Source organism: Phytobacter sp. RSE-02, assembly GCF_040578655.1.
Taxonomy (GTDB): Bacteria; Pseudomonadota; Gammaproteobacteria; order Enterobacterales; family Enterobacteriaceae; genus Phytobacter; species Phytobacter diazotrophicus.
The window spans coordinates 229,374-395,102 of the sequence record NZ_JBEULY010000005.1; the positions used below are offsets into that span (position 1 = coordinate 229,374).

At 55.1% G+C, this 165,729-nt stretch carries 143 protein-coding genes, 1 tRNA gene and 1 other RNA gene (1 of these 145 cut by a window edge); 76 read left to right on the forward strand and 69 right to left on the reverse strand.

From position 1 onward, the window contains the following. Positions 1-245 carry the start of a cyclic-guanylate-specific phosphodiesterase gene (pdeH, locus tag ABU190_RS13510; RefSeq protein WP_354691589.1) on the reverse strand. 526 nt of this gene lie to the left of the window's left edge, so 245 of the gene's 771 nt are visible here — the first part of the coding sequence; it begins with the start codon at positions 243-245; the stop codon falls past the left edge of the window. Positions 246-476: 231 nt separating this feature from the next. On the opposite strand from pdeH, the gene ABU190_RS13515 reads away from it, so the two are divergent. Continuing rightward, entirely contained in the window at positions 477-1,406 is a 930-nt protein-coding gene (locus tag ABU190_RS13515) for a sugar kinase (RefSeq protein ID WP_354691590.1), read from the forward strand. A 147-nt stretch (positions 1,407-1,553) separates the two neighbouring features. Here ABU190_RS13515 and ABU190_RS13520 read toward each other — a convergent pair whose 3' ends face one another. From ABU190_RS13520 to bcsR, 9 genes are all read right to left on the reverse strand, one after another. Continuing rightward, entirely contained in the window at positions 1,554-3,047 is a 1,494-nt protein-coding gene (locus tag ABU190_RS13520; RefSeq protein ID WP_296414867.1) for a pitrilysin family protein, read from the reverse strand. Positions 3,048-3,265: 218 nt separating this feature from the next. Further along, the gene (locus tag ABU190_RS13525; RefSeq protein WP_039080223.1) at positions 3,266-4,552 is read right to left on the reverse strand and encodes a dicarboxylate/amino acid:cation symporter; all 1,287 of its coding nucleotides are present in this window, start codon (positions 4,550-4,552) and stop codon (positions 3,266-3,268) included. Positions 4,553-4,709: 157 nt separating this feature from the next. Continuing rightward, positions 4,710-6,716, reverse strand: a complete 2,007-nt coding sequence (hmsP, locus tag ABU190_RS13530) for a biofilm formation regulator HmsP (RefSeq protein ID WP_354691591.1) — start codon at positions 6,714-6,716, stop codon at positions 4,710-4,712. 217 nt (positions 6,717-6,933) lie between these two features. Next, a complete protein-coding gene (gene bcsC / locus ABU190_RS13535; RefSeq protein ID WP_354691592.1) occupies positions 6,934-10,425 on the reverse strand; it encodes a cellulose synthase complex outer membrane protein BcsC in 3,492 nt (1,163 codons plus the stop codon). Continuing rightward, on the reverse strand, positions 10,407-11,513 hold the full coding sequence (gene bcsZ / locus ABU190_RS13540; protein ID WP_354691593.1) for a cellulose synthase complex periplasmic endoglucanase BcsZ: 1,107 nt from the start codon (positions 11,511-11,513) through the stop codon (positions 10,407-10,409). The genes bcsC and bcsZ overlap by 19 nt, the downstream gene beginning before the upstream one ends. A 6-nt stretch (positions 11,514-11,519) precedes the next feature. Next, positions 11,520-13,931: a cellulose biosynthesis cyclic di-GMP-binding regulatory protein BcsB gene (gene bcsB, locus ABU190_RS13545; protein WP_354691594.1), complete on the reverse strand. Its 2,412-nt coding sequence runs from the start codon at positions 13,929-13,931 to the stop codon at positions 11,520-11,522. Positions 13,932-13,956: 25 nt separating this feature from the next. Next, positions 13,957-16,554, reverse strand: coding sequence for a UDP-forming cellulose synthase catalytic subunit (gene bcsA / locus ABU190_RS13550; protein WP_354691595.1), 2,598 nt, complete (start codon positions 16,552-16,554; stop codon positions 13,957-13,959). Further along, the gene (gene bcsQ, locus ABU190_RS13555; RefSeq protein ID WP_354691596.1) at positions 16,551-17,315 is read right to left on the reverse strand and encodes a cellulose biosynthesis protein BcsQ; all 765 of its coding nucleotides are present in this window, start codon (positions 17,313-17,315) and stop codon (positions 16,551-16,553) included. Before bcsQ (ABU190_RS13555) ends, bcsA (ABU190_RS13550) begins: the two co-directional genes overlap by 4 nt. 11 nt (positions 17,316-17,326) lie before the next feature. After that, positions 17,327-17,515 (reverse strand): cellulose biosynthesis protein BcsR, encoded by a 189-nt coding sequence (bcsR, locus tag ABU190_RS13560; RefSeq protein WP_039080217.1) that lies wholly within the window; start codon positions 17,513-17,515, stop codon positions 17,327-17,329. A 171-nt stretch (positions 17,516-17,686) separates the two neighbouring features. Between bcsR and bcsE the strand changes: the two genes are divergently transcribed. From bcsE to bcsG, 3 genes are read left to right on the forward strand one after another with little or no spacing between them, the layout of a single operon-like run. Beyond that, a complete protein-coding gene (gene bcsE / locus ABU190_RS13565) occupies positions 17,687-19,246 on the forward strand; it encodes a cellulose biosynthesis c-di-GMP-binding protein BcsE (RefSeq protein ID WP_354691597.1) in 1,560 nt (519 codons plus the stop codon). Continuing rightward, positions 19,243-19,440: a cellulose biosynthesis protein BcsF gene (gene bcsF, locus ABU190_RS13570; RefSeq protein WP_039080215.1), complete on the forward strand. Its 198-nt coding sequence runs from the start codon at positions 19,243-19,245 to the stop codon at positions 19,438-19,440. The genes bcsE and bcsF overlap by 4 nt, the downstream gene beginning before the upstream one ends. After that, positions 19,433-21,112 carry a cellulose biosynthesis protein BcsG gene (gene bcsG / locus ABU190_RS13575; protein ID WP_354691598.1) on the forward strand — a complete coding sequence of 560 codons (1,680 nt, stop codon included), beginning with the start codon at positions 19,433-19,435 and terminating at the stop codon, positions 21,110-21,112. The genes bcsF and bcsG overlap by 8 nt, the downstream gene beginning before the upstream one ends. 124 nt (positions 21,113-21,236) lie before the next feature. Here bcsG and ABU190_RS13580 read toward each other — a convergent pair whose 3' ends face one another. The 7 genes from ABU190_RS13580 to bcsO are packed head-to-tail and all read right to left on the reverse strand — an operon-like array spanning position 21,237 to position 32,557. Then, positions 21,237-22,235: a glycosyl hydrolase family 8 gene (locus ABU190_RS13580; protein WP_354691599.1), complete on the reverse strand. Its 999-nt coding sequence runs from the start codon at positions 22,233-22,235 to the stop codon at positions 21,237-21,239. A gap of 8 nt (positions 22,236-22,243) precedes the next feature. Next, positions 22,244-22,723: a cellulose biosynthesis protein BcsD gene (bcsD, locus tag ABU190_RS13585; RefSeq protein ID WP_354691600.1), complete on the reverse strand. Its 480-nt coding sequence runs from the start codon at positions 22,721-22,723 to the stop codon at positions 22,244-22,246. Continuing rightward, the gene (locus ABU190_RS13590; RefSeq protein ID WP_354691601.1) at positions 22,723-26,724 is read right to left on the reverse strand and encodes a cellulose synthase subunit BcsC-related outer membrane protein; all 4,002 of its coding nucleotides are present in this window, start codon (positions 26,722-26,724) and stop codon (positions 22,723-22,725) included. The genes bcsD and ABU190_RS13590 overlap by 1 nt, the downstream gene beginning before the upstream one ends. Positions 26,725-26,737: 13 nt before the next feature. Further along, positions 26,738-29,032: a cellulose biosynthesis cyclic di-GMP-binding regulatory protein BcsB gene (bcsB, locus tag ABU190_RS13595; protein ID WP_354691602.1), complete on the reverse strand. Its 2,295-nt coding sequence runs from the start codon at positions 29,030-29,032 to the stop codon at positions 26,738-26,740. Then, positions 29,029-31,143: a UDP-forming cellulose synthase catalytic subunit gene (bcsA, locus tag ABU190_RS13600; RefSeq protein ID WP_110296465.1), complete on the reverse strand. Its 2,115-nt coding sequence runs from the start codon at positions 31,141-31,143 to the stop codon at positions 29,029-29,031. The genes bcsB (ABU190_RS13595) and bcsA (ABU190_RS13600) overlap by 4 nt, the downstream gene beginning before the upstream one ends. A 17-nt stretch (positions 31,144-31,160) precedes the next feature. Then, the gene (bcsQ, locus tag ABU190_RS13605) at positions 31,161-31,964 is read right to left on the reverse strand and encodes a cellulose biosynthesis protein BcsQ (RefSeq protein WP_354691603.1); all 804 of its coding nucleotides are present in this window, start codon (positions 31,962-31,964) and stop codon (positions 31,161-31,163) included. Continuing rightward, positions 31,955-32,557, reverse strand: coding sequence for a cellulose biosynthesis protein BcsO (gene bcsO / locus ABU190_RS13610; protein WP_354691604.1), 603 nt, complete (start codon positions 32,555-32,557; stop codon positions 31,955-31,957). The genes bcsQ (ABU190_RS13605) and bcsO overlap by 10 nt, the downstream gene beginning before the upstream one ends. A gap of 562 nt (positions 32,558-33,119) precedes the next feature. Between bcsO and ABU190_RS13615 the strand changes: the two genes are divergently transcribed. Next, positions 33,120-34,031 (forward strand): LysR substrate-binding domain-containing protein, encoded by a 912-nt coding sequence (locus ABU190_RS13615; protein ID WP_354691605.1) that lies wholly within the window; start codon positions 33,120-33,122, stop codon positions 34,029-34,031. On the opposite strand, the gene ABU190_RS13620 is transcribed toward ABU190_RS13615, so the two are convergent. Continuing rightward, on the reverse strand, positions 34,023-34,841 hold the full coding sequence (locus ABU190_RS13620) for a DUF2877 domain-containing protein (protein ID WP_354691606.1): 819 nt from the start codon (positions 34,839-34,841) through the stop codon (positions 34,023-34,025). The two genes, ABU190_RS13615 and ABU190_RS13620, sit on opposite strands and share 9 nt — an antisense overlap. A 239-nt stretch (positions 34,842-35,080) precedes the next feature. Here ABU190_RS13620 and ABU190_RS13625 point away from each other — a divergent pair, with 239 nt between their 5' ends. The 6 genes from ABU190_RS13625 (at position 35,081) to ABU190_RS13650 (ending at position 41,043) form a co-directional block, all read left to right on the forward strand. Then, positions 35,081-35,743, forward strand: a complete 663-nt coding sequence (locus ABU190_RS13625; RefSeq protein ID WP_354691607.1) for a cysteine hydrolase — start codon at positions 35,081-35,083, stop codon at positions 35,741-35,743. Between the two features lie 67 nt (positions 35,744-35,810). Next, on the forward strand, positions 35,811-37,358 hold the full coding sequence (gene fdrA / locus ABU190_RS13630) for an acyl-CoA synthetase FdrA (RefSeq protein WP_354691608.1): 1,548 nt from the start codon (positions 35,811-35,813) through the stop codon (positions 37,356-37,358). A 3-nt stretch (positions 37,359-37,361) separates the two neighbouring features. Further along, the gene (locus ABU190_RS13635) at positions 37,362-38,762 is read left to right on the forward strand and encodes a DUF1116 domain-containing protein (RefSeq protein WP_354691609.1); all 1,401 of its coding nucleotides are present in this window, start codon (positions 37,362-37,364) and stop codon (positions 38,760-38,762) included. A gap of 110 nt (positions 38,763-38,872) precedes the next feature. Next, entirely contained in the window at positions 38,873-39,001 is a 129-nt protein-coding gene (locus tag ABU190_RS13640; RefSeq protein WP_354691610.1) for a hypothetical protein, read from the forward strand. 28 nt (positions 39,002-39,029) lie between these two features. Further along, on the forward strand, positions 39,030-39,425 hold the full coding sequence (locus ABU190_RS13645) for a glutamyl-tRNA amidotransferase (RefSeq protein WP_039080203.1): 396 nt from the start codon (positions 39,030-39,032) through the stop codon (positions 39,423-39,425). A gap of 19 nt (positions 39,426-39,444) precedes the next feature. Beyond that, on the forward strand, positions 39,445-41,043 hold the full coding sequence (locus ABU190_RS13650) for a regulator (RefSeq protein WP_354691611.1): 1,599 nt from the start codon (positions 39,445-39,447) through the stop codon (positions 41,041-41,043). Positions 41,044-41,169: 126 nt separating this feature from the next. On the opposite strand, the gene dppF is transcribed toward ABU190_RS13650, so the two are convergent. From dppF to ABU190_RS13705, 11 genes are all read right to left on the reverse strand, one after another. Then, complete coding sequence (dppF, locus tag ABU190_RS13655; protein ID WP_039080201.1) at positions 41,170-42,180, reverse strand: dipeptide ABC transporter ATP-binding subunit DppF; 1,011 nt, start codon at positions 42,178-42,180, stop codon at positions 41,170-41,172. Then, the gene (gene dppD / locus ABU190_RS13660; RefSeq protein WP_193794643.1) at positions 42,177-43,160 is read right to left on the reverse strand and encodes a dipeptide ABC transporter ATP-binding protein; all 984 of its coding nucleotides are present in this window, start codon (positions 43,158-43,160) and stop codon (positions 42,177-42,179) included. The genes dppF and dppD overlap by 4 nt, the downstream gene beginning before the upstream one ends. 10 nt (positions 43,161-43,170) lie before the next feature. Further along, a complete protein-coding gene (dppC, locus tag ABU190_RS13665) occupies positions 43,171-44,073 on the reverse strand; it encodes a dipeptide ABC transporter permease DppC (protein ID WP_354691612.1) in 903 nt (300 codons plus the stop codon). A 9-nt stretch (positions 44,074-44,082) separates the two neighbouring features. After that, positions 44,083-45,102 (reverse strand): dipeptide ABC transporter permease DppB, encoded by a 1,020-nt coding sequence (dppB, locus tag ABU190_RS13670; protein ID WP_354691613.1) that lies wholly within the window; start codon positions 45,100-45,102, stop codon positions 44,083-44,085. Between the two features lie 168 nt (positions 45,103-45,270). Beyond that, a complete protein-coding gene (gene dppA, locus ABU190_RS13675) occupies positions 45,271-46,878 on the reverse strand; it encodes a dipeptide ABC transporter periplasmic-binding protein DppA (protein ID WP_039080197.1) in 1,608 nt (535 codons plus the stop codon). Between the two features lie 1,136 nt (positions 46,879-48,014). Beyond that, positions 48,015-48,147, reverse strand: a non-coding RNA gene (locus tag ABU190_RS13680) — RtT sRNA. 32 nt (positions 48,148-48,179) lie between these two features. Next, positions 48,180-48,256 (reverse strand) — tRNA-Pro (locus tag ABU190_RS13685). A gap of 90 nt (positions 48,257-48,346) precedes the next feature. After that, positions 48,347-50,029, reverse strand: coding sequence for a kdo(2)-lipid A phosphoethanolamine 7''-transferase (gene eptB / locus ABU190_RS13690; protein WP_039080196.1), 1,683 nt, complete (start codon positions 50,027-50,029; stop codon positions 48,347-48,349). A gap of 214 nt (positions 50,030-50,243) precedes the next feature. After that, entirely contained in the window at positions 50,244-50,675 is a 432-nt protein-coding gene (locus tag ABU190_RS13695) for an organic hydroperoxide resistance protein (protein WP_354691614.1), read from the reverse strand. Between the two features lie 136 nt (positions 50,676-50,811). After that, entirely contained in the window at positions 50,812-52,014 is a 1,203-nt protein-coding gene (locus tag ABU190_RS13700; protein ID WP_039080194.1) for an MFS transporter, read from the reverse strand. 244 nt (positions 52,015-52,258) lie between these two features. Further along, positions 52,259-52,948 (reverse strand): autotransporter domain-containing protein, encoded by a 690-nt coding sequence (locus ABU190_RS13705; RefSeq protein WP_039080193.1) that lies wholly within the window; start codon positions 52,946-52,948, stop codon positions 52,259-52,261. 160 nt (positions 52,949-53,108) lie between these two features. Here ABU190_RS13705 and tag point away from each other — a divergent pair, with 160 nt between their 5' ends. Then, positions 53,109-53,690: a DNA-3-methyladenine glycosylase I gene (gene tag, locus ABU190_RS13710; protein WP_110296457.1), complete on the forward strand. Its 582-nt coding sequence runs from the start codon at positions 53,109-53,111 to the stop codon at positions 53,688-53,690. Continuing rightward, entirely contained in the window at positions 53,668-54,114 is a 447-nt protein-coding gene (locus tag ABU190_RS13715; protein WP_354691615.1) for an N-acetyltransferase, read from the forward strand. The genes tag and ABU190_RS13715 overlap by 23 nt, the downstream gene beginning before the upstream one ends. On the opposite strand, the gene ABU190_RS13720 is transcribed toward ABU190_RS13715, so the two are convergent. Then, a complete protein-coding gene (locus tag ABU190_RS13720) occupies positions 54,077-56,407 on the reverse strand; it encodes a molybdopterin guanine dinucleotide-containing S/N-oxide reductase (RefSeq protein ID WP_354691616.1) in 2,331 nt (776 codons plus the stop codon). The genes ABU190_RS13715 and ABU190_RS13720 overlap by 38 nt on opposite strands. A 12-nt stretch (positions 56,408-56,419) precedes the next feature. Here ABU190_RS13720 and ABU190_RS13725 point away from each other — a divergent pair, with 12 nt between their 5' ends. The 6 genes from ABU190_RS13725 (at position 56,420) to ghrB (ending at position 61,896) form a co-directional block, all read left to right on the forward strand. Beyond that, positions 56,420-56,710 (forward strand): hypothetical protein, encoded by a 291-nt coding sequence (locus ABU190_RS13725; protein ID WP_146158920.1) that lies wholly within the window; start codon positions 56,420-56,422, stop codon positions 56,708-56,710. Beyond that, entirely contained in the window at positions 56,622-57,638 is a 1,017-nt protein-coding gene (locus ABU190_RS13730) for a substrate-binding domain-containing protein (RefSeq protein ID WP_108700468.1), read from the forward strand. Before ABU190_RS13725 ends, ABU190_RS13730 begins: the two co-directional genes overlap by 89 nt. 112 nt (positions 57,639-57,750) lie before the next feature. Then, the gene (locus ABU190_RS13735; protein ID WP_079496922.1) at positions 57,751-58,500 is read left to right on the forward strand and encodes a xylose isomerase; all 750 of its coding nucleotides are present in this window, start codon (positions 57,751-57,753) and stop codon (positions 58,498-58,500) included. Positions 58,501-58,504: 4 nt separating this feature from the next. Beyond that, the gene (locus ABU190_RS13740) at positions 58,505-59,443 is read left to right on the forward strand and encodes a sugar kinase (protein WP_354691617.1); all 939 of its coding nucleotides are present in this window, start codon (positions 58,505-58,507) and stop codon (positions 59,441-59,443) included. A 177-nt stretch (positions 59,444-59,620) separates the two neighbouring features. After that, positions 59,621-60,901: an MFS transporter gene (locus tag ABU190_RS13745; protein ID WP_296414906.1), complete on the forward strand. Its 1,281-nt coding sequence runs from the start codon at positions 59,621-59,623 to the stop codon at positions 60,899-60,901. Between the two features lie 20 nt (positions 60,902-60,921). Beyond that, complete coding sequence (gene ghrB, locus ABU190_RS13750) at positions 60,922-61,896, forward strand: glyoxylate/hydroxypyruvate reductase GhrB (RefSeq protein WP_354691618.1); 975 nt, start codon at positions 60,922-60,924, stop codon at positions 61,894-61,896. A 65-nt stretch (positions 61,897-61,961) separates the two neighbouring features. Here ghrB and ABU190_RS13755 read toward each other — a convergent pair whose 3' ends face one another. Then, entirely contained in the window at positions 61,962-62,672 is a 711-nt protein-coding gene (locus ABU190_RS13755) for a DUF3053 domain-containing protein (RefSeq protein ID WP_354691619.1), read from the reverse strand. A 377-nt stretch (positions 62,673-63,049) separates the two neighbouring features. On the opposite strand from ABU190_RS13755, the gene ABU190_RS13760 reads away from it, so the two are divergent. Beyond that, on the forward strand, positions 63,050-63,343 hold the full coding sequence (locus ABU190_RS13760; protein WP_039080183.1) for an HTH-type transcriptional regulator: 294 nt from the start codon (positions 63,050-63,052) through the stop codon (positions 63,341-63,343). A 43-nt stretch (positions 63,344-63,386) separates the two neighbouring features. On the opposite strand, the gene ABU190_RS13765 is transcribed toward ABU190_RS13760, so the two are convergent. The 4 genes from ABU190_RS13765 to ABU190_RS13780 form a co-directional block, all read right to left on the reverse strand. Then, on the reverse strand, positions 63,387-65,006 hold the full coding sequence (locus tag ABU190_RS13765; protein WP_354691620.1) for an ABC-F family ATP-binding cassette domain-containing protein: 1,620 nt from the start codon (positions 65,004-65,006) through the stop codon (positions 63,387-63,389). 256 nt (positions 65,007-65,262) lie between these two features. Then, positions 65,263-67,332 (reverse strand): glycine--tRNA ligase subunit beta, encoded by a 2,070-nt coding sequence (gene glyS / locus ABU190_RS13770; RefSeq protein ID WP_079496919.1) that lies wholly within the window; start codon positions 67,330-67,332, stop codon positions 65,263-65,265. 9 nt (positions 67,333-67,341) lie between these two features. Beyond that, positions 67,342-68,253 (reverse strand): glycine--tRNA ligase subunit alpha, encoded by a 912-nt coding sequence (gene glyQ, locus ABU190_RS13775; protein WP_004126458.1) that lies wholly within the window; start codon positions 68,251-68,253, stop codon positions 67,342-67,344. A 105-nt stretch (positions 68,254-68,358) separates the two neighbouring features. Further along, the gene (locus ABU190_RS13780) at positions 68,359-68,664 is read right to left on the reverse strand and encodes a YsaB family lipoprotein (RefSeq protein WP_354691621.1); all 306 of its coding nucleotides are present in this window, start codon (positions 68,662-68,664) and stop codon (positions 68,359-68,361) included. A 175-nt stretch (positions 68,665-68,839) separates the two neighbouring features. Between ABU190_RS13780 and ABU190_RS13785 the strand changes: the two genes are divergently transcribed. Next, complete coding sequence (locus tag ABU190_RS13785) at positions 68,840-69,835, forward strand: acyltransferase (protein ID WP_354691622.1); 996 nt, start codon at positions 68,840-68,842, stop codon at positions 69,833-69,835. Between the two features lie 36 nt (positions 69,836-69,871). On the opposite strand, the gene yiaA is transcribed toward ABU190_RS13785, so the two are convergent. From yiaA to xylA, 5 genes are all read right to left on the reverse strand, one after another. Then, positions 69,872-70,303 carry an inner membrane protein YiaA gene (gene yiaA, locus ABU190_RS13790; protein ID WP_354691623.1) on the reverse strand — a complete coding sequence of 144 codons (432 nt, stop codon included), beginning with the start codon at positions 70,301-70,303 and terminating at the stop codon, positions 69,872-69,874. 94 nt (positions 70,304-70,397) lie between these two features. Continuing rightward, complete coding sequence (locus ABU190_RS13795; protein ID WP_354691624.1) at positions 70,398-71,318, reverse strand: helix-turn-helix domain-containing protein; 921 nt, start codon at positions 71,316-71,318, stop codon at positions 70,398-70,400. Next, positions 71,315-71,854 (reverse strand): isochorismatase family protein, encoded by a 540-nt coding sequence (locus tag ABU190_RS13800; RefSeq protein WP_354691625.1) that lies wholly within the window; start codon positions 71,852-71,854, stop codon positions 71,315-71,317. The genes ABU190_RS13795 and ABU190_RS13800 overlap by 4 nt, the downstream gene beginning before the upstream one ends. 133 nt (positions 71,855-71,987) lie before the next feature. Beyond that, on the reverse strand, positions 71,988-73,442 hold the full coding sequence (gene xylB, locus ABU190_RS13805; RefSeq protein ID WP_354691626.1) for a xylulokinase: 1,455 nt from the start codon (positions 73,440-73,442) through the stop codon (positions 71,988-71,990). 86 nt (positions 73,443-73,528) lie between these two features. Then, the gene (gene xylA, locus ABU190_RS13810; protein WP_039080173.1) at positions 73,529-74,851 is read right to left on the reverse strand and encodes a xylose isomerase; all 1,323 of its coding nucleotides are present in this window, start codon (positions 74,849-74,851) and stop codon (positions 73,529-73,531) included. Positions 74,852-75,211: 360 nt separating this feature from the next. On the opposite strand from xylA, the gene xylF reads away from it, so the two are divergent. From xylF to xylR, 4 genes are all read left to right on the forward strand, one after another. Then, on the forward strand, positions 75,212-76,204 hold the full coding sequence (gene xylF, locus ABU190_RS13815; protein ID WP_039080172.1) for a D-xylose ABC transporter substrate-binding protein: 993 nt from the start codon (positions 75,212-75,214) through the stop codon (positions 76,202-76,204). 83 nt (positions 76,205-76,287) lie between these two features. Then, complete coding sequence (locus tag ABU190_RS13820) at positions 76,288-77,829, forward strand: xylose ABC transporter ATP-binding protein (RefSeq protein ID WP_039080171.1); 1,542 nt, start codon at positions 76,288-76,290, stop codon at positions 77,827-77,829. Then, positions 77,807-78,988, forward strand: coding sequence for a xylose ABC transporter permease XylH (gene xylH, locus ABU190_RS13825; protein WP_039080170.1), 1,182 nt, complete (start codon positions 77,807-77,809; stop codon positions 78,986-78,988). Before ABU190_RS13820 ends, xylH begins: the two co-directional genes overlap by 23 nt. Positions 78,989-79,081: 93 nt before the next feature. Next, a complete protein-coding gene (gene xylR / locus ABU190_RS13830; RefSeq protein WP_039080169.1) occupies positions 79,082-80,260 on the forward strand; it encodes a D-xylose utilization transcriptional activator XylR in 1,179 nt (392 codons plus the stop codon). A 78-nt stretch (positions 80,261-80,338) separates the two neighbouring features. Here xylR and ABU190_RS13835 read toward each other — a convergent pair whose 3' ends face one another. Beyond that, a complete protein-coding gene (locus ABU190_RS13835; protein WP_039080168.1) occupies positions 80,339-81,166 on the reverse strand; it encodes a protein bax in 828 nt (275 codons plus the stop codon). 317 nt (positions 81,167-81,483) lie between these two features. Here ABU190_RS13835 and ABU190_RS13840 point away from each other — a divergent pair, with 317 nt between their 5' ends. Continuing rightward, positions 81,484-83,514, forward strand: a complete 2,031-nt coding sequence (locus ABU190_RS13840) for an alpha-amylase (protein ID WP_354691627.1) — start codon at positions 81,484-81,486, stop codon at positions 83,512-83,514. Positions 83,515-83,735: 221 nt separating this feature from the next. Next, positions 83,736-84,989, forward strand: a complete 1,254-nt coding sequence (gene avtA / locus ABU190_RS13845) for a valine--pyruvate transaminase (RefSeq protein ID WP_039080166.1) — start codon at positions 83,736-83,738, stop codon at positions 84,987-84,989. A 65-nt stretch (positions 84,990-85,054) separates the two neighbouring features. Here the strand turns inward: avtA and ABU190_RS13850 are convergent, their stop codons facing one another. Continuing rightward, positions 85,055-85,528 carry a 4Fe-4S dicluster domain-containing protein gene (locus ABU190_RS13850; RefSeq protein WP_071195052.1) on the reverse strand — a complete coding sequence of 158 codons (474 nt, stop codon included), beginning with the start codon at positions 85,526-85,528 and terminating at the stop codon, positions 85,055-85,057. Between the two features lie 123 nt (positions 85,529-85,651). Next, positions 85,652-86,467 (reverse strand): IclR family transcriptional regulator YiaJ, encoded by an 816-nt coding sequence (gene yiaJ / locus ABU190_RS13855; RefSeq protein ID WP_039080164.1) that lies wholly within the window; start codon positions 86,465-86,467, stop codon positions 85,652-85,654. A 222-nt stretch (positions 86,468-86,689) separates the two neighbouring features. Between yiaJ and ABU190_RS13860 the strand changes: the two genes are divergently transcribed. From ABU190_RS13860 to araD, 12 genes are all read left to right on the forward strand, one after another. Continuing rightward, positions 86,690-88,210 (forward strand): sugar ABC transporter ATP-binding protein, encoded by a 1,521-nt coding sequence (locus tag ABU190_RS13860; RefSeq protein WP_039080163.1) that lies wholly within the window; start codon positions 86,690-86,692, stop codon positions 88,208-88,210. A 17-nt stretch (positions 88,211-88,227) separates the two neighbouring features. Next, positions 88,228-89,298 carry an ABC transporter permease gene (locus tag ABU190_RS13865; protein WP_071195054.1) on the forward strand — a complete coding sequence of 357 codons (1,071 nt, stop codon included), beginning with the start codon at positions 88,228-88,230 and terminating at the stop codon, positions 89,296-89,298. Positions 89,299-89,361: 63 nt separating this feature from the next. Next, complete coding sequence (locus ABU190_RS13870; RefSeq protein WP_223878814.1) at positions 89,362-90,429, forward strand: substrate-binding domain-containing protein; 1,068 nt, start codon at positions 89,362-89,364, stop codon at positions 90,427-90,429. A 1-nt stretch (position 90,430) separates the two neighbouring features. Further along, positions 90,431-91,294, forward strand: a complete 864-nt coding sequence (locus tag ABU190_RS13875; protein ID WP_354691628.1) for an SMP-30/gluconolactonase/LRE family protein — start codon at positions 90,431-90,433, stop codon at positions 91,292-91,294. 111 nt (positions 91,295-91,405) lie between these two features. Further along, positions 91,406-92,404: a 3-dehydro-L-gulonate 2-dehydrogenase gene (yiaK, locus tag ABU190_RS13880; protein ID WP_039080160.1), complete on the forward strand. Its 999-nt coding sequence runs from the start codon at positions 91,406-91,408 to the stop codon at positions 92,402-92,404. 11 nt (positions 92,405-92,415) lie between these two features. Continuing rightward, a complete protein-coding gene (locus ABU190_RS13885; protein WP_354691629.1) occupies positions 92,416-92,883 on the forward strand; it encodes a YhcH/YjgK/YiaL family protein in 468 nt (155 codons plus the stop codon). 45 nt (positions 92,884-92,928) lie between these two features. Further along, a complete protein-coding gene (locus ABU190_RS13890) occupies positions 92,929-93,864 on the forward strand; it encodes a DUF4862 family protein (protein WP_354691630.1) in 936 nt (311 codons plus the stop codon). A 53-nt stretch (positions 93,865-93,917) separates the two neighbouring features. After that, positions 93,918-95,237, forward strand: coding sequence for an MFS transporter (locus ABU190_RS13895; protein ID WP_296414924.1), 1,320 nt, complete (start codon positions 93,918-93,920; stop codon positions 95,235-95,237). A 55-nt stretch (positions 95,238-95,292) separates the two neighbouring features. Continuing rightward, positions 95,293-96,798: an FGGY-family carbohydrate kinase gene (locus ABU190_RS13900; RefSeq protein WP_354691631.1), complete on the forward strand. Its 1,506-nt coding sequence runs from the start codon at positions 95,293-95,295 to the stop codon at positions 96,796-96,798. Then, a complete protein-coding gene (gene ulaD, locus ABU190_RS13905) occupies positions 96,795-97,448 on the forward strand; it encodes a 3-keto-L-gulonate-6-phosphate decarboxylase UlaD (protein WP_039080155.1) in 654 nt (217 codons plus the stop codon). The genes ABU190_RS13900 and ulaD overlap by 4 nt, the downstream gene beginning before the upstream one ends. A gap of 2 nt (positions 97,449-97,450) precedes the next feature. Beyond that, a complete protein-coding gene (locus tag ABU190_RS13910) occupies positions 97,451-98,311 on the forward strand; it encodes an L-ribulose-5-phosphate 3-epimerase (protein ID WP_354691632.1) in 861 nt (286 codons plus the stop codon). After that, entirely contained in the window at positions 98,305-99,000 is a 696-nt protein-coding gene (gene araD, locus ABU190_RS13915; RefSeq protein ID WP_354691633.1) for an L-ribulose-5-phosphate 4-epimerase, read from the forward strand. Before ABU190_RS13910 ends, araD begins: the two co-directional genes overlap by 7 nt. A 142-nt stretch (positions 99,001-99,142) precedes the next feature. On the opposite strand, the gene ABU190_RS13920 is transcribed toward araD, so the two are convergent. After that, positions 99,143-99,961: a helix-turn-helix domain-containing protein gene (locus ABU190_RS13920; protein WP_271849235.1), complete on the reverse strand. Its 819-nt coding sequence runs from the start codon at positions 99,959-99,961 to the stop codon at positions 99,143-99,145. 250 nt (positions 99,962-100,211) lie between these two features. On the opposite strand from ABU190_RS13920, the gene ABU190_RS13925 reads away from it, so the two are divergent. Both ABU190_RS13925 and ABU190_RS13930 read left to right on the forward strand, forming a co-directional pair. Next, complete coding sequence (locus ABU190_RS13925) at positions 100,212-101,612, forward strand: MFS transporter (RefSeq protein ID WP_354691634.1); 1,401 nt, start codon at positions 100,212-100,214, stop codon at positions 101,610-101,612. Continuing rightward, positions 101,599-103,572 (forward strand): glycoside hydrolase family 127 protein, encoded by a 1,974-nt coding sequence (locus ABU190_RS13930; protein ID WP_354691635.1) that lies wholly within the window; start codon positions 101,599-101,601, stop codon positions 103,570-103,572. Before ABU190_RS13925 ends, ABU190_RS13930 begins: the two co-directional genes overlap by 14 nt. Before the next feature lie 70 nt (positions 103,573-103,642). On the opposite strand, the gene dbpA is transcribed toward ABU190_RS13930, so the two are convergent. From dbpA to ABU190_RS13955, 5 genes are all read right to left on the reverse strand, one after another. Continuing rightward, positions 103,643-105,016, reverse strand: a complete 1,374-nt coding sequence (dbpA, locus tag ABU190_RS13935) for an ATP-dependent RNA helicase DbpA (protein ID WP_132440465.1) — start codon at positions 105,014-105,016, stop codon at positions 103,643-103,645. Positions 105,017-105,096: 80 nt separating this feature from the next. Further along, positions 105,097-105,228 (reverse strand): hypothetical protein, encoded by a 132-nt coding sequence (locus ABU190_RS13940; RefSeq protein ID WP_223878750.1) that lies wholly within the window; start codon positions 105,226-105,228, stop codon positions 105,097-105,099. A 764-nt stretch (positions 105,229-105,992) separates the two neighbouring features. Continuing rightward, a complete protein-coding gene (gene selB, locus ABU190_RS13945; protein ID WP_354691636.1) occupies positions 105,993-107,834 on the reverse strand; it encodes a selenocysteine-specific translation elongation factor in 1,842 nt (613 codons plus the stop codon). Then, on the reverse strand, positions 107,831-109,219 hold the full coding sequence (gene selA / locus ABU190_RS13950; RefSeq protein WP_354691637.1) for an L-seryl-tRNA(Sec) selenium transferase: 1,389 nt from the start codon (positions 109,217-109,219) through the stop codon (positions 107,831-107,833). Before selA ends, selB begins: the two co-directional genes overlap by 4 nt. Positions 109,220-109,316: 97 nt before the next feature. Beyond that, a complete protein-coding gene (locus ABU190_RS13955) occupies positions 109,317-109,925 on the reverse strand; it encodes a glutathione S-transferase (protein ID WP_039080146.1) in 609 nt (202 codons plus the stop codon). Positions 109,926-110,463: 538 nt separating this feature from the next. Between ABU190_RS13955 and ABU190_RS13960 the strand changes: the two genes are divergently transcribed. The 3 genes from ABU190_RS13960 to mtlR all read left to right on the forward strand — a co-directional run bounded on the left by ABU190_RS13960 (position 110,464) and on the right by mtlR (position 114,246). Next, positions 110,464-112,374, forward strand: a complete 1,911-nt coding sequence (locus tag ABU190_RS13960) for a PTS mannitol transporter subunit IICBA (RefSeq protein WP_039080145.1) — start codon at positions 110,464-110,466, stop codon at positions 112,372-112,374. Positions 112,375-112,510: 136 nt separating this feature from the next. Beyond that, positions 112,511-113,659 (forward strand): mannitol-1-phosphate 5-dehydrogenase, encoded by a 1,149-nt coding sequence (gene mtlD, locus ABU190_RS13965; RefSeq protein WP_039080144.1) that lies wholly within the window; start codon positions 112,511-112,513, stop codon positions 113,657-113,659. Continuing rightward, the gene (gene mtlR, locus ABU190_RS13970; protein ID WP_103245146.1) at positions 113,659-114,246 is read left to right on the forward strand and encodes a mannitol operon repressor MtlR; all 588 of its coding nucleotides are present in this window, start codon (positions 113,659-113,661) and stop codon (positions 114,244-114,246) included. Before mtlD ends, mtlR begins: the two co-directional genes overlap by 1 nt. A 2-nt stretch (positions 114,247-114,248) precedes the next feature. Here the strand turns inward: mtlR and ABU190_RS13975 are convergent, their stop codons facing one another. After that, positions 114,249-114,467, reverse strand: coding sequence for a hypothetical protein (locus ABU190_RS13975; protein WP_039080142.1), 219 nt, complete (start codon positions 114,465-114,467; stop codon positions 114,249-114,251). A 137-nt stretch (positions 114,468-114,604) separates the two neighbouring features. Here ABU190_RS13975 and ABU190_RS13980 point away from each other — a divergent pair, with 137 nt between their 5' ends. The 4 genes from ABU190_RS13980 to trmL all read left to right on the forward strand — a co-directional run bounded on the left by ABU190_RS13980 (position 114,605) and on the right by trmL (position 117,989). Further along, complete coding sequence (locus tag ABU190_RS13980; RefSeq protein WP_354691638.1) at positions 114,605-114,967, forward strand: YibL family ribosome-associated protein; 363 nt, start codon at positions 114,605-114,607, stop codon at positions 114,965-114,967. Positions 114,968-115,390: 423 nt separating this feature from the next. Further along, positions 115,391-116,167: a transcriptional regulator LldR gene (lldR, locus tag ABU190_RS13985; protein WP_071195064.1), complete on the forward strand. Its 777-nt coding sequence runs from the start codon at positions 115,391-115,393 to the stop codon at positions 116,165-116,167. Beyond that, positions 116,164-117,351 (forward strand): FMN-dependent L-lactate dehydrogenase LldD, encoded by a 1,188-nt coding sequence (lldD, locus tag ABU190_RS13990; RefSeq protein WP_354691639.1) that lies wholly within the window; start codon positions 116,164-116,166, stop codon positions 117,349-117,351. The genes lldR and lldD overlap by 4 nt, the downstream gene beginning before the upstream one ends. Positions 117,352-117,515: 164 nt before the next feature. Continuing rightward, positions 117,516-117,989, forward strand: a complete 474-nt coding sequence (gene trmL / locus ABU190_RS13995) for a tRNA (uridine(34)/cytosine(34)/5-carboxymethylaminomethyluridine(34)-2'-O)-methyltransferase TrmL (RefSeq protein ID WP_354691640.1) — start codon at positions 117,516-117,518, stop codon at positions 117,987-117,989. A 49-nt stretch (positions 117,990-118,038) separates the two neighbouring features. Here the strand turns inward: trmL and cysE are convergent, their stop codons facing one another. The 5 genes from cysE to ABU190_RS14020 all read right to left on the reverse strand — a co-directional run bounded on the left by cysE (position 118,039) and on the right by ABU190_RS14020 (position 121,450). Further along, a complete protein-coding gene (gene cysE / locus ABU190_RS14000) occupies positions 118,039-118,860 on the reverse strand; it encodes a serine O-acetyltransferase (protein ID WP_047372612.1) in 822 nt (273 codons plus the stop codon). A 180-nt stretch (positions 118,861-119,040) separates the two neighbouring features. Further along, on the reverse strand, positions 119,041-120,060 hold the full coding sequence (gene gpsA / locus ABU190_RS14005; RefSeq protein WP_039080136.1) for an NAD(P)H-dependent glycerol-3-phosphate dehydrogenase: 1,020 nt from the start codon (positions 120,058-120,060) through the stop codon (positions 119,041-119,043). Further along, a complete protein-coding gene (gene secB / locus ABU190_RS14010; RefSeq protein ID WP_039080135.1) occupies positions 120,060-120,527 on the reverse strand; it encodes a protein-export chaperone SecB in 468 nt (155 codons plus the stop codon). The genes gpsA and secB overlap by 1 nt, the downstream gene beginning before the upstream one ends. A gap of 96 nt (positions 120,528-120,623) precedes the next feature. Then, positions 120,624-120,875: a glutaredoxin 3 gene (grxC, locus tag ABU190_RS14015; protein ID WP_039080134.1), complete on the reverse strand. Its 252-nt coding sequence runs from the start codon at positions 120,873-120,875 to the stop codon at positions 120,624-120,626. Positions 120,876-121,018: 143 nt separating this feature from the next. Beyond that, positions 121,019-121,450, reverse strand: coding sequence for a rhodanese-like domain-containing protein (locus tag ABU190_RS14020; RefSeq protein ID WP_110296564.1), 432 nt, complete (start codon positions 121,448-121,450; stop codon positions 121,019-121,021). A 245-nt stretch (positions 121,451-121,695) separates the two neighbouring features. On the opposite strand from ABU190_RS14020, the gene gpmM reads away from it, so the two are divergent. The 3 genes from gpmM to ABU190_RS14035 are packed head-to-tail and all read left to right on the forward strand — an operon-like array spanning position 121,696 to position 125,454. Further along, on the forward strand, positions 121,696-123,240 hold the full coding sequence (gpmM, locus tag ABU190_RS14025) for a 2,3-bisphosphoglycerate-independent phosphoglycerate mutase (protein WP_317077933.1): 1,545 nt from the start codon (positions 121,696-121,698) through the stop codon (positions 123,238-123,240). A 9-nt stretch (positions 123,241-123,249) separates the two neighbouring features. Then, positions 123,250-124,515, forward strand: coding sequence for a murein hydrolase activator EnvC (envC, locus tag ABU190_RS14030; RefSeq protein WP_039080133.1), 1,266 nt, complete (start codon positions 123,250-123,252; stop codon positions 124,513-124,515). Between the two features lie 3 nt (positions 124,516-124,518). After that, positions 124,519-125,454, forward strand: a complete 936-nt coding sequence (locus tag ABU190_RS14035; protein ID WP_354691641.1) for a divergent polysaccharide deacetylase family protein — start codon at positions 124,519-124,521, stop codon at positions 125,452-125,454. Here ABU190_RS14035 and ABU190_RS14040 read toward each other — a convergent pair. The 3 genes from ABU190_RS14040 to kbl all read right to left on the reverse strand — a co-directional run bounded on the left by ABU190_RS14040 (position 125,451) and on the right by kbl (position 128,637). Then, complete coding sequence (locus ABU190_RS14040; protein ID WP_354691642.1) at positions 125,451-126,257, reverse strand: glycosyltransferase family 2 protein; 807 nt, start codon at positions 126,255-126,257, stop codon at positions 125,451-125,453. The two genes, ABU190_RS14035 and ABU190_RS14040, sit on opposite strands and share 4 nt — an antisense overlap. Before the next feature lie 148 nt (positions 126,258-126,405). Continuing rightward, positions 126,406-127,431 (reverse strand): L-threonine 3-dehydrogenase, encoded by a 1,026-nt coding sequence (tdh, locus tag ABU190_RS14045; RefSeq protein ID WP_039080130.1) that lies wholly within the window; start codon positions 127,429-127,431, stop codon positions 126,406-126,408. Positions 127,432-127,440: 9 nt separating this feature from the next. Further along, entirely contained in the window at positions 127,441-128,637 is a 1,197-nt protein-coding gene (gene kbl / locus ABU190_RS14050) for a glycine C-acetyltransferase (RefSeq protein ID WP_039080129.1), read from the reverse strand. A gap of 216 nt (positions 128,638-128,853) precedes the next feature. On the opposite strand from kbl, the gene rfaD reads away from it, so the two are divergent. From rfaD to ABU190_RS14075, 5 genes are all read left to right on the forward strand, one after another. Next, on the forward strand, positions 128,854-129,798 hold the full coding sequence (rfaD, locus tag ABU190_RS14055) for an ADP-glyceromanno-heptose 6-epimerase (RefSeq protein ID WP_039080128.1): 945 nt from the start codon (positions 128,854-128,856) through the stop codon (positions 129,796-129,798). A gap of 116 nt (positions 129,799-129,914) precedes the next feature. Further along, on the forward strand, positions 129,915-130,961 hold the full coding sequence (rfaF, locus tag ABU190_RS14060) for an ADP-heptose--LPS heptosyltransferase RfaF (RefSeq protein ID WP_354691643.1): 1,047 nt from the start codon (positions 129,915-129,917) through the stop codon (positions 130,959-130,961). Between the two features lie 3 nt (positions 130,962-130,964). Continuing rightward, entirely contained in the window at positions 130,965-131,933 is a 969-nt protein-coding gene (gene rfaC / locus ABU190_RS14065; RefSeq protein WP_169038661.1) for a lipopolysaccharide heptosyltransferase RfaC, read from the forward strand. Continuing rightward, positions 131,933-132,841: a sugar glycosyltransferase gene (locus ABU190_RS14070; RefSeq protein ID WP_169038660.1), complete on the forward strand. Its 909-nt coding sequence runs from the start codon at positions 131,933-131,935 to the stop codon at positions 132,839-132,841. The genes rfaC and ABU190_RS14070 overlap by 1 nt, the downstream gene beginning before the upstream one ends. Next, positions 132,819-134,000, forward strand: coding sequence for an O-antigen ligase family protein (locus tag ABU190_RS14075; RefSeq protein ID WP_354691644.1), 1,182 nt, complete (start codon positions 132,819-132,821; stop codon positions 133,998-134,000). Before ABU190_RS14070 ends, ABU190_RS14075 begins: the two co-directional genes overlap by 23 nt. 36 nt (positions 134,001-134,036) lie before the next feature. Here ABU190_RS14075 and ABU190_RS14080 read toward each other — a convergent pair whose 3' ends face one another. Further along, positions 134,037-135,122 (reverse strand): glycosyltransferase family 9 protein, encoded by a 1,086-nt coding sequence (locus ABU190_RS14080; RefSeq protein WP_354691645.1) that lies wholly within the window; start codon positions 135,120-135,122, stop codon positions 134,037-134,039. Between the two features lie 23 nt (positions 135,123-135,145). Next, positions 135,146-136,108 carry a polysaccharide deacetylase family protein gene (locus ABU190_RS14085; RefSeq protein WP_169038657.1) on the reverse strand — a complete coding sequence of 321 codons (963 nt, stop codon included), beginning with the start codon at positions 136,106-136,108 and terminating at the stop codon, positions 135,146-135,148. 110 nt (positions 136,109-136,218) lie between these two features. On the opposite strand from ABU190_RS14085, the gene rfaQ reads away from it, so the two are divergent. From rfaQ to coaD, 7 genes are all read left to right on the forward strand, one after another. After that, a complete protein-coding gene (rfaQ, locus tag ABU190_RS14090; protein WP_354691646.1) occupies positions 136,219-137,295 on the forward strand; it encodes a putative lipopolysaccharide heptosyltransferase III in 1,077 nt (358 codons plus the stop codon). Continuing rightward, on the forward strand, positions 137,292-138,419 hold the full coding sequence (locus ABU190_RS14095; RefSeq protein WP_354691647.1) for a glycosyltransferase family 4 protein: 1,128 nt from the start codon (positions 137,292-137,294) through the stop codon (positions 138,417-138,419). Before rfaQ ends, ABU190_RS14095 begins: the two co-directional genes overlap by 4 nt. 2 nt (positions 138,420-138,421) lie before the next feature. Next, the gene (locus ABU190_RS14100) at positions 138,422-139,516 is read left to right on the forward strand and encodes a glycosyltransferase (protein ID WP_354691667.1); all 1,095 of its coding nucleotides are present in this window, start codon (positions 138,422-138,424) and stop codon (positions 139,514-139,516) included. Positions 139,517-139,544: 28 nt separating this feature from the next. Then, positions 139,545-140,534 (forward strand): glycosyltransferase, encoded by a 990-nt coding sequence (locus ABU190_RS14105; protein ID WP_354691648.1) that lies wholly within the window; start codon positions 139,545-139,547, stop codon positions 140,532-140,534. A 115-nt stretch (positions 140,535-140,649) separates the two neighbouring features. Next, positions 140,650-141,924 (forward strand): lipid IV(A) 3-deoxy-D-manno-octulosonic acid transferase, encoded by a 1,275-nt coding sequence (gene waaA, locus ABU190_RS14110; protein ID WP_039080119.1) that lies wholly within the window; start codon positions 140,650-140,652, stop codon positions 141,922-141,924. Next, a complete protein-coding gene (locus tag ABU190_RS14115) occupies positions 141,924-142,694 on the forward strand; it encodes a glycosyltransferase family 2 protein (RefSeq protein ID WP_354691649.1) in 771 nt (256 codons plus the stop codon). Before waaA ends, ABU190_RS14115 begins: the two co-directional genes overlap by 1 nt. Before the next feature lie 3 nt (positions 142,695-142,697). Continuing rightward, entirely contained in the window at positions 142,698-143,177 is a 480-nt protein-coding gene (gene coaD, locus ABU190_RS14120) for a pantetheine-phosphate adenylyltransferase (RefSeq protein ID WP_354691650.1), read from the forward strand. Between the two features lie 47 nt (positions 143,178-143,224). Here the strand turns inward: coaD and mutM are convergent, their stop codons facing one another. From mutM to radC, 4 genes are all read right to left on the reverse strand, one after another. Then, positions 143,225-144,034, reverse strand: a complete 810-nt coding sequence (mutM, locus tag ABU190_RS14125) for a bifunctional DNA-formamidopyrimidine glycosylase/DNA-(apurinic or apyrimidinic site) lyase (protein ID WP_354691651.1) — start codon at positions 144,032-144,034, stop codon at positions 143,225-143,227. Positions 144,035-144,223: 189 nt separating this feature from the next. After that, positions 144,224-144,391, reverse strand: coding sequence for a 50S ribosomal protein L33 (rpmG, locus tag ABU190_RS14130; protein WP_003024094.1), 168 nt, complete (start codon positions 144,389-144,391; stop codon positions 144,224-144,226). A gap of 20 nt (positions 144,392-144,411) precedes the next feature. Next, positions 144,412-144,648: a 50S ribosomal protein L28 gene (rpmB, locus tag ABU190_RS14135; protein WP_002436699.1), complete on the reverse strand. Its 237-nt coding sequence runs from the start codon at positions 144,646-144,648 to the stop codon at positions 144,412-144,414. 215 nt (positions 144,649-144,863) lie between these two features. Next, complete coding sequence (gene radC / locus ABU190_RS14140; RefSeq protein ID WP_039080115.1) at positions 144,864-145,532, reverse strand: DNA repair protein RadC; 669 nt, start codon at positions 145,530-145,532, stop codon at positions 144,864-144,866. A gap of 172 nt (positions 145,533-145,704) precedes the next feature. Here radC and coaBC point away from each other — a divergent pair, with 172 nt between their 5' ends. From coaBC to ABU190_RS14160, 4 genes are all read left to right on the forward strand, one after another. Then, positions 145,705-146,916 (forward strand): bifunctional phosphopantothenoylcysteine decarboxylase/phosphopantothenate--cysteine ligase CoaBC, encoded by a 1,212-nt coding sequence (gene coaBC, locus ABU190_RS14145; protein ID WP_354691668.1) that lies wholly within the window; start codon positions 145,705-145,707, stop codon positions 146,914-146,916. Further along, the gene (gene dut / locus ABU190_RS14150; RefSeq protein ID WP_039080113.1) at positions 146,894-147,352 is read left to right on the forward strand and encodes a dUTP diphosphatase; all 459 of its coding nucleotides are present in this window, start codon (positions 146,894-146,896) and stop codon (positions 147,350-147,352) included. Before coaBC ends, dut begins: the two co-directional genes overlap by 23 nt. A gap of 119 nt (positions 147,353-147,471) precedes the next feature. Beyond that, the gene (gene slmA, locus ABU190_RS14155) at positions 147,472-148,068 is read left to right on the forward strand and encodes a nucleoid occlusion factor SlmA (protein ID WP_039080112.1); all 597 of its coding nucleotides are present in this window, start codon (positions 147,472-147,474) and stop codon (positions 148,066-148,068) included. Between the two features lie 183 nt (positions 148,069-148,251). Next, positions 148,252-149,268: an SMP-30/gluconolactonase/LRE family protein gene (locus tag ABU190_RS14160; protein ID WP_354691652.1), complete on the forward strand. Its 1,017-nt coding sequence runs from the start codon at positions 148,252-148,254 to the stop codon at positions 149,266-149,268. A gap of 94 nt (positions 149,269-149,362) precedes the next feature. On the opposite strand, the gene pyrE is transcribed toward ABU190_RS14160, so the two are convergent. Both pyrE and rph read right to left on the reverse strand, forming a co-directional pair. Continuing rightward, positions 149,363-150,004, reverse strand: coding sequence for an orotate phosphoribosyltransferase (gene pyrE, locus ABU190_RS14165; protein WP_354691653.1), 642 nt, complete (start codon positions 150,002-150,004; stop codon positions 149,363-149,365). Between the two features lie 211 nt (positions 150,005-150,215). Further along, on the reverse strand, positions 150,216-150,932 hold the full coding sequence (gene rph, locus ABU190_RS14170; protein ID WP_039080110.1) for a ribonuclease PH: 717 nt from the start codon (positions 150,930-150,932) through the stop codon (positions 150,216-150,218). A 124-nt stretch (positions 150,933-151,056) separates the two neighbouring features. Between rph and ABU190_RS14175 the strand changes: the two genes are divergently transcribed. Both ABU190_RS14175 and ABU190_RS14180 read left to right on the forward strand, forming a co-directional pair. Further along, complete coding sequence (locus tag ABU190_RS14175) at positions 151,057-151,920, forward strand: YicC/YloC family endoribonuclease (protein ID WP_039080109.1); 864 nt, start codon at positions 151,057-151,059, stop codon at positions 151,918-151,920. Positions 151,921-152,056: 136 nt separating this feature from the next. Further along, a complete protein-coding gene (locus tag ABU190_RS14180; protein ID WP_354691654.1) occupies positions 152,057-153,301 on the forward strand; it encodes a glycosyl hydrolase family 28 protein in 1,245 nt (414 codons plus the stop codon). 80 nt (positions 153,302-153,381) lie between these two features. Here ABU190_RS14180 and ligB read toward each other — a convergent pair whose 3' ends face one another. Next, positions 153,382-155,058, reverse strand: a complete 1,677-nt coding sequence (gene ligB, locus ABU190_RS14185) for an NAD-dependent DNA ligase LigB (protein WP_354691655.1) — start codon at positions 155,056-155,058, stop codon at positions 153,382-153,384. 256 nt (positions 155,059-155,314) lie between these two features. On the opposite strand from ligB, the gene gmk reads away from it, so the two are divergent. The 5 genes from gmk (at position 155,315) to recG (ending at position 161,326) form a co-directional block, all read left to right on the forward strand. Next, positions 155,315-155,938, forward strand: coding sequence for a guanylate kinase (gene gmk / locus ABU190_RS14190; RefSeq protein ID WP_039080107.1), 624 nt, complete (start codon positions 155,315-155,317; stop codon positions 155,936-155,938). Positions 155,939-155,991: 53 nt separating this feature from the next. Continuing rightward, positions 155,992-156,267 carry a DNA-directed RNA polymerase subunit omega gene (rpoZ, locus tag ABU190_RS14195; protein WP_000135058.1) on the forward strand — a complete coding sequence of 92 codons (276 nt, stop codon included), beginning with the start codon at positions 155,992-155,994 and terminating at the stop codon, positions 156,265-156,267. Positions 156,268-156,285: 18 nt separating this feature from the next. Beyond that, on the forward strand, positions 156,286-158,418 hold the full coding sequence (gene spoT, locus ABU190_RS14200; protein ID WP_354691656.1) for a bifunctional GTP diphosphokinase/guanosine-3',5'-bis pyrophosphate 3'-pyrophosphohydrolase: 2,133 nt from the start codon (positions 156,286-156,288) through the stop codon (positions 158,416-158,418). A gap of 131 nt (positions 158,419-158,549) precedes the next feature. Then, positions 158,550-159,239, forward strand: coding sequence for a tRNA (guanosine(18)-2'-O)-methyltransferase TrmH (trmH, locus tag ABU190_RS14205; RefSeq protein ID WP_193794701.1), 690 nt, complete (start codon positions 158,550-158,552; stop codon positions 159,237-159,239). A 5-nt stretch (positions 159,240-159,244) separates the two neighbouring features. Next, positions 159,245-161,326 carry an ATP-dependent DNA helicase RecG gene (recG, locus tag ABU190_RS14210; RefSeq protein WP_354691657.1) on the forward strand — a complete coding sequence of 694 codons (2,082 nt, stop codon included), beginning with the start codon at positions 159,245-159,247 and terminating at the stop codon, positions 161,324-161,326. On the opposite strand, the gene ABU190_RS14215 is transcribed toward recG, so the two are convergent. Beyond that, positions 161,327-162,004, reverse strand: a complete 678-nt coding sequence (locus ABU190_RS14215; protein WP_354691658.1) for a hypothetical protein — start codon at positions 162,002-162,004, stop codon at positions 161,327-161,329. It abuts the gene before it with no gap. A gap of 226 nt (positions 162,005-162,230) precedes the next feature. Between ABU190_RS14215 and ABU190_RS14220 the strand changes: the two genes are divergently transcribed. Beyond that, entirely contained in the window at positions 162,231-163,616 is a 1,386-nt protein-coding gene (locus tag ABU190_RS14220; protein ID WP_107222650.1) for a uracil-xanthine permease family protein, read from the forward strand. 120 nt (positions 163,617-163,736) lie between these two features. Next, the gene (locus ABU190_RS14225) at positions 163,737-165,479 is read left to right on the forward strand and encodes an AsmA family protein (protein WP_354691659.1); all 1,743 of its coding nucleotides are present in this window, start codon (positions 163,737-163,739) and stop codon (positions 165,477-165,479) included. A gap of 176 nt (positions 165,480-165,655) precedes the next feature. On the opposite strand, the gene ABU190_RS14230 is transcribed toward ABU190_RS14225, so the two are convergent. Beyond that, positions 165,656-165,729, reverse strand: a 74-nt coding sequence (locus ABU190_RS14230) for a hypothetical protein (protein ID WP_354691669.1), incomplete at its 5' end; no start/stop codon positions are given.

The following is a 165,729-nucleotide window of genomic DNA, read 5'->3' on the forward strand; positions in this document are numbered from 1 at the left end:
ACCACGTCGACGCGATGGCGCACCGCAACCTCAGAAAAGTAGCGGTCCGGTGGGATGCGCTGATCGGGCTGGCTCGGATGCGTCACAATTGTCAGCACCTCAACCGCCATCAGGCGACCATCGGTTTTGTAAATTGGCTGATAAGTATAAGCACGCTCACACTGCAGCCAAAAACGACGTTCCTGTAGGCTTTCTATGCTCGCCTCGGAGTAGTTCAGCCGCTGGATAACCTGCTTTAACTTCATTTCTTCTTCCTGTTGAAAATGAGTAGCCCCGGAGCTCTCGTCATTGGGTTATCGGCCCCTGAGGGGAGAACTTTACCTTCATGACCCACGCAAAATGAAAAAGCACTTTGCGGAATCAGCAGAGAATACGTTCTGTGTCAAAAAAATAATGGAACGTCGTTTTAATATAGTTGACCACGAAACGCGCACAACGCACACTACCGTTAATTCATCTGATTCAGGTTCCGGACTATGTCAAAGAAAATTGCCGTCATCGGCGAATGCATGATTGAACTGTCACAAAAAGGCGCGGAAGTGAATCGCGGTTTCGGTGGCGACACACTCAATACGTCGGTTTATATCGCCCGTCAGGTAGACGCTGCGGCGTTATCCGTGCATTACGTTACTGCGCTGGGTACCGACAGTTTCAGCCAACAGATGCTGGAATCCTGGCAGGCAGAAAACGTCGATACCGCCCTGACTCAGCGCATGGAAAATCGACTGCCCGGCCTGTATTACATCGAGACCGATGACACCGGCGAGCGCACCTTTTACTACTGGCGTAACGAAGCCGCGGCAAAATTCTGGCTGGAAAGCGAGCAGTCTGCCGCCATTTGTGAAGAGCTGGCGACCTTTGATTATTTGTATCTCAGCGGTATCAGCCTGGCGATTTTAAGCCCGGCAAGCCGTACTAAGCTGCTGTCACTGCTGCAGGAATGTCGCGCAAACGGCGGCCAGGTGATTTTCGATAACAACTACCGTCCGCGTTTGTGGGCCAGCAAAGAAGAGACCCGTCAGGTCTATCAGCAAATGCTCGCCTGTACTGACATCGCGTTCCTGACGCTGGATGACGAAGATCTGCTGTGGGGCGCACAGCCGGTGGAAGACGTTATCGCACGCACTCAGCAGGCGGGCGTAAAAGAGATCGTGATTAAACGCGGTGCGGATTCCTGCCTGGTCGCAATCCAGGGGGAAGCCCTGAAAGAAGTGCCTGCGGTGAAATTACCAAAAGAGAAAGTGGTGGATACTACCGCAGCGGGTGATTCATTCAGCGCCGGGTATCTGGCCGTGCGCCTGACCGGTGGCGATGCCGAAGCGGCTGCCAGACGCGGCCACTTAACGGCCAGCACGGTAATTCAATACCGTGGCGCGATCATTCCACGCGACGCCATGCCGAACTAAGGATTTTCCCTGCCTCCTGTCCGGGGCAGGTCTTTTTCCCCTCTTCCTGACCCTCTCCCACAGGGAGAGGGGACTATTTCATGCGGCCTGAACGTCCGGTCGCCCGGATCAGGCACTTGCGCCGCCATCCGGGAACACCCACAACCTTTACTGCTGCGGCGGAATATCCGACACATCCTGATGGGCATCATCCACGTTGGCTGGCGCGGCATTCTGCTCACCAGAAGACATCAACTCTTCCCAGCTCGCCTGCAGATCCTTCATGTTGTACTCCGGCTCGCCTTTCGGCTGCAGCAATACCAACGCCATATCCTGCGAAAGCTGCTGACGTAAATCCTGATTCAGCATTTCTTTCGTCAGGCTACTCAGGAAGTTCTGGCGCAATTTTTGGTACTGCTCGGGCGCGATATCCACCACCTGGTTTTGCAGCGAACGCATCCGCTGGCTAATCAGGATGTCGGTATCCGTGCGGGCATAAGTGGCAAACAGCTTCTGAAGCTCAAGATTTTTTTGCGCCACCAGCGCATCAAACTCTTCTTCCGGCAGGCCGCGATCGCGCACTTTCGCCAGCTCGCGGGCCACGATATCGAGATTGCTGTTGAGCTTATCGTTTGGCGAGTCAAGGTTGATGGCACACTGCGCACGCTGGAACAACACCCGGCAGTCGAAGCTCAGACCAATGTCTTTCACGTTGGTCTTCGCCAGATACTGCTGCACGTGCCAGAACAGCGCCTCGCGGGCTAAATCAGCACGCCAGTAGCGTTGCAAGGCCGCAGATTCACGAATTGGCTGCCAGGCAGTATCCCACATGATGGAAAGACGATCCTGACGCACAGAATCCGTCATGATACTTACTGGCTGACGCGGTAGCGGCGATAAGGTCGGCACCGGGGCCGGTGTTTCGCGTTTGCCTTTCAGATCGCCAAACGCCTTGTTAATCTGCTCGGCAACCGCCCGGCTATCAACGTTACCCACCACAATCAGCGTCATCGCGTCGGGGGTGTACCATTTCTGATGGAAGGCCTGGAGCTGTTTCGCATCCAGCGGTTGTTTGAGCGTTTCAGCCGGATCATGGCCCAGCAATGACGAACCTTTCAGGCGATAGCGCCACCAGTTGTCTTTGGTGTTACCCGGCCAGGTCGCCACCATATCTTCGCTCGCCAGCGCATGGTTAATCGTTTCTGGCGTAATGGTGAGGCGCCCGGTGCTGTCTGACAGCCAGACCAGCGCTTCTTTGAGCAAATCGTTGCGGTTATTCGGCAGGCTCAGATTGAACATCGTGTATTCATACGAGACCAGCGCGGGGGGTAACGGACGCTTCGGGTCGATACCCTGCTGCCACAGTGAACGAACCTGTGCGGGTTGCAGGCTACCGCTGTGGGTCAGCGCAATACGTGGGAGAAAATGGCTAAAACCGCTCTGTTGCGTACTCTCGGTGAGCGAACCGGTATTAATAGACAGACGTACTTCGATGCGATCGCTGGGGCGTTGTGGTGTGGCCAGGACTTGCCATTGCAAACCATTTGCCAGTGTCCCCTGTTGCCAGGCCGGGTCGGGCTGGAGCGCATCTGCCTGCACATAACCGACGGCTGCCATCATGAGCAAACCGCCTGTTAACAATCGAATTTTTGTGCCCTGCATGAGAACCCCTGATCAACGTTCCTGGTTAAAAAGTCAGCCCCGACATGTCTGGAGGCTAAAGATACTTTAACACTTCGCTGTTAGACCTCACGAATTGCAAAATGTCACACAGCGAAGTGAAAAATCCCGGGCAATTCGTTCTGAATTGTGACGGGCCAGGGGGTAATTATGCGCAGGCACCCGTAGCCCGACAAGGACTACGGGGCTAAGTAGCGAAATTAAGAGGAAATTTCGCCGGTTTTGCTGCTTGATGCACGATTATTCAGCGTATCCGTTAGCTTTTTCTGATCGAGCTCTTTTACCCATTTCGCCACGACCACGGTCGCCACGCCATTACCAACCAGGTTGGTGAGCGCACGCGCTTCTGACATAAAGCGGTCGATACCCAGAATCAGCGCCAGCCCTGCTACCGGTAAATGGCCCACCGCGGAAATGGTCGCCGCCAGCACGATAAAGCCGCTCCCGGTCACCCCCGCTGCGCCTTTTGACGAGAGCAACAGGACTACCAGCAAGGTTATCTGATGGAAAATATCCATATGGCTGTTGGTGGCCTGGGCGATAAACACGGCCGCCATCGTCAGGTAAATAGAGGTTCCGTCGAGGTTAAACGAGTAGCCGGTAGGGATAACCAGCCCCACGACGGACTTACGACAACCGAGGCGTTCCATCTTCTCGAGCATACGCGGCAGCGCAGACTCGGACGAAGAGGTCCCCAGCACGATCAGCAGTTCTTCGCGGATATAACGGATAAATTTGAAAATGTTAAAGCCCGTTGCGCGGGCAATAGAACCCAGCACCACCACCACGAACAGAATACAGGTGATATAGAAGCAGATGATGAGCTGCCCCAACTGGATCAGCGTGCCAACACCGTACTTACCGATGGTAAAGGCCATCGCGCCAAACGCACCGATCGGTGCAAGACGCATAATAAAGTTGATGATGCCGAAAATGACCTGCGAGAAACTTTCAATCACGTTGAAAATTAGCTGGCCCTTGTTGCCCAGACGGTGCAGCGCGAAACCAAACAGCACGGCAAACAGCAGCACCTGCAAAATGTTGCCGCTGGCAAACGCGCCAATCACACTGCCCGGGATAACGTCCATGAGGAAGGCGACGATACCCTGCTCTTTGGCCTGTTCTGCATACACCGCAACCGCTTTCGCATCCAGCGTTGAGGGGTCAACATTCATCCCCGCACCGGGCTGCACAACGTTGACGATAATCAGGCCGATAATCAGTGCCAGCGTACTGACCACTTCAAAATAGAGCAACGCCACCGCACCCGTGCGGCCTACCGCCTTCATGCTTTCCATACCGGCGATACCTGTCACTACCGTACAGAAGATGACAGGGGCGATGATCATTTTAATCAGCTTAACGAAGGCATCACCAAGCGGTTTCATTTGCGCGCCCAGTTCCGGGTAGAAATGGCCGAGCAAAATACCGATAGCGATTGCCGTCAGTACCTGGAAATACAGACTTTTAAACAGAGAGGTTTTCATAGGGTGTCCTTGAGGTATAAACCACAGGCTTTTTAGGGATTTCTCGCGCCTGCGGGTTAAAAATAACACCCAGAAAACATGACAGAAATATACTCACATCAAATTTGAAACAATGATGTTAAAAAATTAGAGCTGACTCGTACAAGCCAGCAACATTTCAACCATTTTCAGCATTGTCTGGCATCGAAAAATAACGCGCTTCAAATGCTTCCGGCGTCATGGCGCGATCAAACAAAAATCCCTGTACGATTTCCACACCCGCATTTTGCAGCCATTCGCGCTGCGCTTCGGTTTCAACCCCTTCGGCGATAATGTGTAAATCCAGGCTTCGCGCCATGTGGATAATCGACGCCACCATGCTGCTGTCGTCGGGCAAGCCTTCAACAAAAATTTTGTCGATTTTCAGTACATCTACCGGCAGTGACTTCATATGGTGTAATTGACGTAACCCGGCATACCCCATGCCGAAATCGTCCAGCGCAATACGCACCCCCGCATTCCGCAGCGGGCGCAGAATGGTCACCGCCGCCTGTGGGTCATCAATGCGACGGCTCTCAGTCACTTCAAGAATCAAGGTGTTGGGTTTAATTCGATAGCGATTGAGCAGTTCCAGCATGTCCGGCACCATATCGTGGTGCATCAGTTGCAACGCCGAGAGATTCACCGACAGCGGCATCATCAGCCCGCGCTCTTGCCAGGCAGACAACAGACGGCACGACTCTTCCAGTACCCAATAACCCACGGTAACCATTAGCCCGCACGACTCGATACGTTCGATTAACCCTTCCGGCAGCTCCCAACTGCCATCCGGTTGCTCCATACGCAGCAATGTTTCGGCGCTCACTACCGCATTCGTGGCGAGGTCCACCTGCGGCTGAAGCCAGATGGCAAACTTGCGATTTTCAAGCGCGGTCAGGATATTGCTCTCTTCCGTCAGCCGTTTTTGCGCCTCTTCCATCTCTTTTGGATCGAAGAATTGAATCTGATTTTTCCCTTTGCGTCGCGATGTAAACGCCGCTGAAGCCGCACGTCGGTAAAGCTGTTCTGCGGTCTGGTCGCCATGGAACATCGCCACACCGATGCTGGCACTCGGGCGCAACTGAATGCCGTGAATGGGCACGCGCTCATTAATAACAGTGAGTACTTGCTGACCTAATGTTATGGCGTGCCATGGCTCTTTCACCCCATGGGCGATAATGGCGAAGTCATAGGCACTGACCTGGGCGAGTACCATCCGCGGTGAAATGACAGATTTCAGCTTCTCCACCAGCGTCAACAGCAGCATCTCGCGCTGTGACTCTTTCAGCACACCCGCCGTATCCTGCAACGTTTCACAAGCGATAAATACCAGCGCGGTGGTCTTCTGCCGTGCCACAACCTGATCCAGCAGCGCCATCAGGAAGGCTTTGTTTGGCAGTTCCGATACCGGGAAGAGGGTCGACTGGGTGTTCAGCTCATCATGCTGACGCAGCAGGTTTTGTTGATTACGGTTATAGCTGCGAACCAGGCTGCCAATCTCATCATCCTGATGGTGGCGCGGCAATGCCAGTTGATGCCCGACCTGGTCCTGCTGCGGTACATCGCTCAGTTCGCGGGCGATTTTGCGCAGCGGATGGACGATCAATCGGTTAATACACCAGGTGATCGCCACCGTCATAATCAACGTCAAAAGTAAGTAAGCAGTTACCAACGTTGAAAGGGTGCTCATCACGAATTTATAGACGCGATAAGAGTCCGCTTCGAGCACCAGATAGGCAATCGGCTGTGGATTAGCGGGGCGCTGCAGGGAGTAAATGGGCAATGAAATCTGGATAGGGAGTTCAAACACCCGCGCGATCATCATAGGCACCGGGCGCTCGGGAATAAATCGCAGGCGCAACGCCTGAAACTGGTTTGGCAGCACCACATCCGCGCGGATAACCACCCCGGCAGGCTTAATTTGCTTAAGTACCGATTCCGCTTCCGGGAAATCGGCCTTTAATATGGCTTCGGACAGCGGTTCACGTACCGAACGGGCAATACTTTCCAGTTGCGTAGCCGTGTTGTAGCGATTCTGCTGCACAAAATGAAACAGCAAAATGACGCAAAAAATGAAAATAAACACCATCGCCACGGAAAAAACCGCAGTCATCTGTTTAATCGTTAAAGAACGGCTGACACGCAAAATCACTCTCCAGAGATACACAAGCGCAGGGCAATAAAATACAACTCCGCCGCCAGAGTATACCCTATCGTGACAGTTTGAGATAAAGAGGCGTCAAGATTGCCTCAGCGCCAACGCTATGAGGAAAAAGCGTCAGCAATACACGGAATAATAAGCACAAATTTCATGTGGCGGGCCATATTGCCCGCCACGCTTCCCCCAGGAATTATCCTCATTATTACCAGTCAGCGTATGGCGTCAGCGTCTGCGGCGGCATGTCCATATCGCCCTGCCATCCGGCGGCGGAATAACGGATAAAAAGCATACCCTGGCTTGGCGTGTAATCTTTCGCCTGCTGAATATTCACGCCAAGGCCAACGGACCAGTTCGCGTTAATACGCCGTTCAACCAACGCCTGGGCGGTATAACCCACGCCGCTCGATGAACTCCCTTCCTCCAGCGCGGTTCTGGCGTCGGTACGATAATCCGCCGGGATCAAATTCAGTAACGGATAGCTTCGTTCCGTTTTCTTACGCGAATGTGACCAGGAGGCAGACCCACCCAACTCCCAGGACCAGTTCTCCGTACGTTGACGCCAGGTCACAGGCACCGAAAATGACAAATATTCTTGCGGGCTATAATAGCCCCCTTGCCCCAGCGTGTAGTGGCTCAGATCTTTGTCGTAGTGCCAAATCATATTATTAAGGCCAATGGTCAGACGGCGGTTATTTTCATTGATAAGCTTGTAGTAATACCCCGCCATCCAGCGCACTCGCCAGTTGTCAGCCACATTTTTCCCGGTCAACTGATCGGCGCCTAAAGAGGCCCAGACGCCGTGCGCCTCGCCACGGTCATAGCTCATGCTGGCGGTGGCGCCGTTCGCACGCACGCCGCCCCATGTGGTGCCAGGATGATCGCCATTGCCGTTATCTTTCTGCCCGCCAAACGCCAGTAAGGAGCTGGAGATCGGACGACGATGCACATTCAGCGTGTAGCCAATCGCCCCAATATCATTGCTGTAACTCAGGCCGCCGACGATATCCACCACGTTAAAGCCAATTGGCGTGGTGCCAATATCCATATCCCAGGTCTTATTACGCCAGCCTACCGCAACGCTCACGCCGTTAGCCGTCTGGGTGCGGTCACCGCCCTCACAGGCCACTTCATTACAGGTTCCCCAGTGCGGCGAATATGTCCCGTCATCTTTAAGCGAGAACTTTCCGGCATCCATATTCACCATATCGGTACGAAAGAACATCCTGCCGTCAGCCAGCGGCGCATCGGCCTGCAGCATAGTGGTGTGGGCTTTTAAATCAGAGTAGCCGCCCGTACCGCTCGACCCCCAGTAGTTATGCTCCAGCGTGACATTCACATCCTGCTGACGATAAAGTTCTGCGGCATCGCTGCGCACGCCGCGTTTCAGCCAGTCATCTTTCTCATTGTTACGGGTTTTATAGGTGAATTCGTCATTGCTGGCGGGACGGGTTGCCGCCACGCCCGATGCAACCATTGCGTCTTTATAGGTTTCCAGCGCTGCCTGCGACTGACCTTCCTGCACCTGGAAACGCGCCGCATCACGCAGCACCAGCGCGCTTTCCATCGAAGGCGGTAGCCCCTTCGCCTGCGGTACAATCTCGCTGAAAGTCTGACGGGCGGCGTCATTATCGCCCACCGCCGCCTGCACCATTGCCACCCGGCGTTGGGTATTGATCGTCCGTGGCGCAGTCGGGCTAGCGGCCGGTAATTTGGCCAGCATTTCACGCGAAGCCATGCGGTTGCCGTCGGCGGCATAAATTTCTGCCAGTCCCAGTACCGCATCTTCATTGGTCGGCTCGCGATTCAACACACGCTGATAGGTCGATATCGCCGTGGGATTATCGCCCCGCTGTTGCGCCCAGTCGGCAAGCGTCAAATCAATACGCGTCGACGCAGGCTGCTGTTGAAGAAACGCGATTGCCTCCGCCTCATGGCCCGCATCGCGCAACTGATTAGCCCGCGCCAGGCGTTGATTGGCTTCCAGCCTGTCGGAGAGTTCCTGAATATTGCTGTTCCACTTGTCGCGCGCCAGCGTGTTGAGGTGCGCCAGCGCCGCGCTCTCCTGGTTATTGCCGGAAAGATAGAGGCCGTAAGCGTAAACCTGCTCAGGATCAGCCGGTTTATTGCGCGCCAGCGCGCGCATCTGCGCGTCGGCTTCAATCTGTTGACCGGCGGAGCGCAAATCACTGGCCAGACGGTAGGTCACCCAGACGCTATCCGGGTCCAGCGCCAGACGGCGCTTTTGCAATACGGCGGCCTGCGCCCAGTTGCCCTGACTTTCCAGCCGCTCCGCCTCTTGCGCGAGTCGGTCGTTGGTCAGGCTGCGTTCAATATCGTTAATGCTGCGCCGCTGGCTGGCGCTCAGTGACTGAATAAAGGTATCGGCTTTTTCCGGCGACTGCGCGCGGTAAATATTCGCCAGACCGCGTACCGCGTTGCTGTTGCCGCTATCCATACGCAGTGCCTGGTAATAGAAACGCTCTGCGGCGGCGGTATCCTTGCGGGCCATTGCCGCATCGCCCAGCCCCAGTACCGCGTAGCTGTCGGTATTATCAATCGCACGCGCCTGCTGGTAGAGGCGTTCCGCCTGGGCCGGATTTTTCGCCGCCAGTTGCGCATCGCCTTGTTGGATCAGCAACCAGTAACGGTTCACCTTGAGCAGGCTGTCCCATTTGCCACGATTATCGCTATTGGGATCGAGGGCGATGGCCCGCTCAAACTGCGCCACCGCCCGGGCACGATCGCCCTTCTGGGAATAGGCCTGCCCCAGCGCCCCGACGGCTTCGCTGTCCTGATGATTTTTGCTTACGGCATCCTGCAATGCGCCAATCGCCGTGCCGCCCTTGCCCGCTTCCACGGCCGCCAGCCCGCTGGCACGCTCCCGAAATGCCGGGTCAGCCAACTGTTTCTGTTGTGCATCAAGCTGCTGGCGCGCCGTCACAACCGTATCCCCTTCACTGAACACGCTCAGGAAACGCTTGAGAGCCGCCACACTTTTTTCGCTGACGGCCATGCCCTGAATCTGCTGATACCAGAGGTTGGCTGCGGCATCGCGCCCGGTGTTGTTTTTCGCCATTTGCTCAAGAACGGCATAGCCTTCTTCGTTGCGCCCGTCGGCGATTAACAGCCGTGCCAGCGTACTTTGCAAATCGGCATTTCCCGGATTGCTGCCATTAAGGGCTTTCAACTGAGTAATGGCTTCGTTGTGTCGCGCCGGGACTTTCGCCACCTGAATCCAGTATTCCGCCGCCAGATCGCCTGCTGGCGCACTGCCGTTAAACATCTTCTCGTAAGCGGCAATGGCCTCCTGCGGATGCCCTGTGGCGGCCTGTAAACGCGCTTCCTGCAAGGCCTGTCGTCCTTCGGGTGTCGACAGCGCCATCGTGATACGCGACGCTTTGGTCGCGCTGGCGTTTGGTGCGAGAGTGTTCAGCCGCGCCATCTGCTTTTGCGCTCCGGCATTATCCCCCTGACGCAGCAGATAGCGCAGGCGCGCGGCAATCACATCCGGGTCGTCGGGGGCCATTAATTCAAGGCGATATAACGACTGGCGTACCAAATCTTCACGTTTGGTGGTTTCGCCCAGGCGTACCTGTTCAAGCAGTTGTTGTTGCGCGCCCGGTGCCGCCTGCGCGAAAGGCATCACTGAGATGCCGAGCGTGAAAGACATTAAACTTAATGTGAGCTTGCGCATTGCTGGCCCCAGTCAGGTTGTAACTCACCGCGAGGGGTGAAGCGGAAACGATGCTCGTCCCAACCTTGTCCGAAAAGGGTCAGAACATAACTGTAATACGCGTCTTTGCCGGGGAAGCGATCCGCCACCCGCTGACGCTGCGCCGCCTGAGCATCACGATCCTGTAAAAACGGCAGGAGTGCCGCCGAGAAACCCACAGGGCCATTACCCTGTACCTTGCCGGTCGCCACGTTGACTTTTTCTGGCGGCACACCCTGTTTCGCCGTCATGGTTTCCATGGGCTTGAGGCGCGCCAGCATACGCGCCTTTTGCGGGTCGTTGTCATGCATCATGCCTACCCAGGCATACACGCGAATCGCATCGTAACCCCCGATAACCGGCTTATCGGCGGTAAGCTGCCAGCCCTTATTTTTCTGATAACGCGCCCAGTCAGGTGAAAACCCTTTCGGCGCGCTTTCCATAATTAACCGTAGGTTGGTCTCCCGTAGCGTCGTCCAGGGCGCGCCATAACGGGTAAAGTACTGGGCCAGTTGGGGCGGCAGATAGCCGGGGTTGAAGCGCCAGGCATCGTTATCAGCAAACCCGATCTTGCCGGGAAGCAGCATGGAGCCAAGGCCGGGTACCGTGGTCACCTCTTCTTTGGCAATGCGTGAGAGCAGCGCTTTTCCGATCCCGGTATAGTCCGGCATGTTCCACAGCCGTCCGGCTTCCAGCAGAGACCAGGCAATCCAGATATCCGCATCCGACGCGGAGTTGGTATCCAGTACCGTCCATTCGGTTTCGTTTTTCCGCCCCCACAGCCATGCGGGAAGCCGCGCGCTTAAATCCCCTTCCGCCAGATTATTTTGCGTCCAGCTCAGCACCGTTTTAAAGGCATCGCGATCGTTCGCCGCAAGGGCAAAGAACAGGGCATAGCTTTGCCCTTCGGAGGTGGTTATCTGGCGGGCATCACTTGGGTCGATAACGCGTCCGCCATCGCTAATATAGTCCTGTTTAAAGCGCTCCCATGCGGGCCAGTTACAGGCGGCGCTTACCTGCGCCGCCGCCAGCATAAGCGCCGCCATGACCATCCCGCGTAGCGCTTTCATCACCGCTTACTCGTGATCCGGGTCGAGACGGCGACGGCTAATAATACGCAGCAGACGCCACAGCACCCATGCCAGTAATACCACGCTCACCGCGGCCAGAATCGCCAACAGTACCGGATGGTTCGCCAGCGCATACCAGACACGTTCGAACCACGGCAGATGTCCCACATAGTAGATGTCACCCACACGCAGACCGTTCACCCCCGATTCACGAATCACCGACACGGAGCCGAAAATCGAGGCACGTTTACCGCTGTCATTCATCGCGTCGTTTAACAACTCGTAGCCGCGCGGGCTGTCCGCCAGCAGTGCCACCACGCTGCGCTGATCGTTATAAGGCGACTGGAAGCCGATAATGGCCGCCATCGGGCCGCTCGACGACACCGAGGTCTGCGCATCCGCCTGACGATCAACATCATCAGGCGTCACGCCAGGGAACGGCGTCTGGCGCAGCGGCGTTTTCACCCAGCTTTGCGCCGCGTGAACCAGCAGGTCGATACGCTTGTCGTCTTTCAGTTTTTCCGGGAGCGCGCCGATGATCATGATGTCGGCGTCTTTCCCCTGAATCTGCGTACCGTCATTGGTCAATGTCACGTTAATGGCCGGGAAGCCCGTTTGCGCACCGACGGTAGCCAGCGAGTCCAGCAGCGTGGTCAGTTGCCCCTCCGTCGGGGTTGGCGGCACCACAACAATGGTTTCAGACAGGTCAGCCATTCGGGTGAACGGGAAGCCTGCATTGGCAAACGCGCGCAAATCCGGCATCGCCAGGAAATGGTAATACTTCGAGAAGTCGATGGTGGAATCGTCGCCAATCACCACACGGTTTTGCACCGGCTGGAAGGTGACGCAGTTGTCGATAGTGCCCCCCGGCATGGGATTCATATACTGGAAGTCAAAGCGCAGTTGGTTCACCGCCCCCAGTTTCAGCGCCGGAATAGAAACATCGGTTTTACCATCCAGCAGCCCCTGTAACACTGGCAGGCGCAGCAGCAGTCGGTTGGTATCCTGATTGCTGACCAGACTGAAATATTGCAGGAACTGGTTGTTCAGGCTGATATCCATACGCGAATTGTCTTTGGTCGGCGGCGCGGTATAACGATAGTTCAGGTGCATATCGATACCGTTACTGCGCAAGAGATAGAGATCCGGCGGCAGGTTCAACGCGACATTGATCGACGCCGGTTGCAGCCCCGTGGACTGCAACTGCTCTTCATAGGTTTTCAGTTCACCAAAGGTGACCGCACGGTCAGTGCGTATCCAGTTCGGCGCATCATAGGGTTTGCGCGCCAGCAGTGGTTTCACTTCATCAACGGTGACACTGCTGCCACGGAACAACACGTTCCCCTGAGCGATACCTTTTGCCGCCTGTAACAGGTCTTTGTCATCGCGACCAAATACCACCAGTAATTTCACATAAGGATTGTTCGGGTGGCTCATCATGGTGATGGTTGGGGCGTTCACCGCCGGTGCGTCACGCAGGAAATCCGGACGCTTATCGTTGGTGGCGAAAATAATCGCATTACGATCCGGCAGACCGTTGTACATAACCGGGAAGTTCTGCCCCCGCCAGCCGGTACGTGAACCAAACCAGGAGGCTATGACCGCTGCCGCCTGCTGCTCAGCCAGATCCGGCGCACCGGCGAAGACCATCGGCAGCGTTAACGGACGAGTGTCACGCGGGTCAAAGAACGGGATCGGGAAGTGCGACAGGTCGTTTTGCACGGCCAGCGTCTGGTAAGAAAGTTCCAGCGAGCTACTGCGGCCAATATCCATCCACAGCGTCGTGCTGGCCGGGTTTTCACAGACATCGCGATAGTGACCGACAAACTCCAGCCGCACGCGGTTGAAGTCGGTAATGTAAAGCGGGTCGATGGGCACCTGCGCAAAGGTCTTTTTACCCAGTTGTTCTTTGGTGACCGGCAGCACGCCCATCAGTTCGTCATTCAGGTAGACCTTTAGCTGCGACTGGACCGGCAGCAGCGACGGTGACGGGGTATATTCGAGATTGAGCAGCGCTTTCGACACCACTTCATCGCTGCGCGTGCCGAACTCAATGCCATTGTTCGGGTTGACACCGCGCAGCACCATACTGCCTGGCGGCGGCGCAATCTCAGCAAATGTCAGCTTGACCTCGCGCGATGGCGCACTTGAAAGCGTCACGCCCGGCGTCACCTGCCCTGTGGCATGGTTTCCGGTCTGGGGTGCCGGTTGCGTTTGTCCCTCTGTCGGGGTCGTAGGGACCAGCGTTTCCGATTGTGTCGGCGCAGGCGTCGCGACCGGCTGTGTCGCAGGCGCGACGGCAGGCACGGTGGGGGCCGCTTGCGCCGCCGGGTTACCGGGTGCCGCATACGTCATCAGGGAGGGTATAGCGCTCATCCCCACAGCCACTGCACAAATCCAGGAAAGTTTTCTTTTCATCGCGTTTTCATCATTGTTGAGCCAATCACGTCACGGGGTGCTGTATTACCGCTTCACGTTCCGGGCGACGCGGTATAAACGACACAATCCAGGCAACCAGTACGGTTAGCGACCGGAAAATCATTTTCACAGACGGTGGAGCAAATTCCGCGAGATGGCGATAACCACGGAAGCCCAGTTTTAAAATATCCATTAAGCTTTCCAGTGGCTTATCTTCCGGGAAGCTGTCCTGCCACAACGCCCATGTATCCGCACGGGCAAACGTACACTGCACAAAATCGATATGCTGTTTCGTGGTCAGCGGCATTAATTGCAGCCCCACCTCATTGCCGGAAACGCGCACGACCATTGTCGGGAAGACATACTCTTGTTGGCCGCGTTTTAAGAGCAGGCTGACTTTCTGCCCTTCCAGTACCTGAGACTGGCCGTTGATTTTGATCCCCAGGCCGCCGTCGGAGAAATCATGCACGGTACAGGAGAACAGATGACCGTCTTCGCGGGCGATAGCCGCAGGCATGGCTATCTCCACGCGGTGCGCGCGACGAACCTGCTTGCTTTCCACCGATACCGCCACCGCGCCACCGAGGATAATCAGGTTGTAGAACACCCATGCGATACTGACGAAGACCGTTAAAATCTCGTTTTGCGGGCCGTAGAAATAACGCCAGATGCCCACCAGCACGCCGACAATGTTCAGCAAAACAAGGAAGATATAGGGCCGGGAGATAACCCAGTCGACATACTCTTCTTCGACCAGTCCCCCTTTTGCGGTGACGTTGAATTTGCCCTTGTGCGGGTTAAAGAGCGCCACCAGGGTCGGCGGTGCGATATACCAGGCCAGTACGGTTTCGTAGATTTCACTCCAGAACGAATGGCGATATTTACCCTGAATTTTGGAGTTGGTCAGGCTGGCGTGAATCATGTGCGGCAAAACAAACAGCGCAATCATGATGGCTGGCGCATAGATGATGTAGGCATGCAGCAGCAGGAACGCCAGCGGCGCGGTGAGAAACACCAGTCGCGGGATCCCGGAGAGGAAGTGCAGCATGGCGTTGACGTAACACAGACGCTGCGCCAGTTTCAGCCCTTTGCCGAGCAGGGGATTATCGAGACGGAAAATCTGAATCATCCCGCGCGCCCAGCGGATACGCTGGCCGATGTGCGCCGACAGACTCTCCGTTGCCAGACCGGCGGCCTGAGGAATACGCATATAGGCAGAAGTATGCCCTCTGCGATGCAGGCGCAGCGAGGTATGGGCATCTTCGGTGACCGTTTCCACCGCGATACCGCCAATCTCATCCAGCGGACCACGACGAATGACCGCACACGAGCCGCAGAAGAAGGTGGCATCCCACATATCATTGCCGTCCTGAACCAGTCCGTAGAACAGAGTTCCTTCGTTTGGCGTTTTACGGAAACGGCCAAGGTTGCGCTCGAACGGGTCCGGCGAGAAAAAGTGGTGCGGCGTCTGCATCATCGCCAGATCTTTTTCTTTGATAAACCAGCCCATGGTCATTTGCAGGAAAGAGCGCGTCGGCACGTGGTCGCAGTCAAAAATCGAAACGAAATCGCCTTTGGCATATTTCAGCGCGTTATTGATGTTCCCGGCTTTCGCGTGCTCATGGGTGGTACGGGCGATGTATTCCACGCCCACGGTCTGGGCAAACTGACGAAACTCTTCCCGACCGCCGTCATCAAGGATCCATATTTTGAGTTTATCTTTCGGCCAGTCGATACCCATCGCCGCATAAATGGTGTTTTTCACCACATTTAAATCTTCGTTATAGGTGGGCACAAAAATATCGACCGACGGCCAGAGAGCCATATCTTTTGGCAGCGGCACCGGCTGGCGATTAAGCGGCCAGACCACCTGGAAATAGCCGAGAATGAGCACAATCCACGCATAGGTTTCGGCGAACAGCAACACGATACCGCACACCAGGCTGACCGGGTCATCCCAGTTCAGAGTCGAGGTATAGCGCCACCAGATGTAACGGCAGGAGACCGTTAGCGACAGAACGATCAGCATCAGCGCGGAGAAACGCCCCGGAATACGGCGGACCAACAGGGCCACGCCCCATAACAGCAGCAAGAAGATCAACTGCGACAGTGGGTTAAACGGCTGGGTAATGCAGACGATCGCCAGAATCAGCGAGAAGGTAATGATGATCCCCAGAATGAAACGTCGCGTTCCCCGGCTGAGATGCCCCAGTTCTTTTTGGTTATCCAGGTGGCGGGTCTGGTCAGAAACGCGGGTGGGCAGAGAATCCAGCCAGCTATGGTAACGTTCACGCAATTTATGGAGGCGTTCAGGTTTTTGCGCCTGCGCTGCCACATGCTGTGGCAAAGTTGCCAGCAGCCAGAGAACCTGCAACAGGTAACGTGCCGGGTCAAGCGGACGCGGTTTGTCCGGATTAATGTGTGGAAACAGCGCCTGATGCTGCTCACGCACCCGCTGCCAGCGATCATTTTCCAGCGGCAGAAACAGCCATGCCAGTGCTACCCAGAAACAGCCGCATGCCGCACTGAACCCCGATGCCTTATTCCGGCGATAAAAGCGGTAACGCTCGCTTAAGCGGGCATATACCGGGGGGGTCAGAAACCAGGCGGCCAGACGACTCATTCAGGCACCCTCGCGTATTGTTCCCCTGGCGTGGTTGCGGGCGAACAGTGCAGCAAACACCAGTTTGCCAGCGTCAGGATCTCTTCCGCCGCCAGTGAATCACTCCGGTATTCCCCCAACGGCTGTTTGGCTGCCAGACATTCCACCATTGCTTCATCACGGTGGATGAGGACAGGCATCAGGTTGCGCTGGCTTTGAAGCCACACCTGATAAAGGTCATCCTGCAATTGGCTACCAATACGTAAATCATTAATCAGGATGTGCGCGCCTGTCGGCAGCCGCTGTTGGTGCAGGCGCACGTGACAGTTGGTATCCGGTTTCACCACCGCCAGCGTGTGGTCGCAAAATTCAAGAAACTGGCGCGCCAGCGGCGAGCAGCCGTGCGGTAAGTCAACCAGCACCCATTGGTAGCGCTGCTGTGTTTTCAGTGTCTGTAATAGCGTCGTTAGCTGACCAGGGGGCTGATATAAGAGGTGCTGGTTTTCCCATTCGTCATCCGTCAGGCGGCCAAAAGGCAGGATGTCGATGCTGGAGGTATAACGCAGTCCCGCGTCGCGCCAGTCTTTGCCGTCCAGAAGCGCGCGCGCCCAACCGTCGGCGTGGTCGAAATCAACATTAAATGAGAGGCGCAGGAGGTTATCGGGGCAGGCGTCAATAACAAGTACCGATTCCCCTAAAAGTTGTAATGCCCAGCCAAGCGCCGCGGTAATTGATGTGGTGCCCACACCGCCGCGTACCCCTTGTAACCCCAATACAGCCATCCACGGCTTCCTTATTGTTGACGAGCAAATTCTGCCAGCAGGGGCCAACGTTTAATAGCCGCCGCCAACTGTTCTCGCTGGGAAATATCGGCATAATCTATTTCGGGCAGAGAAAACACCTTACTGAGCGCCAAAAAATCATTTTGAAACGTATAACCCAGCGTCGAATCCATCTGAGTTTTAGGTTCATCGTTATGCATTCAGACACGATCCTTATAATCAGGAAAAGATTGCGTACATCCTTAGTAAGGTATTTGCGACGAAATTCGTTTACATGCTAAATCTGATGTTCTTTAATTTCAATGTTAGGTTTATTTCTCTGCTTTCGCTAGTAAACTGAGATACAGATAAATTACGCGTAGAGGGACACCGTGGACCCCATATTTTCTATTGGCATCCAGTCGCTATGGGACGAATTACGTCACATGCCTGCTGGCGGCGTCTGGTGGATTAACGCTGATCGTGAAGAAGACGCGATTAGCCTTGTTAATCAAACAATTGCATCGCAATCTGAAAACGCGAAAGTCGCGGTTGCGGGTATGGGTTATGATTTGCAGAACATCCTCAGATTAGAATCCGATCACGGCCCCAAAAAAATACAACTTTTTTCCATGCCAAGTCATGAAAAGGGTCTATACTTTTTCTCCCGCGATTTACTTTGTTCTATTGAGCCGGAAAATTATTTACTCATTTTGCTATGTGCAAATAACGCCTGGCAGAATATTTCCGCAGAGAAATTACACCACTGGCTAATACGAATTCATGAGTGGACGAAATATCATAACTGCGCATTGCTGGTAATAAACCCTGCAAACAATAGCGACAGGCAATCATCAGTATTGATAGGTAAATACCGTTCATTGTTCGGTTTGGCAAGTTTGCGTTATACAAGCGGAACGCATCTTTATGATGTGGCCTGGTGGTGTAACGACAGAGGCGTGAGTGCCCAGCAACAACTTATTCTTGAACATCATGATGGTCACTGGCAATTAGCGAAGCAGGAAGAGGCCTCCGTCCAGCCGCGCAGTGATGAAAAACGGGTGCTCAGTAATGTCGATGTGCTGGAAGGGGCGCCCGCGCTTTCTGAACACTGGACGCTATTTAAAACCAACGAAGGAATGTTTGACGAGGCGCGAACCAGCCAGGCCGCGACCCTTATTTTCGCCCTGAGTCAGAATAACCAAATCGAAACCATTGCCCGCCAGATTCATACTCTGCGCCGCCAGCGCGGTAGCGCACTGAAGATTATCGTTCGTGAAACCAGGGCCAGCCTGCGCGCCACGGATGAACGTTTGCTGTTGCGGTGTGGCGCAAACATGGTCATCCCCTGGAACGCCCCACTCTCCCGCTGCCTGACGCTTATCGAAAGCGTACAGGGGCAACAATTTAAACGCATTGTGCCGGAAGATATCTCTACGCTGCTCTCAATGACACTGCCGCTCAAGCTGCGCGGCTTCCAGCCGTGGACCACGTTCTGCGAAGCGGTAGCCAATATGGTGAATAACACGCTGTTACCGCCAGACGGCAAAGGGGTGCTGGTGGCGCTGCGCCCGGTGCCCGGTATTCGCGTAGAACAAGCGCTAACGCTCTGCCGCCCGAACCGTGCCGGGGATATTGTCACCATCGGCGATAATCGCCTGCTGATGTTTTTGTCGTTCTGTCGTGTAAACGATCTCGACACCGCCCTTAACCACATTTTCCCGCTACCCACAGCCGACATCTTCTCTAACCGCATGGTGTGGTTCGAAGACAACCAGATTGCGGCCGAGCTGGTGCTGTTGCGGGAAGTCGGGCCGGAAAAATGGGGCAGTCCGCTAGCGGGTACAAGCGATGAGCCGAAAATCATGAATGCCGAGCATGACGGGCAAGTCTGGCGACGTATCCCCCAACCTCTGCGACTGTTAAGTGAAGAGACGGGGAGCGCATCATGATGTCTATCGCCGATATTATTGAACTCGTTATCCTTTGCGCGCTGATTTTCTTCCCGCTGGGCTATCTGGCACGCCACTGGCTGTACCGCATTCGTCTTATTGCAAGAATAATGTTTATTAAACCTCGCTACGTTAAACCGGCCGGCATATTGCGTCGGGAATCGTTCGTCAAGGCAGACCGAAAACATGACTAATCAAACGCTGACGCCTTCCAGGCCCTCGATGCTGTGGCAACACTGGCGCGGTTTATCCGGCTGGAATTTCTATTTTTTGGTGAAATTTGGTTTGCTGTGGGCGGGCTACCTTAATTTTCATCCGTTGCTGAACCTGGTGTTTATGGCCTTTCTGTTGATGCCATTGCCAGGTCCGGGCCTGCACCGCCTGCGCCACTGGATTGCTATCCCGATTGGTTTCGGCCTGTTCTGGCATGATACCTGGCTACCGGGTATCGATAGCATTATGAGTCAGGGCTCCCAGGTAGCAGGCTTTAGCGCCGATTACCTGCTCGATCTGGTAACGCGTTTTATTAACTGGCAGATGATTGGCGCACTGTTCGTGTTGCTGGTCGCCTGGCTGTTCCTGGCGCAGTGGATCCGCGTCACGGTATTTGTCGTCGCCATTATGATCTGGCTGAACGTGCTGACGATTGTCGGTCCGGCCTTCACCCTGTGGCCGCAAAGCACTCAGCAAAATACCCTTGCCACAACGGGCGGTACAGTGGCGCCGACCGTCGCGAATACCGCGGCAACCCCCGTGGTGGGCGATATTCCGGCACAAACCGCGCCGCCAACCTCTGAGAACCTGAATGCCTGGCTCGCCAGTTTCTATGCCTCCGAAGAGAAACGCCAGACGCCGTTCCCGACCCAGTTGCCGACAGATGCTCAGCCTTTTGATCTGCTGGTTATCAACATTTGTTCGCTCTCCTGGTCAGATATTGATGCCGCAGGTTTGTCATCGCACCCACTGTGGTCACATTTCGATATTGTTTTTAAGCAGTTTAATTCGGCCACTGCCTATAGCGGCCCGGCGGCCATTCGTCTGCTACGCGCGAGCTGCGGTCAGACATCGCATAAAAATCTCTACCAGACAGCCGGTGCCCAGTGCTACCTGTTTGATAACCTGGCCAAACTGGGCTTCACCCAACAGTTGATGATGGATCACAACGGCGTGTTTGGTGATTTCCTCAAAGAGATCCGCGACAACGGCGGCGTGCAAGTGCCGTTGATGAATCAGGCAGGCTTGCCGCCGGTTCTGTTGTCGTTTGATGGCTCCCCGGTCTATGACGATACCGCCGTGTTAAACCGCTGGATGGAGAACGAGGCGAACAATAATGGTCAGCGTACCGCGACCTTCTATAACCTGCTGCCACTGCACGACGGTAACCATTTCCCCGGCGTGCGCCAGACGGCGGATTATAAAATTCGCGCCCAGAAATTGTTTGATGAGCTGGATGCCTTCTTCACGCAACTGGAGAAATCCGGGCGTAAGGTGATGGTGGTGATGGTACCGGAACATGGCGCGGCGCTGCAGGGCGATAAGATGCAGGTTTCCGGCCTGCGTGATATTCCAAGCCCATCGATTACCCACGTCCCAACGGCAATCAAGTTCTTTGGTATGAAGGCGCCGCATGAAGGGCCTGCGATTGAGATCAATCAACCGAGCAGCTTCCTGGCGATATCAGAACTGGTGACGCGCGTGCTGGATGGCAAGATATTCACCGAAGATCGCGTGAACTGGGATCAGTTGACCAGCGGCCTGCCGCAGACAGCACCGGTTTCAGAAAATGCTAACGCCGTGGTGATTCAGTACCAGAATAAGCCGTATGTTCGTCTGAACGGCGGCGACTGGGTGCCCTATCCGCAGTAGGTTATTTCCCCTCGACCTGGCCCTCTCCCCAAAGAGGAGAGGGGACCGTTCGTGCTCGCATTTTTGTGGGGATTCCTCTCCCTCAGGGAGAGGGTGAGGAGACATCACCAGGAAAAGCGGAAAATTACTGTTGCTGCTGTGCCAGCCAGACCAACATTTTCAGACTGGCAGAATAATAATCATCCTGCGCGTTGATTTGCGGCTCGCCAGACGTTTGGCCCATCGTCAAATCACGTACCGCCAGCAAACCGCCATTCATATTGTACGGGGCGGTATCGTTGGTTGTAACGTTCACCCAGGCCGGGGTGCGGCTACGATCATAACCCTGCCACCAGTTGCGCCACGGCGTCAGCAGCGAACTTTGCGGGTTCCACCATGAGATATACAACGGAATACGAATGGCGTCGAAACTCATGCGCGGCGGCCACTCTTTGGCAGGGCTCAGTTTGCCATCCGCCGACAGTGATACCCAGTCGGTAGGCAAATGCGACTGGCCCCAGCCCATTTTGCCAAGCAGCGTGGTGCTATCACGGATCAGATCATTCCAGACCACCAGATGGCTACGGTTGGCGAACGCTTTCCATGCCGGGAAGATAAAATACGACGGGTTCAGGTTCACATAACTGTTGAGATTGAACCCCTTCGCGCCCGGCAGCATCACCCGATAACCCGCAAAATTGATCACCGTATGTTTAATCATCGCCTGGGTAATGGCATCCGATGCGGTGGCATAGCTGTTATCATTCCAGCGCTGACTGGCTCTTAACAACGCCCATGCAATTAAGGCATCGCCATCCGTTGCGTCATTTTTATCGGCAATCGGATCCGGTTCGACGGGGTTAAAACGCCAGTAGAACAGACCATTATCCTTGTTCCTGAGCGTCTTATCTGTCCATCCCCAGATGCGGTCAAACGCCGCTTTATCATTGCTGGCCACCGCCATCAGCATGGCGAAACCCTGACCTTCCGTGTGAGAGACGTTTTTATTGCCAGTATCAACAATACGGCCATCCGTCATCAGAAAGCGCGCTTTGTACGTTTCCCAGGCCTGTCCCGCCTGTGAAAACGAGGAAAAAAGCACACTCACCATCATCACCATCATGGCGAAAACACGTTTAAACATACTCAGACTCATTGTGGGTTAGCGTAGCGGAACACAACGTCCGATACGGAGTAAAGCCGTTGGCGGCTAAAAGCGAGATGCGATTGTCCGCCCTGTCCCTGCAGCCAACGGGAATAAAGCCCTTCCAGTATGGCGCAAAATGCGTAACACCAACGCGTCTGGCTGTTCTCATCCCGGGAAACCGGTAACCCCTGATGGCGGAACGATAATCCCTCTTCGCTGGCATCAATATCAATATAGCCCCAATTAAACTCAGCAAGCAGCGCGTTGATGTTAGCTTCGAGTTCGCCGATGGTTTGTGAGGCAGGCAGAGGAAAACGTTCCGCCAGCGATGCCCCCATCTGGCGCAAGAAGGGTTGGCTTTCCGCTTCCCCCACGTTTCTCACCATGCCATCAACCATTACCGACAGCAGGTCAAACCAACCGGCTGGCGTTTGCTGCCGTTGAAAATAAGACAGCAGTAAAGGATTAGCCGTACTCGACGTCATTATTTATCTCCCAACATATAGCGGAACCAGATCCCGGCAGTACTTTCGTTATAGTCGCCAAAGGTGTCGTAACCGACCCTACCGCCGACGGTCATGTTCTTGTTCAGGTTGTAATCAATCCCTGCCCGGAAGGTATAGCCAATCCCGTTTTGCGATTTGCTGCCATACTGCGCTTCTTTGGTAAAGCCCATATCAGCCAGTTGCTGCAACATTCTCTGTGCTTCGGGATCGTTCGGGAAATAATCGCTCTTATCCTGGGTGTAGGACTGGTATCCCACCGATCCGCCCAGGCTCAGCTTCCAGTTATCGATTTTTTGTGAGAAATCGACAGGTAACGACACGCTGACATAGTTCTGTGGGCTAAAGTAGCCCCCCTGTCCATAGGTGAAGTAGCTGAGGTTTTTCGAGAAATTCATCCAACTGACGCTTAAGCCCGTCTGCAACTGACGGAAATCATCATGCCACGGACGCAGGTACACGCCAGCGTTGGCGTTGGCGCTGGTGTTGCTCGCCACGTTGTTGCCAATGTAGCTGTAACCACCGCCCCCCACGAAGAAGCCCGCATCACCGTCGTCGTAGCTCAGTTGTACGCTACCGCCGTTTTTCGTCACCTGACCCCAACTGTCCCCTGAATATTTATCTTTCAGGCCAACATAGGAGAGCAGGCTATCGGTCACCGCGCGGCGTTCGCCGGTCAGAATTAACGTCAGGTAATTAGAGAGTTTCGGCGACCATTTCACGCCGCCCACCAGCGTACTCATGTCCTGACCGAGCGGCGTACTGCCGATATCCACACGGTAGCTATCGCCACTGAGCGCCATATTCAGCTCAACGCCGTTACCGTTTTGCGAATCCGTTGATGAGTTAATCGGATCGCTGGAACTCGCTTTATAGCTGGAGGTACTGAGCGCTTTCAGACGGCCTAAATCGGTACCTAACAACCGGTCCAGACGTTCCAGGCCAGTATCGGTAAACGGCGACAATTTATTCGCATCCGCATACCCGGACAGGTCAGTAAACTTGTCCGTCGCGTTGGTATCGGTTGTGGTATTGGCATTGGTGACAGACTGGCTGATATTGGTCACCGCATTCGCCAGCGGGTTCGAGCCATAACGGCGCCAGGCATCGCCCGAAGCGGTTCCTGAACTCAAACTGATCGGCGTGGCGGTAAACTCGAAGCGCGACTCACCAAACGGCGAACTTGACCAGGTCAGCGGCGTTTTGGCTTCGGTCAGTTTACTGGTGCCCGACTCACCGTCACGGCCACGGATATCGACCTCGCCCTGCAACCACATCCCTTTCTTCTCATCAAGCTCCTGCATCATGTTATCAACCTGACGCAGCGTGCGGCTTTGCGCGGTCTCGACCGGCAAATCGGTACGGGTTGTGCCCGGCAAACTGCTCCCCGGCTCACGAGCCACTTGCGCGACCTGCCACGGCAGAATAGTGCCGTACAACGCCTGTGGAGAACTCGACTGCGGCGGCGTTTTACTGGTAGTGGTAAACGGATTATCTGCCAACAGTATGCCGCCAATCGTCGGCGTAGCGGCGCTATTAGACGACTCCAGCCCCACCAGCTTACCGCGTGCGCTACGTAAGTAGGTCATCGCCTGCTGGTGGTTGCCTTTTGCCTCTTCCAGACGCGCCAGCAACAGCATACGTTCCGGTGAGCTGTCGCTACGCAGACCGCTGGCAAGGGTGGTGGCCTTTTGCACGTTATTCTCAGACAACGCAACGTCGATAGCCCCCACACGCGCCGCCTGATCCTCAGTATCACGGGTCATTAGGTAGTCATAGAGCACGCCCGCTTCTTTGTTCATTTTGCCTGTCTGGTACAGACGGCCCATAGCGAACATCAAATCGGTGTTCTGCGGGTCGCTTTGCAGCGCACGGATCAGCTTGTCATACGCCGCGGCGTAGTTGCCCTCTTCACGCAGTTTGTCGGCTTCATTAATCACGTAGCCATTGCGGATCCCTGCAAGCTGAGCAGGCGTACTGCGCGCCTGTAGCTCCGGGTTCGACATCAGGGTTTGCGCTTCCTGAGTGAGCCCCGCCTGGTTCAGTACCGCTATCTGATCGGCATAATCCCCGGCGTTGCCTTCTACGCCGTCTTTAATACTGTTGCGCACCAGCGATACGGCGGTGGTGATATCACCCGAACGGGCAAGCATCCGCGCCAGTTTCCCTGCATCGACCGGGCTTTTCGGCGGCTGACTGGCCAGCGCTTTAAGCGTATTGGACGCCGCGGTCATGTTCCCTTGTGAAAGGTAACGTTCTGCCGTCGCCATTTGCAGGTTGTAATTCACACTTTCCGACAGATCGCGCATCTGGCTATTACGGCTGGACGGCGGAATACGCGCCAGCAGAGAGTTGGCCTGCTGCCAGGCCCCGCTTTCGCTGGCATAGAGCGCAGCGGCGTACAGCGAGTTGCTGTTAGCACCATCGCGACCCGCCGGGATCATCACCGTGGCCGCTTCACCTTCCTGCCCGGATTTTTGCAGCAGGCGGGCAAGGTCAAGACGCAACCACGGATCATCCGGCACGCGGGCAACGCCCTGGCGCAGTACCGAAATCGCCTGGTCAGTATTACCGGCCTGGACCAGTTGCTGTGCCTGACGGCGAATCGGATCGCCAGGCGCCCCCGCGACCACCCGCGGCTGCAGTTTTTCCTGCAGGCTGGCGGGTAAAGTGCGCAGCATCGCCTGCGCTTCTTCCGTTTTATTCTGGTCGCGCAGGACGTAATAGAGATTTTCCCGTGCCGGGGCGTTCTGCGGCTGCTCGTTGAGAAGACCTCGCAGGGTCTGTTCGGCCTGTGAAAAGTCTTTGTTCTGCCGCAGTACGGAAGCACGGAATAGTTTTCCTGCCGTGCCACGCTCTCCGCTCTCTTGTGCCAGCGGGGCCGAAAGCGCCAGCGCCTGGCTAATATTACCCTCTTTCAATGCCTGCTGCGCCTGGGCGAGCTGGCCGTAAAACGCCGCATCTGCGGCCTGATTTTTACGCTCATCAGAAGCATCCCCGCCCTGACTGGCTGCCCGATTCAGGTACTGTGCCGCCGCTTTGTAATCACCGCTACGCTGGGCGATGTAGCCCATCCCGGCAAGAGCGTCAGCATCGTTAGGGTTGGTTTGCAGCACCTGCTCAAATTTATTTTTTGCCGCACTGTTATCACCGCTGTTCAGCGCCGTATAGCCCGCGCCTTTCGCCGCGCCGCCGACATTTTTACGGTAATAGTTCTGGACATCAGTATCCTGCGGATGGCGCTGTAGCCAGGTGTCGTAGAAGCGCTCATCGCCTGCCTGCGGCCCCAGCCATAACAGCGCCTGACGCAACCCGTCATCGGCCTCTTTACTGCCGCTGGCCATCGGTTCGAGCAACAAAATGCCGTCGCGGCGCGTCTCTTCACGCCAGGTCAGGATTTTGCCGAGAGCAATGCGCGCAGAGGTATCCTGCGGGTTATGCATCACGAAATTTTTCAGTTGCGACACGGCCTGCGGATAAAGGGTTTTGTCTCCCGCCATCGTCTGGTAGTACTCAGGGGCGAGGCTGGGTGGCGGCGTATCGCCGTTAAACATGCTGCGCCAGGTCGCCAGCGCCGCCGGTACGTTACCGCTGCGCGCCTGCTGACGGGCAAGGCTCAATTGCCCCTGCGGAACCTGCGTCAGTTGTTTGGCATTATCCAGCGCCTGCAACCCCGGATCGTCAGGAGAAACCTGCGCCAGCCGCGTACGCCACTGGGACGAGACTTGCAGATCGCCATTTTGCTGCGCCCATAACGCCATCAGGTACATCGCCTGGGTGTTATTGGCATCCACCATCAACACTTTACGCAGCGACTCCATCGCCAGGTCATCGTGGGATTTCTCATGCCAGTAGTTCGCCTGGTCAAATAAGGCTTTGAGCGCGGCATCATTCGCGGCGGCATGAGCCAGCCCTGGCATACCGAAAGTGAGCGCGCCGGACAGGCACAGCGTCGTCAAACGGCGGGCGGTTTTTATCATCATTCTTGTCACCCTCTTATTTGCGGTTGTCCAAATCCAGACGTCGTTTCGCGCGGTTTCTCAGCCAGACAAAGAGCACCGAGCCAACGATACAGCCAAATAGCAGCCCTAAAATCGCCAGCAGCGCCGAGTGCTGATTCGCATACCAAATCACGCGCATTTGCGTTGGCATCTCGCCACTCGGGAACTGCTCGCCCACGCGGAAACTGCGCACGCCGTTCTCATTGGTGATCACCGCTGCGTCGCCGCGGATCCCGGCGTTAATTTTCGCTGAGGCGAGGTCACCGTGCAGGCGTGAGAGCTGCTCGTCATTGCTGCCGATAGCCAGTACCACCAGACGATCGTTATTCCACGGTGAACGGAAGCTGACAAACCCGCGCCAGGCTTCGTTGGAGGAGAAGTAGCGGTCAGCATCCAGCCCGTCTGATGCCCAGTCCCCTGCTATCCAGCGTTTGATACGCTCCCAGGTCGTTGGCTCACGTACGCCCAACGTAGAGTCGTGCATCACAAACGGCGAGGTATTGAGGATCGCGCGGTTAAAGTCATGCTGATCCAGGCCCGTGACTGCCAGCACATCGCGGTCGTTCAGCAGTTCAACACCCGCCCCGCCAGTGGGTACGCCGAGCACCACCCGGTTGCGGCCCAGCGCCGTTCCCGTCGCGTTACCGGAACGTGCCGCCATATCCAACAGCGTGGCGATCTGCGTTTCAGTCGGTTTTTCCGGCAGCATCAGCACCGTTTCCGAATAATCCGCAAGCCGGGTAAACGGGAAGGACGCGCCCACAAAATAAGAGAGGTTCGGCAACAGCGCGAAGTGACGCGTATGGCTGAGATCAATCCACGAGTCGTCTTCGATACGGCTCTTAATGTTATTGTTCAGCAGCACACTACACGGGGCGCTCGCCTTGGGTTGAATGTTGAAGTACAGCGAGAGCTGGTTGTCGCCATAGATCATGTACGGCTCCAGCGGCATATCAAACTTCTCCTGGCGCGCATCACCGCCAAGCTTATGCCACAACGTTTCCAGCGCCCCCTGCTTATTCACCGGCAGGTTATGCAGGAAGGTATCGTTCATGGTCATGCTGAGCCACGAACGGTCTTCATCAATCCAGCTTTCCGTCGGGAAACGGTAACCAATATGCAGAGGAATCGTTTCGCCATCCCACAGGAACAGATCCGGTGCCGCACGGAATGCCACGCGCAGCGGATCGTGCCACAGCCCCGTGGTGGTCAGGCTCTGATCTTTGCGGATCAGTTCTGACAGTTTTACCGGACGATCGGTGGGGATCCAGCGCGGTGCATCGTAAGGCTTACTCGCCGGGATCGTTTGGGGGGTGACATCCACCGACGGCGTCTGCATGGCGAAATTGCCGCGGGTTAAACGCCATGCCGCCGCGCGCAGGCTGGCATCATCTTTACCCACCACCAGCAGCAGCTTATAAACCGGGTTTGCCGGGTTATCGACCACTTTGAGTAGCGGCTGCTCGGTAGTCGGTAGCGTCAGGCCACCGATTTGCTCGCCCGGATGACCAATCAGGATGCCGTTCTTTTCCGGCAAGCGGTCATGATAGGCGGCAAACGACACGCCACGGTAGTCAGCCTGGATCCCCATCCACGATGAAATCAGCGCACTGGCGCTTAAGGTATCGGCGCTCAGCTTCGCCGGGAAGGCCATACCGATCGCCGCCGGGGTCATTTGCATGCTGTCAAAGAACGGGCGCGGGAAGTGGCTTAAATCGGCGCCAATGTCCAGTTGTTGACCTTCCAGCTCGAAATGGGAATCCGCCATGATGATGACGCGATATTTATCGCTCAGGTCGCGCTGGCACTGCATGGCATCGCCATCGTTGATTTTAAAGCTCAGGTTGTTGCTCGACACCATGAGCGCCGAGGGAATATCCAACTGATAACGCGCGGTGTCGCTGTCGGTCACGGTCAGCGGTACCGTCCCCAGCGGCTGACCATTGAGCATCAACTGCATGGTGGCATTGCGCGCCACCATCGCGGGCGACACTTTCAGGTTCAGTTCAAGGCGCGCCGTGGTAATCACCTGGTCCACGGGCAGGGTAAAGGAGGCGCCTCCCTGGAACTGACCACCCGTCAGGGAAATCCCTTCCGGGAAACCCATCTGCGCGAGACTGATGCTGTTAACCACCGAAGGAATAAATACCGGTGCGCCGGGCGGCGGCACGGGTGGCGTCTCCGCCGGCTCGTTTAATTTCAGTAGCGACTCGATGGAGGTGTCTTCGGCATGCAGCGGCATCATAAAGAGTGCGCCGACCAGCACAGCCAGTGTTGTCAGACGTTTCATGCGTTGCCCTCCTCCTGGGAAGCGGCCTGATCCTGGCCGGCGCGCAAACGGCGGTTTTCGCGACGGTCTTTCCAGGTCAGCCAGAAGAGGTCAAACACACAACGCATAATGGTCCCCAACGAACGGAACGGGTTGTCCTGAGGTTTCGGTGGGTGAATCCATGCATCCGCACGGGAGAGCACCACGCGCACCAGTTCACGACGGCGGGCCAGCGGGATGTCTTCAAACATCAGACGAATCGATTCTTCATCCGTGGCGATGGTTTTTACCGGAATGAGGATCGCGCCGGATTGCAGCAGCAACTCAATCTCTTCAATCTCATCATCGAGATGGCGATCATCCGGCGCCACAATACGGCAGCCGCCCATCGACAGGTCAGCGGTATGACTGCGCGTCACCACACCGCTGGCATGGTGGAGCAGTACCGGGATTTCCGCATCAATACGAATGGTTTTGCGCGTCTGTCGGGTTTCGCGCGCAACGGCAATCGCGGCCAACAGAAAGATCAGACTGTACAACCCCCAACCGACGTTAAGGGCGATAACGCGCGGATCCACGCCAAAGTAGTCATGAGCACAGGCGCGAACGATACCGGCAATCACCCCGGCCGCCAGCAGCAGGGCGATAATCAAATGCGGGCGCACCACGCTAAAATCAAAGTACCCCACGTCCAGCAGCGCACCCTTGTCGGTCACGTTGAATTTGCCGCGTTTCGGGAAAAACATCGTCACCACCGTCGGCAGCGCAATGTGGAAGGCCAGCACCAGGTCGTAGATCTCCCCCCAGAAGCTATAGCGATAGCGCCCGTTCATGCGCGAGTTGACGTAAATCGCGAGGAACAGATGCGGGAGCGCATAGGCGAAAACCAGGCTCGCTGAGGAGTGAATAATGTTCAGGTTAAACAACAGATAGGCCAGCGGCGCGGTCACAAACGCAATACGCGGCAGCGCAAACTGGTAGTAAAGCATGGCGCTCAGGTAGCACAGGCGCTGTTGGATAGTCAGGCCGCGACCAAACAGCGGGTTATCCAGACGGAAAATCTGCGTCATCCCACGCGCCCAGCGGGTACGCTGGATAACGTGCAGCACCAGACGTTCAGTCGCCAGGCCGGCAGCCAGTGGGATATCCAGGAATGCCGAGCCCCAACCACGGCGCTGCAATTTGAGCGCGGTGTGAGCATCTTCGGTAACGGTCTCTACGGCAAAACCGCCAATCTCTTCCAGCGCGCTACGGCGAATCACCGCACAGGAACCGCAAAAGAAGGTGGCGTTCCAGTTGTCGTTGCCCTGCTGAATCGGCCCGTAGAACAGCGTCCCTTCGTTAGGAATGTTACGTCCAACGGAGAGATTACGCTCGAACGGGTCCGGCGAGTAGAAATAGTGAGGTGTCTGCACCAGCGCCAGTTTCGGATCTTTCAGGAAACCGCCCACTGTCGCCTGCAGGAAGATGCGTGTCGCAACGTGGTCGCAGTCGAACACGGTAATCAACTCACCCTGCGTCAGCTTCATGGCGTGGTTGAGGTTACCGGCTTTGGCGTGATTATTGTCGTTACGCGTGATGTACCCGACGCCAACGTCTGCGGCAAACACAGCAAACTCGCGGCGTTTGCCGTCATCCAGCAGGTAGATATTCATCTTATCACGAGGATAATCAATGCATTGCGCCGCCAGCACCGTATCACGCACCACATCCAGTGGCTCGTTATAGGTAGGAATATAGACATCCACCGTCGGCCACTGGCTCATATCATCCGGCAGCGGCACAATCTCGCGTTTTAACGGCCAGACCGTCTGCAGATAGCTCAGCAGCAACATGACCCAGACGTAGACCTCCGCCAGAAACAGTCCCATCCCAAGAATGGTTTCAATTTCGGAATTAAAATGCAGGGTTTGCGTCAGGCGGAAATACATATAGCGCGTCGATAATAAAATCGACATGACCACCATAATGACGGACACACTGCGTTTTTTGCTGAATCCCATTAAAAACAGCACACCGATACTGAGCAGACCAAAAATATACTGTTTCTGGCTATCCATAGGCGTGATGATGACCAGCAGCGCAACAGGTAGCATTGCCAGTACCAGCAAAACATAAAGGAACTTTTTCATAGGTTGCCCTGCGCGAATTAGAAGCCAGACATTTTCGGTTTACTGTGAACCGTGCCGTCTCCGATTTTTACGCCTAAGATTCCGGCGACTCTTTTTGCAATGAGTTCGATATCGAATGCAGCGGCGGATGCAGGACTAAAGTCGAAAACCGATTGCTGCGAGGCATTCGCTTCTACAACGCTTTCATCACGATGAATAACGCCTAAAAGCTGATTACCTAATTTCTGTTCCATAAATGCGGTGACATCCCGGCTGACCTGACGACGGTTGTCGCTCTGGTTGAGCACGAAGTAATGGCCCGCTTTTCGATTGAGGACATCCCCGGTGAGACGGTGATTTTCAACGTGAGGCAACAGGGAAAGAGAGGCGGTATCTGCCTGCATGATGACCAGATGCAAGTCTGCCAGGCGCGACATGGCTTTCAGTGCAGCAGAGGGACCGGGAGGAAAATCGGCCACAATGATCAGGCCCGGATAATTCAGCAACGTGTTGAGGCCGCGAATCAGAAAATGTTCGTCATTCGTCAGGCGTTCTTCGAATATCTGGCGTTGATCTTCGCTGGCTTCGCCATAAGGCAACACAAAGATATTCCCGCCTGCGGTCAACACGAACTGACTCCAGTCCGAGGACTCAGCCGCTTTGGCGACATAACCACGCTCGTCAGATAGCGGCACGCCAAAATGCAGACGCAGTGCGTTCTGCACGTCAAAATCCAGCGCCAGGACCTTACTGCCAGAACGCGCAAGTGCGTAAGCCAGATTAGCCGTGAGCGTCGTTTTCCCAACACCACCCTTCGGTGAACAAACACAAATCAACGGCATGAAGCGATCCTTTCTAGCAAAGATTGTAAAGGTTGGTTTTTTTCTACGGTGGGTTTTGCTTCTGGCGCTTTCGTTGCAAACAGCCGGGAATAATCAGCAGGCGCTGTCGCAGACGGAGCGGATGTGGTGGTGATCGTTGGTACAACCGGGTTAGCCGCCGGTTGGGCAGAAGGCGCAACAGGTGCCGCCGATTGCGATGCAAGTTGTCCGGCAACTTCACGGAAAATAGACGGGGTGGTCACCGCCGGTAAGTCTGCGTCGACAGGGGGAAGAACGCTTTCGGTGCTGTTTTCGGTGGTTTCGGAACTTTCAATACTGTCACTGTCGATAGTATCGATACTTTCGACGCGCTCATGACATTGGTCGCTCGCGAAGACATCCGGGGCGACAGCTTGCGGTTGCGGCAGCGAAACGTGACCACCCATTGCCAGTTTCGACTCCTCTGTTGCAGGAGCCAGCTGATTCATGATCGCCCAACTTCCATGGTCAGGAGAGAGGTTCTGCGCCGACAGATCCTTGAATTCGTATTTTTGGTTGCGGGTCTTATCCTTAAACCTCTGCAAATCATCATAATGGTTCATAGCTATACTCATGATTTACAAAATAAACTATATACCCACCACCTACATAACCTGAGCGATCAGTTATTGGTAGATTCGTTTTATAATTAGGCTGCTCGCCTGTCGTGTGGGTACGTAGATGCTTTGGCTATTAACAATTCGCCTTATTATCGCGTGGCTAAATTACATCAGTGCTAACACGCTGTTTATTTCTAGCAAATATATAAATTTCACCTGTACACATGCTATCTTTTTTTTCCCTAAAAATCATTAAAGTAGTTAATAGCAACTCACCACGTTGAACATCAACCTAAGAATCAACTTAATGTGGATAATTGACACAAAAAACCAAATAATACACGGCATGCAGGGTTTTACACCAGTATGAATAGTGAGCGATTTAATTATTTATTACTCGCTGAAATATATGGAAATACTTGTTTGATTTAGAACCAGGATAAAAAACGGCAACTCACGATAGCTCTGAGAATTAGCGTAACACGCCTGTTTTTAGTAGGGACCGGATGAGCAAACTGGTCTGGATGCAGGTAATGCGTTAAAAATTAACAACGCGCTATCCGGCAAGGGAGACGGCATGTTGATTAGTGCACAAGCATTGAATGTAATCATCACCATTGCACGCTGCGGTAGTTTTGCCGCAGCCGCAGAGGAACTGCATAAAGTACCGACGGCGCTTAGCTATACGGTTCACAAGCTGGAAAGTGAATTGGGACTCAAGTTATTCAAACGCCTCGGGAAACAGCTCGAATTAACGGAAGCTGGCCGTTATTTCATTAGTAAAGGCCAGATTATCCTGACTCAACTGGATGATCTCCAGTTTGCCACCCAGCGTATTGCCGCTGGTGTCGAGACTCGTCTCAATATTACCCTTAATAATATTGTCAGCCTGCGACCGGTTTATACCCTACTCTCAGAAAGCGAATTACTTTTCCCGCAAACCGAAATTCATATCGCGATTGATGTACATGATGGCGTCTGGGACGCCTTACTGGAAAAACGGGCGGATATCGCCATTGCCGCGCCCAACCAGGTCGCCTTACCTGGAGAAATATGCTGCCTGGAAATTGGCACGGTCGAATGGCTATTCGCCATCGCGCCCGATCATCCTCTCACCGCCATTCATCGTCCGCTGCGTGCCGACGACCTGCGTCCTTATCCTGCGGTGTGCATCCCCGATACCTCGGTAAAACTTGAACCCAAAGTTGCCTGGCAGCTACGGGGACAAAAAGCGGTGGTCGTGCCTGACTATCATGCGAAGATCTCTATGCATCTCAAAGGGCTGGGCATTGGTTTTCTGCCACGCCATATTTGCCAGCCCTATATTGATGATGGCCGACTCGTACATCTGCATGTTGAAGAGAGCAAACAACCGACACCGCTGTTTCTGGCCTGGCAAAGCCGCCCGCCGCGCCCCTGTTTTAACTGGTGGCTGCAGCAGTTAAAACAGCCGGAGGTGCAAAAAGGGTTATTTACGCCGTTAAGCTAAGGCGTGCGCTGCCGTGAGGATGCCCGCCAGCATATCGTGACCAGAAGAGTGCCCGTAGTCGGCGACGCGCGCGATGGCCTGCGGCCCTGTCTCGCTTTCGCCTCTCGCCAGCGCCAGCAGTTGGGCGCTGTAATGATGATTACAGCCCTGCTCCAGCATGGCGCGGCTGATATCGGTCGTACGGTCGAGTAAGGGGAGCAGCGCCGCGTTGAATGCCGCTGCGTGCGCAAAGCGCCAGTTATTGATAACCAGCGACACGCCCAGCAGGAAATCATCTCCGGCGGGGGTAAGCCCCTCCCCCCGACCAATAAAGCCCATAAGGAGTTCGTTGAGCTCCCCTTCGCCCGTGCGCAGCCAGTGGGCCAAAGAGGCCTGCGCGCGTATTAACGTCGCGTCCGTACGCAGCGCGAGGCGAATGCCTTTTTCCGGCTGATGGCTGAAAAAGGTGGCGATCTGTGCGGCCAGGCGCGCCAGCATTTGCGCTTCGCCGCAGGGTGTTAGCCGCGTGGAAACCGGCATGGCTGAGCCCAGTTCGATACGCGCTTTTGTGCCGTACAGGCAGGTTTCATCACGCCAGCGCAGCCGTTCCCCCACGGTAAAAAAGGGGCGCAGGTCAACGCAGTCAGTCACCATTCCCGCCGGGGCCAGCGGCATATCGCTCGCCTGCACCACCCATAGCCTCCCTTGTGGCGTTTGCACGTTACAGGCACGCTGAAAAACCGAATGCACCCGAAGCCAGGGAACCGTCGGGCGCCATGGGGGTAACGCATCGCAGAGTTGTATCGCCGCAAAATCTCTTCCTGAGGTCATGATTACGCCTGTCAATAGGTGTGAGGTCACAAATCCGCTATCTTGTTTTGGGTGCTTTTTTTACCCAAATCCGACGCTTGTACGCCTAAAGCCTCGCCAGTTCACGATTTACGCATTATGGCGTTTTCGCGTACAGAGATGCCTCATATTTTTTGAGGTTCAGGCAGAAAAGCTTTTTGCGCACACGGCGTTATCACTCCGTACACTCCAATGAAAGGCGAATTAACAAAGGAACGTTTATGCGCACGATTAAAGCTCAACCTTTTGACTTTCAGTTCGATCCCGCCACCACCGCACTCGTGGTGATTGATATGCAACGCGACTTTGTTGAACGCGGTGGTTTTGGCGAAGCCCTTGGCAATGACGTCTCCCTTGTTCGCCGTGCGATCGAACCCTGTGCCGCATTGCTGAAAAGCGCTCGCGAGGCGGGTCTGCTGGTTATTCATACCCGGGAAGGGCACCATGATGACCTCAGCGATTGCCTGCCCGCCAAACGTACCCGTGGCGGTAAAACCTTTATTGGCGAGCCCGGTCCGATGGGCCGCATTCTGGTACGAGGCCAGCCGGGCCACGACATCATTCCCGAACTCACACCACAGCCCGGCGAGCCGGTGATTGATAAGCCAGGCAAAGGGGCGTTTTACGCCACTGACCTGCATCTCATTCTGCAATCTCACCGCATCGCCTCGCTCATTATCTGCGGCGTCACCACCGAGGTGTGTGTGCAGAGTACCGCCCGTGAAGCCAACGATCGTGGCTATGAGCTGGTGATTCCGGAAGATTGCTGCGCCTCCTACTTTCCGGAATTTCATCAGGCGGCGCTGGCGATGATCAAAGCCCAGGGCGCCATTGTCGGCTGGGTGAGCCATTCAGCGGAGGTCATTGCGGCGCTGCGCCCATGACGCTCCAGCAGACCGATACAACGTAGTAAGCAGCAAAGCGAGTACCGTTTTTGCCCAAGGATAAAAGATGACACTGCACTATCAATGTTTCCCGAACCTGTATAAGGACTCCGTTTCCCTTATGCAGATCTCCGCCAAACTCAACGCGCTGGATGGGGTAGAGCAAGCATCTGTCGCCATGGCGACCCCGGCTAATATTGAACGCATGCGTGACGCGGGCATGGACATTGTCATCGACGCGCGCCCTAACGATCTGTTAATTGCGCTGGAAGCCAGCGAAGCCGCTGCGCAAGCGGCGCTGGAACTCGCGGCCTCCTTGCTGCGCCCTTCTGCTGTTGAGCCCGCTTCCGGCGCGACACAGCGTGTACCTGTCAGTATCGCTATGGGTCTGCACGACGCGCTGGAGGCCAATTTTGCCCTGATTTCTGTGCCAGGCCGCTATGCCGCTGCCGAAGCATTGAAAGCGCTGAGCAACGGTCTGCACGTGATGATATTCAGCGATAACGTTCCGGAAGATCAAGAAGCCGCTATCAAGCGTTACGCCAGCCAGAACCAGTTGTTGGTCATGGGGCCGGATTGCGGTACCGCCATTATCAACGGTCTGCCGCTGGGCTTTGCCAATGTGGTACGACGCGGCGCTATTGGCCTGGTGGCAGCATCCGGGACCGGACTACAAGAGGTCAGTTGCCATATTCACCATCTTGGCGCTGGCGTGTCGCAGGCCATCGGCACGGGCGGGCGCGATCTGCACGAAGCCATCGGCGGTCTGAGCATGATTCAGGGCATCACCCTGTTAGCAGAAGATCCTGAAACACAACTTATTGTTCTTATTTCTAAACCACCAGCACCAGGGATTATGCAAAAAGTACTGGCCTGCGCACGCCAGTGTGAAAAACCCGTCGTCGTCCATTTTCTGGGCGCCGACGAGCACAGTTTGCAATATGAAGGCGTCATACCCGCACTCAGTCTGCGTCACGCAGCGGAGATCGCGGTAGCCACGTTAGAGGGTAAAAAGGCGCCCAAAGAGACCAGCACCAGGGAAGCTCTCCTCGCCAAAGCCCGGGACAGCATTGGGGCAATGGCGGCAAAACAAAAAGACATTCGCGGCGTATTCGCCGGTGGCACATTCTGTTACGAAGCACAACTCGCCCTGCTGGCGGCGGGGCTGTCATGTGAATCCAACGCCCCTGTTCGTGGGGCCACGGAATTACGCAGCCGTCAGCAGGGTACCGGACATAGTCTGGTCGATATGGGGGATGACGAATTCACCCAGGGCCGACCGCATCCCATGATTGACCCCAAACTGCGCAACGCACGCCTGTTGTCGGAAGGTCGCGATCCCACCACGGCCGTCCTGTTGTTTGACATTGTTCTGGGCTACGGCGCCAGCGCAGATCCTTGCGCCACGTTATTGCCTGTGCTGGATACGCTGCGGCAAGAAGCCGCTCAAGCGCAGCGACACCTTTTGCTGATTGCGCACGTTTGCGGGACCGAAGACGATCCTCAGAATCGTCAGCAGCAAATTGAATGTTTAGAACAGGCTGGCGTTCTGGTGGCGGACAGCAATATCGAGGCCGCGCGACTGGCGGCTTTTGTAGCCCTTCAACGGAAATAGATTATGACGACGTTATTTCAACAACCGCTCAGCGTGCTCAACCTGGGTCTGGAGAGTTTCGCCAATAATCTGCGGGATGCAGGGGGGGACGTGTTGCATCTGCAATGGCAGCCCGCCGCATTCGGCGATGAAGAGGCTAACTGGATGTTGGCGAAATTAATGGCGGATACCCGCGTGGATGCGGCAAATGACATCGCGTTGCAGCGCTACCTGGATGCGCAACCGGTGCTGATCGGAATCAGTACAGCGCAGGAAGCCATTCCGGCGCTGGCGGCAGAACGCAAAATTTTGCACGCAGGTCCGCCCATCGCCTGGGCAGACATGTGTGGCCCAATGCAAGGGGCGATTGCCGGGGCGATTGTGCTCGAAAGGTGGGCTGACAGCGTTGAGCAGGCCATGCTAATGGCGTCAAATAGCGAGGTCGCGCTGGAACCCTGTCATCACCACCACGCTACCGGGCCAATGGCGGGGATCATTAGCCCCTCCATGCCTGTGTGGATAGTAGAGAACAAAACGCATGGCAACCGGGCCTACTGTAATTTCAACGAAGGGCTCGGGAAAGTGCTGCGTTTTGGCGCCAATCATGACGAGGTCCTGACCCGTCTGCGCTGGATGGCCAATGTGCTGGCGCCTGTGCTCAAGAAAGCCCTTGCCATGAGCGGCGATATTGAACTTAAGCCCATGATTGCCCAGGCGCTACATATGGGTGATGAATGCCATAACCGCAACGTCGCGGCCAGCGGGTTGTTCTTTCGCCGCCTGGCCTCCCATCTGGCCCGCATTGAAAAGGGCCCGGAAGTGCTGGAGTTTATCGCGGCCAACGATCACTTCTTCCTGAATCTCTCCATGGCGGCCTGTAAATCGATGCTCGATGCCGCCAGCAATGTCCCGCACAGTTCCATGGTCACGGTGATGGCACGCAACGGCGTCAACTTCGGTATCCGTCTTTCCGGGACCGGCGATCGCTGGTTTCAGGCCCCGGCTAACCCGGTTGATGGCCTGTTCTTCCCCGGTTTTGGCGTTAATGATGCGGCGGCAGATCTGGGCGATTCGGCCATTACGGAAACCGCAGGCATTGGCGGTTTTGCCATGGCGGCGTCACCGGCTATCGTGAAATTTGTTGGCGGCACCCCGGCCGATGCGGTGAGACACAGCCAGGCTATGCATGAAATTACCTTAACCACCCAGCCGGCATTTACCCTGCCCGCCCTCAATTTTGTGGGCAGCGGCTGCGGCATTGATGCGCGGCGCGTTGTCGATAGCAATATTCTGCCCATTATCAATACCGGAATCGCCCATAAGCTGGCAGGGGTCGGACAAATTGGCGCGGGTATTACCACCGCACCGCTGGCCTGCTTCATTGCCGGGCTGACGGCTCTGTCGCAAGGGAACGATCGTGTGTAGCGGTAAGGTCGCTGTCGTCGCTGTCGGCGGCAACGCAGCGCTGGCTTAGCCAGCTTTCACTCGCCGAAGCAGAAGCGCTGCTGCAAAGCCATGAATTGGGCGCAGGCAGCATGGCCCCGAAAATTGAAGCCATGCTGACTTACTTACGCGCTCAGCCGCAGGGGCTGGGCCTGATTACCACGCCGCAGGGCATTTCCCGCGCGCTAAGCGGCAAGGGTAGCACCCGTTTTACCCGCTAACGCTGCACACTTTTCTGAGCAAAAAACCATGATAAGTAATAAGATTTTACTGGCCGTTAATGGCACATTAATGCGTGGCCTTGTGCTTAATCCTAATATGATTGCCGCACAGGCTGAGTTTGTTCGTGAAGACACTACCGCCGCCTGCTACCGCTGCTGGAGCATTAATGATAACCACCCAGGCATGATTCGCACACCCGGAGAGGGCGGGCAAATTGCGCTGGAAATTTGGGCGGTGCCGCCTGCCGGGCTTGGCGAGATCCTGCTAAAAGAACCTGCCGGATTGTGTGTCGGTAAGGTCGAGTTGAGTGACGGTAGTGAAGTACTGGGTGTGCTGGCCGAACCCTGGCTGGTAGAAGGACAAAAAGAAATTACCTCTTTGGGAGGCTGGAGAGCTTATACCGGCCACTTTATGACAGCTTGATAACGTCAGGAGTAGGATCATGGCGCAAGGAAATCTCGCTCATCGGCCACAGCTTTGGGTCGCGGGCGATTTAAATGCTTTTTTTGGTCTGTTCACGAATGTGTTATTGAATGTGCTGGTGCTCTCCGGGCTGGCACTGTACGTTGCGCAAATCCCGGCAACAACGGTTTATGGTCGTATCCTGCCTGCTCTGGGCATTGCACTTCCCCTCGGAAATCTCTTCTATGCCTGGCTTGCCTGGAAATTAGCCCAGCGCGAAGGCCGCAATGATGTTACCGCTCTGCCTTATGGCCCCAGCGTGCCGCATATGTTTATCGTGGTTTTTGTGGTAATGCTGCCTACACTGCTGATTCATAAAGACTGGATGCTGGCGTGGAAGCTGGGTCTTATCTGGGCGATGTTCGTCGGTATTATTGTCCTGCTCGGCGTTGTCGTTGGCCCGACCATCCGTAAATATACCCCGCGTGCCGCTATGCTCGGGACGCTGGCCGGGATCGCGATTGCTTTTATCGCGATGCGCCCGGCTTATCAGATGTTTGATACCGCATGGATTGGCGTCATCTGTTTCGCCATTATCCTGCTCAACTGGGTCGGGAATGTCCGTCTGCCGTTCGGTTTACCAGGCGGGCTGGCCGTGGTCATCGTTGGCTGCGTGCTCGGCTGGGGGGCTACGCTGCTGGGTCTGAGTGACATAATGAACCCGGCTGCCGTAAAAGAAGCAACCGGCAATTTTGCGCTCCATCTGCCTTCCATTACCGGCGATGTGTTCAGCGTGCCATCGGAGCTGATCTGGCCGCTGCTGGTGACGGCTATCCCGCTGGGTATCTTCAACTTTACTGAAATCCTCAATAACGTGGAGTCCGCCGCCGTAGGTGGCGACAGCTATAACCTGCGTGCGGTGCTGGCGGCAGATGGTGTGGGGGCGATTGTCGGTGCGCTGCTCGGCTCGCCGTTCCCGCCAGCGGTCTATATCGGCCACCCCGGCTGGAAAGCGATGGGTGGGCGTATCGGTTATTCGCTGGCGACCGGTATTGCGATGGCGATTGTCTGTTTCCTGGGGCTTACCGCACTGCTGCTGTCGATCATTCCGCTGGTCGCGATAGTGCCGATTCTGCTATTTATCGGGCTGGTGATTGGCGCACAGGCGTTCCAGGTGTCGCCGAAACGTCACGCGCCCGCCATTATTCTGGCGCTGGTACCGAATATTGCGGAGTGGGCGAAAACGCAGGTCGATGGCGCACTGAATGCGGCGGGAGCCAACACGGTGAATCTGCCTGCTGAGGTGATGACCAATATGGCCAATAACGGCGTGCTTTATAACGGTATGGCCACCACCGGTGGGGGTGCCGTACTGGCAGGGCTGATGATGGGGGCGATTGCCGCGTTTATCATTGACCGTCGTTTTAACTGGGCCGCGGTCTATGCCGCTGCTGCCACGGTGCTTTCCTTCTTTGGTTTTATTCATGGACACCAGATGGCGGTTAACGCCTCGCCAACGGTGACTTTCGCCTATGCGGTGGTGACGCTGATGCTGACCTTCCTCGCCTGGCGTCAGGTGTGCGAGCAGGGCAAGCTGGACTGGTCGCCGATTGATAACGACAGTGAGCCGATGAGCTAAAACCCACAGTCCCCGGTGGCGCTGCGCTTACCGGGGCTACGAACGATAGCCCGAATGAAGCATTAGCGCATCCGGGGAGGCATAAAAAAACCGGAGCGCATGGCTCCGGTTTTTTATTTCAGCGCGTTACGCCTGTGGCTTTTCGCCGTTTTCATCCTGATCGACCGCGAAGCAGGCAACCAGTTGACCGCCGTAGTCTTTGAGCTGCGGCTGCAACTGGGTGCAGGGACCGAAGCGGCGGCGGCAGCGGGCGTTAAACGCACAACCCGGCGGCGGACTCAGCGGGCTCGGCAGCTCGCCGGTCAACTTGATGCGTTCGCGGCGATCGTCCGGGTTCAGGCGCGGCGTCGCAGAGAGCAGCGCCTGGGTGTACGGATGACGCGGATTAGAGAAGATCTGGTCCTTGGTGCCCTTCTCGACGCAGCGGCCCAGATACATCACCATCACTTCATCGGCAATGTGTTCCACCACGGACAGGTCGTGGGAGATAAACACATAGGACAGCCCCAAATCCTGCTGCAAGTCCATCATCAGGTTCAGCACCTGCGCGCGAACAGAAACGTCCAGCGCGGAGACCGGTTCGTCGGCAATCACCACGTCCGGGTCCAGCATCAGACCACGGGCAATAGCGATACGCTGACGCTGACCGCCGGAGAACATGTGCGGGTAACGGTCATAATGCTCGGTTTTCAGGCCGACTTTCGCCATCATCGCCAGCGCTTTCTCACGACGCTCCGCCTTGCTCAGGGAGGAGTTAATCAGCAGCGGTTCTTCCAGAATCTGTCCCACTTTTTTGCGCGGGTTCAGCGAACCGTATGGGTTCTGGAACACGATCTGGATTTTCTGGCGACGCAGTTTCTGCGCATGCGGATCGTGTTTCAGCAGATCCTGCCCCTGGTAATACAGCTCACCACCGGTCGGGGTTTCGATCATTGTCAGCAGACGGCCCAGCGTGGATTTACCACAACCGGATTCACCGACCACAGCCAGCGTTTTGCCACGTTCCAGGGTGAACGATACGCCGTCCAGCGCTTTTACCAGGCGTTCCGGGGCGAACAGCCCCTTCTTCACCGGGTAGTGTTTTTTCAGGTCGATAGCCTGCAACAGCGGTTGCGTGGCGGCCTCGTGCGTACTCATAGTGTGGGCCTCCCGGCATCATCGAGTGGGTAGTGACATTTCGACTGGCGTCCACCGTCAACGGTGTTCAACGCAGGCTCTTCGGCGCGGCATCGGTCCGTTGCATAGGGGCAACGCGGGTTCAGCAGACAGCCATTCGGACGGTCATACTTACCGGGTACGACGCCTGGCAGCGACGCCAGACGCGCTTTATCCTGCGCAAATTCCGGCAATGCCCGCAGCAGTGCCTGGGTATACGGATGACGCGGTGCGCGGAAGATATCTTTCGCCGCCCCGGTTTCCACCACCTGGCCTGCATACATCACGATGATTTTGTGTGCCGCTTCGGCCACCAGCGCCAGGTCATGGGTGATCAGGATCAGCGCCATGTTCTCTTTTTGCTGTAGCTCCAGCAGCAGCTCAATAATCTGCGCCTGAATAGTCACGTCCAGCGCAGTCGTTGGCTCATCGGCAATCAGCAGTTTCGGCTGACACGCGATCGCCATCGCAATCATGACACGCTGGCTCATCCCACCGGAGAGCTGATGAGGATAAACGTCCAGCCTTGATGCCGGATCGGGAATACCGACCTGGTTGAGCAGATCAATCGCGCGCTGGCGGCGGGTGTGCTTATTGCCACCCTGATGCACTTTGATCGCTTCCATAATCTGGAAACCGACGGTGTAGCAGGGGTTCAGGCTGGTCATCGGATCCTGGAAGATCATCGCCACTTCGGAACCCACCAGACTGCGGCGCTCTTTTTCCGAAATGCGTTTCAAATCCTGACCGTTAAACTCCAGATGTTCCGCCATTACGCGGCCTGGGAAGTCAATCAACCCCATGATCGCCAGCGAGCTGACCGATTTACCAGAGCCAGACTCCCCCACGATGCCAACCACTTCACCCTGATTCACACTGTAGCTTACGCGGTCTACTGCGCGAAACTCGCTGCCTTCGTCGCCGAAATGCACCGATAATTTATTAACATTTAATAACGCCATCTCGAACCTCTTACTGCTTCAGTTTGGGGTCGAGCGCATCACGCAGGCCGTCACCCATCAGGTTAAATGCCAGCACCGTCAGCAGGATCGCCAGACCAGGGAAGGTCACGACCCACCAGGCACTTTGCGCGAACTGCAACACGTCGGAGAGCATAGTGCCCCACTCCGGTGTTGGAGGCTGCGCGCCCATGCCAAGGAAGCCGAGGGCGGCCATGTCGAGAATGGCGTTCGAGAAACCGAGCGACGCCTGAACAATCAGCGGCGCAAGGCAGTTAGGGAAAATATTGACGAACATCTGACGCATCGCGCCAGCCCCCGCCACGCGGGAAGCCGTCACGTAATCGCGGTTAACTTCCACCAGCACCGCGGCACGGGTAAGACGTACATAGTGCGGCAAGGCGACGAAAGTGAGCGCTAACGACGCGTTGACTATCGAAGGACCGAATATCGCCACCAGGACCAGCGCCAGCAGCAGGCTCGGCAGCGCCAGCATGATGTCGACAACACGCATGATGATGCTATCGATGACACCGCCAAAGTAGCCCGCCACCAGGCCAAGGATAATCCCCATGATCAATGACAGCACCACTACCAGACAGCCGACCAGCAGCGACAGGCGCGCGCCAAACATCAGACGCGACAGGGTATCGCGGCCTACGTCATCGGTACCCAGAATATGCGACCATGTGCCGCCATCCTGCCAGACCGGCGGCGCCAGTAGCGCATCGCGGAACTGATCCGCCGGGTTATGCGGCGCCAGCACGTTCGCGAAGATGGCGATAAGCAGCATCAGGACCACGTAAACCAGACCAACAACCGCGCCTTTATTACGTTTGAAATAGTGCCAGAACTCCTGCAGCGGGGTCATCGGGACCGGTGCAGAGATAACTTTATTTTCAGTAACTTGTGACATGATGGCCCCTTACTTCTTGTGACGAATACGCGGGTTCACCACGCCGTAGAGCAGGTCGACCAACAGGTTGACGAGAATAATCATCGTCGCGACCAGCAATACCCCACCCTGCACAACCGGATAATCGCGGCGTTGCAGCGCGTCAATCAACCAGCGGCCCAGGCCCGGCCAGGAGAAGATGGTTTCCGTCAGGATCGCGCCTGCCAGCAATGTCCCGACCTGCAGACCGATAACGGTCACCACCGGCAGCATCGCATTGCGCAGCGCATGGACGATGATAACGCGCATACGGGTTAACCCTTTGGCGCGCGCGGTGCGGATATAGTCTTCGCCCAGCACTTCCAGCATCGAGGAGCGGGTCATACGGACGATAACCGCCAGCGGGATTGTCCCCAGCACAATGGCAGGCAGAATCATGTGCGCCAGGGCATCGATAAAGTTACCCTGCTCGCCCCAGATAGCCGTGTCGATCAGCATAAAACCGGTAAGCGGGTTGCTATCATCAAGGAACACCATGTCACTGACGCGCCCGGATACCGGCGTCAGGTTCCAGTGTACCGACACCAGCATGATCAGCATCATGCCCCACCAGAAGATAGGCATGGAGTAACCGGTCAGCGCGAGGCTCACGGCGGTATGATCAAAAATGGAACCACGCTTCACAGCGGCCATTACGCCCACCGGGATACCGACAGCCACCGCGAAAATCATGGCGCAGATGCCGAGTTCCAGCGTCGCTTTAAAACGCGGTACGAACTCGTCCCACACCGGAAGACGGCTCTTAAGAGAGATCCCTAAATCACCATGCAACACGCCCCACACATAGTTGACGTATTGCTGCCACAGCGGCTTGTTGAGACCAAGCTCTGCCAGCAACTGGGCATGACGCTCAGGAGAGATACCACGCTCACCTGCCATGATCATCACCGGGTCACCGGGAATCATATGAACGAAGGCAAAGGTGAGAAGGGTGATACCGATAAACGTCGGGATAACTAGCCCCAGACGTCGGAGGATGAACTGCAACATAACCCGGATTCTCTGTAGTGACGCATGCACCTGGCGGTAGTGCGTCTGTATTGCTCACAAATGTTTGGATAAACGGGAAAATCCCCTCTATCCAGGCCTTTTCCCGGAGGAATAAGGAACAAAAACCCTCCCCCCGGAAAGGGAGGAGGGACTCAGGCATCGTGCCTATTATTCAACTGACACGTTTTCGAAGTGGTGTTTGCCCAGCGGATCAACCACGTAGCCTTTGACTTCTTTACGCACCGGCTCATACACGGTGGAGTGCGCGACAATCAGTGCCGGAGCCTGGTCATGCATCACTACCTGAGCCTGTTTGTACAGTTCAATACGCTTGTTGTGGTCGTCAGTTGCGCGAGCCGGCTGAATCAGGTCTTCAAACGGCTTGTAGCACCAGCGAGAGTAGTTGGAACCGTCTTTCGCCGCAGCGCAGCTAAACAGGGTTGCGAAGAAGTTATCCGGATCCCCATTGTCGCCGGTCCAGCCCATCATTACAGCCTGGTGCTCACCCGCTTTGGCGCGTTTCAGGTACTCGCCCCACTCGTAGGTAACGATCTTGGCCTGAACACCGATTTTCGCCCAGTCAGCCTGAATCATCTCAGCCATACGGCGAGCGTTCGGGTTGTACGGACGCTGTACCGGCATCGCCCACAGTTCAACGGTGAAGCCCTGCTCGTGGCCGGATTCTTTCAGCAACTGTTTCGCTTTCTCAACGTCGTAGGTGTAATCCTTAACGTCGTCGTTATAGCCCCACATTGTCGGCGGAATCAGGTTTTTCGCGGCTACGCCAGCACCCTGGTAAACGGCTTTGATGATCGCTTCTTTATTTACCGCGTAAGTCAGCGCCTGACGCACTTTCACGTCATCAAACGGTTTCTTCTCGGTGTTGAAAGACATGTAACCGACGTTCAGGCCAGCCTGCTCCATCAGGTTAATGTTTTTGTCTTGTTTCATACGAGCGATGTCAGCCGGGTTCGGGTACGGCATAACCTGGCACTCGTTTTTCTGCAGTTTGGCATAACGTACGGAAGCGTCAGGCGTGATGGAGAAGACCAGGCGGTCAATCTGCGGCTTGGTGCCCCAGTAACCTTCAAACGCTTTGTACAGAATACGGGAATCTTTCTGGTACTGTTGCAACTGGAACGGACCGGTACCGATCGGATCCAGGTCAACTTTGTCCGGCGTACCGGCTTTCAGCATGTTGTCGGCATATTCTTTGGACAGAATAGACGCGAAGTCCATTGCCAGGTCAGCCAGGAACGGAGATTCCGGACGGGTCAGCACGAATTGAACGGTGTTGTCGTCGACTTTCTTCACTTCGCTAATCAGGTCTGGCAGGCCCATACCTTCAAAGTATTCGTAGCTGCCGCCAGAGACTTTATGGTACGGGTTCTGGGCGTTTTTCTGACGATCAAAGGAAAATACGACGTCGTCCGCGTTGAATTCACGCGTCGGTTTGAAATCTTTGTTGTCCTGCCACTTCACGCCTTTACGCAGGTGGAAAGTGTAGGTTTTGCCATCGGCGCTGATATCCCACTTCTCAGCAAGACCCGGAATGACCTCAGTAGTACCGGTTTTGAACTCAACCAGACGGTTATAAATCGGCACAGAGCTGGCATCGTAAGTAGTACCAGAAGTGAAAAGCTGTGGGTTAAAGCCTTCAGGCGAGCCTTCTGAACAATAAACCAGGGTTTTTGCCTGCACGCTGGCCGCCACAGTCATAGCCACCAGGCTAAGACCAAGCTTCAGCATCCCTGACTTCTTCAAGGAAATACTCATTATTCTGCTCCAATGTGATATGTGTTGTTACCCTTGCGCTGGGTTATCCGACAGGCCGTTATTAGATTTTTGCCTGGACTTATCGGAAGCTATGAGAGACGGGAAATCCTTTCACGAGATTGACTGAGTTGCAGTGCAGATTCTCCATGAAATGCCCCTCATGCCCTACAATCTGTCAATAGAATGTCAAAACGTCAATACAGGTAACGGGGATTTACATCGTTGATGAGAATCAACAAACAAAGTTAAAAAAAACTTCAAGCTGCTATTTTCAGCAGGTAAATTTGTGCTATGCCGTTATGGGCAGAATAATAAGCTTGAGAATCATCTCAGGTTGGTGTTTAACGTTTGAGCAGATTATGAAAAATTTCTTGCGGAATGCTGAATATGTGAGCGATTAATACCGCGAACGTTAAAACGCACAGCGTAAAATGCTAACTCTATCCATAAGCAACGCGAAAAAAGATCGAACTATATATAAAAAAATACAATGGATTATGTCACAAAACCGTGACGCGGTAGGGTGAAATAAGGTTATGGAACGGTAACAGAAGCGGCTGGTTTTCCCCCTCTCCCTTGAGGGCTGAGGAATCCCCAGTAATCTTACGTTTTACAGCGACAACGCCGCTTAATAAGAATAAAACAGTGACAGCGATGACAGGGTCCGGCTGAAAATCGATGAGGCGTTGGCGGCTGACCGGGGCCGCCCGCAGGGAAGCGGGCGGAGGGGATAGCCTGCAAGGACGCAGGCTGGTCCCCGACCCGAAAGTCAGACGACATAAGCATCATGGACCGCGCCAGCGGCGATTTTCCTGGCCGGGAGCCCGGGTCGCCAGGGTGGTGGCGGTGAGCCACCCTGGCACGTTCACGAGTTCTGTCGCGACAGAAAAGCAAGGAACATAAGGTGAACGGAATGACCATCAGAGCCGCATTTTCCCCCTCACCCTAACCCTCTCCCCAAAGAGGAGAGGGGACCGATCGTGCTCGCATTTTTGTGGGGATTCCTCAGCCCTTGAGGGAGAGGGTCGGGGTGAGGGTGATGCGGTTCAATAGCACCACCCCGGCGGCGCTTTGCTTGCCAGGCTACAAAACCACAGATGCAAAAAAGCCTGCTCGTTGAGCAGGCTTTTCGAATTTGGTCGGTGATAGCGATTACTCGCCACTGCGTGGCTCGCCCTGCGGGCCGTTGCTGACGCAACGTTCTCTCGCTTCGCTCGGGTCGAACCTCCCTGCCCCCGGAGGTTCTCTCCTCTTTGGCACAGATGCAAAAAAGCCTGCTCGTTGAGCAGGCTTTTCGAATTTGGTCGGTGATAGAGGATTCGAACCTCCGACCCCTTCGTCCCGAACGAAGTGCGCTACCAGGCTGCGCCAATCACCGAATGCGGGGCGCATCTTACTGCCACACACCCCGACCGTCAATCCCTTAATGTAAAAAAGCCAACTGACTGGCGAGAAAGCCGCCAGCGCCTCAATTTACCTTGTTAGCAGGCACGTGGCACCAGTTGTTATTTTCATTAATCCCGCCGTTTGGCGAGGTATATCCCAGGCAGCCCATGATGGTGTCGTACAGTTCAACGTGGCGGCGCGGCACCTTGATCTCCGCCTGCTGTTTGAGCTGTGCAAACATCTTCGCCTTGTCCGGATTTTGCAGATATTTGTCCGACATCCATACCATCATCGGTACGCGGAACTGCTCCGGTGGCGCCATCTTACGCGGCGTACCGTGCAGATGTTCCTTCTCATTAATCGACTCACCGTGGTCCGCCGCATAGAAGATAATCGCTTTCTTATCGCGCAGCTTGTCGATTACGTTGTCGATAAAATAGTCCACATAGGTGACGGAGTTATCGTACGAATTGATCAACTCTTCTTTGCTGCATTTATCGTCCACCCCCACACACTCCGGCGTCCACTGTGCGAAGCTACGTGGATAGCGCTGGGTATAATTGAAGTGCGAACCTTTGGTATGCAGGATAATCAGATGCTTGCCCTGCTTGTTGTTATTTAGCGATTGCTGCAACTCATCAATTAACAGCATATCGTCAACGCTCTTGCCCCGGTTACGCGGCTCCGCGCCAATCTGTTCACGATAGGCAATGTTGTCTGCCATCGTGTTGCTGTAAAACCACATCTCGCTTTGCATCGCATACAGGTCGGAAGAGAAGCCCATCTGTTTCAGCACGGAAAAGACGTTTTGCTCTTTTAACGTGCGCTGGGGATTATCCTCCGCCCCACCTTCACGTACGAACATACACCGCAGCGACAGCTTGGTGGCGGTATCACACGAGTAGCCACGGAAAGCGACCAGGTTCTTCTCCTGCGCCAGCTTTGGCGTGGTGTTACGCGAGTAACCGAGTAACCCCATGTGATCCCAGCGCGTCGTTTCACCAATGATAAACACGACATAGGTGTCATTGATGTCGTCCGGCGCGACATAACTGAATTTCGCCGCCGGGTTGATCAAGGAACGATGATCCGACGACTCGTCTACCTGCGCCCAGGCGTACAGCCCAAGTGCTGAAAGCCAGTTGGAAGGGAGATAGGAGTTCGCCACCACGCCGCCATAGCTCGGCATGTCCACGCCCGATGTCCGTTCTTCTTCCTTCTGCTGCAAATCCAGAAGGCGAATGGGGCCCCATACCAGCAGCGCGGCCAGGACGACCAGGGTCACGCTCTGCACACGGTGGCCGCGCGTACGCAACTGGCGCAACAGGGTGTAGCGACAGCGGTTATTCCAGATAGACAACAGCGGCATAACACTGACAATCGCCACCCAGGCAATGAGCTGCCAGCCCACCACCTCTTTGGAGAGATCGATGTCTGTGGTCATCACCGAAGCGATAATGCCATAGCCAATAACCACATTCAGGAAGGTCATGTAATAGCTGGCTGCTGCTGAAAACAGCACCACCAGCGAGGCCAGTACACGCCAGGCCCGGCGCCCGAACAATGAGAGCACACGTAATAAAAAGAAAGTCACCAGAACAGTGGCAACCAGTTCAACAACCGCAGAGAGTCCTTTCCAGACGGTGAACGCTTGCGCATAACCATCAAACCGACGGTAGAAAACTGCGCTATTCATAAACAAGCCAATATACAACGCCAGCAGAAAACTCAATTTCTGCTGAGTCATTGCTTTTAAATAACTCATGCAAGCAACCCTGGAAAAAGGGAAAACAAAGCCGCTCAGCGCTTGTAGCAGCACCGATCGGGCATTAAACGCAAGGGAAGTTAATTGAGGAACTTCTTAAGCGCGGATAAGTAGACCACAAGGAAAGGAAAAAGTGTCTGTCCGGAGTGTGATCCGGTCATACATTTACAAAATTATATAACCGGAAACACACTATCTGACACCTGAATAGTATTCAGGAAGTGATCACGTTCAGCTTAACGTCAATATTGCCGCGGGTCGCATTGGAATAAGGGCACACTATATGGGCTTTTTTCACCAATTCCTGTGCTATCTGATGATCCATTCCCGGCAGGTGAATATCCAGTTGCGCTTCAATACCAAACCCGGTCGGCAAAGGGCCAATGCCCACGGTGCCTTCAATATAAGCCTCTTGCGGTAGGCGCTGTTTTTCTACCGACGCGACATGTTTTAACGCTCCGAGAAAACAGGCCGAATACCCGGCGGCGAAAAGTTGTTCCGGGTTCGTCACCTCCCCACCGGCTCCCCCCATCTCTTTTGGCACGCCCAGTTTCACATCCAGAACGCCATCGGAAGAGATGGCTCTGCCGTCACGGCCTCCGGTGGCTTTCGCCTTCGCCCGATACACCACTTTTTCTAACGACATGTGCAACTCCTTCTGTTGGAAGACCTGCCATTAAGAATAGTCGTTGTCAGGGGAGCCTCAGAAAAGCCCGCACGTAAGGGTAATAAAAAAGCCGCCGACAGTGTATGTCGGCGGCTTTTTGTAAAGCAGAGGGGAATCAGGCATGCGCTGGTTTATACACGCTGCGCTGCGGCTGACGGATGGTCGTGGAAAGTGCCAGGGAGACAATCAGGAGCGCGAAGATGACGCAGAAAGTGACATAGAAACCGCCAAACAGCGAAGCGATAATCGAGCCGCAAATACTGCCGATACCAAAACCTAAGTAAATCACACCGTAGTTTTTCGCGAGGTTGTTCAGACCAAAGAACTCGCTGACCAGCGACGGGAACACGGTAATGGTGCCGCCGAAATTGAAAGCTACGCAGGCAATCGCCGCGAAAAAGGAAACCGCATTCAGTGGCGCAAACAGCAGGGCTGCCATGCCAACCAGTGAAATCACCTGGCCAATGGTAATAACGCGGATGCGAGCGATTTTATCGGACAGAATGCCCAGCACCAGACGACCGGTGAGGTTCGCAATAGAGATCACGGTGACCGCATTGGCGGCCGTTGCCACATCAAGGTGCACCATGCCCTGCGCAATATCTTTCGCTACGCCAATCACATACAGGCCACTCATGCAGGCGGTCAGGAACATTACGGCTAACATCCAGTATTGCGGTTTACGCATGGACTGCGCCAGCGTGAAGTCGTTTTCCACCACACCATTGACCGCACCCACTTTTTGTTGCGGAGCGTCAGTCATCAGCATCGCGCCGCAGACAATCATCACCAGCACCATCGCGCCCCAGATCATGAAGGTCTGTTCCAGGCCAACGGTGGCCAGCAGGTGGCTGTCGATGAATTTAAAACCCAGGCTGCCCAGGCCATAAGCCCCGATGGCGAAGGCGGAAATCAGCCCTTTACGTTCCGGGAACCATTTCACACAGTTGGAAAGGGTGAGCAGGTAACCGGCGCCATCCGCCAGCCCCACAAGCACACCCGCACTTAGCCACAGCATCGTCAGGTTGTTGGAGTGGGCGGTCAAGAAAAAGCCGATACCCAACAGCACGCCAGACGCTATGGTCACCCGTTTTACACCAAAACGTTCCTGCAGTTTCCCGGCGATGGAGGAGGATAACGCCAGCCCCAGACTTAACAAACCAAATGAAAATGCAACCTGGCTTACCGGCTCGCCCAGCTTGTCTGCCAGCGCGCTATTAAACAGGCTCCAGGTATAAACAGATCCCAACGCAAATTGTGTGATGATGGTGCCAGCCAGCGTCAGCCAGCGTGTGCGATTCAAGGATGATGTATTCATGGCAGTTGTCCTGCAGAGAAAATTAAGGGAATTCACTGCGGACAACAATAACGAAGCGCATTTCATGCCAGGGCTAAAAAGGCATGAAATGCAGTAAGCGGGGAATGAAATGCATATATGCAGGAATGAATGACATTTCGAAAAACAGACTCACCTCATTTTCTCAGGTGAGTTAGTACATACTATCGATACAGAGCGCGTGTTTATTGTTTCTTAATTGTGATCACTTTGTATTAAATGATCTTTAAAAACGGGCGCTGACGCCCATGCTGTAGAGATAATTCGGCCCGGTGAGCGAGTTTTCCGACTGCGACATTGAGGCATAAGCGGCGAAATGTTGATTAAGCAGCATATCGGCACCGACAGACACATCCAGCCAGTTGCCGTACTGGTTCGCCGCGGTCAGGCGACTCAGCCCGGATTGTGATTTCCAGACGTTTTCACCGAACTGTTGGTTGTAACTAATTTGCGCCCATGGACGAAAGTCACCAATATGGCTATCCACGCGCCATCCCAGGGAACTGACGGTCGCATGCCAGAGCGGATCGCTGTATTGCGACGTGGTCGCGCTGTCGCCATATTCATTGTACATTGACGTCGTAGAGCCATCGTAATGCCAGACAGCCACCGGCCCGGTCATCACATTGCCTGTGAGTGGAATATTCAGGCCAATACTCATAGTGCTGACGGCATCCATCGGCGTTTTATCTGGCAGATTAAAGGCAACGCCAGGCCCACTCTGCGCCGAGCGAATGCGTTCTTCCAGGATATCGTTATAACGTGGCTGGTGATCGCTATCCCATGTATAGCGTTGCGGCATATTATTTTGCGAATCGATCGCGATATATTCTTGTTGCCAGGCAAATGCAGCATGGCTAAAAAGCAGACAAGCAGGCACTACCGCTATCAAACGGCCACTGTTTTTAATTTTCATCAATGCGACTCCACAAAAGAGCCAAAACGGCGTATTTGTTATCGTTTTTGTTGGGCAAAAGGCGAGGGTAGATATCCCTTACCTAACTATTGTCTTTTTAGCAGTCGCGTCAAGCCTGCAACTTACATAATTTTGATCAACATCAGCAACGGAGAAGGATATGCAGCGTTGTGGTTGGGTGACTCAAGACCCCCTTTATCTTGCTTATCACGATAAAGAATGGGGCGTACCGCAAACAGACGGCAAAAAATTGTTTGAGATGATTTGCCTTGAAGGACAACAGGCAGGTTTATCATGGATTACGGTACTCAAAAAACGCGAAAATTACCGTAATGCCTTTCATCAGTTCGATCCTGAAAAAGTGGCCGCGATGGGGCCAGAGGATGTCGAACGCCTGATGCTGGATGCCGGGATTATTCGCCATCGCGGCAAAATTGAGGCGATTATCGGCAATGCCCGCGCCTTACTTGCCATGGAACAAAATGGCGAGCCTTTCGCCCCGTTTGTCTGGTCGTTTGTTGAAAACGAGCCGCAGGTTACCCGGGCCGCCACACTCGGCGACATTCCCACCTCGACGCCCGCGTCCGACGCTCTGTCAAAGGCGCTAAAAAAACGCGGCTTCAAATTTGTCGGCACCACCATCTGCTACTCCTTTATGCAAGCTTGTGGTCTGGTTAATGACCATATTACGGACTGTTTCTGTCATCCCGGAGGTCGGCATGATCCGAGAGTGGCACAGTAAAGATTTATCTCCTCTGTTGAGCCTGTGGCTTGAAAGCACCACCTATGCGCACCCGTTTATTGCGGCAACCTACTGGCAAGACAGCGAGATGCTGGTGCGCGAAGTGTATCTCCCGTCTGCCCGCACCTGGGTCTGGGAGGAAGAAGGCAAGCTGTACGGCTTTATAAGCGTAATGGACTCGCAGTATATCGGGGCGTTGTTCGTCTGCCCGGAGGCACTGCGCAAAGGGATCGGCACCGCGCTGCTTGATCACGTCAAGCAGCGCTTTAATGCCTTAAGCCTGGAGGTGTACCAGAAAAACGAGCGGGCGGTGAATTTCTATCACGCGCAGGGCTTTCGCATAGAGGACAGCGCCTGGCAGGAAGAGACGCAGCACCCGACCTGGATTATGAACTGGCAGGCGGATCAAACGCCGTCAGCGTAAGCGCCGGACCGCTGTATTTTTCCATCCATACCAGTGCGGTATTCCCCGCACAGCCATTCCCCAGCTTTGAGCTGGGGAGATCTTTTGTCAGCACATTAACCGCGCCGTTTTTACAGATCCCCCCTTCGGCACGCTCAAGATCCGGCCAGGCGCCCTGGTGAATACAGATCACTCCGGGCTTGATCCCTTCGCTGACCACGGCGCCTGCCAGTACCTGTCCGCGTTGGTTCCAGACTCGCACCAGATCGCCATCAGCGATGCCGCGCGCTTTCGCGTCGCTCGGATGCAACGTCACCGGTTCGCGCCCCGCCACCGCATACTGCTCGCGAAGTGATGAATAGTTAAGCTGGCTGTGCAGACGATGCGCCGGGTGAGCAGAAAGAAGCTGCAACTGCTCTGGTCGGGCATTACCGTGCCATTCATCCGGCTCAAGCCACATCGGGTGCGGCGGGCAGTCGGCATAACCAAAACCGGCAATGCGCGCCGAGTAAATTTCGATTTTACCGCTGTCGGTTCTGAGCGGATGCGCCTGCGGGTCACGGCGGAAATCAGCGAAGCGTACAAAGCGAGCATTCTCTTCACTTTCTGGCATTTCAATCAGGGCATTCGCTTCCCAGAACTCGGCAAACGGCGGCAGGGTAACGCCCTGCGGGGCACCACGCTGCGCCGCGATGTTGTAGAAGGTTTCCAGCCATTCGAGGTCGCTTTTACCTTCGGTAAAGCGCTCACGTCCGCCCGCTTCCCAACGCTCGCTAAGATCGGCGAACACCTCGAAATCGTCACGCGCTTCATCGCGCGGGGGCACCACGCGCTTCATCGGCACCAGATGCTGGTTGCTGTAGTCGCCCGTCATGGTCATATCGTTACGTTCAAACGATGTGGTGGCAGGCAGGACAATATCCGCGTGTTTTGCCGCCGCCGTCCAGAAACACTCGGAAATGACGACCAGCTCCGGCTTCTGCCAGGCGCGAATCAGCCGGTTCGTGTCCTGATGGTGGGTAAAGTTGGCGCCACCCGCCCACCAGATAAATTTAATATCCGGGAAGTGCCGGTCCATACCATTGTGCTGGTAGAAGGCTCCCGGTTTTTCCAGCGCTTCAATAATGCGCGCCACGGGGATTTTTTCGACCGCCTCAATGCCGTCTTTAACGCAACCCTGCATGGAGGCCAGTACCGCCGCCCGGCGCGTAGGGTTACCACCGTTGGCAAAATGATACGACAGGCCAAAGCCGCCGCCGGGGATCCCAATCTGGCCCAACATCGCCGCCAGGGTCACCAGCATCCAGTGCTTCTGCTCGCCAAACTGCTGGCGCTGCATTCCCCAGCCGGACATCAACATCGTGGTATTTTCGTGGAAAAGTTTTGCCAGTTCACGAATTTTCGCCGCAGGAATACCGCAAATATCCGCCGCCCACTCTGCCGTTTTCGCCACGCCGTCGCTTTTCCCGGTCAGGTAATCCGCAAAGACGCTATAGCCTTGCGTACAACGCGCCAGGAATGCCTCATCCTGCCAGCCGTTTTCCACCAGCGTATGGGCGATACCGAGCATCAGCGCCACATCGGTCCCCATGTGCGGCGCTAACCACTCCATACTGTCGCCAAAGAAATCGACGGTCTCCGATCGCATCGGATCGATGCAGATCAGCCGTTTGCCGCTTTTGCGTAAGGCATCGAAATAGCCGATACCCTGCTCATCCGAGGCATTCCAGGCAATTTTCAGCGTATTCAGGGGGTTGGCGCTCCACAGCACCACCACATCGCTATGCTCCAGCACCAGCGGCCAGCTAGTTTGCTGCTGATACACCTCGTTGCCGCCGACTACGTACGGCATGATCGCCTGCGCAGCACCGGTGGAGTAGTCCCCCAGATGGCCGGTATAACCACCAGCAAGGCTCATATAACGCTGCAATAGTGTTGCCGCTTTATGCAACACGCCGTTCGAGCGCCAGCCATACGATCCGGCGAAAATGGATGCCGGGCCATGTTCTTCGCGAATGCGTTTGTGCTGTTGATGGATGAGGGCAAGCGCATCATCCCAGGAGACACGGACGAATTCATCCTCGCCGCGAACGCCCTGCGGGCTGTCCGGAGATGCCAGAAAGCCTTTACGAACCATAGGAAAGCGGACACGAGTTTTACTGTGGACCTGGTCGCGCACCACCGTTTGCAGCGAGTTGGGGTGGTTTGTGGGAAGCGCCCCGCGTGATGACAGCACCGTTTCGCCGTCGGTTTCGACCAACATCGGCCCCCAGTGGGCTGCCGTAAGAACTGTTTTAACTGCAGAGTTTGCCAAAGCGCGCTCCTGATGCATGCAGGTGGCGACAGCGTCGTTTCGCTGTCTTATGAAATAATGGATGTCGCGCTCTATCATCCACACGCGCGGCAAATTGGCAAAGAATTAAACGGCATGATGGCCACGCAGAAGGCGATAAGCGGGATGTTCCCCCTTGCCAGTGCGGATTTTCGCGCTATCGTGTGGTCTCACAACTACCGCGAGGGAAGCATTTATGGCGAAAACGACGCGCCCGACCATCAGCGATGTCGCGAAAGCGGCAAAAACGGGCAAAACCAGCATTTCACGCTATCTGAATGGTGAAAAACATCTCCTGTCGGATGCCTTGCTGGCGCGAATTGAACATGCCATTGCCGAACTCGATTATCGCCCCAGCCTGATGGCACGCAACCTCAAGCACGGGCGCACTCGCCTGATTGGTCTCATTATTGCCGATATCACGAACCCCTATTCCGTACATGTGCTGAGTGGGATCGAAGCGGCCTGCCGGGAAAAGGGCTTCACCCCACTGGTCTGTAATACCAACAACGAAGTCGATCAGGAGCTGCACTACCTGGACCTGCTGCGTAGCTATCAGGTGGAAGGCATCGTGGTGAACGCGGTGGGGATGCGCGAAGAGGGGCTAAACCGCCTGCAGCAATCGTCCCTGCCCATGGTATTGATTGACCGTAAGATCCCCGATTTCGCCTGTGACGTCGTGGGGTTAGATAATACCCAGGCTGCCACCACCGCCACGGAACACCTGATTGAACAAGGCTTTGAAGCCTTGCTGTTCCTCAGCGAACCGCTGGGCACGGTGAATACGCGGCGGGAACGCCTGGATGCCTTTCGAACCACGCTCGCCCGTTACCCCGGCGTGGTGGCTGAAAACGCCGAAACGCCGTTACACGAAGCCAGCCAGATCGATAACGCTCTGCGCCAGTTCCACTCCCGCCACCGTGGCATGCGCAAAGCAGTGATCTCTGCCAATGGCGCATTGACGCTGCAAGTTGCCCGCTCGCTGAAACGCATTGGTCTGCACTGGGGTAGCGATATTGGCCTGCTCGGCTTTGATGAGCTGGAATGGGCTGAGCTGGCAGGGGTCGGTATCACTACCCTCAAACAACCGACCTGGCAAATTGGTTATGCCGCGGTAGAACAAGTAGTTGAGCGTATCGAAGGCAACAGCGATACCGTCCGCGAGCGGGTCTTTTCCGGGGAGCTCATCGTGCGCGGTTCAACTGCACGATAATTAACCTTCGTGATGACGATCATAAATTCGATGCACTGTGCTTTTCTTTGGAACCGGTTCCATCTAGCGTTACAGACAAGCAAATTGTCTTTAACTCCTGGGAAGCCGGAAGATGAAAAGAAAAATCATCGTTGTCACCGCCGCCTATGGCAGCGAACAAATTAAGGCGATGGGCGGCCAGCAGGCCGTCCTGCCGCTGATTGCCAACGCAGGTGCAGACGGCGTGGAGATACGCCGCGAACTGTTAAGCGATCAGGAATTGAACAGCCTCTCTACCCTGGCCGCCACCATTGAAGACCACCGTTTACTGGCCTGTTACTCCGCGCCATACGCGCTGTGCCTGCAAGATGGTTCTCTGAACCCGCACTTGCCTGCTCTGCTTGAAGAAGCGCGCACGCTCAAGGCACTGTGGCTCAAGGTCTCCCTTGGCCATTATCAGCGTAAAGATGTGCTGGAAACCTTACGCGGCTGGCTTGCAGAGAGCGGCATGGCGCTGGTGGTCGAAAACGATCAGACCGAATGCGGCCAACTGGCGCCGATGCAGCGTTTTAAAGCTGCCTGCAATGTACTGGCGCTGCCGGTGACGCTCACCTTCGATACCGGCAACTGGGTATGGGTCGGCGAGTCGCCGGAAGCGGCAGCGCATCTTCTGGCCCCCGCAGTGAGCTATATTCATGTGAAGGCTGCCATTCCACACCATGAGAATTATCGCGCCGTCGCACCCGATAAAGCCGATGAACGCTGGCTTGCCCTGTTAAACCAGCTACCGCCCGATGCCCCGCGTGGGATTGAATTTCCACTTGAAGGCGACGACCTGACCGCCGTCACCCGTCACTACGTCGAATTGTTACGTGAGGAGTAACGCCATGCATAACTCGCTTGATGTCATCACGATTGGCGAAGCCATGGCCATGTTTGTCGCCACCGAAACCGGCGATCTTGCCGATGCAGAACATTTTGTGAAGCGCGTTGCGGGCGCGGAGCTGAACGTGGCGACGGGTCTGGCGCGGCTGGGAATGAATGTCTGCTGGATCAGCCGCGTCGGCGATGACAGTTTTGGACGTTTTGTTCTTAACTCGCTGAAAAAAGAGAATATTGACACCCGCGGCGTCACCGTTGATGGACGCTTCGCAACGGGCTATCAGCTAAAATCGAAAGCCGAAAATGGAACCGATCCCATTGTGGAGTATTTCCGTAAAGGATCGGCGGCAAGCCACCTTTCAACGGACGATTTTCACGCCGCAGCCTTCAACGAAGCGCGTCACCTGCATTTGAGTGGCGTGGCGGCAGCGCTCTCTTCGACATCCTATGAACTGCTGGAACATGCGGCGGCGGCCATGAAAGCTCAGGGCAAGACCATCTCTTTCGACCCGAATCTGCGCCCGGTGCTGTGGAAAAGCGAAGCAGAGATGGTAGAGAAACTTAACCGCCTCGCTTTCCAGGCCGACTGGGTGTTACCGGGGCTGAAAGAGGGCGTGATCCTGACCGGACAGCAATCGCCAGAAGGCATCGCTGATTTTTACCTGCAACGCGGCGTTAAAGCCGTGGTGATTAAAACCGGCCCGGATGGCGCCTGGTATAAAACCGCCAGCGGCGAGCAAGGCGCGGTCGCTCCCGTGAAAGTGGATAACGTGGTCGACACCGTCGGTGCCGGGGATGGTTTCGCCGTCGGTGTGATTAGCGCTCTGCTGGAAGGCAGGACGCTGCAACAGGCCGTTCGGCGCGGCAACAAGATTGGCTCGCTTGCCATCCAGGTGCTGGGGGATAGCGAGGGGCTGCCCACACGTGAAGGACTGGGTGAATGATTCCCCTCACCCCTGCCCTCTTCCACAGGGAGAGGGAGAAGAACATCGCAGCGGACTTATCCCCTCTCCCTTGAGGGAGAGGGTTAGGGTGAGGGGGTAAACCCATCACTAAAAGTAACAAAGCCACCCTGGACCCTACAAACAGGCGGCGCAAACCTCAACCATAGAGGCAACATTATGAAAAGCTCGACAAATGCAGCAAAACGCTGGCTTTACATCATGCCGATTGTTTTCATCACTTACAGTCTGGCCTACCTCGACCGGGCGAACTTTAGCTTCGCCTCCGCCGCCGGGATCAACGACGATTTAGGTATTACCAAAGGGGTCTCTTCCCTGCTTGGCGCGCTATTCTTTCTGGGCTATTTCTTCTTCCAGATCCCCGGTGCGATTTATGCGGAACGCCGCAGTGTTCGCAAACTGATTTTTGTCTGCCTGATCCTGTGGGGCGGCTGCGCGTCACTGACCGGGATGGTCACCAATATCCCGATGCTCGCCGCCATTCGTTTTATTCTCGGCGTGGTAGAAGCCGCGGTCATGCCCGCCATGCTGATTTATATCAGCAGTTGGTTTACCAAATCGGAACGGTCACGTGCCAACACCTTTCTCATCCTCGGTAACCCGGTCACCGTGTTGTGGATGTCTGTGGTCTCTGGTTACTTGATTCAGGCGCTCGGCTGGCGCGAGATGTTCATCATTGAAGGGGTTCCTGCCATCATCTGGGCTTTTGCCTGGTGGATGCTGGTCCGCGACAAACCCACTCAGGTTGGCTGGCTGTCAGAGGACGAAAAATCTGCCCTGCAAACACAGTTGGATCAGGAACAGCAAGGCATCAAAGCTGTGCGTAATTACGGCGAAGCCTTCCGCTCCCGTAACGTTATCCTGCTTTGCATGCAATATTTTGCCTGGAGTATTGGCGTTTACGGTTTCGTACTGTGGCTGCCGTCCATCATCCGTAACGGCGGGGCCAATCTCGGTATGGTCGAAGTGGGCTGGCTCTCCTCCGTTCCGTACCTGGCTGCGACCATAGCGATGATTCTGGCCTCCTGGGCATCGGATAAGCTGCAAAACCGTAAGCTGTTCGTCTGGCCACTGTTGCTGATTGGCGGCTTCGCGTTTATTGGCTCCTGGGCAGTTGGGGCAAACCATTTCTGGGTCTCTTACACCCTACTGGTGATCGCCGGTGCTGCCATGTACGCCCCCTACGGCCCGTTCTTTGCGATCATTCCCGAGATGCTGCCGCGTAACGTTGCGGGCGGTGCCATGGCGCTTATCAACAGCATGGGCGCGCTCGGCTCATTCTTCGGTTCCTGGTTCGTTGGCTACCTTAATGGCGCAACGGGCAGCCCGGCCGCCTCGTACATTTTTATGGGGGTGGCACTTTTTGCATCTGTATGGCTTACTTTAATTGTGAAGCCTGCTAACGATAAAACAATTCCAGCGGGCGCTCGTCACGCCTGAATCTTAACGAGGGAGAAGCCATGAAGCCGTCCATCATCCTGTATAAAGCATTGCCTGATGACCTGAAACGCCGTCTGGAAGAACATTTCACCGTCACGCAGGTGGCTAACCTGCGCCCGGAAACGGTGGAGCAACATGCCGACGCGTTCGCCAGTGCCGAAGGCCTGCTGGGTTCCAGTGAAAAGGTGGACGCCGCATTGCTGGCAAAGATGCCGAAACTGCGCGCTGCATCGACCATTTCAGTGGGTTACGACACCTTTGATGTGGACGCGCTGAATGCAAAAAATATTCTGCTGATGCACACCCCGACCGTGCTGACCGAAACTGTGGCCGATACCATCATGGCGCTGGTGCTGAGTTCCGCACGTCGGGTAGTGGAAGTGGCGGAGCGAGTGAAGAAAGGCGAATGGACTAAGGGCATTGGTCCGGACTGGTTTGGCGTTGATGTCCACCACAAAACGCTTGGCATCGTGGGGATGGGGCGCATCGGCCTGGCGCTGGCGCAACGTGCGCACTTTGGTTTCGGTATGCCGATTCTCTATAACGCACGCCGCCAGCATCAGGAAGCGGAAAGCCGTTTCCAGGCCCGCTACTGCGATCTGGATACGCTGCTTAAAGAGTCTGACTATGTGGTTCTCGTCCTGCCGTACACCCAGGAAACACATCATCTGATCAACGCAGAGAAATTCGCCATCATGAAATCATCGGCGATTTTCGTCAACGCGGGTCGCGGTTCGGTTGTCGATGAGAAAGCCCTCATTGAGGCGCTGAAAAAAGGCGAGATTCATGCGGCCGGTCTGGATGTGTTTGAGAAGGAACCTTTACCGGTAGACTCCCCTCTGCTGACGTTACCCAACGTAGTGGCACTGCCGCATATTGGTTCTGCCACTCATGAAACGCGCTACGGTATGGCCGCCTGCGCGGTGGATAACCTCATTGATGCGCTGAATGGCAATGTCGAGAAAAACTGTGTTAACCCGCAGGTTTTAAAATAAGCTTTCTCCGGCGGAAACAAAAAAGAGGCGATTATATCGCCTCTTTTTTATTATGGGTTCCACGCTTACTGCGTCGCATTCACCGTGGCAGTCCAGGCTTGCATAAACGCCTGATGCTGAGCCGCCAGCGGCCCAATCAGTGCATTATACTGGCTGGCCTGCTGTGAGGTCGGGAACTGGATGCCATTGGCAACAAAGCTCACCTGCGTACCCTGCTGAGCAATAAAATCCCCCACCTGCACCAGTTGCTGCGTGAAGATCTGTGCCGCCGGGATAAGAGGTTGCAGAGCGTTAGCCGGAGCGGTTACCACTTTCGAATACACCTGCTCGAAGACCGGTTTCAGGTCATCCGCCTGTTTCAGCCCCGCGTGAGCTGTATCAGCCTGCACTTTCGCATTCTGCAATTGTTGACTCAGCACGCCGAGAGAACCATTGGCCTGACGCAACGGCTCACGCTGAGTCATATAATCCTGTGGTACGCGAATCGCGTTCACGCTGTCCACCACCGGACGCAGACCGGAATCCATCGCCTGGTTCACCTGCTGGGAATAACCATACAGAATGGCGTAATCAGAGACGAACGGGCCAAACTGTTTTTTCTGGTCGGCCGTCAGCGCGGGAAGACGTTCACTGCTACGCATCGCCGTATTTTGCAGGAAATCGATAAATGCCTTGCGCTGATCGCCTTCTTTATCAAAACACCCACTCAGGCCAACTACCATTAACAACGCCGCAAGAGGCGCAAACCAGCGAGAGCAGGACTTACCTGTCGCCATTTTAATACTCCTTTCACCCAAAAATGCGCACAACGAAACACGCGTGCCTGACGGCTTACAAGGATAGTCCAGGTCGGCGTCTCAGGATACCCTTTTCCATGCTTTCTTATTCATGTCGGGACACGCTCAGGTCAGACCTCACGCCGTTTCGTCATGCGATTTTTTGCTAACGATTTACAAAAAAATACGTATTTATTCCTGGGCTTGCGTAATCAAGCAATTAACGTTTAGCGAAACGTTTGAATATGCATTTCAAAAGCATGAAAAGCCCTTTTATCCACGATATATCCTGGTCACGCCCTCCCGCCCGCGTTTTTACCGACTATTCTTACTTGTGCTGTATCACTATCCGCTGTGTGTTTTTAGAGGAGTTCTCAATGGAATATAAAGATCCGATGTTTGAGCTGCTGAGCAGTCTGGAACAGATTGTCTTTAAAAAAGATGTAGCGCAAGCGGTTACCCTGACCCAAAAGCCTAATTCTTTCAATGAGTTTGAACAATTACGACGTGGCACTGGGTTAAAGATCGATGATTTTGCACGCGCAATGGGTGTTAGCGTAGCAATGGTTCAGGAATGGGAATCAAAACGTGTTCGTCCTTCAGCGACCGAAATGAAGCTGATGCGCCTGATCCATTCAAATCCGATGCTCAGTAAACAGTTAATGGAATAAATCTGGCTGTAAAACCCCCGCAATAACGGGGGTCAATACCCTCTTACTTCCTTTCACAGCGCCATCTATCTTCTCGCCACTCAATCTGATGCGTTAAATTTAGCGCGTTCAGAAATACCTCATCATGTGAAACCACCACTATTGCACCCGGAAACGTCGACAATGCCAACTCAATTGCCTGCGTCGAAGTCAAATCAAGATGGTTCGTGGGTTCATCAAGCAAAAGCAGTTGTGTCGCCTCACGACGCCAGAGTACACAGGCCAGCGCCGCTTTCAGGCGTTCTCCACCGCTTAAAGCCGCCAGCGGAAGCGTCACTTTCTCTGCCCCCAGTTGCAGTTGCGCCAGTCGGGTTCGCAGTATGCCTTCGTCGAGTGGCGTCTCACTGGCGTGAAGGTGTGCCAGCACCGGGAGGGAAAGATCCAATTGCGACAGATGCTGGTCGAGGTACGCCGTCGCGACCGATGCCTGACACGTGCCTGATAGCGGCTTTTCTTCTCCGAGCATGACGCGCAACAGGGTCGATTTTCCACAACCGTTTGGCCCGCGCAGCGCTACACGCATCGGCCCGTCCATTCGCCAGCTCAGGGGAGATGAATTGCCATAAGGCAAGATGAGATTGTCCATCACCAGTACCTGTTTCCCCTCAGCCACCTGGCTGCCCGGCAGAGTAAACAAGACTGGCGCATCGTCTTCAACTCGCTCGCGGGCCTGTGCGACTGCGGCATTCAGCACCTCGTTCTGCTCACGGTGTTGCCGACGCAGCGTGCCTGTCCGCTCCTTCGCGGCTCCTTTGTATTTCACCCGCTCGAACGAGGCAATGTTGAGTGTATCGACAGTTCGCAGAGTCTGGGCTGAACGTCGCTGGCTGGCATCATGCTCCTTTTGCTGGCGGTTACGTACCCGACGACGCTCGGTAGCCGCATGCTCAAGCGCCGCGTGGGCTGCCTGCTGCTCGGCGTCGCGTTGACGCTGATAATCAGCATAATGGCCGCCATAGCTGCGTAATCCGGCGGGAGATAATTCAAGGATGCGCGGCATCAAGGCCAGCAGTTCACGATCGTGGCTCGCCACCAGCGTTCCGCCCTGCCGACGGGAAAGCCGCGTATAAAGCCATTCTCGCCCTTGCCTGTCGAGATGGTTGGTCGGTTCATCAAGCAGCAGGTAATCGGCGTCTGCCATCAATGCCGCGCACAGCAGGGCACGAACCCGTTCGCCGCCGCTCAGCGCTGCGGCAGGTCGCTCGGGGGTGAACGGAGGCAGACTGGCATCCATAAAGGCCCCGGTCAGGCGCTCCTCAAGATCCCAAAAGCCTTCCATACGTTCGAGATCTTCTGGCAGGTAATCACCCGATTCGATACGCCGACGTGCAGCAAACACCGCGTCATAACCCAGCAATTCAGCAAGCGTAGTCGACGGGGAAACCGCGTGTTGTTGAGCGACGTAAGCCACAGAACCAAAACGTTCGATATGTCCGGATGCGGGGAGGTCCAGCCCCGCCAGCAGGCGCAATAAGCGCGTTTTACCGCAACCGTTGCGCCCGACCAGGCCACATAACGCGGGTTCGAGCGAAAGAGAAATTGGGCCAAAAAGTGTCACGCCCGTCGCAAACTGACAGGTGACCTGATGCAAAATAAATAAGGGGGATTGGGCGCACTGAGCCATAAGCACTCCTGAGTGAAATCAATACATCCCCTGCTCGCCATAAGCGCGAAGCAAGGATTCGAAGTCAGCAGGTGTGTTTATCCATTTTCAGTGGGCCTCAGTGAGACGAGGGATTCGTCGGGGCAAAGGATAGCCGTATATCGGGCAGGATTTCAAGGTTAAATTTTAGGCTTTTATTCAAGATCGCTTTGAAGAATAAAGATTCAGATAATAAAAAACCCGCCCGCAGGCAGGTTTTTATTTATCGACCACGCAATTACTGCAGCAGGGAAATATCCGCAACCTGCAGGAACAACTCGCGCAGTTTGGACAGCAGCGTCAGACGGTTCAGACGAACGTCTTTATCTTCCGCATTCACCATCACGTTTTCGAAGAACTCATCAACCGGCTCACGCAGGGATGCCAGTTCGACCAGCGCTTCCTGGTAACGGCCTGCGGCAAAGTATGGCTGCAGCTTGTCGCGCAGAACGACCAGATTGCCCGCCAGTTTGATCTCTGCCGCTTCTTTCAGTACGGAAGCATGCACGATGTCGTTCAGCGTCTCGTCTGATTTCGCCAGAATATTAGAGACACGCTTGTTGGCCGCAGCCAGCGCAGAGGCCTCTTCCAGCGTGCGGAAGTGAGATACCGCTTTCATGCGCGCATCGAAATCCGCCGGACGGGTCGGACGACGTGCCAGCACGGCCTGGATGGTGTCGACGGTATAGCCTTCGTCCTGATACCAGGCGCGGAAACGGCCCAGCATAAAGTCGATAACGTCGTCGACCACTTTGGCATTCGTCAGCTTGTCGCCATACAGACGCACCGCTTCTTCGGTCAGCGTTTGCAGATCCAGGTTGAGGTTCTTCTCAACGATGATACGCAGCACGCCCAGCGCGGCACGACGCAGCGCAAACGGGTCTTTGTCCCCTTTCGGGTGCTGACCGATACCAAAGATACCCGCCAGTGTGTCCATCTTATCGGCAATCGCCAGCGCACAGGCAATCGGGTTAGACGGCAGGTCATCGCCCGCAAAGCGCGGCTGATACTGCTCATTCAGCGCAACCGCAACATCTTCCGCTTCGCCGTCATGGCGCGCGTAGTGCATGCCCATCACGCCCTGGGTATCGGTGAACTCAAAGACCATATTGGTCATCAGGTCGCACTTAGACAGCAGGCCCGCCCGGGTCGCGTGATTCACATCAGCGCCAATCTGCTCAGCAATCCAGCCCGCCAGCGCCTGAATACGATCGGTCTTGTCGCGCAGCGTACCCAGTTGTTGCTGGAACAGCACGGTTTGCAGACGCGGCAGATGGTCTTCCAGACGTTTTTTACGGTCGGTATTGAAGAAGAACTCGGCATCCGCCAGACGCGGACGAACCACCTTCTCGTTACCGGAGATGATTTGTACCGGATCTTTGGACTCAATGTTGGCCACAAAGATAAAGTTCGGCAGCAGCTTGCCAGCATTGTCATAAACCGGGAAGTATTTCTGGTCGCCCTTCATGGTGTACACCAGCGCTTCGGCAGGCACCGCGAGGAATTTCTCTTCGAATTTTGCCGTCAGCACCACCGGCCATTCCACCAGCGAGGTCACTTCTTCGAGCAGGCTGTCGCTCAGGTCAGCGTTGCCGCCAATCTTACGCGCCGCTTCTTCTGCGTCTGCTTTAATTTTGGCTTTACGCGCTTCGTAATCAGCCACAACTTTGCCGCGCTCCAGCAGGATTTCAGGATACTGATCGGCATTGTCGATGGTGAACTCCGGCTCGCCCATAAAGCGGTGACCGCGAATCACGCGATCGGACTGGACGCCCAGAATAGTTGCCGGGATGACGTCGTCGCCCAGCAGCAGGGTCACGGTATGAACCGGACGCACGAAGTGGACGTCAGACGCGCCCCAGCGCATCAGTTTCGGAATCGGCAGCTTCGCCAGCGAGGTGGCGATCATGTTCGGCAGCAGCGCCTCGGTGCTCTCGCCTTTCACGTGCGCGCGATACAGCAGCCATTCACCTTTGTCGGTGGTCAGACGTTCGGCCTGGTCAACGGTGATACCGCAGCCACGCGCCCAGCCTTCAGCCGCTTTGCTCGGTTGACCGCTGGCGTCAAACGCCTGAGCAATCGCCGGGCCGCGTTTCTCAACTTCACGGTCAGGCTGAGAAGCCGCCAGATTCGCCACTTTCAGCGCCAGACGGCGCGGTGCAGCAAACCATTCGATTTTACCGTGCGCCAGGCCAGCGTTATCCAGCTCAGCGGTCACGTTCGCAGCAAAAGATTCAGCCAGGCTGCGCAGGGCTTTTGGTGGCAGCTCTTCGGTGCCAATTTCCACCAGGAAAGTTTTCTCAGACATGGCCGCCTCTTATTTATTCTTGTTGCACATCGGGAAGCCAAGGGCTTCACGGGAAGCGTAATAGGCTTCTGCTACCGCTTTGGTCAGCGTGCGAATGCGCAGAATGTAGCGCTGACGCTCGGTGACGGAGATGGCTTTACGCGCATCCAGCAGGTTGAAGCTGTGAGCGGCTTTCAGAATACGTTCGTACGCAGGCAGCGGCAGCGGATTTTCCAGCGCCAGAAGCTGCTGGGCTTCTTTCTCGTACTGCTCGAAGCAGGAGAACAGGAAGTCGACGTCGGCGTATTCGAAGTTGTAGGTGGACTGTTCCACTTCGTTCTGATGGAACACGTCGCCGTAGGTGGTTTTACCCAGCGGGCCATCGCTCCAGACCAGGTCGTAAACGCTGTCTACGCCCTGAATATACATCGCCAGACGTTCTAAGCCGTACGTAATCTCACCGGTAACCGGCTTACATTCCAGACCACCGACCTGCTGGAAGTAAGTGAACTGGGTCACTTCCATACCGTTCAGCCACACTTCCCAACCCAGACCCCAGGCACCCAGCGTCGGGTTTTCCCAGTTGTCTTCCACGAAACGGATGTCGTGGATGGTCGGATCCATACCCAGCTCTTTCAGAGACCCGAGGTACAGCTCCTGGATATTGTCCGGAGACGGTTTAATCACGACCTGGAACTGATAGTAGTGCTGTAAACGGTTCGGGTTTTCGCCATAGCGGCCATCGGTTGGACGACGGGAAGGCTGCACATAGGCAGTCGCCATCGGTTCTGGCCCCAATGCACGCAGGCAGGTCATTGGGTGAGATGTGCCGGCGCCGACTTCCATGTCCAGAGGTTGAACAATGGTGCAGCCCTGACGAGCCCAGTAATCCTGTAAGGTCAGGATCAGGCCCTGGAAGGTCCTGGTATCAAACTTTTGCATATGATTTCGTGCTGGATACGTGTGGATTTAAAGGAAGGGGCCAGTATACCCGCTGACCGGAAGATATACAGTACGAAACGGGTCTGTTTATGGAAAATTGAAGAACTAGCGCATCGAGAGATGCAAAAACTGGCCTTCCGGGTCAAAAGAGCAGACAAAACCCTCCTTCCGGGGGGTAATACCACGCATTTCATAGCTACTCTGAAACTGTTCGAAGCTGGTAACCGCGATGGCTTGCGAATCGGTATTATAGCGATGCGCCGCAGATTGCTTGCAGAGCTGTTCCATTTCGAGGGAGTGCGCCGGGCTCACTTTCGCTTTTTGCGCGCGTTGCGCAGGCGTTTCTGGTGGCGCGCTGCATCCTGCCACCAGCAAGACTAACAAGGCTGACGCCATACTTTTGATCATCATTTTTTTACCGTCAGGCTAAGCTGCTGTTATTTTTAGAAGTCAGGAGTGCTAAGCAGTGAATTTTGCAAAACTGCCGTAACATCACAAGTATGGGCAGGAAAACTCAGAATTATCCAGAAAGAAAGTGCGTTAAATCGTAAGTCAGAGGGTATTTAACGGGAAAATTGAGGAACAGATGTCGTCAAAAATTTACTGGATTGATAATCTGCGAGGGATCGCCTGTTTGATGGTCGTGATGATCCATACCACCGCCTGGTACGTGACTAACGCGGCCAGCGTGAGCACCCTCGACTGGGGTGTCGCCAATCTCCTCAATTCAGCTTCTCGCGTCAGCGTGCCGCTCTTTTTTATGATCTCAGGTTATCTCTTTTTTGGCGAACGCAGCGCCCAGCCGCGCCATTTTTTGCGTATCGGTTTATGCCTGCTGTTCTACAGCACGATCGCCTTTCTCTACATCGTCTTATTTACCTCAATTAACAGTGAGTTATCACTACGAAACCTGTTACAAAAACCGGTGTTTTATCATCTGTGGTTTTTCTTTGCGATTATCGTTATCTATCTCGTCTCGCCGCTTATTCAGGTAAAACAGGTGAGCGGGAAGATGCTGCTGGCGCTGATGGTCGTCATTGGCATTGTTGCCAACCCCAATACGGTGGCGCAAAAAATAGGCCATTTCGAATGGCTGCCCGTCAATCTGTATATCAATGGCGACACGTTCTATTACGTGTTGTACGGCATGCTGGGCCGTGCGTTAGGCATGATGGATACGCAGAAAAAGTCACTCACGGTGCTGAGCGCGACTGTTTTTGTCGTCGTCGCCTTCGCCATTTCTCGCGGCACCCTGCATGAACTGAAATGGCGGGGCAATTTCGCCGACACCTGGTATGTCTATTGTGGCCCGCTGGTGTTTATCTGCGCCATGTCGCTGTTCACCCTCGTCAAAAATACCCTTAGCGCGCGGGCGCTGCCGGGGCTGGCGATCATCTCCCGCCACTCGCTGGGAATCTATGGTTTTCATGCCCTAATCATTCATGCGCTGCGCACCCGTGGCGTTGAAATTCAGGCCTGGCCCGTGCTTGATATCCTGTGGATTTTTACCGTTACGCTGCTCATCAGCCTGGGCTTGTCGATGCTGCTGCAGCGTATTGATACGCGGCGCTATGTGAGCTAAACGAGCAGCCCGGCCAGCAATGCCGGGCGATTGACATTATTCCTGCACCTCAGCGGGTACGACTTCCGGCTCGGTTTGATCCCAGCCATCACGGACATTTTTTTGCACGGCGACAATGCCAAACAGACTAAGAAAGAAGGCCAGTCCGTAAAACCCTTTCTCACTGAGCAGCAGTGTCGCATTCCACAATCCGACAAGCAGCAAGCCGATAGAAAGAATAAACGTTATCAGGCACATAAAGTAATACATCTGCGTGGTGGGAATACCTTCGTAGCGGTCTCTGACCGTTTTTTGATAGGAGGCTGCGGCAAAAAGTCCCAGAAGCAGCACCGCAAAGTAATAACCCCGCTCATTCAGTTGCATCTCGGCATTCCACAGACCTACCAGATAAGATGCGACGCCCCCCATCAGGGCAACCCACGACACGATATTGAACGCGGGAGAAACATGTACTGCGTTTTTTTCCATAAATAACACCCTCCGTTTTTGGTAACCCATAGTAAAGGCACGGAGGCGAAGCGGGAGAGGGAGAGCAGTTTTTCAGAAAACACCAATAGTGACGTTACCCGGCGGCGCGCTGGCGCGCGCGGTGCAACTGGCGGGGTGAGGAAAACCCGGCGGCCATCGCGGCCTGCTCCGTACCCCGTCCCTGTATTAGCCACTGTTCAGCCACCGCCAGACGTAGTTGTTCCAGATAATCACGCACGCTGATGCCCAGGTGTTGCTGAAACAGACGTGTTAAATGCCGTGGACTCACATGCGCCTGCTCAGCAATATCCGCCAGTTGCCAGGGTTTTTGCGGCTCGGCGGTAAGCACATCCTGCGCACGGTGAACCGCCGGATGGAGATGATTGCGATAGCGCAGCCACGGCGAGAGCTGTGGATCATCTCCGGAACGACGGAACCAGACCACCATCTCGCGGGCCACCGCCAGCGCCGTTTCCGGCCCGCACAGCCGGTGAATAATGTGCAGCGTCAGGTCAATACCGGAGGTGATCCCTGCACTGGTCCAGATCCCTCTGTCTTCAATGAAAATCCGGTTCTCTTTGACCAGTGCGGCGGGTGCCGCAGCCTTCAGCCGAGCAATCACATCGTGGTGCGTGGTGCACTGAATCCCCGTCATCAGCCCTGCTTTTGCCGCTAATAGCGAGCCGGAACAGACACACATCAGCAGCACCTTCTGGCTGTGGATCAGCGGTTGCATACGCATCAGCCAGTGGCGGACGGTATCAGCCTGGGGCGTGGCAAAATAGTGTGCGGACTGATGAACGCCGGGCAATACCAGCAGGCTGCCTTCCGGCAGGCTGTCCGGCAGCGGCGCAATATTGCCCATCGTCAGGCCGATAGAGGTCGGCACCTCTGCGTCCGGTCCAATGTAATGCAAGCGAAAGGCCTCACCCGCCAGGGAGAAGGTTTCTGCCGGGCCGGTCATATCCAGCGCCAGCACGCCCGGCAACATCACGAACCAGACATCGGTGGTCATAGGGATCCCAGAGTTTCACTGACAGTTTTCACGGTGGCGAAACGGCCTTCGAGCACCGTTTCCGTACGATGACGCAGCGCGTCGCAGTCCAGCGTAATCCCTTTATGCGTCATCGGGAAGGTTAACGTCGCTTCACTGACAAAGGTCACTCTGTAGCCAAGATCTGACGCCACGCGGGCCGTCGTTTCGCAGCACTGTTCGGTGCGCATCCCGCAAATAATGACATGATTAATATCCTGTTTACGCAGCCAGTGATCCAGCCCGGTATCAGTAAAGGCATTATGCACATGCTTGTAGAAAGTCACCGCAGGCTGATGTTGCAAAAAGGCCATTGGCGCGACATAACCACTTTCCAGCGCGAACGGCCCGCCGTCAGCGACATGAAAAATGTCTACCACCGGCACATCCCGCGCAATACAGCCGGCAATCAGTTTCAACATGGCGTCGCGAAAAGCGGGAAAATTGTCTTCCTGCCAGCTATCGCGATGCAGGAAAGAGTTCTGAGTATCGATATTGATAAGGGCGGTACGTGACATTTTGGGACTCCTTACGCAGTGGGTGTAGGGCTATTCTGGCAAGGAACGGGCAAGGTGCTAAGACCAAAAAAGGACATCATCAGGTTGATTACAGACGAACATCCTCCCCGCCAAAACGGGGAGGACGCAGACGTTACGACATCAGCGGTAAAAGCTGCTGATAAATACGCCGGAAGGTTTCGCGCCGCGGTTGATACAACGCATGACGCGCGGCATCCGGCTGGTGCTGCTGTTCAATCGGCAGTTGTGGCAACAGGCGAGTCACCGGGACATCCGGGTTGGCGGCAATTTGCGCCAGACGTGCCGCGCCTAAAGCCGGGCCGACATCGCCCCCCGTGCGGTAATCAAGCTGCTGCCCGCTGATGTCCGCCAGCATCTGTCGCCAGTAGCTGCTGCGCGCCCCACCGCCGATAAGCGTGATGCTTTGCGGCTTCACGCCGCAGGCGTGCACCACATCCATCCCGTCGGCCAGCGCATAGCCCACCCCTTCGAGCACCGATTTCGCCAGTTCATTTGGCCCGTGCTGATGGGTCAGGCCAAAGAACACGCCTTTGGCTTCCGGGTTATTATGCGGCGTACGCTCGCCGGAAAGATAGGGTAAGAACCAGAGATCGCCCGCGCTGTCATCCGCCTGTTCCGCTGCAGCAATCAGCGCCTGTACAGAATCCAGCCGGGCCAGCTTCGCGGCCCAGTCCAGGCAAGAGGCGGCACTCAGCATGACCGACATCAGATGCCAGCGTCCCGGTAGTGCATGGCAGAAACTGTGCACCGCGCTTTCGGGATTGCTGAGGAAACCTTCGCTGACCGCAAAATAGACGCCGGACGTTCCCAGGGAGAGCATCGCCTGCCCGGCGTCCGCCATGCCAACGCCGACGGCACCCGCCGCGTTATCGCCGCCACCTGCGACGACGGCAACCTGTGCCATGCCCCAGCGCGCTGCCACCTCCGGCAGCAAAGTGCCTGTGATGTCGCTGCCTTCGAACAAGGCAGGCATATGGTCGCGGGTCAGCGCGCAGGCGGCGAGCATCTCATCACTCCAGTCGCGTTTTGCCACATCCAGCCACATCGTTCCTGCGGAGTCCGACATATCGCTGGCGTACTGTCCGGTCATTTGCCAGCGCAGATAATCTTTCGGCAGCAGGACTTTCGCCACGCGGGCAAACACGTCAGGTTCGTGGCGCTTCACCCATAGTAATTTTGGCGCGGTGAACCCCGGCATCATCAGGTTGCCGGTTATCGCCCGTGCGTTTTTTACCTGCGCTTCCAGCAACGCACACTCTTCGGCGCAGCGCCCGTCATTCCACAGAATGGCCGGACGAAGTACCTGATTTTCGTTATCAAGCAGCGTGGCGCCGTGCATCTGCCCGGCCAGGCCAATGGCCTTCACCTGCTGTAATGAATGCTGTTCGCCGAGGGCGCGAATTGCCCGGTCCGTGGCCTGCCACCAGTGCAACGGGTCCTGCTCCGACCACAAAGGGCGCGGGCGCGACACCGTTAACTTTTCCGTTTGTGAGGCCAGTACGGTGCCCTGCTCACTGAGCAAAATTGCTTTTACCCCTGATGTGCCAAGATCAACCCCGATATACATAGATGGCTCCTTAAAAAAACCTGCCCGGTAACGCAACGCGTTCCGGGCCTGGTCGGTGTGCAGGCCCGAATGCAGGCCAGCGCCGGTTACTTGTCGAACAGGTAATGGTTTACCAGATTTTCCAACAGTTCCTGATGCCCGCTCTGATGGCGCGGCGCCAGGTTTTGCTGTTCAGCGTACTTCGCCAGTTCAGCAAGCGTTAGCTGGCCCTGCAGAATTTGCTGGCCAAGTTCACCATTCCAGCCGGCATAGCGTTTCGCGACGCGTTTATCCAGCTCACCGTCTTCACTCATCCGCGCGGCCACTTTCAGCGCCAGCGCCATGGTGTCCATTGCGCCAATGTGGCCATAGAACAGATCGTATTTGTCGGTGCTCTGACGACGCACTTTGGCGTCAAAGTTCAGGCCGCCAGTGGTAAAGCCGCCCGCTTTGATGATTTCATACATCACCAGCGCGTTCTCTTCCACGCTGTTCGGGAACTGGTCTGTATCCCAACCCAGTTGCGCGTCGCCGCGGTTAGCATCGACAGAACCGAAGATACCCAGCGCGATGGCAGAGGCAATTTCATGGTGGAAAGAGTGGCCGGCCAGCGTGGCGTGGTTCGCCTCGATGTTCACTTTAATCTCTTTTTCCAGACCGAACTGTTTGAGGAAGCCATACACCGTTGCCACATCATAATCGTATTGATGTTTGGTCGGTTCCTGCGGTTTTGGCTCAATCAGCAGCGTGCCACGGAAGCCGATTTTATGTTTGTGTTCGACAACCATCTGCATGAAGCGGCCAATCTGCTCGCGCTCCTGACGCAGATCGGTATTGAGCAGGGTTTCATACCCTTCACGACCGCCCCACAGCACGTAGTTTTCGCCACCCAACTGATGAGTTGCGTTCATCGCGGTGACGACCTGGGTCGCAGCCCAGCTAAATACTTCGGGATCCGGGTTAGTGGCAGCCCCTGCGCCATAGCGCGGGTTAGTAAAGCAGTTGGCGGTACCCCACAGCAGTTTCACGCCGCTCTGCTGCTGTTTTTGCGCCAGCACATCCACCATGTGGGCAAAGTTATTCAGGTACTCTTTCAGCGAAGCCCCTTCCGGCGAGACATCGACATCGTGGAAGCAGTAGTAAGGCACATTCAGTTTGTGGAAGAATTCAAACGCTACATCCGCTTTGCGCTCCGCCAGCGCCAGCGCGTCGCCCGGCTGTTGCCACGGTCTGTCGAATGATCCCACACCAAACATATCCGCACCGTTCCAGCAGAATGTATGCCAGTAGCAGGCGGCAAAGCGCAGGTGATCTTCCATTCGCTTACCCAGCACTAACTCGTCCGGGTTGTAATGACGAAACGCTAAAGGGTTGGTTGTTTTCGGGCCTTCATAACGAACACGTTCGAGCTGGTCGAAATAAGCATGCATAATGAGCTCCATAATCAGGTGTCGGCAAAGATTCATTTTCCAGGTAATACTGGATTCTCTCCTCGCCTTGCTCAATTACGTTATTTCACACTGACATTAAGAGAATACGCAAATGTGCGCCACCTCGCAAAATAAGCCATAACCAGGCCGTTTGCTTAATTGCCGCCGCCTGCAAAACCGTTTCCGCTTATTTTAAAATCAGATCACGGTCAAATTTCCACAAATAAACCAAAAAACATAACGCCGGGATAAAAACCAGGAATTGCCAGCCACCGTTTACACGTTAAAAATTTGCAACGTTCATCGCAGTGCATGTTTCTTTTATCTCGCTTCGTCACCCTACAAAAAGGTATTACTATTATGAAGATAAAGAACCTTTGCCTTACTTTGTGTGCTTCTTTGCTGCTCGCCAGCATGGCGGGTCACGCAAAAGAAGTAAAAATCGGTATGGCGATTGATGACTTACGCCTCGAACGCTGGCAGAAAGACCGTGATATTTTCGTGAAAAAAGCCGAATCGCTGGGTGCCACGGTTTTTGTCCAGTCGGCTAACGGTAATGAAGAAACCCAGATGTCGCAAATCGAAAATATGATCAACCGCGGCGTTGATGTTCTGGTTATTATTCCCTACAACGGTCAGGTATTAAGTAATGTTGTAAAAGAGGCCAAACAAGAAGGGATTAAAGTGTTGGCTTATGACCGTATGATCAATAATGCCGACATTGATTTTTATATTTCCTTCGACAATGAAAAGGTTGGTGAATTGCAGGCGCAAAGCCTGGTCAGCAAAGTGCCTCAGGGCAATTACTTTTTGATGGGCGGTTCGCCCGTTGATAATAACGCTAAGTTGTTCCGCGCAGGCCAAATGAAAGTATTAAAACCGTACATTGATAGCGGCAAGATTAAAATTGTCGGCGATCAGTGGGTCGACGGCTGGCTGCCTGAAAATGCGCTGAAAATCATGGAAAACGCCCTCACGGCGAACAACAACAAAATCGACGCTGTCGTGGCGTCTAACGATGCGACCGCAGGCGGCGCAATTCAGGCGCTGAGCGCTCAAGGCCTGGCAGGCAAAGTCGTCATTTCAGGCCAGGATGCCGACCTCGCCGGGATTAAACGCCTGATTAACGGCAGCCAGACCATGACGGTCTATAAGCCCATCACCCAACTGGCTAACACGGCCGCAGAAATCGCCGTTGAGCTCGGTAATGGCAAACAGCCAAAAGCGGACTCCACCCTCAATAACGGTCTGAAAGACGTCCCCGCCCGTCTGCTGACGCCGATTGAAGTCACCAAAGACAACATCGACGCCACGGTTATCAAAGACGGGTTCCATCAGAAAGATCAGCTCTAAGCCTCGCGGCGTGTCTCCCGACAGGAGGCACGCCGGAACATGTCTTCAGGCACTGTGAATACCTCGAATTACGTGGAGCAGTTATGCCTTATTTACTTGAAATGAAGAACATCACCAAGGCCTTTGGCGCAGTCAAGGCCGTTGATAACGTGAGTCTGCGGCTCAATGCAGGCGAAGTGTTATCCCTTTGCGGTGAAAACGGCTCCGGCAAATCCACGCTGATGAAAGTACTGTGCGGCATCTATCCCTGGGGCAGCTATGACGGCGAAATTGTTTTTGCTGGCGAAACCCTACAGGCCGGGCATATCCGTGATACCGAGCGTAAAGGCATTGCGATAATCCATCAGGAACTGGCGCTGGTTAAGCACCTGACGGTGCTGGAAAACATCTTTCTTGGCACCGAGATCACCCATCACGGCGTGATGGACTACGACACCATGACGCTGCGCTGCGAAAAGCTGCTCGCCCAGGTCAGTCTGACAATTTCCCCCAATACCCGTGTCGGCGATCTCGGGCTTGGGCAACAGCAACTGGTAGAAATCGCCAAAGCGCTGAATAAGCAGGTCCGTCTGCTTATTCTTGATGAGCCGACCGCCTCACTCACCGAGCAGGAAACGGCCGTCTTACTGGATATCATTCGCGATCTACAAAACCACGGTATCGCCTGTATTTATATCTCGCACAAACTCAACGAGGTGAAGGCTATTTCTGACATCATCTGCGTGATCCGCGATGGTCAGCATATCGGCACACGCGATGCCACCGGGATGAGCGAAGACGACATCATCACCATGATGGTGGGCCGCGAACTCACCGCGCTCTACCCCAACGAACCGCACACCACCGGCGATGAGATCTTACGTGTTGAGCATTTAACCGCCTGGCATCCGGTCAACAAACACATCAAGCGAGTCAATGACGTCTCTTTCTCCCTTAAACGTGGCGAAATTTTGGGTATTGCCGGGCTGGTGGGCGCCGGGCGAACCGAAGCGGTACAGTGCCTGTTTGGCGTCTGGCCGGGACGTTGGGAAGGCAATATTTTCCTTGATGGCAAACAGGTGCACATCCATAACTGCCAGCAGGCGATTGCCAGTGGTATCGCGATGGTGCCAGAAGACCGCAAAAAAGATGGCATCGTCCCCGTGATGGCCGTCGGTAAAAACATCACCCTCGCGGCGCTGGACCAGTTTTCCGGCACGCTGAGTAGCCTGGACGATGCAGCAGAGCAGCATTGCATTTTGCAGTCGCTGCAACGTCTAAAAGTGAAAACCTCCTCCCCCGACCTGGCGATTGGTCGCCTGAGCGGTGGGAATCAGCAAAAAGCCATTCTTGCCCGCTGCCTGCTGCTCAACCCGCGCATTCTGATCCTCGACGAACCGACGCGCGGGATTGATATCGGCGCGAAATACGAAATTTATAAATTAATCAATCAACTGGTACAGCAGGGGATTGCCGTTATTGTCATCTCTTCCGAATTGCCCGAAGTGCTGGGGCTCAGCGATCGGGTACTGGTGATGCATGAAGGCAAGCTAAAAGCCGACCTAATTAATCATCAACTGACCCAGGAGCAGGTCATGGAAGCGGCGCTGAGGAGCGAACATCATGTCGAAAAGCAACCCGTCTGAAATGAAACTATCCGCCCCGGTACCGGGTGCCTTCAAAGGATTGAAGTCTCTGAATTTCCAGGTCTTTGTCATGATTGCAGCCATCGCTGTGATCATGCTGTTCTTTACCTGGATGACCGACGGCGCTTATCTGAGCGCGCGTAACGTCTCAAACCTGCTGCGCCAGACGGCCATTACTGGCATCCTGGCGGTGGGCATGGTGTTCGTCATTATCTCGGCGGAAATCGACCTCTCCGTGGGCTCGATGATGGGTCTGCTGGGCGGCGCGGCGGCGATTTTCGACGTCTGGCTGGGCTGGCCTTTACCGCTGACCATTGTGGTCACGCTGGTACTGGGATTACTGTTAGGTGCCTGGAACGGCTGGTGGGTCGCCTACCGTAAGGTGCCGTCGTTTATCGTCACCCTTGCGGGGATGCTGGCGTTTCGCGGCGTGCTGATTGGCATCACCAATGGCACAACCGTCTCACCCACCAGCGCTGCCATGTCGCAAATCGGGCAAAGTTATCTGCCTGATGGTGTCGGTTTCGGCGTGGGTGCGCTGGGGCTTGTCGCCTTCATTCTGTGGCAGTGGCGTGGACGACTGCGCCGCCAGGCGATGGGGCTGACCACCACCGCATCCACCTCTGTCGTGGGTCGCCAGTCGCTCATCGCCGTGCTGGTGCTCGGTGCCATTTGGCTGCTCAATGATTATCGCGGTGTCCCGACGCCGGTATTGCTGCTCGTCTTCCTGCTGCTGGCGGGGATGTTTATGGCTACGCGTACCGCGTTTGGTCGTCGTATCTACGCTATCGGTGGTAACCTGGAGGCCGCACGCCTGTCCGGGATCAACGTGGAGCGCACCAAGCTGGCGGTGTTCGCCATCAACGGCTTGATGGTAGCGATTGCCGGGCTGATTCTCAGCTCACGTCTGGGTGCGGGTTCACCCTCGGCGGGCAACATTGCTGAACTGGACGCTATCGCCGCCTGCGTTATCGGCGGCACCAGCCTCGCGGGCGGGATTGGTAGCGTGGCGGGCGCGGTGATGGGGGCATTTATCATGGCGTCACTGGATAACGGCATGAGCATGATGGATGTGCCCACGTTCTGGCAGTACATCGTGAAAGGAGCCATTTTGCTGTTGGCGGTATGGATGGACTCCGCCACCAAACGTCGGGCGTGAAACCAGGAGCGATCACACTGCCGGAAGATTTTTCTCCGGCAGTGTGCCGAATATGATAATCAGAATTAATGATTAACCAGCGACGGAACCGATATGTTCGAGAAACGCCACCGCATTACGTTGTTATTCAATGCCAACAAAGCCTATGACCGCCAGGTGGTTGAAGGAGTTGGTGAATATTTGCAGGCGTCACAATCTGAGTGGGATATCTTCATCGAGGAAGATTTCCGTACCCGCATCGAAAACATCAAAGAGTGGCTCGGCGATGGCGTCATTGCCGACTATGACGATCCTGAAATTGAGCGCCTGCTGGCCGATGTCGACGTACCGATTGTCGGCGTCGGCGGCTCCTATCACGCACCGGAAAACTACCCGCCGGTGCACTACATCGCCACCGATAACTTTGCCCTGGTCGAGCAAGCCTTTTTGCATCTCAAAGAGAAAGGGGTGCACCGTTTTGCGTTCTATGGTCTGCCCACCTCCAGCGGTAAACGTTGGGCCGTTGAGCGAGAGCATGCGTTTTGTCAGTTGGTCGCACAGGAGAAATACCGCGGGGTGGTCTATCAGGGGCTGACCACTGCGCCTGAGAACTGGCAGCACGCCCAAAATCGGCTGGCGGACTGGCTACAAACGCTGCCACCGCAGACGGGCATTATTGCCGTTACCGATGCCCGCGCCCGTCACGTGCTCCAGGTATGCGACCATCTGCATATTCCGGTGCCGGAGAAACTCTGCGTGATTGGCATCGACAACGAAGAGCTGACTCGCTACCTGTCACGCGTGGCGCTCTCGTCGGTTGCGCAGGGAACCCGGCAGATGGGCTATCAGGCGGCGAAACTGCTGCATCGCCTGCTGGACAACGAGCCGATGCCACTGCAGCGTCTGCTGGTTCCACCAGTACGCGTGGTGGCGCGACGCTCAACGGATTACCGCTCCCTGAATGACCCGGCGGTCATTCAGGCGATGCATTACATCCGTAATCACGCCTGTAAGGGGATCAAAGTAGAGCAAGTGCTGGATGCCGTCGGGATTTCACGTTCGAATCTGGAAAAGCGCTTTAAAGAGGAAGTGGGCGAAACCATCCATGCGGTGATCCACGCGGAAAAACTGGAAAAAGCACGCAGCCTGCTGGTTTCCACTTCTCTTTCCATCAACGAAATTTCGCAGATGTGTGGCTATCCGTCACTGCAATATTTCTATTCGGTGTTTCGCAAAGAGTACGACAGCACGCCGAAGGATTACCGTGAACGCTACGGTGAGACACTGATTTAACGGGGTACTCAGGAACAGAGTATTCAGAAAAGAAAAACGCCTTCCGGGTGGAAGGCGTTATGCGATGACAGGTGACTATTACATGTGCGAGGCGATGAGCTGCTGGTTGTCCTGATACATGGCAAACAGATAGTTGTTATAGCTCGCGCCCTTCGTTGAGTAGCCTTTCAGCTTATGAATCATGTTGCTGGCTGTCACTTCCTGGTCCGCTTTACGCAACTGCGCACGGGACTTACGGAAAGAAGCATAAGCCGGGTGAGTGTTCAGATTCACCACATAAGCATCCACGGACTCTTTCACCGATTCAAAGTGCGAATAACCTTTCACTTTGCCTGGACCGTTTTTACAACTGCCTTTCCCGCATTTCATGCCGAACAGGTTGTTGTTGGTACGCGCCAGTTTTGAAGTACCCCAGCCGCTTTCCGCCGCCGCCATAGTCGCGACCATGCTGTCCGGAATGATATCCACGCGTTCCATCAACGCATTCCACGGAATACGGCGGGTATTGCCAGACCAGCTCACCTTGTAGCGTTTGGCGATATCCTTCAAGCGTGTACGGTCAGCCGTCGACCATTGTTGGCTATATTGACGTGACATCAGCCAGTTACGGTCAGCGGTAATCGCTGCATTTTGACTGGTAATATAAGGCATGACCGTCCGGAGAAACGCTTTCTTTCTTGGTGCTCCGGAAGGGTATTTTCGCAAGTCAGGAAGTGAACTGCTATTTACACTATTGCGAGAATACTCTTGTTTACTGCTTGCCTGTTTTGTACCGGTCGTCTTTGAGATTGGGGCTTTGTGACTCGCTGTTTTGCTGTGCGTCTGCGCAAGCACCTCACCTGAAAATGCGATGGTGAGTAACATGAGTATCGTAGCCCCTAGTCGTCGCAAGGGAGTCGATATCATTAAGTCTCCTGGTCGGATATAAACATTCCAACACCTTATTTTTTACACAATTTTGAGAGCTGAATCTCAAATCATATCAAAAATAGCGCTTCAGGGCACGTACAGAAATAATCCAATTCCGAAAGCCTGTCATCTCAAACCTGCTACGTCGCGAAAACAACAGCATAGATTTGTGGCGGTTATCGCAAATTCTGCGCAAAATTTGCGCACGATCACTCACCCGGCGCTCTCCACCCTGGCGATTGCGTTCGCGGGATGAGTTGCCCGCGCCGGGCTGATGACACAATGGTAAAAACGGATGCCTCGGGAAGGATCAGATGAAATACAGTGCCCTTTTTCTCCTGCTTATACCGGCCTTCGCCAGCGCTAACTGGTCGGCTCCCGGTCTCTCTGCCTTTTCCGATGATGGTACCGGAGTCTGGCGTAGCAACAGCACATTACAGAAAGGGTCATACCCGCTGACGCTGCACCTTGATCAGCAATGCTGGCAGCCTGCCGCCGACATCAAACTCAACCAGATGCTCTCCCTTAAACCCTGCACAGGCGATGCCCCCCAGTGGCGCGTTTTCCGTGAAGGGAATTATCAGATTCAACTCGATACCCGCTCCGGCACGCCAACGCTAATGCTGACGGTAAAAAGCGAAGCCGTCACCCAGGCCGTTAATGTCGTGCGCCAGTGCCCCACCTGGGACGGTAAAGCCCTGACGCTGGATGTCAGCAAGACATTCCCGGAAGGGAGCACGGTGCGCGATTTCTACAGCCAGAAAACAGCGATGGTGCAAAACGGCAAGATAACGTTACAACCGGCTAACGGTAGCGGCGGCCTGCTATTGCTCGAACGCGCTGAAACCATCGCCCCTGCCCCTTTTAGCTGGCAAAACGCAACGGTCTATTTCGTGCTGACTGACCGCTTCGTCAACGGCGATCCGTCGAATGACAACAGCTATGGACGCCATAAAGACGGGATGCAGGAGATTGGCACCTTTCACGGCGGGGATCTGAAGGGGCTTACCAGCAAACTCGACTACCTGCAGCAGCTTGGCGTCAACGCCCTGTGGATCAGCTCACCGCTTGAGCAAATCCACGGCTGGGTAGGCGGTGGAACAAAAGGCGATTTTCCGCATTACGCCTACCATGGCTACTACACGCAGGACTGGACCCGTCTGGACGCCAACATGGGCAACGAAGCGGATTTACGTACTCTGGTCGATGAAGCCCATAAGCGCGGTATCCGTATCCTTTTTGACGTGGTGATGAACCACACCGGCTACGCGACGCTGGCAGATATGCAGGAATTTCAGTTCGGCGCGCTGTATGTTCAGGGTGAAGAGCGCAAAAAAGTGCTCGGCGAGCGCTGGACAGACTGGCGGCCAGGCCCAGGGCAAAGCTGGCACAGCTTTAACGACTTTATTAATTTCAGCGATAAAGCGGCCTGGGAGAACTGGTGGGGCAAAAAGTGGATCCGCACCGACATTGGCGACTACGACAACCCCGGTTTCGATGACCTGACCATGTCGCTGGCCTTTCTGCCGGATCTGAAAACCGAATCCACCACGCCGTCAGGATTACCGAACTTTTATCGTCATAAACCCGATACTGCCGCACGAGAGATCTCTGGCTACACGCCGCGAGATTACCTGACCCACTGGCTAAGTCAGTGGGTGCGTGATTACGGCATCGACGGTTTCAGGGTCGATACCGCCAAGCATGTCGAACTCGCTGCCTGGAAGCAGTTGAAAACCCAGGCCATCGACGCGCTGGCCGAATGGAAAAAAGCGAACCCGCAGAAAAAACTCGACGACGCGCCATTCTGGATGACCGGAGAATCCTGGGGGCACGGTGTCATGCGCAGCGATTATTACAACCATGGCTTCGACGCGATGATCAATTTTGATTATCAGGAACAGGCCGCGGGTGCGGTGAAATGCCTGGCGAATATGGATCTCGTCTGGCAGCAGATGGCAGAAAAGCTGCAGGGCTTTAACGCGCTGAGCTATCTCTCTTCCCATGACACGCGTCTGTTCCGCGACGGCGGCCAGGAAGCGGCAGAGTTGCTGATGCTGGCGCCGGGGGCAGTACAGATTTTTTATGGCGATGAAACCAGCCGGCCTTTCGGGCCGACCGGCTCCGACCCGCTACAGGGGACACGTTCGGACATGAACTGGCAGGACATCAACGGCAAGGCGGCGCCAACCCTGCAACACTGGCAAACGCTGGGGCAATTCCGCGCGCGTCACCCGGCACTGGGGGCGGGTAAGCAGACAACGCTTAGCCTGCCACAAGGATACGGCTTCGTGCGCGAGCACAACGGCGACAAAGTGATGGTGGTCTGGGCGGGGAATCGCTGAGTCTCTTCCTGCGTAGCGTTTACGCCGCCTTCCAGTATATTCCCTGGCGGCGCTGCGCTGACCGGGACGATACCCCCCATCGGCGTCACAATATAAAAACCCATCAAACCATAAATTCACAAAATAAAACGTCACCACACCCCATCGCATCCGATTTGCACAGCAGGGTATGTAGCGCTATGGTTAGCCATTTTTAAAATCGGCCCGACAGAACATCAGCTATGACATTTTCACTTTTCGGCGACAAATTTACCCGTCACGCTGGCATCACCCGCCTGATGGAAGACCTTAACGATGGCCTGCGCACACCGGGCGCCATCATGCTCGGCGGCGGTAACCCGGCGCAAATTCCGGCGATGACCGACTACTTCCATAATCTGCTGGCAGAAATGGTCGAAAACGGCAAAGCCACTGATGCGCTGTGTAATTACGATGGCCCACAAGGGAAGACCGAACTGCTGACGGCGCTGGCAAGCATGCTGCGCGATGAACTGGGCTGGGACATTGAACCACAAAATATTGCACTGACAAACGGCAGCCAAAGCGCGTTTTTCTACTTATTCAATCTGTTTGCTGGTCGCCGTGCCGACGGAACCACCAGTAAGGTGCTGTTTCCATTAGCGCCTGAGTACATCGGCTACGCCGATTCCGGGCTGGAAGAAGATTTATTTGTCTCCGCACGCCCGAATATCGAACTGCTGCCGGACGGCCAGTTCAAATACCATGTCGATTTCGAACACCTGCACATCGGTGAAGAGACCGGGATGATCTGCGTATCGCGCCCGACCAACCCAACCGGTAACGTCATTACCGATGAAGAGCTGATCAAACTGGATGCGCTGGCTAATCAACACGGCATTCCGCTGGTTATTGATAACGCCTATGGCGTCCCCTTCCCGGGCATTATTTTTAGCGAAGCGCGGCCTTTATGGAATCCGAATATTATCCTCTGCATGAGCCTGTCGAAGCTGGGCCTGCCGGGAAGCCGTTGCGGTATTATCATCGCCAACGACAAGGTGATATCCGCCATCCGTAATATGAACGGCATTATCAGTCTCGCACCGGGCGGTATTGGCCCGGCCATGATGTGCGAAATGATTAAGCGCAACGATCTGCTGCGCCTGTCGGAAACCGTGATTAAGCCGTTTTACTACCAGCGTGTGCAGGAAACGATCGCGATTATTCGCCGCTATCTGCCGGAAGAGCGCTGCCTGATCCACAAGCCCGAAGGGGCCATCTTCCTCTGGTTGTGGTTTAAAGACCTGCCGATCACGACCGAGCTGCTGTACCAGCGTCTGAAAAAGCGCGGCGTGTTAATGGTCCCCGGCGACTATTTCTTTCCTGGGCTGGATAAGCCATGGCCGCACACGCACCAGTGTATGCGCATGAACTATGTGCCAGACCCGGAAAAAATCGAAGCCGGCGTGAAAATCCTCGCCGAGGAAATTGAAATCGCCTGGCGTGAGCACGCGTAATCAGCAATCCGGCCCTCTTGATGAGGGCCTCCTCCTGGCATCTCTTAACCAGAAACGTCAATACGTTACGCTAAATGACTGTTGAGGCGGCTTTGTCGCAGCCTGATGGGATCGATGCAGGCTAATGCGCTGGTCGGGCAGGCTTCCACACAGGCAGGTCCGGTTTCACGGTGCAGACACAGATCGCATTTTTGCGCCTGTACCTGGTCATTTTCCATCGTCACCTGCATGGCGCCGAACGGGCAGGCCAGCATGCAACTCTTACAACCGATGCACAGCGTCTGCTCCACATACACCGCGCCATTGACCCGGCTGATGGCTCCTACCGGGCAAACATTGGCGCATGGGGCGTCTTCACAGTGACGACAGGTAACCGCCGTGGAAAAAGAGCCGGTTTTTACCACGCGAATCCGTGCGCTGAAGGTTTGCGGGGAGATCGCCGCGCAATCCTGATCCTGCTGGTGTGAGACCACACAGGCGACTTCACAGGTACGACAGCCGATACATTTGGTCGAATCCGCAAGTATAAAACGGTTCATTCTCCACACCCCTGATACAGAAAAATTCCGTTCAGAGTGCCAGAGAATGAACCGTCTTCGCTTTGATCCCGATGGGGAAAGCGGGTAAATCGTTCATTTGCCTGATCACATCTGGCCTTCTGCCTACACGCGCAGCGTAAATCCCAGCTCGTTAGAGATAGCCTGCGCCGTATCACGCAGCGGTTTGAGCAGGTTTTTCTCGCCAATCTGTTTCAGGCGTGATGTAGAAAGCGAAATAGAGATGGCGTATGGCACGCGGTGGTGAATATCGAACACCGGGACGGCAATGCAGGAGACGCCCAGCTCATTTTCTTCACGATCCATCGCCATACTGGTTTCGCGGATCTGCGCCAGCTCATCATACATCGCGGGCAGGCCGGTAATGGTATTACGCGTCAACGGTTGAATCTGTTCCTGATGCGTCTCCCAGTACTCTTTCACATAATCGGGCTGACCGAAGGCCATATAGATTTTACCCATCGCCGAGCAGTACAGCGGCATATGCTGACCAATATAGGCGCGCGTACGCAGCATGCCCGTCGTCGGTTCCAGTTTGTAAATCAGAATGGCGTGATCGTCTTCGCGGCTGGAGAAATTGATGGTTTCCCCGGTCGCCAGGTTCAGCGCTTCCAGATGCGGCGCGGCAACATGGATAATATTCAGCGACGTGAGCGCCTTTTGTCCGACAGCGATAAATTTTGTGGTTAAGCGATAACTCCCGGCAGCGGGCGCGGGGGTCACGTAGCCACAGGATTGCAGCCCTTGCAGCAATCGGTGCACGGTACTTTTATTCAGCCCCGCCAGTTCGGACAAATGCGCCAGCGGACAACCGTTCGGGTAATTGCTCAGTATCTCTATCAACATCAAACCGCGAAACAAGCTCTGGCTTCCTGCCGGCCTCTCTTTCTCCTGCGTGTTTTCACTCTCTTTGGTGTTCATCGCTTTCGCCTCCTTTTTGTGGCGACCTGATGGTAGCGCAAAGTGTGTTTCACTTCACGATCTGAACAGAAAATTTGTAATCAATTGATTTTATTACACTTCAAAAATATATCCAGCAATTGCTTTGTCAAATTATGATCGCTATATTTGAAATCAGATTTCGCATAGTGAAATTTACAGGTCGCACAACGTTCTCATTCCCTCGGTGGGAGGTCATCTTAAATGGCAGAAGCAGCAGTGTTATCTCCTTTGTTATCCATGCGCCATATCGTTAAGCGCTTTGGGGGAAATGTGGCGGTCAACAACGTCAGCCTGGATATCTATCCGGGCAAGGTTGTGGCGCTGCTGGGGGAGAACGGTGCGGGCAAATCCACGCTGATCAAAGTGCTGGCCGGTGTCTATTCCCGCGACGGTGGCGAAATCCTGTTTCGCGGTGAGCCGGTGGATTCTGCCGCCGCGCTGCGCCGGGGCAACGAGCAGCCTATTGCCTTTATCCATCAGGACTTAGGTCTGGTGGAGTGGATGACTGTCGCGGAAAACATGGCGCTGGTGATGGGTTTTCCCCGTCGCTTTGGGCTGATTGACTGGGCGGCAACACGCCGTCAGGCGCAAAAAGCGCTGGAAGATATCGGCATTCAGCTTGATCCGGATGACCGCGTGTTCGACCTCTCCCGCACTGAAAAATCGCTGCTGGCAATAGCCCGTGCGGTAGCGGTAGATGCCTCGGTGCTGGTGCTTGATGAGCCGACGGCCTCCCTTCCCGCGGACGATGTTCGCCACCTGTTCCGGGTAATGAACATCCTGCGGGAAAAACAGGTCGGCATGATTTATATCACCCATCGTCTGGATGAGGTGATGGAGATGGCCGACTCCGTCTGCGCCATGCGCGATGGTTGCTATGCAGGTGGCGGTGATATCGACCACTACACCCTGCGTGGTCTGGTCGAACTGATTGTTGGCGAAAGTCTGCGTGACGACCAGCGCCAGGCGTTACCCGACGGTGATGCGCCGGTGCTGTTAAAGATGGACAACGTCAAAGTGGGTGATACCGGCCCCGTCTCTTTCGAGCTTCGTGCCGGTGAGATGGTAGCGCTCGCCGGTCTGCGTGGTGCCGGGCAGGAAGAGATTGGACGTTTGCTGTTTGCCTGCCGTACGCAGGAAAGCGGGCAAATCACATTAAATGGCGTGCCGTTTACGGCGACAACACCAGGGGAGGCGATGTCTGCGGGCGTCTCTTTTGTCGCAGGCGATCGCCTTCATGAAAGTCTGATTCCGGGCATGATGGTGCGTGAAAACTTGTTTATGAACCCGTGTAAACACGGTCACGCCCCGCTGTCCCGCTATAACGAAAAAAGCGAAGCGCCGATGAGCTGGGAAAAAATCCGCCAGTTCGATGTCCGGCCAGCGCAGATCAACATTGAAATCAGCGCGTTGTCCGGCGGCAACCAACAAAAAGTCGTGATGGCGCGCTGGCTTTCTCTGAATGCTCCACTGCTCATTCTGGAAGACCCGTCCGCGGGCGTTGATGTCGGCGCGCGGGCGGAAATCTATGACCTGCTCAATCAGGCGCTGCAAAATGGCGTCGCCATTCTGGTCATCTCCAATGACCTGGAAGAGGTGGCGCATATCTGCAACCGGGCGCTGGTGTTTAACCGTGGGCAGATTGTCGGCGAGCTTCTCAACCAGGATGTCACCTTCGCCAGATTGCTCGAACTGGCGTCAGGCAGCGGCACACTACATTAAGTCGGAGTGCGTTAGTTATGGCTAAAACATCAATGAAATCGACGGCCCTGGAATCACGCGTATCGCTTCATGAACACGGTGCCGCCGCCTGGCTTGGACAATTAACCACCCGTTACGGCCTGCCCGTGATCTGCGTGGTACTGGTTATCGTTTTTTCGCTGACGACGCCTTCATTCGCTTCACTGCTGACCTTACAGGCCATTCTCGACAGTAAATCGAAAATCGCGCTGCTGGCGCTGGCGGCGACTATCCCGATGATTGTCGGGAAAATTGATCTTAATGTTGGCTTTGGCATCGTGCTCTGGCACATCCTCGCCATCACATTGCAGGTGGAATATGGCTTTTCCTGGCCAGTGGCCGTGGCCATCGTGCTGGCGCTCTCCGCGCTGTATGGCCTGCTGAATGGCATTCTGGTGGCACTGGCCGACATCGATAGCTTCGTGGCTACGCTCGGCTCCGGCACCGTGCTCTACGCCATCGCGCTCTGGCACTCCGGCGGACGGCAGATTGTCGGCGACTTACCGGACGCCTTTATTGCCCTGCACCATTCAGACCTGTTTGGCATTCCGGTGGTGGCTTTTTATGTCCTGTTTGCCGCCGTGGTGCTGTGGATCATCACCGAACACACCCCGATTGGTCGCTGCATGTATGCGGTGGGTGGTAACCCGGTCGCGGCTGCGCTCAACGGCATCGCCGTTAACCGTTACACCATCGGCGCCTTTATCGCCTCCAGCACCTTAACCGGGTTTACCGGGGTGATCATTGCCGCCGAGCAGGGCGTGGGCCAGGCCAGCGTCGGCATGGACTATCTGCTGCCTGCCCTTGTGGGGGCGTTCCTTGGCAGTACCACTATTCGTCCGGGGCGCGTGAACGTCTGGGGCACGGTGGTCGGGATTGCGGTACTGGCGATTGGTATCGCCGGGATTCAGCAGTTTGGCGGCGCATTCTGGGTCGAACCGCTGTTTAACGGTGCGACGCTACTGTTGTCGATTACCCTGGCCGGTTATGCACAGCGCCGCCGGGCATTAAATAAAAAACTGGTGCAGCGTGCTCAAACGACCGCACCGGGCTCCTCTGTTACCCAATGACTCTCGCGTAAGGAACTGAAAATGTATAACAAAATAGTTCAATGCTGTCTGGCTGCCGGGTTGATGATGGCAAGCGGTTTCGCCCTGGCCGATGACAGCTATGTTCAGCAGGCGCAGGCGGCGATTGCCAAAGCGACCGCGCCTGTCACCGTGTGGGATGGCCCAACGCAGGGCCCGGCGTTACAGCCGAACAAAAAGATTATCTTCATCGCGTCTGACATGAAAAACGGCGGCGTGCTGGGCGTTAAAGAGGGGCTTGAAGAAGCAGCAAAAATCGCGGGCTGGCAACTCGACGTGCTGGACGGTGCGGGTTCGGTAAAAGACCAACTGGCGGCGCTGAACCAGGCGATTGCCCGCAAACCGGACGGTATCGTGATCGGTGGCTGGAACCCGAACGTCGCCAAAATCCCGCTCAAAAAAGCGGTGAAAGAGGGCATTGTACTGACCGCATGGCACGCTGTTCCGGCACCGGGTCCGGTTCCGGCCTACAACATTTTCTACAACGTGACCTCCGACTCTAACGAAGTGTCACGCATGGCGGCACTCTACGCCGTCGCGAAATCCAACGGCACGGCAAAGGTGCTGATTTTCACCGACTCGCTCTACCAAATCGCTCTGGATAAAGCCAACGCGATGAAGAAAGTGATTGAGCAATGCAGCGGCTGCCAGGTGGTTGAATTTATCGATACCCCGCTTGCCGACACCTCTAACCGCATGCCGGGCATGACCTACAGCTTGATGCAAAAATATGGTGATAAGTTCGAATACTCATTGGCCATCAACGACCTGTACTTCGACTTTATGGCCCCGGCCCTGCAAACCGCGGGTAAAGGCACGGATGGCAAGCCGCCGTACAACATCTCAGCAGGCGACGGTTCCGTTACCGCCTATCAGCGCGTACGCGATGGCAAAGCGCAAGTCGCGACCGTGCCAGAGCCGCTGAAACTGCACGGCTGGCAGTTACTGGATGAGTTCAACCGTGCCTTCGCCGGTAAACAACCTTCTGGCTATGTCACCCCGGCGCACCTGGTCACCAAAGAAAACATCAGCGCCGACGGTGGCCAGAACAATGAATTCGATCCGGGTAACCAGTATCGCGATCACTACAAAGCCATCTGGGGAGTGAAGTGAGATGTTAGCCGTCGCGGGCAGTTTTGAACGCCTGTGTTCTCCGGCCATCTGGGCGGAAGGCCCGGTGTGGCTGGCAGAACAGCAGAGCGTGATTTTCAGCGATGTGAAGGGCAACAAGATGTACCGCTGGAGTGCGCAAAACGGCGTCAGTGTGTTTCGCGCTGAGTCCCACTTTGCCAACGGCAACGCGCTGGATAACGAAGAGCGTTTGTTAACCTGCGAACATGGCCGTCGCGGTATCAGCCGGACAGATAAGCAGGGGAATCACACCCTGCTGGTGGACAAAATCGACGGGCTGCGTTTCAACTCGCCCAACGATATCGCAGTGCGCCAGGACGGGTCGATTTGGTTTACCGACCCACCCTACGGCATCGTCGGCGACGAAGAGGGTTATCGCGCGGCAAGCCAGGTCATCGGCTGCTACGTCTATCGTTTTGATGAAGCGGACAAGCGGGCGACGATCGCCATCAGCGATACTCAGCGCCCTAACGGGCTGGCCTTCTCGCCGGATGATAAATGGCTCTACGTGGCGGATATGTCGATTATTGATTTTCCGACGCAGGGCCGCCGGGAAATTCGCGCCTACCGTCTCGACGGCGATAGCGCGGTATTTTCTCACGTGGTCACCCAGGTTGCGCCGGGTATTCCGGATGGCTTTTGCGTTGACCCGGCGGGGAATATTTTCTGTAGTTGCGAGACCGGCGTTTTGATTTTCTCGCCGCAGGGGACGCTGCTGGAAACGATTCCCGTCCCTGAGCGCGTCTCTAATTGCACGTTTGGTGGGCCTGACGGAAATACGCTGTTTATTACCGCGACCACATCGCTTTACCGGGTGACCATCGCCCCCTCCCGTATTCAGGGATAAACAGGATTAATACCGAAGCGCACCGGCCCTGCCGGCGCGTTTTCACAACCCAACATAGTTTAGTGGAATGCCATTCCACTATGTAAAACTAAGATGTGATGGAGAAAGCGTATGTTATTGAGTTTTTCTGATCTTAAAAATGAGTTTAACCGTGTCCTGCTGGCACGCGGTGTGGCGGCAGAAACCGCCGATGCCTGTGCGGAGATGTTTGCCCGCACCACCGAGTCAGGGGTCTATTCACACGGCGTAAACCGTTTCCCGCGCTTTATCCAGCAACTGGAAAATGGCGACATCATTCCGGATGCGCTGCCAAAACGCATCACGTCGCTGGGGGCGATTGAACAGTGGGATGCCCAGCGTTCTATCGGCAACCTGACCGCGAAAAAGATGATGGACCGTGCGATTGAACTGGCCTCCGACCACGGTATCGGCCTGGTGGCGGTACGTAACGCTAACCACTGGATGCGCGGCGGCAGCTACGGCTGGCAGGCTGCGGAGAAAGGCTACATCGGTATTTGCTGGACCAACTCCATCGCCGTTATGCCGCCGTGGGGTGCGAAAGAGTGCCGTATCGGGACTAACCCGCTGATCGTTGCCATTCCGTCCACGCCGATCACCATGGTGGATATGTCCATGTCGATGTTCTCCTACGGCATGCTGGAAGTGAACCGCCTGGCGGGCCGCCAGTTGCCGGTTGAGGGTGGCTTTGACGACGAAGGTAAGCTGACCAAAGACCCGGCGCCGATTGAGAAAAACCGCCGCATTCTGCCGATGGGCTACTGGAAAGGCTCTGGCCTCTCTATCGTGCTGGATATGATCGCCACCCTGCTGTCCGATGGTTCTTCCGTGGCCGCCGTCACCGAAGACAACAGCGACGAGTTCAACATTTCGCAGGTCTTTATCGCCATCGAAGTGGACAAACTGATCGACGGCGCCACCCGTGATGCCAAGCTGCAACGCATCATGGATTACATCACGACCGCTGAACGCGCCGATGAAAATGTCCCTGTGCGTCTGCCGGGCCATGAATTTACGCGTCTGCTGGAAGAAAACCGCCGCAACGGTATCACCGTTGACGACAGCGTGTGGGCGAAAATCAAGTCGCTGTAAGGATTATCATCATGATTTATGGACATATTTCTCAACCCAACGCCTGCCGGTATCCGGCAGCGATTGAAAAGGCGCTGGAATTCCTGCGCACCACGGATTTCAGCAAGCTGGAGCCGGGCGTGGTGGAAATTGAGGGGCGCACGATTTACGCGCAGATCCTCGATCTGACCACTCGCCCTCACGATGAATTGCGCCCGGAAGTGCATCGCCGTTATCTCGATATTCAGTATTTATATTCCGGCGAAGAACAAATCGGTGTCGCCATTGATACCGGCAATAACGTGGTGAGCGAAGAATTACTTGAGCAGCGCGATATTATTTTCTATCACGACAGTGACAACGAATCGTTGATTGAAATGGTACCAGGGAATTACGCCATATTTTTTCCGCAGGATGTTCATCGTCCTGCCTGTAATAAACACAGAGAAACAGCGATCAGAAAAATAGTCGTTAAAGTTGCGGTTTCCGCATTGAATTAATCCGTTGTTTATTTATCGATACCTGATAAATAAAAGGAGCGAAACATGAAAACAAATGACGCCGGTTATATTATCGGCGCATACCCCTGCGCGCCTTCGTTTCACCAAAAAAGCGAACAGGAAGAGAAGGAATTCTGGCGTTTACTCGCGGATACGCCGCACATTCGCGGTCTGGAGCAGCCGTGCCACGAAAACCTGCACGCTTATGGCGATGAGTGGCTGTTCCGGCACACGCCGGGCGAATGGCAGATTGTGGTCACCGCGATCCCGGAGACCATGCGTCGTCGCAGCGGCGGCAATCTGGCCTTCGGTCTGGCCTCCAGCGATGAAGAACAACGTCGGGCATGCGTCGAGTTCCATCGTCATTTGCTGAACAAAATCAATGCGGTAAACCAGCGCTTCGCCAATAAAGTGACATCGCTGGAGCTGCAGGCTGCGCCGCTGGGCGGTAACGCTGATGTGGCACAGGCAACCGATGCGTTTGCCCGCTCCATCAAAGAAATCGCCAGTTGGGACTGGTCATGCTCGCTCGTACTGGAACACTGCGACGCCATGAACAAGCCCGCACCGCGCAAAGGTTTCCTGCCGCTGGAAAACGTGCTGGATACCCTCGCCGGTTACGACATTGATGTGTGCATTAACTGGGCGCGTTCCGCGATTGAAGGGCGTAATACCACCCTGCCGCTGGAACATACTCAGGCGGTGAAAGCCGCAGGAAAACTGGGGGCGCTGATGTTCTCCGGCACCGCCACCGAAGGGCCGTATGGTGAATGGACTGACCTGCATACGCCTTTCGCCCCTTTCTGCCCGGAAAGCCTGCTCACGGTAGAAAGTGCTAAAGAATTATTTAATGTGGCTGACACAGCAAAATTACAGTTTGCCGGTATTAAGTTGCTGGAAATTGATGCTAATGCTGATGCGAATCATCGCATAGCCATATTACGCGATGGCATTACCGCGTTAAACAAAGCCAGACAATAAATATAAAGCGTCAATTTAATCGCAAGGCCTGTTACTTTTAACGAGAGATTAATATGAACACTTCCTCTTACGCTACATCTGCGGATATTCCGCGCCAACGCTGGTTAAGAATTATTCCCCCTATTCTTATCGCGTGTATTATTTCTTATATGGACCGCGTGAATATCGCATTCGCAATGCCTGGCGGGATGGACAAGGATTTAGGCATTACCGCCACCATGGCAGGTTTGGCTGGCGGTATTTTCTTCCTCGGTTACCTCTTCTTGCAGGTACCGGGCGGGAAAATCGCCGTGCACGGCAGCGGTAAAAAATTCATCGGCTGGTCACTGGTCGCCTGGGCGGTCATCTCTGTGCTTACCGGTATTGTCACCAACCAATATCAACTGTTAGCACTGCGTTTCCTGCTCGGTGTGGCGGAAGGCGGCATGCTGCCTGTGGTACTCACCATGATCAGCAACTGGTTCCCGGATGCCGAACGTGGTCGCGCAAATGCCATCGTCATTATGTTCGTCCCGATTGCCGGGATCATCACCGCCCCGCTCTCCGGCTGGATCATTACCGCACTCGACTGGCGCTGGCTGTTCATCATCGAAGGTCTGCTGTCACTGGTTGTTCTGGTGCTGTGGGCGCTGACCGTGTATGACCGTCCGCAGGAAGCCCGTTGGATTAGCGAAGCCGAGAAGAAATATCTGGTGGAAACCCTGGCCGCTGAGCAGCGTGCCATTGCGGGTAAAACCGTGGTCAATGCCTCGCTGGGCGCGGTGTTGTCTGACCGTACCATGTGGCAGTTAATTGCCCTGAACTTCTTCTATCAAACCGGGATTTACGGCTACACCCTGTGGCTGCCCACCATCCTCAAAGAGTTGACCCACACCAGCATGGGCCAGGTCGGGATGCTTGCCATTCTGCCTTACGTTGGCGCTATCGCCGGGATGTTCCTGTTCTCTTCTCTGTCCGACCGTACCGGTAAACGCAAGCTGTTCGTCTCCCTGCCACTGATTGGCTTCGCCACCTGCATGTTCCTCTCCGTCACCCTGAAAGAGAGCATCTGGCTGTCGTATGCCGCACTGGTTGGCTGTGGCTTCTTCCTGCAGTCCGCTGCCGGGGTGTTCTGGACCATTCCTGCTCGTCTGTTCAGCGCGGAAATGGCTGGTGGCGCACGCGGCGTGATCAACGCCCTGGGTAACCTGGGTGGCTTCTGCGGTCCGTATGCCGTGGGTGTGCTGATCACCATGTACAGCAAAGATGCGGGCGTCTACTGCCTGGCGGTGTCTCTGGCGATTGCCGCGCTGATGGCGCTGCTGCTGCCGGCGAAGTGTGATGCCAACAGCCCGAGCGTGGGCGCGACGAATACGGCCAAACGTGCGGTCTGATGCCCTCACCCCATCCCTCTCCCACGGGGAGAGGGTGAAAAAACAGGACAAAAAGATGAGTGAAAAAGAGACCTTCTGGCTGGGTATCGATTGTGGCGGTACTTATCTGAAAGCAGGACTGTACAACAGCCAGGGTAAAGAATTTGCTATTGAACGCCAGTCCGTTCGCACCCTTAGCCCGCAACCGGGCTGGGCAGAGCGCGACATGGTGGAACTGTGGCAGCACTGCGCGGGAACCATCTCCCGCCTGTTGCAACGTACTGGCATTGGCGGCGAAAACATTAAGGGCGTGGGCATCTCCGCTCAGGGCAAGGGGCTGTTTTTACTTGATAAAAATGACCAGCCGCTGGGTACCGCGATCCTCTCTTCCGACCGCCGCGCGATGGAAATCGTCAAACGCTGGCAGCAGGACGGCATTCCGCAAAAGCTCTACCCGTTAACGCGCCAGACCCTGTGGACCGGGCACCCGGCCTCGCTGCTGCGCTGGGTAAAAGAAAACGAGCCGCAACGTTACGCACAGATTGGCTGCGTAATGATGGGCCACGACTACCTGCGCTGGTGTCTGACCGGCGTGAAGGGGTGTGAAGAGAGCAATATCTCTGAATCCAACCTCTACCATATGACCACCGGGCAGTATGACCCCTGCCTGACACAATGGCTGGGCATTAGCGAGATAGACCCCGCATTGCCGCCGATTGTGGGTTCTGCAGAAATCAGCGGGGAAATCACCGCTCAGGCAGCCGCCATTACCGGTCTCGCAGCGGGAACACCCGTTGTGGGCGGTCTGTTTGATGTGGTTTCCACCGCGATCTGCGCCGGTCTGAAAGACGAATACACGCTCAATGCCGTAATGGGCACCTGGGCTGTCACCAGCGGTATTGCCGAGGGCCTGCGCGACAACGAAGCGCATCCCTATGTGTATGGCCGCTACGTCAATGACGGGCAATACATCGTGCACGAAGCCAGCCCCACCTCGTCCGGCAACCTCGAATGGCTGACCGCGCAGTGGGGCGATATCAGCTTTTCTGAGATCAATCAGCTCGTCGACAGCCTGCCGAAAGCCGCCAGCGATGTCTTCTTCTTACCTTTCCTGTATGGCAGCAACGCCGGGCTCGACATGACCAGCGGCTTTTATGGCATGCAGGCGCTGCATACCCGCGCGCACTTGTTGCAGGCGGTCTACGAAGGGGTGGTGTTCAGCCATATGACGCACCTCAACCGCATGCGCGAGCGCTTTACCGACGTGCGCGCCCTGCGCGTCACCGGCGGCCCGGCCCATTCCAGAGTCTGGATGCAGATGCTCGCAGATGTCAGCGGCCTGCCCGTTGAGTTGCCGCAGGTGGAAGAGACCGGCTGCTTTGGCGCGGCCATCGCCGCACTGGTCGGCACCGGCGTCTATCAGAACTTTAGCGATGCCCAGCAGACGCTCAACTACGAGATGCACACCCTGACGCCGGACATGAACGCCCATGCGGCCTACCAGCGCAAATATCACCGTTACCAGATTTTAATTGAAGCACTTCAGGGCTTTCATGCCCGTATTAAGGAGCACTCTTTATGAGCCGACCACTACTGCAACTGGCGCTCGACCACACCAGCCTTGTCGCCGCCCAGCGCGACGTTGCGTTGCTAAAAGATCACGTCGATATCGTGGAAGCGGGCACCATCCTCTGCCTCAGTGAAGGGTTAAATGCCGTGCGCGCCTTACGCGCCCAGTGCCCGGAGAAAATCATCGTTGCCGACTGGAAGGTGGCCGATGCCGGTGAAACTCTGGCCCAGCAGGCGCTGGACGCAGGTGCAAACTGGATGACTATTATCTGTGCCGCACCGCTGGCTACCATCGAAAAAGGCCATGCCGTTGCCGCCGCACGCGGGGGAGAAATTCAGATTGAGTTGTTTGGTAACTGGACCTTCGACGATGCCCGCGACTGGTACAACACCGGGGTGCGTCAGGCCATTTACCACCGTGGTCGTGACGCGCAGGCGAGCGGCCAGCAGTGGGGTGAAGCGGACCTGGCACGCATGAAAGCGCTGTCCGATATTGGTCTCGAACTCTCCATTACCGGCGGCATCACCCCTGCCGATTTGCCGTTATTTAAAGAGATCAATGTGAAGGCGTTCATTGCCGGACGCGCGCTGTCTGGTGCGGCGAATCCGCAGCAGGTCGCCGAAGAATTCCACGCCCGCATCCACGACATCTGGGGAGCGTAAACATGCGCAACCATCCGTTAGGTATTTATGAAAAAGCGTTACCGAAAGACTTATCCTGGCCGGAGCGTCTGGTTCTGGCTAAAAGCTGCGGATTCGACTTCGTGGAAATGTCCGTCGACGAAACCGACGAGCGCCTCTCGCGACTCGAATGGACCACCGCCCAGCGCGCCTCGTTAGTGGAAGCGATGCTGGAAACCAATGTGTCGATTCCGTCGATGTGCCTTTCCGCCCATCGTCGCTTCCCGTTCGGCAGCCGCGATGACGCCGTGCGCGAACGTGCCCGCGACATCATGACCAAAGCCATCAAACTGGCGCGTGACTTAGGTATCCGCACCATTCAGCTTGCGGGCTACGACGTCTATTACGAAGAGCATGACGCGGGCACCCAGCAGCGTTTCGCCGAAGGGCTGGCGTGGGCCGTTGAGCAGGCCGCAGGCGCACAGGTCATGCTGGCGGTGGAGATCATGGATACCGCGTTTATGAACTCTATTACCAAATGGAAAAAATGGGACGAGATGCTCGCTTCACCGTGGTTCACCGTCTACCCGGACGTGGGCAACCTCAGCGCCTGGGGTAACGACGTACCGGCAGAGCTGGCGCTCGGTATCGACCGTATCGCAGCTATTCACCTGAAAGACACGCAGCCCGTCACCGAAACCAGCCCTGGTCAGTTCCGTGATGTGCCGTTTGGCGAAGGCTGTGTGGATTTCGTCAATGTGTTCAGCACGTTGCAGAACCTGAATTATCGCGGCGCATTTCTGATTGAGATGTGGACCGAAAAAGCCAAAGAGCCAGTGCTGGAGATCATCCAGGCCCGTCGCTGGATTGAAGCCCGTATGCAGGAAGGAGGATTCGTATGTTAGAGCAACTGAAAGCCGAGGTGCTGGCGGCAAACCTGGCGCTACCCGCACACGGGCTTGTCACCTTTACCTGGGGAAACGTCAGCGCCGTCGATGAAACCCGCAAACTGATGGTGATTAAACCGTCCGGCGTGGAGTACGAGGTGATGAAAGCCGAGGATATGGTGGTGGTGGATATCGCCACTGGCAACGTGGTCGACGGCAGTAAAAAACCCTCTTCTGATACGCCAACGCACCTGGCGCTGTATCGTCGCTTCCCGGAGATTGGCGGTATTGTGCATACCCACTCCCGCCACGCGACGATCTGGTCGCAGGCGGGCCTGGATCTGCCCGCCTGGGGCACTACGCACGCGGACTACTTCTACGGCACCATTCCCTGCACGCGCCTGATGACCACCGAGGAAATCAACGGCGAGTATGAATACGAAACCGGCGAAGTGATCATCAAGACCTTTGAAGCGCGCGACCTGAACCCGATGCAGGTTCCGGCCGTGCTGGTCCACTCCCACGGCCCGTTTGCCTGGGGCAAAAACGCGGCGGATGCGGTGCACAACGCGGTGGTGCTGGAAGAGTGCGCCTATATGGGCCTGTTCTCCCGGCAACTGGCGCCGCAGTTGCCGGATATGCAGTCTGAATTGTTGGATAAGCACTATCTGCGTAAGCACGGCGCGAACGCCTACTACGGGCAGTAATCCTCTGCGGTCTGATGCCCTCACCCCGGCCCTCTACCACAGGGAAAGGGAGAAAGGCCAGAAGGCCTCGGCTCGATCGGTCCCCTCGCCCCTCTGGGGAGAGGGTTAGGGTGAGGGGAAAATACTGCGCAGCGCCCCATTCTTACCCCGAATTAATATGCTCCTTACAATACCGCCGCTTCCATGCGGCGGGCGTCAGCCCGGTGTGTTTGCGAAAAATCTGCCGGAAATAGCCCACATCATGAAACCCACACTGCCCCGCCACCTCTTTTAACGATAACGAGTCGCTGATCAGTAATTTTTCCGCCGCCCGTACCCGCTGGCGATGAATGGCTTCGGTCAGTGTCAGACGAAAGGCGCGCCGGTACACCCGCCCCAGGTAGTCGGCGTTGCAGTGCAGCTCTTTTGCCAGCGTCGAGGCCGAAATCGGCAGATGAAATTGCGTACCAATCATTTGCCGGGCTTTCCAGGCGAGCGCCATTCCCGGATTATCCACGGCACGCTCGCTGAGCGCAGAGGCCGATATTTGTTGCAGAATCAGCAGCAAAATACATTCCATAGCCACGCTGCGATGGACATTTTCCTGCTCATGTAAAAACTGGCGAAATAACGCCGTCATATATTGCGGATCATTTAAAGCTGTATGTTGCGGCAACATAAGCACACTGTTTTGTCCTGTTTTTTCCACCGCAGCCGTTAATTCAAAATGCAGCCAGTAGAATTTAAGATCTGCCGGAAATTCCCCTACACCGACATGTCGTCGCTGCGGCCAGAGTAAAAGTGTTTCGCCGGCATTAACCGTAAAGAGTTTCTCTTCTTCGCGGATCGTTAATGTCCCCTTTTCGACGAAAATCACCTCCCAGGAATGCAGAGTCCGTGACGGATGGCTTCCCACACCGCGCGAGATAAATAAGCCGCCATTTTGCACACGAAGCGGAAATGTTATGGATAATTCAAGCATAAATATGTCAATTCTCGCTACAGGAGAGCCATTACACTGCATCTAGTTTTTGATTATTAACGAAATATAAGCCCCGCGCCGGATCAAAATCACACTTTACGCATCAGGTCGGAATCGTCATCTTTTTGTACTTTTCCCTTCCCTTGTTGTGTGGTCAATTCAATGCAAAATAAATAACGTACTTTGCAAACTACACAACAAAATCTGCAAATAAGCGGGTTACTTTTGGAATATCCGTGAGGCGTTTTCCATGACTTCAACATTAATTTCCAATACCGATTCAGCGCAAAAAGCGCTGGACGATAAATTATCCGTACGTGAAAAAATAGGCTATGGGTTGGGTGACGCAGGCGGAACGGTAATTACCTGCTTAATCATGAATTTCCTGACCTTTTTTTATACCGATATTTTTGGCTTAACCCCGGCGCTGGTCGGCACACTGTTTATGGCATTACGTGTATTCGATGCCATATCCGACCCGGTAATGGGGATCATTGCTGACCGCACCCAAAGTCGCTGGGGCCGTTTTCGCCCCTGGCAGCTATGGATTGCCCTGCCTATCGGCATTATCGGCGTGCTGACCTTCACCGTCCCCGATGCCAGCATGAACGTGAAAATTGCCTGGGCGTTTGGCACTTATCTTCTGCTTTCTGTGGGTTATACCGCCATCAACGTACCCTACTGCGCGCTGATCAATACGATGACCACGCGTCATAGCGAAGTGATCTCCTGTCAGTCCTGGCGTTTTGTGCTCTGTGGCGTGGCGGGTTTTCTGGTCTCAGTTGGCCTGCCGTGGCTGGTCTCCTCGCTGGGTAAAGGGAATGCCGCGCAGGGTTATCAACTTGGTGTCGGCGTGCTGTGCGCCATCGCCGTGGTGATGTTCCTGTGCTGTTTCTTCTGGGTACGCGAACGGGTGCCGCTGTCGACGATGGGTAAATTCACCCTGTATGAACATCTGGCGGGGCTGCGTAAAAACGACCAGTTGTTACTGATGCTGCTGATGTCTTTCCTGCTGATCAATGTGTTTAACATTCGCGGCGGCGGCTACATGTACTTCATCACCTATGTACTGCAAGGCAGCACCGGTTATACCTCGCTATTTTTCACCATGGTGACCTTTGCCTCGATTCTTGGCTCGGTGCTGGTTAACCCGCTGTCAAAACGCTTCGACACGGTGAAATTCTACTACTACACCAACCTCGTGCTGGCCGCGCTGTCGGTGATGATGTGGCTCCTGCCTACCGGACCGGCCTGGCAGACCCTGTGGCTGGCGGTCATTCTGGGCAATGGCGTGATCCTCGGCTTTACCCTGCCGCTGCACTTCTCACTGATGGCCTTCGCCGATGATTACGGCGAGTGGAAGACCGGCGTGCGTTCGTCCGGTATGAACTTCGCCTTCAACCTCTTCTGCATCAAGCTCGCGTGGGCATCCAGCGCCGTCATCATCAGCCTGGTGTTCGTTTTCGTCGCCTATCAGCCCGGCGCAGGAAATCAGACACCCGCCTCGTTACAAGGCATCACCGCAATGGAGACGCTGCTGCCTGCCCTGTTCCACCTGCTGCTGGCGTTCGCTATCCGCGCCTGCAAGCTCAACAATCCCATGATGGCGCGTATTGCCACCGATCTGCGCCAGCGTCATGTTCAGTCTTAAGGAGTCTGTAATGGAAGTCGATCTGCACAAACTGAAAGTCAGCGATGCGTTTCTCGGCCAGTATCAACAACTGGTGCGCGAGGTTGTTATTCCCTACCAGTGGGATGCGCTGAATGACCGTATCGCCGAAGCCGACCCCAGCCATGCGATTGAAAACTTTCGTATCGCCGCCGGGCTGCAGGAGGGGGAGTTTTACGGCATGGTCTTTCAGGACAGCGACGTCGCCAAGTGGCTGGAAGCGGTGGCCTGGTCACTGTGCCAGAAGCCGGATGCGGAACTGGAGAAGACTGCCGATGAGGTGATCGAGCTGGTCGCCGCAGCCCAGTGTGACGATGGTTATCTCAACACCTATTTCACGGTCAAAGCGCCGCAGGACCGTTGGACCAACCTGGCCGAATGCCATGAGCTCTATTGCGCCGGGCATATGATTGAGGCGGGGGTGGCTTATTTTCAGGGCACCGGGAAACGCCGTCTGCTGGAGGTGGTCTGTCGCCTGGCGGATCATATCGATTCGGTCTTCGGCCCCGGTGAACAGCAGTTGCACGGCTATCCAGGGCATCCGGAGATCGAACTGGCGCTGATGCGTTTGTACGAAGTTACTCAGCAGCCCCGCTATCTGGCGCTGGTGAATTACTTTGTTGAGCAGCGTGGCACGCAGCCGCATTTCTACGATGTCGAATATGAAAAACGCGGGCGGACCTCTTACTGGCATAACTACGGCCCGGCCTGGATGGTCAAAGATAAAGCCTACAGTCAGGCACACCAGCCGTTAGCCGAACAGCAAACGGCTATCGGCCACGCGGTACGCTTCGTCTACCTGATGACCGGCGTGGCCCACCTGGCGCGCTTAAGCCTGGACGAAGGGAAGCGTCAGGATTGCCTGCGGCTGTGGAACAATATGGCGCAGCGCCAGCTTTACATCACCGGCGGCATCGGCTCGCAGAGCAGCGGCGAGGCGTTCAGCAGCGATTACGATCTGCCCAACGACACGGTGTATGCCGAAAGCTGTGCCTCCATTGGGTTGATGATGTTCGCCCGCAGAATGCTGGAGATGGAGGCCGACAGCCAGTACGCCGATGTGATGGAGCGTGCGCTCTACAATACGGTGCTCGGCGGCATGGCACTCGACGGGAAGCACTTCTTCTACGTTAACCCGCTGGAAGTGCACCCGAAATCGCTGAAATTCAACCATATCTATGACCATGTGAAACCGGTTCGTCAGCGCTGGTTTGGCTGTGCCTGCTGCCCGCCGAATATCGCCCGCGTGCTCACCTCGCTCGGCCATTATCTCTACACTCCGCGCGAGGATGCGCTCTATATCAACCTCTACGTTGGCAATAGCGTGGAGATCCCGGTGGGCGGCCAGGCGCTGCGGCTGCGGGTCAGCGGCAACTATCCATGGCAGGAGCAGGTCACTATTACCATTGAGTCACCGCAGGCGGTTGACCACACGCTGGCGCTGCGTCTGCCGGACTGGTGCGCCGATCCGCACATCACGCTGAACGGCGCGGAGGTGGCCAGCGATGTCCGTAAAGGCTATTTGCACATTCAGCGCCGCTGGCAGGAGGGCGATACCCTGACGCTCACCCTGCCAATGCCGGTACGCCGGGTTTATGGCAATCCGCTGCTGCGTCATGTGGCGGGTAAAGTGGCGATTCAGCGCGGGCCGCTGGTTTACTGCCTGGAGCAGGCGGACAACGGGGAAGAGCTGCATAATCTGTGGCTCTCACCGCAGGCGACATTCACCCTTTTTGAGGGTAAGGGGATTTTCGCCCATAAAATGCTGATTCAGGCGCAGGGCTATAAACAAACAGCGGCTGACGCGGGGCAGCAGGCCCTGTGGCGTTATGACAAAACGCCAGGCGAACGTCAGGCGCAGACGCTGACCTTTATTCCATGGTTCTCCTGGGCAAATCGCGGCGAAGGGGAGATGCGGATTTGGGTTAACGAGGAAAGGTAACCGGATGCTGTAATCGTCGGAATGTCCCGGATGTCGGCGTAATGCCTTATCCGGGTTACCGTTCACCGTCTTACTTGAGCAGACGCACCCGGCAGGCTTTGCCTTTGATTTTGCCCTGCTGGAGTTGCTTCCAGGCCTGTTTTGCCACGGACTGACGCACGGCAACATAGGCATGCATCGGGTGCATATCAATCTTGCCGATATCCGCGCCATCCAGGCCAATATCACCGGTCAGTGCGCCAAGAATATCACCGGGGCGCATTTTGGCTTTCTTACCGCCATCGATGCACAGGGTCGCCATCTCCGCCTCCAGCGGCTTGATGTTGTTGCTGATAACCGGGGATTGCCAGTCGAGCGAAATAGCCAGCATTTCACCGAGAATAGCCGCACGCTGCGCTTCTTCCGGTGCGCACAGGCTAAGCGCCATACCGCTCTGCCCGGCACGCGCGGTACGGCCAATGCGGTGTACGTGCACTTCCGGGTCCCAGGACAGCTCGTAGTTGATGACCATTTCCAGCGCTTTGATATCCAGCCCGCGCGCGGCGACGTCGGTAGCCACCAGAACACGGCTACTGCCGTTGGCAAAGCGCACCAGCGTCTGGTCGCGGTCACGCTGTTCCATATCGCCATGCAGCGCCAGCGCGCTCTGGTTACGCTCATTCAGCGCATCGCACACTTCCTGGCAATCTTTTTTGGTGTTGCAGAACACCACGCAGGAAGCTGGCTGATGCTTGCTTAACAGACTCAGCAGCAGCGGAATTTTTTCCCTGCGCGAGACTTCATAGAAGTGCTGTTCCACCGCCGGTAAGGTTTCGACCGAGTCGATTTCAATGGTTTGCGGATCGCGCTGGAAACGGGTACTGATGGCCGCAATGGCCGCAGGCCAGGTGGCGGAAAAGAGCAGCGTCTGACGACGTTCCGGCGCATGGCGCAGGATGGCGTCAATGGCGTCGCTAAAGCCCATATCGAGCATGCGATCGGCTTCGTCCAGGACCAGCGTTTTCAGGGCGTCCAGGTTGACGGTGGCTTTTTCCAGATGATCCAGCAGACGACCCGGCGTGGCGACGATGATATGCGGCGCATGCTGAAGCGAATCGCGCTGTGCACCAAACGGCACACCGCCGCACAAAGTCAGAATTTTAATGTTGGGCAGATAACGCGCCAGACGACGAAGCTCTTTGGCGACCTGGTCAGCCAGCTCACGCGTTGGGCATAGCACCAGAGATTGGGTCACAAACTGGCTGGCATCGATGTGCTGCAGCAAGCCTAAGCCAAACGCGGCGGTTTTGCCGCTGCCAGTCTGCGCCTGTACGCGCACGTCTTTGCCTTCAAGGATCGCCGGCAATGCCGCCGCCTGGACCGGGGTCATGGAGTGATAACCCAGCTCATCAAGGTTGGCGAGGAGTTCAGCGGGCAAAGCATTTAAGGTTGAAAAGGCGGTCACGGTGTTATCTCTGAGTAGTTGCAGGCCGCTATGCTAGCAGACTCTGTGTGTCCGGTCATTGCGGCTACATATGTTTGCCTTTAGCTCGCTTTAAAAGGGTCTTTCTGGTCGTCCTTGCTGTCATCGCGCTTACGAGGGATTTCCCCCTGTTTGTTTGGCGCGTCTTTAACATCTTTGGTGTGTTGGTCATCGGACTGGTGATGTGTGGCCATATTTTCCTCCCGTGTTGTTTTATCGAGTATAGACAATCGGGATCGTGGACCGGAGGAATGGCGAATATTCCCTGGCATTCAGTCTGTTCCCCACCCGGTCGTAACCCCGGATGGCGGCGCAAACGCCTTATCCGGGCTACACCCGGTTTTCTCCCTCTCCCCCGGTGAGAGGGTTGGGGTGAGGGGAATATGCGGCTCGGAAGGTGGGTTCCGTTCACCTTATGTTCATGGCGAAATGTCACCTCCGGACACGTGAACGGGTAAAGGGGAACACCGCGTTCCCCTTTACAATCCCCGCGGCCCCGCAAAAAATCGGTGCTTCGCACTGCGTTCGCCTCCCGCCCCGCTGCCTGCGGTCGGTTTGACTCGACGTCCTGTCTCGACAAACCTCAGTCCGCCATCCCTGGCGGCCTGACCTTGCCATCGGGTCTTCGTCTCACCGATTTCAGCGGGGACTCAACCCCCTCGCTGCACGCTCTGCGCCAGGGAGGCACAAAGATGTCGCTGTGGTTGTCATGCGGGAAAACGAGTCAGCCATGGTTAACAAGGTTGAAGACGTTCACAGTATCTACACCCGGTTTTCTCCCTCTCCCCCGGGAGAGGGTTGGGGTGAGGGGAATATGCGGCTCAGGTGGAGGGTTCCGTTCCCTTTATGTTCATGCCGAAATGGACCTCCTGAACACGTGAACGGGTAAAGGGGCACACCGCGTTCCCCTTTACAATCCCCGTAGCCCCGGTAAGCGTAGCGCCACCGGGGGTTCAGGCTATTTCGTAAACAGCGCTTTATCGCGCAGCACGTGGTCATTACCGCGACGGCGGGTAAAACCGATGCGGTCGAAGTATTCCAGGATCTGAATCGCCAGCTTACGCCCGACATTAAGGGTGTCGCGGAAATCCGCTGCGCTGGTCGAACCGTGAATCGGATCGCGGTCGCGGATCATACTGGCGAAAGCGACAATCCGATCGTTGCGGTAATAACGATCTTTGACGATCGCCGTTATCAGCCCTTGTTGTGCCGCCTGGCGCAACACGCTGCGCATCACCTGCTCATCCGCGCCCGTCTCACGCGCTAAATCACGCACCCACCAGGGTTCGTCGCCGAACAACGGCTCGGCACGCTGCCAGATGGCGGCCTGCTCGTCGGTAAAGCCCGCTTTATGATCCGGCAGATGCAGCCAGCCGTGGTGGCTGTAGATCTCGCCGCTGTCGCGCATCTGCTCAATCAGCGTCAGCACCAGCGCTTCATCTTCCATCGGCAGCGCCATACGCCGTAAACGCTCGCGTCCAGGGCCGGGTTCATCCGCATGCTGATCGTGATATTGGGCAAGCGTCGCCAGCAATTTACGCTGCCAGCCTGCGGCCACGGGCGCACTGAGCAGGTTGTCTCCCGCACGAATAAACCCAGGTTCGCTCACCAACGCCTCAAGCCCTGCATCGTTCAACTGCCGCGCCCAGGCAAAGGCCGGAAGGTTCACCGCCCCGCGTTGCAGATGCACGGCCAGCGCCTGCGCATCGCTTTCTGTTGCCGCCAGTGCGCCAAGCCACTGCTGATACTCCGGTTTGCGCTTGCCGCGACGCGGTGGGTGCAACGCCACCACGCGCGCGCCTGCCAGCGTTTCACGCGCGGAAATGTCCCGCAGCACCAGTCTGTCGTTATCTGCCAGCCATAACGGCGTATCAAGCACCAGCTCCGCCAGGTTGTTATCCAGCAATGATACGCGCCCGGTGATATGACTCGCAGCGTGGTGAATATGCAGCGGTTGCCACTGGGTCAACGGCGTATGGGTTTGCAGCGCCACAATGACACGCTCCGAAGGTTCGGGCGGCGTGACGGAAAGCAGCCAGTCCCCACGGGTCAGGGCCTCTTTTTCCGCATCACCGGCGATATTCAGGGCGATGCGTTGCCCGGCATACGCCCGCCCGGTCGGCTGATTTTGGGCATGCAATCCGCGCACGCGCATCGGCTTATTCACCCCGGTGAGCCACAGCGTATCGCCCACGCGCACTTCACCCGACAGCGCGGTTCCGGTCACCACCAGCCCCGCCCCTTTCACCGTAAACGCCCGGTCGAGTGCCAGGCGAAAACGTTGATGCTGCGGATGCGCACGCGCAGGCAGTTGCAGCAGGTGCGCGCGCAGTTCGTCAATGCCACGCGCTTCGGTTGCCGCCGTCACAAACAGCGCCGCCTCTTTCCAGCCAAAGTCGTTTAACGTCGCCAGTACCTCGTGGCGGACGGCATCAATACGCGCCTCATCCACGCGATCGGCTTTGGTCAGCGCAACAGTCAGCGCCGGGTTACCGGTGAGTTGCAAAATAGCCAGATGCTCGCGGGTTTGCGCCATCACGCCATCGTCGCAGGCCACCACCAGCAGCGCATGGTCGATACCGCCCACACCTGCCAGCATATTGGACAGAAACTTCTCGTGGCCCGGCACATCAATAAAGCCTGGCACGCTGCCATCCGGCTGCGGCCAGTAGGCATAGCCAAGATCGATGGTCATACCGCGCGCTTTCTCTTCCGGCAAACGGTCAGCATTCACGCCGGTAATGGCCTGTAGTAATGTCGTTTTGCCGTGGTCGACGTGCCCGGCGGTGGCAATAATCATTTCAACAACATCTCCAGAAATCGGGGTTCATTCTCAAGGCAGCGTAAATCCAGCCATAAGCGGCCATCAGAGATCCGCCCCAGCACCGGCTCTGGCAGGTTACGCCAGGATGCCGCAAGCGCTTCCAGGCGACGCCCGCTGCCGTCACGCGGGGTAAAAGTCAGCGCGGCGCTGGGCAGCCTGTCCACTGGCAGGGAACCGCTGCCGATTTGCGATAAACACGCTTCCACACGCAGGTCGAACGCATCGTAATGGTCGGCAAGTACCCCGGCAAGGCGCAACGCTTGCTGGCGAATCTCGTCTGGTTTTCGCGTCAGCAAACGCAGGGTGGGTAAATTGTCCCGCAGCTTTTCCGGGTGCAGATACAGACGCAGCGTCGCTTCCAGTGCCGCCAGCGTCATTTTATCTGCCCGCAGCGCACGCTTGAGCGGGTGGCGCTGCAACTGCGCGATCAGCGCTTTTTTCCCCACAATGATGCCCGCCTGCGGGCCGCCAAGCAGTTTATCGCCGGAAAAACTCACCAGACTCACGCCTGCGGCAATCAGTTCCTGCGGCATCGGCTCTTTTGGCAAACCATAGAGACTTAAATCCACCAGCGAGCCGCTGCCCAAATCCGCAATCACCGGCACATTTAACTCATCACCGAGCGTCACCAGCTCCGCTTCGTCTACCGTTTTGGTAAAGCCTTCAATGTGATAGTTGCTGGTATGAACCTTCATCAGCAGCGCGGTATTGTCGTTGACCGCCTCACGATAATCTTTCGCATGGGTGCGATTGGTGGTGCCGACTTCATGCAGAAAGCAGCCCGCCTGGCGCATAACATCAGGAATACGAAACGCGCCGCCGATCTCCACCAGCTCGCCACGAGAGACCACCACCTCTTTACCACTGGCCGTTGCCGCCAGCATCAGAAGAACCGCCGCTGCATTGTTATTGACGATGCAGGCATCCTCCGCGCCCGTCAGGCGGCAGAGGATATCGGCGAGCGCCTGGTCGCGGTGCCCGCGCCCGGCGTCATCCAGCGAATACTCTAGCGTCACGGGTGAACGCATCACCTGCGCGACGGCGTCGATCGCCGCTTGCGCCTGTAACGCGCGCCCAAGATTGGTGTGTAACACGGTACCCGTCAAGTTGATAACCGGGCGCAGCGCGCTGGCATTTTCATCCAACAAGCGCTGGTACGTTGCCTGTGCCCAGTCATTACACCAGACGGGCAGTGCCTGGCGCTGGCGGATGTCATCACGGGCTTCGTCCTGCAACTGACGCAGCGTCTGCGCCACACGGTTGTGCCCAAATTCGGTCAGTAACAGAGTGAACGCCTCATCACGTAACAGGCGATCGGTTGAGGGGATCTGGCTGTAAAGCGAGTGATTTTCCGTTGTCATGAAATGGCCTGGCTGAGGGTTGCCCTCTCCCGATGGGAGAGGGATTCGACATGAGGGGGATTGTACAGCGACTTGGTTCAGCCTGACATAACGGGCGTCAATCCTTTGGCGGTTCTGTGCGCGCAAAGCTTTCACGCTGAAAGAGATTTTCCACCATTTTAACCAATTGCGGACGATCCACACACCAGCCAGGGGAGACACGGCGGAAATTGAGATAGCTAATGGCGCAGGCAATGGCGATAGTGGCGAGGTTCATCTCATCAACGCGTAATGCCCCTTCGTTGATATAGCTCTCCAGGGTGTCGAGGCCGCGATTGATTTTTTCGCGCTGGCGTAAGAGCTCCGTTTCCGATTGCTGGGCCACCGGACGCGCCTGCTCACGCACGGAAACCAGCGCCGCATCCATGATACCGTCCGCCAGCGCTTCAATCTGACGAATTTTCAGCGCGGCTTTGGGATCGGCAGGCAGCATGGCCGGAGCGATACCCAACAGGTCGATATATTCGGCAATGATCGGCGAGTCGTACCACACTTCACCGTCATCGGTTACCAGGGCCGGTACTTTTCCCAACGGGTTGTAATGCGCCACGCCGTTAATAGCGTTGTAGGGTTGTTCATTCACAAATTCGAAGGTGATGCCCTTCTCGAGCAGGATGACCGATATTTTTCGTACAAAAGGGCTTGTATAGCTGCCGATAAGTTTCATTGCCTTCTCCTCTTCGCCAACAAAACAGTAAGTATGTACTACCCGACCAAAGCGCGCGCTGACCATTTCATAAATATGAAAACTGCTCTGACTATAGTGCGTTACGTCTTGCCTTCGCAGCCACGCGAAAAGTGAAAGGGAATTACAGTGGCGAAGGCCAGGAAAAACCACAGTTTGCGAGCGATCACACTCGGAAAACTCCTGGCAAAAATATCTTGTGATTTAGATCACAAATAAACAACAAACTCACCGCTAACAATTGTGATTAACATCACATTAACAGGCGTGTGGCGGCGAAATTATAGCCTTTGTTCTTTTTTTACACATAATTTTTGTGACAAAGATCACTTCATTGGATGGTGTACCCCCTGCATTAACGTGATCTCCATCACACAAATTGGCACCATCTGGACAGTTCATCGATTCGGTGCGAGATTTCGCAGCACAGATCATGGGTCCGGCTACCTCTGCCGCCACGTTAACAACAAAACCTCGGGCTTCCGGCCTGTGAGATAGCAAACATAAGAAGGGGTGTTTTATGTCATCCGATATCAAGATCAGAGTGCAAAGCTTTGGTCGCTTCCTCAGCAACATGGTAATGCCCAATATCGGCGCGTTTATCGCGTGGGGTATTATTACCGCATTGTTTATTCCTACAGGATGGTTACCAAACGAAACGCTGGCGAAACTCGTCGGCCCAATGATTACTTTCCTGCTGCCGCTGCTGATCGGTTTTACCGGTGGTCGTCTGGTGGGTGGCGATCGTGGTGGTGTGGTAGGTGCAATCACCACCATGGGTGTTATCGTCGGTGCTGATATGCCGATGTTCCTTGGTGCAATGGTTGCCGGTCCTCTGGGCGGCCTGTGCATCAAGAAATTCGACGCCGCTGTAGACGGTAAGATCAAATCCGGTTTCGAAATGCTGGTGAATAACTTCTCCGCTGGCATCATCGGTATGATTCTGGCACTGCTGGCGTTTAAAGGCATCGGCCCTGCGGTTGAAGTTCTGTCCAAAGGTCTGGCTGCGGGCGTTAACTTCATGGTGGCGCACGACATGCTGCCGCTGGCGTCTATCTTTGTTGAACCGGCGAAAATCCTGTTCCTCAACAACGCCATCAACCACGGTATCTTCTCGCCGCTGGGTATTCAGCAGTCTCATGACCTCGGCAAGTCTATCTTCTTCCTGATCGAAGCCAACCCGGGTCCGGGGATGGGCGTTCTGCTGGCGTACATGTTCTTTGGTCGTGGTAGTGCTCGTCAGTCTGCTGGCGGCGCGGCTATCATCCACTTCCTGGGCGGTATCCACGAAATTTACTTCCCGTACGTGCTGATGAACCCACGTCTGCTGCTGGCGGTAATCCTTGGTGGTATGACTGGCGTGTTCACACTGAGCGTGCTGAACGGTGGCCTGGTTTCTCCGGCTTCTCCGGGTTCCATCCTGGCCGTACTGGCAATGACGCCGAAAGGCACTTACTTCGCGAACCTCGTGGCTATCTTTGCTGCGCTGATCGTCTCCTTCGTTATCTCCGCGATTCTGCTGAAAACCAGCAAAGTGAAAGAAGAAGATGACGATATCGAAGCGGCTACCCGTCGTGTACAGGACATGAAAGCACAGTCTAAAGGCGCTACCCCGCTGGCCGCTGGCGACGTGACCAACGACCTGAGCCACGTTCGTAAAATCATCGTTGCGTGTGATGCCGGTATGGGCTCCAGCGCAATGGGTGCCGGTGTGCTGCGTAAGAAAGTTCAGGATGCCGGTCTGACCAACATCTCTGTGACCAACAGCGCTATCAACAGCCTGCCGTCTGACGTTGACCTGGTGATTACGCACCGTGACCTGACCGAGCGCGCTATGCGTCAGGCTCCTCAGGCACAGCACATTTCGCTGACCAACTTCCTGGACAGCGGCCTGTACACCAACCTGACTGAACGCCTGGTTGCCGCACAGCGCCACGTGGACAACAGCGTAAAGGTTCAGACCAGCTTGCAGGATAGCTTTGACGCTGGCGACAGCAACCTGTTCAAGCTGGGCGCAGACAATGTGTTCCTGGGTCGTACAGCCAGTAACAAAGAAGAAGCTATCCGTTTTGCCGGCGAACAACTGGTGAAAGGCGGTTATGTTCAGCCGGAATACGTTGAAGCGATGCTGGAACGCGAAAAACTGACCCCGACTTACCTGGGTGAGTCCATCGCGGTACCGCACGGCACCGTTGAAGCGAAAGATCGCGTGCTGAAAACCGGCGTAGTATTCTGCCAGTACCCGCAAGGCGTGCGCTTCGGTGAAGAAGAGGATGACATCGCCCGTCTGGTTATCGGTATCGCTGCGCGCAATAACGAGCATATTCAGGTGATTACCAGCCTGACCAACGCACTGGATGATGAAACCGTTATCGAGCGTCTGGCAAATACCAACAGCGTTGAAGAAGTGCTGGCGCTGCTGAAAGCGTAACCCTGGTCCCGGATAAGCGAAGCGCATCCGGGAGACACCTCCCCTCTCCCTCAGGGAGAGGGTTAGGGTGAGGATAATTTCACGTGGTTCCTCACCCCAGCCCTCTCGGGTAAAAACATTGATTAAGGTTAATTCTATGAAAGCATTACATTTTGGCGCAGGTAATATCGGACGTGGCTTCATCGGCAAACTGCTGGCTGACGCGGGGATTACGCTGACATTCGCCGATGTTAATCAGGTGGTTCTCGACGCCCTTAATGCCCGTCATAGCTATCAGGTTCACGTTGTTGGTGAAAAAGAGCAGGTAGACACCGTTTCCGGCGTCAATGCGGTGAGCAGCATCGGCGACGATGTGGTTGATCTGATTGCCTCTGTTGATCTGGTGACAACCGCCGTTGGTCCGGTGGTTCTGGAGCGTATCGCCCCGGCCATCGCCAAAGGCCTGGCAAAACGTAAAGCGCAGGGCGTAGAAGCCCCGCTGAATATCATTGCCTGTGAGAACATGGTGCGCGGAACCTCTCAGTTAAAAGGCCATGTGTTCAACGCGCTGGCAGCAGAAGATAAAGCGTGGGTTGAAGCCCATGTCGGCTTCGTTGATTCCGCAGTGGACCGCATTGTTCCGCCTTCTGAATCTGCAACTAACGATCCGCTGGAAGTGACCGTAGAAACCTTTAGCGAGTGGATTGTTGATAAAACCCAATTTGTTGGCGACCTGCCAAACATTCCAGGCATGGAATTAACCGACAATCTGATGGCGTTTGTTGAGCGCAAGCTCTTCACGTTGAACACCGGGCATGCTATAACCGCGTACCTTGGACAACAGACCGGTCATCAGACCATTCGCGACGCCATTCTGGATGACAGCATCCGTGCAGTGGTGAAAGGCGCAATGGAAGAGAGTGGCGCGGTTCTGATCAAGCGCTACGGCTTCGATGCTGCCAAACACGCCGCGTATATCGAAAAAATCCTTGGTCGTTTTGAGAACCCATACCTGAAAGATGATGTTGAGCGCGTAGGCCGTCAGCCGCTGCGTAAACTGAGCGCAGGCGATCGTCTGATCAAACCGCTGCTCGGCACGCTGGAATATGGTCTGCCGCACGCGAACCTGGTAAAAGGTATCGCCGCTGCCATGCATTACCGCAGTGAACAGGATCCACAGGCGCAGGAATTAGCGACCTTAATTGAAGAAAAAGGCCCACAGGCCGCGCTGGTACAGATCTCCGGTCTGGACGCAGCAAGCGACGTGGTAGCCGAAGCTGTTAACGCATACAACGCAAAGGCATGATGCCGAGTTTGGCGCGGGACATCCCGCGCCTGTTAACAAGATTGTCAGATATGCAGGCAATAATGGAACTAACACAGGCTTTCGAAAACCGTGTGCTCGAGCGTCTGAATGCTGGCAAAACCGTACGAAGCTTTCTGATTGCCGCCGTCGAGTTATTGACCGAGGCGGTGAATATCCTGGTGCTTCAGGTCTTCCGCAAAGACGACTATGCAGTGAAATATGCTGTAGAGCCGTTGCTTGACGGAGATGGACCGCTGGGCAACTTGTCCGTGCGCTTAAAACTGATTTATGGGCTTGGCGTAATCAGTCGGCATGAGTATGAAGATGCGGAATTGTTGATGGCGTTACGTGAAGAACTGAATCACGACGGCACTGAATACGCCTTCACGGATGATGAAATCCTGGGGCCGTTTGGCGAACTGCACTGCGTGGCGGCGCTGCCTGCAACACCGCCCTTTGATACCAGCGACCCCGACCTGTTTGCTATGCAAAAACAGCGTTACCAGCAGGTCGTTCGTTCAACCATGGTGCTTTCCCTGACGGAGTTGATTTCCCGAATCAGCCTGAAAAAAGCATTCCAGAAATAAGCTTACTCTGTCTCTTCTTCATGAACACATGCAGGCCGATAAAGCTGGCGATAATATTCCAGCCTTTCACGGTACATATCGACTTTATCTGTAGGAATATCATCAGGAACACGGTCTTTCTTATGCTGATGCGCCAGGTACTCACGGAACGCCTGGCTTGAAGCCATAAAATCGATCGCTTTATCGATGATTTGTGGGGTGTAGTCACCTAATTTAGCCATTTTCTCCTCTCCTTTTCGCCCAACCGTAAAACAAAGATGGACCTGCATGCGGGATACTTTTAGTGTTTCCGTGCTTTTCTGGGGTTGTTCGCCGCAATGCGGTATCCTTATATTTTAATCAGCAGAAACACACTCCTATGAAAGAAGTTGAAAAGAACGAAATTAAACGCCTGAGCGACCGTCTGGACGCTATCCGTCACCAGCAGGCCGGTTTGTCGCTGGTGGAATCCGCCGAAAAATATGCGGAGCTGGAGAAAGAAAAAGCGACTATCGAAGCTGAAATCGAACGTCTGCGTGGTCAGTACAGCCAGAAACTCAGTAAAGAAGCACAAAAGCTGGTGAGCATGCCGTTCAAGCGCGCCATCACCAAAAAAGAGCAGGCCGACCTGGGCAAGCTGAAAAAAAGCGTGCGGGGTATTGTTGTTGTGCACCCGATGACCGCGCTGGGCCGCGAAATGGGCCTCAAAGAGATGACAGGCTTCTCGAAAACCGATTTCTGATCCCGCTTCCCCTTCTTCATCGAAGGGGAGCCCTTTTTCTGCGTAAAAATCCATCCCAACAGGCGTAATCGGCGCAGGAAGTTTAAGCCTGGACTGCGCGGAAAAACCGGAGCGTACACGGAGCACGTGAGGATTCTGCGCTTCGCTTATCCCTACGGGACCGCCTGAGGGCGTTCAAAACGCTCTGCGTTTTGTTTGAGCACTACCCATGTTCAAACGGGCAAGCAAGAAAGCCTGATGGAATGGATTTCAAGTGGCCCTACCACTTCACGCATTTATGCGCGTCACTTCACACCCCGCAAAATCACATAAAATTAACATTGCCATTACAAACCAGCCAATTAACCTTGTGCTAATGGCATAGTGCTGCCGCTAACTGGCAGTACCACTTTCCCCCAGAATTTGACTGACACGGAGCAGACCATGACCGCGATTGCTGAACGGCTTTCTGAGGATGTTGCCCGGCGAATCAGAACGCTTATTCGTGAAAAAGGGCTTGAGGCGGGTATGCGTTTGCCCTCTGAGCGCCAGCTCGCCCTGCAACTTGGCGTGTCGCGCAACTCTCTGCGCGAAGCCATCGCAAAACTCATCAGCGAAGGCGTTTTGCTGAGTCGCCACGGCGGCGGCACGTTCGTGCGCTGGCAGCATGAGGCATGGTCGGAACAGAACATTGTGCAGCCGTTAAAAACGCTGCTTGAAGATGACCCGGATTACAGCTTCGATATCCTCGAAGCGCGCCATGCTATTGAAGGCAGCACCGCCTGGCATGCGGCCTTACGCGCCACACCCATCGAAAAAGAAAAGATTCGTCTGTGCTTTGAGGCCACCCTGGCCGAGGACCCGGATCTTGCGTCCCAAGCGGACGTCCGCTTTCACCTGGCAATTGCCGAGGCGTCGCACAATATCGTACTGCTGCAAACCATGCGTGGCTTTTTCGACCTGTTGCAAAGCTCGGTGAAACAGAGCCGCCAGCGCATGTACCAGGTTCCCCCGGTCTTTACGCAGCTCACCGTGCAGCACCGTGAAATTATGGACGCCATTTTTGCCGGAGATGCCGATGGCGCCCGCGAAGCGATGATGGCGCACCTTGGTTTTGTTCACACCACGATTCGTCAGTTTGATGAAGACCAGGCGCGCAGCGCGCGCATCACTCGCCTGCCCAATGAACGGCATTCGCATTCTTTTGGAGACCCAGCATGATCATTTCCGCCGCCAGCGACTACCGCGCTGCCGCCCAACGCATACTGCCCCCCTTCCTGTTCCACTACATTGACGGTGGTGCCTATGCAGAATACACGCTGCGTCGGAACGTAGAGGATTTGGGTCAGGTTGCTCTACGCCAGCGGGTGCTGAAAAACATGTCTGCGCTGAGCACGGAGACCACCCTCTTTGGCGAGAAACTGTCTATGCCGGTTGCGCTCGCCCCGGTGGGATTATGCGGCATGTACGCGCGGCGGGGGGAAGTCCAGGCGGCAGGCGCGGCGGATGCGAAAGGCATACCGTTTACTTTATCGACCGTATCTGTTTGTCCGATTGAAGAGGTAGCGCCGACCATTAAGCGCCCGATGTGGTTTCAGTTGTATGTTCTGCGCGACCGTGGATTTATGCGCAACGCCCTGGAGCGCGCCAAAGCGGCGGGGTGTTCCACGCTGGTCTTTACTGTCGATATGCCCACACCCGGGGCGCGATACCGCGATGCCCATTCCGGCATGAGTGGACAAAACGCCGCATTTCGCCGCTACTGGCAGGCAATAACGCATCCACAATGGGCGTGGGATGTGGGTCTGCATGGCAGACCGCACGATTTAGGCAATATATCGACCTACCTGGGTAAACCCACCGGGCTTGAAGATTATATCGGCTGGCTGGCCAACAATTTCGATCCCTCCATATCCTGGAAAGACCTTGAATGGATCCGCGAGTTTTGGGATGGCCCGATGGTGATCAAAGGGATCCTCGATCCCGAAGATGCGCGGGACGCGGTGCGCTTTGGCGCAGACGGGATTGTGGTGTCGAACCACGGCGGACGTCAGCTTGATGGCGTGCTCTCTTCCGCACGAGCATTGCCTGCCATTGCCGATGCGGTGAAAGGCGATATCGCGATTCTGGCGGACAGCGGTATTCGCAACGGGCTGGACGTGGTGCGGATGATTGCGCTGGGCGCAGATACGGTGCTGCTGGGCCGCGCTTATCTATACGCGCTGGCGACACATGGCCGCGCCGGGGTGACAAACCTGCTGAATCTGATCGAAAAAGAGATGCGGGTGGCGATGACCCTGACCGGCGCGAAATCCATCAGCGAAATCAGCAAAGACTCGCTGGTGCAGGAGCTGAATAAGATCCCGGCAGCGCTGGCACCGTTGTCGCAGGGGGATGCGGCTTAAATAAGAGCTGCCTGATGCCCTCACCCCGGCCCTCTCCCACAGGGAGAGGGAGAAAAAAGCATCCAGTCTCACACCAGGCAGAGGGAAAGTTCCCTCTCCCACAGGGAGTGGGTTAGGGTGAGGGCAAAATTCTGCTATGCTCCCCCCGCTATCAAGGGGGCAGCATGTTAAATATCGTTTTATTCGAGCCAGAAATACCACCGAATACCGGGAACATCATCCGCTTATGCGCTAACACCGGCTTTCGCCTGCACATTATCGAGCCCATGGGATTTACCTGGGATGATAAGCGCCTGCGCCGTGCCGGGCTGGATTACCATGAGTTTGCAGCCGTGAAGCGTCACCATGATTATGCCGCGTTTGTTGAGGCCGAAAAGCCGGAACGTCTGTTTGCTCTCACCACCAAAGGAACGCCAGCACACAGCGCGGTGAGTTATCAGGACGGCGATTATCTGATGTTTGGCCCGGAAACGCGCGGATTACCGATGTCGATTCTGGACGCGCTACCTTCAGGACAAAAAATCCGTATTCCGATGATGCCGGACAGCCGCAGCATGAACCTGTCTAACGCGGTGTCGGTAGTGGTGTATGAAGCCTGGCGCCAGTTAGGATATGCTGGCGCGATATTGCGAAGCTGAGTCAGCGCTCTCCCGGAGGCGGCGCGTGGCATCGCCTCCGGGCACTCAATCAAATCCCGTCGCCGTACTCAAACCCGTGGTTAATCCCATTAAAATGCTGATCCATATCCATCGCGGGTTTGTCTGATTCCGGCTTGCCGACAATGCGCGCCGGAACGCCTGCGGCGGTGGTGTGCGGCGGTACAGGTTGCAACACCACGGAGCCTGCGCCGATTTTCGCACCGCGGCCTACTTCGATATTGCCGAGGATTTTCGCCCCGGCGCCAATCATTACCCCTTCACGGATTTTCGGGTGACGGTCGCCGCTGGTTTTGCCAGTCCCGCCCAGCGTCACCGACTGCAGAATCGACACGTCATCTTCAATCACCGCGGTTTCACCCACCACAATGCCTGTAGCATGGTCGAGCATAATGCCACGCCCGATTTTAGCCGCCGGGTGGATATCAACCTGGAACGATACGGAGACCTGATTTTGCAGGAAAATGGCCAACGCGCGGCGTCCCTGGTTCCATAGCCAGTGGCCGATGCGGTACGCCTGTAGCGCGTGAAAACCTTTCAGATACAAAAGCGGCGTGGAGTATTTATCCACCGCCGGATCGCGGGTGCGCACCGCCTGAATGTCGCAGGCCGCTGAGGCGATCATTTCCGGGTCAGCCGCATAGGCTTCCTCGACCACTTCACGAATGGCGATGGCAGGCATAATGGGTGATGCCAGCTTATTTGCCAGCATATAGCTTAGCGCGCTGCCCAGGTTTTCATGCTTGAGTAACGTTGCGTGGTAAAAACTGGCCAGCATTGGCTCACAGTCCGCCAGCGCCCGGGCTTCGGCTTTAATATTATTCCAGACGATATCCAGTTCTTCACACGGCATTGCTTACTCCAGACGTAATAAGTTCAGCCAGTCACTGCTTAACTGGCTGAGGACATAAACACAAAATCATTCTTACTGTGTCGCGACGACGAGGCTGGAAACCCCAGACGCTTACATAAGTAAATGACGGGGTACGCAGCCGAAGCCAACAACCAGGCAGCATGAAGGATGACGTATGTGCTAAATACTACTGCGCTCGTCCTTGCGCGCACGACCTAATAAGGTCAATGCTGCCTCGCGCGCATTTTTTCCGCAATACAATACCTGATAAATTTCCTCGGTTATTGGCATTTCGACACCAAACCGATGCGCCAGAGCGCGAACTTCTTTGGTATTGCGGTAGCCCTCGACGACCTGACCAATCTGGTCCTGCGCCGTTTGCACGTCCATCCCCTGCCCCAGCGCCATACCGAAACGACGGTTGCGTGACTGATTATCGGTACAGGTCAGCACCAAATCCCCTAAACCCGCCATGCCCATAAAGGTGGCAGGATCGGCACCCAGCGCCGCGCCCAGACGCGACATTTCGGTCAAACCACGGGTGATAAGCGCTGTTCGGGCGTTAGCGCCAAAACCGATGCCGTCCGACATGCCTGCGCCAATCGCAATGACGTTTTTCACCGCGCCGCCAAGCTGCACGCCAATGAAATCCGGATTGCTGTAGACGCGGAAGCTTTTACCACAGTGCAGCAATTGCTGGAGATCATCGGCAAACACAGGGTCAGTCGACGCCAGAGAAATCGCCGTTGGCAACCCTGCCGCCAGCTCCTTCGCGAAGGTCGGCCCGGAGATAACCGCCAGAGGAATCTCATCGCCCAGCACTTCACGCGCGACGTCTTGCAACAGGCGCCCCGTCTCAGCTTCCAGACCTTTGGTGGCCCAGACAATGCGCGCATCGCTGCGCATCAGCGGTTTAATCTGCTGTAAAACAGTGCCAAACACGTGGCTTGGCACAACCACGAGAATGTTACGGCTGGCCGCCAGAGCACAAGCGAGATCGCTTTCCAGCGCAAGCGTATCAGGAAAAGGGACATCAGGAAGGAAAGCGGCGTTACAACGGTCATGCTGTAAAGTCGCAATATGTTTCGGGTCATGGCCCCAAAGAACAACCTGGTGGCCATTTCTTGCCAGTGTAATGGCAAGAGCGGTGCCGTAAGAGCCGGCACCGATCACAGTCATTTCAGCATTGCGTGCGTTCATCAGGCATCCTGATGTTGTTCAGCACCTTCGCCAGCCTGCTGCTGCAGATAGTTCATGAACAGCGCATCAAAGTTCACCGGCGCAAGGTTCAGTTGCGGGAAAGTACCGCGGGAAACCAGGCTGGTGATGCACTCACGCGCGTAAGGGAACAGGATGTTCGGGCAATACGCACCGAGGCAATGCGCCAGTTGGTTACCATCGATACCGTCAATGGAGAAGATACCGCCTTGCTGCACTTCGCACAGGAAGCCCGTTTCTTCACCCAGGGAAGCGGTAACGGTAACACGCAGTACCACTTCATAAACGCCTTCAGCCAGCTGAGTGGATGCAGTATCCAGATCCAGTTTCACTTCCGGCTGCCAGTCTTTCTGAAACACATGCGGAGCATTCGGTGCTTCGAAAGAGATATCTTTAGTGTAGATGCGTTGAATCTGGAAAGTCATTTCCGTGTTGTTTTGTTCAGACATGTCTAAAACCCTTAAGTGTTGTCCTTAATACGCTTTATTCTTCAGGCTGCCTCTGTTTGTCGGCCTTGACGCAACGTGAATCACTTCTTCTATGCATTAACGCAACAGGGGATCGAGCCCACCGCGCGCGTCCAGCGCATATAAATCATCACAGCCGCCAATGTGCTGTGCATCAATAAAAATCTGCGGTACCGTCGTACGGCCACTACGCTTAATCATCTCTTCGCGTTTCACCGCATCGCCATCGATCGGCAGTTCTTCAAAAGAAACGCCTTTGCTGCTCAGTAGCGCTTTTGCGCGATGGCAAAACGGGCAGGTTGCTTTGGTGTAGATCTCAATATTGGCCATGACTTTGCTCCAGTTGTTTCACCCAATGGATTTCATATTGCAGGAAGGCGGCAAAATTATGAATCCCAGGAGCTTACCTCAGTAAGTGACCAGGTTGAATAATTGCAGCCAACGCCCCTGCGGCATGAAAGACGACGGGTAAATTACTTACCGCGTACCAGCGGAAGATTCTCACCGCTCCAACCTGCGATGCCTTCTTTGAGCACAAAAACTTGCTCGAAACCGGCTTTGATCAGTGCGTTCGCAGGTTCCTGAGCCTGCATCCCGGAGCCGTCCACGACGATAACCGGTTTGCTTTTGTGTTTCTCAAGCTCACCTACATTATTGGCCTTGATTTCGGTTGGCAGCAAATTCACTGAGCCTGCGATGTGACCTTTTCGGAAATCATCGCGCTGGCGCAAGTCCACGATAACAGCATCTTCTTTGTTGATCAGACGCGTCGCTTCACCACGAGTGATCACTTTCACTTTCGATGCGAGGCCTTTGAACGTCATGAACAGCACCGCCCCCAGTAATACAATCCAGGCGAGGCAAAGTACGGGGTGGCGACTAACAAATTGCATAATTTCTTGCATGGGGGGTAACAGCTCCCGAATCAGTGAGTAAAAACCAGGAAAGGAGTATACCTGTGCGGTGTAGCAAATACAGCCAGCGAGCGTAATGGAATGCATTTTCTGCGGACTGTTACGAAAAAAATTCATCAACGCCGTGAAATCCTCACCTCCTGCGGCGGTATTCTTTGATCTTCTGCGGCTATTTTATCGATTCAGCTGTAGTAAAATTACGCAAATTTTTCGTCTTTGAGCATGAGGTTGTCGCAATGTCGGTTTCTAAAAAACCTATGGTACTGGTGATCCTGGATGGCTATGGCTACCGTGAAGAGCAGCAGGATAACGCAATTTACAGCGCAAAAACTCCCGTTATGGACGCATTGTGGGCCAAACGTCCACATACTCTGATTGACGCTTCTGGTCTGGAAGTCGGCTTGCCGGATCGCCAGATGGGTAACTCCGAAGTGGGTCACGTCAACCTGGGTGCTGGCCGCATCGTGTATCAGGATTTGACCCGTCTGGATGTTGAAATTAAAGAGCGTACCTTCTTCACCAACCCGGTACTGGCGGGCGCGGTGGATAAAGCCGTTGCTGCGGGCAAAGCCGTTCATATCATGGGTCTACTGTCTGCCGGTGGCGTTCACAGCCATGAAGATCACATCCTGGCGATGGTCGAGCTGGCCGCTGAGCGCGGTGCGGAAAAAATCTACCTGCACGCATTCCTGGATGGTCGCGATACGCCGCCGCGTAGCGCTGACTCCTCACTGAAACGTTTTGAAGACAAGTTTGCCGCCCTGGGCAAAGGCCGGGTGGCATCTATCATTGGCCGTTACTACGCCATGGACCGCGACAACCGCTGGGACCGCGTTGAACAAGCCTATGACCTGATGACGCTGGCAAAAGGTGAATTCCAGTTCGCGACCGCGGTTGAAGGCCTGGCTGCTGCCTATGCGCGTGACGAAAACGACGAATTCGTGAAAGCCACCGTGATCCGCGCCGAAGGCCAGCCCGATGCGGCAATGGAAGACGGCGACGCGCTGATTTTCATGAACTTCCGCGCAGACCGCGCCCGTGAAATCACCCGTGCATTTGTTAACAGCGATTTCGACGGTTTCTCCCGTAAGAAAGTAGTGAACCTCGATTTTGTCATGCTGACCGAATATGCCGCAGACATCAAAACCGCCGTTGCGTACCCGCCAGCCTCCCTGGCGAACACCTTCGGCGAATGGATGGCGAAGAAAGACAAAACGCAGTTGCGTATCTCTGAAACGGAAAAATATGCTCACGTGACGTTCTTCTTCAACGGCGGCGTTGAAGAGCCGTTCCCGGGCGAAGATCGTATTCTGATTAACTCTCCGAAAGTGGCGACCTACGATCTGCAGCCGGAAATGAGCTCCGCAGAGCTGACAGAAAAACTGGTTGGCGCTATCACCAGCGGTAAGTACGACACCATCATCTGTAACTACCCGAACGGCGACATGGTCGGTCATACCGGTGTGATGGAAGCGGCAATCAAGGCAGTTGAAGCGCTGGACCACTGTGTTGAGCAGGTAACCAAAGCGGTGGAATCCGTTGGCGGTCAGTTGCTGATCACCGCTGACCACGGTAACGCTGAGCAGATGCGTGACCCGGCAACCGGCCAGGCGCACACTGCCCATACCAACCTGCCAGTCCCGCTGATTTACGTTGGCGATAAAGCGCTGAAAGCGGTCGAAGGTGGCAAACTTTCCGATATCGCACCGACCATGCTGACCCTGATGGGCATGGAAATCCCGAAAGAGATGACTGGTAAGCCGCTGTTCATCGTGGAATAATCGCTCCCCATGAGGGGAAAGGCGATTTTTTCTGTCACATTGGCCGCAGTCAGGCCTTTGCTTTGCGCCAGCGCTTTTAGCGCTGGCGCATTGTTGTGCGCCTTTTCTGCCCACGCGGATGACCGCGACCAGTTAAAATCCATTCAGGCGGATATCGCCGCAAAAGAACGCGACGTACGCCAGCAGCAACAGCAGCGTTCCGGCCTGCTTGCGCAACTCAAAGAGCAAGAAGTCGCCATCTCCGCAGCCACACGTCAGTTGCGCGAAACGCAGAACACCCTCGCCCAGCTCAATAAGCAAATCGATGCCATGAACGCATCTATCGCCAAACTGGAAAAACAGAAGGCGACGCAAGAGCATAACCTGGCCGCCCAGTTGGATGCCGCGTTCCGCCAGGGTCAACATACTGGGGTTCAGTTGATTCTCAGCGGGGAAGAAACCCAACGCGGGCAACGTCTGCAGGCCTACTTCGGCTATCTCAACCAGGCCCGGCAGGAGACCATCGCGCAACTCAAGCAAACGCGCGAAGAGGTTGCCACGCAAAAAGCGGAGCTGGAAGAGAAGCAGAGTCAGCAGCAAACGCTGATGTACGAACAAAAAGCACAGCAGGCGAAGCTTGAACAAGCACGCAACGAGCGTAAGAAAACGCTCGCCGGTCTGGAGTCATCTATTCAGGAAGGGCAGCAGCAGTTAGGCGAACTGCGGGCGAACGAATCCCGTTTGCGCGATCGTCTGGCTCGTGCCGAAGCCGCAGCCAAAGCCCGCGCCGAGCGTGAAGCTCGCGAAGCGCAGGCCGTGCGTGAAAAACAGCAGGATGCATCCCGTAAAGGCACCACCTACAAACCGACCGAAGGCGAACGTTCACTGATGTCCCGTACAGGTGGGCTGGGCGCGCCATCCGGCCAGGCTTACTGGCCTGTTCGCGGTCCGTTGCTACATCGTTATGGCGAACAACTGCAGGGTGAGCTACGTTGGAAAGGGATTGTTATCGGTGCGTCTGAGGGTAGCGAAGTCAAAGCCGTGGCCGACGGGCGGGTGATCCTCGCCGACTGGCTTCAGGGGTATGGCCTGGTGGTCGTGGTTGAACACGGCAAAGGCGATATGAGTTTGTACGGCTACAACCAGAGCGCGCTGGTGAGCGTAGGCGCGCAAGTTCGCGCCGGTCAGCCGATAGCCCTTGTCGGGAGCAGTGGCGGTCAGGGTAGACCTTCACTTTATTTCGAAATTCGCCGCCAGGGTCAGGCGGTCAATCCACAGCCGTGGTTGGGAAGATAAGTTTTGCTTCAATTTCGTCGCGTTGTTGTTGTCGCTGCCAGCATGCTGGCTTTTTCTGTGCCAGCGTTTGCCGGCAAACTCGCCATTGTTATTGACGATTTCGGTTATCGTCCACAGACCGAAAATCAGGTCATTGCCATGCCTGCGGCGGTTACCGTTGCCGTGCTGCCAAACGCGCCGCACGCAAAAGAGATGGCCACCAAAGCCCATAACGCCGGGCATGAGGTGCTGATCCACCTGCCCATGGCGCCGCTCAGCAAACAGCCACTGGAAAAAGATACCCTACGCCCGGATATGAGCAGCGCTGAGATTGAGCGCATCATCAGCGATGCAGTCAGCAAAGTGCCGTATGCCACCGGGTTAAACAACCATATGGGCAGTGCCATGACATCCAGCCTGTTTGGCATGCAGAAGGTGATGCAGGTTCTGGGGCATTACGATCTCTACTTTCTGGACAGCATGACCATCGGCAACAGTCAGGCGATGCGCGCCGCAAGCGGTACGGGCGTGAAGGTCATCAAACGTAAAGTGTTTCTTGATGACACGCAAAACGAGAGCGATATACGCTATCAGTTTAATCGTGCCGTCGATCAGGCGCGTCGTAGCGGTTCAGCCATCGCTATCGGCCACCCGCACCCAACCACAGTACGTGTGCTGCAACAGATGCTTTACAACCTGCCTGCGGATATCACCCTGGTTCGCGCGGGAAGCCTGCTGAATGAACCGCAAACGGATACCTCAACGCCGGGCCAGATGCCGCCACGCAATCAGCCACCGCGTAACCCGTTCCGGGGCGTGAAGTTGTGCAAAGCGCCACATAAACCGCAGCCCGTTTATGCCAGCTATTTCTTTACGGTCGTGAAGGACAGCATCAGCGAGAGTACGCTGGTGAAATATGTCACGAATGAGTGGCAAGGCTGGGGTAAAAAACACCCTTAAACCGTACGGGTGTTTTTCTTTTCTTCGGCCACAACGTTTTTTTCATCGTTGTGGCCATTGTGGGCATACCAGGCTTTGAAATATTTAAGAAAGCTATACATGGTGGCGTATAAACCTGTCACCGCACCCACTTTGCCGTTACGCCATGCGCCGCTAAATAAATACCATTTAAAGAACGCACCGATGGCGCTAATAATTCCACGGCCAATGGAGGGGCGGACTTTCTGATATTTCACCAGTCGCGTGGTGTAACTATTAAGTTTGCTGAATACTTCATGCAGCGAATAAAACGTATCGTGACGCACATGTCCCGGTATTTTTGTCGATGCCGAATAACCTTCCACCTGATCATCAACTGCACGATTGTTAAAACGGGCCGTGCGGCGGTTATATAAACGCACGGGGAAATCAGGGGATGATATAGGATATATCGTTCGGGTTTGTTCACCCAGCACATACCAATAACGCGGCAAACGCCATGCCTGGTCAGCACCTGGCTCATCACCTGCTTTTAGCTGCAAAATAAAGTTTACCGTCTGCTCATCGAGGATTTCATCGCTATCCATACAGAGCACCCAGTCATGCGCAGCCAGGCTGGTTGCGTGATTCATCTGCGCGCCATGCATCGCATAAGGATGATAATGAACATGAAGATCATATTCCCGACAAATATCCAGCGTCTCGTCTGTACTGCCGGAATCCAGAACCACAAAATCATCCGCGATTTTAAGCAATGGCGGGAGAACGTCCCGTAATAAGCGAGCGGAATTGCAGGTTAACAGACACACCGAAAGTTTGAACATAATTAGCCGCACTGAAAAGGTTAAACGGATCGTCAACGAACTCTACTTTCTAATGTAGAACACTGTTACGGAAATTGTGCCTTTAGTGCGATTTAAGGTTGAAAACAGGAAAAGGATAAGAGAAAGACGCCCGCAGGCGTCTTTATTTTTAGTTCCAGCTAAGGATTACCTTACCTGACTGACCAGAACGCATAGCATCAAAACCTTTCTGGAAGTCATCAATACCGAAACGGTGGGTGATAATAGGCGACAAATCCAGTCCGGACTGGATTAATGCCGCCATCTTGTACCAGGTTTCAAACATTTCACGGCCATAGATACCTTTAATAAAGAGACCCTTGAAGATCACTTTATTCCAGTCGATAGCCATATCAGACGGCGGAATACCCAGCATCGCAATACGACCGCCGTGGTTCATGGTATCAAGCATGGTACGGAAGGCTGGCGGCGCGCCGGACATTTCCAGACCGACATCAAAACCTTCGGTCATTCCCAGCTCTGCCATCACATCGGAGAGGTTCTCTTTCGCTACGTTGACCGCACGGGTAACACCCATTTTACGCGCCAGATCCAGACGGTATTCATTCACATCAGTGATAACCACATGGCGCGCGCCAACGTGTTTTGCCACCGCCGCCGCCATAATACCAATCGGGCCAGCGCCGGAAACCAGCACATCTTCCCCAACCAGGTCGAAGGAGAGTGCGGTGTGAACCGCGTTGCCGAACGGATCGAAAATAGAGGCCAGGTCGTCGGAAATGTTGTCCGGGATTTTGAAAGCGTTAAAGGCAGGAATAACCAGGTATTCTGCAAAACAACCCGGACGGTTGACGCCAACACCCACGGTGTTTCGACACAGGTGCGTGCGGCCAGCGCGGCAGTTACGGCAATGGCCGCAGGTAATGTGGCCTTCACCGGAAACACGGTCGCCGATGTTAAAGCCTTTCACTTCCTGGCCGATGCCAACCACTTCACCCACGTACTCATGCCCGACCACCATCGGTACCGGGATCGTTTTTTGCGACCATTCGTCCCAGTTATAGATATGCACATCGGTCCCGCAAATAGCCGTTTTGCGAATTTTAATCAGCAGGTCGTTATGTCCGACTTCCGGGGCCGGAACATCGTTCATCCAGATGCCTTCTTCCGCTTTCAGCTTAGATAGCGCTTTCATCTTACGTCCTCAGGCGATGACGCCCAGTTGTTTACCGATGCGGGTAAAGGCAGCCACCGCACGTTCGATTTGCTCAGGGGTATGAGCAGCAGACATTTGGGTACGAATACGCGCCTGGCCTTTTGGCACAACCGGGAAGAAGAAGCCCGTCACGTAAATCCCCTCTTTTTGCAGCTCGCGGGCGAAGTTCTGCGCCACTACCGCATCACCGAGCATTACCGGAATGATGGCGTGATCGGCACCCGCCAGGGTAAAGCCTGCGGCACTCATCTTTTCACGGAACAGACGCGCGTTAGACCACAGACGGTCACGCAGCTCGCTCCCCGCTTCAACCATCTCCAGCACCTTAATGGAGGCAGCAACAATCGCCGGGGCCAGTGAGTTGGAGAAGAGATACGGGCGGGAACGCTGACGCAGCCATTCCACCACCTCTTTACGCGCGGCGGTATAACCGCCGGAAGCGCCGCCGAGCGCTTTACCCAGCGTACCGGTAATGATGTCCACCCGGCCCATGACGTCGCAGTACTCGTGCGAGCCACGGCCGTTATCGCCGACAAACCCCACCGCGTGGGAGTCATCAACCATTACCAGCGCATCGTACTTATCTGCCAGGTCGCAGACGCCTTTCAGGTTGGCAATCACGCCGTCCATCGAGAAGACGCCGTCGGTGGCAATCAGCACATGGCGGGCACCGGCTTCGCGGGCCTCTTTCAGACGCGCTTCCAGCTCCTGCATATCGTTGTTGGCGTAGCGGAAACGCTTCGCTTTACACAGACGCACGCCGTCGATGATCGAGGCATGGTTCAGGGCATCAGAGATAATGGCGTCTTCTGCGCCCAGCAGGGTTTCGAACAGACCGCCGTTGGCATCAAAGCAGGAGGAATAGAGGATCGCATCCTCCATACCGAGGAACTCAGCGAGTTTCTTTTCAAGCTCTTTGTGGCTGTCCTGCGTACCGCAAATAAAACGTACAGAGGCCATGCCAAAGCCGTGGCTGTCCATCCCAGCTTTCGCGGCGGCAATCAATTCAGGATGGTTAGCCAGACCGAGGTAGTTGTTGGCGCAGAAGTTAATGACGTGGCTTCCATTCGCCACGGTGATATCAGCTTGCTGGGCCGACGTGATAATGCGTTCTTCTTTAAACAACCCTTCCGCACGTGCGGTCTCCAGGTCGCTCGTTAACTGCTTGTAAAAATCCCCACGCATCGCAATTCTCCAGACTGGGCAAATTTCGGCACATATTACCCAAAGCTATACGTTGATACGAGATGACGCATCACCTGTTGCGCATTTTGTAGCATAAATCACGTGTAAGATTATGGCCTGTCCGTGAATGGCTGTCGGGCTGGCAATGAGATGGTATGATAAGAATCATTAGTGTCTGAGATAGTCTCGGAGCTCCACAATTCAAAGGTCATAGTTATGATTATCGTTACCGGCGGCGCGGGTTTTATCGGCAGCAATATCGTTAAAGCCCTGAATGATAAAGGCATCACCGACATTCTGGTGGTGGACAATCTGAAAGACGGCACCAAGTTTGTGAACCTGGTGGATCTGGATATTGCCGACTACATGGACAAAGAAGACTTCCTTATCCAGATAATGGCGGGTGAAGAATTCGGCGATATCGAGGCTATTTTCCACGAAGGCGCCTGCTCCTCTACCACTGAGTGGGATGGTAAGTACATGATGGATAATAACTATCAGTACTCCAAAGAGGTTCTGCACTACTGCCTGGAACGTGAAATTCCGTTCCTGTACGCCTCTTCTGCGGCGACCTACGGCGGGCGCACCAGCGACTTTATCGAATCACGTGAATATGAAAAACCGCTGAATGTTTACGGTTATTCTAAATTCCTGTTCGATGAGTATGTGCGCCAGATCCTGCCGGAAGCCAACTCTCCGGTTGTCGGTTTCCGCTATTTCAACGTTTACGGGCCGCGCGAAGGGCACAAAGGCAGCATGGCGAGCGTAGCGTTCCACCTCAACACCCAGTTGAATAATGGCGAAAGCCCGAAACTGTTTGAAGGCAGCGACAGCTTCAAACGCGACTTCGTCTATGTAGGCGATGTGGCCGCCGTCAACCTGTGGTTCTGGGAAAATGGCGTATCCGGTATTTTCAACCTCGGGACCGGCCGTGCGGAATCTTTCCAGGCCGTGGCCGATGCCACGCTGGCGTTCCACAAAAAAGGCAGCATCGAATACATTCCGTTCCCGGATAAACTGAAAGGCCGCTATCAGGCATTCACCCAGGCTGACTTAACCAACCTGCGTGCCGCGGGCTATGACAAGCCATTCAAAACCGTTGCCGAAGGCGTAACGGAATATATGGCCTGGCTGAACCGCGATAACGGCACCCATTCATAAAATCATTAAAGCGGTATCAAGGCGGCAACTGAGTGAGTCCCCAGGAGCATAGAATAACGATGTGACTGGGGTGAACAAAGGCAGCCAACGCAGAGACAGCTTGAAGGATGAAGTGAATGAAAATATTGGTGATCGGCCCCTCCTGGGTGGGCGACATGATGATGTCGCAAAGTCTCTATCGCACGCTCAAAGCGCGCTACCCCCAGGCGATTATCGACGTGATGGCTCCCGCGTGGTGCCGTCCGCTGTTATCGCGGATGCCGGAAGTCAACGAGGCGATTCCGATGCCGCTGGGCCACGGCGCTCTGGAACTTGGCGAACGCCGTAAGCTGGGTCACAGCCTGCGGGCAAAACGCTATGACCGGGCATTCGTCCTGCCAAACTCCTTTAAATCGGCGCTGGTCCCGTTCTTTGCCAACGTGCCTCACCGTACCGGCTGGCGCGGCGAAATGCGTTACGGCTTACTGAACGATGTGCGCGTTTTGGACAAGCAGGCCTGGCCGCTAATGGTCGAGCGCTATGTTGCATTGGCCTACGATAAAGGCGTAATGGCATCGGCGAAAGATTTGCCGCAACCGCTGTTATGGCCGCAGTTACAGGTGACTGAGAGCGAAAAAGGCCAGACCTGTGCTGCCTTTAGCCTCTCAGCGGAACGTCCGCTGATCGGTTTTTGCCCCGGCGCTGAGTTTGGTCCGGCCAAGCGCTGGCCACACTATCACTATGCGGAACTGGCAAAACAGCTAATTGATGAAGGCTTCCAGATTGTGCTGTTTGGTTCGGCGAAAGATCATGAAGCAGGCAATCAAATTCTCGCGACGCTAAGCGTTGAACAGCAGGCCTGGTGCCGTAATCTGGCCGGAGAAACTGAACTGGAACAGGCGGTCATTCTACTCGCGTCCTGTAAAGCGGTCGTCAGCAATGACTCTGGCCTGATGCATGTTGCCGCAGCACTCAATCGCCCGCTGGTCGCACTTTATGGGCCAAGCAGCCCGGATTTCACGCCACCGCTGTCGCACAAAGCGCGGGTGATTCGCCTGATTACCGGCTACCACAAAGTACGCAAAGGCGATGCCGCCGAAGGCTATCATCAGAGCCTGATCGACATTACCCCGCAGCAGGTATTGAGCGAACTAAACACGCTGTTGCTGAATGAAGAAGGATAACGCATGCGGGTTCTTATCGTTAAAACCTCTTCAATGGGTGATGTACTGCATACCCTGCCTGCGTTAACTGATGCGGTGCGGGCCATTCCCGGTATTCGCTTTGACTGGGTGGTAGAAGAAAACTTTGCGCAAATCCCGTCGTGGCATGATGCGGTCGACAGGGTTATTCCCGTGGCGATTCGCCGCTGGCGTAAAGCGTGGTTTTCTGCGCCTGTAAAAGCAGAGCGTCGCGCATTTCGTCACGCCGTGCAGGCCGAATATTACGATGTTATCATCGATGCTCAAGGGCTGGTAAAAAGCGCCGCGCTGGTGACACGCCTGGCCCACGGCATCAAACATGGGATGGACTGGCAAACCGCGCGTGAACCGCTGGCGAGCCTGTTCTATAACCGTCGTCACCACATTGCAAAGCAGCAGCATGCGGTAGAACGCACCCGTGAACTGTTCGCGAAAAGCCTGGGCTACGACAAACCGCAAACTCAGGGTGATTACGCCATTGCCCGCCATTTTCCCAATAGCAGCGGCCTGAAAGCGCCGTATGCTGTCTTTTTACATGCCACAACGCGTGATGATAAACACTGGCCTGAGAGCCACTGGCGCGAGCTGATTGGCCTGCTGGCTAACAGCGGTCTGCGTATTAAGCTCCCCTGGGGCGCGCCGCATGAAGAGGCACGGGCAAAACGCCTTGCCGAGGGCTATGATTTCGTTGATGTCCTGCCACGCATGAGCCTGGAGAATGTCGCTCAGGTGCTGGCCGGGGCAAAGTTTGTGGTTTCCGTCGATACCGGTCTGAGTCATTTAACGGCGGCACTGGATCGCCCGAATTTGACGCTCTACGGGCCAACAGACCCAGGGTTGATCGGCGGTTACGGTAAAAACCAGCGCAGCCTGAGCCCCGAAACCGGAAACCGCACGGACGACATTTCCGCCGCACGCGTATATGCAAATCTTAAAAGTCAGTCAGGGGTGTAATGGGTTCACTTTTTAAGCAAATCTACCGTTATACGCGCCCGCGAAGCTTCCGCCATAACGAAAATCTCTGGCCGTGGACCAAAATCCAGCGCGCAGAGAGTGGTGAGATTTGCTCCCTTAATTACAAAGGTGCCCCGGTACCTCTGGTGTCGCTCAGCGAACTGAAAGGTAGTGCACAGGGAGAGGTCTTACTGACCGCCACTGGCCCGTCAACCCGAAGCATTGATTTCAAAAAACTGCCAGCAGATATCCCTGTGATGGGGGTTAACGGCGCCTATTCTCTGTCGCTGGATGTGAGTTTTTCACTCTATGTGATTGTGGATATGGAGTTTTTTGACAAAAGAAGCGATATCATTCGCGCCATTATTGCCGACAGCCGTATCTTGCTGTTTACCACCATGCACGGTATCGCCAAAATTCTCGATCGTCACGCGACAGAGCTCAAATGCCGTTTAGCCCTGATTGAAGACGCATGCTATAAAATTTATCAGCCAAAAGTTCCGCATGACCAAAAATGGGAAGCCTATAACGGCAATTCACTTATGCGGTTTTGCGAGAAGCGCAACGATATCTGTTTTAGTACCGATATCCGGCTGGGTATTTTTGATGCGGGAACCGTCGTGTACTGGGCATTGCAGATTTTAAACTTTATGGGATTTAACACTATTCTCATCAGTGGCCTGGACATGAATAACTTCCACCAGCCGCGTTTTTATGAGACCGCAGAGAACAAGCTGCCATCCTATCTGGAAACAAAAGTCGACAACCTTGTTATGCCGTCTTTCGCTCATGCTTCACGCATAATGAAAGAGAATAAAAGCACAGTCGTGAACTTTTCTTTAGGCAGCGCAGTACCTGATGCAGTTTTTACTAAGGTATCTTTTGATGATTACTTCAACAATCGCTAAGCAGTCCAAAAACGCTTATCCGGTTTTCTTTTATTTGTTTCTTTTTTTTAGTGCCATCTTTTGCATGTCAACACGTGCTAATAATCTTTTCCATATCACTTTAGCCTTGTTCGTACTGTCGTTATTAAGTCGTCAAAATCTCAGCATGCTGGTGCAAAACTGTCGAGGTAAGGGATTGATACTCTTCGCCATGATAGTTTTTATGATTTATTTCTCGCTGAGCAATTTCTGGGGTAGCGAGCCACCGCGTTTCAATTCCACGCTCACCCATGGTACCTATCTCTTTTTCTACGTGCTTATTCTGAATACCCTGCTGGAAAATCCCCGAAGCCGACACTTTGCCATGTTAAGTGTGGTGGCAGGGATTACCGTACTGTCCGTGTACACACTGATAACTGACTACTCGCTGGTACTGACGCTACGGCAGGTTTCTCTTAGCAACCCCGGCCCTACAAATGTTATTGATTTAGCGGGTTATTGCGGCGTGGGTATATTGATCTCAGCCATGCTCATGAAGGAGCAGAAACAGCCGCTGTACTGGATTCCCATCGTCATTTTGCTGTTTATGATGCTACTAACCCAAAGCCGTGGGCCGATTATTTCGCTCTTTATCGCCTTTCTATTCACATTACATCTTAAATTACTGACAGGACGTAATCTGGCTATCGGCGCGGTACTTATTATCGTCTTCGCTGCCTTATTCTTTTTTACCCCGGCCGGTGATTTGCTTGTCGGACGTTTCGAAGCACTCAGCACACAAAGTGGGCTGCGTTTAAGTATCTGGCACCATACGCTACAGGAAGTGTCCTCTCACTGGTGGCTTGGACGTGGTTTTACTTTCGATCTGGATTTTATAAATTACAGCGGCGAGCACATTACCACGACTCATAGTGTATATCTTGGCACCTTGCTGAAAGGCGGGATTGTGGGGTTCTTCACCTTGATGATGATTATCTTCTGTGGTCTGGCTTTTGCGATTGGCAAGTATGTCAAAGACAAACGTTATGAGACCGCGCTGTTCATCTTTGCACTGATATTTATGTCCTCACAGGGAATGTTTATTATCAGTAACCCACGGGAATCCTGGATATTATTCTGGCTACCGTTAGCCGTTGTCATCAGCCACAGCAAACCGAAAAATCTGTTTTATACCTTCTAAAGAATAAAGGCCCGCATCGCGGGCCTTTATTCTTGATTACATCGCCCTTGCTACTGGACGGCAAATTTCTTCGAGGCGGATATCGATAGTTCTTAACAACTCAGCCATCGACATAGCCGAAATATCGTCTGTTGAGCAAATAAGCTGCGTCGCCTTTTCATAGTTTGGCGCCCATATTTTATACCCTGGTAACCCCGTATCTTTCAGCTTACGTTGGTTATAAACGGCAATGAGTGGTTTATTGAGCGCACGTGCGATATGCACAATTGAGGTATCCGGTGTGATCACCAGATCAACCCGACGAACGATTTCAACCGCAGAATTGATAGTGCTGTCCTTCAGAAAGAGGACATTATCGATATTGAGTTGACTGACTTTCGCGCTCTGACCAATTATCACCGCCCTTGTGGGATAAGGCAGTGTATTCAGGTGTTCAACAATGCTGACGACCTGCTCGCGAGAAAAATCTTTATCCTCGGATCCCGTAAAAGGATTGATTGCCACAAAGCAGGTTTGCGGCGATTCGGTTGTCAGCAATTGCGCCACTTTCTCGCGCTCATGTGCGTCTCCCGCCACGTGGTAGGTATAGGGGGCAACCGTAATACCAAATAAATTCAATACCTGCTGATACCGTGCGGAAATATGCTTTGTGGCATCAAGAAACGCGATGGAGTGGTCAAAAAGCTTGTACTGCTCTTTGTTGTAGCCAATAACGCAACCCACGTTCAGTTCAGACAACAACTTAAAACGCTCGTAGGTATTCACGTCATCAAAATCAATGACGGCATCAAACCGCTCGGCCTGCAATGCCGCAAGCGACATGCGCGGTTTATAGAGGTGAACGTTTTCCAGATAGTCCGCACCGGACAGAATTTGCTTGCAGACAGGGCCTGTCAACACCGAAACGCGATATCCCTTTGCGGCCAGCGCCTGCGCGCATCCCGTTGTTACCACCATATCGCCAATTTTGTCATCGAGGCGCAGTAACAAAAGGTGTTTCACCGATTGCGGATTAAAGGGCGCACGCGCGGCTTTATGACGGTAGCGGCGATTGATCAACGCAAATTTAATGCTCCGGAAAAACGCGTTCTTTTTGCGTGTGAATTGCTTAAGGGCACCCATCGTTATCAACTCAACTTATCTATTTAGCACTGTACAATTTTCTGCTGATAATAGTCCGCCAGAGTCATTCCCTGAACGCGCGGCTGCAGCCATGTAAAGAAGGACTCAAGGTCATCGTACAGACGCTCGATATCCTGTTCATTCTTAAACGTCGGGCTCCCGCCCGGCATATATTCAGACGAGTGCAGCATGTACTCAACGTAGTCGTTACCCTGCGCCAGCGTCTGCTCCACAACACGCTGCATCGTCTCGACATTGCCGCCCATCGGGCGTAGCCAATGGACAGAAGGCGAACGCAATTTACCGCGCAGTTTATCGTAGCCCTGTTTGATACTGTTCATCAGCGCCGAGTGCTTGAACTGAATGCTCATTGGCACCTCAAGCAGCGGCGAATTGCCGGGCTTACTGATGTCGTTTTCATCAAGGAAATAGGCCTGCAGCGGGAACTGGCGATAATCTGTGCCCCCGGTTCCCTGTGGTGCCCCTTTCGCGGTTTTCCAGTTCACTTTTGGTGTGACGGAACAGTCCACCTCGTAGCCATATTCGATCAGCAGGCGCGCATAACGTTCATCAAAGGCCCAGCGACCGGCACGATGGCTGCGCATTTTGGTCTGGAAGGTGTCCTGCAGGAGTTTGGTCATAAAATCGACCTTTTCCCGCATCAGTGCGTCGGAATATTCAATGAGGTAGGGTTTGTAGCGCCAGTCATTATCGGTCAGCGGCGTCTCTGGCGGGCTATTCCAGGCATGTAAATGCATACCGATTTCTGCCGTACCCCGGGCAATCACGTCCTGGCCAAACTCAATAAAAAACGGGTCGATGGCCATTTCGTAGTTAGTCAGATAGACCGGTTTAAAACCATACTTTTCGCACACAGCCTGAAAACGCGGCAAATATTTCGCATTTTCCGTGGTGATACTGTCATTTTTTTGCCAGAGGTTGTCACCCTCTGTATCGATCGTGATAAGAAATGCCGGTTTCTGCACGTCTTTGTCCTCAGGCTCAGTTATCCGGTCATGGTAGAGCAATACAACGCTTCTCTCAATGCATCTGATAACCTAGAATCAGAGGCTTGTGATCGGATTAAGAAGACCGTATGACGCCCGAAACCCGCCCTTTCGACAGCAAAATGCCTGCGCGCATTTTAGTGATAAAGCTACGCCATCATGGCGATATGCTGCTGATTACACCTGTGATTCAGACACTTCGCCAGCGCTATCCTGACGCGAAAATCGACGTTTTGCTGTATGAAGAGACAAGGGATATGCTCGCCGCCAACACCGATATCCATCACATTTACGGCATTGACCGAAAATGGAAAAAACAGGGGCAGCGGCACCTGATCGCGATGGAATGGGAGCTTCTGCGCACTTTACGCAAGCAACATTACGACCTGGTACTGAACCTGGCCGACCAATGGCGCAGCGCTATCGTCACCCGCTTTACCGGCGCCCCACAGCGCATCGGCTTTGATTTCCCGAAACGCCGTCACCCTATTTGGCGTTTTTGCCATACCGTTCTGGCTTCTACGCAGGCACATAACAGCCTGCATACGGTCCAGCAAAATCTCTCCATTCTGGCGCCGCTGGGCATAGAGGTACAAAATGCCCCGGCCAAAATGGGCTATAGCGAGGCGGACTGGCAGACCTGCAAGGCATTGCTACCAGAAGGGTTAACCGGGGGCTATATCGTCGTGCAACCCACCTCACGCTGGTTCTTTAAATGCTGGCGAGAGGATCGGATGAGCGCAGTGATTAACGCGCTCTCGGCTGACGGATACACCGTTGTGCTCACCTCTGGCCCGGACGCCAAAGAAAAACAGATGGTCGATACCATTATCGCAGGCTGCCCGGATGCACACCTGGTCTCGCTGGCCGGTAAACTGACGCTGCGCCAGCTCGGTGCGCTGATTGACCACGCCCGCCTGTTTATTGGCGTCGATTCCGTACCGATGCACATGGCCGCCGCGCTGAATACGCCGCTGGTTGCCTTGTTTGGCCCCTCTAAACTGACTTTCTGGCGTCCCTGGCAGGCTCAGGGCGAAGTCATTTGGGCTGGCGATTACGGCCCGCTTCCCGATCCGGATGCGATTGATACCCGCACTGATGAACGCTACCTGGATTTAATTCCTGAGGAAGAGGTTATCGCCGCGGCAAGAAGGGTTTTAGCATGAGTAAATTTCGCCTGGCGCTGGTAAGACAGAAATACCGCCCTGATGGCGGCGCGGAACGTTTTGTCTCCCGCGCGCTGGAAGCGCTCGATAGTAGCAATCTCGAACTGAATGTCATCACCCGCGAGTGGCAGGGGCCGGTAAAACCGGACTGGCACATTCATATTTGTAACCCCAGAAAATGGGGACGCATCAGCCGCGAGCGCGGGTTCGCCAACGCCGCAAGAGCACTCTGGGAAAGCAAACAGTTCGACCTTGTGCAAAGCCATGAGCGCATCCCAGGCTGCGACCTGTATCGCGCTGGTGATGGCGTGCACCGCCGCTGGCTGGAGCAACGCGCGCGAATTCTCCCCGGCTGGAAACAAGCCTTGTTGTTCGCTGACCGCTATCACCGCTATGTGATGAATGCCGAACGCGAGATGTACCAGCATGACCATCTGCGTGGCGTCATTTGCAACGCAGAGATGATAAAGCAGGAGATCATTGCGGATTTCGGCCTGCCGGCAGATAAAATCCACGTGATTTACAACGCCATCGATAATCAGCGTTTCACACCGCCGGATGAAGAGACGTTTGCAGCCCTGCGACAAGCGCGCGGGATCCCGCTACAGGCAACCTGCCTGGTCTATGTCGGCTCGGGCTTTGAACGTAAGGGACTGGATGCGGCCATTCGCGCTATTGCCCCCACGGATCGCCACCTTTTCGTCGTTGGCAAAGATAAAGACCAGCGTCGCTACGAATCTCTGGCGGCATCGCTCAACTGCGCCAGTCGGGTGCATTTCTTTGGCATGCAAACAGAGACGCTACCGTTCTATCAAATGGCGGATGGTCTGCTGCTGCCAACCCTTTACGATCCGTTCCCCAATGTGATTCTGGAAGCAATGGCCTGCGGTTTACCGGTCATCACCACGACCGGCTGCGGCGGCCAGGAATTCATAGTGCAGGGGCAGAATGGCTACGTATGCGATGCGCTGGATATTCCCGCATTGCAGGACGCCGTTATGGCGCTCCCCGCACGCGCGTTAGGCTCCAGCGAAGGCCAGCATGCCCGGGAGCGTATTTTGTCCTGCACCGCCGGGCGTCTGTCGACGCAATTACTTGCCCTTTACCAGAAGCTGGTGAAATGACCATGCGCATACTGTTTATCATTGATGGATTACCGGGCGGCGGCGCCGAGAAAGTCGTTTTGACGCTCGCAGAGACTTTTTTACGCCTGGGCGATGAGGTATCACTCTTTTCCCTGCGCGACGTCTGCGAATATCCTCTGCCTGAGGGGCTGGATTACCGGGTTATCGCCGATAAATGTCGTAAGCCCTGGCGTAAGCTGACGGAGATTTCGCGTCGTGCGCGCCAGCTTGACGATGCGGTCGTTGATGCCGAACGGTCTGGTCGTTTCGACCTTGTATTATCAAACCTGCATAAAACCGATCGCATTGTGTCGCGCAGTAAAACGCTGCGCTCGCACAACCTCTGGTTCTGTCTGCATGGCGTGTTTTCAACCTCTTATCTTGGCCATCGGACAGGCTTTGACCGCTGGCTAAAACAGCAGAAAATTAAACGCGTTTACCAGGGGCGCAATATCGTTAGCGTCTCCAGCGCCGTCGGGCAGGACCTGGTCGAACAATTCGCCATTCAGCCTGCACAACTGAAAACCATTTATAACCCTTTTGATATTGCCGCGATCCGCGCAAGCGCTGAGGCTCCCTTTGAGATGGCCGGGCAGGATTACATTATCCACGTCGGGCGCCTGCATCCCGGAAAACGTCAGGACCGCCTGATTGAAGCCTATGCGCTGAGTCACATCACCGCGCCGTTAGTGATGCTCGGCCAGGGCAAACCAGAGCAAGAAGAGCGTTTGCGCGCATTGGCTGAAAAGCTGGGTGTGGCGGACCGCGTGCTGTTTAAAGGTTTTCAGAGCAATCCACATTCATGGATGAAGCAGGCACGCATGCTGGTACTCAGCTCCGATAGCGAAGGCCTGGGCAATGTCGTCATTGAAGCGCTGATTCTGGGCACTCCCGTTGCCAGTACCCGTTGTCCGGGCGGCATCCCGGAGATCCTGACGGGCCCGCTGGCGCAAGGGCTTGCAGACCTCAATAGCCCTGCGCTGGCTCAGGCGATGCAAAGCATTTACACTAACCCGCCGATTATTGAGCAGGCCGCGCTGGAAAAATTCAGCGTGGAGACAATCTGTCAGCAATATCGCCAGTTAGACAAAGAGTAACTGGCCCCTTACCGATACCGGATCTTTTATGAGTCAAAACCCTTTACTGAGCATCGTGGTCGCGGTGTATAACGGCGGGAAATTTCTCGCACAGTTTTTTGAATGCATTGAACAACAGCAGCTTGAAAGCTATGAACTGATCCTGGTAAACGATGGTTCGACAGATGACAGCCTGGCCGTTATCGATACCTGGCGCGACAGAATGCAAAACGTTACGCTAATTCAACAGGAAAATCAGGGCGTTTCCGTCGCGCGAAATTCTGGCCTCGCCATTGCGAAAGGTAAATATCTGACCTTCCCGGATATTGACGACAAGCTCTACCCTGGGATGTTCCGCACGCTGCTGGACATGGCTGAAAAAGGCAATCTTGATGTTGCCACCTGTAATGGCCGCTATGTTTACGAAAAGAACCGTGAAAGCCACCCTATTTTCCCACCTGAGCGCTTATCTTCCACACCAGTATTGCCGGGCCACGTCTGGCTGAAAACCGCGCTCGACTCGCGCAAATTTCTGCACGTCACCTGGCTGAATATCTATCGCCGGGAATTTATTACCCGGCACAATTTTCATTTCGAACCGGGGCTGCGTCATCAGGATATTCCCTGGACCACGGAAGTGCTGCTGGCTGCAGAACGCGTGCAGTACACCAGTGAATCCTTTTATGACTACTACATTCATTCGGAATCGGTGTCGCACAAGCCGGACAATGACGATACGCTGATGCGCTCAGCGCGCCATTACATGAAAATTCTTGAGATGCTGGACGCCATCAATAAGCGTTACCCGGATAAGGCGCGTAATATCTCCGCCTGTCGCTGGCAAATCGCCAAAGAGGGGCTTGGCATTATTCATACGTTCGATGAAATGAAAGATGAAGCGAAAAAACGTATTATCATCAGTGAGTTTTTCGATCGTGGAATCTGGCGGCTGATTTGGACCAATGCCAGCTCATTGCGTTTACGCTGGCGTCTGGGGCGCCGTTATTTTCGGATTAAAAAATACCGCGATGTCGCATAGCGTGTGCCGCGTTCCCGCTATAGCCCTGGCGCAGTATCAATGCGCCAAAGAGATAGCTTTAAGCGGGCTAAATGCTTAGAATTTGCCCGCCGAAACTCAAAAAACGGATAATCGCTTGGAATTGTTGTATACCATCCTGCTCTACTTAATTCAGCCTCTGGTGTGGCTGCGGCTTCTGCTTCGCAGCCGCAAGGCCCCGGCTTACCGTAAACGCTGGGCTGAACGCTATGGTTTTTGCCGTAATAAAGTGAAGCCGGACGGTATTTTGCTGCATTCCGTCTCCGTTGGCGAAACGCTGGCGGCCATTCCGCTGGTACGTGCATTGCGCCACCGCTATCCCATGCTGCCCATTACCGTCACCACCATGACACCGACGGGCTCAGAGCGGGTGATGTCTGCCTTTGGCAAAGATGTTCATCACGTCTATCTCCCTTACGATCTGCCCGGCGCGATGGGCCGTTTTCTCGATACGGTCCGCCCAAAGCTGGTGATCGTGATGGAAACCGAACTGTGGCCCAATATGATTGCCGCGCTGAACCGTCGCAAAATTCCGCTGGTGATAGCCAATGCGCGCCTGTCAGACCGTTCGGCCAAAGGCTACGGCAAACTGGGGCGATTTATGCGTCGTCTGCTCAGCAGAATCACCTTGATTGCCGCGCAAACCCAGGAAGATGGCGATCGTTTTCTGCAGTTGGGCCTGAAACGGGGCCAGCTTGCCGTTACCGGCAGCCTGAAATTTGATATCTCCGTCACCCCGGAATTAGCCGCTAAAGCCATAACACTGCGGCGTCAGTGGGCGCCTCGCCGTAAAGTATGGATTGCTACCAGCACCCACGACGGCGAAGAGACGATTATCCTGCAGGCACATCGTAAGTTGCTGGAGACGTTCCCTGATTTACTGCTGATCCTGGTGCCGCGTCACCCGGAGCGCTTCCCTGACGCCCGCGAAATGGTGCGCAAAGGCGGCTTTAGTTTCATCATGAGAAGCTCGGGTGAAATTCCTTCCGGCAGTACTCAGGTCGTTATTGGCGATACCATGGGTGAGCTGATGCTGCTTTACGGTATTGCTGATATGGCCTTTGTTGGCGGCAGCCTGGTTGAGCGCGGCGGTCATAACCCGCTGGAGCCGGCGGCACATGCCATTCCTGTGCTGATGGGCCCACACACCTTCAACTTCAAAGATATCTGCGCGCGCCTGCAAGCCGCTGATGGCCTGATTACCGTCACCGATGCCGACTCGCTGGTCAAAGAGGTCTCGACCTTGCTGACCGATGAAGATTACCGTCTGTGGTGTGGTCGCCATGCCGTTGAAGTTCTGCATCAGAACCAGGGCGCGCTGACGCGTCTGCTGCAACTCCTGCAACCGTATTTGCCTCAGCGGAGCCATTAATGTCTCAACGCCTGTCGGTGGTCATGATCGCCAAAAACGCGGCAGACCTGCTGCCAGATTGCTTAGCGTCAGTCACATGGGCCGATGAAATTATCCTTCTCGATTCCGGCAGCCAGGATGCAACGTCAGAGGTCGCGCGCGCGGCAGGGGTAAAGGTTTTCACTGATACCAACTGGCAGGGCTATGGTATTCAGCGCCAGAAGGCGCAACGCTTTGCCAGCGGTGACTATGTCTTGATGATTGACACCGATGAACGGGTCACACCGGAACTGGCGCAATCTATTCGCGCGGTACTTGATGCCCCACAGCCGGATGCGGTTTACAGCATCGCCCGTCGTAACTTTTTCCTGGGACGTTTTATGCGTCACAGTGGCTGGTACCCTGACCGGGTGATGCGGCTCTACCCACGCGAGCGCTACCAGTACAACGCCAGTCTCGTACATGAGTCACTGGACACCCAGGGCGCAAAAGTTATCGAACTGAAAGGCGACCTGCTGCATTTAACCTGCCGTGATTTCGCCAGCTTTCAGCGCAAACAGCTCAATTACGCCACAGCCTGGGCGCAAGAACGTCATCAGAAGGGCAAGAAGGCATCGCTGGCGGGTATTTTCACCCATACGCTGGGGGCGTTCCTGAAAACGCTGCTGCTGCGCGGTGGCGTGCTGGATGGCAAACAAGGCTGGCTGCTCGCGGTAGTCAATGCGCAGTATACTTTCAACAAATACACCGAACTGTGGGCGCTAAACCACGGTTACAGCGAGAAAGCCTAAGCGATGAGCACAAAAGCAATTTATCCCGGTACGTTTGATCCCATCACTAACGGGCATATTGATATCGTGACCCGCGCCGCCACCATGTTCGATGAAGTGGTGATGGCGATTGCCGCCAGCCCAAGCAAAAAACCAATGTTTACGCTCGACGAGCGCGTGGCGCTGGCTCAGGAAGCAACCAAACAGATTCCGAACGTCACGGTGACGGGCTTTAGTGATCTGATGGCCAATTTTGCGCGCGCCCAGCAGGCGAATATTCTGATTCGTGGCCTGCGTGCGGTGGCAGATTTTGAATATGAGATGCAACTGGCGCATATGAATCGCCATCTGATGCCTGACCTGGAAAGCGTATTTCTGATGCCATCAAAAGAGTGGTCGTTTATTTCCTCCACGCTGGTCAAAGAGGTGGCCCGCCACGCAGGCGATGTGACCCATTTCTTGCCGGAGAATGTGCATCAGGCGCTGATGGAAAAGTTGAAGTAGCGCCAGTATGCCGGATAGCGGCTTCGCTCATCCGGCAAATTAATCCATTACTTCTGGCACTGCCTGCAATAGAACGTCGCCCGCTGCGCATGTTTCGCTGCCACAATCGGCGTGCCACACACCCGACATGGCTCCCCTTTACGTCCATAAACCTGCAGCTCCTGCGCAAAGTAGCCGGGCTTCCCGTCACTTTGCAGGAAGTCCTTCAGCGTAGTGCCGCCCTGCTCTATCGAGCGCAGTAACACCGCTTTAATGACCCGTACCAACAGTTCGTATTCCGCTCGGGAGAGAGAGGAGGCCAGCCTGTCAGGGTGAATGCCCGCGGCAAAGAGCGATTCACTGGCGTAAATATTACCCACGCCCACCACCAGCTTGTTATCCATCAGCCAGGGTTTGATGGCGATTTTCTTCTTCGCACATTTCTGTTGCAGGTAATCGGCGTTAAACGCCTCACTTAGCGGTTCCGGCCCCAGATGTGCCAGCACATTGTGACCTTCCAGCTCTTTCGTCCACAGCCAGGCGCCAAAGCGTCGTGGATCGGTGTAACGCAGCACTTTGCCATTGCTCATTACCAGATCGACATGGTCATGTTTTTCCGCCGGGAGGTCTTCGGTGAGAATACGCAGGCTGCCGGACATCCCCAAATGGATGATTATCCAGCCGTCCGGTAACTCCAGCAGCAGGTATTTGGCACGGCGCTGCACGCTGAGCACCGGTTTGTCGCTCAGGCGATGAATTTCATCCGAGACAGGCCACCGGAGGCGCCCGTTACGGACGATAGCATGAAGAATTTTGGCGCCGACCAGATGCGGTTCAATACCGCGGCGGCTGGTTTCTACCTCGGGTAATTCTGGCATGTTTATTTCTCCTTATTTCCCCAATGTAATTTGAGTCACAGGAAGGCGGCAAGAAGTGAATCCCGGGAGCTTACCTTAGTAGGGGACCAGGGTGAGCGTACACAGCTAACGTACCTGCGGCTCAAACTACGAAGGGCAAAATGCAAAAAACCCCGCCGAAGCGAGGTTTTCGTACAAAGAAAGCGCAAATTATTTAATTTTTGCTTCTTTGTAAAGAACGTGCTGACGGACAACTGGATCGAATTTTTTCAGTTCCAGTTTTTCCGGCTTAGTACGTTTGTTCTTCGTGGTGGTATAGAAGTGACCAGTACCAGCAGAAGAAACCAGCTTGATTTTCTCACGAATACCTTTAGCCATGATTTATTTCCTCTAAGTACTTAGTACTTTTCGCCACGGGCACGCAGTTCAGACAGAACTGTATCGATGCCTTTCTTATCGATTACACGCATACCTTTAGCAGATACGCGCAGGGTGACAAAACGCTTCTCGCTCTCAACCCAGAAACGGTGAGAGTGCAGGTTCGGCAGGAAACGGCGTTTAGTCGCGTTCAGTGCGTGGGAACGGTTGTTACCGGTCACCGGACGCTTGCCAGTAACTTGGCAGACTCGGGACATGTCTATTCTCCAAAAATCAAATTAGCTCGAGCTTCGTATGGGGTATTGGCGCCTCGTCAGGCTTTCACAGCCTGGTCTGACGGTTCTAAGCGAACTCGTGTAGCCAGGCCCAATTGCCAAACCCGAGATTCTCAAAGGTGGCGTAGTATACGCTGAGTCGGCGATGTGCTCAAGTCCCGAACAGACAAAGATCCCGATGGATCGCCCAAAAAGGTCTAAATCCAGCCCCGTTCTGCGAACGAAACGTACTCTCCACGGCCTATCACCAGATGATCGAGCACACGAATATCCATAAACTGACAGCACTTCACCACCCTTTCGGTGATGATTCTATCCGCTTTACTGGGTTCAGCGCTACCCGAAGGATGATTATGCGCAAGGATCACGGCGGCGGCATTCACTTTAATCGCCTCGCGGACAATTTCGCGCGGATGCACTTCCACCTGATTAATGGTGCCGGAAAAAAGACGGCAATGCTTCAACACCCGATTTTGGTTGTCGAGAAAGATCGCCATAAAGATCTCGCGCTCTTCGCCCGTCAACTGGCTTTGCAGAAATTCCCGGGTCAGCTCCGGGCTTAACAATGATGTTTCTTCCAGTAGCCGAACGCTGTAGTAGCGCCGAGCCAGCTCGGCAATGCCTTTTAATTGCGCGTATTTCGCCACCCCAATGCCATTAACGTTGGCAAAATCTTTATAGTCCGCCGAGAGCAGCCCGTAGAGTGAGCCGAAGTGCTGCAGCAAATCGCGGGAAAGCGTCATCACTGATTTCCCCTGCGTGCCAGTGCGTAAAAACAGCGCCAGTAGCTCGACATCCGTCAGCGACTCAATGCCCGCACTCATCATTTTTTCTCTGGGCAATGGGGGTAAATAAACTATATCCATGTCGAATCCTCCCTTTTACGCACTATGCTGCCACAAGCGAAAAGGGCCATCGACACAGGATCGCCACACTTGCGTAATACCTCGCAAAGAGCACGACGGGCAAAAGCACGACAGCACCAGGATTGTGATAAAATGCCCGCCTTCTGGTGAAATCCAACAGGAAAGAGTCATGATGAGTCTGGCGGGTAAAAAAATCGTTCTCGGCATAAGCGGCGGCATCGCGGCTTACAAAGCGCCGGAACTGGTGCGTCGTCTGCGCGATCGCGGCGCCGATGTGCGCGTTGCGATGACCGAAGCAGCGAAAGCTTTTATTACGCCGCTGAGCCTGCAGGCGGTTTCCGGCTACCCGGTTTCCGACAGTCTGCTCGACCCGGCCGCCGAAGCCGCAATGGGCCATATTGAGCTTGGCAAATGGGCCGACCTGGTCATTCTCGCCCCCGCCACCGCCGATTTAATCGCGCGCGTCGCCGCCGGTATGGCTAATGACCTGGTGTCGACGATTTGCCTTGCCACGCCTTCTCCGGTTGCGGTTGTGCCCGCCATGAACCAGCAGATGTATCGCGCCGCTGCCACTCAGCATAATTTAGAGGTGCTGGCCTCGCGCGGCCTGTTATTGTGGGGCCCGGATAGCGGCAGCCAGGCCTGCGGCGACATTGGGCCGGGCCGGATGCTGGATCCGCTAACCATCGTTGATCTCGCCGCCGCGCATTTCTCACCTGTCAACGATCTGCAACATCTGAACATCATGATTACCGCCGGTCCGACCCGCGAGCCGCTGGACCCGGTGCGTTATATTACAAACCACAGCTCCGGCAAGATGGGCTTTGCCATCGCTGCGGCGGCCGCCCGTCGTGGCGCTAACGTGACGCTGGTGGCAGGCCCGGTGTCGTTGGCAACGCCAGCATGGGTCAAACGGATTGACGTGACCACCGCTCTGGAGATGGAGGCCGCGGTACAGGGTCTCGCTCAGCAGCAGCACATTTTTATTGGCTGTGCCGCCGTCGCGGATTATCGCGCCGCCGCCATTGCCGAAGAAAAAATCAAAAAGCAAGGCGATGAATTAACAATAAAAATGGTCAAAAACCCGGATATCGTCGCCGGTGTCGCCGCATTGACCGAGCATCGCCCCTATGTCGTTGGGTTTGCCGCCGAAACAAATAATGTGGAAGAATATGCCCGGCAAAAACGTGCCCGCAAAAACCTCGACCTGATCTGCGCTAACGACGTTTCGCAATCAAATCAAGGCTTTAATAGCGACAATAACGCTTTGCATCTTTTCTGGCAGGATGGCGATAAACATTTACCGCTAAAGAGCAAGGAACAGTTAGGCCACTTATTACTGGACGAGATCGTTACCCGTTATGATGAAAAAAATCGACGTTAAGATTCTGGACCCGCGTGTAGGCAAGCAATTCCCACTGCCGACCTACGCCACCGCCGGTTCTGCCGGCCTTGATCTGCGTGCCTGTCTCGACGACGCCGTAGAGCTGGCGCCGGGCGCGACCACCCTGCTGCCGACCGGTCTGGCGATTCATATTGCCGATCCGTCGCTTGCCGCAGTGATTCTGCCGCGCTCTGGCCTTGGCCATAAGCATGGTATTGTGCTGGGTAACCTGGTGGGACTTATTGACTCTGACTACCAGGGGCAATTGATGGTATCCGTCTGGAACCGTGGTCAGGACAGTTTTACCATTGAACCCGGTGAGCGCATCGCGCAAATGGTGTTTGTCCCGGTCGTTCAGGCTGAATTTAATCTGGTTGAAGAGTTTGACGCCACAGATCGTGGTGAAGGTGGCTTCGGTCACTCCGGGCGTAAATAAGCAGCCCATTTAACGCATCCTGCGGCGAAATAACGCCATAACATTTCCGCAAACACCGGTTTGCGGCCGCCGCGTGGATGTTCGCCTGATAAGCGCTTATTTCAGGGGTATTTTGCAACATGGCAGAAAAACAAACCGCGAAAAGGAATCGTCGCGAAGAAATACTTCAGTCTCTGGCACTGATGCTTGAATCCAGCGATGGAAGTCAACGCATCACGACGGCAAAACTGGCGGCGTCTGTTGGCGTCTCCGAGGCCGCTTTGTACCGTCATTTCCCTAGCAAGACACGCATGTTCGATAGCCTCATTGAGTTTATCGAAGATAGCCTGATTACCCGTATCAACCTGATCATGAAAGATGAAAAGGACACCACAGCGCGCCTGCGTCTGATTGTGCAACTGATTCTGGGGTTTGGTGAGCGTAATCCAGGACTGACCCGCATTCTTACCGGTCATGCGCTGATGTTTGAACAGGATCGCTTACAAGGGCGCATCAATCAGCTTTTCGAGCGTATCGAATCCCAGATTCGCCAGGTGCTGCGCGAAAAGAAGATGCGTGAAGGCGAAGGCTACGTCACTGACGAAACGCTGCTGGCAAGTCAGTTGCTGTCGTTTTGTGAGGGGATGTTGTCGCGCTATGTGCGTAGCGAGTTCAAATACAGTCCAACCGATGAGTTTGAAGCACGCTGGCCCTTGCTGGCCGCACAGTTGCAGTAATATTCCTCTGCAGCCTCCAGGGGCTGCATTCCCTTCCCCTTTCCGCCCATTTGTGAAAAAGCCCAACATAATTCATTACGTTGCCAGATGTTCCGCCACTGGACATCTTTTACTCTTCTTCCGGAACAATACTTTTACCTAACAAAAATTCCAGTATTAACACACCAAACAAGGAGAGGTTTGATGGCAACATCACGGCGGGATTTGCTAAAACTAAGCGGAATTGCCACCGCGTCACTATTAATCAGTCAGAAAAGTTTCGCGTCATGGATGCCATCCAGCCGTTACCCCGATCCACGCATCATAGCGGTGGATGACAGCTTTCGCCGCTATATGCTTTCCAGCGCAAAAGTGGAACAAATTGCAACCGGGTATCGCTGGGCTGAAGGCCCCGTCTGGTTTGGCGATACACGTATGCTGCTCTGGAGCGATATCCCTAATAACGCAATAATGCGCTGGGATGAATCCACCGGGCAAACCAGCGTTTTTCGCCATCCGGCAAACTACGCTAACGGCCACGCACGGGATCGACAGGGGCGTCTGATCAGCTGTGAGCACGACACTCGCCGTGTAACGCGTACTGAGTATGATGGTTCAATCACTATTCTGGCGGATAATTTTGGTGGCAAGCCATTGAATTCACCTAATGATATTGCAGTGAAATCAGATGGTTCAGTCTGGTTTACCGACCCGCCTTTTGGCATCTCCGGATTCTATGAAGGACATAAAGCCACGCCGGAATTGCCGCAAAATGTTTACCGTCTTGACCCAGAAAGCCGCAAACTCACCGTGGTTCTGGGCGATGTGAAAGGCCCGAACGGTATCTGTTTTTCACCTGATGAAAAGACACTATACGTAGTAGAAGGACGCGCGACACCCAATCGCCTGATACTGGCATGGGATGTTGTAGGCAACGAACTGAAAAACAAACGAACTCATATCGACTGTGGAAACGGTACAGCGGACGGCATCGCCTGTGATATTGACGGTAATCTCTGGTGCGGCTGGGGAACGGGGACGGAAGAGCTTGATGGCGTACGTGTGTTTAACCCACAGGGTAAAAACATCGGCGTGATCCAGCTACCGGAACGCTGCGCTAATCTTTGCTTTGGCGGTGAACAACGTAACCGCCTCTTTATGGCTTCAAGTACTTCGATTTATTCACTTTACGTCAATACGCAGGGCGCAAAGCTCGTTTAACGCAGCCTGATGTACCAGCCCGGATACCGCTTCACCATATCCGGGCCAGCATACCGTTATATCCCCGGTAAGCACTGCGCCTCCGGGAATACTATTAAATGCCGTACTCTTTCCGATATGCCTTCACCGCGGCCAGATGATCAGCCATTTCCGGCTTCTCTTCCAGATAAGCAATCAGCTCTTTCAGGGTGATAATTGAAATCACTTTGCAGCCGTAGTCGCGCTCCACTTCCTGGATCGCGGAAATATCCGCGCGTCCACGCTCCTGACGATCAAGGGAGATCAGCACGCCTGCCAGCGTCGCGCCGTTCGCCTGGATTATCTCCATGGATTCACGAATTGCCGTACCGGCAGTGATCACGTCATCCACCAGCATGACGCGGCCCTGCAATGCGCTGCCGACCAGCGTGCCGCCTTCACCGTGGTCTTTGGCCTCTTTGCGGTTAAAGCAATACGGCACGTCACGCTCGTGGTGCTCAGCCAGCGCGACTGCTGTGGTGGTCGCGATAGGGATACCTTTGTAGGCCGGGCCAAACAACAGGTCGAAATCAATTTTCGAATCCACCAGCGCTTCGGCGTAAAAACGGCCCAGCAACGCCAGGTCGCGCCCGGTATTAAACAGGCCGGCGTTAAAGAAATAGGGGCTCTTACGCCCGGATTTCAGGGTGAACTCGCCAAACTTGAGCACCTGTTTGTTAAGCGCAAACTCAATAAACTCACGCTGATACTGTTTCATGGATTCGCTCCTCATCTAAGAACCTATCCCATCAGGCTATCTTACTTGCCAGTTTTAACCTGGGCAGTGCTCGAATCCTCACATACTTCGTGTACGTTCCGGATTTTCCGCGCTGTCCGCGTTCAAACGGTCTTCGCCGATTACGCCGACTGGGAAAGGATTTCACTTTTCTATGGACAAAAAAAAGGCGACTTCTCAGTCGCCTTAAAAACTAGTTTGCCAACGCCGCTTTCTGCGTCGCAATAATCGATTCGATTCCCCCTCGGGCCAACGCCAGCAAGGTCAGAAGTTCTTCGTGGGTGAACGGTTCGCCCTCGGCGGTGCCCTGAACTTCAATGATGCGCCCATCTTCGGTCATCACCACGTTCATATCGGTTTCCGCTGCGGAATCTTCCACGTATTCCAGATCGCAAACCGCTTCGCCATTGACGATGCCGACTGAAACCGCCGCCACCAGCCCTTTCATCGGGTTCGCTTTCAGTTTGCCTGCGCTTACCAGCGCGTTCAGCGCATCGGCCAGCGCAACGCATGCTCCGGTGATGGAGGCAGTACGGGTACCGCCATCGGCCTGAATCACGTCGCAGTCCAGGGTGATGGTGTATTCACCCAGCGCCGTTAAGTCTACCGCCGCACGCAGCGCACGGGCGATAAGACGCTGAATTTCCATGGTGCGCCCGCCCTGTTTGCCCTTCGCCGCTTCGCGCGCGTTACGGGTGTGGGTGGAACGCGGCAGCATGCCATATTCGGCGGTGATCCAGCCCTGGCCCTGGCCTTTCAGGAAACGCGGCACCCCCTCTTCAAGGGTGGCGGTGCACAGCACTTTGGTATCACCAAATTCAACCAGCACGGAGCCTTCTGCGTGTTTTGTGTAATTACGGGTCAGGGTGACGGGACGCACCTCGGTGGTGCTACGGCCTGATGGACGCATGATGATTTCTCCGGCTGTTACGAATGTGGCTGCGCATTATACTGGCTTACCAAGGTTATTCCTATCCTGATAAGCCCATGAAAGCTATAATCCCCGCATCTCTCCTTAAAAAACGGGAACGTCTATGATCCGCAGTATGACCGCCTACGCCCGGCGTGAAATCAAGGGTAGCTGGGGCTCTGCCTCATGGGAACTGCGCTCGGTAAACCAGCGTTATCTTGAAACTTACTTCCGTCTGCCGGAACAATTTCGTAGCCTGGAACCTGTGGTTCGCGAGCGCATCCGTACGCGTCTGACTCGCGGGAAAATCGAATGTAATCTGCGTTTTGAACCTGACGCCAGCGCCCAAAGCGAACTGATTCTCAACGAGAAACTGGCAAAACAACTGGTGAACGCCGCCAACTGGGTCAAAATGCAGAGCGATGAAGGCGAAATCAACCCGGTGGATATTCTGCGTTGGCCGGGCGTTATGGCCGCTCAGGAACAGGATCTGGACGCGATTGCCGCTGAAATTCTGTCTGCCCTTGATGGCGCGCTGGACGATTTTATCGTCGCCCGCGAGACCGAAGGCCAGGCGCTGAAAGCCTTAATTGAGCAGCGTCTGGAAGGCGTCAGCACTGAAGTGAAAAACGTGCGTGCACAGATGCCGGAAATTCTGCAATGGCAGCGCGACCGCCTGGTAGCAAAACTGGAAGAAGCGCAGGTCCAGTTGGAAAATAACCGACTGGAACAAGAGCTGGTGCTGATGGCACAGCGTATCGACGTTGCCGAAGAGCTTGACCGTCTGGAAGCCCACGTTAAAGAAACCTACAACATCCTCAAGAAGAAAGAGGCTGTGGGCCGCCGTCTCGACTTTATGATGCAGGAGTTCAACCGTGAGTCGAACACCCTGGCGTCTAAATCTATTAATGCCGATGTCACCAATTCAGCCATTGAGCTGAAAGTGTTGATTGAGCAGATGCGCGAGCAGATTCAGAATATCGAATAATCCCGTGCCAGCGCCCTGAAAGCCCGCAACGCTGCGGGCTTTTTTATTTTCTGCCCTCCGCTCCCGGCCATCGCTTTACAGGTCCGTACCGCCCCCGGTATTGTGATTTTCAGGTTTCCACCTGTCCGGACTTTTTATGTCTTCACCCTCTCGACCGCTTCATGTTCGTACGCTAACGGCCATACTGATGCTCTGTGCCGCAGGGGCACAGGCAGGAGATACGCGCACCGTCACCCAACCCGTCACACCGCCGCCTTGTCAGACCCTTTATGCCAGCGGAACAGACGATGCAACGCAGGCAATCCAGACGGCGCTCAATACCTGCGCTCGCGGAAAAACAGTGCATCTGGCCGCATCAGAAAACTCGGATACCTTCTACAGTGGCCCACTCAGCCTGCCATCGGGCGTTAGCCTTGCGATTGATACAGGAACAACACTGAGGGCTGTCGCCAACCCGGCCCGCTTCGACACAGGCAAACAGACCTGCGGCACGCTGGATGATTCAGGGAAGGGCTGTAAACCGTTTATCTGGATTAAAGACGCGGTCGGCAGCGGGATTTATGGACAGGGGACAATTGATGGCCAGGGTGGCACGGTCATGGCCGGGCGAAACCAGACATGGTGGCAACTGGCAAAAGAGGCGCAAAAAAGCGACAGCAAACAGAATGCGCCTCGCTTAATCCAGATTGATAGCTCCTCAGATATCACGCTGTACCAGATAACCCTCAAAAACGCGCCGAATTTCCACGTAGCGGGCAACCGCAGCAACGGGCTGACCCTGTGGGGGATCACTATCGACACCCCCGCTTTCGCACGTAATACGGATGGTTTTGATCCTATGGGCTCGACGAACGTGACGCTCACCCACAGCGTGATCGGCACCGGGGACGATAATGTCGCCATTAAGGCCGGGAATGCCAGCGCATCCCATATCTCCATTGTGGATAACCGCTTTGGCTCCGGGCACGGCATGTCCATTGGTAGCGAGGTCAATAAAGGTGTGAGTGATGTGGACGTCAACCAGCTCACCCTGAACGGCACAACCAACGGACTGCGCATTAAAAGTGACCGCTCGCGCGGTGGTCTGGTCACCGGAGTTACCTATCGTAATATCTGCATGGAAAACGTGAAAAACCCGATTGTTCTGGACACGCGCTACGAACCTAAAGAAGGGCATCTGCTCCCCATCTTTGGCGATATCACGTTTGATCATGTGAAAGTGCTTACTGCAGGTACGCTGACATTTCAGGGAGACAGCAACAGCAATCCGATTGTAACCACCCTGAAAAATGTGACGCTTGCCAGGGGTTCGGAAATGCACAAAAAATACGCCATTATCCAGGGCGCAATCGCGCCAGGCCCCACGGGATCATGCCCTTGAGATAAATACGTGGGAACATCGCAAAGCAAAATATGGCCGTCATAGCGAAAGACCTCATCGCTGCTGCAAAAGTGACGGCGCTAAAAGCCAGCAATTCCGTGCTCACCCAGCCAGGCCACCAGCGTCTTAACCACCGGCTCCTGAATAAAAGTCATGATCTGGCGGGCTTTCCGGGCACCTATGCCCGGCAGGCGCTGCCACGCCTGGTCGCTTCGGTCCTGTATCTGCTGCCAGTGGGTATCCCCGGCGGCCTGAATTGCCGAGGTCGTTAACGGCAGACCAAGGGCATAAACCCAGCGCACAAAGGGCCGCTCCCGGGCAAGTTCGAAGCGATGCCAAAGCTGCCGTCCGCGAGCTGGTGTTATCCCGGCGGTTTCCTGTAGCTGCGTTTCGGTTAACGCCAGCCAGGAAAAGAGATGTTCAAACCTATGCGCCTGATGCAACGCACGCCAACCCGCCTCCCCCAGCCCCTCAATATCCAGCGCCTGCTTTGAACTCAGCCACGTCAGCCGGGCCAGAAATTGCTCCTGACATTCTGGCGAGGCATAAAAACAGGTGAGCGGCGTGAAAACCGGGGCAGGTGGCTGCGGTTTAACGCGAACCTGCCCACGCCAGACCACATCATCAATGCGTGGGATCCCTTGCCCTGCCAGGCTTACAACTACCCGATCGCCTGGCGCAATATCCAGTTCCTGCCAACGCCGCACGGAACCAACATTGACCCGCTGCACACGTTTATCGTCCAGTTGTACCGGCTCCAGATGGGCAACGACGGCAATTTTCCCGGTACGCCCGACGGTAAAGCGGATATTTTTCACCTCGGCGACCTGTTCCACTGGCGGATATTTCCATGCCGCGACCCAGACACCCTGCCCCGGAAGCCACTGTTTTCCTTGCGGCTCTTGAGCACTTCGTACCACCACGCCATCTGTCACAAAGGGCAGCGCGGTAGTGAACCAGCGCTCACGAAGGACCTCCACCTCATTGATATTGCTGACGGGTACACTGTAGCGTTCCACCCAGTCAAACCCGGCCTGCGTTAATAATTGCAGGCGATGCGCCAACGCTTGCGGCCCGTCCGGCCAGCTCCAGACAAAGACGGCAATGTCCCTTAACACATCCGACCCGCCTCGTCTCATCATGGCGCCCGCCACTTTGGCCCGGGCGTTCATGCCACCCATCTTTTTTTGAATATGACCATCGCGCTTTAAAAACAGCTCGCCTTGTAAGACGCTGTTTGCCAGTGCGCCGGTAACAGTTTGCGGCAGTGCGGGAATACGGCGGGCGTTCTCCGTCCAGTCTTCGCCTGCCAGTCCATTCCCCCGGCTGATGACCCGCTCCAGTTTGCCGTGGCGATAGACCAGTGTGACCGCCACGCCGTCCACTTTCGGCTGTGCCCAAAGCGCTGCTTTACCCGCCATCCATTTACGCAGCGCGTCTTTATTACGCAGTTTATCAACCCCCGTATGGGCAATCGGGTGCCTTACCGTACCGCCCGCTACGGCTGGCGCATCACGGACCGTCTCCTGCCCAAAACAGCGCCGCCAGTTCGCAAGCTGGGCATTGAGATTGTCGTAAACATCGTCGCTCACGGCGCTCGCGCCCTGCAGCCAGTAATCCTCATTCCACTGCGCAATCTGTTTTTCCAGTTGTGCAATCTCTTGTTCTGCTCGCGCTGGCGTCCACACCGGGCAGGCCGCGTTGCTGCATACGCTCCAGACCACCGCGCCGATCATCATAAATATCCTTTTCCACATTTCGCCGTCTCCTTAGCTGAATGCTGCGGGTATATCGCGACGGAAATAGGTTTTCGAGGCACTAAAACAGTGTTTGCGAGGTAGGTTCCGGCGTTTTTCACCGTTTGCAGAAAAAGGGTGGCAAATCAGGGAAAAGGCGCGCAAAACACCATTATCCACAGTAAAAAGTGTGACGAGGGCTACGTCACGTTGCGCCGTTGTGTATAATAGGCACGTATGTAAGTTTCCTTTCGCAATTCACATACAAAAGACTCTCATGGCTCAAGGCACGCTTTATATTGTTTCCGCCCCCAGTGGCGCGGGTAAATCAAGCCTCATTCAGGCTTTATTAAAAACCCAACCGTTGTATGACACCCAGGTTTCTGTTTCACACACCACGCGCGCGCCGCGTCCGGGTGAAGTGCACGGTGAACACTATTTCTTCGTTAATCATGCCGAATTTAAAGCGATGATTGATGATGACGCCTTCCTTGAGCACGCCGAGGTATTTGGCAATTATTACGGCACATCGCGCGCTACGATTGAGCAAGTTCTTAAAACCGGCGTAGATGTATTCCTGGATATTGACTGGCAGGGCGCGCAGCAAATCCGCATGAGAATGCCGCAGGCGCGCAGCATCTTTATTTTGCCGCCGTCGAAAATCGAGCTGGACAGACGTCTGCGTGGTCGCGGTCAGGACAGCGAAGATGTTATCGCAAAGCGCATGGCGCAAGCAGTTGCGGAAATGAGCCATTACGCAGAGTATGATTACCTTATTGTGAACGATGATTTCGATACCGCCCTGGGCGACCTCAAAACCATCATTCGCGCCGAACGTCTGCGTATGGGCCGCCAGATGCAGCGACATGACGCTTTAATCAGCAAACTGTTGGCAGACTGAACTCACATTCAGTATCATGCCCAGTCCATCACCATCTGTGGAGCATTTTAAATATGGCACGCGTAACTGTTCAGGACGCTGTAGAGAAAATTGGTAACCGTTTTGACCTGGTACTGGTCGCCGCGCGTCGCGCTCGTCAGATGCAGGTAGGCGGAAAGGATCCGCTGGTACCGGAAGAAAACGATAAAACCACCGTTATCGCGCTGCGCGAAATCGAAGAAGGTCTGATCAACAACCAGATCCTCGACGTACGTGAGCGCCAGGAACAGCAAGAGCAGGAAGCCGCTGAATTACAAGCCGTTACCGCTATTGCTGAAGGTCGTCGTTAATCAATAAGCGGGTCGCCCTTGTATCTGTTTGAAAGTCTGAATCAACTGATTCAAAACTACCTGCCGGAAGACCAGATCAAGCGTCTTCGGCAGGCGTATCTCGTTGCACGTGACGCTCACGAGGGCCAGACACGTTCAAGTGGTGAACCCTATATCACGCACCCGGTTGCCGTAGCCTGTATCCTGGCCGAGATGAAACTCGACTACGAAACGCTGATGGCCGCGCTGCTGCATGACGTGATTGAAGATACCCCCGCAACCTACCAGGACATGGAACAGCTATTTGGCAAAAGCGTTGCCGAATTGGTAGAAGGGGTGTCAAAGCTTGATAAGCTCAAGTTCCGCGATAAGAAAGAGGCGCAGGCCGAAAACTTTCGCAAGATGATTATGGCGATGGTGCAGGATATCCGTGTCATTCTCATCAAACTCGCCGACCGTACCCACAACATGCGCACGCTGGGCTCTCTTCGCCCGGATAAACGTCGCCGCATCGCCCGTGAAACTCTCGAAATTTACAGCCCGCTGGCGCACCGTTTAGGTATTCATCACATCAAAACCGAGCTTGAAGAGCTGGGCTTTGAAGCGTTGTATCCGAACCGTTATCGCGTCATTAAAGAAGTGGTAAAAGCTGCGCGCGGTAACCGTAAAGAGATGATTCAGAAGATCCTTTCTGAAATTGAAGGGCGTTTGCAGGAAGCGGGAATTCCGTGTCGCGTCAGCGGTCGCGAAAAACACCTGTACTCCATCTACTGCAAGATGGTGCTCAAAGAGCAGCGTTTTCACTCGATTATGGATATCTACGCCTTCCGCGTTATCGTCCATGATGCCGACACCTGCTATCGCGTGCTGGGCCAGATGCACAGCCTCTACAAACCGCGTCCAGGTCGCGTTAAAGACTATATCGCCATTCCAAAAGCGAACGGCTATCAGTCTCTGCACACCTCGATGATCGGTCCTCACGGCGTCCCGGTTGAAGTGCAAATTCGCACCGAAGACATGGACCAGATGGCGGAAATGGGGGTTGCGGCGCACTGGGCCTATAAAGAGCACGGCGAAACCAGCACCACCGCGCAAATCCGCGCCCAGCGCTGGATGCAAAGCCTGCTCGAACTGCAACAGAGCGCAGGCAGCTCATTTGAATTTATTGAGAGCGTTAAATCTGATCTCTTCCCGGATGAGATTTATGTTTTCACCCCGGAAGGCCGCATCGTGGAACTGCCTGCAGGCGCGACCCCGGTCGACTTCGCCTATGCGGTTCACACCGACATCGGCCACGCCTGTGTGGGCGCACGCGTCGACAGGCAGCCGTATCCTCTGTCGCAGTCGCTTTCCAGCGGGCAAACCGTAGAAATCATTACCGCGCCGGGCGCTCGTCCGAACGCGGCATGGCTTAACTTTGTCGTGAGCTCGAAAGCACGCGCCAAAATTCGTCAGTTGCTGAAAAACCTCAAGCGTGATGATTCGGTGAGCCTTGGCCGCCGTCTGCTCAACCACGCACTGGGTGGAAGCCGTAAGCTGGCGGAAATCCCGCAAGAACATATTCAGCGCGAGCTGGACCGCATGAAGCTCGCCTCGCTTGACGATCTGCTGGCGGAAATCGGCCTCGGCAACGCCATGAGCGTGGTAGTGGCGAAGAACCTGCAGCAGGGCGAAGCGACGGCGACAGCGCAAAGCACCGGTACCGCCGCGAGTGTCAGCGCAAGTGGTGGACATTTGCCGATCAAAGGCGCGGATGGTGTACTGATCACCTTCGCGAAGTGCTGTCGTCCGATTCCCGGCGACCCGATTGTGGCGCATGTTAGCCCCGGCAAAGGGCTGGTTATCCACCATGAATCTTGCCGTAACATCCGTGGCTACCAAAAAGAGCCAGAGAAGTTTATGGCCGTTGAGTGGGACAAGGACACCGCGCAGGAATTTATCACCGAAATCAAGGTAGATATGTTCAACCATCAGGGCGCACTGGCGAATCTAACCGCGGCAATCAACACCGCGTCTTCCAATATTCAAAGCCTGAATACGGAAGAAAAAGACGGCCGCGTTTACAGTGCCTTTATCCGTCTGACGTCTCGCGATCGCGTCCATCTGGCGAACATTATGCGCAAAATCCGCGTCATGCCGGATGTGATTAAAGTCACCCGTAACCGAAACTAGTATGTCCTACGCCAAAGCATTCGAATTGCATCGAGGCAGCAAGCGAATGAACCCCCAGGAGCGAACAGAAGTACGTAACTGGGGTGAGAGAGTGCAGCTAACACTGAGGCAATTTGAAGGATGAAGTGTATATGAATGCACAACGTTATGCGCGAATCCGCGAGATGCTGGCCAGGCGTCAACCGGACCTGACCGTCTGTATGGAGCAGGTCCACAAACCGCATAACGTCTCCGCGATTATCCGCACCGCAGACGCCGTCGGCGTACATGAAGTTCACGCCGTCTGGCCGAGTCGTCGCATGCATACCATGTTGTCATCCGCTGCGGGCAGCAACAGTTGGGTGGAAGTGAAAACGCACCCGACCATCGGTGACGCCGTTTCCCAACTGAAAGCGGCGGGCATGCAGATCCTGGCGACACACCTCTCAGACAAAGCCGTAGATTTTCGCGAGATCGACTACACCCGTCCCACCTGTATTTTGATGGGCCAGGAGAAAACCGGGATCAGCCAGGAAGCATTAGATCTGGCGGATCAGGACATTATCATCCCGATGATCGGTATGGTGCAGTCGCTGAACGTCTCCGTCGCCTCGGCGCTTATCCTCTACGAAGCCCAGCGCCAACGGCAAAACGCCGGTATGTACCTGCGCGAAAACAGCATGCTGCCGGATGAAGAACAGCAGCGTCGGCTGTTTGAAGGCGGTTACCCGGTACTGGCGCGTGTGGCAAAACGCAAAGGTCTGCCTTATCCCCGCGTCAACGAGCATGGCGAAGTGGATGCCGACGAAGCCTGGTGGGCCACCATGCAGGCTGCGAGATAACGCTTATGCAAGGTCGCCTGTTGGATGCCGTTCCCCTCAATACCCTTACCGGCGTTGGCGCGGCGCAGGCCAGCAAACTTGCAAAAATCGGCCTGCACACGGTGCAGGATTTACTGCTGCACCTGCCTCTACGCTACGAAGATCGCACCCAACTCTACCCCATTGCCGACCTGCTGCCGGGCATTTATGCCACGGTGGAAGGCGAAGTGCTGAACTGCAACATTACCTTTGGCGGGCGTCGGATGATGACCTGCCAGATAAGCGACGGTTCCGGCATTCTGACTATGCGTTTTTTCAACTTCAACGCGGCGATGAAAAACAGCCTCGCGACCGGGCGTCGCGTGCTGGCCTACGGTGAAGCAAAACGCGGGAAGTTCGGCGCAGAGATGATCCACCCGGAATACCGTGTTCAGGGCGATCTCAGCACCCCGGAATTACAGGAAACCTTAACGCCTGTTTATCCGACGACCGAGGGGATAAAACAGGCGACGTTGCGCAAGCTCACCGACCAGGCGCTGGACCTGCTTGCCACTTGCGCGATTACTGAACTGCTACCGCCAGAGCTGGCACAGGGGCTGATGACACTGCCGGAAGCCTTGCGCACTCTGCATCGTCCGCCGCCGACACTGCAGCTTACTGAGCTGGAAGCCGGGCAACACCCTGCGCAAAGACGTTTAATTCTCGAAGAGTTACTGGCACACAATCTCAGCATGCTGGCGTTGCGTGCCGGGGCGCAGCGTTATCACGCAAAGCCGCTGGATCCTCAGGATACGCTGAAAAATGCCCTGCTGGCCTCGCTGCCGTTCAAACCTACCGGCGCACAGGCGCGCGTGGTGGCAGAAATTGAACGCGATATGGCGCTTGATGTGCCGATGATGCGCCTTGTACAGGGCGACGTGGGTTCCGGGAAAACGCTTGTGGCGGCGCTGGCGGCATTGCGGGCGATTGCCAACGGCAATCAGGTGGCCCTGATGGCGCCGACCGAGCTGCTGGCTGAACAACACGCCAACAATTTCCGCAACTGGTTCGCGCCGCTCGGCGTGGAAGTGGGCTGGCTGGCGGGTAAGCAGAAAGGCAAAGCGCGCCAGGCGCAGCAAGAGGCCATTGCCAGCGGCCAGGTACAAATGATCGTCGGCACGCACGCCATCTTCCAGGAACAGGTGCAGTTTAACGGCCTTGCGCTGGTGATCATCGACGAACAGCATCGGTTTGGCGTACATCAGCGCCTGGCGCTGTGGGAGAAAGGCCAGCAACAGGGCTTCCATCCCCACCAGTTGATCATGACTGCAACCCCCATTCCGCGCACCCTGGCGATGACCGCCTATGCCGATCTCGACACCTCGGTTATCGACGAACTCCCACCGGGCCGAACGCCTGTGACCACCGTTGCCATTCCGGATACCCGACGCAGCGATATTATCGATCGCGTACGCAACGCCTGTACCGGGGAAGGTCGCCAGGCCTACTGGGTCTGTACGTTGATTGAAGAGTCCGATCTGCTGGAAGCCCAGGCAGCGGAAGCCACGTGGGAAGAGTTAAAGCTGTCCCTGCCGGAACTAAATATCGGCCTGGTTCACGGACGCATGAAGCCAGCGGAAAAACAGGCGGTGATGCAGGCCTTCAAACAGGGCGAAATGCATCTTCTGGTAGCGACCACCGTGATCGAAGTGGGCGTGGACGTGCCCAACGCCAGCCTGATGATTATCGAAAACCCGGAGCGTCTGGGTCTTGCGCAACTCCACCAGCTACGCGGTCGTGTCGGACGCGGCGCGGTAGCCTCACACTGCGTGCTGCTCTACAAATCACCGCTGTCGAAAACCGCGCAAAAACGCCTTCAGGTGCTGCGCGACAGTAACGACGGCTTTGTGATTGCGCAAAAAGATCTGGAGATTCGCGGCCCCGGTGAATTGCTCGGCACCCGTCAGACCGGGAATGCCGAGTTCAAAGTGGCTGATTTGCTGCGCGACCAGGCGATGATCCCGGAAGTGCAGCGCATTGCCCGTCATATTCACGAACGCTATCCCCGGCAGGCCGAAGCCCTTATCGAGCGCTGGATGCCGGAAACAGAGCGCTATTCAAACGCCTGATTACTGTTTGTGATAGACGTTATCAAAACTGACGTTCATGCCGCCGCAATAGCCGCTATCACGAACGATTAAGTTGCCATTGACCAGTTGAGCCGCCCCGCTGCAAGTGTATTCCTCTTTCGGGTTTCCCCAGTGCAGCGCATTCCCTTGTGGCGTTATTGTTTCATCGAGATCGCCGGTATGCACAATGTCATATCCTTGCGAATCTTTCCCGCCATACCAGGTCGCCTGTCCCTCGATGTTAATCTGCCCTTTCCCCACAGACGTAATATGAATTTCATTGTCACCCAATTCGGCATGCCATTTACCGGTCCATTCGGCGAGCGTCGCGTTGTGAATCGGCTGCTTTTCTAAGGACTTAGTGGGCATCCAGCCGACAAATTCATGCTTTTTCCCTGAGTACCAGACGCAGCTCCAGCCCGGCACTTCTTGTGCTACCAGTACCGTGTCACCCACCACCAGATACGGTTTTGTTGCGCAGACTTCACCCTGCCCCGGGCAGCCGTCATCATCGCGGTAAAAATGCACGTTGGCATTGGCATCGGTTTTCACTTTCGCCTGGTTGAAGACGCCTGGCCAGGTGGGGAAACTGCCATTACGGCAGGTATGCAGATCGTATTCGTCAGCGAGACATCCGGCAGAGAAAAAGGCCAGGGCGAGCAGTATTTTTCCTTTCATATCAATCCCTAATTTTTAATTATCATGCGCAATTGCCGATGATTTTAGCATTGCGCAAATTCTGCGGAACGATAAAAGCGCGAACCACCTAAAATCGGGGGGCCTTAGAACCCAACTTGCCGCTCTCAACATTCTTTATAAAAGTACGTTTTATTGTTTAGCAACCGTTTGCTTTTACCAAACAGTCCGATAGAATCTCCGCTTTTCCATCAGGGGATTGTTTGCGATGTCTGTCAACACCATCGAGTCCGAAAATGCGCAAACGGTTGCGCATACCCAGCCCAGTGAGCTGATCTACCGCCTTGAAGACCGCCCACCGCTGGCGCAAACCATTTTTGCCGCGCTACAGCACCTGCTGGCGATGTTTGTTGGCGTTATCACGCCAGGCCTGCTGATTTGCCAGGCGCTGGGTTTACCGGCTCAGGATACGCAGCACATCATCAGCATGTCGCTGTTCGCCTCCGGCGTCGCATCCATCATCCAGATTAAAGCCTGGGGCCCGGTCGGGTCCGGCCTGCTGTCTATTCAGGGCACCAGCTTTAACTTCGTTGCGCCATTAATTATGGGCGGAACCGCACTGAAAACCGGCGGCGCCGATGTGCCGACGATGATGGCCGCCTTGTTCGGCTCCCTGATGCTGGCAAGCTGCACCGAGATGGTCATCTCCCGCATTCTGCCGTTTGCCCGCCGCATCATTACCCCACTGGTCTCCGGCGTGGTAGTTATGATCATCGGCCTGTCGCTGATTCAGGTCGGCCTGACGTCTGTGGGCGGTGGCTTCGGCGCGATGGCAAACCATACCTTTGGTGCGCCGAAAAACCTGCTGCTGGCAGGTATCGTTCTTGCCATCATCATTCTGCTGAACCGCCAGCGTAACCCGTACCTGCGTATCGCCTCCCTGGTCATTGCGATGGCGGTCGGCTATCTCGTCGCCATGATGATGGGTATGCTCCCGGCTTACAACGCGCCGGGCAGCACCTTTATGATCCCCACGCCGCTGTATTATGGCCTGAGCATCGACTGGAACCTGCTGCTGCCGCTGATGCTGGTGTTTATGATCACCTCGCTGGAAACCATCGGTGATATCACCGCAACCTCTGACGTTTCTGAGCAGCCGGTTTCCGGCCCGGCCTATATGAATCGCCTTAAAGGCGGCGTACTGGCAAACGGTCTGAACTCCTTTGTTTCTGCGGTATTCAATACCTTCCCGAACTCCTGTTTCGGCCAGAACAACGGCGTGATTCAGCTCACCGGCGTCGCCAGCCGTTATGTGGGTTTCTTCGTTGCCGTCATGCTGATGGTGATGGGTCTGTTCCCGGCCGTTGCCGCCTTCGTTCAGCAACTGCCTGAGCCGGTGCTCGGCGGTGCAACGCTGGTGATGTTCGGTACCATTGCCGCATCTGGCGTACGTATCGTTTCCCGCGAGCCGCTGAACCGCCGCGCAATCATGATCATCGCCCTGTCGCTGGCCGTTGGCCTGGGCGTCTCCCAGCAGCCAATGATTCTGCAATTCGCCCCTGACTGGCTGAAAAACCTGCTCTCTTCCGGCATCGCTGCCGGTGGCATCACCGCTATCGTGCTGAACCTGGTTTTCCCTACCGATAAGCCGTAATTCCAACAGAGGCAGCGGATATATTCCGTTGCCTCTGTAACGCTCTTTCACCATTCGTGCCTTGAGGAATGCGCATAAATCGTGCATAACTCCTGTACAGGCTTACGAGGGTGGAAGATCATGAAATTTATTGGAAAGCTGCTAATTTTCGTCATTGTCGTCCTGCTGCTGGCGATGGTGGCCGGTTATTTCCTGATGCAGACCCGCTGGGGTGCAACGCAGGTTACTAACTGGGTAAACGAAAAGAGTCAATATCACCTCACCGTTGAGGCCATTGACCACCAGCTTTCCTCGCCTTCCCATGTGTTGTTACGCAACGTCAATTTTGGCCGTAAAGGGCAGCCCGCTACGCTGGTCGCCAAAACCGTTGATATCGGCCTGAGTAGCCGCCAGTTCACTGACCCTCTCCACACCGACACCATTTTGCTGCAGGACGGCACGCTGAATCTGTCCCCGGCCACCGCGCCACTCCCCTTCCAGGCTGACCGTCTACAACTGAGCAATATGGCTTTTAACAGCCCGGCGACCGGTTGGGATCTGAGTGCGCAACGCGTCACCGGCGGCGTAAGCCCCTGGCAGCCCGTCGAGGGCAATGTGCTCGGCACGCAGGCGCAAATTCAGATGAGCGCGGGTTCGATGACGCTTAACGGCGTGCCCGCCAGCAATGTATTGATTCAGGGCAGCATTGATAAAGGCACGGTCACATTAACCACCATCGGTGCGGATATGGCGCGGGGTTCGCTGACCGGGAATGCACGACGCGACGCGGATGGCGGCTGGGTGGTGGATAACCTGCGGCTGACTGATATTCGCCTGCAGAGCGACAAATCGCTGAAAGATTTCTTTGCACCGCTCACGACTCTGCCGTCATTGCAAATCGGGCGGCTGGATGTGACCGATGCCCGTCTGCAGGGGCCAGAATGGGCGATTGCCGATCTGGACCTGACGCTGCGTAACCTGACGCTAACCAAGGGCGACTGGCATACGGATGACGGCCAGTTGTCGATGAATGCCAATGAGTTTATCTACGGTTCGCTGCATTTGTTCGACCCGATTATAAACGCGGAATTTACCCCGGCGGGCATCGCGATGCAGCAGTTCACCACCCGCTGGGAAAACGGAATGGTGCGCACATCCGGCTACTGGACGCGCAGCGGGAAAGCGCTGGTGCTGAACGATGCGGCCATCGTCGGGCTGGAATATATGCTGCCTGCCAACTGGAAGCAGTTGTGGATGGATACCCTGCCCGACTGGCTGAATAGTGTCACGCTGACCAGGTTCAGCGCCAGTCGCAACCTGGTGATTGATATCGACCCGGCTTTCCCGTGGCAGTTGACGTCACTGGATGGCTACGGCACCAACGTGCAACTGGCGCGCGACCACAAGTGGGGCGTGTGGAATGGCGATGTGAAGATCAATGCCGCCGCCGCGACCTTTAACCGGGTGGATGTGCGCAGGCCGTCGCTGGCGTTAAGCGCCAACGGCAGTTCGGTGAACATTACCGAGCTGAGCGCCTTTGTCGAGAAAGGGATGCTGGAAGCCACTGCCGTGGTCGGGCAGACGCCGGACCGCACCGTGCGGGTGAGCCTGAACGGGCGTGGCGTGCCGATGAATGTATTGCAGCAGTGGGGATGGCCCGCGTTGCCGATCGGTGGCGACGGTAATCTGCAGTTGAGCGCCACGGGTCGTATTCAGGCCGATGCGCCGCTAAAACCAACGGTTGATGGTGAGCTTTCCGCCGTGAATGCCCAGCAACAACAGGTGAAACAGACGATGCGCGGCGGCGTGGTGTCAGGTGGTGAAGCGGCTGCGCCCGCGTCGGCACCTGTGCCAGCGCCCGCTGAGACACAGCCCACGCCATAACCCTTTTCCCCGGTGGCGCTGCGCTTACCGGGGCTACCGTTCAGGAGGGACGCGTTGTTTACGCCGCCATCCGGGAACCTGGCAACCGTGCCGCCAATGCCCCTCACCCCTGCCCTCTCCCTCTGTACGGTCCGGAGACATGGCAGACAGGTGTTCGGAGACATGGTGAACACTTTTTAACACCCTTTACCCATGATGATCGACCTCTTTTTCAGGTCGATCATCCCCACTTTCGTGCTGTACCACCACA

Coding starts and splice junctions, on each gene's coding strand:
- ABU190_RS13515 (WP_354691590.1), top strand. CDS start 477: ATGTCAAAGAAAATTGCCGTCATCGGCGAATGCATGATTGAACTGTCA.
- ABU190_RS13520 (WP_296414867.1), bottom strand. CDS start 3,047: ATGCAGGGCACAAAAATTCGATTGTTAACAGGCGGTTTGCTCATGATG.
- ABU190_RS13525 (WP_039080223.1), bottom strand. CDS start 4,552: ATGAAAACCTCTCTGTTTAAAAGTCTGTATTTCCAGGTACTGACGGCA.
- bcsC (WP_354691592.1), bottom strand. CDS start 10,425: ATGCGCAAGCTCACATTAAGTTTAATGTCTTTCACGCTCGGCATCTCA.
- bcsZ (WP_354691593.1), bottom strand. CDS start 11,513: ATGAAAGCGCTACGCGGGATGGTCATGGCGGCGCTTATGCTGGCGGCG.
- bcsB (WP_354691594.1), bottom strand. CDS start 13,931: ATGAAAAGAAAACTTTCCTGGATTTGTGCAGTGGCTGTGGGGATGAGC.
- bcsA (WP_354691595.1), bottom strand. CDS start 16,554: ATGAGTCGTCTGGCCGCCTGGTTTCTGACCCCCCCGGTATATGCCCGC.
- bcsQ (WP_354691596.1), bottom strand. CDS start 17,315: ATGGCTGTATTGGGGTTACAAGGGGTACGCGGCGGTGTGGGCACCACA.
- bcsR (WP_039080217.1), bottom strand. CDS start 17,515: ATGCATAACGATGAACCTAAAACTCAGATGGATTCGACGCTGGGTTAT.
- bcsF (WP_039080215.1), top strand. CDS start 19,243: ATGATGTCTATCGCCGATATTATTGAACTCGTTATCCTTTGCGCGCTG.
- bcsG (WP_354691598.1), top strand. CDS start 19,433: ATGACTAATCAAACGCTGACGCCTTCCAGGCCCTCGATGCTGTGGCAA.
- ABU190_RS13580 (WP_354691599.1), bottom strand. CDS start 22,235: ATGTTTAAACGTGTTTTCGCCATGATGGTGATGATGGTGAGTGTGCTT.
- bcsD (WP_354691600.1), bottom strand. CDS start 22,723: ATGACGTCGAGTACGGCTAATCCTTTACTGCTGTCTTATTTTCAACGG.
- ABU190_RS13590 (WP_354691601.1), bottom strand. CDS start 26,724: ATGATGATAAAAACCGCCCGCCGTTTGACGACGCTGTGCCTGTCCGGC.
- bcsB (WP_354691602.1), bottom strand. CDS start 29,032: ATGAAACGTCTGACAACACTGGCTGTGCTGGTCGGCGCACTCTTTATG.
- bcsA (WP_110296465.1), bottom strand. CDS start 31,143: ATGAAAAAGTTCCTTTATGTTTTGCTGGTACTGGCAATGCTACCTGTT.
- bcsQ (WP_354691603.1), bottom strand. CDS start 31,964: ATGCCGTTGATTTGTGTTTGTTCACCGAAGGGTGGTGTTGGGAAAACG.
- bcsO (WP_354691604.1), bottom strand. CDS start 32,557: ATGAGTATAGCTATGAACCATTATGATGATTTGCAGAGGTTTAAGGAT.
- ABU190_RS13615 (WP_354691605.1), top strand. CDS start 33,120: ATGTTGATTAGTGCACAAGCATTGAATGTAATCATCACCATTGCACGC.
- ABU190_RS13620 (WP_354691606.1), bottom strand. CDS start 34,841: ATGACCTCAGGAAGAGATTTTGCGGCGATACAACTCTGCGATGCGTTA.
- ABU190_RS13625 (WP_354691607.1), top strand. CDS start 35,081: ATGCGCACGATTAAAGCTCAACCTTTTGACTTTCAGTTCGATCCCGCC.
- fdrA (WP_354691608.1), top strand. CDS start 35,811: ATGACACTGCACTATCAATGTTTCCCGAACCTGTATAAGGACTCCGTT.
- ABU190_RS13635 (WP_354691609.1), top strand. CDS start 37,362: ATGACGACGTTATTTCAACAACCGCTCAGCGTGCTCAACCTGGGTCTG.
- ABU190_RS13640 (WP_354691610.1), top strand. CDS start 38,873: ATGGCCCCGAAAATTGAAGCCATGCTGACTTACTTACGCGCTCAGCCG.
- ABU190_RS13645 (WP_039080203.1), top strand. CDS start 39,030: ATGATAAGTAATAAGATTTTACTGGCCGTTAATGGCACATTAATGCGT.
- ABU190_RS13650 (WP_354691611.1), top strand. CDS start 39,445: ATGGCGCAAGGAAATCTCGCTCATCGGCCACAGCTTTGGGTCGCGGGC.
- dppF (WP_039080201.1), bottom strand. CDS start 42,180: ATGAGTACGCACGAGGCCGCCACGCAACCGCTGTTGCAGGCTATCGAC.
- dppD (WP_193794643.1), bottom strand. CDS start 43,160: ATGGCGTTATTAAATGTTAATAAATTATCGGTGCATTTCGGCGACGAA.
- dppC (WP_354691612.1), bottom strand. CDS start 44,073: ATGTCACAAGTTACTGAAAATAAAGTTATCTCTGCACCGGTCCCGATG.
- dppB (WP_354691613.1), bottom strand. CDS start 45,102: ATGTTGCAGTTCATCCTCCGACGTCTGGGGCTAGTTATCCCGACGTTT.
- dppA (WP_039080197.1), bottom strand. CDS start 46,878: ATGAGTATTTCCTTGAAGAAGTCAGGGATGCTGAAGCTTGGTCTTAGC.
- eptB (WP_039080196.1), bottom strand. CDS start 50,029: ATGAGTTATTTAAAAGCAATGACTCAGCAGAAATTGAGTTTTCTGCTG.
- ABU190_RS13695 (WP_354691614.1), bottom strand. CDS start 50,675: ATGTCGTTAGAAAAAGTGGTGTATCGGGCGAAGGCGAAAGCCACCGGA.
- ABU190_RS13700 (WP_039080194.1), bottom strand. CDS start 52,014: ATGAATACATCATCCTTGAATCGCACACGCTGGCTGACGCTGGCTGGC.
- ABU190_RS13705 (WP_039080193.1), bottom strand. CDS start 52,948: ATGAAAATTAAAAACAGTGGCCGTTTGATAGCGGTAGTGCCTGCTTGT.
- tag (WP_110296457.1), top strand. CDS start 53,109: ATGCAGCGTTGTGGTTGGGTGACTCAAGACCCCCTTTATCTTGCTTAT.
- ABU190_RS13715 (WP_354691615.1), top strand. CDS start 53,668: ATGATCCGAGAGTGGCACAGTAAAGATTTATCTCCTCTGTTGAGCCTG.
- ABU190_RS13725 (WP_146158920.1), top strand. CDS start 56,420: ATGCATGCAGGTGGCGACAGCGTCGTTTCGCTGTCTTATGAAATAATG.
- ABU190_RS13730 (WP_108700468.1), top strand. CDS start 56,622: ATGGCGAAAACGACGCGCCCGACCATCAGCGATGTCGCGAAAGCGGCA.
- ABU190_RS13735 (WP_079496922.1), top strand. CDS start 57,751: ATGAAAAGAAAAATCATCGTTGTCACCGCCGCCTATGGCAGCGAACAA.
- ABU190_RS13740 (WP_354691617.1), top strand. CDS start 58,505: ATGCATAACTCGCTTGATGTCATCACGATTGGCGAAGCCATGGCCATG.
- ABU190_RS13745 (WP_296414906.1), top strand. CDS start 59,621: ATGAAAAGCTCGACAAATGCAGCAAAACGCTGGCTTTACATCATGCCG.
- ghrB (WP_354691618.1), top strand. CDS start 60,922: ATGAAGCCGTCCATCATCCTGTATAAAGCATTGCCTGATGACCTGAAA.
- ABU190_RS13755 (WP_354691619.1), bottom strand. CDS start 62,672: ATGGCGACAGGTAAGTCCTGCTCTCGCTGGTTTGCGCCTCTTGCGGCG.
- ABU190_RS13760 (WP_039080183.1), top strand. CDS start 63,050: ATGGAATATAAAGATCCGATGTTTGAGCTGCTGAGCAGTCTGGAACAG.
- ABU190_RS13765 (WP_354691620.1), bottom strand. CDS start 65,006: ATGGCTCAGTGCGCCCAATCCCCCTTATTTATTTTGCATCAGGTCACC.
- glyS (WP_079496919.1), bottom strand. CDS start 67,332: ATGTCTGAGAAAACTTTCCTGGTGGAAATTGGCACCGAAGAGCTGCCA.
- glyQ (WP_004126458.1), bottom strand. CDS start 68,253: ATGCAAAAGTTTGATACCAGGACCTTCCAGGGCCTGATCCTGACCTTA.
- ABU190_RS13780 (WP_354691621.1), bottom strand. CDS start 68,664: ATGATGATCAAAAGTATGGCGTCAGCCTTGTTAGTCTTGCTGGTGGCA.
- ABU190_RS13785 (WP_354691622.1), top strand. CDS start 68,840: ATGTCGTCAAAAATTTACTGGATTGATAATCTGCGAGGGATCGCCTGT.
- yiaA (WP_354691623.1), bottom strand. CDS start 70,303: ATGGAAAAAAACGCAGTACATGTTTCTCCCGCGTTCAATATCGTGTCG.
- ABU190_RS13795 (WP_354691624.1), bottom strand. CDS start 71,318: ATGACCACCGATGTCTGGTTCGTGATGTTGCCGGGCGTGCTGGCGCTG.
- ABU190_RS13800 (WP_354691625.1), bottom strand. CDS start 71,854: ATGTCACGTACCGCCCTTATCAATATCGATACTCAGAACTCTTTCCTG.
- xylB (WP_354691626.1), bottom strand. CDS start 73,442: ATGTATATCGGGGTTGATCTTGGCACATCAGGGGTAAAAGCAATTTTG.
- xylA (WP_039080173.1), bottom strand. CDS start 74,851: ATGCATGCTTATTTCGACCAGCTCGAACGTGTTCGTTATGAAGGCCCG.
- xylF (WP_039080172.1), top strand. CDS start 75,212: ATGAAGATAAAGAACCTTTGCCTTACTTTGTGTGCTTCTTTGCTGCTC.
- ABU190_RS13820 (WP_039080171.1), top strand. CDS start 76,288: ATGCCTTATTTACTTGAAATGAAGAACATCACCAAGGCCTTTGGCGCA.
- xylH (WP_039080170.1), top strand. CDS start 77,807: ATGTCGAAAAGCAACCCGTCTGAAATGAAACTATCCGCCCCGGTACCG.
- xylR (WP_039080169.1), top strand. CDS start 79,082: ATGTTCGAGAAACGCCACCGCATTACGTTGTTATTCAATGCCAACAAA.
- ABU190_RS13835 (WP_039080168.1), bottom strand. CDS start 81,166: ATGATATCGACTCCCTTGCGACGACTAGGGGCTACGATACTCATGTTA.
- ABU190_RS13840 (WP_354691627.1), top strand. CDS start 81,484: ATGAAATACAGTGCCCTTTTTCTCCTGCTTATACCGGCCTTCGCCAGC.
- avtA (WP_039080166.1), top strand. CDS start 83,736: ATGACATTTTCACTTTTCGGCGACAAATTTACCCGTCACGCTGGCATC.
- ABU190_RS13850 (WP_071195052.1), bottom strand. CDS start 85,528: ATGAACCGTTTTATACTTGCGGATTCGACCAAATGTATCGGCTGTCGT.
- yiaJ (WP_039080164.1), bottom strand. CDS start 86,467: ATGAACACCAAAGAGAGTGAAAACACGCAGGAGAAAGAGAGGCCGGCA.
- ABU190_RS13860 (WP_039080163.1), top strand. CDS start 86,690: ATGGCAGAAGCAGCAGTGTTATCTCCTTTGTTATCCATGCGCCATATC.
- ABU190_RS13865 (WP_071195054.1), top strand. CDS start 88,228: ATGGCTAAAACATCAATGAAATCGACGGCCCTGGAATCACGCGTATCG.
- ABU190_RS13870 (WP_223878814.1), top strand. CDS start 89,362: ATGATGGCAAGCGGTTTCGCCCTGGCCGATGACAGCTATGTTCAGCAG.
- ABU190_RS13875 (WP_354691628.1), top strand. CDS start 90,431: ATGTTAGCCGTCGCGGGCAGTTTTGAACGCCTGTGTTCTCCGGCCATC.
- yiaK (WP_039080160.1), top strand. CDS start 91,406: ATGTTATTGAGTTTTTCTGATCTTAAAAATGAGTTTAACCGTGTCCTG.
- ABU190_RS13885 (WP_354691629.1), top strand. CDS start 92,416: ATGATTTATGGACATATTTCTCAACCCAACGCCTGCCGGTATCCGGCA.
- ABU190_RS13890 (WP_354691630.1), top strand. CDS start 92,929: ATGAAAACAAATGACGCCGGTTATATTATCGGCGCATACCCCTGCGCG.
- ABU190_RS13895 (WP_296414924.1), top strand. CDS start 93,918: ATGAACACTTCCTCTTACGCTACATCTGCGGATATTCCGCGCCAACGC.
- ABU190_RS13900 (WP_354691631.1), top strand. CDS start 95,293: ATGAGTGAAAAAGAGACCTTCTGGCTGGGTATCGATTGTGGCGGTACT.
- ulaD (WP_039080155.1), top strand. CDS start 96,795: ATGAGCCGACCACTACTGCAACTGGCGCTCGACCACACCAGCCTTGTC.
- ABU190_RS13910 (WP_354691632.1), top strand. CDS start 97,451: ATGCGCAACCATCCGTTAGGTATTTATGAAAAAGCGTTACCGAAAGAC.
- araD (WP_354691633.1), top strand. CDS start 98,305: ATGTTAGAGCAACTGAAAGCCGAGGTGCTGGCGGCAAACCTGGCGCTA.
- ABU190_RS13920 (WP_271849235.1), bottom strand. CDS start 99,961: ATGCTTGAATTATCCATAACATTTCCGCTTCGTGTGCAAAATGGCGGC.
- ABU190_RS13925 (WP_354691634.1), top strand. CDS start 100,212: ATGACTTCAACATTAATTTCCAATACCGATTCAGCGCAAAAAGCGCTG.
- ABU190_RS13930 (WP_354691635.1), top strand. CDS start 101,599: ATGTTCAGTCTTAAGGAGTCTGTAATGGAAGTCGATCTGCACAAACTG.
- ABU190_RS13940 (WP_223878750.1), bottom strand. CDS start 105,228: ATGGCCACACATCACCAGTCCGATGACCAACACACCAAAGATGTTAAA.
- selB (WP_354691636.1), bottom strand. CDS start 107,834: ATGATTATTGCCACCGCCGGGCACGTCGACCACGGCAAAACGACATTA.
- selA (WP_354691637.1), bottom strand. CDS start 109,219: ATGACAACGGAAAATCACTCGCTTTACAGCCAGATCCCCTCAACCGAT.
- ABU190_RS13955 (WP_039080146.1), bottom strand. CDS start 109,925: ATGAAACTTATCGGCAGCTATACAAGCCCTTTTGTACGAAAAATATCG.
- ABU190_RS13960 (WP_039080145.1), top strand. CDS start 110,464: ATGTCATCCGATATCAAGATCAGAGTGCAAAGCTTTGGTCGCTTCCTC.
- mtlD (WP_039080144.1), top strand. CDS start 112,511: ATGAAAGCATTACATTTTGGCGCAGGTAATATCGGACGTGGCTTCATC.
- mtlR (WP_103245146.1), top strand. CDS start 113,659: ATGCCGAGTTTGGCGCGGGACATCCCGCGCCTGTTAACAAGATTGTCA.
- ABU190_RS13975 (WP_039080142.1), bottom strand. CDS start 114,467: ATGGCTAAATTAGGTGACTACACCCCACAAATCATCGATAAAGCGATC.
- ABU190_RS13980 (WP_354691638.1), top strand. CDS start 114,605: ATGAAAGAAGTTGAAAAGAACGAAATTAAACGCCTGAGCGACCGTCTG.
- lldR (WP_071195064.1), top strand. CDS start 115,391: ATGACCGCGATTGCTGAACGGCTTTCTGAGGATGTTGCCCGGCGAATC.
- lldD (WP_354691639.1), top strand. CDS start 116,164: ATGATCATTTCCGCCGCCAGCGACTACCGCGCTGCCGCCCAACGCATA.
- trmL (WP_354691640.1), top strand. CDS start 117,516: ATGTTAAATATCGTTTTATTCGAGCCAGAAATACCACCGAATACCGGG.
- cysE (WP_047372612.1), bottom strand. CDS start 118,860: ATGCCGTGTGAAGAACTGGATATCGTCTGGAATAATATTAAAGCCGAA.
- gpsA (WP_039080136.1), bottom strand. CDS start 120,060: ATGAACGCACGCAATGCTGAAATGACTGTGATCGGTGCCGGCTCTTAC.
- secB (WP_039080135.1), bottom strand. CDS start 120,527: ATGTCTGAACAAAACAACACGGAAATGACTTTCCAGATTCAACGCATC.
- grxC (WP_039080134.1), bottom strand. CDS start 120,875: ATGGCCAATATTGAGATCTACACCAAAGCAACCTGCCCGTTTTGCCAT.
- ABU190_RS14020 (WP_110296564.1), bottom strand. CDS start 121,450: ATGCAAGAAATTATGCAATTTGTTAGTCGCCACCCCGTACTTTGCCTC.
- gpmM (WP_317077933.1), top strand. CDS start 121,696: ATGTCGGTTTCTAAAAAACCTATGGTACTGGTGATCCTGGATGGCTAT.
- envC (WP_039080133.1), top strand. CDS start 123,250: ATGAGGGGAAAGGCGATTTTTTCTGTCACATTGGCCGCAGTCAGGCCT.
- ABU190_RS14040 (WP_354691642.1), bottom strand. CDS start 126,257: ATGTTCAAACTTTCGGTGTGTCTGTTAACCTGCAATTCCGCTCGCTTA.
- tdh (WP_039080130.1), bottom strand. CDS start 127,431: ATGAAAGCGCTATCTAAGCTGAAAGCGGAAGAAGGCATCTGGATGAAC.
- kbl (WP_039080129.1), bottom strand. CDS start 128,637: ATGCGTGGGGATTTTTACAAGCAGTTAACGAGCGACCTGGAGACCGCA.
- rfaD (WP_039080128.1), top strand. CDS start 128,854: ATGATTATCGTTACCGGCGGCGCGGGTTTTATCGGCAGCAATATCGTT.
- rfaF (WP_354691643.1), top strand. CDS start 129,915: ATGAAAATATTGGTGATCGGCCCCTCCTGGGTGGGCGACATGATGATG.
- rfaC (WP_169038661.1), top strand. CDS start 130,965: ATGCGGGTTCTTATCGTTAAAACCTCTTCAATGGGTGATGTACTGCAT.
- ABU190_RS14070 (WP_169038660.1), top strand. CDS start 131,933: ATGGGTTCACTTTTTAAGCAAATCTACCGTTATACGCGCCCGCGAAGC.
- ABU190_RS14075 (WP_354691644.1), top strand. CDS start 132,819: ATGATTACTTCAACAATCGCTAAGCAGTCCAAAAACGCTTATCCGGTT.
- ABU190_RS14080 (WP_354691645.1), bottom strand. CDS start 135,122: ATGGGTGCCCTTAAGCAATTCACACGCAAAAAGAACGCGTTTTTCCGG.
- rfaQ (WP_354691646.1), top strand. CDS start 136,219: ATGACGCCCGAAACCCGCCCTTTCGACAGCAAAATGCCTGCGCGCATT.
- ABU190_RS14095 (WP_354691647.1), top strand. CDS start 137,292: ATGAGTAAATTTCGCCTGGCGCTGGTAAGACAGAAATACCGCCCTGAT.
- ABU190_RS14100 (WP_354691667.1), top strand. CDS start 138,422: ATGCGCATACTGTTTATCATTGATGGATTACCGGGCGGCGGCGCCGAG.
- ABU190_RS14105 (WP_354691648.1), top strand. CDS start 139,545: ATGAGTCAAAACCCTTTACTGAGCATCGTGGTCGCGGTGTATAACGGC.
- ABU190_RS14115 (WP_354691649.1), top strand. CDS start 141,924: ATGTCTCAACGCCTGTCGGTGGTCATGATCGCCAAAAACGCGGCAGAC.
- coaD (WP_354691650.1), top strand. CDS start 142,698: ATGAGCACAAAAGCAATTTATCCCGGTACGTTTGATCCCATCACTAAC.
- mutM (WP_354691651.1), bottom strand. CDS start 144,034: ATGCCAGAATTACCCGAGGTAGAAACCAGCCGCCGCGGTATTGAACCG.
- rpmG (WP_003024094.1), bottom strand. CDS start 144,391: ATGGCTAAAGGTATTCGTGAGAAAATCAAGCTGGTTTCTTCTGCTGGT.
- rpmB (WP_002436699.1), bottom strand. CDS start 144,648: ATGTCCCGAGTCTGCCAAGTTACTGGCAAGCGTCCGGTGACCGGTAAC.
- radC (WP_039080115.1), bottom strand. CDS start 145,532: ATGGATATAGTTTATTTACCCCCATTGCCCAGAGAAAAAATGATGAGT.
- coaBC (WP_354691668.1), top strand. CDS start 145,705: ATGAGTCTGGCGGGTAAAAAAATCGTTCTCGGCATAAGCGGCGGCATC.
- dut (WP_039080113.1), top strand. CDS start 146,894: ATGATGAAAAAAATCGACGTTAAGATTCTGGACCCGCGTGTAGGCAAG.
- slmA (WP_039080112.1), top strand. CDS start 147,472: ATGGCAGAAAAACAAACCGCGAAAAGGAATCGTCGCGAAGAAATACTT.
- ABU190_RS14160 (WP_354691652.1), top strand. CDS start 148,252: ATGGCAACATCACGGCGGGATTTGCTAAAACTAAGCGGAATTGCCACC.
- pyrE (WP_354691653.1), bottom strand. CDS start 150,004: ATGAAACAGTATCAGCGTGAGTTTATTGAGTTTGCGCTTAACAAACAG.
- rph (WP_039080110.1), bottom strand. CDS start 150,932: ATGCGTCCATCAGGCCGTAGCACCACCGAGGTGCGTCCCGTCACCCTG.
- ABU190_RS14175 (WP_039080109.1), top strand. CDS start 151,057: ATGATCCGCAGTATGACCGCCTACGCCCGGCGTGAAATCAAGGGTAGC.
- ABU190_RS14180 (WP_354691654.1), top strand. CDS start 152,057: ATGTCTTCACCCTCTCGACCGCTTCATGTTCGTACGCTAACGGCCATA.
- ligB (WP_354691655.1), bottom strand. CDS start 155,058: ATGTGGAAAAGGATATTTATGATGATCGGCGCGGTGGTCTGGAGCGTA.
- gmk (WP_039080107.1), top strand. CDS start 155,315: ATGGCTCAAGGCACGCTTTATATTGTTTCCGCCCCCAGTGGCGCGGGT.
- rpoZ (WP_000135058.1), top strand. CDS start 155,992: ATGGCACGCGTAACTGTTCAGGACGCTGTAGAGAAAATTGGTAACCGT.
- trmH (WP_193794701.1), top strand. CDS start 158,550: ATGAATGCACAACGTTATGCGCGAATCCGCGAGATGCTGGCCAGGCGT.
- recG (WP_354691657.1), top strand. CDS start 159,245: ATGCAAGGTCGCCTGTTGGATGCCGTTCCCCTCAATACCCTTACCGGC.
- ABU190_RS14215 (WP_354691658.1), bottom strand. CDS start 162,004: ATGAAAGGAAAAATACTGCTCGCCCTGGCCTTTTTCTCTGCCGGATGT.
- ABU190_RS14220 (WP_107222650.1), top strand. CDS start 162,231: ATGTCTGTCAACACCATCGAGTCCGAAAATGCGCAAACGGTTGCGCAT.
- ABU190_RS14225 (WP_354691659.1), top strand. CDS start 163,737: ATGAAATTTATTGGAAAGCTGCTAATTTTCGTCATTGTCGTCCTGCTG.